216 protein-coding genes, 4 tRNA genes and 1 pseudogene (2 of these 221 running past the window's edge) are annotated in these 228,949 nt (G+C 70.6%); 148 read left to right on the plus strand and 73 right to left on the minus strand.

Annotated features, from left to right (window positions below):
* Positions 1-569: the 5' portion of an LmeA family phospholipid-binding protein gene (locus tag A3Q40_RS01095; protein ID WP_157889457.1), read on the minus strand. Its footprint begins 181 nt before the window's first position; 569 of the gene's 750 nt are visible here — the first part of the coding sequence; it begins with the start codon at positions 567-569; its stop codon lies off the left edge, out of view.
* Between the two features lie 106 nt (positions 570-675).
* On the opposite strand from A3Q40_RS01095, the gene A3Q40_RS01100 reads away from it, so the two are divergent.
* Positions 676-1,251, plus strand: a complete 576-nt coding sequence (locus A3Q40_RS01100; RefSeq protein WP_068104824.1) for a hypothetical protein — start codon at positions 676-678, stop codon at positions 1,249-1,251.
* A gap of 16 nt (positions 1,252-1,267) precedes the next feature.
* On the opposite strand, the gene A3Q40_RS01105 is transcribed toward A3Q40_RS01100, so the two are convergent.
* From A3Q40_RS01105 to A3Q40_RS01120, 4 genes are all read right to left on the minus strand, one after another.
* Entirely contained in the window at positions 1,268-2,050 is a 783-nt protein-coding gene (locus A3Q40_RS01105; RefSeq protein ID WP_068099434.1) for a methylase, read from the minus strand.
* Between the two features lie 3 nt (positions 2,051-2,053).
* Positions 2,054-2,557, minus strand: a complete 504-nt coding sequence (locus tag A3Q40_RS01110) for a DUF2505 domain-containing protein (protein ID WP_068099435.1) — start codon at positions 2,555-2,557, stop codon at positions 2,054-2,056.
* Between the two features lie 111 nt (positions 2,558-2,668).
* Positions 2,669-3,187: a DUF2505 domain-containing protein gene (locus A3Q40_RS01115; RefSeq protein ID WP_068099436.1), complete on the minus strand. Its 519-nt coding sequence runs from the start codon at positions 3,185-3,187 to the stop codon at positions 2,669-2,671.
* 34 nt (positions 3,188-3,221) lie between these two features.
* Positions 3,222-4,772 (minus strand): Rieske 2Fe-2S domain-containing protein, encoded by a 1,551-nt coding sequence (locus A3Q40_RS01120; RefSeq protein WP_068099437.1) that lies wholly within the window; start codon positions 4,770-4,772, stop codon positions 3,222-3,224.
* Positions 4,773-4,860: 88 nt separating this feature from the next.
* Between A3Q40_RS01120 and A3Q40_RS01125 the strand changes: the two genes are divergently transcribed.
* Together A3Q40_RS01125 and A3Q40_RS01130 are read left to right on the plus strand one after the other, a co-directional pair.
* Positions 4,861-5,922, plus strand: coding sequence for a UDP-N-acetylmuramate dehydrogenase (locus tag A3Q40_RS01125; protein WP_235606388.1), 1,062 nt, complete (start codon positions 4,861-4,863; stop codon positions 5,920-5,922).
* Between the two features lie 31 nt (positions 5,923-5,953).
* The gene (locus A3Q40_RS01130; protein WP_442971297.1) at positions 5,954-7,138 is read left to right on the plus strand and encodes a L,D-transpeptidase; all 1,185 of its coding nucleotides are present in this window, start codon (positions 5,954-5,956) and stop codon (positions 7,136-7,138) included.
* 6 nt (positions 7,139-7,144) lie between these two features.
* Here the strand turns inward: A3Q40_RS01130 and A3Q40_RS01135 are convergent, their stop codons facing one another.
* Complete coding sequence (locus tag A3Q40_RS01135) at positions 7,145-7,900, minus strand: SDR family NAD(P)-dependent oxidoreductase (RefSeq protein WP_068099439.1); 756 nt, start codon at positions 7,898-7,900, stop codon at positions 7,145-7,147.
* A gap of 19 nt (positions 7,901-7,919) precedes the next feature.
* Positions 7,920-8,825 (minus strand): TauD/TfdA dioxygenase family protein, encoded by a 906-nt coding sequence (locus A3Q40_RS01140; RefSeq protein ID WP_068104827.1) that lies wholly within the window; start codon positions 8,823-8,825, stop codon positions 7,920-7,922.
* Between the two features lie 305 nt (positions 8,826-9,130).
* Between A3Q40_RS01140 and A3Q40_RS01145 the strand changes: the two genes are divergently transcribed.
* Positions 9,131-10,429, plus strand: coding sequence for an ROK family transcriptional regulator (locus A3Q40_RS01145; protein ID WP_068099440.1), 1,299 nt, complete (start codon positions 9,131-9,133; stop codon positions 10,427-10,429).
* Position 10,430: 1 nt separating this feature from the next.
* On the opposite strand, the gene A3Q40_RS01150 is transcribed toward A3Q40_RS01145, so the two are convergent.
* Positions 10,431-11,654 (minus strand): alkane 1-monooxygenase, encoded by a 1,224-nt coding sequence (locus A3Q40_RS01150; protein ID WP_068099441.1) that lies wholly within the window; start codon positions 11,652-11,654, stop codon positions 10,431-10,433.
* Between the two features lie 123 nt (positions 11,655-11,777).
* Between A3Q40_RS01150 and A3Q40_RS01155 the strand changes: the two genes are divergently transcribed.
* From A3Q40_RS01155 to A3Q40_RS01190, 8 genes are all read left to right on the plus strand, one after another.
* Positions 11,778-12,608: an alpha/beta fold hydrolase gene (locus A3Q40_RS01155; RefSeq protein ID WP_068099442.1), complete on the plus strand. Its 831-nt coding sequence runs from the start codon at positions 11,778-11,780 to the stop codon at positions 12,606-12,608.
* 54 nt (positions 12,609-12,662) lie between these two features.
* On the plus strand, positions 12,663-14,048 hold the full coding sequence (gene mshA, locus A3Q40_RS01160) for a D-inositol-3-phosphate glycosyltransferase (RefSeq protein WP_371831331.1): 1,386 nt from the start codon (positions 12,663-12,665) through the stop codon (positions 14,046-14,048).
* Positions 14,045-14,599: a YbjN domain-containing protein gene (locus A3Q40_RS01165; protein ID WP_068104829.1), complete on the plus strand. Its 555-nt coding sequence runs from the start codon at positions 14,045-14,047 to the stop codon at positions 14,597-14,599. Before mshA ends, A3Q40_RS01165 begins: the two co-directional genes overlap by 4 nt.
* 165 nt (positions 14,600-14,764) lie before the next feature.
* A complete protein-coding gene (locus tag A3Q40_RS01170) occupies positions 14,765-16,360 on the plus strand; it encodes an AMP-binding protein (protein ID WP_068099444.1) in 1,596 nt (531 codons plus the stop codon).
* A 211-nt stretch (positions 16,361-16,571) separates the two neighbouring features.
* The gene (locus A3Q40_RS01175) at positions 16,572-18,032 is read left to right on the plus strand and encodes a carboxylesterase/lipase family protein (protein ID WP_068099445.1); all 1,461 of its coding nucleotides are present in this window, start codon (positions 16,572-16,574) and stop codon (positions 18,030-18,032) included.
* An 86-nt stretch (positions 18,033-18,118) separates the two neighbouring features.
* Complete coding sequence (locus tag A3Q40_RS01180) at positions 18,119-18,874, plus strand: phosphoglyceromutase (protein WP_068099446.1); 756 nt, start codon at positions 18,119-18,121, stop codon at positions 18,872-18,874.
* 105 nt (positions 18,875-18,979) lie between these two features.
* Positions 18,980-20,140, plus strand: coding sequence for a sensor histidine kinase (locus A3Q40_RS01185; RefSeq protein ID WP_068099447.1), 1,161 nt, complete (start codon positions 18,980-18,982; stop codon positions 20,138-20,140).
* A gap of 16 nt (positions 20,141-20,156) precedes the next feature.
* Complete coding sequence (locus tag A3Q40_RS01190) at positions 20,157-20,840, plus strand: response regulator transcription factor (RefSeq protein ID WP_068099448.1); 684 nt, start codon at positions 20,157-20,159, stop codon at positions 20,838-20,840.
* Positions 20,841-20,856: 16 nt separating this feature from the next.
* On the opposite strand, the gene A3Q40_RS01195 is transcribed toward A3Q40_RS01190, so the two are convergent.
* Positions 20,857-21,633, minus strand: a complete 777-nt coding sequence (locus tag A3Q40_RS01195; protein ID WP_068104833.1) for a hypothetical protein — start codon at positions 21,631-21,633, stop codon at positions 20,857-20,859.
* Positions 21,634-21,736: 103 nt separating this feature from the next.
* Between A3Q40_RS01195 and A3Q40_RS01200 the strand changes: the two genes are divergently transcribed.
* The 10 genes from A3Q40_RS01200 to A3Q40_RS01240 all read left to right on the plus strand — a co-directional run bounded on the left by A3Q40_RS01200 (position 21,737) and on the right by A3Q40_RS01240 (position 29,902).
* Entirely contained in the window at positions 21,737-22,693 is a 957-nt protein-coding gene (locus A3Q40_RS01200) for a Ppx/GppA phosphatase family protein (RefSeq protein ID WP_068104831.1), read from the plus strand.
* Between the two features lie 79 nt (positions 22,694-22,772).
* Positions 22,773-23,708 (plus strand): Yip1 family protein, encoded by a 936-nt coding sequence (locus tag A3Q40_RS01205; RefSeq protein ID WP_068099449.1) that lies wholly within the window; start codon positions 22,773-22,775, stop codon positions 23,706-23,708.
* On the plus strand, positions 23,705-24,604 hold the full coding sequence (locus tag A3Q40_RS01210) for a sugar phosphate isomerase/epimerase family protein (protein WP_068099450.1): 900 nt from the start codon (positions 23,705-23,707) through the stop codon (positions 24,602-24,604). The genes A3Q40_RS01205 and A3Q40_RS01210 overlap by 4 nt, the downstream gene beginning before the upstream one ends.
* Positions 24,601-25,455 (plus strand): thioesterase family protein, encoded by an 855-nt coding sequence (locus A3Q40_RS01215; protein ID WP_068099451.1) that lies wholly within the window; start codon positions 24,601-24,603, stop codon positions 25,453-25,455. Before A3Q40_RS01210 ends, A3Q40_RS01215 begins: the two co-directional genes overlap by 4 nt.
* A gap of 25 nt (positions 25,456-25,480) precedes the next feature.
* On the plus strand, positions 25,481-26,314 hold the full coding sequence (gene proC, locus A3Q40_RS01220) for a pyrroline-5-carboxylate reductase (RefSeq protein ID WP_068099452.1): 834 nt from the start codon (positions 25,481-25,483) through the stop codon (positions 26,312-26,314).
* Positions 26,315-26,466: 152 nt separating this feature from the next.
* Positions 26,467-26,715 carry a helix-turn-helix domain-containing protein gene (locus A3Q40_RS01225; protein WP_068099453.1) on the plus strand — a complete coding sequence of 83 codons (249 nt, stop codon included), beginning with the start codon at positions 26,467-26,469 and terminating at the stop codon, positions 26,713-26,715.
* A 189-nt stretch (positions 26,716-26,904) separates the two neighbouring features.
* Positions 26,905-27,006, plus strand: coding sequence for a 30S ribosomal protein bS22 (locus A3Q40_RS19640; RefSeq protein WP_003402602.1), 102 nt, complete (start codon positions 26,905-26,907; stop codon positions 27,004-27,006).
* Positions 27,007-27,189: 183 nt separating this feature from the next.
* Complete coding sequence (locus A3Q40_RS01230) at positions 27,190-28,299, plus strand: NAD-dependent epimerase/dehydratase family protein (RefSeq protein ID WP_068104835.1); 1,110 nt, start codon at positions 27,190-27,192, stop codon at positions 28,297-28,299.
* Positions 28,296-29,381: a lysophospholipid acyltransferase family protein gene (locus A3Q40_RS01235; protein WP_068099454.1), complete on the plus strand. Its 1,086-nt coding sequence runs from the start codon at positions 28,296-28,298 to the stop codon at positions 29,379-29,381. Before A3Q40_RS01230 ends, A3Q40_RS01235 begins: the two co-directional genes overlap by 4 nt.
* Positions 29,378-29,902, plus strand: coding sequence for a phenolic acid decarboxylase (locus A3Q40_RS01240; RefSeq protein WP_068099455.1), 525 nt, complete (start codon positions 29,378-29,380; stop codon positions 29,900-29,902). Before A3Q40_RS01235 ends, A3Q40_RS01240 begins: the two co-directional genes overlap by 4 nt.
* Here A3Q40_RS01240 and A3Q40_RS01245 read toward each other — a convergent pair.
* Together A3Q40_RS01245 and A3Q40_RS01250 are read right to left on the minus strand one after the other, a co-directional pair.
* The gene (locus tag A3Q40_RS01245; protein WP_068104837.1) at positions 29,899-31,389 is read right to left on the minus strand and encodes a phytoene desaturase family protein; all 1,491 of its coding nucleotides are present in this window, start codon (positions 31,387-31,389) and stop codon (positions 29,899-29,901) included. The genes A3Q40_RS01240 and A3Q40_RS01245 overlap by 4 nt on opposite strands.
* 13 nt (positions 31,390-31,402) lie before the next feature.
* Entirely contained in the window at positions 31,403-32,341 is a 939-nt protein-coding gene (locus tag A3Q40_RS01250) for an HAD family hydrolase (RefSeq protein ID WP_235606547.1), read from the minus strand.
* A gap of 265 nt (positions 32,342-32,606) precedes the next feature.
* Between A3Q40_RS01250 and A3Q40_RS01255 the strand changes: the two genes are divergently transcribed.
* From A3Q40_RS01255 to A3Q40_RS01315, 14 genes are all read left to right on the plus strand, one after another.
* Positions 32,607-32,879 carry a glutaredoxin family protein gene (locus tag A3Q40_RS01255; protein ID WP_068099456.1) on the plus strand — a complete coding sequence of 91 codons (273 nt, stop codon included), beginning with the start codon at positions 32,607-32,609 and terminating at the stop codon, positions 32,877-32,879.
* A gap of 207 nt (positions 32,880-33,086) precedes the next feature.
* A complete protein-coding gene (locus A3Q40_RS01260) occupies positions 33,087-34,013 on the plus strand; it encodes a redox-sensing transcriptional repressor Rex (RefSeq protein ID WP_069972884.1) in 927 nt (308 codons plus the stop codon).
* A 7-nt stretch (positions 34,014-34,020) separates the two neighbouring features.
* A complete protein-coding gene (locus tag A3Q40_RS01265) occupies positions 34,021-35,409 on the plus strand; it encodes a glutamyl-tRNA reductase (protein ID WP_068104841.1) in 1,389 nt (462 codons plus the stop codon).
* Positions 35,406-36,407 carry a hydroxymethylbilane synthase gene (hemC, locus tag A3Q40_RS01270; RefSeq protein ID WP_068099457.1) on the plus strand — a complete coding sequence of 334 codons (1,002 nt, stop codon included), beginning with the start codon at positions 35,406-35,408 and terminating at the stop codon, positions 36,405-36,407. The genes A3Q40_RS01265 and hemC overlap by 4 nt, the downstream gene beginning before the upstream one ends.
* Positions 36,400-36,585 carry a hypothetical protein gene (locus A3Q40_RS01275; RefSeq protein WP_139203901.1) on the plus strand — a complete coding sequence of 62 codons (186 nt, stop codon included), beginning with the start codon at positions 36,400-36,402 and terminating at the stop codon, positions 36,583-36,585. The genes hemC and A3Q40_RS01275 overlap by 8 nt, the downstream gene beginning before the upstream one ends.
* Positions 36,582-38,147 (plus strand): uroporphyrinogen-III synthase, encoded by a 1,566-nt coding sequence (locus A3Q40_RS01280; protein ID WP_068099459.1) that lies wholly within the window; start codon positions 36,582-36,584, stop codon positions 38,145-38,147. The genes A3Q40_RS01275 and A3Q40_RS01280 overlap by 4 nt, the downstream gene beginning before the upstream one ends.
* A 4-nt stretch (positions 38,148-38,151) precedes the next feature.
* Positions 38,152-39,132 carry a porphobilinogen synthase gene (gene hemB / locus A3Q40_RS01285; RefSeq protein WP_068099460.1) on the plus strand — a complete coding sequence of 327 codons (981 nt, stop codon included), beginning with the start codon at positions 38,152-38,154 and terminating at the stop codon, positions 39,130-39,132.
* Positions 39,129-39,794, plus strand: a complete 666-nt coding sequence (locus A3Q40_RS01290) for a hypothetical protein (protein ID WP_068099461.1) — start codon at positions 39,129-39,131, stop codon at positions 39,792-39,794. The genes hemB and A3Q40_RS01290 overlap by 4 nt, the downstream gene beginning before the upstream one ends.
* Before the next feature lie 87 nt (positions 39,795-39,881).
* On the plus strand, positions 39,882-40,016 hold the full coding sequence (locus A3Q40_RS20975; RefSeq protein ID WP_256365921.1) for a hypothetical protein: 135 nt from the start codon (positions 39,882-39,884) through the stop codon (positions 40,014-40,016).
* A gap of 108 nt (positions 40,017-40,124) precedes the next feature.
* On the plus strand, positions 40,125-40,307 hold the full coding sequence (locus tag A3Q40_RS01295) for a YfhO family protein (RefSeq protein ID WP_139203902.1): 183 nt from the start codon (positions 40,125-40,127) through the stop codon (positions 40,305-40,307).
* A gap of 25 nt (positions 40,308-40,332) precedes the next feature.
* Positions 40,333-40,815, plus strand: coding sequence for a hypothetical protein (locus tag A3Q40_RS01300; protein ID WP_157889458.1), 483 nt, complete (start codon positions 40,333-40,335; stop codon positions 40,813-40,815).
* Positions 40,812-41,282 carry a hypothetical protein gene (locus A3Q40_RS01305; protein ID WP_068104843.1) on the plus strand — a complete coding sequence of 157 codons (471 nt, stop codon included), beginning with the start codon at positions 40,812-40,814 and terminating at the stop codon, positions 41,280-41,282. The genes A3Q40_RS01300 and A3Q40_RS01305 overlap by 4 nt, the downstream gene beginning before the upstream one ends.
* Complete coding sequence (locus tag A3Q40_RS01310) at positions 41,279-41,551, plus strand: hypothetical protein (protein ID WP_157889459.1); 273 nt, start codon at positions 41,279-41,281, stop codon at positions 41,549-41,551. Before A3Q40_RS01305 ends, A3Q40_RS01310 begins: the two co-directional genes overlap by 4 nt.
* Positions 41,552-41,576: 25 nt before the next feature.
* A complete protein-coding gene (locus A3Q40_RS01315) occupies positions 41,577-41,852 on the plus strand; it encodes a metal-sensitive transcriptional regulator (protein WP_068099465.1) in 276 nt (91 codons plus the stop codon).
* A gap of 31 nt (positions 41,853-41,883) precedes the next feature.
* On the opposite strand, the gene A3Q40_RS01320 is transcribed toward A3Q40_RS01315, so the two are convergent.
* A complete protein-coding gene (locus tag A3Q40_RS01320) occupies positions 41,884-43,857 on the minus strand; it encodes an acyl-CoA dehydrogenase family protein (RefSeq protein ID WP_068099466.1) in 1,974 nt (657 codons plus the stop codon).
* A gap of 61 nt (positions 43,858-43,918) precedes the next feature.
* Here A3Q40_RS01320 and A3Q40_RS01325 point away from each other — a divergent pair, with 61 nt between their 5' ends.
* The 8 genes from A3Q40_RS01325 (at position 43,919) to A3Q40_RS01360 (ending at position 51,620) form a co-directional block, all read left to right on the plus strand.
* Positions 43,919-44,410, plus strand: coding sequence for a GNAT family N-acetyltransferase (locus A3Q40_RS01325; protein WP_068099467.1), 492 nt, complete (start codon positions 43,919-43,921; stop codon positions 44,408-44,410).
* A gap of 56 nt (positions 44,411-44,466) precedes the next feature.
* Complete coding sequence (gene hemL / locus A3Q40_RS01330) at positions 44,467-45,801, plus strand: glutamate-1-semialdehyde 2,1-aminomutase (RefSeq protein ID WP_068099468.1); 1,335 nt, start codon at positions 44,467-44,469, stop codon at positions 45,799-45,801.
* An 80-nt stretch (positions 45,802-45,881) separates the two neighbouring features.
* Positions 45,882-46,499: a histidine phosphatase family protein gene (locus A3Q40_RS01335; protein ID WP_235606548.1), complete on the plus strand. Its 618-nt coding sequence runs from the start codon at positions 45,882-45,884 to the stop codon at positions 46,497-46,499.
* Entirely contained in the window at positions 46,496-47,110 is a 615-nt protein-coding gene (locus A3Q40_RS01340; protein ID WP_068099470.1) for a TlpA family protein disulfide reductase, read from the plus strand. Before A3Q40_RS01335 ends, A3Q40_RS01340 begins: the two co-directional genes overlap by 4 nt.
* Positions 47,111-47,128: 18 nt before the next feature.
* On the plus strand, positions 47,129-47,923 hold the full coding sequence (locus A3Q40_RS01345) for a cytochrome c biogenesis CcdA family protein (protein ID WP_068104844.1): 795 nt from the start codon (positions 47,129-47,131) through the stop codon (positions 47,921-47,923).
* 45 nt (positions 47,924-47,968) lie between these two features.
* On the plus strand, positions 47,969-49,606 hold the full coding sequence (resB, locus tag A3Q40_RS01350; RefSeq protein ID WP_068099471.1) for a cytochrome c biogenesis protein ResB: 1,638 nt from the start codon (positions 47,969-47,971) through the stop codon (positions 49,604-49,606).
* 2 nt (positions 49,607-49,608) lie between these two features.
* Positions 49,609-50,616: a c-type cytochrome biogenesis protein CcsB gene (gene ccsB, locus A3Q40_RS01355; protein WP_068099472.1), complete on the plus strand. Its 1,008-nt coding sequence runs from the start codon at positions 49,609-49,611 to the stop codon at positions 50,614-50,616.
* Complete coding sequence (locus tag A3Q40_RS01360; protein ID WP_082834040.1) at positions 50,613-51,620, plus strand: MinD/ParA family ATP-binding protein; 1,008 nt, start codon at positions 50,613-50,615, stop codon at positions 51,618-51,620. The genes ccsB and A3Q40_RS01360 overlap by 4 nt, the downstream gene beginning before the upstream one ends.
* Before the next feature lie 42 nt (positions 51,621-51,662).
* Here the strand turns inward: A3Q40_RS01360 and A3Q40_RS01365 are convergent, their stop codons facing one another.
* A complete protein-coding gene (locus A3Q40_RS01365) occupies positions 51,663-51,875 on the minus strand; it encodes a hypothetical protein (protein WP_068099474.1) in 213 nt (70 codons plus the stop codon).
* A gap of 114 nt (positions 51,876-51,989) precedes the next feature.
* Positions 51,990-52,199, minus strand: coding sequence for a BldC family transcriptional regulator (locus tag A3Q40_RS01370; RefSeq protein ID WP_068099475.1), 210 nt, complete (start codon positions 52,197-52,199; stop codon positions 51,990-51,992).
* Positions 52,200-52,369: 170 nt separating this feature from the next.
* Here A3Q40_RS01370 and A3Q40_RS01375 point away from each other — a divergent pair, with 170 nt between their 5' ends.
* Positions 52,370-52,699 (plus strand): DUF4229 domain-containing protein, encoded by a 330-nt coding sequence (locus A3Q40_RS01375; RefSeq protein WP_068099476.1) that lies wholly within the window; start codon positions 52,370-52,372, stop codon positions 52,697-52,699.
* A 32-nt stretch (positions 52,700-52,731) separates the two neighbouring features.
* Here the strand turns inward: A3Q40_RS01375 and A3Q40_RS20490 are convergent, their stop codons facing one another.
* The gene (locus A3Q40_RS20490) at positions 52,732-54,162 is read right to left on the minus strand and encodes a DUF222 domain-containing protein (protein ID WP_162269834.1); all 1,431 of its coding nucleotides are present in this window, start codon (positions 54,160-54,162) and stop codon (positions 52,732-52,734) included.
* On the opposite strand from A3Q40_RS20490, the gene A3Q40_RS20495 reads away from it, so the two are divergent.
* Both A3Q40_RS20495 and A3Q40_RS01385 read left to right on the plus strand, forming a co-directional pair.
* On the plus strand, positions 54,127-54,288 hold the full coding sequence (locus A3Q40_RS20495) for a hypothetical protein (RefSeq protein ID WP_162269831.1): 162 nt from the start codon (positions 54,127-54,129) through the stop codon (positions 54,286-54,288). The two genes, A3Q40_RS20490 and A3Q40_RS20495, sit on opposite strands and share 36 nt — an antisense overlap.
* Before the next feature lie 235 nt (positions 54,289-54,523).
* Positions 54,524-56,167: a DUF726 domain-containing protein gene (locus tag A3Q40_RS01385; RefSeq protein WP_068099478.1), complete on the plus strand. Its 1,644-nt coding sequence runs from the start codon at positions 54,524-54,526 to the stop codon at positions 56,165-56,167.
* A 435-nt stretch (positions 56,168-56,602) separates the two neighbouring features.
* On the opposite strand, the gene A3Q40_RS01390 is transcribed toward A3Q40_RS01385, so the two are convergent.
* The 3 genes from A3Q40_RS01390 to A3Q40_RS20690 form a co-directional block, all read right to left on the minus strand.
* Positions 56,603-56,986, minus strand: coding sequence for a hypothetical protein (locus tag A3Q40_RS01390; protein WP_068099479.1), 384 nt, complete (start codon positions 56,984-56,986; stop codon positions 56,603-56,605).
* Positions 56,986-57,513 carry a hypothetical protein gene (locus A3Q40_RS01395; RefSeq protein ID WP_235606389.1) on the minus strand — a complete coding sequence of 176 codons (528 nt, stop codon included), beginning with the start codon at positions 57,511-57,513 and terminating at the stop codon, positions 56,986-56,988. Before A3Q40_RS01395 ends, A3Q40_RS01390 begins: the two co-directional genes overlap by 1 nt.
* A gap of 255 nt (positions 57,514-57,768) precedes the next feature.
* On the minus strand, positions 57,769-58,197 hold the full coding sequence (locus A3Q40_RS20690) for a hypothetical protein (RefSeq protein ID WP_235606627.1): 429 nt from the start codon (positions 58,195-58,197) through the stop codon (positions 57,769-57,771).
* A gap of 30 nt (positions 58,198-58,227) precedes the next feature.
* Between A3Q40_RS20690 and A3Q40_RS20695 the strand changes: the two genes are divergently transcribed.
* On the plus strand, positions 58,228-58,593 hold the full coding sequence (locus A3Q40_RS20695; RefSeq protein WP_235606628.1) for a hypothetical protein: 366 nt from the start codon (positions 58,228-58,230) through the stop codon (positions 58,591-58,593).
* On the opposite strand, the pseudogene A3Q40_RS20700 reads toward A3Q40_RS20695, so the two are convergent.
* The 6 genes and pseudogenes from A3Q40_RS20700 to A3Q40_RS01430 form a co-directional block, all read right to left on the minus strand.
* Positions 58,564-58,722, minus strand: a pseudogene (locus tag A3Q40_RS20700) (hypothetical protein); the annotation flags it as partial. The gene A3Q40_RS20695 and the pseudogene A3Q40_RS20700 sit on opposite strands and share 30 nt — an antisense overlap.
* A gap of 177 nt (positions 58,723-58,899) precedes the next feature.
* A protein-coding gene (locus A3Q40_RS01405) for an IS3 family transposase (RefSeq protein ID WP_442971301.1) occupies positions 58,900-60,044 on the minus strand; the annotation gives its coding sequence in 2 pieces (ribosomal slippage) (positions 58,900-59,774 and positions 59,774-60,044; 1,146 coding nt in all).
* Positions 60,045-60,083: 39 nt separating this feature from the next.
* The gene (locus A3Q40_RS01415; protein ID WP_068099481.1) at positions 60,084-60,425 is read right to left on the minus strand and encodes a DUF222 domain-containing protein; all 342 of its coding nucleotides are present in this window, start codon (positions 60,423-60,425) and stop codon (positions 60,084-60,086) included.
* Between the two features lie 100 nt (positions 60,426-60,525).
* Positions 60,526-62,979, minus strand: coding sequence for an aminopeptidase N (gene pepN / locus A3Q40_RS01420; protein ID WP_068099482.1), 2,454 nt, complete (start codon positions 62,977-62,979; stop codon positions 60,526-60,528).
* A gap of 33 nt (positions 62,980-63,012) precedes the next feature.
* Positions 63,013-63,396, minus strand: a complete 384-nt coding sequence (locus A3Q40_RS01425; protein WP_068104851.1) for a phage holin family protein — start codon at positions 63,394-63,396, stop codon at positions 63,013-63,015.
* A gap of 64 nt (positions 63,397-63,460) precedes the next feature.
* The gene (locus A3Q40_RS01430; RefSeq protein ID WP_068104852.1) at positions 63,461-64,363 is read right to left on the minus strand and encodes a 1,4-dihydroxy-2-naphthoate polyprenyltransferase; all 903 of its coding nucleotides are present in this window, start codon (positions 64,361-64,363) and stop codon (positions 63,461-63,463) included.
* Between the two features lie 258 nt (positions 64,364-64,621).
* Here A3Q40_RS01430 and A3Q40_RS01435 point away from each other — a divergent pair, with 258 nt between their 5' ends.
* Positions 64,622-64,822 (plus strand): hypothetical protein, encoded by a 201-nt coding sequence (locus A3Q40_RS01435; protein ID WP_068099483.1) that lies wholly within the window; start codon positions 64,622-64,624, stop codon positions 64,820-64,822.
* Here the strand turns inward: A3Q40_RS01435 and A3Q40_RS01440 are convergent.
* From A3Q40_RS01440 to A3Q40_RS01455, 4 genes are all read right to left on the minus strand, one after another.
* Positions 64,788-65,897 carry a GAF domain-containing protein gene (locus A3Q40_RS01440; RefSeq protein WP_068099484.1) on the minus strand — a complete coding sequence of 370 codons (1,110 nt, stop codon included), beginning with the start codon at positions 65,895-65,897 and terminating at the stop codon, positions 64,788-64,790. The two genes, A3Q40_RS01435 and A3Q40_RS01440, sit on opposite strands and share 35 nt — an antisense overlap.
* 188 nt (positions 65,898-66,085) lie before the next feature.
* Complete coding sequence (gene menE, locus A3Q40_RS01445; protein ID WP_068099485.1) at positions 66,086-67,249, minus strand: o-succinylbenzoate--CoA ligase; 1,164 nt, start codon at positions 67,247-67,249, stop codon at positions 66,086-66,088.
* Positions 67,239-67,619 carry a VOC family protein gene (locus A3Q40_RS01450; RefSeq protein WP_068099486.1) on the minus strand — a complete coding sequence of 127 codons (381 nt, stop codon included), beginning with the start codon at positions 67,617-67,619 and terminating at the stop codon, positions 67,239-67,241. Before A3Q40_RS01450 ends, menE begins: the two co-directional genes overlap by 11 nt.
* A gap of 4 nt (positions 67,620-67,623) precedes the next feature.
* Positions 67,624-68,532, minus strand: a complete 909-nt coding sequence (locus A3Q40_RS01455) for a 1,4-dihydroxy-2-naphthoyl-CoA synthase (protein ID WP_068099487.1) — start codon at positions 68,530-68,532, stop codon at positions 67,624-67,626.
* Positions 68,533-68,581: 49 nt separating this feature from the next.
* Here A3Q40_RS01455 and A3Q40_RS01460 point away from each other — a divergent pair, with 49 nt between their 5' ends.
* The 3 genes from A3Q40_RS01460 (at position 68,582) to A3Q40_RS01470 (ending at position 70,676) form a co-directional block, all read left to right on the plus strand.
* Positions 68,582-69,190: a PaaI family thioesterase gene (locus A3Q40_RS01460; RefSeq protein WP_068099488.1), complete on the plus strand. Its 609-nt coding sequence runs from the start codon at positions 68,582-68,584 to the stop codon at positions 69,188-69,190.
* A gap of 77 nt (positions 69,191-69,267) precedes the next feature.
* Positions 69,268-70,179, plus strand: coding sequence for an o-succinylbenzoate synthase (locus A3Q40_RS01465; RefSeq protein ID WP_068104854.1), 912 nt, complete (start codon positions 69,268-69,270; stop codon positions 70,177-70,179).
* Positions 70,180-70,232: 53 nt separating this feature from the next.
* The gene (locus A3Q40_RS01470; RefSeq protein ID WP_068099489.1) at positions 70,233-70,676 is read left to right on the plus strand and encodes a DUF6918 family protein; all 444 of its coding nucleotides are present in this window, start codon (positions 70,233-70,235) and stop codon (positions 70,674-70,676) included.
* 25 nt (positions 70,677-70,701) lie between these two features.
* On the opposite strand, the gene A3Q40_RS01475 is transcribed toward A3Q40_RS01470, so the two are convergent.
* Together A3Q40_RS01475 and A3Q40_RS01480 are read right to left on the minus strand one after the other, a co-directional pair.
* On the minus strand, positions 70,702-71,754 hold the full coding sequence (locus tag A3Q40_RS01475; RefSeq protein WP_068104855.1) for an AbrB family transcriptional regulator: 1,053 nt from the start codon (positions 71,752-71,754) through the stop codon (positions 70,702-70,704).
* Positions 71,751-72,347, minus strand: a complete 597-nt coding sequence (locus A3Q40_RS01480; protein WP_068104857.1) for a flavin reductase family protein — start codon at positions 72,345-72,347, stop codon at positions 71,751-71,753. Before A3Q40_RS01480 ends, A3Q40_RS01475 begins: the two co-directional genes overlap by 4 nt.
* A 105-nt stretch (positions 72,348-72,452) precedes the next feature.
* Between A3Q40_RS01480 and menD the strand changes: the two genes are divergently transcribed.
* Entirely contained in the window at positions 72,453-74,063 is a 1,611-nt protein-coding gene (menD, locus tag A3Q40_RS01485; RefSeq protein ID WP_068099490.1) for a 2-succinyl-5-enolpyruvyl-6-hydroxy-3-cyclohexene-1-carboxylic-acid synthase, read from the plus strand.
* Here the strand turns inward: menD and A3Q40_RS01490 are convergent.
* A complete protein-coding gene (locus A3Q40_RS01490; protein WP_068099491.1) occupies positions 74,060-74,560 on the minus strand; it encodes a DUF2505 domain-containing protein in 501 nt (166 codons plus the stop codon). The two genes, menD and A3Q40_RS01490, sit on opposite strands and share 4 nt — an antisense overlap.
* Before the next feature lie 182 nt (positions 74,561-74,742).
* On the opposite strand from A3Q40_RS01490, the gene A3Q40_RS01495 reads away from it, so the two are divergent.
* From A3Q40_RS01495 to A3Q40_RS01505, 3 genes are all read left to right on the plus strand, one after another.
* A complete protein-coding gene (locus tag A3Q40_RS01495) occupies positions 74,743-75,117 on the plus strand; it encodes a DUF3592 domain-containing protein (RefSeq protein ID WP_068104859.1) in 375 nt (124 codons plus the stop codon).
* Between the two features lie 94 nt (positions 75,118-75,211).
* Positions 75,212-76,357 (plus strand): glycosyltransferase family 4 protein, encoded by a 1,146-nt coding sequence (locus A3Q40_RS01500; RefSeq protein WP_068099492.1) that lies wholly within the window; start codon positions 75,212-75,214, stop codon positions 76,355-76,357.
* Between the two features lie 136 nt (positions 76,358-76,493).
* Positions 76,494-77,135, plus strand: coding sequence for a demethylmenaquinone methyltransferase (locus tag A3Q40_RS01505; RefSeq protein WP_068104860.1), 642 nt, complete (start codon positions 76,494-76,496; stop codon positions 77,133-77,135).
* A gap of 34 nt (positions 77,136-77,169) precedes the next feature.
* Here A3Q40_RS01505 and A3Q40_RS01510 read toward each other — a convergent pair whose 3' ends face one another.
* On the minus strand, positions 77,170-78,408 hold the full coding sequence (locus tag A3Q40_RS01510; protein WP_068104862.1) for a geranylgeranyl reductase family protein: 1,239 nt from the start codon (positions 78,406-78,408) through the stop codon (positions 77,170-77,172).
* Between the two features lie 117 nt (positions 78,409-78,525).
* Here A3Q40_RS01510 and A3Q40_RS01515 point away from each other — a divergent pair, with 117 nt between their 5' ends.
* The gene (locus A3Q40_RS01515) at positions 78,526-79,566 is read left to right on the plus strand and encodes a polyprenyl synthetase family protein (protein ID WP_068099493.1); all 1,041 of its coding nucleotides are present in this window, start codon (positions 78,526-78,528) and stop codon (positions 79,564-79,566) included.
* Positions 79,567-79,655: 89 nt separating this feature from the next.
* Positions 79,656-80,522 (plus strand): zinc metalloprotease HtpX, encoded by an 867-nt coding sequence (htpX, locus tag A3Q40_RS01520; protein WP_068099494.1) that lies wholly within the window; start codon positions 79,656-79,658, stop codon positions 80,520-80,522.
* An 8-nt stretch (positions 80,523-80,530) separates the two neighbouring features.
* On the opposite strand, the gene A3Q40_RS01525 is transcribed toward htpX, so the two are convergent.
* Entirely contained in the window at positions 80,531-81,022 is a 492-nt protein-coding gene (locus A3Q40_RS01525; RefSeq protein ID WP_068099495.1) for a YajQ family cyclic di-GMP-binding protein, read from the minus strand.
* A 145-nt stretch (positions 81,023-81,167) separates the two neighbouring features.
* On the opposite strand from A3Q40_RS01525, the gene A3Q40_RS01530 reads away from it, so the two are divergent.
* The 11 genes from A3Q40_RS01530 (at position 81,168) to rplA (ending at position 85,960) form a co-directional block, all read left to right on the plus strand.
* Positions 81,168-81,250, plus strand: a tRNA-Tyr gene (locus A3Q40_RS01530).
* Positions 81,251-81,431: 181 nt separating this feature from the next.
* A tRNA-Thr gene (locus A3Q40_RS01535) sits at positions 81,432-81,504 on the plus strand.
* Between the two features lie 35 nt (positions 81,505-81,539).
* Positions 81,540-81,612, plus strand: a tRNA-Met gene (locus A3Q40_RS01540).
* A gap of 96 nt (positions 81,613-81,708) precedes the next feature.
* Positions 81,709-81,876, plus strand: a complete 168-nt coding sequence (rpmG, locus tag A3Q40_RS01545) for a 50S ribosomal protein L33 (protein ID WP_027504552.1) — start codon at positions 81,709-81,711, stop codon at positions 81,874-81,876.
* A 90-nt stretch (positions 81,877-81,966) separates the two neighbouring features.
* Positions 81,967-82,506, plus strand: a complete 540-nt coding sequence (hadA, locus tag A3Q40_RS01550) for a (3R)-hydroxyacyl-ACP dehydratase subunit HadA (RefSeq protein ID WP_068099496.1) — start codon at positions 81,967-81,969, stop codon at positions 82,504-82,506.
* Positions 82,499-82,972, plus strand: a complete 474-nt coding sequence (gene hadB, locus A3Q40_RS01555; RefSeq protein WP_235606391.1) for a (3R)-hydroxyacyl-ACP dehydratase subunit HadB — start codon at positions 82,499-82,501, stop codon at positions 82,970-82,972. Before hadA ends, hadB begins: the two co-directional genes overlap by 8 nt.
* A gap of 103 nt (positions 82,973-83,075) precedes the next feature.
* A tRNA-Trp gene (locus A3Q40_RS01560) sits at positions 83,076-83,151 on the plus strand.
* A gap of 114 nt (positions 83,152-83,265) precedes the next feature.
* The gene (secE, locus tag A3Q40_RS01565) at positions 83,266-83,745 is read left to right on the plus strand and encodes a preprotein translocase subunit SecE (protein WP_068099497.1); all 480 of its coding nucleotides are present in this window, start codon (positions 83,266-83,268) and stop codon (positions 83,743-83,745) included.
* A 58-nt stretch (positions 83,746-83,803) separates the two neighbouring features.
* A complete protein-coding gene (gene nusG, locus A3Q40_RS01570; protein ID WP_068099498.1) occupies positions 83,804-84,655 on the plus strand; it encodes a transcription termination/antitermination protein NusG in 852 nt (283 codons plus the stop codon).
* 73 nt (positions 84,656-84,728) lie between these two features.
* Complete coding sequence (rplK, locus tag A3Q40_RS01575) at positions 84,729-85,163, plus strand: 50S ribosomal protein L11 (RefSeq protein WP_068099499.1); 435 nt, start codon at positions 84,729-84,731, stop codon at positions 85,161-85,163.
* Between the two features lie 77 nt (positions 85,164-85,240).
* Positions 85,241-85,960: a 50S ribosomal protein L1 gene (rplA, locus tag A3Q40_RS01580; RefSeq protein ID WP_068099500.1), complete on the plus strand. Its 720-nt coding sequence runs from the start codon at positions 85,241-85,243 to the stop codon at positions 85,958-85,960.
* Between the two features lie 169 nt (positions 85,961-86,129).
* Here the strand turns inward: rplA and A3Q40_RS01585 are convergent, their stop codons facing one another.
* The 3 genes from A3Q40_RS01585 to A3Q40_RS01595 all read right to left on the minus strand — a co-directional run bounded on the left by A3Q40_RS01585 (position 86,130) and on the right by A3Q40_RS01595 (position 89,422).
* A complete protein-coding gene (locus tag A3Q40_RS01585; protein ID WP_068099501.1) occupies positions 86,130-87,092 on the minus strand; it encodes an alpha/beta fold hydrolase in 963 nt (320 codons plus the stop codon).
* 8 nt (positions 87,093-87,100) lie between these two features.
* Complete coding sequence (locus A3Q40_RS01590; protein ID WP_068104870.1) at positions 87,101-89,080, minus strand: CocE/NonD family hydrolase; 1,980 nt, start codon at positions 89,078-89,080, stop codon at positions 87,101-87,103.
* 144 nt (positions 89,081-89,224) lie between these two features.
* Positions 89,225-89,422 carry a hypothetical protein gene (locus A3Q40_RS01595; protein ID WP_068099502.1) on the minus strand — a complete coding sequence of 66 codons (198 nt, stop codon included), beginning with the start codon at positions 89,420-89,422 and terminating at the stop codon, positions 89,225-89,227.
* A gap of 346 nt (positions 89,423-89,768) precedes the next feature.
* Here A3Q40_RS01595 and rplJ point away from each other — a divergent pair, with 346 nt between their 5' ends.
* Both rplJ and rplL read left to right on the plus strand, forming a co-directional pair.
* Positions 89,769-90,323, plus strand: a complete 555-nt coding sequence (gene rplJ, locus A3Q40_RS01600; RefSeq protein ID WP_068099503.1) for a 50S ribosomal protein L10 — start codon at positions 89,769-89,771, stop codon at positions 90,321-90,323.
* A gap of 124 nt (positions 90,324-90,447) precedes the next feature.
* Complete coding sequence (gene rplL / locus A3Q40_RS01605) at positions 90,448-90,837, plus strand: 50S ribosomal protein L7/L12 (RefSeq protein ID WP_068099504.1); 390 nt, start codon at positions 90,448-90,450, stop codon at positions 90,835-90,837.
* Between the two features lie 83 nt (positions 90,838-90,920).
* On the opposite strand, the gene A3Q40_RS01610 is transcribed toward rplL, so the two are convergent.
* Positions 90,921-92,108, minus strand: a complete 1,188-nt coding sequence (locus tag A3Q40_RS01610) for an acyl-CoA dehydrogenase family protein (protein ID WP_235606392.1) — start codon at positions 92,106-92,108, stop codon at positions 90,921-90,923.
* Between the two features lie 330 nt (positions 92,109-92,438).
* Here A3Q40_RS01610 and A3Q40_RS01615 point away from each other — a divergent pair, with 330 nt between their 5' ends.
* Positions 92,439-93,731, plus strand: coding sequence for an aminotransferase class I/II-fold pyridoxal phosphate-dependent enzyme (locus A3Q40_RS01615; RefSeq protein ID WP_069972885.1), 1,293 nt, complete (start codon positions 92,439-92,441; stop codon positions 93,729-93,731).
* On the plus strand, positions 93,728-94,267 hold the full coding sequence (locus tag A3Q40_RS01620; protein WP_068099505.1) for a DUF2505 domain-containing protein: 540 nt from the start codon (positions 93,728-93,730) through the stop codon (positions 94,265-94,267). Before A3Q40_RS01615 ends, A3Q40_RS01620 begins: the two co-directional genes overlap by 4 nt.
* On the opposite strand, the gene A3Q40_RS01625 is transcribed toward A3Q40_RS01620, so the two are convergent.
* Genes A3Q40_RS01625 through A3Q40_RS01635 form a run of 3 tightly spaced genes read right to left on the minus strand, consistent with a single transcriptional unit; the run spans position 94,203 to position 99,057 of the window.
* Positions 94,203-95,849 carry an NAD-dependent epimerase/dehydratase family protein gene (locus A3Q40_RS01625; RefSeq protein WP_068099506.1) on the minus strand — a complete coding sequence of 549 codons (1,647 nt, stop codon included), beginning with the start codon at positions 95,847-95,849 and terminating at the stop codon, positions 94,203-94,205. The two genes, A3Q40_RS01620 and A3Q40_RS01625, sit on opposite strands and share 65 nt — an antisense overlap.
* Positions 95,846-97,438 (minus strand): MFS transporter, encoded by a 1,593-nt coding sequence (locus tag A3Q40_RS01630; protein ID WP_068099507.1) that lies wholly within the window; start codon positions 97,436-97,438, stop codon positions 95,846-95,848. Before A3Q40_RS01630 ends, A3Q40_RS01625 begins: the two co-directional genes overlap by 4 nt.
* Positions 97,435-99,057, minus strand: a complete 1,623-nt coding sequence (locus A3Q40_RS01635) for an MFS transporter (protein WP_068099508.1) — start codon at positions 99,055-99,057, stop codon at positions 97,435-97,437. Before A3Q40_RS01635 ends, A3Q40_RS01630 begins: the two co-directional genes overlap by 4 nt.
* Positions 99,058-99,449: 392 nt before the next feature.
* Between A3Q40_RS01635 and A3Q40_RS01640 the strand changes: the two genes are divergently transcribed.
* The 14 genes from A3Q40_RS01640 (at position 99,450) to A3Q40_RS01705 (ending at position 119,710) form a co-directional block, all read left to right on the plus strand.
* Positions 99,450-100,688 carry an ABC transporter ATP-binding protein gene (locus A3Q40_RS01640; protein ID WP_235606393.1) on the plus strand — a complete coding sequence of 413 codons (1,239 nt, stop codon included), beginning with the start codon at positions 99,450-99,452 and terminating at the stop codon, positions 100,686-100,688.
* 8 nt (positions 100,689-100,696) lie between these two features.
* A complete protein-coding gene (locus tag A3Q40_RS01645) occupies positions 100,697-101,491 on the plus strand; it encodes an MlaE family ABC transporter permease (protein ID WP_068099509.1) in 795 nt (264 codons plus the stop codon).
* Between the two features lies 1 nt (position 101,492).
* The gene (locus A3Q40_RS01650; RefSeq protein WP_068099510.1) at positions 101,493-102,353 is read left to right on the plus strand and encodes an MlaE family ABC transporter permease; all 861 of its coding nucleotides are present in this window, start codon (positions 101,493-101,495) and stop codon (positions 102,351-102,353) included.
* Positions 102,350-103,678: an MCE family protein gene (locus A3Q40_RS01655; protein ID WP_068099511.1), complete on the plus strand. Its 1,329-nt coding sequence runs from the start codon at positions 102,350-102,352 to the stop codon at positions 103,676-103,678. Before A3Q40_RS01650 ends, A3Q40_RS01655 begins: the two co-directional genes overlap by 4 nt.
* Positions 103,675-104,739: an MCE family protein gene (locus A3Q40_RS01660; protein ID WP_068099512.1), complete on the plus strand. Its 1,065-nt coding sequence runs from the start codon at positions 103,675-103,677 to the stop codon at positions 104,737-104,739. Before A3Q40_RS01655 ends, A3Q40_RS01660 begins: the two co-directional genes overlap by 4 nt.
* Positions 104,739-105,761: an MCE family protein gene (locus tag A3Q40_RS01665; RefSeq protein WP_068099513.1), complete on the plus strand. Its 1,023-nt coding sequence runs from the start codon at positions 104,739-104,741 to the stop codon at positions 105,759-105,761. Before A3Q40_RS01660 ends, A3Q40_RS01665 begins: the two co-directional genes overlap by 1 nt.
* Before the next feature lie 26 nt (positions 105,762-105,787).
* Positions 105,788-107,032, plus strand: coding sequence for an MCE family protein (locus A3Q40_RS01670; protein ID WP_068104874.1), 1,245 nt, complete (start codon positions 105,788-105,790; stop codon positions 107,030-107,032).
* 2 nt (positions 107,033-107,034) lie between these two features.
* On the plus strand, positions 107,035-108,321 hold the full coding sequence (locus A3Q40_RS01675) for an MCE family protein (protein WP_157889461.1): 1,287 nt from the start codon (positions 107,035-107,037) through the stop codon (positions 108,319-108,321).
* Positions 108,318-109,568 carry an MCE family protein gene (locus tag A3Q40_RS01680; protein ID WP_068099515.1) on the plus strand — a complete coding sequence of 417 codons (1,251 nt, stop codon included), beginning with the start codon at positions 108,318-108,320 and terminating at the stop codon, positions 109,566-109,568. Before A3Q40_RS01675 ends, A3Q40_RS01680 begins: the two co-directional genes overlap by 4 nt.
* Positions 109,569-109,644: 76 nt before the next feature.
* Positions 109,645-110,325: a hypothetical protein gene (locus A3Q40_RS20020; protein ID WP_069973000.1), complete on the plus strand. Its 681-nt coding sequence runs from the start codon at positions 109,645-109,647 to the stop codon at positions 110,323-110,325.
* Positions 110,326-110,344: 19 nt separating this feature from the next.
* Positions 110,345-111,151, plus strand: a complete 807-nt coding sequence (locus A3Q40_RS01690; RefSeq protein ID WP_157889462.1) for a hypothetical protein — start codon at positions 110,345-110,347, stop codon at positions 111,149-111,151.
* A 473-nt stretch (positions 111,152-111,624) separates the two neighbouring features.
* Positions 111,625-115,131: a DNA-directed RNA polymerase subunit beta gene (rpoB, locus tag A3Q40_RS01695; RefSeq protein WP_068099518.1), complete on the plus strand. Its 3,507-nt coding sequence runs from the start codon at positions 111,625-111,627 to the stop codon at positions 115,129-115,131.
* A gap of 94 nt (positions 115,132-115,225) precedes the next feature.
* Positions 115,226-119,182, plus strand: coding sequence for a DNA-directed RNA polymerase subunit beta' (locus tag A3Q40_RS01700; protein ID WP_068099519.1), 3,957 nt, complete (start codon positions 115,226-115,228; stop codon positions 119,180-119,182).
* A gap of 138 nt (positions 119,183-119,320) precedes the next feature.
* Entirely contained in the window at positions 119,321-119,710 is a 390-nt protein-coding gene (locus A3Q40_RS01705; protein WP_068099520.1) for a VOC family protein, read from the plus strand.
* A gap of 22 nt (positions 119,711-119,732) precedes the next feature.
* On the opposite strand, the gene A3Q40_RS01710 is transcribed toward A3Q40_RS01705, so the two are convergent.
* Entirely contained in the window at positions 119,733-120,083 is a 351-nt protein-coding gene (locus A3Q40_RS01710; RefSeq protein WP_235606394.1) for a hypothetical protein, read from the minus strand.
* Positions 120,084-120,449: 366 nt separating this feature from the next.
* On the opposite strand from A3Q40_RS01710, the gene A3Q40_RS01715 reads away from it, so the two are divergent.
* From A3Q40_RS01715 to A3Q40_RS01725, 3 genes are all read left to right on the plus strand, one after another.
* A complete protein-coding gene (locus A3Q40_RS01715) occupies positions 120,450-120,797 on the plus strand; it encodes a hypothetical protein (protein ID WP_068099521.1) in 348 nt (115 codons plus the stop codon).
* The gene (locus A3Q40_RS01720; protein ID WP_068099522.1) at positions 120,794-121,408 is read left to right on the plus strand and encodes a GPP34 family phosphoprotein; all 615 of its coding nucleotides are present in this window, start codon (positions 120,794-120,796) and stop codon (positions 121,406-121,408) included. The genes A3Q40_RS01715 and A3Q40_RS01720 overlap by 4 nt, the downstream gene beginning before the upstream one ends.
* Positions 121,409-121,489: 81 nt before the next feature.
* Positions 121,490-123,100 (plus strand): alkaline phosphatase D family protein, encoded by a 1,611-nt coding sequence (locus A3Q40_RS01725; RefSeq protein WP_068099523.1) that lies wholly within the window; start codon positions 121,490-121,492, stop codon positions 123,098-123,100.
* A gap of 40 nt (positions 123,101-123,140) precedes the next feature.
* Here the strand turns inward: A3Q40_RS01725 and A3Q40_RS01730 are convergent, their stop codons facing one another.
* A complete protein-coding gene (locus A3Q40_RS01730) occupies positions 123,141-124,790 on the minus strand; it encodes a GMC oxidoreductase (protein ID WP_068099524.1) in 1,650 nt (549 codons plus the stop codon).
* 146 nt (positions 124,791-124,936) lie between these two features.
* Between A3Q40_RS01730 and A3Q40_RS01735 the strand changes: the two genes are divergently transcribed.
* Positions 124,937-125,887 carry an MsnO8 family LLM class oxidoreductase gene (locus A3Q40_RS01735; protein ID WP_082833700.1) on the plus strand — a complete coding sequence of 317 codons (951 nt, stop codon included), beginning with the start codon at positions 124,937-124,939 and terminating at the stop codon, positions 125,885-125,887.
* Positions 125,888-125,916: 29 nt separating this feature from the next.
* Here A3Q40_RS01735 and A3Q40_RS01740 read toward each other — a convergent pair whose 3' ends face one another.
* The 7 genes from A3Q40_RS01740 to A3Q40_RS01770 form a co-directional block, all read right to left on the minus strand.
* Positions 125,917-127,251: an MFS transporter gene (locus A3Q40_RS01740; RefSeq protein ID WP_068099526.1), complete on the minus strand. Its 1,335-nt coding sequence runs from the start codon at positions 127,249-127,251 to the stop codon at positions 125,917-125,919.
* 95 nt (positions 127,252-127,346) lie between these two features.
* Complete coding sequence (locus A3Q40_RS01745; protein ID WP_068099527.1) at positions 127,347-127,730, minus strand: VOC family protein; 384 nt, start codon at positions 127,728-127,730, stop codon at positions 127,347-127,349.
* A 12-nt stretch (positions 127,731-127,742) separates the two neighbouring features.
* On the minus strand, positions 127,743-128,234 hold the full coding sequence (locus A3Q40_RS01750; RefSeq protein WP_068099528.1) for a SixA phosphatase family protein: 492 nt from the start codon (positions 128,232-128,234) through the stop codon (positions 127,743-127,745).
* A gap of 25 nt (positions 128,235-128,259) precedes the next feature.
* Entirely contained in the window at positions 128,260-129,045 is a 786-nt protein-coding gene (locus tag A3Q40_RS01755; protein ID WP_068099529.1) for a glycosyltransferase family 2 protein, read from the minus strand.
* Between the two features lie 25 nt (positions 129,046-129,070).
* On the minus strand, positions 129,071-130,069 hold the full coding sequence (locus tag A3Q40_RS01760) for a glycosyltransferase (protein ID WP_068099530.1): 999 nt from the start codon (positions 130,067-130,069) through the stop codon (positions 129,071-129,073).
* Positions 130,066-131,154 (minus strand): glycosyltransferase, encoded by a 1,089-nt coding sequence (locus A3Q40_RS01765; RefSeq protein WP_068099531.1) that lies wholly within the window; start codon positions 131,152-131,154, stop codon positions 130,066-130,068. The genes A3Q40_RS01760 and A3Q40_RS01765 overlap by 4 nt, the downstream gene beginning before the upstream one ends.
* Positions 131,151-132,233: a glycosyltransferase gene (locus A3Q40_RS01770; RefSeq protein WP_068099532.1), complete on the minus strand. Its 1,083-nt coding sequence runs from the start codon at positions 132,231-132,233 to the stop codon at positions 131,151-131,153. The genes A3Q40_RS01765 and A3Q40_RS01770 overlap by 4 nt, the downstream gene beginning before the upstream one ends.
* A 212-nt stretch (positions 132,234-132,445) precedes the next feature.
* Here A3Q40_RS01770 and A3Q40_RS01775 point away from each other — a divergent pair, with 212 nt between their 5' ends.
* From A3Q40_RS01775 to A3Q40_RS01790, 4 genes are read left to right on the plus strand one after another with little or no spacing between them, the layout of a single operon-like run.
* Positions 132,446-133,411 carry a WcbI family polysaccharide biosynthesis putative acetyltransferase gene (locus A3Q40_RS01775; protein ID WP_068104887.1) on the plus strand — a complete coding sequence of 322 codons (966 nt, stop codon included), beginning with the start codon at positions 132,446-132,448 and terminating at the stop codon, positions 133,409-133,411.
* Positions 133,408-134,421: a glycosyltransferase gene (locus A3Q40_RS01780; RefSeq protein ID WP_068099533.1), complete on the plus strand. Its 1,014-nt coding sequence runs from the start codon at positions 133,408-133,410 to the stop codon at positions 134,419-134,421. Before A3Q40_RS01775 ends, A3Q40_RS01780 begins: the two co-directional genes overlap by 4 nt.
* Positions 134,418-135,761 carry a glycosyltransferase gene (locus A3Q40_RS01785; RefSeq protein WP_235606395.1) on the plus strand — a complete coding sequence of 448 codons (1,344 nt, stop codon included), beginning with the start codon at positions 134,418-134,420 and terminating at the stop codon, positions 135,759-135,761. Before A3Q40_RS01780 ends, A3Q40_RS01785 begins: the two co-directional genes overlap by 4 nt.
* Before the next feature lie 12 nt (positions 135,762-135,773).
* Positions 135,774-136,958 (plus strand): NAD(P)/FAD-dependent oxidoreductase, encoded by a 1,185-nt coding sequence (locus A3Q40_RS01790; RefSeq protein ID WP_068099534.1) that lies wholly within the window; start codon positions 135,774-135,776, stop codon positions 136,956-136,958.
* Positions 136,959-136,964: 6 nt separating this feature from the next.
* Here A3Q40_RS01790 and A3Q40_RS01795 read toward each other — a convergent pair whose 3' ends face one another.
* Positions 136,965-138,827 (minus strand): HNH endonuclease signature motif containing protein, encoded by a 1,863-nt coding sequence (locus tag A3Q40_RS01795; protein ID WP_068099535.1) that lies wholly within the window; start codon positions 138,825-138,827, stop codon positions 136,965-136,967.
* A gap of 78 nt (positions 138,828-138,905) precedes the next feature.
* A complete protein-coding gene (locus A3Q40_RS01800; protein ID WP_068099536.1) occupies positions 138,906-139,517 on the minus strand; it encodes a TetR/AcrR family transcriptional regulator in 612 nt (203 codons plus the stop codon).
* Positions 139,518-139,606: 89 nt separating this feature from the next.
* On the opposite strand from A3Q40_RS01800, the gene A3Q40_RS01805 reads away from it, so the two are divergent.
* Positions 139,607-140,281 carry a hypothetical protein gene (locus A3Q40_RS01805; protein ID WP_068099537.1) on the plus strand — a complete coding sequence of 225 codons (675 nt, stop codon included), beginning with the start codon at positions 139,607-139,609 and terminating at the stop codon, positions 140,279-140,281.
* Here A3Q40_RS01805 and A3Q40_RS01810 read toward each other — a convergent pair.
* Entirely contained in the window at positions 140,244-143,465 is a 3,222-nt protein-coding gene (locus A3Q40_RS01810; protein ID WP_069972886.1) for a BTAD domain-containing putative transcriptional regulator, read from the minus strand. The two genes, A3Q40_RS01805 and A3Q40_RS01810, sit on opposite strands and share 38 nt — an antisense overlap.
* A gap of 117 nt (positions 143,466-143,582) precedes the next feature.
* Between A3Q40_RS01810 and A3Q40_RS01815 the strand changes: the two genes are divergently transcribed.
* The gene (locus A3Q40_RS01815; RefSeq protein ID WP_068099539.1) at positions 143,583-144,965 is read left to right on the plus strand and encodes a cytochrome P450; all 1,383 of its coding nucleotides are present in this window, start codon (positions 143,583-143,585) and stop codon (positions 144,963-144,965) included.
* Between the two features lie 37 nt (positions 144,966-145,002).
* Positions 145,003-145,836 (plus strand): alpha/beta fold hydrolase, encoded by an 834-nt coding sequence (locus A3Q40_RS01820; protein ID WP_068099540.1) that lies wholly within the window; start codon positions 145,003-145,005, stop codon positions 145,834-145,836.
* Here the strand turns inward: A3Q40_RS01820 and A3Q40_RS01825 are convergent.
* Positions 145,785-146,273: a DUF1707 SHOCT-like domain-containing protein gene (locus tag A3Q40_RS01825; RefSeq protein WP_068099541.1), complete on the minus strand. Its 489-nt coding sequence runs from the start codon at positions 146,271-146,273 to the stop codon at positions 145,785-145,787. The genes A3Q40_RS01820 and A3Q40_RS01825 overlap by 52 nt on opposite strands.
* Before the next feature lie 97 nt (positions 146,274-146,370).
* Between A3Q40_RS01825 and A3Q40_RS01830 the strand changes: the two genes are divergently transcribed.
* Positions 146,371-146,919: a PadR family transcriptional regulator gene (locus A3Q40_RS01830; protein WP_068104894.1), complete on the plus strand. Its 549-nt coding sequence runs from the start codon at positions 146,371-146,373 to the stop codon at positions 146,917-146,919.
* Here the strand turns inward: A3Q40_RS01830 and A3Q40_RS01835 are convergent.
* Positions 146,874-147,734, minus strand: coding sequence for an acyl-[acyl-carrier-protein] thioesterase (locus A3Q40_RS01835; protein WP_082833702.1), 861 nt, complete (start codon positions 147,732-147,734; stop codon positions 146,874-146,876). The two genes, A3Q40_RS01830 and A3Q40_RS01835, sit on opposite strands and share 46 nt — an antisense overlap.
* Entirely contained in the window at positions 147,731-148,216 is a 486-nt protein-coding gene (aroQ, locus tag A3Q40_RS01840) for a type II 3-dehydroquinate dehydratase (protein ID WP_068099542.1), read from the minus strand. Before aroQ ends, A3Q40_RS01835 begins: the two co-directional genes overlap by 4 nt.
* Positions 148,217-148,248: 32 nt before the next feature.
* Between aroQ and A3Q40_RS01845 the strand changes: the two genes are divergently transcribed.
* Positions 148,249-149,514, plus strand: coding sequence for an MFS transporter (locus A3Q40_RS01845; protein ID WP_068099543.1), 1,266 nt, complete (start codon positions 148,249-148,251; stop codon positions 149,512-149,514).
* Here A3Q40_RS01845 and A3Q40_RS01850 read toward each other — a convergent pair.
* Positions 149,489-150,736: an MFS transporter gene (locus A3Q40_RS01850; protein WP_068099544.1), complete on the minus strand. Its 1,248-nt coding sequence runs from the start codon at positions 150,734-150,736 to the stop codon at positions 149,489-149,491. The genes A3Q40_RS01845 and A3Q40_RS01850 overlap by 26 nt on opposite strands.
* Positions 150,737-150,806: 70 nt before the next feature.
* On the opposite strand from A3Q40_RS01850, the gene A3Q40_RS01855 reads away from it, so the two are divergent.
* The 3 genes from A3Q40_RS01855 to A3Q40_RS01865 all read left to right on the plus strand — a co-directional run bounded on the left by A3Q40_RS01855 (position 150,807) and on the right by A3Q40_RS01865 (position 153,893).
* On the plus strand, positions 150,807-151,853 hold the full coding sequence (locus A3Q40_RS01855; RefSeq protein WP_068099545.1) for a LacI family DNA-binding transcriptional regulator: 1,047 nt from the start codon (positions 150,807-150,809) through the stop codon (positions 151,851-151,853).
* Positions 151,854-151,915: 62 nt separating this feature from the next.
* Positions 151,916-152,851 (plus strand): lysophospholipid acyltransferase family protein, encoded by a 936-nt coding sequence (locus tag A3Q40_RS01860; protein ID WP_068099546.1) that lies wholly within the window; start codon positions 151,916-151,918, stop codon positions 152,849-152,851.
* A 46-nt stretch (positions 152,852-152,897) separates the two neighbouring features.
* Entirely contained in the window at positions 152,898-153,893 is a 996-nt protein-coding gene (locus A3Q40_RS01865) for an aldo/keto reductase (protein ID WP_068099547.1), read from the plus strand.
* A gap of 18 nt (positions 153,894-153,911) precedes the next feature.
* Here the strand turns inward: A3Q40_RS01865 and A3Q40_RS01870 are convergent, their stop codons facing one another.
* Positions 153,912-154,721 carry a hypothetical protein gene (locus A3Q40_RS01870; RefSeq protein WP_068099548.1) on the minus strand — a complete coding sequence of 270 codons (810 nt, stop codon included), beginning with the start codon at positions 154,719-154,721 and terminating at the stop codon, positions 153,912-153,914.
* Positions 154,722-154,963: 242 nt separating this feature from the next.
* Here A3Q40_RS01870 and A3Q40_RS01875 point away from each other — a divergent pair, with 242 nt between their 5' ends.
* The 15 genes from A3Q40_RS01875 to A3Q40_RS01945 all read left to right on the plus strand — a co-directional run bounded on the left by A3Q40_RS01875 (position 154,964) and on the right by A3Q40_RS01945 (position 171,797).
* A complete protein-coding gene (locus tag A3Q40_RS01875) occupies positions 154,964-155,818 on the plus strand; it encodes a TIGR03084 family metal-binding protein (protein WP_068099549.1) in 855 nt (284 codons plus the stop codon).
* Between the two features lie 53 nt (positions 155,819-155,871).
* Entirely contained in the window at positions 155,872-157,647 is a 1,776-nt protein-coding gene (locus A3Q40_RS01880) for an acyclic terpene utilization AtuA family protein (RefSeq protein WP_082834046.1), read from the plus strand.
* Positions 157,644-158,792 carry an acyl-CoA dehydrogenase family protein gene (locus tag A3Q40_RS01885; RefSeq protein ID WP_068099551.1) on the plus strand — a complete coding sequence of 383 codons (1,149 nt, stop codon included), beginning with the start codon at positions 157,644-157,646 and terminating at the stop codon, positions 158,790-158,792. Before A3Q40_RS01880 ends, A3Q40_RS01885 begins: the two co-directional genes overlap by 4 nt.
* A complete protein-coding gene (locus A3Q40_RS01890) occupies positions 158,789-160,387 on the plus strand; it encodes an acyl-CoA carboxylase subunit beta (RefSeq protein WP_068099552.1) in 1,599 nt (532 codons plus the stop codon). The genes A3Q40_RS01885 and A3Q40_RS01890 overlap by 4 nt, the downstream gene beginning before the upstream one ends.
* A gap of 4 nt (positions 160,388-160,391) precedes the next feature.
* Entirely contained in the window at positions 160,392-162,518 is a 2,127-nt protein-coding gene (locus A3Q40_RS01895) for an acetyl/propionyl/methylcrotonyl-CoA carboxylase subunit alpha (protein WP_082833704.1), read from the plus strand.
* Positions 162,515-163,675, plus strand: a complete 1,161-nt coding sequence (locus A3Q40_RS01900; RefSeq protein ID WP_068099553.1) for an acyl-CoA dehydrogenase family protein — start codon at positions 162,515-162,517, stop codon at positions 163,673-163,675. The genes A3Q40_RS01895 and A3Q40_RS01900 overlap by 4 nt, the downstream gene beginning before the upstream one ends.
* On the plus strand, positions 163,675-164,466 hold the full coding sequence (locus A3Q40_RS01905; protein WP_068099554.1) for an enoyl-CoA hydratase family protein: 792 nt from the start codon (positions 163,675-163,677) through the stop codon (positions 164,464-164,466). The genes A3Q40_RS01900 and A3Q40_RS01905 overlap by 1 nt, the downstream gene beginning before the upstream one ends.
* Positions 164,467-164,469: 3 nt before the next feature.
* Positions 164,470-165,084: a TetR/AcrR family transcriptional regulator gene (locus A3Q40_RS01910; protein WP_068099555.1), complete on the plus strand. Its 615-nt coding sequence runs from the start codon at positions 164,470-164,472 to the stop codon at positions 165,082-165,084.
* Positions 165,085-165,139: 55 nt separating this feature from the next.
* Positions 165,140-165,667: a DUF3558 domain-containing protein gene (locus A3Q40_RS01915; RefSeq protein WP_068099556.1), complete on the plus strand. Its 528-nt coding sequence runs from the start codon at positions 165,140-165,142 to the stop codon at positions 165,665-165,667.
* On the plus strand, positions 165,664-166,236 hold the full coding sequence (locus A3Q40_RS01920) for a DUF3558 domain-containing protein (RefSeq protein ID WP_442971298.1): 573 nt from the start codon (positions 165,664-165,666) through the stop codon (positions 166,234-166,236). Before A3Q40_RS01915 ends, A3Q40_RS01920 begins: the two co-directional genes overlap by 4 nt.
* A 308-nt stretch (positions 166,237-166,544) precedes the next feature.
* Complete coding sequence (rpsL, locus tag A3Q40_RS01925) at positions 166,545-166,919, plus strand: 30S ribosomal protein S12 (protein WP_068099557.1); 375 nt, start codon at positions 166,545-166,547, stop codon at positions 166,917-166,919.
* A gap of 1 nt (position 166,920) precedes the next feature.
* Positions 166,921-167,391 carry a 30S ribosomal protein S7 gene (rpsG, locus tag A3Q40_RS01930; protein WP_027504615.1) on the plus strand — a complete coding sequence of 157 codons (471 nt, stop codon included), beginning with the start codon at positions 166,921-166,923 and terminating at the stop codon, positions 167,389-167,391.
* Positions 167,392-167,487: 96 nt separating this feature from the next.
* Entirely contained in the window at positions 167,488-169,590 is a 2,103-nt protein-coding gene (gene fusA, locus A3Q40_RS01935; protein WP_068099558.1) for an elongation factor G, read from the plus strand.
* A gap of 105 nt (positions 169,591-169,695) precedes the next feature.
* Complete coding sequence (tuf, locus tag A3Q40_RS01940) at positions 169,696-170,886, plus strand: elongation factor Tu (protein ID WP_068099559.1); 1,191 nt, start codon at positions 169,696-169,698, stop codon at positions 170,884-170,886.
* A 116-nt stretch (positions 170,887-171,002) separates the two neighbouring features.
* On the plus strand, positions 171,003-171,797 hold the full coding sequence (locus tag A3Q40_RS01945) for a glutamate racemase (protein ID WP_068099560.1): 795 nt from the start codon (positions 171,003-171,005) through the stop codon (positions 171,795-171,797).
* Here the strand turns inward: A3Q40_RS01945 and A3Q40_RS01950 are convergent.
* Positions 171,769-173,277: a Mur ligase family protein gene (locus tag A3Q40_RS01950; protein WP_068099561.1), complete on the minus strand. Its 1,509-nt coding sequence runs from the start codon at positions 173,275-173,277 to the stop codon at positions 171,769-171,771. The two genes, A3Q40_RS01945 and A3Q40_RS01950, sit on opposite strands and share 29 nt — an antisense overlap.
* A 45-nt stretch (positions 173,278-173,322) precedes the next feature.
* On the opposite strand from A3Q40_RS01950, the gene A3Q40_RS01955 reads away from it, so the two are divergent.
* The 9 genes from A3Q40_RS01955 to A3Q40_RS01995 all read left to right on the plus strand — a co-directional run bounded on the left by A3Q40_RS01955 (position 173,323) and on the right by A3Q40_RS01995 (position 183,756).
* Positions 173,323-174,648 carry an MFS transporter gene (locus A3Q40_RS01955; RefSeq protein ID WP_235606396.1) on the plus strand — a complete coding sequence of 442 codons (1,326 nt, stop codon included), beginning with the start codon at positions 173,323-173,325 and terminating at the stop codon, positions 174,646-174,648.
* Between the two features lie 121 nt (positions 174,649-174,769).
* Complete coding sequence (gene mdo, locus A3Q40_RS01960) at positions 174,770-176,047, plus strand: NDMA-dependent methanol dehydrogenase (RefSeq protein ID WP_068099562.1); 1,278 nt, start codon at positions 174,770-174,772, stop codon at positions 176,045-176,047.
* A gap of 14 nt (positions 176,048-176,061) precedes the next feature.
* Positions 176,062-177,099: a MadB family AAA-type ATPase gene (locus A3Q40_RS01965; protein ID WP_068099563.1), complete on the plus strand. Its 1,038-nt coding sequence runs from the start codon at positions 176,062-176,064 to the stop codon at positions 177,097-177,099.
* On the plus strand, positions 177,096-178,607 hold the full coding sequence (gene madC / locus A3Q40_RS01970) for a MadC family VWA domain-containing protein (RefSeq protein WP_068099564.1): 1,512 nt from the start codon (positions 177,096-177,098) through the stop codon (positions 178,605-178,607). The genes A3Q40_RS01965 and madC overlap by 4 nt, the downstream gene beginning before the upstream one ends.
* A 56-nt stretch (positions 178,608-178,663) precedes the next feature.
* Positions 178,664-179,887 (plus strand): iron-containing alcohol dehydrogenase, encoded by a 1,224-nt coding sequence (locus A3Q40_RS01975; protein ID WP_068104901.1) that lies wholly within the window; start codon positions 178,664-178,666, stop codon positions 179,885-179,887.
* Positions 179,888-179,921: 34 nt separating this feature from the next.
* A complete protein-coding gene (locus A3Q40_RS01980; RefSeq protein WP_068099565.1) occupies positions 179,922-181,220 on the plus strand; it encodes a MadS family sensor histidine kinase in 1,299 nt (432 codons plus the stop codon).
* Between the two features lie 13 nt (positions 181,221-181,233).
* Entirely contained in the window at positions 181,234-181,866 is a 633-nt protein-coding gene (locus tag A3Q40_RS01985; RefSeq protein ID WP_068099566.1) for a MadR family response regulator transcription factor, read from the plus strand.
* Positions 181,867-181,927: 61 nt separating this feature from the next.
* Positions 181,928-182,353: a hypothetical protein gene (locus tag A3Q40_RS20705; RefSeq protein WP_068099567.1), complete on the plus strand. Its 426-nt coding sequence runs from the start codon at positions 181,928-181,930 to the stop codon at positions 182,351-182,353.
* Positions 182,281-183,756 (plus strand): HNH endonuclease signature motif containing protein, encoded by a 1,476-nt coding sequence (locus A3Q40_RS01995; RefSeq protein WP_235606397.1) that lies wholly within the window; start codon positions 182,281-182,283, stop codon positions 183,754-183,756. Before A3Q40_RS20705 ends, A3Q40_RS01995 begins: the two co-directional genes overlap by 73 nt.
* A 19-nt stretch (positions 183,757-183,775) precedes the next feature.
* Here A3Q40_RS01995 and mftM read toward each other — a convergent pair whose 3' ends face one another.
* The gene (gene mftM / locus A3Q40_RS02000; protein WP_068099569.1) at positions 183,776-184,615 is read right to left on the minus strand and encodes a mycofactocin oligosaccharide methyltransferase MftM; all 840 of its coding nucleotides are present in this window, start codon (positions 184,613-184,615) and stop codon (positions 183,776-183,778) included.
* A 214-nt stretch (positions 184,616-184,829) separates the two neighbouring features.
* Here mftM and mftA point away from each other — a divergent pair, with 214 nt between their 5' ends.
* From mftA to A3Q40_RS02050, 10 genes are all read left to right on the plus strand, one after another.
* Complete coding sequence (gene mftA / locus A3Q40_RS02005; RefSeq protein ID WP_068099570.1) at positions 184,830-184,940, plus strand: mycofactocin precursor MftA; 111 nt, start codon at positions 184,830-184,832, stop codon at positions 184,938-184,940.
* Positions 184,940-185,281, plus strand: coding sequence for a mycofactocin biosynthesis chaperone MftB (mftB, locus tag A3Q40_RS02010; protein ID WP_068099571.1), 342 nt, complete (start codon positions 184,940-184,942; stop codon positions 185,279-185,281). Before mftA ends, mftB begins: the two co-directional genes overlap by 1 nt.
* Positions 185,278-186,597: a mycofactocin radical SAM maturase gene (gene mftC / locus A3Q40_RS02015; RefSeq protein ID WP_068099572.1), complete on the plus strand. Its 1,320-nt coding sequence runs from the start codon at positions 185,278-185,280 to the stop codon at positions 186,595-186,597. Before mftB ends, mftC begins: the two co-directional genes overlap by 4 nt.
* Positions 186,594-187,829, plus strand: coding sequence for a pre-mycofactocin synthase MftD (mftD, locus tag A3Q40_RS02020; RefSeq protein ID WP_068099573.1), 1,236 nt, complete (start codon positions 186,594-186,596; stop codon positions 187,827-187,829). Before mftC ends, mftD begins: the two co-directional genes overlap by 4 nt.
* Before the next feature lie 25 nt (positions 187,830-187,854).
* A complete protein-coding gene (locus tag A3Q40_RS02025; protein ID WP_068099574.1) occupies positions 187,855-188,373 on the plus strand; it encodes a GNAT family N-acetyltransferase in 519 nt (172 codons plus the stop codon).
* On the plus strand, positions 188,370-189,122 hold the full coding sequence (locus tag A3Q40_RS02030) for a GTP pyrophosphokinase (RefSeq protein ID WP_082833706.1): 753 nt from the start codon (positions 188,370-188,372) through the stop codon (positions 189,120-189,122). The genes A3Q40_RS02025 and A3Q40_RS02030 overlap by 4 nt, the downstream gene beginning before the upstream one ends.
* A complete protein-coding gene (gene mftE / locus A3Q40_RS02035; protein ID WP_068099575.1) occupies positions 189,119-189,808 on the plus strand; it encodes a mycofactocin biosynthesis peptidyl-dipeptidase MftE in 690 nt (229 codons plus the stop codon). Before A3Q40_RS02030 ends, mftE begins: the two co-directional genes overlap by 4 nt.
* A 68-nt stretch (positions 189,809-189,876) precedes the next feature.
* Entirely contained in the window at positions 189,877-191,283 is a 1,407-nt protein-coding gene (gene mftF, locus A3Q40_RS02040; RefSeq protein WP_068099576.1) for a mycofactocin biosynthesis glycosyltransferase MftF, read from the plus strand.
* Positions 191,284-191,288: 5 nt separating this feature from the next.
* Positions 191,289-192,737 (plus strand): mycofactocin dehydrogenase MftG, encoded by a 1,449-nt coding sequence (mftG, locus tag A3Q40_RS02045; protein ID WP_068099577.1) that lies wholly within the window; start codon positions 191,289-191,291, stop codon positions 192,735-192,737.
* A gap of 61 nt (positions 192,738-192,798) precedes the next feature.
* A complete protein-coding gene (locus A3Q40_RS02050; protein WP_157889464.1) occupies positions 192,799-194,055 on the plus strand; it encodes a transcriptional regulator in 1,257 nt (418 codons plus the stop codon).
* Between the two features lie 108 nt (positions 194,056-194,163).
* Here the strand turns inward: A3Q40_RS02050 and A3Q40_RS02055 are convergent, their stop codons facing one another.
* The 11 genes from A3Q40_RS02055 to A3Q40_RS02095 all read right to left on the minus strand — a co-directional run bounded on the left by A3Q40_RS02055 (position 194,164) and on the right by A3Q40_RS02095 (position 204,162).
* Positions 194,164-194,979: an ABC transporter permease gene (locus tag A3Q40_RS02055; protein WP_068099579.1), complete on the minus strand. Its 816-nt coding sequence runs from the start codon at positions 194,977-194,979 to the stop codon at positions 194,164-194,166.
* Entirely contained in the window at positions 194,976-195,974 is a 999-nt protein-coding gene (locus A3Q40_RS02060; RefSeq protein WP_069972887.1) for an ABC transporter ATP-binding protein, read from the minus strand. The genes A3Q40_RS02055 and A3Q40_RS02060 overlap by 4 nt, the downstream gene beginning before the upstream one ends.
* 64 nt (positions 195,975-196,038) lie before the next feature.
* Positions 196,039-198,078 carry a M16 family metallopeptidase gene (locus A3Q40_RS02065; RefSeq protein WP_068099580.1) on the minus strand — a complete coding sequence of 680 codons (2,040 nt, stop codon included), beginning with the start codon at positions 198,076-198,078 and terminating at the stop codon, positions 196,039-196,041.
* Positions 198,075-198,965, minus strand: a complete 891-nt coding sequence (locus A3Q40_RS20025; RefSeq protein ID WP_068099581.1) for a hypothetical protein — start codon at positions 198,963-198,965, stop codon at positions 198,075-198,077. The genes A3Q40_RS02065 and A3Q40_RS20025 overlap by 4 nt, the downstream gene beginning before the upstream one ends.
* A complete protein-coding gene (locus A3Q40_RS02075; protein WP_069973002.1) occupies positions 198,962-199,489 on the minus strand; it encodes a flavoprotein in 528 nt (175 codons plus the stop codon). Before A3Q40_RS02075 ends, A3Q40_RS20025 begins: the two co-directional genes overlap by 4 nt.
* Entirely contained in the window at positions 199,486-200,505 is a 1,020-nt protein-coding gene (locus A3Q40_RS02080) for an LLM class flavin-dependent oxidoreductase (RefSeq protein WP_068099583.1), read from the minus strand. The genes A3Q40_RS02075 and A3Q40_RS02080 overlap by 4 nt, the downstream gene beginning before the upstream one ends.
* Positions 200,506-200,602: 97 nt before the next feature.
* Entirely contained in the window at positions 200,603-200,755 is a 153-nt protein-coding gene (locus A3Q40_RS20030; RefSeq protein ID WP_157889466.1) for an LxmA leader domain family RiPP, read from the minus strand.
* Between the two features lie 76 nt (positions 200,756-200,831).
* Positions 200,832-200,978 carry a hypothetical protein gene (locus A3Q40_RS20035; protein ID WP_156509759.1) on the minus strand — a complete coding sequence of 49 codons (147 nt, stop codon included), beginning with the start codon at positions 200,976-200,978 and terminating at the stop codon, positions 200,832-200,834.
* Between the two features lie 87 nt (positions 200,979-201,065).
* Positions 201,066-202,025 carry a T3SS effector HopA1 family protein gene (locus A3Q40_RS02085; protein ID WP_068099584.1) on the minus strand — a complete coding sequence of 320 codons (960 nt, stop codon included), beginning with the start codon at positions 202,023-202,025 and terminating at the stop codon, positions 201,066-201,068.
* Positions 202,022-203,095, minus strand: coding sequence for a class V lanthionine synthetase subunit LxmK (gene lxmK, locus A3Q40_RS02090; protein WP_068099585.1), 1,074 nt, complete (start codon positions 203,093-203,095; stop codon positions 202,022-202,024). Before lxmK ends, A3Q40_RS02085 begins: the two co-directional genes overlap by 4 nt.
* Positions 203,092-204,162: a methyltransferase gene (locus tag A3Q40_RS02095; protein WP_068099586.1), complete on the minus strand. Its 1,071-nt coding sequence runs from the start codon at positions 204,160-204,162 to the stop codon at positions 203,092-203,094. Before A3Q40_RS02095 ends, lxmK begins: the two co-directional genes overlap by 4 nt.
* A 173-nt stretch (positions 204,163-204,335) precedes the next feature.
* Here A3Q40_RS02095 and A3Q40_RS02100 point away from each other — a divergent pair, with 173 nt between their 5' ends.
* A complete protein-coding gene (locus A3Q40_RS02100; RefSeq protein WP_068099587.1) occupies positions 204,336-204,941 on the plus strand; it encodes a response regulator transcription factor in 606 nt (201 codons plus the stop codon).
* 8 nt (positions 204,942-204,949) lie between these two features.
* Here A3Q40_RS02100 and A3Q40_RS02105 read toward each other — a convergent pair whose 3' ends face one another.
* On the minus strand, positions 204,950-205,183 hold the full coding sequence (locus A3Q40_RS02105) for a hypothetical protein (RefSeq protein WP_068099588.1): 234 nt from the start codon (positions 205,181-205,183) through the stop codon (positions 204,950-204,952).
* Between the two features lie 98 nt (positions 205,184-205,281).
* On the opposite strand from A3Q40_RS02105, the gene A3Q40_RS02110 reads away from it, so the two are divergent.
* Positions 205,282-206,502 carry a sensor histidine kinase gene (locus A3Q40_RS02110; protein ID WP_082833710.1) on the plus strand — a complete coding sequence of 407 codons (1,221 nt, stop codon included), beginning with the start codon at positions 205,282-205,284 and terminating at the stop codon, positions 206,500-206,502.
* On the opposite strand, the gene A3Q40_RS02115 is transcribed toward A3Q40_RS02110, so the two are convergent.
* On the minus strand, positions 206,431-209,211 hold the full coding sequence (locus tag A3Q40_RS02115; protein WP_068099590.1) for a DUF4135 domain-containing protein: 2,781 nt from the start codon (positions 209,209-209,211) through the stop codon (positions 206,431-206,433). The two genes, A3Q40_RS02110 and A3Q40_RS02115, sit on opposite strands and share 72 nt — an antisense overlap.
* Positions 209,196-209,378 carry a hypothetical protein gene (locus A3Q40_RS20500; protein WP_068099591.1) on the minus strand — a complete coding sequence of 61 codons (183 nt, stop codon included), beginning with the start codon at positions 209,376-209,378 and terminating at the stop codon, positions 209,196-209,198. The genes A3Q40_RS02115 and A3Q40_RS20500 overlap by 16 nt, the downstream gene beginning before the upstream one ends.
* Positions 209,379-209,650: 272 nt before the next feature.
* Here A3Q40_RS20500 and A3Q40_RS02125 point away from each other — a divergent pair, with 272 nt between their 5' ends.
* From A3Q40_RS02125 to A3Q40_RS02165, 9 genes are all read left to right on the plus strand, one after another.
* On the plus strand, positions 209,651-211,363 hold the full coding sequence (locus A3Q40_RS02125; protein WP_068099592.1) for a helix-turn-helix domain-containing protein: 1,713 nt from the start codon (positions 209,651-209,653) through the stop codon (positions 211,361-211,363).
* A gap of 110 nt (positions 211,364-211,473) precedes the next feature.
* Positions 211,474-212,997, plus strand: coding sequence for an acetaldehyde dehydrogenase ExaC (gene exaC / locus A3Q40_RS02130; RefSeq protein ID WP_068099593.1), 1,524 nt, complete (start codon positions 211,474-211,476; stop codon positions 212,995-212,997).
* Positions 212,997-213,524, plus strand: coding sequence for a DUF779 domain-containing protein (locus A3Q40_RS02135; RefSeq protein ID WP_235606398.1), 528 nt, complete (start codon positions 212,997-212,999; stop codon positions 213,522-213,524). Before exaC ends, A3Q40_RS02135 begins: the two co-directional genes overlap by 1 nt.
* Before the next feature lie 90 nt (positions 213,525-213,614).
* A complete protein-coding gene (locus tag A3Q40_RS02140; protein WP_068099594.1) occupies positions 213,615-214,466 on the plus strand; it encodes a type IV toxin-antitoxin system AbiEi family antitoxin domain-containing protein in 852 nt (283 codons plus the stop codon).
* Positions 214,467-214,574: 108 nt separating this feature from the next.
* Positions 214,575-215,993: an ethanolamine permease gene (eat, locus tag A3Q40_RS02145; RefSeq protein WP_068099595.1), complete on the plus strand. Its 1,419-nt coding sequence runs from the start codon at positions 214,575-214,577 to the stop codon at positions 215,991-215,993.
* Entirely contained in the window at positions 215,990-217,402 is a 1,413-nt protein-coding gene (locus A3Q40_RS02150; RefSeq protein WP_068099596.1) for an ethanolamine ammonia-lyase subunit EutB, read from the plus strand. The genes eat and A3Q40_RS02150 overlap by 4 nt, the downstream gene beginning before the upstream one ends.
* Positions 217,403-217,436: 34 nt before the next feature.
* On the plus strand, positions 217,437-218,162 hold the full coding sequence (gene eutC / locus A3Q40_RS02155; protein WP_068104909.1) for an ethanolamine ammonia-lyase subunit EutC: 726 nt from the start codon (positions 217,437-217,439) through the stop codon (positions 218,160-218,162).
* Positions 218,163-218,200: 38 nt separating this feature from the next.
* A complete protein-coding gene (locus A3Q40_RS02160; protein ID WP_068099597.1) occupies positions 218,201-219,691 on the plus strand; it encodes an amidohydrolase in 1,491 nt (496 codons plus the stop codon).
* A gap of 605 nt (positions 219,692-220,296) precedes the next feature.
* On the plus strand, positions 220,297-228,949 hold the 5' portion of the coding sequence (locus A3Q40_RS02165) for a non-ribosomal peptide synthase/polyketide synthase (RefSeq protein WP_442971303.1). Its footprint extends 25,433 nt past the window's final position; the window shows 8,653 of its 34,086 coding nt (coding positions 1-8,653); it begins with the start codon at positions 220,297-220,299; the stop codon falls past the right edge of the window.

Genomic DNA, 228,949 nt, shown 5'->3' on the forward strand with positions numbered 1-228,949 from the left:
GGGATGCCGATGCCGAGGATCGACGCGTCCGTGGTGCGGACGTCGATGGTGTCGCCGGACACGGTGGGTGCGACGGTCAACGCCGCCAGGCCGCCGACGATGTCGAAGCGGAGCGTCCCGGCGCCGGGGTCCGCGGTGACGCCCGAGACCACGGAGCCGATGCCCTGCTGCTGCAGCGTCGCGAGGATGCCGTCCGTCGACCAGACGACGTCCGCGGTCGAGGACCCGATGGTGCCGCCGGACGTCTCCGACGTCTCGAGGTCGACGTCGTTCACGGTCGCGCGCACCTGCATGTCCTGTGCCGGTCCGAAGCGGGAGTCGTCGCTCGAGATGTCGACGGAGGAGAAGGACTTCGTGACCAGGGACAGCAACACGGGTTGCCAGCCGAGGTCGACGTCGACCTTGGACCCCAGGTCGTTCTGGAACTGTGTGGCCAGGCACTGGCTCACGCGGTTACGGGCGTACACCTCACCGCCGATCAGCGCGGCGACCAAGGCGATCACCACCACGGCGGCGACGAGAGGGAGCCGGGAGCGTCGCCGGGGAGCGGAAGTCGTCATGCGGACCATTGTGCGGGACGTTGGTGTGGCAACTCTGAGGACGGGATGGGTGACACGACCACACGTGAGGCGCCCCGCGCTGTGACAGGCGACACATCGCGGGTAGTCTGTGACCATGTCCGGAGACGACGTGGTGGAGCGGCTCGACTGCCTCGTGACGGAGCAGGACGGGTTCTTCACCCGCGCCCAGGCGCTCGACGCCGGGTACCGCTCGGTCGACATCGCCACCCGCGTGAGCGAGGGGTCCTGGACGGTGGTCGAGGCGGACCTGCTGCGCGTGGCGGACTGGCCGCGGCACGCGTTCGAGGAGTTCTCCAAGTGGTGCGCGTGGCTCGGCGCGTCGGCCGTCATCTCGCACCAGAGCGCCTCCGAACTGCACGGGATGGGCAGCCTGCATCCGCAGTTCGTCCACGTCCGGGTTGCGGGCACGGCCGGTCCGCACGATCAACGGCTCGCACTGCACCGCGGTCGGCTCGTCGGTGACGACATCGAGTTCACCGGCACCTTCAGGATGACCACCCCCACCCGCACGGTGCTCGACCTCGCCGCCGGCGGCATCTCCCAGTTCACCCTCGACGAGGTGGTGGCCGACGGGTTGATGCTCGGCCGGCTCGACCCCACCGTCCTGCGCACCCGCGCGGACGAGGCCGGGGACCGCGTGCGGGATCGGGTGGAGGCGTCCCTGCGCTGAGGCGTCGACGGGGGACCTACGCCGGTGCCACCGCCGACCAGGGCAGTTCGAGCACGTTGTCCCGCAGCCGCCGGCGGAACGGCCGCAGCGGCACGCCCTGCTGAGCCAGCAGATCGGCCGCGTGGCGCCAGCGCACCCGCGGACCGTAGACGGCGAGAGGGGCCGCGACGTCCCACGCGCGATCGGCCCGCAGGAGGACGTCGTGGATGCGCTCGCCGGGCACGTTGCGGTGGATCAACGCCTTGGGCAGCCGCTCCGCGATGTCGGAGGGGCGGGGCAGATCGAACGGGTCCCACGCCAGTGTGAGTGACCGCGGACCGTCCGCGCCGACGGTGACCCACGCGGCGCGTCGGCCGAGTTCGTCGCAGGTGCCGTCGATCAGGAGCCCGCCCTCCGCGAGCGACGACGTCACCCGCGCCCACGCACCCGACACCGCGTCCTCCGGGTACTGCCGCAGCACGTTGAAGGCGCGGACCAGGTGTGGACGCAATCCCGCGAGCTCGAACCCTCCGTGCTGAAAGCGCACACCGTCACGGTCCGGCACCACCCGGCCGGGATCGATTTCCAGGCCGACGACGGCGACGTCCGGACGGACGGTGCGGAGCCGCTGCGCGAGTTCCACCGTGGTGACCGGGCTGGCGCCGTAGCCGAGGTCGACCACCAAGGGGTGCGCAGGCGCGCGGAGCACAGCTCGCACGGTCGGGTGGTGGACCAGGCGACGGTCGCTCCGTCTCAGCCGGTTGATGTTGGTGGTGCCACGGGTGACGACACCCTGCGGACCGGACCCGGCGCCGGGCACGGGTCAGGCGTTCTTCTTCAGCCAGTCGTGCGTGACCTCGGCTTCACCGCTCCACAGGTCGCGCAGGTTGACCAGCATGAGCTGCTCGAGCTTGCCGCCGACGAACGGGATGTAGACCTTCGCCTCGCTGGTGGTGCGCAGAGTCGATCCGGTCTCCGTGGCGAACAGCTCGGTGACGCCGGTGAGCGACCCCGGCCCGGCGGGAATCGACGCGTCGTACTTGCCCGACGTGGTCTCGCCGTACGCATCGTGATGGATGTTGCGCGTGATGACCATGTCCTTCTTCATCACCGTCTGCGCGATGTCCGGCAGCGTGTGGCGCGGAATGATGTGGCGCATCGTCACGTCGATGCCGGCATCCGACACCGTGAACGACGTCATCTCGTTCTCGGAGTACTTGCGCAACTCCTCGACGATCGCGTCCCAGTAGCTCTGCGACGTCAGCGCCCCGTACACCTGCTCGGTGGTGAACGGGAGACGTGCGGAGTAGTTCATGCGTCGTGCCATGAGCGGCAAGGCTACCGGTGGCCTCGAGGCGCGGTAAATCTGCGCTGGTCATCCGGCTTTCCGGTGGTGCATGGGGTCCGTCACGAAGCCGGGCCGAGGCAGCCCGACCGATCAGGTGTGCTCGGGAGCCCAGGTGTCGGTGAATTCCTGCTCGGCGTCGATGAGGGCGAGGATGTGCTCGATCACCGCGGACTCGATCTTCCCGCCGATGAGGGGGACCTTGACCTCCGCCGCGCCCGTCGCGGTCATCGTGCATCCGGATCCCGTCGACCGCAGAGTCAGCGTGCCCGTGATGGTGGCCGGGGCGCCCTCGACCTTCGCCTCGAAGCGCCCGGCCGAGCCCTGCGCGTCCAGCGACCCCCAGGACTCGACGCGGCGAATCACCAAGTCGCCGGACCGAATGCTGGTGAGCGCGCTGGGGAGGAACTCCTCGGCGATGGCCTGCGTCATCGCCGCCCGCACCGTGCGCGTGTCCGGGGTGTCGCCTTGCACGACCACCTCGTCGAGCGTCGCCTTGGGCCCACCGATCGCATCCAGCCGGGCCTGCCAGTACCCCTCGGTGGTCAGCGCGGCGTGCACCTGCGCTGCGGAGAGCGTGGACGGGACGGTGTGGTCGAACTTGCGTGGCATTCGGTGAGATTAGCGCGTCGAACGGCCGTGCGGATCAGACCTTCTGCGACCGCAGCTCGTGGCCCTTGGAGGTCAGGCATTTGCCGGTCTCGAGGTTCCAGTCCCACCCGTGCAGATTGCACGTGAGCGTCTTCCCCTCGATCACGCCGAACTTGCCCAGATCCGCCTTGAGGTGCGGGCAGCGACGCTGGATCTCCCAGCCGTCCTTCACGATGGTGGCCGAGTCGTCGTGGGCCTCGGCGAACCACCCGTCGGCGTAGGCGATGCGCTCGTCGGTGAGGCACTTGAAGAACGTGTAGAGGAACTCGTTGTAGCCGCCGACGCGCTTGGCCTTGAAGCGGGTGGACAGGAAGATCGAGTTGACCCAGTCCGGCTCGTCGTCGCGCACGACCGTGCGCACCAGTTCGGCGGGAATCTCGAAGGAGTAGCGGAACTTCTCGTTCTGGATCGGCTCGCGCACGATCCGCTTGGGGAAGTCGAGCACGACGGTCTCGCCGCCCAGAGCCAGCTCCACCGGGTAGCCGATGCCGTCGCAGATCTGGTCGGTCTGGGCCATGATCGGCTCGAACAGCTCGCGCAACGGGCCGAGCAGCGGCTCGCCCTCGGCGGGCGCCCACGCGGCCTTCTCGGCGGCGATCACGTCGGCCTGACGCTGCGCGTACGCCTCGATGTAGTCGGCCTTGCCGGTGGTGAAGATGGCCTCCACCTCATCGGTGGGCAGCGGGTGGACCAGCTCGTTCAGCTCGGACCCCGTGAAGTCCGCGGTGGTGCCGGGCATCATCAGCAGACCCTTGTCGTGGCCGTGCTTGCGCATCTGATCGAGGAAGACCATCTGGTCCGGGAAGATGTTGGCCGGGTCGTCGTAGACGTCGTTGAGGCCGCGCAGCTCGTCGTCGAGGAAGCAGGGCGGGCCGGCGGACGGGATGACCCAGGTGGCGCCGACCTGCTCGATGTACTGCCGACACCGGTCCATCTGCCGCTGCCGCTTCTGTGTGCCGAAGGCGTCCTTGGCGCGCTGCGGCATGTCGTAGACCATCGGGTACCAGATGGCCCCGGAGTACTGCAGCATGTGCACGTCGACGTGTCCGAAGGCCTCGGTGATCATGTCCAGGTCCACCGGACGGGCGTCGTTCATGTTGAACGCGACGGTCTCGCCGTCGCTCACGATCAGGCCGGAGTCGCCGATGGGCCCGTCGGCGGGCGCCCGCAGCGCCACGATCATGACGTCCAGCTCGCCCTTCGGCCCCGACACCGTCTGCTTCACCGAATCGGTCGTCTCGACGAAGGTGTGGAAACCGAGCTTCTCGAGCTCGGTCTTCAGATCCGGCACCGGGTAGTCCGGCAGCAGCACCACGGCGTCCTTGTTCACGTGCGCGGCCAGGTGCTTCGGGTCGAAGTGGTCCTTGTGCAGGTGCGAGACGTAGAGGTAGTCGCAGTTGCCGAGGGTGTCCCAGTCGAGCTGCGAGTTGTCCGGGAACGGGAACCACGAGGTGAAGTAGGCGGGGTTCACCCACGGATCGCACAGAATGGTTCCGGCCGTTGTCGTGATGTGGAACCCGGCGTGTCCGACGCTGGTGACCTGCACGTGATCCTCCCGAAAAGCTGACGCTGAATCTCCACCATGGTAGGTGCGACGATGCGATGCTCCGGACCGGCCGGGTACCGTCACACCGGTGACCAGCAGTACCGCCCCCCTCGCGACGGGCCCGAGCACCGGCGATCCCGTGTGCTTCCGCGACCTCACCACCATCCGGGTGGGTGGCCCGATCCGCACTCTCGTCACGGCGACGACGTCCGCCGAGCTCGTGCGTGCGGTCCGCGAGGCCGACGCCGCGGGCACCCCGATGCTGCTGCTCGGCGGCGGATCGAACCTGTTGGTCGGCGACGAGGGTTTCGACGGCACGGTGGTCCGGATCGCGACCACGGGCCTCGAGGTCCACGACACCCGCATCCGGGTCGACGCCGGCGTGGAGTGGGACCTGGTGGTTCGAACGGCACTCGACCACGGCCTCGCCGGTCCCGAAGCGCTGTCCGGCATCCCCGGCACGGCCGGCGGTACCCCGGTGCAGGACGTCGGCGCGTACGGAACGTCGACGTCGGAATGGCTCGAGACGGTGACGATCCTCGACCGGCAGACCGGCGAGGTCGAGGTCTGGGACAACGCCCGCTGCGGTTTCGGATCGCACCGATCGTCGGCCTTCAAGTACACCGATCGCTACGTCGTGGTGGATGTCACGTTCCGGTTCCAGCGCAGCGAGATGTCGGCACCGGTGCGGTACGCGGCCCTGGCGGAGCGCCTCGGCGTGCGCATCGGCGACAGTGTGTCCGCCCGCGAGGTCCGCGACGCCGTCGTCGCCCTGCGGACCGACCGCGGCATGGTGTGGGACGTCGCCGTCCAGGACTCCTGGAGCGTCGGATCGTTCTTCCTCAACCCCATCGTCGAGTCCGTTCCCACCGACGCGCTCGGATCGCCCCAGTTCACGGACCCCAAGGGCATCAAGCTCAGTGCCGCGTGGCTGATCGAGCACGCCGGCTTCCACCGGGGCTACGGCGCGCACTTCGGGCGCGGGACGGCGACGCTGTCCACCCGCCACGTCCTCGCGATCACCAATCGGGGCGACGCCACGGCGGCCGACGTCGTGGCTCTCGCCTCGCACGTACGTGCCGGAGTGCGGGAGAAGTACGGGATCACGCTCACGCCGGAATGCCGGTTGGTGAACTGCTCGCTGGACTGACCGTGTCGTACCCGGCGGTATTCTGGTCCGAGTGAACAGGATTCGTTTCGCGGTCGCTCTCGTGATCACGGCGCTGCTCGCCGTCGTCGCGCTGGTGGCCGGCTGCACCGTGGGGGGCTCGTCGGGCGGCGGCCAGGCGGCCGCCCCGACCACCGAGGCCGCGCCCGTCGCGCAGGTGACGTACACCCCCGGACCCGATGCGACGGACGTCGCGCCGACGGCGCCGATCTCGGTGTCGGTGACCGGCGGGACCCTGCAGGGCGTCGCCCTCACCACCGCCGACGGGCGCGCGGTGACCGGCTCGCTCGATCCGTCGTCCACCACGTTCACCGTCGGCGAGCCCCTCGGGTACGGCGCGACGTACACCTGGTCCGGCTCCGCCGTCGGCACCGACGGCAAGACGGTGCCCGTCGAGGGCACGGTGACCACGGTGCAACCGTCGTCGGTCACGTCCGTGTCGACCAACATCGGCGACGGCCAGACCGTCGGCGTCGCGGCGCCGATCATTCTCACGTTCGACGACGTCGTCGCCGACAAGGCGGCCGTCGAGAAGGCGATCACGGTGACCACGACGCCGCCGACCGTCGGATCGTGGGCCTGGCTGCCGGACGAGCAGGGCTCCCGGCTGCACTGGCGCCCGCAGAACTACTGGACCCCCGGCACCGCCGTCCACGTCGACGCCAAGCTGTACGGCGTGAACTACGGCGACGGCGCCTACGGCGAGTCCGACGTCACGCTCGACTTCTCCATCGGCCGCAACCAGGTGGTGATCGCCGACGCGACCAGCCACCGCATGCAGGTGGTTCGCGACGGCGAGACCGTCATGGACATCCCGGTGAGCTACGGCCAGGGCAACGAGGACCGCAACGTCACTCGCAGCGGCATCCACGTGGTCACCGAGAAGTACGAGGACTTCCTGATGTCCAACCCGCCCTACTACGAGAACGTGCGGGAACGCTGGGCCACGCGCATCTCCAACAACGGCGAGTTCATCCACGCGAACCCGCTGACCACCGGCGTGCAGGGTTCGTCGAACGTCACCAACGGCTGCATCAACCTCTCGACGGAGGACGCGCAGACGTACTTCCAGATGGCGATGTACGGCGACCCCGTGGAGGTCAGCGGGACGCGGATCGATCTGTCGGCCGCCGACGGCGACATCTACGACTGGGCGGTGGACTGGGCCACCTGGCAGTCGTGGAGCGCGTTGGCCTGATCGGTCTCAGGACTCCCGACGGGCGAAGCGGCCGCCCGACGCCTGATCGCGCGGCCGCACGACGATCGTGTCGAGATCGACGTGCGACGGCCGGGACGCGACGAAGCCGATGATCTCGGCGATGTCGGCGGCCACGAGCGGGTCGATGCCCTGGTAGACCTCGGCGGCGCGATCGGCGTCGCCGTCGAAACGCACCAGCGAGAACTCCGTCTCGACGGCGCCAGGGGCGATCTCGGTCAGCCGCACCGGCTGCCCCAGCAATTCACCGCGCAGGGTCCGGTGCAACACGCCCTGGGCGTGCTTGGCGGAGGTGTAGCCGGCGCCGTTGTCGTAGGTCTCGAACGCGGCGATCGACGTGATCGAGACGATCAGGCCGTTGCCGGAGTCGATCAGCTTGGGCAGCAGGGCTCGCGTCATGCGCAGCGTGCCCAACACGTTGGTCTCCCACATCCAGCGCCAGTCGTCGAGGTCCGCGTCGGCCACCGGGGCGAGGCCCTTGGCGCCGCCCGCGTTGTTGATCAGGACGTCGACGCGGGGGAGGACGGAGACGAACGCGGCCACGGAGTCGTCGTCGGTGACGTCCAGCGCGAGGGCCGTGCCACCGATCTCCTCCGCCAAGGTCTCGAGCCGATCGACGCGCCGGGCGCCGACGACGACGTGGTACCCGTCGGCCGCGAGCTTTCGTGCCGTGGCCTCGCCGATGCCGGAGCTGGCTCCGGTGACGACGGCGGTGGGGATGGTGGACGGGTCGGGTGCAGTCATGAATCCAGCGTAGGACCGCTCAGCCGGCCAGCCGGTCGGGGCCCGGGAGCGCGCTGTATCCCGACGCGTCACCCGCCGCGACGCGTGAGTACTCGCCGTGGACCGACACCGGAACGTCGCCGGCGAGGGTGATGCGCTCGAGGCGGCGGTACTGGTCGTCGTAGTCCGCCACGGCGTAGTGCTGGGTGGAGCGGTTGTCCCAGATGGCGAGGTCGCCGGGCTGCCATGACCAGCGCACGGTGTTCTCGAGCCGAGTGACGCGGTCCTGGATCAGGTCGAACACGGCCCGGAATTCCTTCGAGGAGAGACCGTCGAAGGACTTGGCGAAGTGGCCGAGCACGAGGGACCGTTTGCCGGTCTCGGGGTGCACGCGCACCACCGGATGGCAGACCTCGAAGTACTCGCTGCGGAACTCCTGCCGGTACCGCGCGGCCTCGGGGGAAATCGCTTTCTCCGCGGCGGTGGCGGCGTAGTCGAAGACGTTGGTGTGGACGGCCCACAGGGAGTCGGCCAGGGCCTGCAGCGCGGGCGGCATCTGCTCGTAGGCCGCGGTGGTCGACGCCCACGTGGTGGTGCCGCCGTAGGGCGGAAGGGCGACCGGCCGCAGGATCGACGCCTTGGGAATGCGATCGACGAAGGTGACGTCGGTGTGCCAGCTGTTCGCCTTGTCGTACGTGGAGTCGATGGCGAGCGTGCGGACGCCTCGCGAGCGCACCGTCGGGTGCGGGGTGGTGGGGACGCCGAGACGCTCGGCGAACGCGTACTGCACCTGCTCGTCGACGTGATGTTGATCACGGAAGAAGACGACCTCGTGCTCGAGCAGGGCGTCGTACACGGCGGCGACGACGTCGTCGGGCAGGTCTCCGGCCACGGTCACACCGTCGATACGTGCACCGATGTTCGCGCCGAGCTTCACGATCTCCATGGCGTGATGATCGGTGCCGACCAGGGGGGTGTCGACGGTTGGAATCACCTCGAGCGGAACCGGTGGTGCTGCAGGTCGCCGGTTTCGGTGCTAGTTTCGGCCCCATGGCAGCCCCTCGGACCTCCGCTCCCCGGGTCACGTATGTGACCGCGGCGCTGGGCTCCCGTCTGCCCCTTGCTCGTGAACTGTGTTGTCGCGGCGGCTTCTCGGCCTGACCGCGCGCTCCTCGCGTACGGATCGGCCATCGGTGGCCGGTCGTGGACCGGCCTGTCAGCCCGTCCACCTCCAGTACCGACGAGGGACCCATGTCTGTTCCGACCGTGCACGCCCGTTCCGCGGCGTCGCTTCGCTCCCGTTCCCGCACTGCCGCAGCGCACCCTTTGCGGCGCAGTCCCGCCCGTGTCATCGCGCCCGAGATGCGGGTGTCCGACGCACCGGCGTCCGTCGTCCTCCGATCCGTCGTCCGCCGCGGACCCGTCTCTCGTGACGTCGTCGTCGGCGACACGGGAATCTCCACCGCGACCGTCAACCGCCACGTCACCGCGCTGATCGGCGCCGGTTTGCTGCGCGAGCGGGCCGATCTGTCCACGGCCGGCGCCGTGGGTCGCCCGCGCATTCCGGTCGAGATCGATCACGAGGGCCAGTGCACGCTCGGCGTCCACATCGGCGCCACCACCACTCGCATCGTCGCCGTCGACCTGCGCGGTGTGGTGCTGGGCGGCGTCGAGGTGGCGACGCCCGCCGGCGCGGCCCCGGGCGCGTTGCGATCGCTCGCGGAGAGTGCGGCGGCGTTCGTCGGACGCTGGCATCGGCGGCGCATCCTGCTGGTGGGCGTGGCCATCGGCGGCCGGGTGAACACCCGGACCGGAACGGTGGACCACCCGCGGCTCGGCTGGACGCAGGCCCCCGTGGGCGCCGCCTTCGGCGAGCGGCTCGGCAGCGTCGTCTCCGTCGCACCCCACGTCGAGGCCATGGCGGCGTCGGAGTTGCTGCTCGGTGGGCCGGCCGGACCGGCCCGCGAGAGCGGCACGTCTCTGTACTTCTACGCACGCGAGACCAGCGGCCTCGCCATCAGCATCGACGGGCGGGTTCACACACCGTCGGGCGGTCCCGGCTCGATCGCGCACCTGCCGACAGGCTCGTCGGCGGTGTGCGACTGCGGCCGGACGGGGTGCCTCGACGCCACGGTCAGCGACCGGGCGATCGTCGCCGCGGCCCACCGCGCGGGTGTCCTCCCTCCGTCCGAGCGGTCCATCGCTGCGGTGTACCTGGCCGCGCGCACCGGCGTGGCGGCGGCGCAGCGGCTGCTCGACGAGCGCGCGGACGCGCTTGGCCGGGCTCTCGCCCTGGTGCACGACGTCCTCAATCCCGACAGCGTGCAGGTGGGCGGGCAGGCGTTCACGGCCTACCCGCCCGCGATGGAGCGCGTGGAGGCGTCGTTCGCCCGGCACAGCGCCCTGGCCACGACGGGATCGACTACGGGATCGATCCGGGTGACCGGCTTCGGCAAGCGCGTGCAGGACTACGCCGCCGCGGCGGTGTCCCTGGGTCCGATCTACGCCGATCCGGTGGGGACGATGCGCAAGATCGGCGCGGGCGCCTGATTCAGGTCCCGGCGGGCGGGAAGGCGCGCAGGTACTTCTCCCGCTTGCCGGGCTGGATGCTGGCGCGCGTGACGTCGCCGTCGTAGTGCGCCACCACCCGGCGGTCCATCAGCGCCCGCCACAGCGGCGGGAAGTACGCCACCAGGATCAGCGGCGCGTAACCGGCCGGTAGCTGTGGCGATTCCGGCATGCTGCGCAGCACCTGGTAGCGACGGGTGGGATTGGCGTGGTGATCGCTGTGCCGCTGCAGGTGGTACAGGAAGATGTCCGAGACGGCGTAGTCGCTGTTCCAGCTGTGCTCCGGGGTGCACCGCTCGTAGCGGCCGTTCTCCTTGGTCCGGCGCAGCAGACCGTAGTGCTCGAGGTAGTTGACCGATTCGAGCAGCGAGATGCCGTACACCGCCTGCAGCACCAGGAACGGCAGCAAGTCCAGGCCGAAGATCGCGCACAGGGCGGCCCACAGCACCGCGCTCATGAGCCACGCGGTGAGGTTCTGGTTCGACCACGAGAACGTGCGCTTGCCCTCCCGAGCCAGGCGTTCCTTCTCCAGGGTCCAGCCGGAGCGGAAGCCGCCGACGATCGAGCGCGGGTAGAACCGCCACAGCGTCTCGCCGAGGCGGGACGACGCCGGGTCCTCGGGCGTGGCCACCCGAACGTGGTGGCCGCGGTTGTGCTCGACGTAGAAGTGCCCGTAGAAGGTCTGCGACAGCACGATGCGCGAGAGCCAACGCTCGTAGTCGACGCGCTTGTGCCCCAGCTCGTGGGCGGTGTTGATGCCGATGCCGCCGACCAGGCCGACCGTCAGGGCCAGGCCGATCTTCGACACCAGCGGCAGCCCGTCCTCGAGGCCGAGCCAGGTCAGGCTGTCCGCGGTGAGCAGGTAGCTGGAGAGGATCACCCCGAAGAACTGCATGGGGATGTAGGCGTAGACGCAGCCGCGGTACCAGAAGTCGGCCTCGAGGGCCTCCACCAGATCCTCGGGCGGGTTCTCGTCGAACGGCACGACGAGGCGATCCGCGATGGGCACGATCACGTACAGGAAGATCGGCCCGGACCACCACGCGATCTGCGAGACGTCGGGCGCCCACCACTGCAGGCCGTAGACCAGGCCGACGGCGATGGCCGGCAGCATCGGCGCGATGAGCGCCCACGGCCAGTAGTACCGGTTCAGATCGCGCCACTCACCGGTCTTCGGTGAGATGGAACGCTGGTGCACCTCGGTCACGACGACAGACCCCCTGCGAGAATTCGTGTGCAGCCAGCGACGTTACGACGCTGCACCGACCGGTCGACCCGCCCGGCCGGGCTTCCTGAGATCCCACAACGTCGGTCCCCTTAGGTTGGTGGCATGGCCATACGAGAAGCGTTCGGGCGCGACGGCACGTCGCTGGTGTATCGGGTGACCGGCGATGCGGCGGCTCGGCCGCTCGTGCTGGTCCACGGCTGGGCGCAGAACTCCGCGTGCTGGGGCGACGAGCTGCTCGCGGACCTCGCCGAGCGCCACCGGGTGATCGCCGTGGACCTGCGCGGACACGGCTACTCGGGCGCCCCCGAGTCGGGCTACGACGACAGCGCGCTCTGGGCCGGCGACCTGCACGCGATCCTCGAACAGGAAGGCGTTCGCTCCGGCGCGGTCCTGCTGGGGTGGTCCTACGGCGGGCTCGTGCTGTGCGACTACCTCTCGGTCCACGGCACCGCCGCCGTCGCGGGCGTGATTCTCGTCGGTGCCATCACCTCGATCGGCCGCGACAAGCCGGGCGGCACCGTCGGCCGCGCCATGCGGGCCGCCATCCCCGGCGCGACCAGCGAGGACGCGCGCGTGGCGATTCGCGCGCTCGGCAGCTTCGGTACCGCACTGACCGGTCCCGACGCGAGCGGCGTCGCCACTCAGGCGCTGTTCGGCACGTCCCTGACGACGCGGCCGCGGGTCCGGTCCGCCGTCTTCGCCCGCGACGTCGATCACGACGCCACCCTGCGCGCCCTCGACGTGCCGACGCTGGTCCTGCACGGCACGGCGGACACCGTCGTCGACGTCGCCTCGGGTCGCCACGCCGCCGAGCTCGTTCCCGGTGCGACGACGTCGTGGTGGGACGGCGTCGACCACGGCCCGTTCGTGGCGGATCCGGCGCGGTTCCTGGCCGAGACGACGGCGTTCACCGAGGCGCTCGGCCGCCTCTGACCGCGCCGGTGCGGTCCGCCCGGAACCGGGCCGGGCGTCCCACCGGAACGGCCCGTGGCGCCCCGCCGGAACCGGACAGGGCACACTGGAACGGTGGTCCGCCGACGCAGTCCCGACCGGGTAGCCGTGCTGTCGCTGCACACGTCTCCCCTGGCGCAGCCGGGTACCGGAGACGCGGGCGGCATGAACGTCTACGTCCTGGCCACGGCGAAGGCCATGGCCGCGCGGGGCGTGGAGGTGGAGATCTTCACCCGGGCCACGTCGTCCCGCGACGAGCCGGTGGTCGAGGCGGCCGACGGTGTCCTGGTCCGCAACATCGCGGCGGGGCCCTTCGAGGGACTCGACAAGAACGACCTGCCGACGCAACTGTGCGCGTTCGCGGCCGGTGTCCTGCGCGAGGAGGCGCGGCACGAGCCCGGGTACTACGACATCGTCCACTCCCACTACTGGCTGTCCGGTCAGGTGGGCTGGCTCGCCCGCGATCGGTGGCGAATTCCGTTGGTGCACACCGCTCATACGCTCGCCGCGGTGAAGAACCGGTCGGTGGCGGCGGGCGATCGTCCCGAACCCGCGGCGCGGGAGATCGGCGAACGGCAGGTGGTCGCCGAGGCGGACCGCCTGACCGCCAACACCGCCGACGAGAAGGAGGCGCTCGTCGCCGCCTACGGAGCGGACGAGGACACCGTGGACATCGTCGCTCCCGGAGCCGATCTCACGCTGTTCTCGCCCGGGGACCGGGGCGCCGCCCGCGCGAGTCTCGGTCTGGCGCAGGACGAGATCGTCGTGACGTTCGTGGGACGCATCCAACCGCTCAAGGCACCCGACGTCCTCGTCGCGGCCGCCGCCGTGCTCGTCGATCGCGACCCTGGACGGCCGCTGCGCGTGCTCGTCGTCGGGGGCCCGTCGGGAACCGGTCTCGAGCGGCCGGATTCGCTCATCGACCTCACTCGCTCCCTCGGTATCGCGCATCGGGTGACGTTCCTGCCGCCGCAGCCGCCGGAGCGACTCGCCGACGTCTACCGCGCGTCCGATCTGGTTGCGGTGCCCAGTTATTCGGAATCCTTCGGGCTCGTGGCGATCGAGGCGCAGGCCTGTGGCGTTCCCGTCGTCGCCGCCGACGTCGGTGGCCTCGGCGTGGCCGTGCGGTCCGGTGAGACCGGGGTACTGGTCGACGGGCACGACGTCACGCAGTGGGCCGACGCCCTCGACTCGGTGTTGCGCGACGACGATCTGCGCGGGCACCTGGCGTCGAATGCTTCACGGCACGCACGGAACTTCTCGTGGGACCACACCGCGGACGGGCTGCTCGAGACGTACGAGCGCGCGGCGTGGCGGTTCGGCCGCACCGGCGGCGTGGACCGGCCGACCGGAGAGTTCTCCCCCCGCCGCCCGCGCGGGCTGTGGAGGATGCGGCGAACGGGATCGGTGGGAGCGCGATGACGACACAGGACGGAACGAACGACCGGGCAGGGACGATCGAGCGGACGGCGGCGCTGATCGCCGACGTGCTCGCGGACCGCGAGTTGGATCACCACCGGGCGTCGGCCACCGAGTTCGTCGTGGAACTGCCCGGCGAGCGCAAGCTCAAGACCACCACGCTGCTCACCGTCGGGAACCACGGAGTGCGCGTCGAGGCGTTCGTCTGCCGCAAGCCCGACGAGAACTTCGAGGGTGTCTACCGATACCTGTTGCGGCGCAACCGACGTCTGTACGGCGTGCACTACACGATCGACAAGATCGGCGACATCTACCTGGTCGGTCGGATGTCCACTCACGCGGTGACGGGCGAGGAGATCGATCGCGTCCTGGGTCAGGTTCTCGAGGCCGCCGACGGCGACTTCAACGTCCTGCTCGAGCTCGGATTCGCCGCGTCGATCCGCCGCGAGTGGGAGTGGCGCGTCTCCCGCGGCGAGTCGCTGCACAACCTGGAGGCGTTCCGTCACCTGGTGGAGCCGCAGGAGTCGACCGGGGGCTGGCCGAGTCCGCGGTGACCGGGCCGGTCGTATCCCGACGGACCGGTCCTCGAATCGGACATCCCTCGACTACGCTGCGGTTGTGACACCTGTCACCCGACGAGGGCAATCCACGTTGGTGTGACCGGGCGTGCACACTAAGATTCACCCCGTAGTCGCCCCCGCGCCGTATCGAGGAGATCCATGAGTTTCCGCAGCCCGTATCCCGACGTCGAGATCCCCGAGAAGAGCGTCCACGAGTTCCTCTTCGGCGACCTGACCGAGGACGACCTGTCGCGTCCCGCCCTGATCGACGGACCGTCGGGTGCCGTCACCGACTACCGCACCCTCGTCGCCCACATCGACCTCGTCGCCGGCGCACTCGCCGCCCGCGGCGTGCAGGTCGGGGACGTCGTCGCGCTGCATTCGCCCAACGTGCCGGCCTTCGCCTCGGTCTTCCACGGCATCCTGCGCGCCGGTGCCGTCGCCACCACGGTCAACGCGCTGTACACGGCCGACGACATCGCCAAGCAGCTCACCGACTCCGAGGCCACGATGCTGTTCACGGTCTCTCCGCTGCTGCCGCAGGCGAAGGCCGCCGCCGAGCAGGTCGGCCTCGCCGCGGACCGGATCGTCGTGCTCGACGGCGCAGAAGGGCACGAGTCGCTGAAAGACCTGCTGACGGAGGGCAACTCGGCTCCCGAGGTGAGCTTCGACCCCGCCACCCACCTGGCCGTGCTGCCGTACTCCTCGGGCACCACCGGGCGGCCGAAGGGTGTGATGCTGACCCATCGCAACCTCGTCGCCAACGTCTCGCAGGTCCAGCCGCGCATGGGCGCCGGCCGGGACGACGTCCTGCTCGCCGTGCTGCCGTTCTTCCACATCTACGGCATGACGGTGCTGCTGAACCTCGGCCTGAAGGTCCGCGCGACGCTGGTCACCATGCCGAAGTTCGACCTCGAGATGTTCCTGCGCCTGACCACAGAGAAGAAAATCACCTTCCTCTTCATCGCACCGCCGGTGGCCGTCGCGCTGGCCAAGCACCCGCTGGTGGAGCAGTACGACATCTCCAGCGTCCGTTGCGTCTTCTCCGGCGCCGCAGCGCTCGACGAGAACCTGGGCAACGCCGTCGCGCAGCGGCTGCACACCAAGGTCCGCCAGGGCTACGGCATGAGCGAGCTGAGCCCGGTCTCGCACGCCATCCCGTTCGACGGCGACGACGTTCCGCTCAGCAGTTGCGGTGCGGCCGTGGCCAACTCGGAGAACAAGATCGTCGATCCCGCCACCGGCGAGGAGGTCGCTTACCCGGCGGCCGGGTCCTCCGAGGTCAGCGCGCCCGGCGAGCTGTGGATCAAGGGACCCAACGTCATGGTCGGCTACCTGCGCAACGAGCAGGCCACCGCGGACACCCTCGACTCCGACGGCTACCTGCACACCGGCGACATCGCCGTCGTGGACGGCAACGGCAACGTCAGCATCGTCGACCGCCTCAAGGAGCTCATCAAGTACAAGGGCTACCAGGTCCCGCCGGCCGAGCTCGAGTCGCTGCTCCTCACCCACCCCGACATCGCCGACGCCGCCGTCATCGGAGTGCTCGACGACGAGGGCGAGGAGGTGCCGAAGGCGTTCGTCGTGCTGCAGCAGGGCGCGTCGCTCACCGAGGACGACGTCATCTCCTTCGTCGCGGAGAAGGTCGCGCCGCACAAGAAGGTTCGCCGCGTGCAGTTCATCGACACGGTGCCCAAGTCGGCCTCCGGCAAGATCCTGCGCAAGGACCTGCGGGCCGCCGAGACCGTCTAGGAACCGCTTCTCCTCCCGCCACCCCCGTCCGCCGCGTGCGGGCGGGGGTGGTGCGCGTTTCGCCACAGTATTGCGGCCGCTTCTGCGAGATCGTCGATCTCGGCTCGATTCCGTGGGAAAACGCGCGTCGCGGTGGGTTGTCGGGTGCTGCGGCATGACGGTCCCACCCGACTCACCCCCGAGATCGCCGGTGGCACGGTAGTAATGAGCCATGGACACGACCACGATCGACACACCCCAGGGCCAGGTGCGCGGACGCACCGAGAACGGTGTCACCGCATTCCTCGGGGTGCCCTACGCGGCGGCGCCGTTCGGACCGAACAGGTTTCGAGCACCCACGGCGCCGCCGTCGTGGGACGGGGTTCGGGACGCCGTCGATCACGGCGCCACGGTTCCCAAGGTCGGGTACCGGCCGCCGACCAGCGAGATCCTCAGCGAGCCGGAGGTCGCCGGCGACGACTGTCTGAACGTCGCCGTGTACACCCCGGACCCGGGTGGGTCCGCGCCCGTGTACGTCTGGATCCACGGCGGGGCGTTCGTCAACGGCAGCAACGCCGTTCCGGCCTACGACGGATCGGCGTTCGCCCGCGACGGCGTGGTCGCGGTGGTGATCAACTACCGCCTCGGTGTCGACGGGTTCGCGCGGATCGACGGCGCTCCGGCCAACCGCGGTCTGCTAGATCAGGTGGCGGCCCTCGAGTGGGTGCGCGATCACATCGCGGCCTACGGCGGCGACCCGGCACAGGTGACCGTGGCGGGGGAGTCGGCGGGGGCGATGAGCGTCGCGACGCTGCTCGCGATGCCCCGCGCCGAGCGACTCTTCCGCCGCGCGATCCTGCAGAGCGGCGGCGGACACAACGTGATCGCGGAGGAGACCGCGAGCAGGGTGGCCGCGGCGCTCGCGTCGTCGCTGTCGGTGGAGCCCTCGGTCGACGGCTTCGGATCCGTCTCGGTGGATGCACTGCTGGACGCGCAGCGGTCGCTGTCGGACCGGGTGGCGGCGGAGGCGGCGTCGGGGGCGTGGGGCGAGCTGGCGCTGAAGATGATGGCCTTCCAGCCCTACGTCGACGGCGACGTGGTCCCGGCGGAGCCGTACTCGCGCATCGCGGACGGCGCGGGTGCGGAGGTGGAGATCCTGATCGGTACCACCAGCGAGGAGCACGCCTTCTTCCTGGTGCCCGCGGGCATCGTCCCGCACATCACCGAGGACTATCTCGCGGCGATCCTCGCGGGGTACCGACTGGACCCCGCGGCTCTGGACGTCTACCGCGCGCAGCTGCCCGACGCGTCGCCGGGCGAGCTGATGATCGCGATCATGACGGACTGGTTCTTCCGGATGCCGGCCGTGCGGATCGCGGAGGCCCACCCCGCGCACGTCTACGAGTTCACCTGGCGTTCGCCGCTCTTCGACGGGAACCTCGGGGCCTGCCACGCGCTGGAGTTGCCGTTCGTGTTCGACGTGCTGGACAAGCCGGAGACCGCCCGCATCACCGGCCCCACTCCGCCGCAGGCGCTGGCGGACGAGATGCACCGCGCCTGGGTCGACTTCGTCCGAACCGGCAACCCCGGCTGGGGGCGGTACGGCACGGCGCGGACGGTGAAGATGTTCCCCGGCACCACGGTCGACGATCCGCGCGCGGCGACGCGGGAGGTGTGGGACGGCGTCCGGTGACAGTGTTCGTGCGAAGTCCATGCGTTCGTCGAACGAGCGCCCGTGCGTACGACGTGGCCGGTCGGCGCTCGTGAGAAACTGACGCCATGAGCATCGGAACTCTGATCCTTCTGCGCCACGGCGAGAGCGAATGGAACGCGTCCAACCAGTTCACCGGGTGGCAGGACGTGCGCCTGACCGAAAAGGGCGAGGCCGAGGGGCGGCGCGCCGGCGAACTGCTCAAGGACGCCGGGGTGCTGCCGGACGTGCTGTACACCTCGCTGCTGCGCCGCGCGATCAGCACCGCGAACCTCGCGTTGGACGCGGCCGATCGGCACTGGATCCCCGTGGTGCGCGACTGGCGTCTCAACGAGCGTCACTACGGCGCGCTGCAGGGTCTGAACAAGGCGGAGACGAAGGAGAAGTTCGGCGACGAGCAGTTCATGCTGTGGCGCCGCAGCTACGACACCCCGCCCCCGCCGATCGAGGCCGGCAGCGAGTACAGCCAGGACGCCGATCCCCGCTACGCGGACCTCGAGACGGTCCCGCTCACGGAGTGCCTGAAGGACGTCGTCGAGCGGTTCGTTCCGTACTACGAGGAGACGATCGTCCCCGAGCTGCGTGCGGGTCGCACGGTCATGGTGGCCGCGCACGGCAACTCGTTGCGCGCATTGGTGAAGTACCTCGACGGCATCTCCGACGCCGACATCGCCGCGCTCAACATCCCCACCGGCATCCCGCTGCAGTACGACCTCACCGAGTCCGGCGACAAGCTCGTCCCGACGACGCCCGGTGGCGTCTACCTCGATCCGGAGGCCGCTGCGGCGGGCGCGGCCGCCGTGGCGAACCAGGGCGGAAAGTAGCCCCCACGTGAACGCTGCGCGAACGGGCGTCGGACGCCGTGTGACGTCGGGAAAACCCGGCCCACCGTGCGACGACGCCCGTTCCGACCGCCGTACGATTCGCCCGTGAACACCCCGACCGTCGTCATCCTCGTCGCCGTCGCGGCGTTCGGTGGCTACCTGGTCGGTGGCGTGCTGGTGCCCTATCTGACGTCCGTGCGGGCGCAGCGGCTCAAGCGCGAGAACGGGCTGACGATGTCCCAGGTCCTCGACCTCATCGTGCTCGCCGCGCAGAGCGGGATCGCCGTGGTCGACCAGTTCCACGACGTCGTGCTCTTCAACCCGCGCGCGGAGGAACTGGGCCTGGTGCGGGCTCGCTCGCTCGACGAGCGGGCGTGGAAGGCCGCGACCCGCGTCCTCGAGACGGGGGAGGACGTCGAGGTCGACCTCACGGTCCTCGATCAGCGAGGCCGGCCCGGCATCGCGGTCCGCGGCACCGCGCAGCTGCTCAGTCGGGAAGACAGACGCTTCGTGGTCCTGTTCGCCGACGACGATTCCGAGCAGGTGCGGATGGAGGCGACCCGTCGGGACTTCGTCGCCAACGTCAGTCACGAGCTCAAGACCCCGGTGGGGGCCATCGGCCTGCTGGCGGAGGCCCTGCTGGAATCGGCCGACGATCCGGCGTCGGTGCATCACTTCGGCGAGCGCATGCTCGACGAGTCCACCCGGCTCGGCAACATGGTCAGCGAGCTGATCTCCCTCTCCCGGCTGCAGGGCGCCGAGAAGTTGCCCGATCTCGACGTGGTCGACGTCGACACCGTCGTGCGCAACGCCCTCGCCCGCTCGGAGCTGAAGGCCCAGGCCGCGGGCATCACGGTCACCACCGATCACCCCAGCGGACTCGAGGTGCTGGGCGATCAGACACTCCTGGTGACGGCCCTGTCGAACCTGGTGGAGAACGCCATCGCCTACTCCCCGCAGGGAGCGCCCGTCACGGTCACCCGCTCCCAGCGCGACGTCGACGGCCAGCGCATGGTGGCGCTGTCGGTGACGGACCGCGGCATCGGCATCGCCAAGGAACATCAGGAGCGGGTGTTCGAACGCTTCTTCCGCGTGGACAAGGCCCGGTCACGTGCGACGGGCGGGACCGGCCTCGGACTCGCGATCGCCAAACACGTCATGGCCAATCACAACGGCCGCATCGAGCTGTGGAGCAAGCCCGGCACCGGGTCCACCTTCACCCTGCTGATCCCCGCTCACATCGAAGACGACGGAGAACCGTCATGACCGCAAAGGACATCCCGTGACGAGTGTGCTGATCGTCGAGGACGAGGAATCGTTGGCCGACCCGTTGGCCTTCCTGCTGCGCAAGGAAGGGTTCGAGGCGACGGTGGTGGGCGACGGCCCGTCCGCACTGGCCGAGTTCGACCGGTCCGGGGCGGACATCGTCCTGCTCGACCTCATGCTGCCCGGCATGAGCGGCACGGACGTCTGCAAGCACCTGCGGAGCCGCTCGGGCGTGCCGGTCATCATGGTCACCGCCCGCGACAGCGAGATCGACAAGGTCGTCGGCCTCGAGCTGGGAGCGGACGACTACGTCACCAAGCCGTACTCCTCGCGCGAGCTGATCGCGCGGATCCGGGCCGTGCTGCGCCGCGGCGCCGACACCGAGGAGATCGACGACACCTCCGTCCTGTCCGCCGGCCCGGTGCGGATGGACGTCGAGCGGCACGTGGTGCAGGTGAACGGTGCGACGATCACCCTTCCGCTCAAGGAGTTCGACCTGCTCGAGTACCTGCTGCGCAACTCCGGTCGTGTGCTGACGCGCGGTCAGTTGATCGACCGGGTGTGGGGCGCGGACTACGTCGGCGACACCAAGACGCTCGACGTGCACGTCAAGCGGCTGCGCTCGAAGATCGAGGCGGACCCGGCCAAGCCGGTGCACCTGGTCACCGTGCGCGGACTGGGCTACAAGCTCGAGGAGTAGCCCGGCAGGTGCGGCCTCAGGTCCGGGAGGCCTCGCGCGTGGCGGGATGGACGGCGATCAGGCCCAGCCCCTCCCGCCGACGGCACAGCGCCGCGAGCTCGGTGTAGACGTCGATGCCGAGGAGCTCGGTGAGTTCCGGAGCGTAGGACTGCCACACGGGCTTGCTGCCCACATGCGCGTCGGGGGACCCGGTGCAGTACCAGGACAGGTCGGCGCCGCCCTCGCCCCAGCCGCGCCGGTCGTACTCGCCCACCACGGTCTGCAGGATCTCGACGCCGTCGGGGCGGGTGACCCAGTCCTGGGTGCGTCGGACGGGCAACTGCCAGCAGACGTCGGGCTTGACGGTCAGCGGTTCGACGCCGGTGCGCAGCGCCATGCGGTGCAGGGCGCAGCCGATCCCGCCGGCGAAGCCCGGCCGGTTGAGGAAGATGCACGCGTCCTTGTACTTCCGGGTGCGCACCGCCTGCTCGCCCTCGAGGTCGTCGATCTCGGTGTAGCCCTTCTTGCCGTGGCCCTTGTCGAAGAACTGCCAGTCCTCCTCCGTCAGCATCGCCACGGACCGATCGAGCTTGGCCCGATCGTCGTCGTCGGAGAGGAACGCGCCGTGCGAGCAGCAGCCGTCGTCCGGCCGGCCCGGCACCGTGCCCTGGCAGGCGGGGGTGCCGAAGACGCAGGTCCACCGCGACAGCAACCACGTCATGTCGACGCGAACGAGGTGGGCGGGGTCGGTGGGATCGGTGAACTCCACCCACTCGCGCGGGAAGTCGGGCGGCACCTCGGGCGCCGGATCCAGCTTGGCCGTCGCCACCGGTTCCAGCACGTCGGCCGGACGCTCGGTGACATCCTTCGGAGCACGTGTCACAGGCCACGACGCTAGACCCAGTACGGTGTTCGATGTGCGGCTAGGGGTGCTCGACGTCGGAAGCAACACCGTTCATCTCCTCGTGGTCGACGCCCATCGTGGTGGTCACCCGACACCGATGAGCTCCACCAAGGCTGCGCTGCGCCTCGCGGAGAACACGGACGACGCGGGCGACATCACCGCCCAGGGCGCCGACCGACTCATGCGGACCGTGGCCGATTTCGCCGGAATCGCCCGATCGTCCGGCTGCGGTGAACTCATGGCCTTCGCGACGTCCGCGGTGCGCGACGCGCGCAACTCCGACGCCGTCCTCGGCCGCGTGCGCGACGAGACCGGTGTCGACCTGCAGGTTCTCTCCGGCGAGGACGAGTCGCGTCTGACGTTCCTCGCCGTGCGCCGCTGGTTCGGCTGGAGCGCCGGCCGGATCCTCGACCTCGACATCGGCGGCGGATCGCTCGAACTCAGCACGGGTATCGACGAGAACCCCGACGTCGCGATGTCCCTCCAACTCGGCGCCGGGCGCCTCACCCGCGACTGGCTGGACGAGGACCCGCCGGGCAAACGTCGCGTCGCCGTCCTGCGGGACTGGCTCGACGCCGAACTGGTGGAACCGGCGAAGGCCGTCCTCGCCCCCGGGCTGCCGGACCGTGCCGTGGGAACGTCGAAGACCTTCCGTTCGTTGGCCAGACTGACCGGTGCGGCACCGTCGGCGGCCGGCCCGCGGGTCAAGCGCACGCTGACCGCGGACGGCCTCCGTCAGGTGATCTCCTTCATCTCGAGAATGACGGCGGCGGATCGCGCCGAGCTCGAGGGAGTCAGCGCCGACCGGTCACGGCAGATGGTGGCGGGCGCGTTGGTGGCCGAGGCGGCCATGCGCGCGCTGTCACTCGACACCCTCGAGATCTGCCCGTGGGCGCTGCGTGAGGGGCTGATCCTGCGCAAGCTGGACACCGAGTCGTTCGGTGACGTCGTGCCGACGACGGCGACGTGACCGGGCGAGTGGCCCCACCGGAACCGAACGACCGAGACCGACCGACGAGAACGACCAGGTGAGTGAGACAGGGCGCGAGATGACCGACGACAACACAGGCGGCACCACCGGCCCGGTGTCGGTGGCGGAACTGCTCGCCCGCAACGGCGCGACCGTGGGCACGGGCGGCCGCCGCCGCCGCGGCATGGCCGGTGGCATCTCGGTCGCCGAGCTGACCGGTGAGATTCCCGTCATCCGGGACGAGGCGCCGGCCGACGAGGACCGGGCCGACGAGGACCGGGCCGACGAGAACAGGGTCGACGAGGACCGCACCGAGGAGACCCCGGCCGTCGCCGAGGAGCACCCGGTCGAGACGGAGACCGAGCCGGTGGCGGAGTCCCAGCCGGAGCCCGAGCCGGTGGTGGAGCCCGAACCGGAGCCGGTGGCCGAGACGGAGACCCGTCGTCGTCCCACCCCGGCCTTCGTCCCGCAGGAGGAGCCCGCCCTCTTCTCGGGCGCCCCCAGCGTGGCGGGGGACCGGCTGCGCGACTCCGTCGCGCGCCCGGACCGGAGTGCGGAGCCTGAACCGGAGCTCGAGCCGGAGCCCGAACCCCAGCCCGAGCTGGATCTCGGCCTCGAGCAGGACGCCGAGCCGGAGACCACCGCGCTCACCCGCGTCGACGGCGACGTCGAGGCAGCTGCCGACGCCGGCCCCGCAGATGCCGAGACCCCGCCCGACGAGGCGGCGGACACCCCCGCTCCCGCCCGGTCGCGCGGACCGGTCCGGCAGTGGTTGTCGCTGGTGGGGCAGGGCGCCGTCGCGATCGTGCTCGGCGCGCTGCTGTTCAAGGGCTTCGAGCGGCTGTGGGAGATGCTCCCGTGGGTCGCGCTGGTGCTGGCGTTCTTCGTGATCGTCGGTCTGGTGGCCGTGGTGCGTGTGCTGCGCCGCACCGACGACATCGTCTCGATCCTGCTCGCGGTGGTGGTGGGTGTGTTCGTCACGCTGGGCCCGCTGGCCTTCATGCTGTCCACATGACGGTGCCACCGAGTCGGCCGACGACTCCGGTCGGGCTGTCGACGGCGTCGGTCTATCCGCAGAACACCGAGTCCGCGTTCCGGTTCGCCGCCGAGCTCGGGTACGACGGCGTCGAGCTGATGGTGTGGGCCGAGCCGATCAGTCAGGACCCCGCGGCGATTCGTCGTCTCTCCCGCACCTACGGCGTTCCGGTGCTGGCCGTGCACGCGCCGTGCCTGCTCATCACCCAGCGAGTGTGGGGGTCGGACCCGGTGGCGAAGCTGGCCAAGACGGTTCACGCCGCCGAGGCGCTGGGTGCGCGCACCGTGGTGGTGCACCCGCCGTTCCGGTGGCAGCGCGCGTACGTCGAGGGCTTCGCCGAGCAGACGGCGGAGCTCGAGGAGGCGTCCGACGGTGTCGTGGTGGCCGTGGAGAACATGTTCCCGATGCGGCTCGATCGACTGTTCGGCGCGGTGACCGGCTCGGCGCGGCGCCTGGAGCGGCGTGGCGGTCGGCCGGGACTGGGCGTATCCGCCTTCGCCCCGTCGTACGACCCGACGGACGTCGGCTTCGCGCACTACACACTGGACTTCTCGCACACCGCGACGTCGGGACTCGACGCCGTCGACCTCGCCGACCGCATGGGTCGCGGGCTCGCACACTTCCATCTCGCGGACGGCCGCGGCGCGTCCGTCGACGAACACCTGGTGCCCGGTGACGGCACCCAGCCCGTCGCGCAGGTCCTGCGCCGTGTCGCCGAGCAAGGCTTCGACGGGCAGGCGGTGGTGGAGATCAACACCCAGAACGCCCGCACGGCGGCCGAGCGCTCCACCGCCCTCGAACGGTCGCTCGCCTTCGCCCGCACCCACCTCGGCCGGCCCTCACGGTCCGCCCCGGCAGAACCGAGTACGTCGTGACCGATGCCCCGTTCCGAGACCTGACGACGCTGGAGCGGGTCGAGACCGACGTCTTCGCGGGCACGATCGACCCGACGTGGACCATCGGGCCCAAGGTGCACGGCGGCGCGATGATGGCGGTGTGTGCCGCGGCCGCGTCGCAGCGGCTCGCGGGTGACGACGACCCGGCCGTGCTCTCTCCGCTCGCGGTGAGCGCGAGCTACCTCGCGGCGCCCGATCCCGGTCCGGTGACCGTCACCACGACGATCCACAAGCGCGGTCGCCGCGTCGCCCACGTCGACGCCGTCCTGAGCCAGGGCGACCGACCCGCCGTGCGGTGCGTCGTCACCCTGGGCACGCCGGACACCGCCGCGCCGGTTCACCAGGAGCACGACGGGCCGCTCGCGTCCGCCCTGGCCATGGACCCGACCCCGCCGGACGCCGCCGCCCGCGTCGCGCCCGGACACCCGATGGCCGACGTCGTCCACGTCGCGCGGGGCTGCGACATGCGGCTCGATCCGACCGCGGCCCATTTCCTCACGGGCGCACAGGGATCCGCCGAGATCCGCATGTGGGTGCGCCCGCGACCGGACGACGAGGACGACCCCGCCACCGCCGCGCTCTTCGCCGTCATGACGGGCGACATCTGCCCGCCGGTCACGATGAACCGCGGGCTGTTCGGGTGGGCGCCGACGGTGCAGTTGACGACGTACCTGCGCCGCACCCCGACGCCGGGATGGCTGCGCGTGACGTCCTCGTCGGCCGTCGTCGGGGGACAGTGGTTCGAGGAGGACCACACCGTCGTCGACGAGACCGGCGCGCTGGTGGTGCAGAGCCGTCAGCTGGCGATGGTGCCGCTTCCGCAGGCCTGACCGCCCCCGTGAGAACCTGTCATCCATGACGAGAATCGCGGTGATCGGTGGCGGCCGAATCGGAGAGGCGTTGATCGCCGGGCTGATCGAGGGCGGACTGCCGACGGGCTCGGTGGTGTTGGCGGAGAAGCATCCGGCGCGCGCCGAGGCCGTGGCGACGCAGTTCGGCATCCGTGCGACCAGCGTGGTCGACGCCGTGGAGGGCGCCGACGTCATCGTCGTCGCGGTCAAGCCGGACGACGTGGACTCCGTCGTCACCCAGATGTCGAAGGCCGAGCTCAACGGCGAGCGCGAGCAGATCGTGGTCTCGATGGCCGCGGGAGTGCCGGCGTCGCGGTACGAGCCCAAGCTGCCCGCGGGCATCCCGATCGTGCGGGTCATGCCCAACACCCCCATGCTCGTCGGCGAGGCGATGAGCGTGCTGGCCCCGGGTCGGCACGCGCGGTCCGAGCACATCGAGGCCGTCCGCAAGCTGCTGGGCACCGTCGGCCGCACCGCCGTGGTCGCCGAGGACAAGATCGACGCGGTGACGGCGGTGTCCGGTTCCGGGCCCGCCTACTTCTTCCTCATGGCCGAGGCCATGGTGGACGCGGCCGTCGGGCTGGGTCTGACACGCGAGACGGCGACGACGCTGGTGACGCAGACCATGGTGGGCTCGGCCGCGATGCTCGACCGGTCCGACGAGTCGGCCACCGAGCTCCGCGCCGGGGTCACTTCGCCGGGGGGAACGACGGCCGCCGCCCTCGCCGAACTGGAACGACGCGGGTTCCGCGCCGCCGTGTTGGACGCCGTGGAGGCGGCCAAGGCACGCAGCGTGGCGCTGGGGATCCCGCCCGACGGGACTCCGCTCCTCGGCTGATCGGGTCGGCCCCGTCGGTAATTCGGACGAAATCCACCCCCACCCGTCGCAGAAGTCACAGGTGTCCCGCTAAGCTCGGTCGCAGCACGTGCGTGTCTGTTCCGCCGGAGGGGAAGCCGGCGGCGCGGACGTGCCGGAGGTATGTGAATTTCATGGAATCAGTGGACAAGCCGTCCGGGTCGGGTTCGAAGAACTCGTCGCACGACGGAGGACCGGCCGTGGCCGGCACGCAATTCCTCACGGTGGCCGAAGTGGCGTCGTTGATGAGGGTGTCCAAGATGACCGTGTACCGCTTGGTGCACGGTGGCGAGCTGCCGGCCGTTCGGGTGGGCCGCTCGTTCCGAGTGCACGCGAAGGCGGTGCACGACTACTTGGAGACCTCCTACTTCGACGCCGGCTAGGCGCGCGGCCCGCCGGGTCCGCTCACCCGATTCGGGTGAGCACTGCCTGCCGGTTTATGATGGGGCTGCACACGCGCGTGCGGACAGCCCCTGCGCCGTTGTGCGCACCCTCGTCGGGTGCGCCGCCCCGCCGTGCGCAGCAGCACACGCTGCCGACCGATACGACCAGAAGAACGCGAGGACACCCGCATGGGTTCAGTGATCAAGAAGCGCCGCAAGCGCATGTCGAAGAAGAAGCACCGCAAGCTGCTGCGCCGCACTCGCGTTCAGCGCAGGAAACTCGGCAAGTGATCTTCCCGCGGCGGTAGCCGCCGCGCCGACTCTGCCCGTGCACCTCGAGGTGCACGGGCAGAGTCGTTCGTCGGGTCCTCCGGGGCGCGGTCTGTGGCCGAGTCCACAGCGCGGATCGGCGACCCGTGACACGATGGTCCCGACGGGTAGGACGAGAGTCACGAGCGAGTCGGGGTGAGATCGGTGAGCGATGACAGCCGCGCCTCGGCCGCGCCGCGCGTCGTTCTGGTGACCGGCGCCAGCCGCTTCCTCGGCGGCTACCTCACGGCGCGGCTGGCGCAAAATCCGTCGGTCGAGCGCGTGATCGCCGTCGACGCCGTCGCTCCGACCAAGGACATGATCCGCCGGATGGGCCGCGCCGAGTTCGTGCGCGCCGACATCAGGAACCCCCTCATCGGCAAGGTCATCCGCAGCAGCGAGGTCGACACCGTGGTGCATGCCTCGCTCATCTCCCGGCCGCCCGGCGGCGGTGGGCGCACCGTCATGAAGGACCTCAACGTCCTCGGCGCGATGCAGCTGTTCGCCGTCTGCCAGAAGTCGCCGTCGGTGCGGCGGGTGGTGCTCCGCTCGTCGACCGCCGTGTACGGGTGCAGCGCCAAGGACCCCGCCCAGTTCACCGAGGAGATGGGGTCGAAATCGCGGCTGCGCGGCGGATTTGCGCGCGACGCGGTGGAGACCGAGGGGTACGCCCGTGGGCTCGGCCGTCGTCGTCCCGACGTGGACGTGACCATTCTGCGCAACGCGCCCATGATCGGTCCGCGGCTCAACGGCGCGGTCTCGCGGTACCTGACCTCGCCGCTCACGCCCTCGGTACTGGGGCGCGATGCACGGATGCAGCTGCTCCACGAGGAGGACGCACTCGCGGCGCTGGAGCGGGCCACCGTCGCCGGACCGGCGGGCACGTTCAACGTGGCGGCCGACGGCATCGTCATGCTCTCGCAGGCCATCCGGCGTGCCGGGCGCATCGAGGTGCCGGTCCCTCCGGCGCTGTTCCGCACGACGGGCAAGGCGGTGATGGGGTCGCTCATGCGCGGCTTCTCCGAGGAACAACTCGACTACTTCAACTTCGGCTGCGGGGTGGACACGACGCGCATGAAGACCGTGCTGGGATTCACCCCGAGGTGGACGACGATGCAGGCGTTCGACGACTTCGTCCGCGGGGTGGCCCTCACGCCCGTCGTGCGACGGGAATGGATCGACGCCGCCGAGGCACGACTGCTCGCGCTGCTCGGTGCCGATGCCGCCCGGGCCGCTCGGCCCGCTCCGATGCGATCCGTGGCGGCGGGGCGGTGAGCGGGGTGGCGAAGGTGATCCCGCTCCGTGGGTCGGCAGCACGGTCGGGGCGTCCGGCACGGTCGGGGCGAACGGCGTCCGGCAGCACGCCCGAGGACGTCCGCGGCCGCCATCCGTCGGCCTACACCGACGCGCCCGTCGTCGGTCCGCGCCTCGACACACCCCCGGTGCCGGTGCTCGCCGAGCGGGTCCCGGACGACGCGGCCGAGCGCACGTCGTCGGCTCTCGACGCGCTGCGCCGCGCGGTCGCCGAGCGGGTGTCGGGCGGCGCCGATTTCCTGCGTACCCGGCTGTCCGGGGACTACGAGGTGGACGAGTTCGGCTACGACCCGCACTTCGCCGACAACGTGTGGCTGCCCGCGCTGCGACCGTTGTTCGACAAGTGGTTCCGCGTCGAGGTCCGCGGGATCGAGAACGTCCCCGCGACGGGCGGCGCCCTGGTGGTCTCCAACCACGCGGGCGTCATCCCCATCGACGGTCTGATGGCGTCCGTCGCCATGCGCGACCACCACCCGCAGAAGCGTGCGCTTCGCATGCTCGCCGCCGATCTGGCCTTCGAGACGCCGCTGGTGGGCACGGTCGCGCGCCGTGCCGGACACACCCTGGCCTGCCAGCCCGACGCCGAGCGGTTGCTGCGCGGCGGCGAGGTGGTCGCGGTGTTCCCGGAGGGCTTCAAGGGGATCGGCAAGCCGTTCAGCGAGCGGTACAAGCTGCAGCGGTTCGGACGCGGCGGGTTCGTCTCGGCCGCGCTGCGGACCCAGACCCCGATCATCCCGTGCTCGATCGTCGGCTCGGAGGAGATCTATCCGAAGATCGGCGATCTGACCACGCTGGCGCGCGTGCTGGGTCTGCCGTACTTCCCGGTGACCCCGCTGTTCCCGCACTTCGGTCCGCTGGGCCTGATCCCGCTGCCGTCGAAGTGGTACATCGAGTTCGGCGAACCCATTCGCACGGACCAGTTCTCGCCCGCCGCGGCGGACGATCCGATGGAGCTCTTCGAGGTCACCGACCACGTCCGCGAGACCATCCAGCAGACGCTCTACCGCCTGCTGACCCGTCGGCGCGGGGTGTTCCTGGGATGAGGCCGACGTCGGTCTCCGATCCCGTTCCGCCGCAGGACCTCTCCGGTCTGGTCGGCCACCGGATGATCTACACGTACGCCAACGGCTGGCAGTACGAGATGTACGTCAAGAACGCGACCACCATCGATTACCGGATCCACTCCGGTCACGTCGGAGGTCGCTGGGTGAAGGACCAGGACGTCGACCTGGTCGCCCTGGCACCCGGCGTCTTCAAGATCTCCTGGACCGAGCCCACCGGCACGAACGTCGTCGTCACCGTGGTGCCCGAGCAGCGAGTGCTGCACGGCACGATCTTCTTCCCGCACTGGATCGAGCTCGACGGGGACAAGACCGTCCTGTACCAGAACGACCACCTCGACGAGATGCGTCGTTACCGCGACGCCGGCCCCACCTACCCGATCTACGTGGTGCCGGAGTTCGCGCACGTCACGGTGTTCGAGCACGTCGGCGAGAACGACGAGACCGTGATCGACACCGCCCCGGGCGACCTGCCCGCCGGCTTCGCCGACCGGACGAACTAGCGCGCCCGCACCATCCGGTCCACGATCTCGGCCGAGAGGGTCACCAACGGCAGACCGCCGCCCGGATGGGACGAGCCGCCCACGAGGAACAGCCCGTCCACGGGAGATCGGTTGGCGGGGCGTAGGAATGCCGCCAGCGCACCGTTCGACGACGTGCCGTAGATCGACCCGCCGGGCGTCATGGTGCGGCGCTCCAGATCGGCGGGTGAGAGGATCTGCCGCCACAGTACGCGGTCGCGGACGTCGACGCCGCGGGCGGCCATGATCGACAGGATGCGGTCGGCGTAGGTCTCCGCGAGACCGGGTGCGTCCCAATCCACCAGCGCGCGCGAGCCGCGGCCGTGACGAGCCGCGTTCACCAGGACGAACCACGCCTCGGAGTCCTCGTTCGGACGCAGCGCCGGATCGTTCGGCGCGCTGACGTAGACGGTGGGGTCCGCGGCGGGATGCGCTGCGCGCGAACGGGTTCCGAAGACAGCGTCGAACTCGTCGTCGTAGTGCTCGGGAAACAGGATGCGGTGGTGCGGGGTGTCCGGATCGCGGCCACGCAGGGCGAGCAGCACCACGAAGCCGGACAGGCTGGGCGTGGTGGCCCCGATCCGCCGTCGGGTGAGAGCGGTGCGTCGGGACGGAGGCAGCAGGTCGCGGTACACCTGCTCGGCGTCCGCGTTCGCGATCACCACGTCGGCGTCGACGGTGCCGGCGGTGGTGTGGACCCCGCGGACCCGCCCTCCCTCGGTGGCGATGCCGGTGACCGTTACCGACGTCCGAATGTCCGTGCCGCACAGTCGGGCTCGGTCCGCCAACGCCTCCGCGATCCGGTGCAGCCCACCCGGCACGTGCCAGGACCCCCACCGCTGTTCGACGTGGGGCACGGTGGCCAGCGCGGCGGGCGCACGCCGCGGATCCGAGCCGGTGTACGTGGCGTAGCGGTCCAGCATCATGCGCAGTCGCGGGTCCGTCAGGTACCGCGCGCCGAGGCCACGCAGACTCGACCACGGCGCGATGGTGCGCACGTCCCCGACCCGGCGTCCGAGGGTGATCAGCTCGCGCGGGCCGATGGACGACTCGAGGAATGCGGCGTGGGTGGCGTCCCAAATCCGTTCGGCCCGTGCGGAGAACGCACTCCACTGCTCTCCCGCGCCCGCCCCCAGGGCGGCGTCGAGAGCGTCGGGGATCCGCTCCGCGTGGCCGGGCATGGTCAGCACCGTGCCGTCGGGGAACCGGTAGCGGCACGCGACGGGCAGTCGCTCGAGCGGCAGGTCGGCGGGGCCGCCGGTGTCGTCGAACACGGCCCGCAGGACGTGCGGCATGGTGACCAGCGACGGCCCGGTGTCGAAGACGAAGCCGTCCCGGCGGACGATTCCGAGCTTGCCGCCGAGGTCGGCCGACTGCTCGAGCACGGTGACGTCGTACCCGCCGTGGGACAGGCGGGCGGCGGCGGCGAGCCCGCCCACCCCGGCGCCGACGACGACGGCGCGCGTCACGGCAGCACGCGCGTCACGATTGCTTGCGACCCAGCACCGCCGCGACGCCGCCGCCGACGGCACCCAGCGCGAGCGCGGTCGGCACGCCGATCTTGGCGGCCTTGCGTCCGGTGCGGAAGTCCCGAACCTCCCAGCCGCGGTTCTTCGCCAGCTCGCGCAGGTCGGCGTCGGGATTGACGGCGACGGCCGTGCCGACCAGCGAGAGCATCGGGACGTCGTTGTACGAATCGGAGTACGCGGTGCACCGCCGCAGATCGAGGCCCTCCCGGACGGCGAGCGTGCGGACGGCGTGCGCCTTGCCGCGGCCGTGCAGGATGTCTCCGACCAGACGGCCGGTGAACACGCCGTTCTCGCTCTCGGCGACGGTGCCGAGGGCACCGGTGAACCCGAGCCTGGACGCGATGATCGACGCGAGTTCCACCGGAGTCGCCGTCACGAGCCACACCTGCTGACCCGCGTCGAGATGCATCTGGGCGAGCGCCCGCGTACCGGCCCAGATGCGGTCGGCGATGATCTCGTCGTAGATCTCCTCGCCGAGCCGCACGATCTCCGCGGTCGAGCGGCCCTCGACGAAGGACAGCGCCTTGGCACGGCCGGTGTCGACGTCGCCGAGGTTCTCCTTGCCGCTGACGCGGAACTTCACCTGCTGCCAGGCGAACTGGGTGATGTCCTTGGTGGTGATGTACTTGCGCGCCGCGAGGCCGCGGGCGAAGTGGATGATCGACGCGCCCTGCACCATCGTGTTGTCGACGTCGAAGAACGCCGCCGCGGTCAGGTCGCGGGGGACGGGGCTCGGACGGTCGTCGTCGCCGTCGGCGGCATCCCGGGCCGCGGCGGCGTCCTTCGCCTCGGCCTGCAGTGCGATGGCGGCGTCCGCGCTCGCCTCTCCGGCGAGGGTGGCGCGGATCTGCGCGGCCGTCGGACCGAAGGGATTGCGGATGCGGCGGGCCATCCGATCGCGCGCGCCGGCCGGGTCGACCCGGCGACGATCGCGGGAGTCGTCGAGAATCTCGGGCTCGTCCTGATCGGCCATGCGCACCTCCCCCTGGTCTCGTCCGTCGCGGCAGCGACTCGTCGACGCCGTCGCGGTAGCGACTCGTCGACGCCGTCGCGGCCGCGCGACTCGTCGACACCGTCGCGGCAGCGACTCACGCCGTCGCCGCCGCACGACGCGACCAGCCTAGTCGCGGCGTACCCCGTCACGAGAGAATGGGCCCATGACGGTCGGTCGACACACGGTGACATTGCTGACACGCGCGGGCTGCGGCGCGTGCGACGGGGCGATGGCGGTTCTGCGTCCGCTCTGTGCGGAACTGGACGTCGCGTTGGACTCCGTCGACGTCGACGAGGCAGCGGATCGGGACCCTGACCTGCGGGCGGAGTACGGAGACCGGCTTCCGGTGGTGCTGCTCGACGGCCGCGAGCACAGCTACTGGGACGTCGACGTGGCCCGGTTGCGCCGCGATCTGGGGGCCGACGCCGCGGGCTGACCCGTCCCGAACGGCGCCATCCGGTCGCGGAAGCGTGTCGGAGGGGGCGGCACCCTAGCACACGCGTCGGCGACTTTGTTCATACGTTCACAAGCGGTTACCGTGGACATCGAGTCAAGGGGTCGGTGACCTCCCGGCGCGAGCGGTGACCACGGGGATCGCTCGTGCCCACCGGCCTGCGCGAACACCGTGCGAGGAGTCATCGACGTGACCGCTGACCGCCGGAACCCCGGCGACGAGACCGCGCGGACCACCGCGAGCGGTGTCCGCCGTCAGCAGCACGACACGTCCGCTGCTCCCGCGGCTCCGTCGATCCCCAAGGCTGAATCGCCCCCAGCGACTCCGTCGATCCCCAAGGCTGAATCGCCCCCAGCGACTCCGTCGATCCCCAAGGCTACGGTCACCCGTCTGGCCGACTATCTCCGGGTCCTCGCTGCGGTCGCCGAGCGCCGGGTCCTGGTGGTGTCGAGCGAGGATCTCGCCGTCGCGTCGGGCGTCGGATCCGCGACGCTGCGCAAGGACCTCTCCTTCCTCGGACCCATGGGTGTCCGGGGTGTCGGCTACGACGTCGCGCGCCTGCGAGCCCGCATCGAACTGGCGCTGGGTCTCGACCGCGGGCACCGGGTGGTGCTGGTCGGGCTCGGAAATCTCGGGTCCGCCCTGATCGGATACGAGGGCTTCGCTCGCCGCGGCTTCACCCTGGTCGGGCTCTTCGACGTCGCCCCCGACGTGGTGGGCACCACCGTGTCGGTCGGAACCGCGACGGACGGGTACCGCGATCTGACGGTGCGGCACGCCCGCGACCTCGTGTCCGCGGCCGCCGAGCTCGGTGCGACCGTCGGCGTCGTCGCCACCCCCGATGCGGCCGCCCAGTCCGCCGTCGACGCGCTCGTCGACGCCGGCATCGACTGCATTCTCTCGTTCGCGTCGATCGATCCGGTCACGCCGCCGCATGTCGATCTGCGGCGGGTCGACCTCGCCGTCGAGTTGCAGATCCTCTCGTTCGCCAACGCCCACAAGGCCCAGCGCCCTCGACCGGTCCGATCGACCTGCCGGGACGCCGCGACCGTCACAGCCACTCCAGTCGATCCCGGCCGTGTTCCGGTCGGGGCGCACAGCAGAACGGATCGGTGATTCCTCCGTGAGTGTTCTTCTCCTCGGGATCTCGCATCGCAGCGCTCCCGTGTCGGTGCTCGAACGTGTCGCCGTCGGCGACACCGACCGCCCGAAGCTCACCGATCGGATCATGGCGTCTTCGCACGTCTCCGAGGTCATGATCGTCTCGACCTGCAACCGCGTGGAGGTCTACGCGGTGGTCGACGCCTTCCACGGCGCCCTGACCGATCTCGGCGCCCTCCTGTCGGAGCACTCCGGCATGGACCTCGCGGAGCTCACCAAGCACGCCTACGTGCGGTACAGCGAGGCCGCGGCCGAGCACCTCTTCGCCGTCGCCGGTGGTCTGGACTCGATGGTGGTCGGCGAGCAGCAGATTCTCGGTCAGATCCGGGCCGCCTACGCGGCGTCGGACGCACAGCAGGCGTCGGGCCGCACCCTGCACGAACTGGCCCAGCAGGCACTGCGCGTGGGCAAGAAGGTCCACTCGGAGACCGGCATCGACAAGGCCGGCGCCTCGGTGGTCTCCGTCGCGCTCGAGCGGGCCGCCGACGTCCTCGGATCGCTCGCCGGTCGCCGCGCCGTGGTGCTCGGCGCGGGCGCGATGGGCGGTCTGTCCGTCGCGCACCTGGTCCGCGGCGGCATCGGGGCCGTGACCGTGGTCAACCGCACCGCCTCGCGCGGAGCACGGCTCGCGGAGACGGCCGCCGAGGCGGGTGTCGAGGCCGCCGCCGTCACGCTGGACGACCTGGCCGACGCCGTCGCCGACGCCGACGTCCTCGTCACCTGTACCGGCGCGGTGGGTGCCGTGGTCACCATCGCCGACGTACACCGCGCTCTCGCGCGCCGCGACACCGCCGACCGGCCCCTGGTCGTCTGCGATCTCGGTCTGCCGCGGGACGTCGAGCCCGCCGTCGCCGGCCTGCCCGGGGTGACGGTGCTCGACATGGCCACGCTCCAGCACGATCCGGCCGCGGGCGCCGCGGCGTCCGACGAGCGGGCCGCCCGCGACATCGTCGCCCGCGAGCTCGCCGCCTACCTGTCGGGTCAGCGTCTCGCCGAGGTCACCCCCACCGTGACCGCCCTGCGCCAGCGCGCGGCCGAGGTGGTCGAGGCGGAGCTGATGCGTCTCGATTCCCGCCTCCCCGGCCTGGCCGACCCCCAGCGCGACGAGGTGGCGCGCACCGTGCGACGCGTCGTCGACAAACTGCTCCACGCACCCACGGTGCGGGTCAAGCAGCTCGCCACCACGCCCGGCGGGGACTCCTACGCCGAGGCGCTGCGCGAGCTGTTCGAACTCTCGCCGTCCACCGTCCAGGCCGTGGCGTCGCCGATGGAGGTCGCTGCCGTCGACACCGAGAACCCCGGTGCCGCACTGGCCGACGACTTCACCGTCTCTCGCGAGGTGACGGAATGACCGCCGCCCTGGACAAGCGCGTGATCCGCGTCGGCACGCGCGGCAGTCTGCTGGCGACCACCCAGGCCGAGACCGTGCGCGCGGCCATCACCGCGGCCGGAGTCGAGACCGAGCTGGTGATCGTGGCCACCGCGGGCGACAAGTCGGCCGCGCCGGTCCAGCAGATCGGTGTCGGCGTCTTCACCGCCGCGCTGCGAGAAGCGCTGGCGGACAACACGATCGACGTCGCCGTCCACTCGTACAAGGATCTGCCGACGGCGCAGGACCCGCGCTTCACCGTGGCCGCGATCCCGCAGCGCGAGGACCCGCGCGACGCCCTCGTCGCTCGGGACGGCCTCGTGCTGGGCGCACTGCCGCCGGGCGCCACCGTCGGTACGTCCGCGCCGCGTCGGATCGCGCAATTGCGTGCTCTCGGACTGGGTCTCGACGTCCGACCGCTGCGGGGCAATCTCGACACCCGCATCGGCAAGGTCACCTCCGGCGATCTCGACGCCGTCGTCGTCGCCCGCGCCGGACTCGCGCGCATCGATCGGCTGGACGTGGTCACCGAAGCACTCGAGCCCGCGCAGTTCCTGCCCGCCCCCGCCCAGGGGGCCCTGGCGGTCGAATGTCGCAGCGACGACACCGATCTCGCCGCCGTGCTGGCCGAGCTCGACGACGTCGCCGCGCGCGCCACCGTGACCGCGGAGCGGGCGCTGCTCGCCGAACTGGAGGCCGGCTGCACCGCGCCGGTGGGTGCGATCGCCGAGGTGGTCGACTCGCTCGACGACGACGGCCGGGTGATCGAGGAACTGTCCGTCCGCGGTTGCGCGGCAGCCGTCGACGGGTCGGACGTGGTGCGCGCGTCGGCCGTCGGGTCCGTGGCGGACGCCGAGAGCCTGGGCCGGTCCGTGGCCCGAGAGTTGTTGGATCTCGGGGCCCGTGACCTCGTCGAGGTCACCGAGCCCGCGTCGTCGCCGACGGCGTCGAGCACCACCACCGGGAGTGGCGATGCCTGAGCCTCGCGCCCTGCGTCTCGCGGCCGGTCACGGACCGCGCCGCCGCGCCGGACGTGGGTCCTCCGGGACCCGCGACTCCCACGACACGATCGCCACCGCGCGGTTGATCCCGAAACGGGGTCCCGCCACCGAAATCCGGATCAGCTACCGCAACAACGCACTGGAGAACCAACGATGAGCCGAGTCCGCAAGAACACCCCGGGTCGGATCCTGTTCGTGGGATCCGGCCCCGGCGACCCGGCGCTGCTGACCGTGCGGGCCCGCGAGGCGCTCGCCGTCGCCGAGCTGGCGTTCACCGATCCCGACGTCGATCAGGGCGTCGTCGCCTCGGTGGGGTCGGCCGTGCGCCGTCCGGCCGACGAGAACGGGGACACCGGGGTGGACGTCCGCCCGGCTCTCGGCGAGCCGGCCGAGGTCGCGAAAACCCTGGTGGCCGAAGCGAAGAACGGCCACGACGTGGTGCGCCTGGTCTCCGGTGATCCGCTGACCACCGACTCGGTGATCGCGGAGGTCACCGCCGTGGCCCGGACGTCGGTGCAGTTCGAGGTCGTGCCCGGCCTGCCCGCCGGCTCCGCCGTCCCGAGCTACGCCGGGATGGCCCTGGGCTCCGAGCACACCGAGGCCGACGTGCGCGGCGACGTCAACTGGGCTTCGCTGGCCGCCGCGCCGGGCCCGCTGGTGCTGCACGCCACCGCCGGTCACCTGGCCGAGACCGCCAGCGCGCTGGTCGAACACGGCCTCGCGCCGCAGACCCCGGTGGCGATCACCGTGCGCGGCACCACGCGTCAGCAGCGCACCGTCGAGGCGACGCTGGCCACCCTGAACGACGCCGGGTCGGACCTGGTCGGATCGCTGGTGGTGACCGTCGGGAAGGTGGTCTCGCAGCGGAACAAGATGTCCTGGTGGGAGTCTCGCGCACTGTACGGCTGGACGGTGCTGGTCCCGCGGACCAAGGATCAGGCCGCGGAGATGAGCGACCGTCTGGTCACCCACGGCGCCATCCCGATCGAGGTGCCCACCATCGCCGTCGAGCCGCCGCGCAGTCCGGCGCAGATGGAGCGGTCGGTCAAGGGCCTGGTCGACGGTCGTTACCAGTGGGTGGTGTTCACCTCCACCAACGCGGTGCGTGCGGTGTGGGAGAAGTTCGCCGAGTTCGGTCTCGACGCCCGTGCGTTCTCGGGTGTGAAGATCGCCTGCGTCGGCGAGGCCACGGCGGACAAGGTGCGCTCGTTCGGCATCAACCCCGAGCTGGTGCCCTCCGGTGAGCAGAGCTCGCTGGGGCTGCTCGAGGACTTCCCGCCGTACGACGAGGTGTTCGATCCGGTCAACCGAGTGCTGTTGCCGCGTGCGGACATCGCCACGGAGACGCTGGCGGAGGGTCTGCGCGAGCGCGGATGGGAGATCGACGACGTCACCGCCTACCGCACCGTTCGTGCGGCACCGCCCGCCGCGGAGACGCGCGAGATGATCAAGACCGGCGGGTTCGACGCGGTGTGCTTCACCTCGAGCTCCACCGTGCGGAATCTCGTCGGCATCGCCGGCAAGCCGCACGCCCGCACGCTGGTCGCCTGCATCGGACCGAAGACCGCCGAGACGGCCGTCGAGTTCGGTCTGCGCGTCGACGTCCAGCCGGAGACGGCGCAGATCGGTCCGCTGGTCGAGGCGCTGGCCGAGCACGCGGCGCGGCTGCGTGCCGAGGGTGCGCTGCCTCCCCCGCGCAAGAAGTCGCGGCGGCGCTGACCCGATGTTTCCGGTGGATCGTCCCCGTCGCCTCCGCCGCACCCCCGCGGTGCGGCGGCTCGTGGCCGAGACCTCGCTCGAGCCACGGCATCTGGTGCTGCCGATGTTCGTCGCCGACGGCATCGACGCGCCGCGCGAGATCTCGTCGATGCCCGGTGTCCACCAGCACACGCTGGACTCGCTGGCCGCGGCCGGCGAGCGGGCGGTGCGAGCGGGCGTCGGCGGCCTGATGCTCTTCGGCGTGCCGAAGCCCGAGGACAAGGACGGCGAGGGCACGCAGGCCTCCGACCCCGACGGCATCCTCAACCGCGGACTGCGGCGTCTGCGAGACGAATTCGGGGACGACACGGTCGTCATGGCGGACACCTGCCTCGACGAGTTCACCGACCACGGCCACTGCGGCGTTCTCGCCGCCGACGGCAGCGTCGACAACGACGCGACGTTGGTGCGGTACGTCGACATGGCGGTGGCGCAGGCCGAATCGGGCGCTCACATGCTGGGGCCGAGCGGAATGATGGACGGGCAGATCGGCGCGATCCGGCAGGGTCTGGACACCGCCGGGTTCGCCGACGTGAGCCAGCTGGCCTACACCGCGAAGTACGCGTCCGCGTTCTACGGACCGTTCCGCGAGGCCGTCGGGTCCACGCTCCGCGGGGATCGACGCACCTACCAGCAGGACGCCGCCAACCGCCGGGAGTCGCTCCGCGAGTTGGACCTCGACATCGCCGAGGGCGCCGACATGGTCATGGTCAAGCCCGCCATGAGCTACCTCGACGTGCTGCGCGAGGTCGCGGACGCGTCGCCGGTTCCCGTGGCGGCGTACCAGATCTCCGGTGAGTACGCGATGATCACCGCCGCCGCCGAGCGGGGCTGGATCGACCGCGAGGCCGCCATCGACGAGTCGATCCTGGGCATCCGCCGCGCGGGGGCCGACGTCGTCCTCACCTACTGGGCCACCGAGGTGGCGGAACGGCTGGCGCGATGACCGACGACCCCCGCTTCGGTCCGCCGAGCTGGCACCCGGAGAGCATGCCGCATCGGCATCCGGAGGGCGTGCCGCACCCGCATCAGGAGGGCGGCCCGCCCCGGCATCCGGAGGGCGACCCGCCCGGTGCGATGCCGCCCGTTCCCGGCGGGCCCGGTCGTCCGGCCGCCGAGGAGGCCGCGCCCGTCGACATCGAGACCGCGCGGCACCTGTGGATCGCGGTGATCGGGCTCGGTGTCGCGTCGATGCTCGTCGGGTTGTGGTCCCTCTGGTCCGACCGCGCCGCGTTCCTCGACGCGCTCATGACCGACCTCACCGCACAGGACCCGTCCCTCGCCCTGCCGCCGGAGACCGCGGACACCGTCCTCACCGTGGCCATGGGCTTCGCGCTGCTGTTCGCCGCCGCGATCACCGCGCTGGTCTGGCTGACGGTGCGGAAGATGCGGGCCGGCAAGCTGTGGGCGCGGGCGGTGCTGACCGGTATCGGCGTGGTGGTCGTGGTGACGACGCTGCCGTCCCTGTTCGGTCTCGGCGGGGTGTCCGGAACGGTCGCCGTCGTGACCACGATTCTCGGCATCCTGCAGGCCGTGGCGGCCGCGGGAGCGGTCTATCTCATGCACCGTCGCGAGTCGACGGAATTCTTCGTCCGCCGCCGCGGGTAGGCGACACGCCTGCGACGGGTGTGACACGAGTTACACCAGTGGCGTTACGCTGATTTCGGGTCGGGCCCGGTATCGGCGGAGGTAGCAATGGCGCAACTCGAGTACGGACGGGAACCCGGAGAACGGCGTCGGTGGGCCGCGGAGATCTTCGCGTTGCTCCTGCTGTCGTCCGCCGTGGTGGTGGTGATCCTCGTGGTGGCAAGCGGATTCTCGGCCGCCTGATTCCGGCCGGATCGTCCCCTGACCTGGGTCGACGCCGGTTTTGCCCCGGGCTCTGCCCGGTGTACCGTGACAGGTGTCACACGAGCGCGAGCCGGGGGAGGAACCACGTTGACCGCGAACACCGGGAGCACCGAGCGGACGAATCCCGACCGCGCGAACCTGCTGCACACCGACCGCATGCACACCGTGCCCTGTCGGAGCGGGCGCCGGGAACTGTGGCTGCTGCTGGTCATCGTGGTGACGGGCGTGCTCATGGCCGCCGTCGTGTTCCTGCCTGCCGTTCTGGGGTGAGCCGCCGTTCGGCAGGATGGTGGGCGTGACCGATCCCGCCGACGCCACCGCCGCCCCGACCGGCCGCCCCACTCTCGTGACCGTCGCGCTCGTCGCGTGGATCGTGGGAGCCGTCGCGGTGCTGCTGCTCGGCCTCCTGTCCCTCACCTTCCCGGTCACGACGCTGCGTGAGCAGATCGTCGACGGCGGCGGCGCCGCGTCCGACGCCGACGGCCTGGTGACGGTCCTGCGTACCGTCGGGGTGTTGTTCGTGGTGATCGGAGCCGCGGTCGGTTTCCTCGCCGGGCCCACATGCCGTCGCGGCGACGTGCGATTCCGCCGCGCTCTGATGGTCCTGTCCGCGCTCGCGGCGCTGTTCCTGCTCGGGTCGGTGCTCATCGGCTTCGCCGTCGTCCCGCTGCTGGCCACCGTCGGCGCGCTGACGTTCCTCGTCGCGTCCCTGCTCGTCTACCGGCCGGGCGCTGCCGCGTGGTTCGCGCCCTCCGCGGACGAGGGGACCGCGCCGTGACCGCGCCCGAGAACGCCCTGTTCGTGGAGTGGGGAGCCCGGTGGCGTGCGCTGGCCTGGGGACCGGTCTTCTGCCTCGTCGCCCTGATCGTCGAGCTGACCACGGGCCCCGTGGTGCACTGGGTCGCTCTCGCGGTCATCGCCGTCGTGCTCATGGGGTTCACGGCGATCCAGATCGTCGCCGCCCGTCGGCACGTGACCGTCGTCCTCACCCCCGACGAGCTGACGCAGGGCACCGAGAACGTCGCCGTCGCGGACATCGCGGAGGTGTTCCCCGAGCCCGACTACATCGCGAACGGCAACACCCTCGAGAAGTGGCAGAGCGCGCGGGTGCTGGGCGAGCTCAGCGGGGTGCCGCGGGGGCGGACGGCCGTGGGGTTGCGGCTGCGGGGGCAGGGCCTGGTCCAGGCGTGGGCGAAGGACGACGAGGCGCTGCGGGAGCACCTGGCCAGCGTGGTGCGGCCGTGACGCGCCGTGGAGGCAGTGCGGCCGTGCGTGCCGTGGGCGTCGTGGTCGCGTTCATCGCCGCCGTCCTGCTGTGGCAGCGCGGGGTGACCTCCACTCCCACCACGGAGACGGTCCGCCTGCCCGCCGACGCGGGTGGATCGACGACGTTCGAGTGGACCCTCACGCAGCTGTCCGGCCCGTGGGTGGCCGGCGCGGTCGTCGCCGCGGCGGTGGGCGTGCATCTGCTGCTGCGGCTGCGACGCCGCGCGTCCTCGTCACCCCGCCCCTGATACCCCCAGGGGGTACTGTGGGGGTATGAGCAGCTTCGATCAGGACGATCTCCTCAAGCGACTGCGCCGCATCGAGGGCCAGGTGGCCGGCATCTCGCGGATGGTGGCGGACGACCGCTACTGCATCGACGTCCTCACCCAGGTCTCGGCGGTGACCAAGGCTCTGCAGTCGGTGTCGCTCAAGCTTCTCGACGCCCACCTCGCGGGCTGCGTCGTGGACGCGGCCCGCGAGGGTGGGCCCGAGGCGGAGGCGAAGGTCAAGGAAGCGAGCGACGCGATCGCGCGTCTGGTCAGAAGCTGACGCCATTGCGCGTCTGGTGCGCTCCTGACGATCAGGTCCTGACGGACTCCTTCACCTCACCCGGCTCGTCGTCGGCGAGCATGGCGGCGCCGAGCAGGTTCTCCGGGATGCCGAAGCCGTCGATCAGCGTCTGCGCGTGCGGGCGCAGGGTGCGGCACCGCTCGTTGATGCCGCGGGTGATGGCCTTCGAGCGTTCGGTGGAGATGTACCGGTGCTCGATGAACCAGGCCTTGTCCGCGTCGAGCACGGACAGGGCGTAGAGGTCGCACACCTGGCCCAGGAGTTCCTTGGTGTCGTCGTCCTCGCAGTTGTCGATGCCGGCGACGAAGGCCTCGAGGATCACGCGGTCGATGTGCGCGGTGGCCGCGTGCAGGATGTGGTCCTGCACCATGTTGAACGCGTCGAACTGGCTCATCTTCTTGGACAGTCCGTTGAGCCGTCGGGCCGCGGTGGAGATGAGGTACTCCTCGCGGTCCTCGAACATCGAGATCTGGGTGCCGCGGTTGAACAGCGAGCCCTCCTCCTCGTTGTCCTGTCGGCTGTCGACGAGGGTCTGGATGATCGGCGCGGCCGCGGTGCGCTTCTTGACCACGTCGCCGACCGTCTCGGCGGCGAAGCGCATCCAGTCGGCGGCACCGAAGGACCGCACCTCGTGGGCGTACGCGGTGAGCAGTTCCTTGGCGACGAGCTGGGTCAACACCACGTTGTCGCCCTCGAACGTGGTGAATACGTCGGAATCGGCCTTGAGCGCGATGAGGCGGTTCTCGGCGAGGTAGCCGGCGCCGCCGCAGGCCTCGCGCGATTCCTGGATCGCGCGGGTGGCGTGCCAGGTGTTGGCGGCCTTGAGGCCGGCGGCGCGGCCTTCCAGTTCGCGCTGCTCGTCGGCATCGGGATCCTCGGCGCTCTGGATGTCGTGCATCTTCGACACCAGCTCGTTCTGGGCGAACTGCAGGGCGTAGGACTTCGCGATCAGCGGCAGCAGGCGCCGCTGGTGCACGAGATAGTCCATGATCGTGACTTCCTCGTCGGTGCCCGGCGCGCTGAACTGCTTGCGCTGCAACGCGTACTGCGTGGCGATGGTGAGGGCGACCCGAGCGGCGGCACCCGCCGAACCGCCGACCGTGATGCGTCCTCGGATGAGGGTGCCGAGCATCGTGAAGAACCGCCGGTTGGGGTTCTCGATCTCGGAGGAGTAGGTGCCGTCCTCGGCCACATCGGCGATCCTGTTCAGCATCGCCGTCCGCGGGATGCGGACCTGGTCGAACATGATGCGCCCGTTGTCGACTCCGGGCAGACCGCCCTTGTAGCCGATGTCGAAGGTGGTGACGCCGGGCAGGTCCTCGCCGAAGTTCTCGTCGCGGATCTGCACCACGAAGCAGTGCACGCCCTTGCTCTCCGGCTCCTCCCCGGGGCCGGCGGTGATCAGCTGCGCGAACACGGCGGCGTACTTCGCGGCCTCGGCCGCGCCGCCGATGTAGTCCTTGCGACAGGACTTGTCGGGGGTGTGGATCACGAATTCCTGCGTGTCCCGGTCGTACGTCGCGGTGGTGCCGATGGACTGGACGTCGCTGCCGTGGCCCGTCTCGGTCATCGCGAAGCAGCCGAACGTCTCGAGGTCGATCAACGGCTTGATGAACTCGTCGTGGTGACGCTGCGTCCCGAGGTTCTCGATGGCACCGCCGAACAGGCCCCACTGCACGCCCGCCTTGACCATCAGCGACAGGTCGGACATCGCGAGCATCTCGATCATGGTCACCGCGGCGCCGATGTCACCGGTGCCGCCGACCGACTTCGCGAATCCGGACTCCGCCGCACCCGCCGCGGCGAGGATGCGCAGCTGCTCGGTCGCCTTGGTGCGGGCGATCGCGGTGTTGGGCGTGTAGTGCGGCGCGAACTCGTGTCGGGAGAGCTGCTCACGCGTCTGCTCGCGCACGTCGCGCCAGCGGCCGTCGAGGGTCCTACGCAGGTGCGTTGCCAGTGTGTCGGCGGATTCGGTGGTGGTCATACTCGACGGTAACCAAAACCGGGGCGCCCGGCGAGTGACTCGGCCCACTAGCCTTCGACCGGTGCTGATTCGTGACACCGTGCGGGCCGATCTGCCCGAGATCCTGCTGGTCCACAACGCCGCCATCGCCGAGACGACGGCCATCTGGGACGAGGACGCCGTCGACCTCACCGAGCGCGAGGCGTGGCTCGCCGGACGTCGCGACGCGGGCATGGCGGTGCTCACCGCGGAGATCGACGGCCGCGTCGCCGGGTACGCCTCCTACGGGCAGTACCGCCCGAAATCGGGCTATCGGCTCACCGTGGAGAACTCGGTCTACGTCGCCGACGGCTTCCTGCGCCGGGGGGTGGCGACCGCGCTGATGGGCGAGTTGATCGCCCGCGCCCGCGCCGGCGGACTGCATGCGATGGTCGCGGGGATCGAGTCGACCAACACCACCTCGATCGCCCTGCACGAGAAGTTCGACTTCGAGGTCGTAGGGGTGATGCCGCAGGTGGGGGTCAAGTTCGGCCGGTGGCTCGATCTGACCTGGATGCAACTACTACTCGAGTGAGTAGACCGCTCGTTCGGCCGGGGGAGCACTCCGTTCCTTGTGAAACACTGGAGGACGTGAGCATTTCGAGCGGACCCGACAGCGACCAGTCCACCGCCCGATCCGCCGCACTCTTCACGCGCGCGTCCGCCGTGATCCCGGGTGGCGTCAACTCGCCCGTCCGAGCCTTCCACTCGGTCGGCGGGACCCCCCGGTTCATGGCCGAGGCCAGCGGATACACCCTCCGCGACGCCGACGGCACCGAGTACGTCGACCTCATCTCCTCCTGGGGTCCGATGATCCTCGGACACGCGCACCCCGCCGTCGTCGAGGCGGTGCAGAAGGCGGCGTCGACGGGCCTGTCGTTCGGCGCGCCGACCCTCGGCGAGATCGAGCTGGCCGAGGAGATCGTGCGGCGCGTCGACCCCGTGGACGAGGTTCGTCTGGTGAATTCGGGCACAGAGGCGACCATGAGCGCGGTCCGGTTGGCGCGGGGATTCACCGGCCGCACCAGGATCGTGAAGTTCGCCGGGTGCTACCACGGCCACGTCGACGCGTTGCTCGCCGACGCCGGATCGGGCGTCGCGACGCTCGGCCTGCCGACCACGCCGGGCGTGACCGGGGCGCAGGCCGCCGACACGATCGTCGTCCCCTACAACGACCTCGACGCCGTCGAGCGCGTCTTCGCCGAGTACCCCGGCGAGATCGCCTGCGTCATCACCGAGGCCGCCGCGGGCAACATGGGCGCCATCGCCCCGCAGCCGGGTTTCAACGAGGGGTTGAAGCGTGTGACGTCCGCCGACGGCGCGCTGTTGATCGTCGACGAGGTGATGACCGGCTTCCGCGTCAGCGCGTCGGGATGGTTCGGCGTCGACGGCGTCGCCGGTGACCTGTACACGTTCGGCAAGGTGATGAGCGGCGGGCTGCCCGCCGCCGCGTTCGGCGGGCGAGCCGACGTCATGAGTCACCTCGCGCCGGCCGGCCCGGTCTACCAGGCGGGCACGCTGTCGGGGAACCCCGTGGCCGTCGCCGCGGGCCTGACGACGCTGCGGCACGCCGACGCCGGTGTCTACGCCGCCCTCGACGCCAACGCCACGCGCCTCGGCACGATTCTCGGGGACGCGCTCACCGCGGAGGGTGTGCCGCACCGCGTGCAGTACGCCGCCAACATGGTCAGCGTCTTCTTCACCGAGGACGAGGTGACCGACTACGCGGGTGCCAAGGCCGCGCAGACCTGGCGGTTCCCGGCCTTCTTCCATGCGCTGCTCGCGCGCGGGGTGTACCCGCCGCCGAGCGCGTTCGAGGCGTGGTTCGTCTCGGCCGCCCTCGACGACCGCGCGTTCGACATCATCGCCGACGCCGCCCCGCACGCCGCGCGAGCGGCGGCCCACGCTACGGAGCCGACATCGTGACCGATTCGACCACCCCTGCCTCGTCGAGCAACGCGGTCTCGGACACCGCCGGAAGGCACCCGCACGCCGACACGCGGACCATCGTCCACGTGCTGCGACACGGCGAGGTCCACAACCCCGGCGGGATCCTCTACGGCCGTCTGCCGAACTTCCGGCTGTCGGAGAACGGGCAGGCCCAGGCCCGCAAGGTCGCGGACGCCCTCGCCGGTCACGACGTCACCCACGTCGTCGCATCGCCCCTGCAACGCGCGCAGGAGACCGCCGCGCCCCTCGCGTCGGCGTTCGGACTGGCCATCGAGACCGACGAGAACCTGATCGAGGCCGGCAACGAGTTCGAAGGACTCAAAGTGGCGGTGGGCGACGGCGCCCTGCGCCGCCCGCGGCACTGGTGGAAGCTGCGGGACCCGTTCACCCCGTCGTGGGGCGAGCCGTACCTGCAGATCGCGCACCGGATGCTGGCCGCGGTGAACGCGGCCCGCGTCGCCGCCGTCGGGCACGAGGCTGTGTGCGTGAGCCACCAGCTGCCGGTGTGGGCGCTGCGTCGCTTCCTCCAGGGCGACCGCCTGTGGCACGACCCGCGCCACCGTCAGTGCGGACTGGCCTCGCTGACGTCGCTGATCTACGAGGGCGACACCCTGGTCGACATCGTCTACTCGGAGCCGGCGGGCGGGTCCGATCCTCGGCAGACCGGCGCATGAGACCGCTCCGCGCACTCGCGCCGGTGCTCGCGGCCGCGGTGATCGCGGTGGGTGCCACCGGCTGCGCCACCGGCTCCGACGCCGTGGCGCAGGGCGGCACCTTCGAGTTCGTCTCGCCGGGCGGGCAGACCTCGATCTTCTACGACCCGCCGGCCGACCGGGGCACCGTCGGGGACCTGAAGGGTCCGGACCTCATGGAGGAGGGGAAGACCACCGCCCTCTCCGACTTCCCCGACCAGGTCGTCGTGATCAACATCTGGGGTCAGTGGTGCGGGCCGTGCCGCGGGGAGGCAGGCGACCTCGAGCAGGTCTACGAGGCCACTCGCGAGCAGGGCGTGCAGTTCCTCGGCATCAACGTCCGTGACCTGCAGAAGGACAAGGCGCAGGACTTCGTCGTCGACAACGGCGTCGGGTACCCGTCGATCTACGACCCCAGCTTTCGCAGCCTCCTCGCGCTCGGCGCGAACTACCCCACCACCGTCGTTCCCACCACGATCGTTCTCGACCGGGAGCACCGCGTTGCCGCGATCTTCCTGACGGAACTGCTCGCGAGCGACCTGCAGCCCGTCGTGGAGCGCATCGCCGCGGAACCGGCCGACGGTAGCGAGTGACACGCATGGGTGACCGACATGGGTGAGGCGTTCCAGTCCGCCGCGGCCTCGGGGCCGCTGCTGCTCGCGCTGGGGGCGTGCGTGCTCGCCGGGCTGGTCTCGTTCGCCTCGCCCTGCGTCGTCCCGCTGGTGCCGGGCTACCTGTCCTATCTCGCCGGCATCGTCGGTGCGGACGCCCCCGCGGTGACCGCCTCGGAAGCGCGGTCGACGACGACGGCGGTCCGCAGCCGCGCACGGGTGGCCGGGGCGGCGGGTCTGTTCGTCCTGGGATTCACCGTGGTGTTCGTCCTGGCCACGGCGTCGGTGTTCGGGCTGATCTCGGCGCTCGCGGTCAATCGCGAACTGCTGCAACGCATCGGCGGTGTCGTCACCATCGCCATGGGCCTGGTGTTCCTCGGCCTGATCCCCGCTCTGCAGCGGGACACGCGACTCGAGCCGCGCCGCATCGGCAGCATCGCCGGCGCACCGCTGCTCGGCGGGGTGTTCGCCTTGGGATGGACGCCCTGCCTGGGGCCGACGCTCGCCGGTGTCATCTCCCTGACCGCCGGGACCGAGGGATCCACGGCCGCGCGCGGCGTCGTGCTCATCGTGGCGTACTGCCTGGGTCTGGGATTGCCGTTCGTGATCCTCGCCTTCGGCTCCGTCAGCGCCCTGCGCGGGGTGGGGTGGCTGCGCCGCCATGCCCGCACGGTCCAGATCGTCGGCGGTGTGACGCTGGTGGCGGTCGGCGTGGCCCTGGTGACGGGCGCGTGGGACGTGTTCGTCAGCTGGATTCGCGACGGCGTCGTGACCGGCACGACCCTGCCCATCTGATCGCACCCTGCACGTTGCACACGATGAAGACAGTCGAGAAGTGAGATGAGTACAGACATCGAGTCCCGGCCGGCGGCCGAGCCGCGCCCGCCGCGGCAGTCCGTCGGCGGCCGGGCTCTGGCCGCGGTCCGCAACGCCTGGCGCGGGTTGACGTCCATGCGCACCGCGCTGGTGCTCCTGTTCCTCCTCGCGCTGGCCGCGATCCCCGGCGCACTGTTGCCGCAGCGCAGTCTCAACGCCGGCAAGGTCGACGAGTACATCGCCGACCGACCGACCCTCGGCCCGCTGATGGACCGGGTCGAACTGTTCGACGTGTTCGGCAGCTTCTGGTTCACGGCCGTCTACGTTCTGCTGTTCGTCTCCCTCGTCGGCTGCATCCTGCCGCGCTGCGTCGAGCACGCACGGGCGCTGCGCACCCCACCCGTCGCCACGCCGCGCAACCTCGCGCGTCTCCCGCACCATCGCAGGGCGGAGGTCGACGGCGCGCCCGCGGAGGTGCTCGATTCCGTCGCCGAGCGGATGCGCGGGTGGCGTACGGCGCGGCGCGAAGAATCGACGGGGGCGCTCACCCTGTCGACGGAGAAGGGGTACCTGCGCGAGGCGGGCAACCTGGTCTTCCACCTGTCGTTGGTGGGCCTGCTGGTGGCGATCGCCGCGGGCAAGCTGTTCAGCTACGAGGGCAACGTCGTCGTCATCGCCAACGACGGGCCGGGCATCTGCACCACCTCGCCCGCACAGTTCGACTCGTTCCGCGCCGGTAACCTGATCGACGGCACCGGACTCACCCCACTGTGCGTGCGGGTGAAGGACTTCCGTGCCGACTATCTCCCCAACGGGCAGGCCGAGCAGTTCACCTCGAACATCGAGTACCAGTCCGGCGCGGACCTGGTCACCGACACCTGGCGGGACGACGTCCTGCAGGTCAACCACCCGCTGCGCGTCGCCGGTGACCGCGTCTACCTGCAGGGCCACGGCTACGCCCCGACATTCACCGTGACGTTCCCGAACGGCGAGACGCGCACCGAGACCGTCCAGTGGGAGCCGACCGACGGCACCACGTTCCTGTCCTCCGGCGTCCACCGATTCGATCCACCCGGCGGGCTCTACCCCGACAGCACCGAACGACGGAAGAACCAGATCGCCATCGAGGGCCTGTTCGCCCCGACGGCGTCGTTCCACGGCACGCTGCTCTCGTCCAGCTTCCCCGCGCCGAACGACCCGGCCGTGGCCGTCGACATCTACAAGGGCGACACCGGACTCGACACCGGCAACCCGCAGTCGTTGTTCTCGCTCAGCCAGGTGCTGGTCGAGCAGGGGCGGCTGGTCAAGCAGGACCGGGTGAACCTCACGCCGGGCGAGTCGACCACCCTGGCCGACGGCACGCAGGTGCGCTTCGACGGTGCCGAGGAGTTCGTCAATCTTCAGGTCAGCCACGACCCGGCGCAGACCTGGGTGCTGGTGACGGCGCTGACCATGATGGCCGGTCTGGTGGTGTCCCTGGTGATCAAGCGTCGTCGGATCTGGGTGCGCGTCTACCCGGCGGACGATCCACGACGTACCGTAGTAGAGCTGGGCGGATTGGCACGCACCGATCAGGCCGGGTGGGGCGACGAGTTCGACCGCCTCGCCGACCGTCTGCTGAGCGCCGACTCGGCGCCCCCGCACACCGCGACGAAGGAGTAGTCATGCCGATCGACGACACGCTGGCTCAGTTCAGCGACTGGTCGTTCCGGTCCGCGTTCGGAGTGTTCGTCCTGGCCTCGGTGTTCCTGGTGGCGCAGTTCGCCACCCGCACCGTCGCCGCCGACGACCGCAAGCGCGAGCTGGTCGCGGCGGGTGATTCCGGAAGGCCGGCCGCGAACGTACCCGGCCGCATCGCGGCGAACGTACCCGGCCGCATCGAGCCGACCCCGTCGCGCCCGAAGTCCGAAAAGTACGGCGGCATGGGCCACGCCCTCGTCGTGCTGGGGTTGCTCCTGACGGTCGCGTCCATCGTCCTGCGCGGACTGGCGACCGACCGGTTCCCGCTGGGCAACATGTACGAGTTCGTCACCATGGCGTGCGCCGCCGCCGTCGTCACCGGGTTGGTCGCGCTGCGCGGACAACGTCACACTCAGGTGTTCGTCGTCGTCCCCGTGATGATCCTGATGTTCCTCGCCGCGACGGTGCTCTACGCGGACGCGGCGCCCGTGGTGCCGGCGCTGCGCTCGTACTGGCTGCCGATCCACGTCACCATCGTCTCCGTGGGCAGCGGCATCTTCCTCGTCGCCGGTGTGGCGTCCCTGCTGTTTCTGCTGAAGATGCGTGTCGCCGGGACCGGATCCGACGACACCGCCGCGTCCGGCGGCGCACTGGCGCGGTTCGCCCGTCGTCTCCCCGCGGCGCAGACGCTCGACCGTCTCGCCTACAAGACCACCATCATCGGGTTCCCGTTGTTCGGCGCCGGCGTGATCCTCGGCGCGATCTGGGCCGAGGCGGCCTGGGGACGCTTCTGGGGCTGGGACCCCAAGGAGACGGTGTCCTTCATCGCGTGGGTGGTCTACGCCGCGTACCTGCATGCTCGGGCGACGTCCGGGTGGCGCAACACCCGTGCCGCGTGGATCAACGTGGCCGGTTTCGTGGCGATGCTGTTCAATCTGTTCATCATCAACATGGTGGTGTCGGGCCTGCACTCCTACGCCGGCCTGAACTGACGAACCGACCCGGACTCCCGCGGGGGTGGAGCGGACCGGGGCGGGCGGGGAGGAACCGAGTGACCGACGGACCCACGGGACTGTCCCACGAACTGACGACGTCGCGGTTGCTGCGACCCGTCGCACCGCCACCGACCGCCGGCTGGCGCCGGACGGTGTACGACGCCACGGGCGGACGCGTCAACGTCGGCAACAGCGCGCGCGAGCAACGCCGGCTGGCTCTGGAGCGGCAGGTGAACAGCACGCTGCGCGGGTGTCACCGGGTGGCGGTGCTGTCCCTCAAGGGGGGCGTCGGCAAGACGACGGTGGCGGCGGCGCTGGGATCCACTTTCGCGTCGGTACGGGGTGATCGGGTGATCGCGGTCGACGCGAATCCCGACAGCGGAACGTTGTCCACGCGGGTTCCCGTCGAGACCGACCGGACCGTGCGGGACCTGCTGCAGTACACCCACTCCATCGAGACCTACAGCGGGGTCCGCGCGTTCACGTCGCAGAATTCCCACCGCCTCGAGGTGCTGGCGTCGTCGACCGACCCGACACTGTCGGAAGCCTTCGACGCGCGGGACTACGAGAGCGTGCTGAGCGTCCTGGAGCGCTTCTACAACATCGTGGTGACGGACTGCGGGACCGGACTCCTGCACAGCGCGATGCGCGGCGTTCTGCACCACGCGGACTCGATCGTGCTGGTGGCGTCGGGGTCGGTGGACGGTGCGCGGTCCGCGTCGGCGACGCTCGACTGGTTGGACGCGCACGGCTACGGGCCACTGGTGGAACAGGCCGTCACGGTGGTGGACATGGCACGGCCGGGGAGCAAGACGGTGGACGTGTCGAGCATCGTCGACCACTTCGGCCAGCGGTGCCGCGCCGTGCGAGTGCTGCCCTTCGACACACACCTCGCGGAGGGATCGGTCGTCGATCTCGACGTTCTGGCTCCGGCGACGCGCGTCGCGCTACTCGAGACGGCCGCCGCGGTGGCCGCGGGCTTTCCCGCGATCACGCACTGAGCGACGGCGTCGGACGGCGCTCGACGGCGCCGACCGGTGGGGTCAGTCGGTGTCGGGGCGGTCGGTGCCGGCCTCCGGGCGATCGATGGAACGCCGACGCTCTCGGGCGGCGTCACGCCCCATGCGCCAGAGGAATTCCGGATCGTCGTCCGGTCCGGTCACGCGTCCTCTGGGTGCGGCCGTCTCGGGGCCGAACGATTTCCACAGGAGCACGGCCACGACCACGAGCCCGATCAAAGCCACCACGTAGATCATCACGCACCTCCACGACCGAGGGTAGTCGCGTGACGGCCGGGTGGCATCCGCGTGAACCTCTCGAGATCCTGAGAATTCCCAGCCCGAGCATTCACCCAGCGGAGGAGGTGAGAGTCAGGCGTGCGCCTCGGTGGTGAGCGAGGTCAGCAGGTTCATGACCTCGGACTCGCGGAAGCGGCGGTGCCCACCCGGGGTGCGCAGCGAGCCGAGGCGGCCGGCGTGCGCCCACCGGGTGACCGTCTTGGGGTCGACATGGAAGAGCGCCGCCACCTGGCCGGGGGTCAGCAGGTTCTCCTGGGTGGGGAAGTAGGCCGGTGCGCTCATCGTGGTCGCTCCTTCGTGCGTCGCGGGCCGCGGGCGTGAAGTGCCCGTGGTGTCGACGCCATGGTGGCACCGGAACCCCCGGGTACTCGACTGTTCTCGTGTTGGTAAAGGGGAGGTAATGGACAAATCGGATCACTCGGGCACGGTGCGCGACCGGTAATCTGGGGTCCATGACCGCGCCCGAACAGCCCGAATCGTCACCCCCCGCCGCGGGATCGCCGAAGGGCCGCCTGGCCCGTGACCTGGCCCTGTACACCGTCGCCCGGCTCGGACTCGTCGCGGTGGTGACGGCCGTGATCCTCGGCGTGGCCGCCCTGGTCGGTGTCGACTTCCCGCTCATCGTGGCGCTCGTGTTCGCGCTCGTCGTCGCGTTCCCGCTCTCGTTGGTCCTTTTCAAGAACCTCCGCCGCAAGGTGAACCTCGACATCGCCGCCGTCGACGACGACCGCCGCCGCGCCCGCGCCGATCTCCACGCCCGGCTCCGGGGCGAGCAGGGCTGATCGCCACCGCTCGCCTCGGCGTCCTGCGCCTGTCAGAACGGCGGTGGTGTGGCCTCGGCTTCGGGTGGGGCGATGCCGTTCAGGGCGTTGCGGAGTCGGTTGCGGTTGCGTTCCTGGCGTCGGCGGGCGTGTTTCTGTTCGGTGCGTGGGGCGGGTCGGGTGGGTTCGGGTTCACCCGGTGTCGAGGTGCGCGGTGTCGGTGGCGTCTTCTTCCCGGCACCGGGTGGGTCGCCGAAGACGATCATGTCCAGGCCGGGGTGGGTGTCGTGGCCGGTGTAGGCGGGGCCGAGGACGGTGCGTCCTTCGGGGATGGTGACCGTGCGGATGATGCGGCCGGGGTTGTCGGGGTCGGGGTACTGGTCGTCGACGAAGTCCCCGAACGTTTTCAGCAGGTGGTGGAACCGGCATTTCGCGCCGAGGCCGGTCGCGCTGGTTTGTCCGCCCCGCTCGGGATGGGCGTGGTCGTATTCGGTGATGTGGTCGAGGTCGCCGTCCCACGCTGGTCGGGTGCAGCCGGGCCAGGTGCAGTACTGGTCTCGGGCGCGGATGATAGGTGTCCAGCGCCGCTGAGGGTCGGTAGGGGTCGGCCGGTTGGGTGGCCGGGAGGGGGTGTCGGTGCCGTCGCCGAGCGGGCGGATGATCGCGGCGGGATCGGCGGCGAGGTCGCGGATGTGGGCTCCGGAGACGATGCCGAGCCCGGCGATGTAGCCGACACCGTCCACCAGCTCGGGCTCCGCCGCAGCCGCTTCGGCAGCCTCGACCGCAACGGCGTCGACAGAAGCGTCCTCGGCCGGGACCTCGTCGGTCGAGACCGACTCCGCCGCAACGGCTTCGGCCGCACTCTCCTCGGCTGCAGCGACGTCGACCGCGACCTCATCGAGTGCGACCTCGGCGACGGCCTGGTCTGCCGCAGCCACGGTCGTGTCGGCGCCCTGAGTCCGTGCGTGCGCGGCCGGGTCTGCTGCAGCCTCGGCGGTGTCGTTCGCATCGGCGGGGACGGAGCCGGTGAGGGTGGTGGTGTCGGTGACCACGTGGATGACGATGCGTGCTGCGTTCGCCGCGACCTCGTCCGCATCGACCACGGTGAACGTGCACTCGGGGCGGGCGCAGTCGCAGCCGAACGGGGCGTGCTCGACGAGTGCGAACAGCGCGTCCGATGCCCGCGCTGTTTTGGTGCGGCTGTCGTGTCGGCACACCTGCGCGGCGAGGCATTCGACGACGCGGGCGACGATGGCGGCGCGTTCGGCGGACATCGTCGCCCCCACGGTCGCCATGCCGTCGAGTCCGGCTTCGGTGAAGAAGCACCGCCCCTTCATGGCTTCGTCCCGCCGTTCGCGGACGGCGTCGGGGTCGCGGCGGTACACCATCTGATCGCACAGATCCCGCACCCGCGCTGTCGACCACGACCCCAGCTTCCGGAAGGACGGATGCTGGGCCGCACCCCGAAACTGTCGGCGCTGCAACGTCGGCGGCTGCTGGCTGACTACGAGACGGGGGAGTACAGCACCGCGCAACTGATGGAGATCTCCGGACTGAGCCGATCCGCGATGTACGCCACCCTCACCCGTGCCAGAGAGGAACGAGCGTGAGCGGCGTCGTTCGCGGTGGCAAATCTCAGCGAACCCCAGGGAGCTAACACCGGCGGTCGGCGTTGCAGGCAACCCAGGCAGACTCGGAGAGTCCCCGACAACGATCGGGTGTGTCAGATCCCGTCGTGTCAGTTGCGAGTTGTGTCTGTAACGGTCGGTGGATCAACGCTGCCGCCAGCGATCTGGCGCACCTGTAGATTGACTCGGACGTTGACCACGATCAGGAAGGCGCGCAGTGGCACGCTCTGCCGAAGTCGTGTTTCGTTCGCTCAGCGACCGTGAGTTCGAGTGCGAGGTTCGCAGCCCGGAGGGGCTGACAATGCGTTGTAACGGTGCGCTCGGCGACCTGGAACCTCGCGTCCTTGGTGACGACGCGCTGGGCACGAACCCTGCGTTGGTCCACAACGCATGGGCGTTTGCCAAACACGATCATCTCGATCGCACGCTTTCGGACGGCGCCGAACGGCACAGTCACCGGGAGCAGGCAAAGGCGCACCGCCAGGTCGCGGCCGGCATCGCCGAGCTCATCGACAAACTCAGCACCACGACCGTGCATTCGTGGTGTTCGGCGTGTTTCACTCGCAGCGACCACCGACGTCTGACGCAAGGATTCGGCGCGATCCCTGCGTATGTATGCGACGCGTGCGGTTCGCCGACCTTGGGCTGTGCAGGTCCGGGATGCACAAACATGGCGACACGAGGTTTCGGAGCGGTGCTGGTGCCGCGGTACTGCGCTGAACACCGTCACGAGATCCCTGGGTTCGAGAAGGCGTCAACGAACTTCGGTGCTCTGGAGAACTATCACGAATTCTTGGAGTTCGAGCGACGCAACCTCGCCTTGGGTTCACGGGTGGCAACAGTGTCGGTGCTGACGGCGGGAGCGCTCGCGACAGGGGCATTTTTCGCTGCGCCGGCCATCGGTGGAGCGATCGGCAGTCTGGGTATTGCAGGCAGTGGCGGCTACGCCGGTGCCGCTGCGAGCAGTTACGGCTTAGCGCTGCTCGGTGGCGGCTCGGTCGCTGCTGGTGGGCTAGGGATGGCGGGCGGGACCGCCGTCGTCACCGCTGTCGGCGGAGCCCTCGGTGGCGCGCTGGGCGGGTCCGTCACTACGGCGTACATCGGCGCGGACAAGTCGTTCAGAATCGAGCTCGTCAAGTCGGGGGCCGGCGTGCCGGTTATCGTCGCGAATGGCCTGCTCACCGAAGGAACGGATACGCGCACCGCTTGGAAAAAGTTGGTTGAACTCCGCTACCCTGATTCGCCGATCTACCGAGTTCATTGGGGTAGCAACGATCTTGGCGATTTAGCAGCGATGGTGAAGGCGGCGGGGGGACAGCCGGTAGCCGCGCTCGGCATCAAAGGACTTGCAGCCAAGGCCACCAAAGCCGGTGCGAACAAGCTCGGACCGCTCGCACCTGCCCTCGTCGTCGCGGCCCTTGCCAAGAATCCCTGGCACACCGCGCGTGTCAGAGCAGATCGAACGGGTGTGGCTCTGGCAGGTCTGCTGGCGAGAACAGATGCGAGGCGCTACGTGCTCGTCGGGCACAGCCTCGGTGCCCGCGTTGCCGCCACTGCAGCGGAAACCCTTGCCACAGCGAAAGGAAACCCAAAAATCGACACGGTGCATCTGCTTGGCGCCGCAATCGGGTCGAAGGGCGACTGGCGTCTTCTCAGCAACGCCGTCACCGGAGCCGTGCACAATTACCACTCCTCGAACGACAGCGTCCTCAAATTCGCCTACAAGACCGCCCAAGCCGGACAGACAGCGGTCGGGTACGCGGGCTTCCGCACCGACTTCGCACGCATCCACGATCACGACGTCTCGACGAGCGTCACGGGGCACTCCAAGTACCTCGACAACGTGCAACTGGTCGAGTAGTTGTGTCGTTCTTCGTTAGCTCACCGGGCTCGTATAGCTACCGATCCCACTTGGGTGCCGAGCCGGTACCACGGCGACGTGCTGCTGGCTCAGATCGAACTCCATGTCGAGTTGTTCGGTCGCGACGACTGGGCCCGCCCTCCCGGATGTCAGTCCTAATATCTTCGACCCCTGGAGAGACTTCTGGGCCGCACCCGTCGGTGCGGCCCAGAAGTCTCATCCCAAGGCTGTGCAGCCAGGGGGCAAGTTCGAACGAGCAACCGTTCGAACGTCATCCGAGAACGAGGATGCTCCGTCGCCGAACCTCCGCCAGTGTCGTAACCATCGCAGCAGGACGCAACGACTGCCGCCGTTTGTGACTACTGGCCGCGGAAGAGGACGGCCGCCGCCGCTTCCGGGTGCAGGCCATTGCGGCACTCGCTACCGGGACCGGTCTCACTTACGACGAACCAGCGCACCGAAAGCCAGGGAGCCGAGGACCATGCCGGTGACGGCGCTGAGTCCCGACCATCGAAAGTTCTCCGACATGGTGAAGATGCCCGTGAAGCCGACGACGAACACGATCAGTACTGCGACAGTGCCTGCTGCGGCCACCCTGACCGCACGCGAGACGGTGTCGCGCAGTGCGACGGCGATCGTGGCGGCGACAATCGCTGCCGAGTACAACACCGCCGCAGTTGAGAACGTCGACCACCCGGCCGCCGAGGCCGACACCGGAATGACTACTGCCGCAACCACGATGAGCGCGAGCGCACCGAGGCCAGGGCCGCCGAAATAATCTTTTGCGCGCCTGTCGGCCCTCGTGAGGGACTCGTTCATCAGATGTACTCCCAGATGATTCCGCCTGCGCAGCTGACCGCACCCAGGACTCCGAGCCTACGAACCAAGAACTTCGCGGCGCGGTCCCAACTGGTCAACTCGGCCTCGATACTTGCCCAGAACCCCGTTGCCGTCAACGACACCCCCAGACACGCAGCGACGACACGCTTGATTTCGTCCACGATGCCGGCACGGAGCATCGGATTGTTCTCCAGCGCCGCAGCAGATCGCTCGTAGGTAGTTCCATCGGCGAAGTAACCGACCACGCTACCGTCTGTCCGGTACTCCAAAGCCACTGTCCCCGCCGGGATCTGTTCGTTGCCGACCGCCGCGAGACGGTCGTTGAACAACACGAGCTTCTCGGCATCGATTTGTTCGACCCGATCCTGGTCCACGGGCTGATCCTCCACTGCACCCGGCGTGGCGGCCGAGCCCTCACTCGGTTGCGCCGTGGCAGGCACTGCGAACATCGTCAGCGTGATCGCGGCAGCCAGACCAGACGACACAACAACACTCTTCACGCGCATGGCTCACTCCAGTACTCATGTCCCTCGGCTCGCCGAGGCGACGTTTCGGTTGGGTCTGGACAGGTCCGAAGACCAAGTCGTCAAGTAAGCAGCACGCCCGACTCGGGGCCGTGCTCATCGACCCACACGGCGGGGGTCGGAGGAAGACCGTCCCGACTTGTACCAGGAATCGAGGCCTTCAGATACACCGAAGCGTATGGCCGGAGAATCTACCAAACAGTCTGGGATGCGGCATGATGTTGCTTGGCGATCCGTTTACTTCACAGTCAGCACGACTAGTAGGGCTGAGTGACCGGAATCGAGGTCGATGAGGGACGCCGTCAGGTCGAAGGGCTCGTATCCGCCATCGAGGGTGAGAAAGCGGAGTGTGAGGTCAACGGTGCGTCCGGGGCCGGTGACTCGAAGCGCGCTCGCGGTGTCCAATGCGGTCGGCATGTCGTCCGGATGCAGGATCGGAACCTCAGCAGTGTTGTCCGCCATCCATGCAATGCGAGGAGCGGGCGGGCCATGCCAGTACAACAGATTGAGCGTCTCAGGATCCGAGATCGCGCGGTATTGACGCGGTGGCGTTAGTGCTTCCGCAATGCGATCGCCGAGCGCCGGGACTTGACCACGAGGTGGCTCCGACGCAACCCCGATGTCGATTGATAAGCCACGAACAAGATGCACCCCAGCATCGCCCACGGCGTGAGACCTTGCTGTCTCGTGTACCGAGTGAGCGACGACATGCACCCGTCGGTCACCTCCGGGGCGGTGCTCGTCAACGGTGTATCGGTCGACGCTGTTGCCGCCGGTTTTCCGAGCCAGACCCGCAAGAACTGTGGTGTTGTGCTCGCCCATTGCGAGCATACGAAGGCTGTCGGCTATCGGTCGACGCGCTGGCACCCCCAACTCAGCCCAGCTCGACTCCATTCCGACTGGGTCGCCGCGGTACGCAAAGCCTTCCGCGAGATTCCACAGAAAAGCCCACGACGGCGAGGGTACCGATTCGGGCTCCCCACCCTGATGAGTGCAGACCCAAACCCCATGAACCCGACCGTCAGTGGGTTCGATCACGGGCACAGCCGTGACCGCCCGTGACGCCGTGGTCTCCTCTCGAACCGTTGTTTTGGAACGGCAGCAACCCAGGACGGCCCCGAGAATCTGATCGTGGTTCCTAGTCACCACCGAGCGCCACGCCACACCGGATCGCACACGGCCGCCGACCATCACCACCGACAAGGCCCGAGGTTCGATCGCATCGACAAGCAACCAGCCGTTCTTTGCTTCCACCACGCCACCGTCTCACGCCCGCTTCGTCGGTGCCGAACAGAGCCACCGACGGCGGAGGAGAGCTTCGTGAGAAGGGACTGCCCCCGATTTGGTTGACGCGGGGGTCGAACTTCTTCAGGCTGCGAAAGCGGCCTGATTGATTGTCTCAAATTCGATCGGAGTGAGCCGCCCGAGTGCTCTCTGGCGGCGTGTGCGGTGGTAGCTCTTCTCGATCCAGACGACGATGGCCAGACGGAGCTCCTCTCGGGTGTTCCAGCGTCTGCGGTCGAGGACGTTCTTCTGCAGCAACGCGAAGAACGACTCCATCGCCGCGTTGTCCCCGCACGCCCCTACCCTGCCCATGGAACCCTGTAACCCATTGTGCGACAACGCATGGACGAACTTTCGGGACCGGAACTGACTCCCCCTGTCCGAGTGCACCACGGTGGCCGTGGGTTGCCGCCGGTTCACCGCATCCTCGAGCGCGGCGACCGCCAAGGAAGCTTTCATGCGGGAATCGATCGAGTAGCCGACGATCCGATTGGAGAACAGATCCTTGACCGCGCAGAGGTAGATCTTGCCTTCGGCAGTGCGGTGCTCGGTGATGTCGGTGAGCCAGACTGTGTTCGGTGCACCGGCGGCGAACACCCGGTTCACCAGGTCGTCGTGGACAGGTGGGCCGGCCTTTCTGGTCAGTCCTCTCTTTCTGGAGAACACCGAGAAGATGCGCTCCTGGGTGCACAACCGGGCCACACGGTTCTCCCCAGCGGTGATCCCGCGGTCGGGAAGTTCGTCGGCGATGAAGCGGTACCCGAACGCCGGGTCGTCGGCATGGATGTCACGGGCAGCGTCGATCAGGTGCGCATCGTCCCAATCGCGTTGCGAGACGGGGTCTTTGCGCCATTTGTAGAACGCTTGGGTGGAGAATCCGAGCACCCGGCAGGTCACCGTGACAGGAATTTTGTCGGCGGCAAGGTCGAGGACCAGCGGGTACATCATTTTGGGTTGATGTCCTTCGAGAGGTAGGCCACCGCTCTGCGCATCACCTCCGCTTCCTGCTCGAGCAAGCGGATCCGTTTGCGGGCCTCTTTCAGCTCGTCGGTGGCCGACGCGCTGTCGTCCGGGCGGACGCCGTCCGCGATGTCGGCGAGCTTGAGCCAGCGATGCAGGCAGGTCTCGGAGATTCCGAAGTCCTGCGCGACCTGACGGATCGACGCCTCGCCCTTACGGGCGACCGCGACGACATCGGCCCGGAACTCCGGAGTGAATGCTTTCGGCACGAGGATCATCCTTCCACCGTGCGGAACGATCCGCACAGATCAGATGTCAACCGAACCGGGGGCAGTCCCGAACACCCGCGGCAGCCGGTCGCGCAGGGCCACAGCGTTGTCGAGGAGTCGTTCGGCGACGTACTGCGACACCGACAGAGCGGTGGCGATGCGGGCGGCGCACTGGGCGTACGCATCGACCGCCCGCTCGTCCCGGTCTTCTTCGGCGAGCACCAGGTCGGTGTGCAGGGCAGCGGCATGGCGGTAGCGTCGCCATTCCAGGTACGCCGCTCCGGCGCTGAGGTCGGCCAGAGCGTCGAGGTGCCCAACGACGGGGAGCTCGAACGAGGCGGGCAGACCCACCGCGGCGTGATCGCGTACGGGCCACGGCACACCCCCCCTTGCGCCGCGCCGGCTACGCCGACCCCCCGATCGCTCATGTGTTCGATTGTAGCGAGACTCACCGACACGATCCATGACACGCACGCACGAACTACTCCGCGTCCGCCGCCCGCGCCCGCAGCGCCCGGGCGAGATGGTCGCGCTGCTCGATCACCTGCCGTCGCAACGCGGCGGGGGACCCGGGGTTCTCGGCCAGCCAGCGGTCGGCGTCGTCGGTGGTGTCGGCCTGCGGGAACAGTCCCACCACCAGTCGTCGCGCGATCTCGATGGTGCGGTCGCGCCAGACGTCGCCCAGCATCGCGTAGTACCGCGCGTCGTAGTCCTCGATGCGCGCGCGCTCACCGGCGGTGAAGCCGCGGACCAGGGCGCCGACCTTCTCGTTGCTCGGCGACTGAACCGTCAGCGCCGTCCACACTCGCGCGGCGCTGCCCGGGAGCGCGGCCACGGCGGCGGTGTGCGCCACCTCGCCCGCTCCGGTGCGGTCGGTGCTCAGCACCTCGTCGAGCTCCGCCTCCGTGGCGTCTCCTCGCGCGGCGAGGGCGAACCACAGAGCCCACCGCTGCTCGGCGTCGAGTGCGAGGCCGTCGATCCGCGTCCGACCGGTCAGCAGCTCCCGCACCCGGGCGGCCCGGTCGACGTGGACCACCGCCGCCGACCACGCCCGCAACCACTCGAGCTGGTGATCCGATCCCACTTCCGCGGCGAGCATCTGCTCGTACGCCGTGTCCGCCCACTCCGTCCGCGCCCGGTCGCGATCCGCGACGTACCGTTCCACGGCCACGGCGGTGTCCGCCAGCACGGACCCCAGGATGCCCTCGTGCGGCTCGCTCGGCGCGAATCGGCGCGCCAGCCGGACGAAGCGCGACGCCGGGTACTCCGCGTCGCGGGTGGCGTTCCAGACCGCGGACCAGATGAGGCTTCGGCGCAGGTCGTCGGGAACCCGATCGAGCGAAGTCTCGACGACGGCCAGCGACGCGTCGTCGAGCCGCACCTTGGCGTAGGTGTGGTCGCCGTCGTTGAGCAGGACGACGGTGCCGTCGACGGCACGGGTGAGGTCGACGGGCGTCTCGGCGCCGGCCAGGTGCACCTCCTGCGGTGCGCGATCGACCAACTCGCCGTCTGCGTCCGGGGCCAGCACGGCCACGTCGAGGCGCTGCGGACGCGGGTCCGTCTGCACGATCACGCCGCGGGCGCGGTCCACCGTCAGCGTGCTCGGGCCGGTGGTCTGCAGCCAGGCGTCCGCCCACGGCCCGAGATCGCGCAGCGAGCTGTCCTGCAGCGCGGCCAGCAGGTCGGCCAGCGTGGTGTTGCCGTAGGCGTGGCGACGGAAGTACAGCCGGGCCCCGCCCAGGAAATCGTCCTCCCCGACGAACGCGGCGAGCTGCTTGAGGACGCTCGCGCCCTTGGCGTAGGTGATGCCGTCGAAGTTCAGCTTCGCCGCGTCGAGGTCGACGATGTCGGCGACGATCGGGTGCGTCGTCGGCAATTGGTCCTGCGAGTACGCCCAGGCCTTGCGACGCTGCGCGAACGCGACCCACGCATCGGTGAACTCGGTGGCGGCGACGGAGGCGTACGAGCCCATGTAGTCGGCGAACGATTCCTTGAGCCACAGATCGTCCCACCACTGCATGGTCACCAGATCGCCGAACCACATGTGCGCCATCTCGTGCAGGATCGTGTTGGCGCGGCGGGCGTACTGCGATCGGGTGGCGGGGCTGCGGAAGACGTAGGACTCGGTGAAGGTGACGCACCCCGGGTTCTCCATCGCGCCGAGGTTGTACTCGGGGACGAACACCTGGTCGTACTTGCCGAAGGGGTACTCGTAGTCGAAGACGTCGTGGAAGAAGTCCAGGCCCGCTCGCGTCACGTCCAGGATCGCGTCGGCGTCGAGGAAGGGCGCCAACGACTTCCGGCAGTGCACTCCGAGGTCGATGATCAGATCGTGCTGGACGGACCGGCCCTCCACGCGGTGGTACGGCCCGGCGACGACGGCGGTGATGTACGTCGAGATCGGCTGCGTCGGTGCGAAGATCCGGGTGTCGCCGTCCGTCCGGTCGAGGCGCTCGTTCGAGAGGACCAGCCACTCGGCCGGTGCGGTGACGCGGAACGTGAACGGCGCCTTGAGGTTCGGCTGCTCGAAGCAGGGGAACACCCGACGCGCGTCGGCCGGCTCGTACTGGGTGTACAGGTAGGTCTCGCCGTCCGCGGGATCGACGAACCGGTGCAGACCCTCGCCCGTGCGGCTGTAGTACCCGCGTGCGTGGACGCGCACGGTGCTCGCGGCGGTGAGCCCGCGCAGGGCGATGCGGGCACCGTCGTACTCGACCGCGACCTCGCGGCCGTCGATCTCCACGCGGTCGACGGCCGCGCCGAGGAAGTCGAGCCACGTCTCGGGTGACGACGCCGCGAGTTCGATCGTGGCGACGACGCCGAACTCCGGCTCGGTGCGCGCGCCGGCGAGATCCAGTGCGACGTCGTAGGACCGGACGGTGACGGCCCGGGCGCGGTGGGCGGTCTCGGAGCGGGTGAGGTTCGCGGTGCTCATCCTTTCATGAAACACCCCGCCGGCACCGCAGGATCACCGGCGCCGGTCCGGCACCACCCCGCCGAGCACCCAGTTGACGATCGAGATCAGCAACGCTCCCCAGAACGCGGAGCCGAACCCGGCGACGGTGAGTCCGTACCCCGTGAGCTCGGTGACGGCCGCGGTCAGCATGAGCATCAGCGCGTTGATCACCAGCAGGAACAACCCCAGGCTCAGCACGATCAGGGGCAGCGAGAGCAACTGGACCACCGGCTTGACGACGGCGTTGACGAGGGTGAACACCGCGGCGATGCCGAGCAGGACCACCAGGTCCCAACCCGCGCCGTGCCCGGAACTGGTCACCTCGATCCCGTCGATCCAGGCGGCGGCGAGCCACACGGCGAACGCGGTGACGACGAGGCGGAGCAACAACACCATGTCCACCATGGTGGCATCACGGCCGCGGGTCGGGCGGCGGCGTCGGCGTGTCGGGTGCGGCGGGTCAGCCGAGAATCAGGCCGACCGCCGTCGCGACGGACCACACCAGCATGGCCAGGCCGGTGTCCCGCAGAGCGGGGATCAACGCCAACCCGTGGGCGCGCGCCCGCACCGGGGCGTTGGCCTTCCACGCGAGCGGGAACGCCACGAGTCCGAGCAGCGACCACGGGGTCTGCAGGACGAGCGCGACGCTCACCACGAACGGCACCGCGAGCAGCGCGGCGTGCAGTCCCCGGCTGCGCGGATCGCCGAGACGGACGGCGAGGGTGATCTTCCCGGATTCGGTGTCCGAAGGGATGTCGCGAATGTTGTTGGCCACCAGCACGGCACTGGAGAAGGAGCCGACGGCGATCGCGCACGCGAGGCCGGTGAGATCGACGCGGTCGGTCAGGACGAACTGTGTGCCGCACACCGCGACGAGCCCGAAGAACACGAACACCGCGATCTCGCCGAATCCGCTGTAGCCGTAGGGCTTCGTGCCCCCGGTGTAGAACCAGGCGCCCGCGATGCAGACGGCGCCGACGACCACGAGCCACCACGCCGTCGTCACCGCCAGCACCAGACCCGCGACGGCGGCGATCGCGAAGCACACCACCGCGGCCGTGCGCACCGAGCCGGGCGACGCCGCGCCCGATCCCACCAGCCGCAGGGGACCGACCCGCTCGTCGTCCGTGCCGCGGATGCCGTCCGAGTAGTCGTTGGAGTAGTTCACTCCGACGATGAGGGCGAGGGAGACCAGCAGGGCGACGGGGGCCTTCCACCACGTGACTGTCGTGTCGGCCATGGCGGCCGCAGCGCCCGTGTCGGCCATGGCGGCCGCAGCGCCTATTGCCACCACCACGGGCGCGATCGCGTTCGGCAGCGTGCGCGGCCTCGCCCCCTCGATCCACTGCGTTGCTGTCGCCATGGCGGAGATCATCCCTCACCGTCCGTGGCCGAGATCGCCCGAGGTCGCCCGGTGCCGACCGGGTACGGCCGCGTACCGAATGCGACTGTGCGGTCGGTGTTGTCGGCCGGGGACGTGACCCCTTACGATGTACGGGCGCTCTCCGGAGGAGGGTTTCTCACGGCCTGTGTCCGTCGGCCGTGAACGTGGCGTCACCCCCTGCGGGACCGGTGTCGGGTCCACCGACACGCGTTCTCGCCGTCACGATCAGGATTCACCATGGGCAATCTGCCGTCCGTCGCCGACGTCGTCGCCACCATGCCGCCGGCCGAGATCGACCGTGCCATTCGCGCCCTCACCGTCCGCCAGCGCGCGCTGCTGCTCGACGGTGATCTGCCGTCCGTCTGGGCCGTCACCGAGGATCTCGAGCGCTGCTTCGCCGCGCTCAGTACAAGGGCCGGGGATAGCCGCGGTCGGTGACCGGGACCGGATCCGGTTCGGCGGAGAAGCCGGTCGGCTGGAACTCCACCAGAATGAAGCGCTGACCGGGGACGCGCGTCGCCCGGAGGTCGACCACCACCCAGCCCCCGCCGCGGCGTCGTAGGCGGACGTCCGGAATCAAAGTGCTGTTGTCGACCCAGCTGTCCATCACGCGGTACTGGTCGACCAGCCGCTGCACGTCGTCGGGGTGCGGGGTGTCCCGGCGATCCGCCTCGCCCTTCCACTGCACGCCCTCGACGGGCTCGGTCAGCCACCGCACCACCCGAACCGCCGTCACGTCCACCAGCGCGATGGACGTCGGGTTCGACCGGGTCAGCGAGCGCAGAGCCAACGCCTCGACGGACGGCCCCTGGCTCGAGAGCTGGTCCGGCCGTAGTTCCACGGCCAGGCCGCGGGAGACGACGTCGATCTCCCCGTCGACCTCGACCCGCGCGGTGCGCACGATGTTGCGCAGCGGCAGCGGCCCGGCGTCCGTCCGTGCAGCGACCGTCCCGTCCCAGCGATCGCCGTCCCGCGCGTCGATCAGCGCGGTCAACAGGTACATCCCGGACTCGGCGTCGTCGATTGCCTCGAACAGGCCCGGGGCCGTGCCGATGAGGCGCCCGCGGTCGGCCTCTCGGAGGAACATGCTCATCACGGGCGTGAACCGGAAGACCCGGTCGACCGCCGACCATTCGTAGGCGGCGGCCCGCGGCGGCGGTGTCGACGGCGCACTGCCCGCGGGACCGACGTGCACCAGCACCCCGTGGACCCCTCCGCTGGGCCCGCATACCGGGACCAGGCGCAGGTCCACACCTCCGTCGCGTACGGGGACGGTCTCGGTGCGTCCACGGCCGTCGGCGACGACCCGTCCCACGAGGATCCGGGCCGCGTCGGCGACGCGCTTCGGCCGCAGAGCCCGCTGCAGGGAGGTCCAGTCCTTCGGCAGCCCGTCCCGGACCACGACGGCGACATCGCGGGTGTCCCCGGTCCGAGACAGGGTTTCCACCACCATCCACCCGGCGGCCGGCGCCGAATGCCCGGCGGAATCGCCCGACTCGCGCGCTGCTGTCATGTCGACCGCCTCCGAAAACGTGCCCCGTGGCCCGGGTCGATCGCGCCCCGTGGCACGGGTGAAATGGCGCCCCGTAACACGGGTGAAATGGCACTGTACCCATTGGTGCCGACACCCCGGTCGACCGTGGCGGATCGTTTCCGCCCGTTGTCATCCGTTCGGACGACACCGCCGATCGACCGCCGCCGTCACCGCGCCGCGTCCGTCACCCGCCGCAACGCCGCAGCACGATCGACCTTTCCGGGGCCCCGCACCGGTAGTGCGGCCGTCCGCACGACGACGCGCGGCACCGCCTCCCGGCCGAGCTCGCTCGCCACGTGTTCGCGAATGGCGTCATCGGTCACCGTCGCCCCGGCGTCGAGGACCACCAACGCCGCCACCCGGGCGCCGAGACGTTCGTCGGGCACCCCGACCACGACGCACTCCGCGACGCCGGGCACGGCCGTCACGACGTCCTCGACCACCCGCGGCACGACGGTCAGCCCGGCCGTGGAGATGGCGTCGTCGATCCGCCCGAGGATGCGCAGGCGCCCGTCCTCGCCGATGCTCCCGACGTCGTCGGTCCGGAACCAGCCCGGCTCGGCGAAGGCGGGGTGGTCGGGCATGCCGCGGTAGCCCGCGGCCAGCGTGGGTCCGCCGAGCGAGACGCGGCCGTCGTCACCCAGGCGCAGTCGCACTCCGTCGAGGGGGAGCCCGTCGTAGACGCATCCGCCGCAGGTCTCGGACATCCCGTACGTGCGCACGACCGGGACGGACGCCGCCGTCGCCCGCGCCAGCAGCGGGGCCGGCGTCGCGGCGCCGCCGAGGAGAACGGCGTCGAGTGAGGCGAGTGCCGCGGTGGCCTCGGGGTCCGCCAACGCCTTGACCAGCTGGGTGGGCACCAGCGAGGTGTAGCGACGCGGGCCGCTCATCGCCGCGACCGCGGCCGGCAGGGCGGCGGGGTCGAACCCGGCGCGGACGTCGAGCACCACCGGCTCGGTCCCGGCGGCCACCGAGCGCAGCAGCACCTGCATGCCCGCGACGTGGTGAGCGGGGAGAGCAAGCAGCCACGTCCCGACGCCGCCGAGCCGGTCGTGCGTCGCGGCGGCGCTCGCGCGCAGGGCGGCGGCGGTGAGGAGGGCGCCCTTGGGTACGCCGGTCGATCCGGAGGTGGCGAGGACCAGCACGGCGTCGTGTTCGATCGGGCTGCCGGGCGCCAGTGTGGCGGTGAGACGGTCGATCTCGCGCGGATCGTCGGCGGGCACGGGCAGCGCCGGAGGTGCCTCACCGTCCAGGACGCGGGCGAGATGGGGGAGCAGAGCGGCGGCGCCGGGTCCGCCCGGGACGGGCAGGACCTCGAGGTCACTCGCCACGAGAGTCCCTGCGCTGCGGGTGGTTCGGCGGAACCTCGACCAGCACGATGCGGGTGCCGTCCGGATCGGCGATCCACATCTCGATCAGGCCCCACGCTTCGGTCCGGGGTTCACGCACGATCGCGACCCCGGCGTCCGCCAGCTCCGTCCGCGCGGCGTGGACGTCACGGACCTGGAGCAGGATCGTGGTGGTGGATCCACCGTCCGGCTCACCGTGCCCCGCGACCTCGATCAGCCCCTGCCCCGCGAAGAACACCACTCCGCCGGGATACTCGCGAAAGATGCCCAGGCGCAGTCGGTCTCGATAGAACGCCGTCGTGACGGCGGGGTCGCGGGGGCGCAGGATCGTGCGGCTCGCCAGGACGTCCATCGCGTCAGAAGTACCAGGGGTAGGGCGACCAGTCGGGATCGCGCTTCTCGAGGAACGAGTCCCGGCCCTCCACCGCTTCGTCGGTCATGTACGCCAGCCGGGTCGCCTCGCCGGCGAACAGCTGCTGACCGACCAGTCCGTCGTCCTGCAGATTGAACGCGTACTTCAGCATGCGTTGCGCCTGCGGCGATTTGCCGTTGATGGTGCGCGCCCACTCGATCGCCACCGTCTCGAGATCGGCGTGGTCCACCACCTTGTTCACCGCGCCCATCCGGTGCATGTCCTCGGCGCTGTAGGTGTCGCCGAGGAAGAAGATCTCGCGAGCGAACTTCTGGCCCACCATCTTCGCCAGGTAGGCGCTGCCGTACCCGCCGTCGAAACTGCCCACGTCCGCGTCGGTCTGCTTGAACCGAGCGTGCTCGCGGCTGGCCAACGTCAGGTCGCACACCACGTGCAGGCTGTGACCACCGCCGGCTGCCCAGCCGTTCACGAGGCACAGCACCACCTTCGGCATGGTGCGGATCAGCCGCTGTACCTCGAGGATGTGGAGGCGACCGGCGCGAGCGCGGTCGACCGTCTCCGCGGTCTCACCGCTCGCGTACTGGTACCCCGACCGGCCGCGGATGCGCTGATCCCCGCCGGAGCAGAAGGCCCATCCGCCGTCCTTGGGGCTGGGTCCGTTGCCGGTGAGCAGGACCGCGCCCACGTCGGAGGTCATGCGTGCGTGATCGAGCGTGCGGTAGAGCTCGTCCACCGTGCCGGGCCGGAACGCGTTGCGCACCTCGGGGCGATCGAACGCGATGCGCACGGTGCCGTCGGTGACGTGGCGGTGGTAGGTGATGTCGGTCAGGTCCTCGAACCCGGGCACGACGGTCCACTGATCGGGCTGAAACGGGGAGCTCGTCTCGGTCACGCCCCAACCCTACGACGCCCGTGGTGGACCGCAGCGTTACCGTCGGACGATGAGCGACACGCCGCACGGCGGCTTCCCGAGGTTCACGCCCGCGCACCCGCCCGCCGACTTCGGGCGCCTGGTCGAGGCCCTCCGGACCATCCAGGACCTCGCCGTCTCCACCGACCTCCCCGAGGAGCAGTTGGCGGCCGCCGCGGACCAGGCGGAGAAGCTCGCCGCCGCGATGGCGCCCTACGTGGTGCCGGAGGGCGCCTCTCCGGCCGGCCGGTCGCTCGAGCTGCCGGGCCGGGGGAGTCTGCTGCTCATGCCCTGGACCATCGAAAAGTACGGGCCCGACGGCGTGCAGTCCACCGGCGTGTTCCGTCGCTATCACCTCGGCGGGAACGCGGCCGCGCACGGCGGCACCCTGCCGCTGCTCTTCGACGACTTGTTCGGTCTGATCCAGCACGGTTACGGGCGCCCGCGCAGCCGCACGGCCTTCCTGCACATCGACTACCGCGCGGTCACGCCGCTGGATCAGCAGCTACGGGTGAGCGGGCACGTCACGAAGGTCGAGGGACGCAAGACGTTCATCGAGGCGGTACTGACCGACCTCGACGGGAAGGTTCTCGCCGAGTGCAATTCCCTCATGGTGTCGTTGCTACCCGGCCAGCCGTGACACGGCCGAGCCGCGCGTCGCTCGGCGTGAGCACTCCGGCCGACCTGCTCGCGTCTGCGCACGTCGTCGCCCTGCCGATGCGCACGCGCTTCCGCGGCATCACCGCGCGGGAGGCGATGGTGTTCGAGGGGCCGGCCGGGTGGGGCGAGTTCGCCGCCTTCCCCGAGTACGACGACGCCGAGGCCGCCCTGTGGCTCGCCGCCGGTCTGGAGGCGGCCACCCTCGGTCCGCCGGACCGCGTCCGCGAGTGGGTCGACGTCAACGCCACCGTGCCCGCCGTTGCGGCGGCGGACGTCCCGGACGTCCTCGCCCGCTTCCCCGGCGCCCGCACCGCCAAGGTCAAGGTCGCCGAGACGGGACAGAGCCTGGCCGACGACGTCGCGCGCGTCGAGGCGGTCCGCGCCCTCGTTCCCACAGTGCGGGTGGACGCCAACGGCGGCTGGACCGTCGACGAGGCCGAGCGGGCGCTGCGTGCGCTCACCGAAACGGGCGACCTCGAGTACGCCGAACAGCCCTGCGCGAGCGTCGAGGACCTGGCCGAGGTGCGGCGTCGGCTGCCGGGTGTCGCCGTCGCCGCCGACGAGTCGATCCGCCGGGCCGACGACCCCCTGCGCGTCGTCCGGGCCGGCGCGGCCGACGTCGCCGTGGTCAAGGTGCCGCCGCTGGGGGGGATGCGTGCGGTGGTGGCCCTCGCGGACCAGCTGGCGGAGTTCGGCGTTCCGGTGGTCGTCTCGAGCGCTCTCGACACCGCCGTCGGCATGAGCGCGGGGCTCGCCGCGGCGGCCGCGCTGCAGTCCACCGCCGCGTGCGGGCTGGGCACCGGAGCCCTGTTCACCGCCGATCTGGCGCCCCCGCGCGAGCTGGTCGACGGCAGATTGTGCGCCGACACGGTGATTCCGGACCCGGGTGCACTCGCGTCACTGGCCGCGCCCGAGGACCGCCGACGGTGGTGGATCGCCCGGGCGGAACGGTGCCTGCGGCTGTTGTAGGGTCGCCGCCGACCGGCAGAACCGCCGCTCCCGCTCGACCCGAAAGGTTCCTCGTGGCTTCCCTGCAGACCACCCTGCTCGACGAGTCCGTCGCTCCCGCCGTCCGTGCCGACGTCGCCGCGCTGATCGACGCCGAGGTGTCCGGCAAGAAGGGTGCGTCCGGCCTCGCCGTCAAGGGCGGGTACGGCGCGGTGAAGAAGGTCAGCCCCGGCGTGATCGACGACGCCGTCGCCAAGCTGTGGCCGAGCTTCGTCGAGAAGCTGGACCCGTTCTGGCAGGAGTACACCGCCGCCGGATCGGCCGGACGGTTCGGCGACCACCTCGTCGGCCGCGGCGACGCCGTGTCCGACGCGCTGCTGTCGGTCACCGACGAGCGCATCGAGGGCACCAGCAAGAAGACGATCGAGAAGGCGTACTCGTCCCTGCGTCCGTCGGCGAAGAAGCACGTCACCGAGGCGCTTCCGCGCGTGGGAGAGCTGGTGCAGAAGTACGCCTGACGCGCCCCGGCCGGGCCTGATCCCGTCAGTCGCCGCGCTGCCGCCGCCGCGTGAACAGCGGCACGATGAGCAGCATCAGGAATACCCGCAGTACCTGGGCGGCGACGACGAACGTCACGTTCACGTCGCTGGCGGCGGCGAGGGCGAGCACGGCGTAGATGCCGCCGGGGGTGGTGGCGAGGTACGCCTCGTACGGGGTGACGGACGTTGTCGCCACCAGGATCAGGCCGAGCAGCGCGCACCCGACGGCGATGGCGACGATCAACAGCGTGGCCCACGGCAGGATGCGACCGATCGAGCGGAACGACTCGACGGTGAAGCGCAGGCCCGCCTGCCAGCCGATCACGACGTAGACGGCGGCGAGCAGCAGGGTCGGCACCTCCGCGCCGCCGGTCCAGCCCGCCAGATCGGCCACGGTGGCCACGATCAGCGGGCCGAGCAGCGCCGGTGCGGGCAGGCGGATCAGCCGGGCCAGCGGCACGCCGACGGCCAGGCACCCGAGGATGAAGACGGCGTCCACCCACAGCGGCGCCCCCGAGTCCGCGGGACCGACGCCGCGGCCGGTGTCGGCGTGGAACACCACCGTGGCGACGAACGGCAGCGACGCCGTCACCAGCAGCACTCGCAGGTACTGCACGACGGCGACCACCCGTTCGTCGCCGCCCAGGTCACGCGCGATGGCCACCATGCCGGACGCCCCACCCGCGACGAGAGCCAACGCGCCCGTCGTCGCCGACAGGTCGCGGTGCAGGCCGAGCGCCGCGCCGGCGCCGATGGACAGCAGCAGGGTGCCGAGCGAGACGAGCACCACGGGAATCCAGTCCGTTCCCAGCGAAGCGAGGGTGTCCCGATCGAGCAGCGTGCCGATCTCGACCCCCAGCACTGCCTGCGCGGCCTGGCTCGCCCGGCTCGGGACCTTCGCGGGGCCGACCTTTGCCAGGGCGAACACCGTCGCCACGGCGAGACCGACGAACAGCGCGGCCGACGGCACACCCACGCGCTCGGCGAGGATGGTCAGCAGAATCGTGACGAGGGTGAGTGCGACCCACCTCCCGGCGGCGGCCGGGGAGAACCTCATCGCGGCGACGTCGGCCGATCGATGGTCCGCACCGCCGGCGGCAGTCCCCACTCGTTGCGGCCCAGTCGACTCAGCGGAGCGAGCGCATCGAACGCGGGCAGCCCGTCGTCGGCGAGGTGGCCTTCCCGCACCGTGATCATGGTGACGTCGCCCATCACGACGAAGGCGTTGCCCACCTCGACCACCCGGTTCAGCGTCGCCTCGATGGAGACCGGCGACTGCGCGACCCGCGGCGGGCGCACCGTCTCGCTTGGTTCCTCCGCGAGCCCCACGGCGGAGAACTCGCTGATCGAGGACTCGTAGTTCGCCGACGTCGCGTTGACCTCCTCGAACAACGCCTCCGTCGCGAGGTTGATCACGAACTCGCCCGTTGCCTCGATGTTGCGGAGGCTGTCCTTGCGGCCGATGGAGGTGAACTGCACCACCGGCGGAACGGAACTGGCCACGGTGAAGAAGCTGTACGGAGCGAGGTTCGGCACACCGTCCGCCGAGATCGTCGACACCCAGGCGATCGGGCGAGGAACGACGGTCGAGGTCAGCAGCTTGTAGTAGGTGGTCTCGTCCACGGACTGCGGGGTGAAGGTTCGGCGCACGGTCTCGATCGTGCCACTCGCGCGGCGGTGCACCGCTGCGCTCCCGGTGGTGTGCACCGCTGCTCTCCCGGCGGTGGGCCTGCCGTCATGTGTCACCCTGGATCGGTGAACCCGTCCACTGCCCAGGCCACCGTCGTCGTCGACGAGTTGATCCGCGGCGGCGTCCGTGACGTCGTCCTGTGCCCCGGGTCCCGCAACGCGCCGCTGGCGTTCGCACTGGAAGCCGCCGACCGCGCCGGGCGGGTGCGACTGCACCTGCGGATCGACGAGCGCACCGCCGGGTTCCTGGCCATCGGACTCGCGATCTCCGCGGGACGCCCGGTACCGGTGGTGATGACGTCGGGCACCGCCGTCGCCAACCTCGGGCCCGCGGTGCTCGAGGCGAACTACGCCCGCGTCCCGCTGGTCGTGCTCAGCGCCAACCGGCCCTACGAGATGCTCGGCACCGGCGCCAACCAGACCATCGAGCAACTCGGCCTGTTCGACGTGCAGGTGCGGGCGACCATCAGCCTCGGCCTGGCCGAGGAGGGGGACCGCAACAGCCAGTGGCGCTCGGCCGTGTGTCGGGTGCTCGCGGCGGCGCGGGGCACCCGCTCCGGCAACGCCGGCCCCGTGCACTTCGACATCCCGCTGCGCGAACCCCTGGTGCCCGATCTCTCCGACACCACTCCGGCGCCGGCGGGTCGCCCCGACGGGGCCGCGTGGACCACCACGCAGTACGCCACCCTGGACGTTCCCGTCGACCTCGACCTCACGCCGGACACCGTGGTGATCTCCGGCCACGGCGCCGCGTACCGGCCCGAGCTGGCGCACCTGCCGACCGTCGCCGAACCCACCGCGCCGCTGCACGGCCCGGCCGTCAACCCGCTCGCCTTGCCGGCGCTCGCGCCGCGCCAGGCGGTCATCACCGGCCGGCCCACGCTGCACCGGCCGGTGTCCGCGCTTCTCGCGAACCCGGACGTCGACGTCGTCGCGCTCACCACCGGTCCGCGCTGGCCCGACGTCTCCGGCAACGTCGTCGCGACGGGTACTCGCGCCGTCGTCACCGGCGGGCCGTCGGAGGCCTGGCTGCGCCGTTGCGCCGACGCCTCCGCGGCGGCCGACGAGGCCGTGCGGACCACGCTGGACCACGCCGTCGCCGTCACCGGCCTCCACGTGGCGGGAACCGTCTCCTCGGCCCGACGACCGGGCGACCTGCTGCTGCTCGGGGCGTCGAATCCGGTCCGTGACATGGCCCTGGTGGGCTACCCCGCCGACGACGTGCGGGTGATCTCCAACCGCGGCGTCGCCGGCATCGACGGCACCGTCTCCACGGCGGTCGGCGCCGCGCTGGCCCACGAGGGCCGCACCATCGCTCTGATGGGCGATCTCACGTTCCTGCACGACGCGTCGGGCATGCTCATCGGCCCGGGCGAACCGCGCCCGCGCGACCTGACGATCGTGGTGGCCAACGACGACGGCGGCGGCATCTTCGAACTGCTCGAGCAGGGTGATCCGCAGTACGCGGGGGTGTTCGAGCGCGTGTTCGGCACGCCGCACGGCATGGACCTCGCGGCCCTCTGCGCGGCCTACCGCGTTCCGCACCGCCGGGTGGACACCGACGAGCTGGCCAAGGCCCTCACCGGGCACGCGGACGGCATGCGGGTGTTCGAGGTGACCACCGATCGCTCCGGATTGCGCGACCTGCACGCCCACATCCGGAGCGCGATCGGCTAGCTCTGCTGGGCCAGGTACTCGCGGGCCTGCTTGGACTCGGTGTGCACGAGCTTGCCGATCATGTCCACGATCAGGCCCTCGATCTTGCCGCCCACCAGCGGCACCTTCACCTCGGCGGTGCCGTTCAGGGTGAGGCGGGTGCCCGCGCCGTGCGGGGCCAGGACGAAGACGCCGGCGACCTTCGACGGCAGACCGGTCGAGCCGCCCTCGAGGGTGCCGCCCGCGCGGTCGTTCTCCAGCGGGCCCCAGGTGTCCTTGCGCGTGATGGTCAGACCGCCGCGCACCACCTTCTGCACCACGCCCGGGAGGACCTGAGCGCCCACGTTCTCGCTCATGGTCACCTCGATGCCGCCGTCGCCGCGTCGGGTGACGGACACCTCGGCCCGATCGCCCGCATCCTGCTTCCGCTTCTCCCACAGACCGTCGTCGGTGAGCGCGGCGTGCGCCTGCTCCAGTGTCACGTCGAAGTCTTCGGTGAACTCGAATTTCCGCCCCATGCGTCGGAGGGTACTCGGCGGGTACCGGCCCGTTCGACCCGATCGGGGCGGACCGACCTGTCCGTCCGAGCCCGTCGTGAGGTGCCACTACGCTGGCGCCCGTGACGAGCGAGACGACGGAGACGGGGGGAACGCCGGGCACGGCGGCACCCCGCAGGCGACGCCCCCTCGCGGTCACCGTTCTGACGGTCCTCGCCGCCGCGATCTCGGTGCTGGCCGTGCTGCTGGTGCTCGCGGCCTGGCGCAACGACCACACCATCTCCTCCGACGAGGGCGTCGCGACGGCGGAAGTGCTCTCGGCGGGTCGGTTGCGGTCTGCCGTCAGCTTCGTCACCCCGGACGGCGAGATGCACAATCCCCGGCTCGGCGTCCTCTACCCGACCAACCTGGTGGCGGGGCAGCGCATCGACGTGGAGTACGCGCGGTCCGAACCGGACCTGGTGCGGGTGGCGGGCCGGGACGCGTCCGTGGCGGTGATCCCGGCGTTGTCGGTCGTTGTGGTCACCTGGGCCATCGCAGGTCCGCTGATCCTGGTCCTGCGGCGACGCGCGCAGTAGCGGCGACGAGGTCCGGGCAGGATTCGTCTGCCGTTCGCCGTCACGTCACGGTCGCTCTGCCGACCCGTCGTCCCGGCGCGGGACCGTCGGGATCGTGCGCATTGCCGTGATCGCCGAATCGTTCCTGCCCCACGTCAACGGTGTCACCAACTCGATCCTGCGCGTCCTCGAACACGCCGACGCCGCCGGCCACGACGCGCTCGTCGTCGCCCCGGACACCCCCGCCGGGGTCGCCCCCGCGGCCACCGAGCACGACGGTGTGCCCGTCGTCCGCGTGCCGTCGGTCATGGTCCCCAAGGTCAGTTCGCTGCCCGTGGGCGTGCCGACGCCGACGTTGCTCACCACCCTGCGCACCTTCGCTCCCGACGTCGTCCACCTGGCGTCGCCGTTCTCCCTCGGGGCGGGCGGCGTCGCCGCGGCGCGACGGTTGGAGATCCCCACGGTGGCCGTCTATCAGACCGACGTGGCCGGCTTCGCCGAGAGCTACGGACTGGGTCTGACCTCGCGGGCCTGCTGGGCGTGGACGCGACGCATCCACAAGGCGAGCGACCGCACGCTCGCCCCGTCGACGTCGGCGATGGACGCCCTCGAGGCGCACGGGATTCCGCGCGTGCACCGGTGGGGTCGCGGCGTCGACACCCTGCGGTTCGCGCCCTCGGCCCGTCGCGTCGACCTCCGCCGCGCCTGGACCGGCGGTGACGGGTCGCAGATCGTCGGCTTCGTCGGTCGCCTCGCCCCGGAGAAGCACGTCGAGCGGCTCGCCGGACTGGCCGCGCAGGACGACGTCACGGTCGTCGTCGTCGGCGACGGTCCCGAGCGGGCGCGGCTCGAGGCGCTCATGCCGACGGCCGTCTTCCTCGGCCAACTCGGCGGACAGGACCTCGCCGCCGCCTACGCGTCGTTCGACGTCTTCGCCCACCCCGGTGAGCACGAGACGTTCTGTCAGACCGTGCAGGAGGCGCTCGCCAGCGGGGTCCCCGTGATCGGTCCCGACGCCGGCGGGCCGCGCGACCTGGTCAGTCATTGCCGCAACGGCTACCTGCTTCCCGTCGACCGCTACGCGGAACTGCTGCCCAGCGCCGCTCGCGCGCTCGCCGATCCGACCACTCGCGCCCGGTTCGCCGCCTCCGCGCGGACCTCGGTGCTGCACCGCACCTGGCCGGCGCTGTGCGCGCGATTGTTCGAGCACTACGAGGACGTCGTCGGCGGCATCGGCACGCGCCGCGCGCGGGCGGCCTAGGCACGCGTCGCGCGCGGGCGGCCTAGGCACGCGTCGCGCGCGGGCGGCGTAGGCCTGCGCGGTCGGTAGTGTCGACGCCGTGGCTGCACACGGCTCCAGAGCGCAACTGGACAAGAAACCGCAGGACGTCGCGTCCATGTTCGACGGGGTCGCGAAGAGGTACGACGTCACCAACACCGTCCTGTCCTTCGGGCAGGACCGCGGGTGGCGCCGCGCCACCCGCGCGGCTCTGGACCTGCGGCCGGGGGAGACCGTGCTGGATCTCGCGGCCGGCACGGGCGTCTCGACGGTCGAGCTCGGCCGCTCCGGCGCGTGGTGCGTGGCCGCGGACTTCTCGAAGGGCATGCTTGCCGCCGGGTCGTCGCGCAAGCTGCCCATGGTGGCCGGTGACGCGATGGCACTGCCGTTCGCCGACGACGCCTTCGACGCCGCCACCATCTCGTTCGGACTGCGCAACGTCGCCGACCACGAGGCCGGGCTGCGCGAGCTCCGCCGCGTCGTCCGCCCGGGCGGACGGCTGGTGGTGTGCGAGTTCTCGACGCCCGTGTTCCCGGCGTTCCGGACGCTGTACATGGAGTACCTCATGAAGGCGCTCCCGGCGGTCGCCCGCGCGGTGAGCAGCAACCCCGACGCCTACGTCTACCTCGCGGAGTCCATCCGCGCTTGGCCGGACCAGGCCGAACTGGCCCGTCGGCTCGAACGAGCGGGGTGGACCGACGTCACGTGGCGCAATCTGACCGGCGGGATCGTGACGCTGCACCGAGCAACAGCCCCCTGAGCCCTGGTCACCGGCTCCCCGACGGGGGAGCCGATCAGCTGAACGGCGCCCGGGCGTCGAGACGCCGCGACGCCGACCCCGCGGCGCGCCAGGCGCGGGCCACCACGTCGTGGTCCTCCTCGGTGACGAGGTTGCCCATCACCCGGACGGCGACGGTCATGATCGCCGACGACCGCATTCCGATCGGTCCCGTCGCGGGCAGGAACCGGGGCAGCGTCAGCAGGCCGGCCAGTCGACGGGCGACGGAGAAGCTGCGCCCGTAGTGCTCCCGCAGCACGCTGGGCCAGACGTCGGTGAGGTCCGCTTCGCCGAGCAGCTCGGCGACGAGGCGCCCACCCTCGAGTCCGTAGTCGATGCCCTCGCCGTTGAGCGGGTTCACGCACGCGGCGGCGTCGCCGATCAGCGCCCAGTTCGGTCCCGCGACGGTCGAGACCGCACCGCCCATCGGCAGCAGGGCCGACTGCACCCGCTGCGGACCGCCGGACAGCCCCCACTCCGATTCGCGTTGCGCGGCATACAAATTCAGCAGCGGACGCAACGCGCCGCCGGCCGGTCGACGGTCCGTCGCCAGCGTGCCCACGCCCAGGTTGATCTCGCCGGTCCCCAGCGGGAACACCCAGCCGTACCCGGCCTGCAGCACGCCGTCGGCGTCGCGCAGTTCCAGGTGCGAGGTGATCCACTCGTCGTCGCTCCGGTCGCTGGCCACGTAGGCCCGCGCGGCCACCCCGAACGCCGTGTCCCGGTGCCACTCCCGGCCGAGCAGCTTGCCCAGGGGCGAGCGCACGCCGTCGGCGACGACGAGGGTGCGACACGCGATCCGCAGGTCGCCGTCGTGGGTGCGGAACGTCACCGCCGCCACCCGGTCACCCGCACGCTCGACACCGACCGCCTTGGCGCCCTCGATCATCCGGGCGCCGTCGTCCGTCGCCACGCGGCGAATGCGGTCGTCGAGTTCGGTGCGGGGGACGGCGCTGCCGACGTCCGGCAGGGACCCGCCCGGCCACCGCAGTTCGTGCTCCTGCCCGAAGCCCGTGAGTCGCAGGCCGACGTTGCGTGCCCGGCCCCGCACCCACTCCCCGAGGCCGAGTCGGTCGAGCTCGGCCACGGCGCGGGGTGTCAGGCCGTCGCCGCAGGTCTTGTCCCGCGGGAAGCGCGCGGCGTCGGCCAGCACGACGTCGCGTCCTGCCCGCGCGGCCCACGCCGCGGCGGCGCTGCCGGCCGGTCCCGCACCCACCACCAGAACGTCCGCGGACAGCTCGTCGGGGGTCGTCATCGCGGACGTCACAGGCTCGGCGGGTTGCTCGGTCATGGTTCCATCTTCCAGACCCGCTAGGTTGGGGGTGGACGGCGCCGCGTCGGCGGCGGTCGGGACTGGACTTCGGCGACGGGAATGGGTGCGGGCACGGTGACCGACACGGGTGCGAGTACGGCGGAGACCACCGTGGTCGCGGGCGTCGATCTGGGGGACGCCGACTTCGCGACGACGGTGCGCGAGGCGATGGCTGCGGTGGAGAACCTGCTGGTCGAGGAGCTGTCCGACGGCGAGGACTTTCTCACCGAGGCCGCGCTGCATCTGGCGAAGGCCGGCGGCAAGCGGTTCCGCCCGCTGTTCACGGTGCTGACCGGGCAGCTCGGTCCCGATCCGTCGAGTCCGGACATCGTGACGGCGGCCACGGTGCTCGAGATGGTCCATCTCGCGACGCTCTACCACGACGACGTCATGGACGAGGCCGGCATGCGCCGCGGGGTCGACAGTGCCAACGCGCGCTGGGGCAACAGCGTCGCGATCCTCGCGGGCGACTACCTCTTCGCGCACGCTTCACGCCTGGTCTCGACCCTCGGCCCGCAGGCCGTGCGCGTGATCGCGGAGACGTTCGCCGCGCTGGTCACCGGGCAGATGCGCGAGACGATCGGGCGCCGCGCCGACCAGGATCCCGTCGAGCACTACCTCCGCACGGTGTGGGAGAAGACCGGCTCGCTCATCGCCACCAGCGGGCGTTTCGGCGGCACGTTCTCCGGCGGGGACGGCGAGCACGTCCAGCGGCTCGAACGCCTCGGCGACGCCGTGGGTACCGCGTTCCAGATCGCCGACGACATCATCGACATCTCCTCCGCGTCGGCGGAGTCGGGCAAGACGCCCGGCACCGACCTGCGCGAGGGCGTCCACACCCTGCCGGTGCTCTACGCGCTGCGTGAGGAGGGCCCGACCGGCGACCGGCTGCGCCACCTGCTGCGGGGCCCGGTCACCGACGACGCCGAGGTCACCGAGGCGCTCGAACTGCTGGCGTCGTCGACCGGCATGACTCGCGCTCGCGAGACCCTCGCCGAGTACACCGGTCGTGCCTACGCCGAGCTCGACGCCCTGCCCGCCGGGCCGGCCAACGACGCGCTGCGCCACCTCGTCGAATACACCGTCGCTCGGACCGGATAGCCCCCGCCGCGCGCGGGGCGGCCCGGGAACCCGGCGAGTCCCTCCGCTCGTTGTCGTCGTGACAACCGGCGAAAGGTGGGCGACTCGAGATGAAGTTCGCGAACGGTATGAAGACGTTCGGCCTGATGGTCGGCATGTCGGCGCTCATCGTGTTCGTCGGGTCGCTGTTTCAGAACTCGACCGTGCTGATCGTCGCGGTACTCCTCGCCGTCGGCATGAACGGCTACGCCTACTTCAACAGCGACAAGCTGGCGCTGCGCTCGATGCACGCCCAGCCGATCACCGAGGTCGAGTACCCGCAGATCTACGCGATGGTCCGGGAACTCGCCACGGCCGCGCACCAGCCGATGCCGCGGCTCTACATCAGCCCCACCAACGCCCCCAACGCGTTCGCGACGGGTCGGAACCCCCGCAACGCGGCGGTCTGCGTCACCAGCGGCATCCTCGGCCTGCTCGACCAGCGCGAACTCCGGGCCGTGCTCGGGCACGAGCTGAGCCACGTCTACAACCGCGACATCCTCATCTCTTCCGTCGCGGGGGCCATGGCGGCCGTCGTGTCCGGCCTGGCCAACTTCGCGTTCTTCGCCAACGCCTTCGGCGGACGCGGCAACGGCCAGGGTGCGAACCCCCTGGCGTTGCTGCTGGTGTCGATGCTCGGCCCGATCGCCGCGTCGCTGGTCAAGCTGGCCGTCTCCCGGTCACGGGAGTACCAGGCCGATCAATCCGGCGCGGAACTGACCGGTGACCCGCTGGCGCTGGCGTCGGCTCTGCGCAAGCTGCAGTACGGCACGCAGCAGGCGCCGCTCCCGCCGGAGCCGAAGCTCACCGCCCAGTCGCACCTGATGATCGCCAACCCGTTCCGCATGGGGGACCGGGCGGGGAAGCTCTTCTCGACGCACCCGCCGATGGAGGAGCGGATCGCGCGGCTCGAGAGAATGGCCGGGCCCTACCGGTGATCTGGTGACTACCGGTAGTTGACGAACTGCAGGGCGATGCCGAAGTCCTCGCCCTTGAGCAGGGAGATGACGGCCTGCAGGTCGTCGCGCTTCTTGCTCGACACCCGCAGTTCCTCGCCCTGCACCTGCGCCTTGACGCCCTTGGGGCCCTCGTCGCGAATTTTCTTGGAGATCTTCTTGGCGTTCTCCGTGGAGATGCCCTGCACGAGGGTGCCGGTGATCTTGTAGGTCTTGCCGGACTGCACGGGCTCGCCGGCGTCGAACGCCTTGAGGGAGATGTCGCGGCGGATCAGCTTCTCCTTGAACACCTCGAGCGCGGCCTTCACGCGCTCCTCGGCCTCGGCGGTGAGCACGATCGCCTCTTCGCCGGACCACTCGATGGAGGCGCCGGTCCCGCGGAAGTCGTAGCGCGTCGACAGTTCCTTGCCCGCCTGGTTCAGCGCGTTGTCGACCTCCTGGCGGTCGACCTTGCTGACGACGTCGAACGACGAATCGGCCATGAGTGCTCTCCCTCTTCCACGCGCTGATCGGTGTGATCGACCGTATCCGACCGCCGGGTGGGCAGGCGGTTTGGCATTCGGGGGTGCCGTCGTTGTAGTCTCGTCGTCGCACCGAGAGCGGGTCACCGTCCCTCGGATCGCACCCGGCAGATTGCCCGAGCGGCCAATGGGAGCGGACTGTAAATCCGTCGGCTTATGCCTACGTAGGTTCGAATCCTACATCTGCCACACCGGCCCGACCCCGGCGAGCATCGCTCGTCGGGGTCGAGTCGTCTGTGCCGGTCATGTGCCGGGTCCAGTGCCCGGTCAGGTGCCCGGACCGGCCCCGACCTGCCGATTTGGCGAGTCGATCGGGCCTTGTGTACTGTCTGTCGAGGCTTCGACGCATGCGTGAGCGTGCGCCGGACCTGCCCCCTTAGCTCAGTCGGCAGAGCGTTTCCATGGTAAGGAAAAGGTCAACGGTTCGATTCCGTTAGGGGGCTCGCGGGACCGTGCGCCGGCCGGCGTCCGGCACCGAGGCGGTGTAGCTCAGTCGGTAGAGCAAACGACTCATAATCGTTGTGTCGCCGGTTCAAGTCCGGCCATCGCTACTCGACTCGAAGGACTTCGCGGCCGCTGCGCAGCGAGGTCCGATCCGTGACCGACGCAGCGCCCGTATCGCGCTCTACCCGAAAGCAGGCATCGACGTGGCCTCCTCCACCGACGTTCGGCCCAAGATCACCTTGGCGTGCGAGGTGTGCAAGCACCGGAACTACATCACCAAGAAGAACCGGCGCAACGATCCCGATCGCCTCGAGATCAAGAAGTTCTGCCCCAACTGCGGAACCCACCGGGCGCACCGCGAATCTCGCTGATCTTCGTCTGCCGGCGCTGTCCTTGCCTTCCGGGGTAGGGGCAGCGCTGTCGTGCGTGGAGCCACTCGTCCATCTGGGGGGAACTTCGACATGACCGAGACCACTGCGGCATCGCCTGCCGTCGTCGATCCGGCGGCCCACACCGCGTCGATGGTGGGGCACCACTACCGCATGCCCGATCACTACGAGATCGGCCGCGAGAAGGTGCGCGAGTACTCCCGCGCCGTGCAGAACCTGCATCCCGCGCACCTCTCCGAGGACGCCGCGGCAACGCTGGGGTACGACCACCTCGTCGCGCCCGCCACCTTCATCTCGGTGATCGGCATCATCGCGCAGAAGGCCATGTTCGACGAGGTCATCACCGGGTACGACCTCTCCCAGATCATGCAGGCCGACCAGCGTCTCGAGTTCCACCGTCCGATCGTGGCCGGTGACCGGCTGACGGTCGACGTGTACCTGGAGTCGTTCCGCCAGATGGGCGGAAGCGACATCATCGTGACCAAGAACATCGTGACCGACGCCGACGATCGGGACGTCATGACGACGGTCACGACGCTGGTCGCGAAGACCGGCGGCGGTGCCGACACCGAGGCGCTGGCCATGGCGAAGGGTGTGATGCGCAGTGAGTAGCGATGCGACCGGACCGATCGACGCCGCGACGCCGCGGGTCGGACTGCGCACGTTCGAGGACGTCGCGGTCGGCGACGATCTTCCGGAGCGGACCTACGAGCTCACGCGCGGCGACCTGGTCAACTACTCCGGCGTGTCCGGCGACCCGAACCCCATCCACTGGTCCGACCCGGTGGCGCGATCGCTCGCCGGCCTGCCCGAGGTGGTCGCGCACGGCATGCTGACCATGGGCCTCGGAGCGGGATTCGTCACCGATTGGTCCGGTGACCCGGGTGCCATCACCGAGTACAACGTGCGCTTCACCTCGCCGGTCCTCGTGAAGGAGACCGAGCCGGCCAAGGTCGACTTCACCGGACGGATCAAGTCCGTGGACGCGGAGACCCGCACGGCCGTCGTCGCCATCACGGCGAAGTTCGAGGGCAAGAAGATCTTCGGGCGGGCCACGGCCACCGTCCGTCTCGGCTAGGGACGATTTCGTTCCCCGTCTCACGGTGCAGTACACTCGTGCTTCGGGGTCGTGCGGCGCTGTGCGCTGTCCGTCTCCGGCTGCGATCGCCTCGGGCGATCGAAGGGGCGTAGCTCAATTGGTAGAGCAACGGTCTCCAAAACCGTAGGTTGCAGGTTCAAGTCCTGTCGCCCCTGCCACGACCGGCCGGTCTTCCCCGAGTCCTCCCCTGCGGAGGTTCTCGATGCGGCGGGTCGGCCGCCGTCGTCGCCCGAGCGGGCGCGGCGGAACCAGACGCGACCGAGAGGAACCACGTGAGCGATCAGCGCGAGCCGCGCGACGACGCCGCCACCGACGGGTCGACCGACCTGCCCGGCGGCGACGCGGACGCTGCCGCCGCGGGATCCTCGGCTCCGTCGGCATCCTCGGCTGCGTCGGCCTCGTCGTCTTCGGCGCGGCCCACCGGCAAGCGCGCCGCGCGTCGCTCGCGGGACACCGACTCGGCCGACGGAACGGCCGGCTCGGGCAAGACGACGGCGGGCAAGTCCGTCGCCACCGCGTCGCAGGTTCCCGGCCGTCAGCGGGCGGAGGCGGCGCCGAAGCAGAACATCTTCGCGCGACTGCGGAGGTTCCTCCGCGAGGTCGTCGCCGAGCTGCGCAAGGTCATCTGGCCGAACCGCAAGCAGATGGTCACCTACACCGCCGTGGTGTTGGTGTTCGTGACGTTCATGGTGGCCTACATCAGTGGGCTGGACCTGGCGTTCATCCGAGGGGTCCAGTGGCTGTTCGGCTGACGCCGATCCCCGCCGCACCCCGACACGACAGAACGAATACAGGAAGCGAGTGCCTTTCGTGAGCACGCCCCACAACGACGCCACCGACGTGGCCGCCTACGACGCTCAGGTCGAGGCCACCGAGCAGGGCCTCGAAGCGGAGCAGGCCGCGCAGGACCGCGCGACCGACGAGGCCATCGCGGCCGACGTGGCCGCCGCCACCGGCGAGGACGACAGCGACGCCGACGAGACCGCTGTCGACGAGACCGCGGGTGACGAGGCTCCCGCCGCCGACATCGACGCCGAGCCGGTCGACCCGGTCGCCGAGTTCAAGGCCGCGCTGCGCCGCGCCCCCGGTGACTGGTACGTGATCCACTCCTACGCGGGCTACGAGAACAAGGTGAAGGCCAACCTCGAGACCCGCGTCCAGAACCTCGACGTCGGCGACTACATCTTCCAGGTGGAAGTGCCCACCGAGGAGGTCACCGAGATCAAGAACGGCCAGCGCAAGCAGGTCAATCGCAAGGTGCTTCCCGGCTACATCCTGGTGCGCATGGAGCTCAACGACGAGTCGTGGGGCGCCGTCCGCAACACGCCCGGCGTCACCGGCTTCGTGGGTGCGACGTCGCGTCCGTCGCCGCTCACGATCAACGAGGTCGTGAAGTTCCTCATGCCGCAGGAGGACAAGAAGAAGGCGTCCGCGACTCCGGCTGCGGGTGGCGACACCACCGGCGAGACCGCGACCAAGCCGGTCATCGAGGTCGACTTCGAGGTCGGCGAGTCGGTCACCGTCATGGACGGCCCGTTCGCGACGCTGCCCGCCTCCATCAGCGAGGTCAACGCCGAGCAGCAGAAGCTCAAGGTGCTGGTGTCGATCTTCGGTCGCGAGACGCCCGTGGAGCTCGGCTTCACGCAGGTCGCGAAGATCTAGTTCGCCCCCTCCCCACTACTTGCAGGCAGTACCGCAAGACATCCGAGAACCACGCAACAACTAGGAATTACAGATGCCCCCCAAGAAGAAGAAGCTGGCCGGGATCATCAAGCTTCAGATCCAGGCCGGCCAGGCCAACCCGGCGCCGCCCGTGGGCCCTGCCCTCGGTCAGCACGGCGTCAACATCATGGAGTTCTGCAAGGCGTACAACGCGGCGACCGAGTCGCAGCGTGGCAACGTCGTGCCGGTGGAGATCTCGGTCTACGAGGACCGGACCTTCGACTTCAAGCTGAAGACCCCGCCCGCCGCCAAGCTGCTGCTCAAGGCAGCCGGCGTCGCCAAGGGTTCGGGCGAGCCGCACAAGACCAAGGTCGCCAAGGTGACCATGGATCAGGTGCGCGAGATCGCCAAGACGAAGCAGGAAGACCTGAACGCCAACGACATCGATCAGGCCGCGAAGATCATCGCCGGCACTGCTCGCTCGATGGGTATCACGGTCGAGGGATAACCCCCCCGGATCGACAGCACGTCGTGGGAGAGCCGGCCAGGCTCGCACCACACTCCGAACGAACGAACGGATTCACCATGGCAAAGCGCAGCAAGGCCTACGAGGCCGCAGCAGCGAAGATCGACTCCGACCAGCTCTACTCGCCGCTCGCCGCGGCGAAGCTGGCCAAGGAGACCGCGTCGAGCACGTTCGACGCCACCGTCGAGGTCGCCGTGCGGCTCGGCGTCGACCCCCGCAAGGCGGACCAGATGGTCCGCGGCACGGTCAACCTGCCGCACGGCACCGGTAAGACCGCCCGCGTCATCGTGTTCGCCGCCGGCGCGAAGGCCGACGAGGCAGCCGCAGCCGGTGCCGACGAGGTCGGTGCCGAGGACCTGATCGAGCGCATCCAGGGCGGATGGCTCGAGTTCGACGCCGCGATCGCCACCCCCGATCAGATGGCCAAGGTCGGCCGCATCGCCCGTGTCCTCGGACCGCGTGGCCTGATGCCGAACCCGAAGACGGGCACCGTCACCACCGACGTGACCAAGGCCGTGAACGACATCAAGGGCGGCAAGATCAACTTCCGCGTCGACAAGCAGGCCAACCTGCACTTCGTCATCGGCAAGGCGTCGTTCGACGACGCCAAGCTGGTGGAGAACTACGGCGCGGCGCTCGACGAGATCCTGCGTGCGAAGCCGTCGTCGGCCAAGGGCCGCTACGTCAAGAAGGTCACGGTCTCGACCACCACCGGACCGGGCATCCCGGTGGACCCGAACCGGACCCGCAACCTCCTCGAGGACGACGCGACGGTCTGATCCGCGTAGACACCACGAAGGCCGGCACCCCCTGCGGGTGCCGGCCTTCGTCGTGTTCGGGGAGCGTGTGTGTCGGCTCGGACCTGCGCCACCGCACACAGGTCGCCCCGATCCGCGGGATCCCGGCGTTCATCGCGACCTGTGTGCAGCGAGGCAGGTGCCGGAGCCGTCAGGCCCGCGCGATCACGTCGGTGATGGCGCCGATGACCTCGTCGAGCAGCTCGTTGGGGATGTCGTGCCCCATGCCGTCGAGCAGCGTCAGCCGGGCCCCGGGGATCGCCTTGGCCACGGCCTTGCCGCACATCGGGGGGACCAGCGGGTCGGCGGTGCCGTGAATGACGGCGGTGGGCGCGGTGATGCGGCGGGTGTACTTCAGCAGGCTGCCGGTGCCGGTGATGGCGGCGAACTGGCGCACGATGCCGGCGGGGTGGTAGCTGCGGTCGTAGGCGGCGGTGGCGTCGGCGATCCGCTCCTCCCACGTGGTGGCGTACTGCTTGCCGCCGATGGTCTGGAACGTCGTCGCCTGGTGCTCGATGATCTGCTTGCGGGTGGCGTTCTTCGGCGGAGGCTTCAGCAGGGGTGCGAGGGCGCGCAGGTCCGGCGGACGCAGGAACGGTTGGTTGGTGCTGGAGAAGATGATGGTGACGCTGTCGAAGCGCTCGGGATGCGAGCCGGCGGCAACCTGGGTGATCATGCCGCCCATCGAGGCGCCCACGATGTGCGCGCGCTCCAGGCCGAGGTGGTCCATGAGGCCGATCGTGTCGTCGGCCATGTCGACGATCGTGTACGGCACCGAGCTCGGCTGCCCGAGCTCGTGGCGGACGAGGCGCAGCAGCACGTTGCTCGTCACCCGCTCGCCGGTCATCTTGGTGGACAGGCCGATGTCGCGGTTGTCGAAGCGGATGACGCGGTGGCCGGCGTCGAGCAGACGGCGACAGAACGGCATCGACCACGTCAGCAGCTGACATCCGAGGCCCATGACGAGCAGCACCGGCGGCGCGTCGAGATCGCCCATGTCCTCGTAGGCCAGCTCGACGCCCCGACCGACGGGGGCGGTGCCCCGGCGGATCTCGACGTCGGAGTCGGCTTCCCGTGCGTCTCGGTCGTGCTGTCCCGCGCGTGCCTCGTGCATGTGTCCTCCTACCAGCCGGGCTCCCCGAGCACCGGCAGCGTGACGAAACTGGGGTTCGCCGGATCGACGACGACGTCCTGGGCGCGCCAGCGGGTACGCAGGCGGTCCGGCAGGATCGGGACGTAGCGCGGCGCGTCGGCGGCGAACAGGTCGATCCGGAGGCGGTGTCCGGGGTGCAGCACCGCCTCGGTCGAGAGTAGTTCGATGTCGAGCACGGTGACCTCGCCGGGAACCACGGGTAGCAGCGATTCGCGGGTGAGCGGGTGGTGCGCGACGAGGTAGTCGCCGGACTCGGTCCGCACGCTCTTGCCGTCGTCGATCGCCCGCCGGGTCGCGAGGAGTGCACCGTTGGTGAGGACCGTCGACCGCCCGTCGGGATCGACGTCGCACACCATCACCGCCCAGAACGCCTCGCGGGCGAACGCGACCGTGGTGACGTGCAGGTTGGCCGGCCCGGAGAGCACCACGGCGGCCCGGCAGGGCGGGGTGGTGAACGTGAGGGCGTCACGCTCGGCGAACCGGTTGTCGTAGGTGAAGCCGCCGCCGAGCACCGCGGGCACCCCGGCGAGCACCTGCGTCGTGTCGCGGGAGATCGTGGCGCGCCAGCCGGGCGCCACTCGCAGCGACGCGGAACGGAACGGGGGCTCGGCGGTCAGGGAGCCGTCGGCGCGGGCGTGCCCGGCGGTGCCCGAGGTGTCGGCGGTGAGGTAGAGCCGGCGGGGGACGGCGTGCGGCGCCGGGAAGCGGCCGTGGGCCTCCCACCCGCCGCCCTGCTGCCGGAGGGTGACCGGTCCGTAGCGGTCGATGCCGTTGTCGATGCCGCGCAGCCACCGGTCGAACCAGGCGCGTTCGAGCACGTCGAGGCGCGGCGGGAAGCCGGGTTCGCCGAAGCCGATGCCGGGATTGCCGTGGTAGCCGTCGCCGACGAGCAACTGCTTGCGGCCCCGCTCGAGGGTGAGCCGGTTGTACATGTCCGGCGCCGCGCCACCGAAGATGTCGTGCCAGCAGCCGTAGAGGAACGTCGGGACGTCGATGGTCTCGATGGTGGGGTCGATGGTGTCGAAGCTGGGATCGTCGTAGATCCGCGGGTCCGAGCCGGTGAGGAAGCCGCGCACGAGGTTCCCGATGTTCGTGGCGGGGCTGCGAAGGCGGTCGACCAGCCAGCGGGGGATGCCGGTGCCGAGGTGCGGGGTGGGGGCCCACTTGAGCGCGTTCACCGTGGCCAACCACAGCGGGATGAACACCGACGGCGCCCCGCCGGTCGCGAAGATCTCCCGGACGATGTCCTCGGATCCCTCGACCGCGAACACCGCGTCGGGCCCGTCCGGTGATCCTGCCGCCTGCAGCGAGTTGATGGCGGAGTAGGAGATGCCGGCCATGCCCACGTGCCCGTCGCACCACGGCTGCGCGCGCACCCACCGGAGCACGTCGAGGGTGTCGAGCTGTTCGCGCGGTCCGAGGGTGTCCCACACGCCGGCGGACTGCCCGGTGCCGCGGGCGTCGACGATGACCTGGACGTACCCGCTGCGGACCAGGTGCCGGTTGATCGTCAGCAGGTCGGCCGCGCCGCCCGCGATCACGCGCGTGATCTCGGTGACGCCCTCGAGCGGGGTACCGGAGAAGTCGACGGACGCGGAGACCGTGCGGAGGGTCCGGCCCAGCACGGGGGCCTCCAACAGCCGGTCGATCAGGTCGAGCAGAAGCGAGTTGTACGGCGTGACGTTGAGAACGACGGGGAATCGGTACGACGCGGGGCGTCCGTCGCCGTCGGCGGGGGAGATCACCACGGCTCGCAGCACCGTTCCGTCGCTCACCGGAATCGGCACGGCGCGGCGGATGTGCACGTCGGGGAACTCGGGGGTGGACTCGACCAGCTCGGCCCAGGCGCGACCGTCCTCGCCGCCGGTCGGATCCCGCCGTGGCCGACCGAGAGCGCCAGGACGCACCAGGGGGTGCGCAGCAGCGGTCGTGCGATCGGCGGCGGTCATGATCGTCGAGTCAACCTCGAGGGCGGAGCGCACGTCGTCGCAACGCGCGAACGTCGTCGCTGCCGACAGGACGACGACGCCGTTCGCTGGTGGGTGCCACGAACGGCGTCGTCGTCAATGATGTCGCCTATGACGCGGGCCGGTCTACTTGCCGCCCTCGGGTGTGCCCTCGCTGTCGCTGAAGAAGGCCCACTCGCCGTCGTGCTCGACTTCGAGGCGCCAGCCGAGCTCGGCGTCGTCGGCCTTGCTCTCCTTGAACCAGCTGTGGGCGTCGGTCGAGTTGTCGATCTCCTTGGTGGCGACGACGGAACCGGTCGGGTCGAGTACGCGATAGTTGGCCATGGTGAACTCTGTTCCCGAACCGCGCCCTCGGTAACCGTTTTGCATTCTCGGCTCGCCGGCGCCTACACTCGACCGGTCTGCGCAAGCAGCCACATGCTTCACCCGTTCCACCCAAGACCGTTGGTCGTCACGCCCCTGCGGGCGTGATCGAAGGTCCGACCCCTCGCGAGTCGGCGGCCCACGCAGGAGGATCGTGGCCCGAGCAGCGTGTCGACGTCCTCCGTGAGGTCGCCCGCTCACCATCGTGCGCCCCGAACGCTTCTGCGTCCGGGGCGTTTCTCGTCTCCGGGCCGGCTTCGCCTTGTCCCGAGGGATCGACACGAGAGCGAAAGAGAGGAGGCGAAGTATGGCGAAAGCAGAGAAGGTCACCGCGGTGTCGGAGATCTCCGAGCAGTTCAAGGGCGCGACGGCGGCCGTGGTCACGGAATACCGTGGTCTGTCGGTCACTCGTCTGACCGAACTGCGTCGGGCGCTCGGTGCCGGGGCCACGTACTCCGTCGCCAAGAACACCCTGGTCAAGCGGGCCGCTGCGGATGCGGGCATCGAAGGTCTCGACGATCTGTTCGTCGGACCGACGGCGATCGCGTTCATCGAGGGCGAGCCCGTCGACGCCGCCAAGGCGATCAAGCAGTTCGCCAAGGACAACAAGGCGCTCGTGATCAAGGGCGGCTACATGGACGGCCGTGCGCTGTCCGTGGACGAGGTCAACCGCATCGCGGACCTCGAGTCGCGTGAGGTTCTGCTGGCCAAGCTGGCCGGCGCGATGAAGGGCAACCTGTCGAAGGCTGCCGGACTGTTCAACGCTCCCGCCTCGCAGGTCGCGCGTCTCGCGGCTGCGCTGCAGGAGAAGAAGGCCGCAGAAGAGGGCGCCCCGGCGCCGGAAGCTGCAGCCGCCGACTAGCTGATCCGCAAGGACTGCCGCACCACCTCGTGCGGGTTCGCCCGCACACCACCACCCTGTCCCCGGATCGGCGACAGCAACTTCCCGCCGCCTCCGGCGACGGGCATCACGGAAGGACGCCCCCATGGCGAAGCTCAGCACCGAAGAATTGCTCGACCAGTTCAAGGAGCTCACCCTCCTCGAGCTCAGCGAGTTCGTGAAGGCATTCGAGGAGACCTTCGAGGTCACCGCTGCTGCCCCGGTCGCCGTTGCCGCTGCCGGTGCCCCGGCTGCCGGTGGCGCCGAGGCCGCCGAGGAGCAGGACGAGTTCGACGTCGTCCTCGACTCGGCCGGCGACAAGAAGATCCAGGTCATCAAGGTCGTCCGCGAGGTCGTCTCGGGCCTGGGCCTGAAGGAAGCCAAGGACCTCGTCGAGAGCGCCCCGAAGGCGATCCTGGAGAAGGTCGACAAGGCTGCCGCCGACGCCGCCAAGGAGAAGCTCGAGGCTGCCGGCGCGAAGATCTCCCTCAAGTGATCCGAGTTCCCTGAGCGAACCGACAGCGGCCGCACCCGTTTCCGGGTGCGGCCGCTGTTCTCGTTGTCCGTGGTCGTGCTGGGTCAGGCCAGAGAGAACGCCTCGCCGCGGTGGTACGCGGCCAGCGAGGCCTCGGTCTCCCGGATCGACGGCGGGTGGAAGGCGAACGCCGAGACCACCGACTGCAGGTACGCCACGTCCGGGTCGGTGATGAACGCGATGCCACCGAGCGCCGTGACCGCGGCATCCGCCGCCCGCCGCAGGGCGCCGCGCAGAGCGATGCGGCAGAACAGCAGTCGGGCCGAGACGTCCGCGCCCTTCTCGCCGCGGTCGAGGGCCGCGGCGACCGCTTCGAGCGCCGCCATGGCGGACTCCAGTTCGGCGGCCGCCGTGGTGTAGACGCCGTCGCTCACCTTCGGATGGCCCACGAGCCGCTCCACCAGGGCCGTCGCGGCTCCGATGTAACCCGCGGACGCCAGGATGCCGAACCACAGGAACCCGGTCAGCTCGTGCTGTCCGTCCGGATCGTCGAGTGCCCCGATCATCGTGAGCGCCACCGGAACGCGGACGTCCTCGAGCACCACCTCCTCGCTCTCCGCGCCCGCGAGGATCGGCGTGGTCCAGAAGGGCCGCACCGACACCCCCGGCATGGTCGCGGGGACGAGGGCGACCGCTTTGCGAGTCTTACCGCCCTTCTTCTCGCGGGTGGCGACGCTGGCGGCGAGGAAATCCATGGACGACGACAGGCTGCACGGCTTCTTGCTGCCGTTGATGACGTAGTCGCCGTCGTCGTAGTAGGCGTCCACCGACGGCACGAGCGTCGAACCGACGCCCTCGGCGAAGCCGGAGGCGATGACGGCCTTCTGCTCGATCAGCCCGGCCACGAGGGGGAGTTCCTCCTCCGGGCCGGCCTTCGCGATCTCGACGATCGTGGCCAGGGACAGATGGTGCATCGTCACCGCGGCCGCGAGGGACGGGGACTGCGCACCGATGGCGCGGTGGATGTCCATGGCGTCGACGGCGCTCGCGCCCAGTCCGCCGAGCGACTCGGGTGCGATGAGACCGCACCCGCCGGCGTCCTTGAAGACGGCGACGGCGTCGTGCCCCGGCGACTCGAGGACGGCGAGCGGGGTCGCCTCGAGGTAGTCCGCCAGGGCCGGCAGGTAGCGCCGCAGGGTGGCACGCTCACGTGCCGCCAGACGGGACTCGGGCCCGGATCCGGCGGTGGAATCCGTGGTGGGAGTGGACCGTTCCTCGGCTGTGATGGACACGGTGGGACCTTTCGTCGGATTTGCCCGGAATGTGGCCTCCCGCTACGTCGTCCGGCGGGTTCTGTGCGTGGGCGAGTATCGACCCGTTGTCGGCCGCTGCCCGGGTCTCTCGCCCGACGCTGGTGCTTCTCCAATCGAGGGACCGACTGTTGACCACATGTCACACCGGTCTTGTCGTGTTCCGGCACAACGACATCCGTAGCCTGGAGCGGTAAGCGCAACAGCGGTTGAGGCCGGTGAGCGCGGCGCGATGCAGCGCCGGGCCCCCTCGGCCGCCGGTGCGCCGGCGGACTCCGCCGGACCTTCCGTCCGACCTGTTCGGGGTGACACATGAGTTCACAGGCTCTGCTCGATCGTATCCGGCACGACAAGCGCATCTGGGCGCATCGCGTGCTCACCAAGCACGATCAGAACCCGTTCTTCCGGGTGATGAAATCGGTCAACGCACCGGTCGTCGACGTCGAGAACCGGTCGGTGATCATGATGGGCTCCAACAACTATCTGGGCCTCGCCGATCACCCCGTGGTGCGCGCGGGCGCGGCGGCGGCGCTCGAGCGCTACGGCGCCACCGTCACCGGCAGCCGGTTGCTCAACGGCACGATCACGCTGCACACCGAGCTGGAGGAGGAACTGGCCGACTGGCACGGCACCGACCAGGCTCTGGTGTTCACCACCGGCTATCAGGCCAACCTCGGCGGCATCAGCGCGCTGGTCGGGGTCGGGGACACCGTCGTGGTGGACTCGGCGGCCCACGCGTCGATCTACGACGCCTGCCGGCTCTCCCGCGCGACGGTCCGTGCGTTTCGGCACAACCGCGTGGACCTGTTGGAGGACAAGCTCTCTCGCTCCACCGGCGTCGTGCTGGTGGTCGTGGACGGGCTGTACTCCATGCACGGTGACCTCGCGCCGCTGGACGAGATCGCGGCCGTGTGCGAGAAATACGACGCCGCGCTGTTCGTCGACGAGGCCCACAGTGTCGCGGTCATGGGACCGGACCTCACCGGTGCGGCCGGGCTGTTCGGCGCGGCGGACGACATCGACGCGCGCATGGGCTGCCTGTCCAAGGGACTGGGATCGTCGGGCGGCTTCGTCGCCGGCTCGAAGGACATCGTCGACGCCATGCGCGTCCACGCGCGGACGTTCCTGTTCACCACCGCCGGGGTGCCCGCGGCACTGGGTGCGGCCCTCGCGGCGATTCGTCTGATGCGCACGGACGAGGGCGCCGAGCGGTCTCGCCGCACCCTGGCCAACGCGCGCTACCTGCACGACGGGCTGCGGGCCGCCGGGGTCGACGTCGGTGCGCCCAGCCCGCTGCCCGACGGCTCGGATCTGGTGTCGCCCATCGTCGCCGTCAACGTGCGGGACGATCTCAAGACGGTCAACACGTGGCGAACCCTGTGGGACGCCGGGGTGTTCGCGTCGGCCGCGATGTTCCCGGCGGTCCCGCACGACGGCGCCATTCTGCGTCTGTGCGTGCAGGCGGACCACACCACGGACCATCTCGATCGGGTGATCGAGGAGGTGGGCAAGGTCCTCGGCGACGGGTCGGATCATGCGAACGGGCAGTCGGCTCCCGACGAGGTCGGTGCCGCCCTCGCGAGCCCGGTTCCGGTGGGCGCGTGACTCTCTCGATCGAGCAGCACACCGAGTACCCCTGCTCCGCCGAGCTTCTGCACGCCACGCTCACGAACGAGACGTACTGGTCGGACCGTGTGCGCGACATCGGCAGCGGAAGCAAGGTCGTGCGGCACGAGGTGACGCCGGAGCTGACCACATCGGAGGTGGATCAGACGCTCGACCCCGACGTGATGCCCAAGGGCGTCCGCCGACTGGTGGGCAGCACGATGTCCGCCCGCTGCACCGAGCGGTGGCGCCCGCTGCGGGCGGACGGGTCGGCCGTCGGGGACTACCGGCTGGTCACCGCCGGGGTGCCGGTCGTCATGGCCGGGAATCTCGCGCTGGAGCCGCGGGGAGAGAGTGCCTGCGCGTTGATCTTTCGTGGCACGGTCGAGGCCACCATGCCCGTGGTGGGTGCCGTCCTGGAAAAGATGATGGCCGGGGACGTCGACCGCGGATTCGCGGTCGAGCGCGAGTTCACGATGCGGTGGCTCGTCGCGCGGGGGACGCTGCCTGCGTCTGCGCAGTCACGGCACGGCTGATCGCCTCGAGCATGCGGCGCTGGCCGTCGCCCGTGCGGGCGGTGGCCCGCCGCGGCAGTCGCAGGGTGCGGACGCGCTGCAGCCCGCGGTCCGCGTGGACCTTCTCCGATCGCCGTGTCGGCAGACGGACGCCGCTGCGGGCGAGCAGAAGTCCGTCGTCGCCGGGTACCGCGGAAAGGCTGTCCCGTCGGGTGCCGCGCCGGTGACGCACCAGCACGACCTCGTCGGCGGCGTACTCGGCGCAGACCGCGGCGAGGGCTTCGCGGACGGCCCGGCGGCCGGCCCGCCCCCGACGGCCCGTGCTGAGGCCGTGTCCGGGCAGGTCCACCAGCACGGCGGTGGCACCCGACTCGGCGACGGCCCGGCCGAGGGCGGTGAGGTAGCGCGCGTGCAGTCCTCGCGGCACGGGGAGAACCACCACCGTGTCCACCCCCGTGCCGTGTTCGCCGTGGTGGATCTCGACGTGCACGGAGCCGGTCGGGGTATCGATCTGTCGGTGTTCGCACCGCTCGAGTCCGGCGTCGAGGTGGCTCCGAAGCACGGCCGCAGCCGGGTCGGTCTCGGCCCACGCCCGCAGCCGCGTCGTCGCGGCCTGCAACGCCGACTCGCACACCACGGCGCGCCGCGGCGCGTGACGACGGGTGACGACGGGTCGACCGGCCAGCAGGATCATGACCGCGGCCGCCTCGGCCGAACTCATGGTCGGAACCCAGCCCGTGCGCTGTTCGAGGGCGGTGGAGTCCACCGCGGCCTCACCGGAGGAGATCCAGTGCCCCGAGAACGGCAGCAGGCGCAGGGCGTAGGCGACGTCGACGGCGGTGCGCAGCAGTCGCAGCGGGACGTTCAGCACCACCTGCCCCTGCATCGCGCCGAGGTCCGCGACGCTGAGCCAGTCCCGCGGCCCCAGGTTCCAGGGCCCGTCGAGACGCGCGTGGACGGCCCGGTGGAACGCGTCCGCCATGTCGTCCTGGTGGAGGAACTGATAGTGCGATCGGCGCGGATCGGGGAACGCGATCACCGACTGGGTCAGGGTGTCGATGCCGTCGTTGGAGAAGTGGGAGCCCACGATGTAGGTGGGCCGCAGCAGAGCGATGCTCATCTCGCCGGGGTGGCGTCGCAGCCACCATTCGACGAAGTGCTCGACTTCGGCCTTGTCGAAGAAGTAGTACCGGCTCGGGTCCGCGGTGGGGAACTCGTCCTCCGTCACCGGCACGGGCAGGTCCTCGCGGCCGTACGCGCTGACGCTCGACGCCACCACCATCGATCCGACGCCCGCGCGGTGCGCACACTCGACCGTGTTGCGGGTGCCCTCGATGTTGACGTCGTGGATGACCGCCTTGTCGCGCTGCTCCTCCACGACGAACGCCAGGTGGATGACCACGTCGCAGCCGGCGAAGATCGCCGCCAGATCGGGTGAGCGAATGTCGGCCGTGACGGAACGCAGCTTGGGGTGATGCACCCGCGGCGCCCGACGCCCGAGGCCGACGACGGTCGTGATCGCCGGATCGTCGAGCAGGACCGGGAGCAACGCCGCGGCGAAGTCGCTGGTGGCGCCGGTGACCGCGACGGTGAGCCCGCTCATGCTTCCTCCGCCTCGTCGGTGCGCAGCACTCCGGTGGTCCGGTGCGAGCGCGGAAGCCCGACGGCGACCACCACCGCGCACACCGCGACGGCGGCGGCGGCGACGTGGGACGCCACGCGGGCGCCGTCCATCGCGGCCTCCTTCATGGTCAGCACCAACGCATCTCGCGCGGGGACGAGGATGCTCGGCAGGTCGTACTCCTGCAGCGCGGTGACGGAGAGGAAGCTCGAGTCCACGTACTCGCGGTCGCGGTCGGAGATGACGGTGACGGGGATCTCTGCGACGACGGGCCGGACCGCGGCGTTGTAGTACGACGCGGTGATGGACCCGAGGACGGCGACACCCAGCGTGCCGCCGAGTTCGCGAGTGGTGTCGTTGACCGCCGAGCCGGCTCCCGCTTCGGACACCGGCACCGCCGACATGATGGATTCCGTTGCGGGGCCCTGAATTACGGCGATACCGACGGCGAGCACCACCATGGTCGGCAGGAGCAGGCCGACGTACGACGAGTCGACGTCGACCTGTCCGGCGAGAACCATCCCGATGGAGACGAGGATCAGGCCGGTCACCACGACGGGCATGGTGCCGATCCGTTGCGCGAGGGCGGTCGCGAGCGGCGCGCTGACGGCCAGGGCGAGAGCGAACGGGATGGTGGCCACGCCGAACTCGAGCGCGGTGTAGCCGCGGACACCCTGGAAGTACTGGGTGGTGAGGAAGACGTAGCCGAACATGGAGAAGTAGGCCACCGAGATGGCCAGGGCCGGCATGGCGAACGGGGGAAGACGGAACAGTCGCACGTCGAGAATCGGTGTCGCGGTGCGTAGTTGGCGCAGGACGAACAGCACGAGCAGGACCGCCGCGACGGCCGCGCCGCCGAGGGTGTGCGCGGAGAGCCACCCGTGGGTGGGCGCCTCGATCAGCGAGTACACCATCAGCGTGATGCCGGCGAACGAGAGCGCGACGCCCTGCACGTCCAGCGGACCGGTCTCGGGTGCACGGGATTCCGGGACGGCCGTCACGATCCCGACGACGGCGATCAGGGCGACGGGAACGTTCAGCCAGAAGACGGCGTGCCAGGAGAAGTGCTCGACGATGTAACCGCCGGACACCGGACCGATCGCGATGGCGATGCCCGCCACGGACGCCCAGGTCCCGATCGCCACCGCGCGTCGAGCGGGCTCGCGGAAGATGTCGATGATGACCGCGAGGGTGGCGGGCAGCGCGGCGGCGGCGAAGACCCCCATGAGGGCACGCGAGGTGATCAGCTGCGGCAGGCTGTCGGCGACCGCGCCGATCACCGACGTGGCGGCCAGGCCGACGACACCGATCAGCAGCATGCGTTTGCGGCCGATGCGGTCCGTGATGTTGCCGAAGGCGAGCAGCAGCCCGCAGAAGGTGAGGATGTAGGCGTCGACCACCCATTGCAGGCCGGTGAAACCGGCGCGCAACTCCTCGCTGATGTCCGGAAGTGCGACGTTGACGACGGTGTTGTCGAGCACGACCAGCAACTCGACGAAGCAGATGACGACGAAGGCCGCGGTGCGACGGCCCGACGACAGGCCCGCGGCCGAGGACACGACGGACGTCATCCGTCGACCTCGGTTCTCGACGCCACGCTCGGCTCGGTCCGGTCCGGCGCCTCCGGCGCCAGCATCCCGCTGGTCCGGTGGTGGGCGGGGAAGTTCAGGGCGACCACGACGGCGCAGACGAAGACGGCGCCCGCCGCGACGTAGGCCGCGATGGACGAGCCACGGAGCGCGGCTTCCTTCATCTCCGTGATCAGTTGTGCACGTTGCGGTTCGAAGAGACTCGGGAGCTCGCGGGCCCGGATCTCGGACACGCTGAGCACGCTGGCCTGCGCGTAGGCCTTCTCCGTCTCGGTCATGATCGCGCTCGGGATCGCCTCGACGAGGGGCCGGACGGTGGAGACGTAGTAGCTGGCGACGAGCGAGCCGAGCACCGCGACGCCGAGGGTGCCGCCGATCTCGCGAGTGGTGTCGTTGACCGCCGCACCCGCGCCCGCTTCGTCCAGTGGAAGCGAGGACATGATGGATTCGGTGGCGGGGCCCTGGATCACGGCGATGCCGACGGCCAGGAGCAGCATCGCCGGGAGGACCAGGCCGAGGTAGGAGCTGTCGATCTTCACCTGCGCCGCCACCACCAGGCCCGCGCCGATCAGGACCAGTCCGGTGACCAGGACAGGCATGGTGCCGATCTTCTGGGCGATGACGGTGGCGGACGGCGACGAGATGGCCAGCGCCGCGGCGAAGGGCAGAGTGGCGATGCCGAAGTCGAGCGGGCTGTACTCGCGGATGCCCTGGAAGTACTGGGTGATGAGGAACAGGAATCCGAACAGGCTGAAGAAGCCGATCGCGATGGACACCGCCGGCCACGCGAAGGGCTTGATCCGGAACAACGAGACGTCGAGCACCGGGGCGGCCACACGGCGCTGCCGGTGGACGAAGGCCCAGAGCAGTGCGACCGCGGCGAGTGCGCCGCCGAGGGTGGCGGGAGAGGTCCATCCGAAGTTCGGCGCCTCGATGACCACGAAGACCAACAGGGTCACGCCGGCGATGGACAGGAGCACACCCGGCACGTCCAGCTTGCCGGGGTTCGCGGCCTTGGACTCGGGCACGATCAGGGCGACCAGCACCACGCCCACCAGCGCGACGGGGACGTTGAGCCAGAACACCGAGTGCCACGAGAAGTGCTCGAGGAGGAAGCCGCCCGAGACCGGACCGATCGCGACGGCGACACCGGCGATCGACGACCAGGCGCCGATGGCGAGGGCGCGTTCCTTCGGCAGCGGGAACAGATTGGTGATGACCGCGAGGGTGGCCGGCAGCACCATCGCCGCGAAGACCCCCATCACGGCCCGCGAGGTGAGGACGTCGCCGAGACCGTCCCCGGTCGCGCCGACGATCGACGACGCCCCCAGGCCGGCCAGTCCGACCAGCAGGAACAGTCGTCGGCCGTAGCGGTCGCCGAGGTTGCCGAACGCGAGCAGCAGTCCCGAGAACGTCAGTGTGTAGGCGTCGACCACCCACTGCAGCCCGGAGATGCCCGCCGAGAGCTCCACGCCGATGGACGGCAGCGCGACGTTGATGATCGTCATGTCCAGCACGATCAGGAGCTCCGCGAGGCAGATGACCCCGAAGGCCGAGAGCTGGCGGCGGCGACTCGGGGCCGTACTCGTCACGTCGCGCATCGATCCTCCGGGTCGGGGGCAGGAACCTGGCGGTGGCCCACGGTAGGGCGGGGTGCGCGGCAGGGGGAGGCTTCGCGGGGCGCGCTGCCCATGTCGGTGGGAGGTCACTGCGCCGACGGCCCCGGCCCGTGACCGTCTACGACCGGTCGATTGCGAACGCTCACCAATTTCGTGCGCGTCGTGTCTGTTCGCCCGTGCAACGGCGCTTCATCGGGCAGACTTCGACGACGGAACCACGGCCGCGTCGGGGGGCGGGTTACCGATCGGTAAGGTGCGTGGTCGTTGCGGCCACTTCGGTGGGTTAGAGTGACGCGACGCACACACACAGATGTCGGTGAAGCATGGGTCGACGCGCCTGCGTCGTGTGCGACGAGCAGTGGGAGGGTCCAACGGTGGGTGTCGAGGTTTCGGTCGAGGGATTGACCAAGTCGTTCGGTGTTCAGAAGATCTGGCAGGACGTCACGCTGACGCTCCCGACCGGCGAGGTGAGCGCCCTGCTCGGACCGTCGGGTACGGGCAAGTCGGTCTTCCTGAAGTCGCTCATCGGCCTGCTGCGCCCGGAAGAGGGCAGCATCGTCGTCGACGGCACCGACATCATGGAGTGCTCCTCGAAGGAGCTCTACGAGATCCGCAAGCTGTTCGGCGTGCTCTTCCAGGACGGCGCTCTGTTCGGATCCATGAACCTGTACGACAACACCGCTTTCCCGCTTCGTGAACACACGAAGAAGAAGGAAGACGAGATCCGCAAGATCGTCATGGAGAAGCTGGAGTTGGTCGGTCTGACCGGTGCGGAGAACAAGCTCCCCGGCGAGATCTCCGGCGGTATGCGCAAGCGCGCCGGCCTGGCCCGCGCCCTCGTCCTGGATCCCGAGATCATCCTGGTCGACGAGCCGGACTCGGGCCTGGACCCGGTGCGCACCACGTACATCAGCCAGTTGCTGCTCAACATCAACGCGCAGATCGACGCGACGATGCTGATCGTCACGCACAACATCAACCTGGCGCGCACGGTGCCGGACAACATCGGCATGCTCTTCCGCAAGAACCTCGTCATGTTCGGCCCCCGTGAGGTGCTCCTCACCTCCGAGGAGCCGGCCGTCAAGCAGTTCCTCAACGGCACCATGATCGGCCCGATCGGCATGAGCGAGGAGAAGGACGAGGCGCAGATGCGCCAGGAGCAGGCGCTCTCGGACGCCGGCCACAATCTCGGCGGCGTCGAGGACGTCGAGGGGATCATGCCGCAGATGGACCCGACGCCCGGCATGCCGCGTCGTCAGGCCGTCGACCGTCGTCGCGAGCGCGTGCGCAGCATCATGCACACGCTTCCGGAGAAGGCGCAGCACGCCATCCAGCAGAGCCTCGACGAGGCCGACAGCGAGCGTCAGCCCGCCTATGTCGGAGCCGACGGTCAGCAGGGCGGCTACGAGCAGAGCGGTTACCAGCAGGGTGGCTACGAGGGGGGTGGCTATCAGCAGGGTGGCTACGAGGGGGGCGGCTACCAGCAGGGTGGCTACGACCAGGGCGAATGGTCCCACGACGACGCCCCGACCGAGCAGCGCGGATACCAGGGCTGGAACGAGCCCGAGCCGCGTGATCGGTACGATTCCCCGACCGACCGTCCCCGAGGCTGAGACGACATATGGCGAAGACCTCCAACCCGATCGCACGATCGGGCACTGCCGCGCTGACTCAGGCAGGCAACATCGTCGAACTTCTCGTCGACGTCGCCAGGAACACCTTCCGGCGGCCGTTCCAGTTCCGGGAGTTCATCGAGCAGGCGTGGTTCATCGCGAGCGTCACCATCCTGCCGACGGCACTGGTCGCGATTCCGTTCGGCGCCGTGGTCTCGCTGCAGACGGGGTCGCTGATCAAGCAGCTCGGTGCCGAGTCCTTCACCGGCGCCGCGAGCGTGCTGGCGGTGGTCCAGCAGGGCAGTCCGATCGTGGTCGCGCTGCTCATCGCCGGCGCCGCGGGGTCGGCGGTGACCGCCGACCTCGGCTCGCGGACCATCCGTGAGGAGATCGACGCCATGCGCGTGCTGGGCATCGACCCGGTGCAGCGTCTGGTGGTGCCCCGAGTGCTCGCCATGATCCTGGTGGCCCTGCTGCTCAACGGCCTGGTCTCCGTCATCGGCATCGCCGGCGGCTACTTCTTCAACGTGATCCTGCAGGACGGCACCCCGGGTGCCTACCTGGCGTCGTTCGGCACCCTCGCGCAACTGCCGGATCTCTGGGTCGGTGAGCTGAAGGCCGTCGTCTTCGGTCTGATCGCGGGCGTGATCGCGTCCTACAAGGGACTGCATCCCAACCCCGGACCGAAGGGTGTGGGCGAGGCGGTCAATCAGACCGTCGTCATCACCTTCCTGATCCTGTTCTTCGCGAACCTCATCATGACCCTGGTCTACCTCCAGGTCGTTCCGGCCAAGGGAGCCTGAGATGACCATCGCGCGCGGTCGCGGCGACCGCACTCTTCTCAAGCTGCGCAGTGCGGCGGGCGCCCCGCTGGGCATGCTCGATCGTGCCGGCGAGCAGATGTCCTTCTACGGCCGCGCCATCGGCTGGATCCCGCGCACCGTCGTGCACTACAAGAAGGAGACGCTGCGGCTGTTGGCCGAGGTGACCTTCGGTACGGGCGCGTTGGCGGTGATCGGCGGCACCATCGGCGTGATCCTCATGATGAGCGGCTTCACCGGTGTGGTCGTCGGGCTGCAGGGCTTCGCCGCCCTCGAGCAGCTCGGGTCCCAGGTGCTCACCGGATTCCTCTCGGCGTACGTCAACACCCGTGAGATCGCGCCGATCGTGGCGTCCCTGGCGCTGTCCGCGACGGTCGGTTGCGGCTTCACCGCGCAGCTGGGCGCGATGCGCATCTCCGAGGAGATCGACGCGCTCGAGGTCATGGCGGTGCCGTCGGTGCCGTTCCTCGTCTCCACCCGCATGATCGCCGGCTTCATCGCCGTCATCCCGCTGTACATCGTCGGCCTGTTGTCGGCCTACCTCGCGTCGCGCCTGGTCTCGACGGTGTTCAACGGGCAGTCACCGGGCTCGTACGACCACTACTTCTCACTGTTCCTGCCCCCGGAGGACGTGCTCTACTCCTTCGCCAAGGTGCTGGTCTTCGCGTTCGTGCTCATCATGATCCACTGCTACTACGGCTACACCGCGTCCGGCGGACCGGCCGGTGTGGGTGTCGCCGTGGGTCGCGCGGTGCGCGCCGCGATCGTCACCGTCGCCGTGCTGAACTTCTTCCTGAGCCTCGCCATCTGGGGCACCACGACCACGGTGAGGGTGGCCGGATGAATCACGCCCCGTCCGCGACCAAGCGCAGACTGCTCGGCGTCGGGTTCCTGCTCGTCGTCGTGCTGTTCGTCGGGTGGTCGATCGCGAGCTACTCCAAGACCTTCAAGTCGGTGGTCATGGTCGACCTGGTCACCGACACCGTCGGCAACTCGCTGCCCGCCAACGCCGACGTGAAGGCCCGCGGCATGATCGTCGGCGAGGTGCGCTCGGCCACCACCGAGGACGGCCGGGTGGTCTCGAAGCTCGCCCTCGAGCCGGACATGGTCTCGATGATCCCGTCCAACACCACGGCGCGCCTGCTGCCGAAGACACTGTTCGGCGAGCGATACGTGGCGTTGCAGATCCCGCAGGACGGCGCGAGCGCCAGTCCGATCGCCGAGGGCTCGGTCATCGAGCAGGACACCAGCGGAAACGCGATCGAGGTCGGCCAGCTGCTCGACTCGCTGCTGCCGCTGCTCGAGGCGATCCCGCCGCAACAGCTCGCCAACACCCTCGGCGCGCTGTCCCAGGCGCTCGACGGCAAGGGCGAGAAGCTCGGCCTCACCATCGACCGGCTGGAGGAGATCTTCTCCGGTCTGAACACCGAGCTGCCGAACATTCAGGAGGATCTGCGCGGTATCGCCGACCTCTCGCAGACCTACTCCACCGCGGCACCGGATCTGGTGGACGCGCTGGACGATCTGCGCGTCACGGGCAACACCGTGGTCGAGAAGCAGAACGACGTCGAGACCCTGCTGGTGTCCGCCACCGCGTCGTCGGGTTCGCTCGCGGACCTCGTGCAGACCAACGCGGAGTCGATCGTGACGGTGGCGGCGGATTCGCGGGAGGCGCTCGAGCTGCTGGCCGAGTTCTCGCCGTCGTTCGGCTGCACGTTCACCGAGTTCGTCCGGGTGGCCGAGGAGGCCAAGAAAATCCTGTCGGTCGACGCGCCGTACCCGGGTGTCCGCGCCACCATCAACTTCGTCAACCCCAAGGGTCGGTACATCCCGAACCAGGACGAGCCGCGTCTGTTCGACACCCGCGGACCGTCGTGCTTCGACGACGTCACCACCCCGGGCAAGTTCTTCCCGCAGTACCCCGGCAGCGGCGTGAACGACGGCTCCTACCAGGTGCCGTCACGCAACCCCGGCCCGGCCATCGACCCGCCGCTGCCGAATCCGCTCGATTCCCCGGTGCCGGCGTCGTACGCCGGGTCGGACGTCGAACGTGACACGCTGGCCGTCGTGTACGGCTCCGGGTCCGGGCTGGCACCGGAGCAGGTGCCGGCCTGGACCACCCTGGTGGGCGCTCCTGCGCTCCGCGGCACGGAAGTGAGTGTGCGATGAGGGGATTGGCCGCACCGCTGGTCAAACTGATCGTCTTCGCGGTGGTCACCATCCTGGCCACGGCCGCCCTGGCGTTGACCATCGCCAACGGCGCCGGGTCGGGCAACACGAAGTTCTCGGCGATCTTCTCCGACGTGGCGTCGCTCAACGAGGGCGACGAGGTGCGCATCGCCGGCGTGCGCGTCGGCACGGTCGACAAGATCGAGATCTACGAGCGCGACCGCGCGCGCGTCGATTTCGCGCTGACGCAACGCGATTGGCTGCCCGCGAGCAGTACCGCGTCCATCCGGTACCGCAACCTCATCGGTCAGCGCTACATCGCGCTGGAGGAAGGCGCCGGAAACCAGGGCGAGAAGATCACCAGCGGCGCCACCATTCCGCTCGAGCGGACCCGGCCCGCGGTGAACCTCACCACGCTGTTCAACGGATTCCGTCCGCTCTTCCAGACCCTGACCGCGGACGACGTGAACAAGCTCAGCTACCAGATCATCCAGGTCTTCCAGGGCGAGTCCGGCACCATTGGTGATCTGGTGCGCGACACCGCATCCCTGACCAACACGGTCGCGGACAAGGACCGCGTGATCGGCGCCGTGATCGACAACCTCAACGGAGTGTTGGACACGGTCAACCGCCACGACAAGGACCTCGACCAGCTGATCGTCAACACTCAGCAACTGGTGTCCGGACTGGCCGCGGATCGCGACACGGTGGGTTCGGCGGTCACCTCGCTCGCCGGGTTGACCGATGCCACGGCGGATCTGCTCGAGCCGACCCGGCCGTCGATCCAGTCGTCCATCGCCTCGATCGACCAGCTGTCGACCAAGATCAACAACCGTCAGGCCGACTTCGACGCGATCCTGAAGAACTTCCCGGTCAAGTTGGAGAAGCTGATTCGCGTCGCGAGCTTCGGATCGTGGTTCCAGTTCTATCTGTGCGGCATCGACATCGTCGCCGGACCCGGGTACGCGCCGCAGTTGAACCTGCCCACCGGCCTGCCGACCATCAACCAGCCGCTCTACACGAACTCCGCGAAACGCTGTGCGGCAGGAGGTATTTCCTGATGGAGTCCCGTCGCAAGCCGGCCGTCGCGGGTGCCCTCGGCATCTTCCTCATCCTGATGGCCACGATGAGCGCGTTCTTCCTGGACTCGCTGCCGATCATCGGTGCCGGCACCAAGTACCGGGCGGACTTCTCCGAAGCCGCCGGACTCACCTCGCGCAACGAGGTGCGTATCGCGGGCGTCAAGGTGGGCACGGTCACCGACGTCTCGCTCGACGGCGACAAGGTCGCGGTCGAGTTCACCGTCGACGACGCGTGGGTGGGCGACAAGACGTCGGCCTCCATCCAGATCAAGACGATCCTGGGGCAGAAGTACCTGTCGCTCGAGCCCAAGGGCGACGAGCGCCTGAACCCTCGGGACGTCATCCCGATCGAGCGCACCACGGCGCCGTACGACGTCATCGACGCGTTCTCCGACGCCGCCCGGACCACCGGCGACATCGACACCACGCAGTTGGCGACCAGCATGGAGACGCTCTCGCAGGCGTTCTCCGAGACCCCGGACAACATTCGGGCATCGCTGGACGGGGTGACTCGGCTGTCGCAGACAATCGCCTCCCGCGACGAGCAGCTGTCCAAGCTGTTCGCGGCGACCAACACCACCACCAAGGTCCTGGCGGATCGCAATCAGGAGTTCACCCGGTTGATCGGTGACGCGTCGGTCCTGGTGCAGGAGTTGAACAATCGCCAGCGGTCCATCTCGCAGTTGCTCATCGGCACGCAGCGGGTTTCGCGTGAGCTGACCGGTCTGGTGCGGGACAACGAAGCCCAGATCGGGCCGGCGCTGGCCTCCCTCGGCCAGGTCATCGAGACCCTGCGGACCAACAACGAGAACATCTCTCGGGCCATCGAGATGTACGAGCCGTTCGTGCGGCTCTACACGAACATCGTCGGCAACGGCCGGTGGTTCGACCAGGTCATCGTCAACACGTTCCCGCCGGGTCTGCCCGACATTCCGGGGTACCGGGAGCCGATCCGCACGCTCGGTGTGGATCCCGTTCGCAGTCCGGGAGCAGGCCAGTGACCGCCGATCAGGATTCGTCGCGTTCGATGTTCACCAAGCGCAGTCTGGGACTGATCGCGGCCGTCGTCGCCGTCGTCGTTCTCGTGGTGTTCGCCCTGTGGTGGGCGTTCACGCGCCTCGGCACGACCACGATCACCACGTACTTCGACAAGTCCGTCGGCGTGTACGAGGGCACCGAGGTCCGGGTGCTCGGCGTCAAGGTCGGTGAGGTGACCAAGGTCGAGGGGCTCGGCGATCAGGTGCAGGTCGACCTGCGGGTGGACGGCGGCGTCGACATCCCGGCCGACGCGCGAGCGGTGCAGATCGCCCCGTCGGTAGTCGCGGACCGGTACGTCCAGCTCGCCCCCGCCTACACCGGCGGCGAGAAGATGGAATCGGGTGCGGTGATCCCGCGCGAGCGCACCGCGACCCCGGTCGAGGTGGACGAGCTGTACCAGAGCATCGACCAGCTGTCGGAGGCGCTCGGACCGAACGGTGCCAACCGCGACGGCGCCCTGTCCGATCTCGTGAGCACGGGTGCGCGCAACCTCGAGGGCAACGGCGAAGCGCTGAACGACACGCTGACACAGCTGTCCGGCGCGGTCGACACCCTGGACTCCTACCGCGGCGACCTGTTCGGCACGGTGCAGAACCTGCAGACCTTCGTCAGCGCTCTCGCAGCCAACGATCAGCAGGTGCGTGCGTTCAACGAGCAGTTGTCCTCCCTCACCGGCTTCCTGGCGGGGGAGCGGGAGAACCTCTCGCAGGCCTTGCAGCAGTTGTCGGTGACGCTGGGCGACGTGGCGGGCTTCGTCCGCGACAACCGTGATCAACTGAGCACGGATCTGGATGCGCTCGCACCCACCACTCAGCTGCTGGCGGACAACCGCGGCAAGCTCGCGGACACGCTGACCTTGCTGCCGCTGGCCGTCGCCAACGTCGCGAACTCCTACAACGCGGAGAACGGGTCGCTCGACGCGCGGTTGCTCTTCCAGGAGTTCCAGGATCCGAAGACGTTCTTCTGCAGTCTGATCGATCTCCAGAAGCTGCGCCCGGGCGATCCGCAGTTCGAGGCTCTCGGCCGACAGATGCAGCCCATCGTCGACAACTGCGGGACCATCATCGATCAGGCCGTCGCCGGGGTGAAGACCCCCACGCTGGTGCTGCCGTTCGGACTGATCACCGGCGACAACATCCAGCGGAACGTCGAGCCCGGCACGGTGCCGGGCAACCCGTCCCCGCGCCTCGATCTGAACCTGCCCGGAATGTCGATTCCGCAGGGAGGGGAGTGACCGTGCGAGTCTCACGTGCATCGACCCGTCGCGTTGCCGTCGCCTCCGGCGCCTGCGTGGTGGCCCTGACCGTCGGAGCGTGCGGCTCCGAGGGGGTCTACGGCATCCCGTTGCCCGGCGGCGCCGACGTCGGGTCCGACCCCATTCGCCTGACGCTGCAGTTCGACGACGTGCTGGACCTGGTGCCGCAGTCGACCGTCAAGGTCGACGGTGTCGAGGTCGGCCGGGTCACGGACATCTCGGTGCCCGGCGATTCGTGGATCGCCGACGTCACGGTCGAGGTGAACAACTCGGTGGATCTGCCGGCGAACGCCACGGCGTCCATTCAGCAGACCAACCTCCTGGGCGAGAAGTTCGTGCAGTTGTCGGTCCCCGAGGGTGACGCCGACGCGGCGCGACTGATCGGCGGCGACACGATTCCGGTCGAGCGCACCCGCCACGCCACCGACATCGAGCAGGTGTTCGGCGCGCTGTCGATGCTGCTCAACGGTGGCGGCGTCGCGCAGCTCGCCCCGATCGTCAAGGAACTGAACACGGCGACCGAGGGCCGCGAGGACCGGCTGCGCTCGTTGATCGAGCAGGCGAACACCCTCATCGGCGGGCTCGAGGAGCAGAAGGGCGACATCACGCGGGCTCTCGACGGTCTCGACGTGCTCACCGGAACCCTGAACCAGCAGACCGAGAAGATCGACCGCATCCTCGCGGACCTGCCGGTGGCCACGGAGGTGCTCGAGCAGCAGCGTCCGCAGCTGACGCAGTTGCTCACCCAGCTGGACCGGCTCGGCGAGGTGGGGACCGACGTCATCGAGCGCAGCAAGGACGATCTCATCGCCGACCTGCGCGCCCTGCGTCCGACGCTGCAGGAACTGGCGACGTACGGCGACGAGCTCATCACCGACCTCGCGTTCGTACCGACGTTCCCGTTCCCGGACGGCGTCGAGAAGATCGCCCAGGGCAACTCGGTCAACCTGTTCATCAGCGCGGACCTGCAGATCGGCAACCAGCTGAGCACCTTCGGTGTGGGTGAGGGCAATCCGATCTACAGCCCACCCCTCAACGGTGAACCGAAGCCGCGGGTGGATCCGTCCAACCCGTACTACAACGGCAACGGGCCGCGACCGGGCTGGCCGACGGTGTCCCTGCTCCCGCTTCCGCCCGTGATCCCGTCGCCGACGCCGCCGCCGGGTGTTCCCGCCGCGGCGCCGCCGTCGGCGAATCCGCTCGACGGCATTCTCGAACAGTTCGGTATCGGCGCTGCCCCCGGCGCGCAGCCGGGAGGTGGACAGTGAGATCGAAGTTGGTCAGCACCCAGCTGGTCGCGTTCGTGGTGATCGCGCTGCTCGGCATCGTCTACGTCGGTGCGAAGTACGTGCGGATCGATCAGTTGCTGGGCTTCGGTCAGTACACGGTGACCGGGCAGTTCGCGGACTCCGGCGGCATCTTCCAGAACGCCGAGGTCACCTACCGCGGCATTCCCGTCGGCCGCGTCGGCGCTCTCACCCTCACCGAGCAGGGCGTGGACGTGGCCCTGAACCTCGAGAAGGGCGGCCCGGACATCCCGTCCGACACCGTCGCCGTGGTGGCCAACCGTTCCGCGATCGGTGAGCAGTACGTCGATCTGCAGCCGCGGACCGATCAGGGGCCGTTCCTCGAGGACGGCAGCACGATCGCCGAGGCCGACACCTCGATCCCCACCCCGGTCGAGGATCTGCTGCGCAACGTCGACACGCTCGCCTCGACGGTGCCGAAGGACGATCTCCGCACCCTGGTCACCGAACTGGGCACCGGCTTCGAGGGCACCGGCACGGCGCTGGCGGGCCTCGTGGACTCCCTCGACACCTTCTCGCAGGACGGTCTGACGAACCTGCCGCAGACGCTCACCCTCATCCGGGACAGCCGCGTGGTCCTGGACACCCAGAGCGAGCAGTCGTCCGCGATTCAGCAGTTCAGCTCCGACCTCGCGCTGGTCACGGCTCAGCTGCGGTCGAACGATCCGGACATCCGCCGTCTCATCGACAACGGGATTCCGTTCTCCGACGAGACCGGCGCGTTGGTGTCGCAGGCCGGCCCCGGGCTGACCACCAACCTCACCAACTTGGCGGGAATCTCCGAGGCGCTCAGTCCGCGCACGTTCGCCCTGCGGCCGCTGCTGCAGTTCCTGCCCGCTCTGGCGCAGGGTGCGAACGCGGTGAGCCCGGGCGACGGCACCATCCACTTCGGCATCGCGCTGGAGGTCAACAACCCGCCGGCGTGCACGCAGGGGTACGAGGGAACGCAGGCCATCGTCGACGCCGAAAAGGCGCGCAATCCCGATTTCGACCCGACGCAGCAGGACTTCCCGATCAACCTCGACGCCAACTGCACGGTGCCGCAGGGGTCGCTCACCGGCGTGCGCAGTGCCAACCGCGCGCAGTTCGCCGATCCGAACGTCCCGCAGCCGTGGGACAGCAAGCCGAAGGTGGCACCGGACCCCATCGATCTGAACCCCATCGCCACGCAGCTCGCCGCGCTGCTGGGCATCACGGTTCGTCCCTGACGCGCCGGCTCGTCCACCGGGTGGCCACCGGTCCCTGTCGGGGCCGGTGGTTACCGCCTAGTAGGGTGGCGATGTGATGCCAACCACCTCTTCGGCCCCGTCTTCCGGGGGCACCCGGTCCTGGCCGGTCGTCGCGGCGGCCGCGGTCTGTGCGGTCGCGGCTGTGCTCGCCGTGGTCTCGGCCGTGTTCTGGTTCCTCGCGTTCCGCGAGTCCTCCGCCGCGGCCACACGTGACGACGCGCTCGCGGGCGCTCGACAGGCCGCGATCAACCTGAACTCCGTCGACGCGAACGATCTCGACAAGACCTTCGCCGACATCGAGTCCTCCATCACCGGAGACGAACTCACCTCGGGCCTGAACGACACGCGGGATCAGTTCCGCGAGCAGTTCGCCGACACCGGCGTCGTCACGACGGCGTCGGTGCAGCACGCCGCGCTGGTGGGCTTCTCGGCCGACGAGGGCACCGCGCAGTCGCTGATCGTCCTCACCACCGACACCACCAAGCCCAGCGGCAACGAGCGCTTCCAGAGCACGCTGCGACTCGAGCTCCAGGACGTCGACGGCACGTGGAAGGCGACGCGGATCCAGCCGATCGGGGAACGCATCCCCCTGCAGCTGCCGCAGTCGGCGACCACCGACCCCGCTGCGCCCGCCGACCCCGCCGCGCCCGCCGATCCGGCTGCGCCGGCCGACCCCGCCGCACCGACCGACCCCGCCGCGCCGGCGGATCCCGCCGCGCCGTCCGGCGGCCAGTGATCTCGCGCTAGGAGAGTCCATGCCCCCCGCACGTCGTCGTCCCCCCGTGGGCGCCACGCGTCCCCCGGCCGGAGCCGTCCGTCGCAAGAAGGTTGCCGGTCGACCCGCCGGCCCGGTGAACCCGGACACCACCGAGAGCACCGACGACACCGGCACCGCTACCGACACCGACGCCTCCGGGGCGGTCGATCTCTCGAAGCCCACGGCCGAGCCCACTCAGCCCACCGAGTCCGGCACCTCCACCGAGTCCGGCACCTCCACCGAGTCCGGCACCTCCACCGAGGCCGGCACGTCCACCGAGGTCGGCGCCGACCCCGCCGAGCCCCGCGTGCGTCGTCCGCTCTCGCCGCTCGTTCCGATCCTCGGGGCGCTGGCCGTGGTGTTCGCGGTGATCGCCGTTCTCGGGCTCGTGCGTCCGGGTGCACCGGAGGTGACCAACAGCGCCTGGGTCGACACCGGCGCCACCCGCGAGGTGACGTCGGCCGGGCGGGACGCGCTGCAGACGGTGTTCAGCTACGGCTTCGACACCATCGACCAGGACCAGGAGGCGGCGCGCGCCGTCCTGAACGACGAGCGTCGAGGGGAGTACGACTCGACGGCGGAGCAGACCAAGCAGGGTGTGCTGCAGACCCAGACGGTCACGACGGCGACGGTGACGGACATCGGGGTCTCGTTGCTCGACGGCGACCGCGCCGAGTTGGTGGCCAGCATGGACATCGCGGCTCGCCAGGACGGCGTGGACCAGGGGACGGTCCAGACTCCGGTGGCGTTCACGATGGAGCGGGTCGACGGCAAGTGGCTGATCGCCACCATCGACAACCGCTAGCGGACACGAACCCCGGTACGAAACGCCGCGCGCGCTCTTGACGCGGGGCGTCCGGGAGTCCACTCTGATTACCGGATTCGTCCGTCGGCCCGGTTTCGACCGGGTCGCCGCCGGGGTACACATCGGCGGATGCGGCGGACGCAGTCCGATCGCCGAGGTTTCTGGGCGGCGCCGGAGCAAATGGAGGCACCGGGCGCCGACAGCGGGTCTCGGCGGACCTGCATCTCGATGTCGGCATCTCCCGCCGGTGCTCGTCGACGTCCGTGACCCACGCGTGTTGCCATGTCCGCGTTTCTGGGGTACTTTTGGACGTTGCGCTGGGTGCCTCCTGTCATTCTCCAGACTCCGCCTCGATGGACACGTGTGTCCGTCGCTGCCGAGCGAGGGCTTCGTACGGGTCGTGACCAGCGGAGTTCCCACTCGAAAAGCAGATACAGCGACGGTCGCGCAGTGCAGCAAGCGGCCCGCGTGAGGTGCTGGAAGGACGCATCTTGGCAGTTTCCACCCAGTCCAAGGAAAACGCCGGAACCCCCGGAGCCCCGAAGAGGGTGTCGTTCGCGAAGATTCGTGAACCCCTCGAAGTTCCGGGGTTGCTCGATCTTCAGACCGATTCGTTCGAATGGCTCGTCGGAACCCCCGAGTGGCGTGCCCGTGCCGAGGCACGCGGTGACAGTTCGGTCAGCGGCGGCCTCGAGGACATCCTGACGGAGCTCTCGCCCATCGAGGACTTCTCCGGCTCGATGTCCCTCTCCTTCTCCGATCCGCGCTTCGACGAGGTCAAGGCCTCCATCGAGGAGTGCAAGGACAAGGACATGACCTACGCGGCGCCGCTGTTCGTCACCGCGGAGTTCATCAACAACAACACCGGTGAGATCAAGAGCCAGACGGTCTTCATGGGTGACTTCCCGATGATGACCGACAAGGGCACGTTCATCATCAACGGCACCGAGCGCGTCGTCGTCTCGCAGCTCGTCCGGTCCCCCGGCGTGTACTTCGACCACACGGTCGACAAGACCACCGAGAAGGACCTGCACAGCGTCAAGGTCATTCCGGGCCGCGGTGCGTGGCTGGAGTTCGACGTCGACAAGCGTGACACCGTCGGCGTGCGCATCGACCGCAAGCGTCGCCAGCCGGTCACCGTGCTGCTGAAGGCTCTGGGCTGGACCACCGAGCAGATCACCGAGCGCTTCGGTTTCTCGGAGATCCTCATGGCCACGCTGGAGAAGGACAACACGGCCGGCACCGACGAGGCGCTGCTCGACATCTACCGCAAGCTGCGTCCGGGCGAGCCCCCCACCAAGGAGAGCGCGCAGACCCTGCTGGAGAACCTGTTCTTCAAGGAGAAGCGCTACGACCTCGCTCGCGTGGGCCGCTACAAGATCAACAAGAAGCTGGGCCTGAACTCGGGCCTGCCCATCGAGGCGTCGACGCTGACCGAAGAGGACATCGTCGCCACCATCGAGTACCTCGTGCGTCTGCACGCAGGAGAGAAGTCGATGACGGCTCCGGGCGGCGTCGAGGTGCCGGTCGAGGTCGACGACATCGACCACTTCGGCAACCGCCGTCTGCGCACGGTCGGTGAGCTGATCCAGAATCAGATCCGCGTGGGCCTCTCCCGCATGGAGCGCGTGGTCCGTGAGCGGATGACCACCCAGGACGTCGAGGCGATCACGCCGCAGACCCTGATCAACATCCGCCCGGTCGTCGCCGCGATCAAGGAGTTCTTCGGAACGTCCCAGCTGTCGCAGTTCATGGACCAGAACAACCCGCTGTCGGGTCTGACCCACAAGCGTCGCCTGTCGGCGCTGGGCCCCGGCGGACTGTCCCGTGAGCGCGCCGGCCTCGAGGTGCGCGACGTGCACCCGTCGCACTACGGCCGCATGTGCCCGATCGAGACCCCCGAGGGTCCGAACATCGGTCTGATCGGTTCGCTCTCGGTGTACGCGCGGGTCAACCCGTTCGGCTTCATCGAGACGCCGTACCGCAAGGTCGTCGACGGTCGGGTCACCGACGAGGTCGACTACCTGACCGCGGACGAGGAGGACCGCCACGTCGTGGCGCAGGCCAACTCGTCGATCGACACGTCGGGTCGCTTCGTCGACGACCGCATTCTCGTCCGTCGTAAGGGCGGCGAGGTCGAGTTCGTCTCGTCCGACGACGTCGACTACATGGACGTCTCGCCGCGGCAGATGGTCTCGGTCGCGACGGCGATGATTCCGTTCCTCGAGCACGACGACGCCAACCGTGCCCTCATGGGTGCGAACATGCAGCGTCAGGCCGTGCCGCTGGTGCGCAGCGAGTCCCCGATCGTCGGTACCGGCATGGAGCTCCGTGCCGCCGTCGACGCCGGCGACGTCATCGTCACCGACAAGACCGGTGTGGTGGAGGAGGTCTCGGCCGACTACGTCACCGTGATGGCGGACGACGGCTCGCGCTCGACCTACCGGATGCGCAAGTTCGCCCGCTCGAACCAGGGCACGTGCGCCAACCAGCGTCCGATCGTGGACGAGGGTCAGCGTGTCGAGGCCGGCCAGGTGCTGGCCGACGGTCCGTGCACCGAGAACGGCGAGATGGCGCTGGGCAAGAACCTGCTCGTCGCCGTCATGCCGTGGGAGGGCCACAACTACGAGGACGCGATCATCCTGTCGCAGCGCCTCGTGGAGGAGGACGTCCTCACCTCGATCCACATCGAGGAGCACGAGATCGACGCCCGCGACACCAAGCTCGGTGCCGAGGAGATCACGCGCGACATCCCCAACGTCTCGGACGAGGTTCTCGCGGACCTCGACGAGCGCGGCATCATCCGCATCGGTGCGGAGGTCCGTGACGGTGACGTGCTGGTCGGCAAGGTCACGCCGAAGGGCGAGACCGAGCTCACCCCCGAGGAGCGCCTGCTGCGCGCGATCTTCGGCGAGAAGGCGCGCGAGGTGCGCGACACGTCGCTGAAGGTGCCGCACGGCGAGAACGGCAAGGTCATCGGCATCCGCGTGTTCTCGCGCGAGGACGACGACGATCTGCCTCCGGGCGTGAACGAGCTGGTGCGCGTCTACGTCGCGCAGAAGCGCAAGATCCAGGACGGCGACAAGCTCGCCGGCCGCCACGGCAACAAGGGCGTCATCGGCAAGATCCTCCCGCAGGAGGACATGCCGTTCCTGTCCGACGGCACGCCGATCGACATCATCCTGAACACGCACGGCGTCCCGCGTCGTATGAACATCGGTCAGATCCTCGAGACCCACCTGGGCTGGATCGGCAAGACCGGATGGAACGTTCAGGTGGCGACGGACGGCACTCGACCCGACTGGGCCGAGACGCTGCCGGAGGAGATGTTGGCGGCGGACGCCGACACCAACATCGCCACCCCGGTGTTCGACGGCGCCAAGGAGGACGAGCTGACGGGTCTGCTGTCGAGCACGATCCCCAACCGCGACGGCGATCAGATGGTCGGCGCCGACGGCAAGGCCACCCTGTTCGACGGTCGCTCCGGCGAGCCGTTCCCGTACCCGGTGTCCGTGGGCTACATGTACATCATCAAGTTGCACCACCTGGTCGACGACAAGATCCACGCTCGCTCGACCGGGCCGTACTCGATGATCACGCAGCAGCCCCTCGGCGGTAAGGCTCAGTTCGGTGGACAGCGCTTCGGTGAGATGGAGTGCTGGGCCATGCAGGCCTACGGTGCGGCGTACACGCTGCAGGAGCTCCTGACCATCAAGTCGGACGACGTGGTCGGTCGCGTCAAGGTCTACGAGGCGATCGTCAAGGGCGAGAACATCCCCGAGCCCGGTATCCCCGAGTCCTTCAAGGTGCTCCTCAAGGAGCTCCAGTCGCTCTGCCTCAACGTGGAGGTGCTGTCCTCGGACGGCGCGGCCATCACGATGGCGGACGGCGACGACGAGGATCTCGAGCGTGCCGCGGCCAACCTGGGAATCAACCTCTCCCGCAACGAGTCCGCCACCGTCGACGATCTCGCTCAGTGAGGTGCCGGCCGGCGCGGGGTTTCCCGCGCCGGCCCGCCCTCACCGATGTAGCAGCAGATAACTAACCCCGTCACCGGGGGAAAGGAAGTACGACGTGCTGGACGTCAACTTCTTCGATGAACTCCGCATCGGTCTCGCGACCGCGGACGACATCCGCAACTGGTCCTACGGCGAGGTCAAGAAGCCGGAGACCATCAACTACCGCACGCTCAAGCCGGAGAAGGACGGCCTGTTCTGCGAGAAGATCTTCGGACCGACTCGCGACTGGGAGTGCTACTGCGGCAAGTACAAGCGCGTGCGCTTCAAGGGCATCATCTGCGAGCGCTGTGGCGTCGAGGTCACGCGCGCCAAGGTGCGTCGTGAGCGCATGGGCCACATCGAGCTGGCCGCCCCGGTCACGCACATCTGGTACTTCAAGGGTGTGCCGTCGCGGCTGGGCTACCTGCTCGACCTGGCGCCGAAGGATCTCGAGAAGATCATCTACTTCGCCGCCTACGTCATCACCTCGGTGGACGACGAGCTCCGCCACAACGAGCTCTCGACCCTCGAGGCCGAGATGGAGGTCGAGAAGAAGGCCGTCGCCGATCAGCGCGACGCCGATCTCGAGGCCCGCGCGCAGAAGCTCGAGGCGGACATCGCCGAGCTCGAGGCCGAGGGTGCCAAGTCCGACGTGCGCCGCAAGGTCAAGGACGGCGGCGAGCGCGAGATGCGTCAGCTCCGTGACCGCGCGCAGCGTGAGCTGGATCGTCTCGAGGAGATCTGGTCCACCTTCACCAAGCTGGCGCCGAAGCAGCTCATCGTCGACGAGCTGATCTACCGCGAGCTGGTCGACCGCTACGGCGAGTACTTCACGGGCGCGATGGGCGCGGAGTCCATTCAGAAGCTCATGGAGACCTTCGACATCGAGGCCGAGGCCGAGTCGCTGCGCGAGACCATCCGCAGCGGCAAGGGGCAGAAGAAGCTCCGCGCCCTCAAGCGTCTCAAGGTCGTGGCCGCGTTCCAGTCCACCGGCAACTCGCCGATGGGGATGGTCCTCGACGCCGTGCCGGTGATCCCGCCGGAGCTGCGTCCGATGGTCCAGCTCGACGGTGGCCGCTTCGCCACCTCGGACCTCAACGACCTGTACCGCCGCGTCATCAACCGCAACAATCGCCTCAAGCGACTGATAGACCTCGGTGCGCCCGAGATCATCGTCAACAACGAGAAGCGGATGCTGCAGGAGTCCGTCGACGCCCTGTTCGACAACGGTCGTCGCGGCCGCCCGGTCACCGGACCGGGCAACCGCCCGCTGAAGTCGCTGTCCGATCTGCTCAAGGGTAAGCAGGGCCGCTTCCGTCAGAACCTGCTGGGCAAGCGCGTCGACTACTCGGGCCGTTCGGTCATCGTCGTCGGCCCGCAGCTCAAGCTGCACCAGTGCGGTCTGCCGAAGCTCATGGCACTCGAGCTGTTCAAGCCGTTCGTGATGAAGCGTCTGGTCGATCTGAACCACGCGCAGAACATCAAGTCGGCCAAGCGCATGGTCGAGCGTCAGCGTGCCCAGGTGTGGGACGTCCTCGAAGAGGTCATCGGCGAGCACCCCGTGCTGCTGAACCGCGCCCCCACGTTGCACCGCCTCGGTATCCAGGCGTTCGAGCCGCAGCTCGTCGAGGGCAAGGCCATCCAGCTGCACCCGCTCGTCTGCGAGGCGTTCAACGCCGACTTCGACGGTGACCAGATGGCCGTGCACCTGCCGCTGTCGGCGGAGGCGCAGGCCGAGGCCCGCGTGCTGATGCTGTCGTCGAACAACATCCTCTCGCCGGCGTCGGGTCGTCCGCTCGCCATGCCGCGTCTGGACATGGTGACGGGTCTGTTCCACCTGACCCGTCTCGACGAGACCGCCAAGGGTCAGCTGTCGCCGGCCACCGGTGAGGGCCCCGAGCAGGGCATCTACGCGAGCCCGGCCGAGGCACAGATGGCCGTCGACCGCGGTGTGCTCACGGTGCAGTCGCCCATCAAGGTGCGGCTGACCAATCAGCGCCCCTCGCGGGAGCTCGAGGCCGAGCTGTTCCCCGAGGGCTGGGCGCCGGGCGACGCCTGGACCGCCGAGACCACGCTGGGCCGCGTGCTCTTCAACGAGCTGCTGCCGGCGAACTACCCGTTCGTCAACGAGCAGATGCCGAAGAAGCGTCAGGCGACGATCATCAACGATCTCGCCGAGCGGTACCCGATGATCGTGGTCGCGCAGACCGTGGACAAGCTCAAGGACGCGGGCTTCTACTGGGCCACGCGGTCGGGCGTCACCATCTCCATCTCCGACGTGCTCATGCCGCCGGAGAAGGCGGAGATCATGGAGTCGTTCGAGGCGCAGGCCGATCAGATCGAGCGCAAGTACCAGCGCGGCGCGCTCGACCACACCGAGCGCAACTCGGCTCTGGTCAAGATCTGGCAGGAAGCGACCGAGCAGGTCGGTAAGGCCATGGAGGCCCACTTCCCCGACGACAACCCCATCCCGATGATCGTGAAGTCCGGCGCCGCCGGAAACATGACTCAGGTGCGGTCGCTCGCCGGCATGAAGGGTCTGGTGACCAACCCGAAGGGCGAGTTCATCCCGCGTCCGATCAAGTCCTCCTTCAAGGAGGGCCTGACGGTCCTCGAGTACTTCATCAACACGCACGGTGCCCGTAAGGGTCTGGCCGACACCGCGCTGCGTACCGCCGACTCGGGCTACCTGACCCGCCGTCTGGTGGACGTGTCGCAGGACGTCATCGTGCGCGAGGTGGACTGCGGGACCGAGCGCGGCATCACCACGACCATCGCGGAGAAGCTGGCCGACGGCACGATGATCCGGGACGCGCACGTCGAGACCTCGACGTACGCCCGCACCCTGGCCGCGGACGCGGTCGACGCCGACGGCAACGTCGTCGTCGAGCGTGGACACGACCTGGGCGACCCGGCCATCGACGCACTGCTCGCGGCCGGCATCACCACGGTCAAGGTGCGCTCCGTGCTCACCTGCACCACCGGCACGGGCGTCTGCGCCACCTGCTACGGCCGCTCGATGGCCACCGGCAAGCTGGTCGACATCGGCGAGGCCGTCGGCATCGTCGCCGCCCAGTCCATCGGTGAGCCCGGCACGCAGCTGACCATGCGTACGTTCCACCAGGGTGGTGTGGCCGGCGACGACATCACCGGTGGTCTGCCCCGCGTGCAGGAGCTCTTCGAGGCTCGTGTGCCCAAGGGCAAGGCGCCCATCGCGGACGTCTCGGGTCGCATCCAGCTGGAGGAGGGTGATCGCTTCTACAAGATCACCATCGTTCCGGACGACGGCGGTGAAGAGGTCGTCTACGACAAGCTCTCGAAGCGTCAGCGTCTGCGTGTGTTCAAGCACGACGACGGCACCGAGCGCCTGTTGTCGGACGGCGACCACGTGGAGGTCGGCCAGCAGCTCATGGAAGGTGCTGCCGATCCGCACGAGGTCCTGCGTGTCATGGGCCCGCGTCAGGTGCAGATCCACCTCGTCAACGAGGTCCAGGAGGTGTACCGCAGCCAGGGTGTGTCCATCCACGACAAGCACATCGAGACGATCGTGCGCCAGATGCTCCGCCGCGTGACCATCATCGATTCGGGCTCCACGGAGTTCCTGCCCGGATCGCTGACCGAGCGCAGCGAGTTCGAGGCGAGCAACCGTCGCGTCGTGTCCGAGGGTGGCGAGCCCGCGGCCGGACGTCCGGTGCTGATGGGTATCACCAAGGCATCGCTGGCGACCGACTCGTGGCTGTCCGCGGCGTCGTTCCAGGAGACCACTCGCGTGCTGACCGACGCGGCGATCAACTGCCGCTCGGACAAGCTGATCGGTCTCAAGGAGAACGTGATCATCGGCAAGCTGATCCCGGCCGGCACCGGCATCAACCGGTACCGGAACATCACGGTGCAGCCCACTGAGGAGGCACGGGCCGCGGCCTACGCGGTGCCGTCGTACGACGATCAGTACTACAGCCCGGACGGCTTCGGCCAGAACACCGGTGCTGCCGTACCGCTCGACGACTACGGCTTCTCGGGCGACTTCCGGTAGTCCGGTAGCGCAGGTTCGACGCGAACCGACACAGGACTCGGCCCCGCACTCGTCTCGAGTGCGGGGCCGATCCGCGTTCGGGGCGTCGGACGAAGTCGGCCGCGATGAGTTTTCGCGCAGGATCGGGTCGGTACCACCATGACCGAGCAGAAGAGCAACATCACGAACATCGGCGTGGCCATGTTCACCGTCGCCGACCAGGACAAGGCCCTCGACTTCTACACCCGCGTTCTCGGGTTCGAGGTGCGCGGTGACACCCGCTTCGGGCCCGACGGCGAGTACCGCTGGCTCGAGGTCGCCCCGGTGGGGTCGACGGCGCGGCTGGCGCTGAACCCGCCGATGTACGACAGCCCGGGCGGGTCCGCGATCGGCGTCGAGACCGCGGACGTGCGCGCCGAGCACGCGCGACTGTCGGCGATCGACGGCGTCGAGGTCGACCCGATCGACGGCGACACCGACCCGAACGTGCCGCTCATGTTCATGCTGCGAGACCCGGACGGCAACGTCGTCACCGTCGTCCAGGCCTGAGCCGGCCGACCCTTCCGACCCGCTACCGCACCGTCAGGGTCGGGAGGGACAGACTCACCAACATCAGGGCGAAGAGGAACCACGCCGCGCCCTGCCAGATCGGCCAGGTCCCGCCGTGCCGGTAGGAGCGGTAACCGATGACCAGCGCACCGATCGCGCCCACGAGGCAGACACCGGGGACGATCGCGGCGACGACGACGTTCGAGGCGCCCGTCGCAAGGAAGACCGCGAGGGCGATCGCGGCGACGCCGACGGAGGAGACCACGTAGAGCGCCGCGCGGCGCAGCGCCGCCGGGTCGCGCCACCGCTTCTCGACGTCCCGGGTGCTCATGCTCGCTGGGTCGGTGCCGTGGGTCCGCTCGGAATCGGTCATCTCGGTCGCGTACCCGCGGAGCCCCGGTGTCAGACGCGGACGCGCAACCCGCAGCATCGGTACCGTTCGCTGGTGCGGTTCGTCGTGTCCGGGGGGGGGTACGTGGAGTAGCCGGGGTGCGCATCGCCGTAGTGGAGGACAACGCATCCGTGGCGGCAGCCGTGGTCGCGGCATTGTCGACGTGCGGACACGAGGCCGACCGCCGATCCGGCCGCCTACGCTGCCCTGACCGCGATCGGAGGATTCCACGGTGCGCGGCTGCATGCCGCGACGACGGTCGACGCCTACGCCGGCCGCGACACCCTGCTCGGCGCTCCTCGGACGTTCGTCGTCGCGTCCGGCGCGCCGGCGTCGTCCCTGGACGCGATGCAGTCCGACATTGCACGCTGGCACCGTGACGTGTCGGAGAGACCGCTGGACGACGACGAGATCCACCGAGCGCGGTGCTTCGCCGCGGGCCAACTGTCGTCGATGATCGAGTCTCCCGCGCATCTCGCGGACACGACGTCGAGGTCCCTGGCCACGGGAACGCCACCGGAGACCGTGCTCGCGCTGCCGTCGGCAGTGGCCGCCGTCGACCCGAGCCGGGTTCGCGCGGCGGTCCCGGACCTCGTCGCCGGTCGGTGCGCATTCACGGTCCGAAGCCGCTCCCGCCACGACTACACCGGTACCCGAGGCCACCCCGATCACCACGACACAGGAGGAACCCCATGACCGAGTTGACTCTGCCGCACGCCGTCGGGCTGCTGATGCTGGATCCCGAGTCGGGGAAGCCGCGGACCGCCGAGGGAACGGCGAAGATCGTGCTCGCGGCCGCGGTCGCCGAAGCGGCCGTTCGCGGGGCCGTCACGTTCGACGGCACCAAGGTCGTGCTCGTCGACCCGACGCCCGTGGGAGACACGACGACCGACAGCGTTCTCGAGCGCCTCGCCGGGTCCGGCCCGCACTATCTCCGCAACCTGCTGACGTCGGCCGATCTGACGTTCGACGAGTCGCGCCGCCCGGACGCCGTGGTCGTCCGGGAACTCGACGCGGCGGGCCACGTCACCGTCTCGCGGTCCTCGGTGCGGCGCCGGGTCCTGGCGGTTCCGGCCGGGAACCGGGCCGCCGAGCTGAGCGGACAGGTCTCCGCGGCCGTCGATGCCGGCGAGATCACGGCGCGGATGGCGGCGTTGATCTCCATCCTCGCCACGTTCGACCTTCTCAGGGCCGTGGTCGGACAGCCGCTCGATCAGCGTCGGCGAGACAACGTCGCCGCCATCCGGCAGTCGAGTCCGGTCGGCACCGCGCTGGCCGGGGCCATGCGCGAGATCAGCGTTCCGTGAACGCGAGCCGACCTCCGTCGTCGACGGATCGTCGTCGGCCCGCCAACTTCCGTTCGCCTCGGCGAGGCAGGGTCGAGTCCCATGACTCGTCGCGAGCTCGTCATCGGTGCGGATCGATCGCTGGCCGCCGGCACCACCCGTCGTCGATTCCTCACCTGGAGCGCTCTCGTCGGCGCCCTCGCGTTGACGCCGGAGTTGACCGGGACCGCCGCACAGGCCCAGCCGCCGGCGGCGCCGTCGGCGGACTACCCGTTCCGGTTGGGCGTCGCCTCGGGTGACCCGCTACCCGACTCGGTGGTGCTGTGGACGCGCCTGGCCGTGGACCCGGTCGCGCCGCTCGGCGGCATGCGGCCGGGAGTCGTCCCGGTGCGCTGGGAGATCGCCGACGACGATCGCTTCGGCCGCGTCGTCGCGCAGGGACTCGAGCTCGCGACGGAAGCCGACGGCTGGTCCGTCCACGTGGACGTTCGCGGGTTGGCGCCGGCGCGGGACTACTTCTACCGCTTTCTCGTCGGTCCGCATGCCAGCACGGTGGGGCGGACCCGGACGGCGCCCGCCGCGGGCGCGCCGCTGGCGTCGTTGTCGTTCGCCTGGGCGTCGTGCCAGAAGTGGGAGGACGGGTTCTACGGAGCCTACGCCGACCTCGCGCGGTCGGCGCCGGACGTCGTGTTCTTCCTGGGCGACTACATCTACGAGTACGCGATCGAGCGGAAGGGCGCGCGGGCGTCGCTGCCGCGGCCGGAGTCCGCGTCGCGAGAGACGCTGCAGCTGAACGACTATCGTGATCGGTACGCGCTCTACAAGGCGGACGAGAACCTCGCGGCCGCGCACGCCGCCGCCCCGTGGATCACCACCTTCGACGACCACGAGGTGGACAACAACTGGGCGTCGCAGATCTCCCAGGACGAGGGAGCCGATCCGCGGCTGTTCCTCATGCGCCGCGCCGACGCGTTCAAGGCGTGGTGGGAGAACACCCCGGTCCGGATGACGCAGCGTCCCGTCGGGCCGGATCTGCAGGCGTATCGCCGCTTCTCGTTCGGGTCGCTGGTCGACTTCTCGGTGCTCGACACGCGCCAGTACCGCAGCGACCAGGCGAACGGGGACGGCGAGCACCCGCAGGACGCCGCCACGGCCGATCCGGGCCGCACCATCACCGGTGCGGCGCAGGAGAAGTGGATCGTGGACGGTTTCGGCAGTGCGGCCACGTGGAAATTCCTCGCCCATCAGACGGTGATCTCGGACCTCGCGCAGATCGAGAACGGGGAGCGCGTAGTGGGCATGGATCCGTGGAGCGGCTACGAGGCCTCACGCCACCGCATCCTCGACGCCGCGCGGGACCGCGGCGTCCAGGTGCAGTCGATCGTCGGCGACATCCACCGCACCATCGTCTCCGAACTTCGCCGCGACTACCGGGACCCGGCCCCCGCGGTGGGCGTCGAAATCGCGACGACGTCGATCGCGTCGGGCAAGGACGGTGCCGACGTCGACGACACCGGCGCGGCCATCGCCGCGGCATCCCCGCACGTCGCGTTCGGCAACGCACGGCGCGGGTACCTGCGCGCGACCCTCACGCCGACCGAGTGGCGGTCGGAGGTCCGGGTTCTCGACGCGGTGTCGGTCCCGGGCGCCGGCGCCCGCACCGCCACGACGGTGACCGTGCCGGTGGGGACGACGGAGATCGGCCTGAGCTAGTCAGAGCTAGTCAGAGCTGGTTAAAGCTGGTCAGAGCTGGTCAGCGCCCGTCGGCGAGGATGCGCGCGACGTTGCGCTCGGCGAGCGCGGTGATGGTGAGCGACGGGTTCGCCGCGCCGGTGCTGCCGGGGACCAGGGCGCCGTCGACGACGTAGAGACCGTCGTATCCCTTCACCCGGCCGTAGCCGTCGGTGACGTCGCCGAGCACCGCGCCGCCGAGGGGGTGCGCGGTGAGGGTGTCGTCGACGTCGCGCGTGAGCGGCTCCGCGGACACCAGCGTGCGGCCGGCCTGCGCCATCCGGTTCTGGACGGCGCGGAGCGAGGCCACCGTGTCCGGACTGCCGCCCTTCGGCCAGGACAGGGCGATGCGGTCGGCGGCGCGGTCGTAGCGGAACTCGCCGCGCATCGGATCGATCGTCATGCCGAGGGAGCCGAGGAACCCCAACTCCATCGGCGCACCCGGCACGTACCAGTTCTCCACCGTGAGCGGCAGCCCCGCCTCGTCGACGATGCGCGACGCGCACGGGGCGCCCTGAGGGCCGCCACCGATCGGTCCCAGGGAGCGCGTCATGAACGCGTCCCCGTTGGTGCCCCACCCGCGACCGACGAACTCGTTGAGATCCGGCAGCGCACCGGTGTCGCGGGCCCGCAGCAGCAGTTCGGTGGTCCCGAGGGAGCCGGCACCGAGCACCAGCCGGTCCGCGGTGAGCGTCCGGGACTCCAGGACGTTCCCCTCCGGATCGAGCCGACGCACCTTCACGCGGTAGCGACCGCCGGTGTCGGTGCCGATCGCGGCCACCTCGTGGCTGTGCGCGATCAGCGCCCGTCCCGTCGCCTCGGCCTGCGGAATGTAGTTCTGTGTGAGGTCCTGCTTGGCGCCGTTCGAGTTGCCGAACGTGCTCTGCCCGACCGTCGCCGACGGACGCGACCGGCCCGTCAACTCGTCGCGGACGATCGACCAGTTCCAGGTGCCGTCGACGCGCTGGGGATCGAATCCGGCGCGGCGGGCGTGGTCGTCCCACGTGCGGGAGTGGGCGAACGCGGGAGCGGCGTAGACGTCGTCGGGCATGGGGGAGGGACGCAACATGCGTCGCGCCGCCGGGTACCAGGTGGACGCCATCTCCTCGTAGGGGACGCGGCCGCCGAACGAGAGGTCGAAGAACCGCTTGTCCGGGGCGATGGTGACTCCGGTGTAGACGATCGACCCACCGCCCACGGCGGCGCCGCGCCAGACGGTGAGGTTGTCGAAACGCGTGGTGTCCAGCACGCCGCCGAAGCGGTCGACCGGGCCGACGGGCATCCCGGTGACGTTGGTGAACGACGGCTGTCGCCAGAGCCCGCGGCCGTCCGCGGTCATGTCCGCGGTGAAGATCTCCCGCCACGGATCCCGCGGCCAGCGCAGGCCGCGCTCGAGGACGGTGACCTGCTGCCCGGCCTGCGCGAAACGGAGCGCGGCCACCGACGCGCCGAACCCCGAGCCGATCACGATCACCGCGGAGTGATCGGGCGGCCGGGGCGGGTCGGCCCAGAGTTCCGGGACACGGGAGGCGATGGTGGGGACCCCGAGGGGAATCGCCGACGCCGACGGCATCAGTCTCGACGCCGTCCGGCTGGACGGAATCACAGCCGGGCCCAGGGCAGCCCCCACTGCTCCGGCGGCCGCCCATTGCAGCAGTTGCCGTCGTTTCACCGTGCGAAAACCTCCTCGGAGTCGGTTTCGAGTGTGCCAGCAGAATCGATGTCCGCTGCCGCGACGGTTATTTTCGTGACGGTTCCCAACCGGGTCCGGGGCGGCCGGGTCGGAACAGTCGTCGGCGTGAGCTGGTTGCATCCGACGTGCTCCTTTCCCTCCTCGACCGATCCCGTGCGCGGGTGGACCGTTCGCCCGCCGCCGCGGTCGCGGACACCGTCGAGCGCGCCCGCTGGGCCGAGGCCGCCGGCTATCACCGGTTCCGGGTCGCGGAGCATCACGCGGTCCCGGGCATCGCGTCGGGAAGCCCCGCGGTTCTGCTCGCGGCCGTCGGCGCGGCGACGCACGACATCGGCCTCGGCACCGCCGGGATCATGCTGCCCAACCACACCCCGCTGCTGGTCGCGGAGAACGCGCTGATGCTCGACGCGCTGTTCCCGGGACGAGTGGATCTGGGGATCGGGCGTTCGCTCGGTTTCACGCCGCCGATCCGCCGAGCGCTACGGACCGACACGGCCGACGGCTTTGCGGACGATCTGGCCGAACTGCTGGCCTTTCTCGACGGCACCGGCCCCGTCACCGCCCAACCCGCGGCCGATCGACCGATTCCCGTGTCGGTACTCGCGACGGGATCGGGGCTCGAGGTCGCCGCGCGACTCGGACTCCCGGTCGTGGTCGGCGGTCCCGCCCTGGCCGACCCCGATCGGCTCCGGACCTACCGACGCACCTTCGTCCCGACCGCGACGACGCCCCGGCCTCGGGTCACCGTGTCCGCGGACATCCTGGTGGCGGACACCGACGCCGACGCTCGCGTCCTGGCGCTGTCGGAGGCGGTGGCGATGGCCGAGTCGCGGCGCACGGGCGATTTTCCCCCGTTGCGGCCGGTCACCGAGATGCCGGAGCTCGGACCGCGAGCACTCGAGGTGGCCGAGCGCACGCTGGCGAGTGCGGTGTTCGGCAGCCGCGAGACGGTTCGGCGCGAGCTCGAGAGCCTGGTCGAGCGCACCGACGCGGACGAGATCCTGTCCTCGGCCTCCACCTTCGATCGCGCAGCACTCCGGGCTTCCGACGACGCCGTGATGGGTCTGCTCGCCTGACGTCGGCGCGCCGGAGGTGTGGGTCGGTGTCAGGGCGCGCCGGCGGCATCGAGCACCCGCTGCGCGTCCGGGGCCACGAACGGATACGCGCACAGCGCCAGCACGCCGCCCATCACGAGCAGCGGCAGCAACGGCACCATGCCCACGGTCAGCGAATCCGCCGCCTCGGAGACGGCCCCCACCAGCAGGGGACCGATCGCGCCGCCCACCGTCGCGCCGATCTGCAGGGCGCCGTACCCGAGGCCGCGGTCCTGCGCGGGTAGGACATCGGCCACGCACGACGTCAGAGTGGGCAGGGCCCACGCCGCGAGAAACGCGAACAGCGTGAGCAGCACGCAGAACGCGAGGACACCCTCGACGGCCAGCGCGGCCGTCATGGCGGCCGTTCCGCCCAGGATGCCGACTCCGCCCACCACCACCCGCCACTGCGCCGGTGTGGGCGCCAAGTGTCGCCGTGCGGGGGTGGGCGCCAGGGACCGCCGCGTCAGTGCCGCGCCCACCAGCGTGCCGGCGACGACGCCGATCAAGGTCAGGCCGCCACCCGCGGCTGCGGCCGCGCCGTCCCCCAGACCGTAGCGTCGCTGCAGCAGGCTCGGCGCCCAGAACGTCAGTCCACCGACCGCCAGGCTCATCACGGTCAGGGCCGCGCCCGTGCCCCACAGCGTGCGGATGGACACCAGCCGCCGCCACTGAGTGCGCAGGGTCCCCGGATCGCGTGCCGGTTCGGTGGCGCCCCCGCCGACGACACCCGCGGTGAGACGGTCCGTCCACCCCCGCTCCGGCTCGTGCAGCCGCGAGACCAGGACGGCCGTGGCGAGGCCGGGCAGGGCCATCACCAGGAAGGCGCCCCGCCAGCCCAGCCACTCCGCGAGCACCCCACCGAGGACGATGCCGGCACCACCGAGATAGGCGGCGGTGCGCCACCAACCGAACGCCGTCGGGCGACTCGCCGACGGGTGGAAGTCGGCGAGCAGGCTCGCGCTGGCGGGATTGTCGATCGCCTCCGCGGCGGCCAGGCCCATCCGCACCAGATAGAACACGGCGAACGTCGGCGCGAGCGCCGACCCGACGGTGGCCAGCGCCCACACGAGCACCACGACGGTGATGATGCGGCCTCGGTCGTACCGATCGGCGAGGTAGGCGGCCGGCACCGCCAGCAGTCCGGTCGTGATCGCGGCGGCCGTCGGAATCGAGCCGGCCACGGCGTCGCCGAAGCCCCATTCGGCCTGCAGTTGCGGCAGGACGGCCGAGACCAGGCTGTACTCCATCCGGTCGACCAGCGAGACCAGCAGCAGCACCACGGCGGGCGCCCACCCGTACGGCACCGGCGACGCCGTGCGGGTGCGACCGATACTTCGCCACACCCGCCGGTCGGTCCGCGATCCGGTTCTTCTCGCTGTCTCGATCATCCGTCCCCCCACGGCACGGGAGCGTAGGGGATCGTGACGAATCGGGCGGCTCAGCCCGGGTCGGCGGGCGTGTAGTTCTGCAGCTGCTGGTACGCCCACTTGTTGCCGTCCGGGTCGGCGAAGTGGGTGAACAGGCCCCATCCCTCGTCGGCGACCTCGGTGGCGTCGACCCCGGCGGCGACCAGGGCCCGACGGGCCTCGGCCACGTCCTCGACCACGGCGAGGATGTAGTTCAGGGAGCCGGGCTCGGCTTCGGTGATGTTGTGGCCGATGGCGATCGAGCATGCCGACCCCGGCGGCGTGAGCTGGACGTAGCGCATGTTCTCGAACGGGCTGGCGTCGTGGTCGGCGTGGAAGCCGATCCCGGTGTAGAAGTCCTTCGCGCGGTCCACGTCGGACACCGGCACGATCACCAGCTGAATCTGCACGCTCATGATGGTTTCCTTCTAGTCGACTCGCAGTGCATGCCGGAGTGTGGCACGGGTCACCGACACGTCGGCCCAGTCGCCGCCGACCTCGAGAACGGCGAGCGCGGACGTCGGGAACCCCGCGCGCAGCCAGGCGACCGCGGCGGGGTCGGACTCGTCGTCGGCGAGGGTCAGTGCGGTGAACGGCACCCCGGGCGCGTGCCCCACGACCAGGAGCGTCCGCACCTCGGAATCGGTCTCCGCGATTTCGCCGAGGATGTCGTCGGGTGACCCGCCGTAGATCGCGGACTCGAACCGCGTGCCCGCCTCGATGCCCGTCCGATCCAGCGTCTCGCGGGTGCGGGTGGCGGTCGAGCAGATCACCGCGCCGACGTCGCCGACGTGCTCGCGGATCCAGTCGCCCGCGGCGGCCGCCTGGCGTCGACCGCGCTCGTCGAGCGGGCGCTCGTGATCGTCGACGCCGTCCGGGTAGGAGGACTTGCCGTGCCGCATGAGGATGAGGGTGCGCATGCAGCGAGTAGACCAAAGATCGGCGCTATCGGTTGCCCCGGCGGCGCTCGAGCGTGTCTCCGTTCGGATCCCACGCGATCAGACCCCGCTCCGCGAACGCGGCGAGCCATCCGCTCATCGGCCACCGACCCCATCGCCGGTGGAAGACCCGGGCGTTGACGACGATGTCGTCGAGGTGCTCGACCGGCGGGGCCGACACCGGATGCCACTGGTGGAACGCGTGGGCACCGCCGAGCCACTGCAGACGGGCGCCGCGCTCGCGGGCGGTCCAGCCGAAGTCGGTGTCCTCGCCGCCGTACCCCACGTAGTCCTCGCAGAAGCCCCCGAGACAGGTCCACGTGGTCGCGGTGACGGCGAACGACAGTGACCAGAACAGGTCCCAGTTCGCACCTGGCTCGACGACGTCGGCCGGGGGATTCGGCCGGGCCGCATGAGGATTCACCAGGTCCGGTAGCCGGTCGAGATCGGCGCCCTGCGGAAGGTAGGTGACCGGACCGCACAGGACCACCCCGTCACGGACGTGCTCGGTGTACGACGCCACGAGGTTCGATGCAGGAACGCAGTCCACGTCGAGGAAGATCAGCACGTCCGCGCCGGCATCCAGGGCACGCTCGGCGCCGGCGTTGCGAGCCCGCGCCAGGGGAAGTGCACCGTCGACCGGGAGGACCACGGTGGCACCGGGAACGTCGGGATCGCCCATGGCGACGATCACTCGGATGTCCGGTTGGTATGTGCCCGAACGTAATCCGTGCTCCTGCGCGGCCATGTGCTCGTGCCGCCCGGCGGCTATGGTGACGACGGCGGTACTCACGGTCGGCCCTCCGGCCCGACAGGGCTCACGGCCGGGCCACCGACTCGATCGCCGCCGCGGCGCGCGCCGCCGCGCCGTCGATCCGGGTCGCCGAGCGCAGGTCCGCGGACAGGGCGCGGGCACGCCGCAGCAGATCCGGCCATGCCGACGGGTCCGGCCAGGCGTCGAGCGCCACCGCAAGCCCTACGCGGTCCAGAGCCCGTGCGGTGGCGCGCTGTTCGTCGAACGGGCGATCCTCGGCCACCACGACGGCGGGTGCGTTCGCGGCCGCGACGTCGGCGACGGCGTTCTGGCCGCCGTGGGTGACGACGACACCCGCGGTGTCGAGGACGGGCCACACGTCGGCGACCCACGGCTCACCGGGCGTACCGACGCCGCGCCACGTCGTGCCGGGGGTCGCCGCGCGCACCGCGTCGAGATAGCCTGCGCCGAGCGACGATCCACCCGCCCCGCTCATGAGGACGGCGGAGTCGGGCACGCGGGATCCGGTGGAGACGCGGTCGGCGACCCGGCTGATCGACCCGGCGTACACGGTCTTGTCGGCGTACTGGTGGAGCCAGTCGGGGTCGTACACCGTCCGTGACCACGGCGCGACGATGCGGTCCGCCAGGGTGTACGCGAGTCGGTGCGGGGCGTCGGTGCGCTCACCCGGCATCGCGAGAACCACGAGCGGAATTCCCATGAGTCGCACGAACGTCGCCACCTCCACCGAGACGTCGACCACGAACGCGCGCGGTCGGTGACGCTCGATCCAGGCTGCGATCGTCGCCATCCGTTCGGTCAGTCCCGGCACGCCCGTCGGCGCCCAGTGCAACGCCCCACCGGCCGTGGCCCGCCGCGCCTCCTCGTCGGTGGGCCCGTGCGTGTCCCGCGGGATATCCATCGGCAGCGTCACCCACGCCGGCGCCGGATCGGGCGCGGGCCGCGACGAGAAGATCGTCACGTCGTCGTGCAGCATCGGCACGATCGACGACGCCCGGGTCAGATGCCCGACGCCGTGATGGTGGACGTAGTACCCGATCACGCCGGAACGGCGTCGCGCCGGTCCAACATGTCCCGGTAGAGCGCGAGATAGGAGTCGACCATGGTGGTGTCGGAGCACACGCGTTCGGCACGGGCGCGGGCGTCGCGTCGCGACAGGGTCGCCGCGGTCCGCATGGCGTCCGCCAGGCCGACCACGTCGTCGGCCGGAACCAGCACTCCGCAGGTGTGGTCGACGATCTCGGGGATCCCACCCCGTCCGAACGCGGCGACCGGTGTGCCGCAGGCGAGGGCTTCGGCGACGACCAGCCCGTAGGGCTCGTCCCACTGCGGGGTGACGACGGCGACGGCGGCGCCGCCGACCAGGTCGGCGAGTTCCTTCTGCATGAGATGACCCTCGTAGACCACGTCGGGTCCGAGACGCGGTTCGACGACGGTTCGGAAGTAGTCGTCGTCGCAGGCCGGCCCGGCGATGCGGAGGGGGTAGCCGGCGCGCACGGCGGCGTCGATGGCGGCGTCGACCCCCTTCTCGGGAACGAGCCGCCCGGTCCACACCGCGTAGTCACCGCCCGCACCCACGGGCCAACGGTCGAGCGCGATACCGTTGGGCACCACCGGGATGCGGCCGGCGACGGGTGTCCATTGACGACCGGTGTACCGACTCACGGCGGCGTAACGCGTGTCCGGGTTGAGCGGAACCGCCGCCGCGGATTCGAGCCACGCCAGGGGCGGGGTGTGCAGGGTCGTGATCATCGGCGTCGGCACCGTCGACGACATCGCGATCGGCAGGTAGTGGAGGCTGTGGTTGTGGATGACGTCGAACGAATCCCGCAGTCGCCCGGCGAGTTCCAGCATCACGGACAGGTAGGCGTGGTGCTCGTGAACCACCCACGCAGGCCCCATGTGCTCGGTCCGCGCGTCCGGGCTCAGGGTGAAGGTGTGCACGTCGATGACGTCGTGCGGCGAGTCGATCGACGAGCCGTCGGCCCCGAACAGGCTCACGCGGTGACCACGCGCGGTGAGCGCGCGAGCGAGGTGCCAGACGTGCGCTTCGAGACCACCGGCGAACGGTTGGCAGATGGGAAAGCGCGAGGACCCCAGCAGGGCGATGCGCAGCGACTCCGTCATGCGGGTACCGCCGCGGTGTCCCGGCCGGTCACCCCGGTCAGAGACGAGTAGAGATCGGCGTGCTCTGCGCGGATGGCGGCGAGCTGGTGACGTCGGAAGTCGGCGAACGATGCGTCGAGAACGGGTCGACGCAGGGCGTCGCCCACCGCCGCGTCGAGCGAGTCGGGGTCGAACAGGTCCGGCCCGAACGTGAAGGTGGGGCAGGGGAACTGGTCTGCGAAGCATCCCGTGTCGGGCACGATCGGCACGACGGCGAGGTCACGGCAGGCCTCCATCCATCCGGAGTGCGTACCGAATCGGTAGGGCAGGACGGCGACGTCGATCTCGGAGAGGTACTGCCAGAGTTCGTCGTCGGTGAAACGTCCGTGCACCCGTACGTCCACGTCGGGGTGCGAAGCAAAGGCCAGCAGGCGTTCCCCGCGCTCGGGCGCGTACCAGTGGCTCGTGTGGTCGAAGAGGGCGTCGTCGAGGTCGACTCGGACGACGGCGCCGCGTGCCGATGCGGCCGCGACGAGCGTGGGGACCACGGCCTCGGGATCGAGGTTGGCGCGCAACGTCTTCGCGTGCACGCCGATCACCGGCGTCGCCGACCGCTGCCGGTCGACCGCGGCGACCAGATCGAGCGGTGCGACGTGCGGATGCGGCGTGACCGTGGCCGCACGACCCCATCGCCGTTCGATCTCGCGGGCGGCGGCCGTCGTCAGGGTCAGGACGGCGTCGGCGGCCGGCACCAGCACGTCGAGCTGACGACGGTGCAGATCGGCGTCCGCGAAGTGCGGGTTGTGCAGATCGTGCACGGTGAACACCAGCGGGGTCGACGACTCGCGCAGGATGTGGACGATCTCGGCCAGCCGCTCCGGAGTGGCGGCATCGAAACCGAAGTGCAGGTGGACCAGATCGATGTCGTCGACGTGCGCGCGCAGGTAGTCCGGTTCGAGCAGCCGCGGCGGCCACCACTGGTCGGGGGTCGTCGCGTCGATCGGTCGGGGATCCGGGAGCAGCCGGACCGACGGGTCGTCGGTCGGGGCCACGCCGGCCGCATAGGGGTGGGCGGCAGGAATCGAGGCGACGGCGATCACAGGCGGGGGTCATCCTCTCGAGGCAAGGGACCGCGCGGGAGAACCCGAGTCCGGTGTCCTTCGCGCGCGGACGTGTCAGCGGCGCGTCGGGCCGGCTGGTTGGACCTCGACTGGTCCAGGATGCCCCGGGGGGGCTCGGTTCAACCCGGGTGGTCGGGTTCGTCACCGTCGGCAGGGTTCGGACGGCCCCCGGGCGGGGTATGCGGCGTGCCATGGCCACCCCCGCCCAGCCCGGGTTCACCACCGGCGATCCACCGGACGGCAGGACCCGTCACTACGGGCACTTCTACGGAATCGACGACGTCCCCACCGACCGTCCGCTGTGGATCGTGCTGGGAAACTGCCAGGCCGAGGCCCTGCGGGTGGTCCTCGATACCGTTGCCGACGCCCCGTTCACCAGCGTGCGGATGCCCCCCGTGCACGAGTTGACCCCGTCCGACGTCGCGCACCTCGAGACGCTCGCGACGCGCGCACAGGTGCTCCTGGCCCAGCCGGTGCGCAGTGGGTACCGGGACCTGCCGATCGGGACCGACGACGTCGCCGCACACCTGCCGGCCGGGGCGCGGGTGCTGCGGTGGCCGGTGTTCCGATACGCCGGGCTGTTCCCGTTCCAGGCGATCGTGCGGGACCCGGCGGACCCGTCGCGGGATCCCCCCGTCGTGCCGTACCACGATCTGCGCACGGTGCGAGCTGCTGCGCTCGGCCTGGCGGAGACGGACGACTGGGACGTGCCGATCGACGACGAGACGGTGCGCTGGATCGCCGACCGCAGTCTCGCCGAACTCCGCCGACGTGAGGGCAAGGACTGCGACGTGACCCTCTCCGACGCCGTAACCCGACACGGGGCGGCCGCGGCGCACACGATCAACCATCCCGGCAACCCGGTGTTGATCGAGCTCGCCACGCGCATCCTCGGAGTTCTCGACGTGCCCGCGACACCGACGGATCCCGGTCGCACCCTGCTCGATTCGGTCCACACGCCGCTGGATCACCGGGTGTTGGCGGAGCTCGATCCGGACGCGTCGCCGACGCGGGACTGGACCGTACACGGGGGGACCGTGACCGCCGACGAGGTGCATCGCACTCAGTTGCGCTGGTACGCCGAGCATCCCGCCGTGATCGACGCGGCCTTCGATCGGCACGGCGACGTGTTGGCCCGGCTCGGTGCCACGCGATGATCGTCACGCAGGTGATCGTCGGGCCCGATCAGCACGGGGTGGTCCAGTTCGCGCGCCGGATCCACGACGCGGTGGTGGGCGTCGGTGGTGACTCCGTCATCGACCGCCACGTGAACAGCCCAGCCCCGCAGGGGATCTCGACGTCCGACGTGGTGCATCTGCACGTCACCGATCGTCTCTTCGGATCGCCCGCCAATCGGGCCGCGGAGGCGGTGTCGGAGGTCGTGGCGGCGGTGCGGGCTACCGGGGCGCGCGTGGTGATCACCCTGCACGACGTGCCGCAGCCCTCGGACGGCCGGTCGTTCGAGGTCCGGACGGCGGCGTACCGGCGGATCGCGGAGCTCGCCGACGTCGTCGTGGTGAGCAGCGACCACGAGCGCCTGTTGCTGGCGGAGGTGGGCATCGAGCACGCGTCGCTGCAGGTGATTCCGCTTCCCGTCGCCACCGGCCGGGCGGATCCGGTGACGGCGCCCGGGCCGGCCACGGTCGGCGTGCTCGGATTCCTGTACCCCGGCAAGGGCCACGTCGAGGTGGCCGCCGCGCTGCCGCCCGGTGCCGAGTTCGTCGCTCTCGGGCGCCCGTCGCCGGGGCACGAGGACCTGGTGGACGACCTGCGCGCCGTGTCGCCGTCGGCCCGCGTCACCGGGTACGTGGCGGACGACGATCTGCCCGCGGCGCTGCACGCGGTGACGGTGCCGGTGGCGCACCACCGCCATCTGTCGGCGTCGGGGTCCATCGTCACGTGGATCGAGCACGGTCGCCGCCCGCTCGTCGTGGCGGGGCGATACACCCGTGAGTTCGAGGCGCGGTCGCCCGGAGCGGTGACGATCTACGAGGAGGGCGATCTGGCGGAGGCCGTCGCCCGCGCGGCGGCGGATCCCGCGTCGACGTGGATCGACGCCGGCGTGCTCGCCCATCCGACGGCCGACGAGGTGGGCGCGGCCCATGTCGATGCCTATCGCGCTGCACTGTCGGCCCCCGCCGGCGCTGCGCTCCGGGTGACGACGTGACCGACCGGAGAAGCGTTGCCGCGCTGAGGACTGCGCTCGGTACGACGGTGCCCGGCAACCGCTGGGATCTGCTCGACGGAATGGACGCCCCCGCGGTATCGGTGAGCGTGGTCGTGCCCTATTACCGTCAGCAGAGCCAACTCACGATGGTGCTGGCGGCGTTGGAACGGCAGGACTTCCCCCGCGATCGTCTCGAGGTGATCGTGGCGGACGACGGGTCTCCCGAGCCGCCGCGGGTGGAGTGCGCGCTCCCGGTCACCGTGGTGCGGCAGGAGGACCGAGGTTTTCGTGCCGCGGCCGTCCGGAACCTCGGCGCCGCCGCCGCGACCGGTGACGTGCTGTGCTTCCTCGACGCCGACACCGTGCCCGAACCGGGCTACGTCCGGGCCCTGGCCCGCCTCCCGTCGTTGGTTCCGGACGCGCTGACGGTCGGACGTCGTCGGCACGCGGATCTCACCGCCCTCGGACGCCTCCCCGCGCCCGGCGACCCGCTGCTCGACGAACCGGGCTGGCTGGTCGACGCCTACCGCGGATCACGCGATCTGCTGGACGCCGACGACCGTTCGTACCGACACGTCATCAGCGCCGTGATGTGTTGCCGCCGAACGTTCTTCGACGAGATCGGCGGATTCGACGAGTCGTTCACCGCCTACGGCGGCGAGGACTGGGAACTCGCCCACCGTGCGTGGCTGGCGGGTGCGGTTCTCGCGCACGTTCCTGCCGCCGTCGCGTGGCACGACGGTCCGGACTGGGCGGGCCGGCCGGACGACCGCCGTCGGGACGCCAAGAACGGGGAGGCGATGTCGCTCGCGCCGCTGATCACGGATCCGGCGGCGCGTCGTCACGGGGTTCGCTACGCGGTGCCCGACGTCACGGCGGTGGTCCACAGCGAGGGCCACACGGCGGCGTCGTTGCTGGTGACGGTGGGCTCGGTCCTTCGACACGGCGACGTGACGGTGTGGGTGGACGGAGCCGAGGCGTCGTCGTTCGTCGACACGTGGGGAATCGACGACCCACGGGTGCGGATCGGGCTTCCCGACGCAGCGGAGACGACGCGCAGCCGGTTCGCCGTCGAGGTCAGCGGCCGTGCGGTGTTCGGCGAGAAGGCCTTCGCGCTCCTGGCAGAGGTGGGAGCGGGCGAGTCGGTGCTGTGCACCCTGCCGGACGGCGCGGCTGTCACGCACGAGACCTGGCGTGCGCGGCGACGCGCCCGGCGCTGGGCGTCCGCGCTCGGCGTCGACGAGGACGCGGCGCTCGCGATGCTGTTCGGCACGCACAGCGTCGACGGAGATGCCGTCGACGTGACCACCGGGCCGTTGCGCCCGGATCTCTCCTGGTGAGGACGTCATGACATGACCCCCTATTCGTTCGACGTCGTCGTGATCGGTGGCGGTAACGCCGGGTTGTCGGCCGCGGCCCGCTGCCGGAAGAAGGGACTGGACTCCGTCGCGGTGATCGAGCCGCAGTCCGTACACACCTACCGGCCGTTGCTGTCCTACGTGGGCGGCGGGCAGGCGCGACTGCCCAGCGCGCAGCGGTCGCAGGCACAGGTGACACCGCGCGGGGTGACGTGGCTCCAGGACACGGTGGTCCGCGTGGATCCGGAGTCCCGCACCGTCGTGTGTGCGTCGGGCATGACGGTGACGTATCGCGACCTGATCGTCGGACCCGGATTGGTGCCGGACCACGAGGCGCTGCCGGGTATCGACGACGCCATGGCGACGGCGTCCGTCGCGAGCAACTATCTCGACGAGGCCACGCGCACCTGGTACCTCACGCGCACGGTGCGCGACGGCGGTCACGCGGTGTTCACCGTGCCGCGCCCACCCGTCAGCTGCACCGGAACCACGGTCAAGCCGCTCTTCCTCGCCGCGGCGCACTGGGCGAGCACGGGACGGTCCGTGCGCACGACCCTGGTGGTGGACCGCGAGGGCATCGTCGGGGTGCCCGATCTGGACGCACGACTGGAGTCGGCACTCCGCGACCTGGGCACGACGGTGGTGCGGCGCACGGCGGTCACCGCCCTGCACCCTGATCGCAACGCGATCGAGGTGACCGGCCCTGCCGGCGTCGACACGCTGGAGTACGACATGCTCCACCTGGTGCCGCCGTACCGGGGCCGCGCGTGGGTCACCGAATCCGGCCTTGCGGGCGATGTGCCGCACGGGCTGGTGGACGTCGATCCGCGCACGCTGCAGCACCACCGGCACCCGAACGTGTGGGCCGCCGGTGACGGGGCGGCCATCGACACCGACCCGTCCGGCGGGGGACTGCGCAAGCAGGTGTCGACGCTGGTCGACAACCTGCTCGCCGCGCGCCGGGGCGGGCAGCTCGGCGAGTACGACGGCTACACCGTCGCCCCGATTCCGCTCGACTCGCACCGGCTGATCGCGGCCGAGTTCGATCGGACGGGCGCCGTCACCTCCTCGCTCCCGTCGTTCCTCGACCCGTTGAAGCCCCGCCGGCTCGCGTGGGCGGGTGACCGGTACGGACTGCCGTTCTCGTACTGGCACCTGCTGCTGAAGGGTCACCTGTAGACCCCGTCAGAACGGGGGTGGTGCGTCGTCGGGTTCGGGTGGTCGGACCCCGTTCAGGTTGTTGCGGAGTCGGTTCCGGTTGCGTTCCTGGCGGCGTCGGGCGTGTTTCTGCTCGGTGCGTGGGGCGGGTCGGGTGGGTTCGGGCTCGTCCGGTGCCGGGGTGCGCGGTCGTGCGGTCCTGCCGGTGGCGGGTGGGTCGCCGAAGACGATCATGTCGAGGCCGGGGTGGGTGTCGAACCCGGTGTGCGCGGGGCCGAGGACGGTGCGGCCTTCGGGGATGGTGAATGTCCGGATGATGCGGCCCGGGTGGTCGCGGTCGTCGTATTGGTCGTCGACGACGTCGCCGAACGTTTTCAGTAGGTGGTGGAACCGGCACTTGGCGCCGAGTCCGGTCGCGCTGGTCTGCCCGCCGCGCTCGGGGTGGGTGTGGTCGTATTCGGTGATGTGGTCGAGGTCGCCGTCCCGGGCGGGTGTGTTGCAGCCGGGCCAGGTGCAGTACCGGTCGCGGGCGCGAACGTACGCATCGAGCGCGGCTGAGGGCCGGTACGGGTCGGCCGGTTGGGTGGCGGGGAGTGGGGTGTCGGTGCCGTCGCCGAGCGGGCGAATGACCGCGTCGGGGTCCTTGGCGAGGTCGCGGACGTGGGCGCCGGAGATGATGCCGAGCCCGGCAACGAACCCGATCCCGTCGATCAGCTCGGGCTCCGCCGGGGCCGCCTCGACCGCAGCCCCGTCGACCGAGACACCATCCGCCGCAAGCTCGTCGACGACGACCTCATCGACTACGACCTCGTCGGCGACGACCTGCTCTGCCGCAGCTGCGGCCGTGTCGACGTGGCGAGCCTGCGGGTGCGCTGCCGCCGTCGTATCCGTATCCGTATCCGCTGCCGCCGTCGTATCCGTATCCGTATCCGTGGTCGTGTCCGTGTCCGTGTCCGTGTCCGTGTCCGTGTCCGCGGCGGGCGCGGGGGTGGGTCCGGTGAGGGTGGTGGTGTCGGTGACCACGTGGATGACGATGCGTGCTGCGTTCGCCGCCACTTCGTCCGCATCGACGACCTGGAAGGCGCACTCCGGGCGACCGCAGTCGCAGCCGAACGGGGCGTGCTTGACCAACGCGAACAACGCGTCCGACGCCCGCGCACCCGTGCTGCGACTGTCGTGCTTGCAGACCTGCGCGGCCAGTCGTTCGACGACGCGGGCGACGATGGCGGCGCGTTCGGCGGACATCGTCGCCCCCACCGTCCCCATGCCGTCGAGACCGGCCTCGGTGAAGAAGCACCGCCCTTTCAGTGCTTCCTCGCGCCGTTCGCGGACGGCGTCGGGATCACGGCGGTAGACCATCTGGTCGCACAGGTCCCGCACGCGCGCCGTCGACCACGACCCCGGCTTCCGCAGTGCGGCGGCGATGTCGGCGTCCACCAAACCCTGGTACGGGCGGCCGTGGACGAGTTCGGTGCGGGAGACGATGGTGCGAATGAAAGTCGGGGAGACCACTCCGTCGCGCAGGCACTCGAACACCCGCGGCAGCCGGTCCCGCAGGGCGACGGCGTTGTCGAGGAGTCGTTCGGCGACGTACTGCGACACCGACAGAGCGGTGGCGAGGCGGGCGGCGCACTGGGCGAACGCATCGACCGCCCGCTCGTCGTAGTCTTCCTCGGGGACGACCAGTTCGGTGTGGAGGGCGGCGGCGTGCCGGTAGCGGCGCCACTCCAGATAGCCCGCCCCCGCAGCGAGATCCGCCAGGGCGTCGAGGTGCCCGACCACCGGCAAGTCGAACGACGCCGGCAGGCCCAGCGCGGCGTGATCGCGCTCAGGCCACGGCACACCGCCCACCTGCGCCGCACTCACCGCGCCGACCCCCCGATCGCTCATGTGTTCGATTGTAAAGACCCCCACCGACACCCGCCACGACAACGACCGGAAACCGGGACACCGAATGGCCGAGGAGTGTCAGTCCCGCCGGGTCGTGGAGACGAACAACGCGGTGGCCGCGTCGACGATGTCAACGATCGCCAGGTCGCGGGTGCCGTCGAGCCGAGCGAGCAGCAATTCCGAGCACGCCCCCACCAGCATCAACCCGGCCAGCTGTCGTTGCGGCTCGGGAGCGGCGCGGGGTCCCCACATGGTGGCGGCGGCCGCGGACACGAAGTCGACCACCCCGGCCAACGTGTGGTGGCGCTGGGTGCGCAGCTCCACGGAGGCCGTGGACTCGACCACGGCGATGCGACCCTTGTGAGGATCGTCGAGCAGCAGCGTGACCACGGCGGTCAGCGCCGCGCGGACCCGGTCGATCTCGGACCCCTCGGTGGTCTCCAGGGCGCGTCGGGCGGTGTCCCGCACCTCGTCGGCGAGGGCGTCCACGACGGCGACGACGAGATCCCGCTTGCTCGAGAAGCTCTCGTAGAAGTAGCGCTCCGTCAGGCCGGCCGCGGCGCAGACGCCGGTCATCGTGGTGCGGTCGGTCCCCACCGTCCCCATGAGCTCGCGCCCGGCCGCGAGAAGCGCGCTGCGTCGTGCGGCGATGCGGGACTCGGCGCCCTGGCCGCCGTACGAGCGTGGCACGCGCCCAGTATGCCGCTCTCGAGGTCGAGTCGGGTCCGGCCCAGCCGTCGCCAAGTGATCACCAAGCGCGGTCCCGCACTGTTCCCTCCATGACCATCACCTCGTCTCTCCTCACTCGTCTCAGCGCGATCGGCGTCGTCGTCGCGTTCGGCTTCAATCTCACCGGGGGCCTGCTGCACCCGGTCGTGGACGGCAACGCACACTCCGTCGAGTCCCTCACGTCCGCGGCGGGGCCGTGGTCGGCAGCGTTGCTGCTGACCGGCACGGTGCTGCAACTGATCTCGCTGCCGGGCGTCTACGCCTGGTTCGCCGCGCGCGCCGGCGTTCTCGGCCTCGTCTCCTTCGTCACGCTCTACCTGTCCTCGATGCTGGTGTCGATTACGCATCTGTCGGTGGAGGCGTTCGCGACGTACGCCCTGGCGAGCAATCCCGACACCGCCTACCTGGTGCCGGCGAACGGGTCGCTCTTCCCCGGGGCGTTCCCCACGATGCAGATGATCAGTGGCCTGGTGTTCATGCTCTCGATGGTGGTGTTCGGCGCGGTCCTCGTGCGGACGCGTGCCGTGCCGGTCTGGATCGGCGCGGTCACCACGGTCGGCGGGTTGATCCTGCTGGTCCCGTGGCCCGAACTTCCCGGTATCAGCGGGCTGATCGTGGAACTCCCGCGTGGCCTCGCCTTCGCCGCCGTCGGCGTGTTGATCCTGCGCGCCGGCCGGACGTCCGACGTCACTCCGACGCGTCGAGTTGCTCCCGTACCCGCCTGAGCGTGTCGGAGGCGACGGCACGCCACCGTGCCGCCGCCTCCGCATCGCTCTGCCGGTCCGCGATCTCCGCCAGCGCCGCGGCCACCGGTCCCGCGTACAGCGACCCCGAGTCCAGCCCCGCCACCGCATCGGCGAACGGCTGCAGCTGACCCGCGGTCTCGGCCATGACGACCGAGTCTCCCAGTCGGGCAGCGGCTCTCGCGCGGAAGGTCGTCATCGCCAGCCAGTAGTAGTTGCGCGGGTACGGCGCCGCGGTACGCCACTGCGCCCGCGCCCGGTCCTCCTCGCCCGCATCGAGCAGCGCGACGACGTACACGAACCGAACCGATTGCGGTCGAACCGATTCGATCGCTGCTAGTTCGTCCACCATCTCGCCCAGGTCGCCGACCGCCACGCCGTGGCCGATGCGGCCCAGCGTGGCGATCCACTCGGCGGACGCCGCCCCTTGCGTGCGCAGCGTCTCCGTGACGACGTCGTACCGGGCGCGCGCCTCGTCGTAGCGGCCGGCGAGGACGTCCACCAGCGCGTCGTAGACGGCTAGCACCCCCAGCATCTGGGCCAACTGGTGGCCGGCGGCCCGTGCGGTCGCCGCTTCCGCGGCCGACCTCGCCCCGCGCAGATCGACGGCCGCGGCCGCGGCGAGGAAGCGCTGGTAGTGCGCCACGGCGGCGAAACCGTCGTCGCCGATCGCGGCGGCGGCACCGGCGAGTTCGTCGGCATTGGCCACCCGTTCGTCGACGTGGTCCGGGCCGAAGGCGATGTAGCCGAACGCCGTACACGCCCGCGCCAGCACCGCCGGATCGTCGGACTCGCGAGCCCACCGCCGGGCCGACACCGCCGCGTCGTCGGCCTCGCGGTCGGCCGACGCATCACCGAAGGTGCCCTCCAGTTCGAAGGCCAGGGCGGACGCGACGAGGGCCCGGTGCGCGGGCGTCGGCAGCTCCGACGCGGCCAACCGCCGCAGCGGGTCGACGATCGCCGTGTCGATCTCGACGGAGGTGCGGATCGTCCAGATGACCGGCGCCGTCCACGACGTCGCGGCGCGGAAGAGGGCGTCGTCGTCCCCGGTGGCCTCGGCGAGCGAGACGGCTTGCCGACGCGCCTCCCGTGCGGCGACGACATCGCCGAGCCGGGCCAGCGTGCCCACGCGACCGACGAGCACGTCGAGCAGGTCGGTGGCGTCGCTCTCGCGCAGCCACCGTTCCGCGGCCGCCCACAGGCCGTCCGCGTCGCGAAAACCGAACTGCCGCTCGGCCTCACGTGCGCCGCGGATCAGGAACGGGACGGACTCGGCAGTGTCGGCGTGCACAGCGTGGTGCGCCAGCGCGGCGGTGTCGTCCGGCGTGACGTCGGCGAGGACGGTCAGTGCGGCGCGGTGCGCCCGTGCCCGGCGAATCCGGGGGACGCTCTCGTACACCACCTCGCGAACCAGATCGTGCGTGAAACCGACCCGGTCCGAGGAGGTCTCGGTGAGCACGCCGGTGAGGACGGCGGGTTCGAGCGCGTCGAGCACGTCGTCCTCCTGGTCACCCGCTGTGGCGGCGAGCACCGTCAGATCCGCCTCCCTGCCCAGAATCGCGGCCCGGCGCAGCATCACGGCAGTGCGGTCCGGCAGGCGGTCCAGTCGACGACGGATCACGTCGCGCACGCTTGGCGGAACCGAAACCGACAGCGCTGCAGTGCCTTCGGAGCGAATCAGACCGGCGAACTCACGGACGTACAGGGGATTGCCGCCGGTCCGAGCATGCAGTCGGGACAGAACGTCCTCGTCTAGGTCGGGGCTCCCGGCGAGAGCCGCGATGGCCGCCACCCCGGCACGGCCCACGCCGCTCAGGTGAACGGTCGTCCCGGGCACCGAGGCGAGCGCGGCTCGGGCGGCGAGGAGGTCGCCGGTCACCTCGTCGGGCCGGTAGGTCGCGGCCACCACCAGCGCGCCGACCGCCGTCCCGCAGACCTGACGCAGGACCTGGAGCGTGGGCTCGTCGGCTCGGTGGACGTCGTCGAGAATCACGAGAACCGGTGCGGTGGAGCAGGTGCGGCACACCGACTCCGCGACGGTGAAGGGGGCGACGGACGTCGGCGGGGTGACCCCGAGCGCACGCAAGATCTCGATCCGGGGCCACGCCGGCGGTGCGCCGTCCACCTCGGGGCACCGCCCCCGGGCGGTCCGCCAGCCGCGAGCGGTCAGGCGATCCGCGACGTCGCGCGTCGTCGTGGTCTTGCCGGCTCCGGCGTCTCCGACGATCCACACCAAGTGCGGGGAGGCGGCCGCGACGGCCGCGTCCGCGGTCGCGAGGACGTCGTCGGTCTCGGGGCGGGCGACGACGGCGGGCGCGACCGGCTCGGCGGGCTCGGCTGGTTCGGGGGGCGCAGTGGGCACAGTGTGCGCCGGGCGCGTCACCGGCGATACGACGACGGGAGCGCCGTGGGTACGGACTTCGTGTTCGACGGCGCGCAACTCCGGCGAGGGGTCGACGCCGAGTTCGTCGGCCAGATACCGCCGGATGCGCCGGAGCTCGTCGAGCGCCTCGGCCTGGCGGCCGGCGCGATACAGCGCGAGTGCCAGGAGTCCCGACGCCCGTTCGCGCGCCGGCCGTGTGCGGACGAGCGCGGTGAGATCGCCGATCGCACGGTCCGCTCGCCCGTCCGCGAGGAGCATATGTGCCCGCAGTTCCACGGCGTGGTCGTGCAGGTCGCGCAGGCGATCCGACTCGGCGCGGCCCCAATCCGTGTCGACGAACTCGGGATAGGCCTCGCCCGACCAGTCGTCGAGAAGCATGTCGAGGGCGTCGATCGCGCCGGCGTCCCCGCGGGCGGCGCGGCGAACGACGTCCTCCGCGGCCCGTGCGTCGAGGGCGTCGGCGGGCAGCGCGAGGGCGTACCCCGGTGCCCGGGAGACGAGGACGGTGGCCGGGGTCCGCGGTGCCCGGTTCGGCTCGAGCAGCCTGCGCAGGTTGGACACGTGCACCTGCAGGGCGGCCAACGCCTTGGGTGGGGGGTTGCCGGCCCACAGGTCGTCGACGAGCAGGTCGGTCGACACCACGCGGCCGCCGGCGGACGCGAGCCTGGCCAGGACCGCGCGCTGGCCGCGCCCGCCGAGGTTCACGGCGCGGCCGTCGACCGTCGCGGTGAGCGGTCCGAGCACGCTCACCGTCACCCGAGGTGGTGTGGGTCGGTCGTTCATGGCACCGGTCAGAGTAGGGGCTGTGCTGGTCCGGAGTCGTCCGATTCGGCCTTGACGACCCGTCGCGATGTGACGCACACTACATCTGACAGATTATCCTGTCAGATTGGAGCCGACATGGCCCACGCCCTCGCCGCCCCACCCGTCGACAGCGGTCTGCGCCCCGTTCCCGGCGGTCGCTCCATTCCCTGGATCGGTGAGACGCTGCGCTACATCCGCGACCCGCTCGCCCTCTGGAATGCGCAGTGCGAGGCGTACGGCCCGGTGTCGTGGTCCGTCATGGCCGGGCGACGGGTGGTCACCGTGCTCGGGGCCGACGGCTGCGAGCAAGTCCTCACCAACCGCGACAAGGCCTTCGGCAACAAGGACGCGTGGCGGCCTCTGATCGGCCCCTTCTTCGACGGCGGCCTCATGCTGATGGACGCCGGCGAGCACCGGACCAACCGTCGACTGTTGCAACAGGCGTTCACCAAGGAGCGCCTGGCGGACTACACCGCGACGATGCATCCCCTGATCGCGTGCGGGGTGCGAGAGTGGCAGCCCAGCACCGACTTTCGGGTCTATCCCGCCACCAAGAACCTGACGCTGGGCCTGGCGACCGAGGTGTTCATGGGCGGCGTCGATCCCGACGACGATCGCCTACCCCGGGTGAACGCCGCCTTCGTCGACTGTGTGCAGGCGGCGACAGCGCTCGTGCGAGCGAACGTTCCCGGTGGGCGGTGGCGGCGCGGGCTCCGGGGTCGGCGCTACCTCGAATCGTTTCTGCGCGACTACCTTCCTCGACGACGGGCGGGATCGGGCACGGACCTGTTCTCCGTGCTGGCGCGGCTCGAGGACGAGCACGGCACCCGATTCTCCGACGACGCGATCGTCGACCACATGGTCTTCCTGCTCATGGCCGCGCACGACACGTCCACCATCACCGTCTCGACGATGGTCGATCAACTGGGGCGCCATCCGGAGTGGCAGGAGCGGTGCCGACAGCAGTCGCTCGCCGTGGGAGACGACGTCACCGACCCCGAGGTGCGTGCGCAGCTCACCGATCTCGCGGCGGTCATGAAGGAGTCGCTGCGCATCCTGGCGCCGCTGCCCACGATGGTGCGATGGACGCTGCGGGACACCGACATCCAGGGGCACTTCGTCCCGGCGGACACCATGGTGGCCGCTACTCCCCACTGGACCCATCACGACGCGACGTGGTGGCCGGACCCCGAACGGTGGGACCCGTCGCGGTTCGACGGCCGCCCGTTGCCGCACAAGTACGCCTGGCAGCCGTTCGGCGGCGGCGTGCACACGTGCCTCGGTCAGTTCTTCTCCCAGATCGAGATCGTGATGGTCCTGCACCACCTGCTGCGCACCTTCACCTGGACGGTGCCGAACCCATCGGCCACGCCCATCGACTTCACCTCGCTGCCGTACCCACGGGACGGACAGCCGATCGATCTGCGTCGGCTGGGGCGATTCTCCGACCGCGCTGACCCTGGCGGTCCCTCGGCGTAGATTCCCCGGCATCGGATCGCACGACCGAGGGGGATGCATGCCGCGGATCGACTTGCCGGCCGGGCCCGTCGACTACACCGACACCGGCGGCGACGGCCCGGTGCTGGTCTTCGCGCACGGGCTGCTCATGAACGAGACCCTCTGGCGCTCGGTGATTCCGCTGCTGCAGCGCGACTACCGCTGCATCGCGCCGACGTTGCCGCTGGGGGCGCACCGCACCCCGATGAGACCCGACGCCGATCTGTCGCAGCTCGGCGTCGCCCGGATCCTGGCCGACGTCCTCGACGCGTTGGATCTCACCGACGCGACGGTGATCCTCAACGATTGGGGTGGCGGGCAGTTCCTGGTGTCCGACGGCCGAGCCGACCGGGTGGGACGCCTGGTGCTCGCGTCGTGCGAGGCGTTCGACAACTTCCCCCCGCGGCCCGCTCGCCCGGCCGTGGCCTTGTGTCGCGTTCCGGGCGGCACGCGTCTGTTCCTCGGATTGTTGGGCACGCGGGTCGTCCGCCACGACAAGCGGGCCTGGGGTGGGCTGAGCAAAGCCGGGATCCCCGACGGGGTGCTCGACGACTGGTTCGCCCCGGCCACTCGCAGCGCGGACATCAGGCGTGACCTCAGGAAGTTCTGCGTCGGCACCCCGACCCGCTCGACCCTGCTCGAGTGGGCGTCCCGGCTGTCGACGTTCGATCGCCCCGTCCTCGTCGTCTGGGCAACCGAGGACCGCATGATGCCGCCGGCGCACGCACAACGGTTGGAGCAGCTGTTCCCGAACGCCCGGCGGGTGCAGATCGACGACGCGTGGACGTTGCTTCCGGTGGATCAGCCGCACCGCTTCGCCGACGCGCTGCGGGACTTCGTCCCCCTCGCGTAGGGCTCGGGAACAGATCGGCAGGACCACGTCGGCAGCGTCGTGACGCCCCGACGCGCGGCGACCGTCGCGCCCACGGTGTGGACGACGAGCACCGCGCCCCACGGCCCGAGCACCCACACCGGCCAGGGGTAGTGGAACTCGCCCGCCGACAGGCAGATCGCGACGTAGACGACCAGGCAGATCGAGTTCACCAGCGCCCAGTGCGCCCACGCGGCGGCCAGGAGCGTGCGCACCCGGACCGGTCGCGGCGGCGCCGGTGGCAGGTCACGCAGAAGGGCGTCGAGTTCGATGCGGTCGGTGGCCGCCACCGCGGCGGCCGACCGGCGGTCGAACTCGTCCAGGGTGATCCGACCGTCGCCGACGGCGGCGGTGAGGGCGTCGACGGTCCTGCTGATCCGGTCGTCCAGATGCGTGGGTGAGGAAAGCGGTCCGGTCATCGGTCACCTCGTTCCGGGATTTACCGTCCACAGTGGACGGTGAACCTCAGCCTGCATCGTCCACAGTGGACTGTCAAGATGTGCGACGATGGCCGGCATGGCCGACCCTGCCCCACGCGATACCGCTGTACCGCTCAACCCCACCGCGGCGTCGCCGCTCAATCCGACCGCGGCGTCCTTGCTCGGCTTCCTCCACCGTGGCCCCCAGTCGGGGTGGGACCTGACGGTGACCGCGCAGGAGTGCATCGGCGGCTTCTGGACCGTCACCCGATCGCAGGTGTACCGCGAACTCGCCGGTCTCGCGCGGTCCGGCGCGGTGCGCGAACTCCCTACCGAGGCCCGGGACCGCAAGCCGTACGAGCTCACCGACGCGGGCCGGGACGCGTTCGCCCGGTGGATCGCCGACCTGCCGGGGCCGGAGGTGATTCGCCACCCGTTGCTGCTGTTCCTGTCCTTCGGCGAGCACGTGCCCGAGCCCCGGCTGACCGAGGCGATCGAGCAACATCGCGCCGCCCACCGGGACGATCTCGCGCGCTACCGCGCGTCGGCCGAGCACGTCACCGACCCCTACGCCGCCGCGACGCTCGACTTCGGTATCGCCTACGAGGAGATGGTGCTCGCCTGGCTGGACAGACTGCCCTGGTAGGCGAGGACCCGCGCGATGGTGCGCACCGTGCCGTCGACGAGGAACCACACGGTGAGCGCGTCGGCGGCCCCGTCGCGATGTCGCCGGTGCCGGAGCGTGATCGTGTCCCCCGCGACGATGGGGCCGAGGTACTCGATGACGGCGCGGTGCGGCCCGCCGGTGATCGTGGCGACGTCCGGTGACGCCGCGAGCACGTCCTCGACGGCCTGCCAGTACACGGCGTTGTTGACGTGATCGAACGCGTCGAGATCCGTCGCGCGCAGCACGAACGTCCGGTCCTCCGCGGACGGTTCCGGCGCCACGTCGCGCATCCACTGTGTCCAGCGCAGCCGGTGCTCGTCCGTCGTGCGCGACAGCAGAGCGAGGCCCTCGTCGGAGATGCGGGTGGGCATGCCCGACGTGATGGACACGGAGATCCAGAACCCCTCCGTGCGGATGAGCGCCCCCTTGTCCCCGGTGATGTCGACGCGCATGTTCGACCACCGCGTCGAGAGCCCGGAACACCAGCGGCGCAACGTCACTCGTTCCGGCCACACCGACGGGCGCACCACGTCGATCACCGTGCGACGGACGATCCAGAACGGGTCGGTGTCGCCCAGACCGGACGCGTCGAGATTGTCGGAGCCGATGTCCTGGAGGTACCGCGCCACCGAGTCGTACCGCAGTCGGTTGGCCGTGTCGACGTCCCCGGCGCGCACGGGCCACCCTGTCTCGAACCCCTCGCCCGACGGTGGCTGCGGGGCCAGCTCGTAGGTGGCGGCGAGCGATGCGGCGGCGTCGGGTGATGCGGCGGACCCCGGAGACGCGGCGCTCACGCGGCGTCTCCGTGCGGACGCTCACCGGTGTGGAGGTGCCGGCACAGCTCCTCGACGGCGTAGGCGTACCCGCGGATGCCGCAGCCGGCGATCACCGACGTCGCGATCGGCGAGACGTAGCTGTGGTGCCGGAACTCCTCGCGCGCGTGGACGTTCGAGATGTGCACCTCGATCACGGGAACCTCCGGAATCACCAGCGCGTCCCGCAACGCCACCGACGTGTGGGTGAGCCCGCCCGGGTTGATCACGATGCCCCCGGCGGTCCCGCGCGCACCGTGGATCCAATCGATGAGCTCGCCCTCGTGGTTGGACTGCGCCGATTCGACGACCACCCCGTGCGGTTCGGCGGTGCGTCGACACAGCGTCACGACGTCCGCGAGCGTGTCCGATCCGTAGACCTCGGGCTGGCGCGTACCCAGCATGTTCAGGTTGGGGCCGTTGAGCACCAGGATCGTGCGGGGGAGCCGCGCACCGTCGGTCATGGGGCCGAACTCTACCCGGGACACTGAGCGGCATGCGTGCATGGATCGTCTGGGGAACCGGTGTCCTCGCCTATGCCGTGGGGGTGTTGCACCGGACGTCGTTCGGGGTGTCCGGACTCGATGCCGCGGACCGCTTCTCCGCCGGCCCGTCCCTGCTCTCGTCGTTCGTCGTCCTGCAGGTGGTGGTGTACGCCTCGATGCAGATTCCGGCGGGCGTGCTGCTCGATCGCGTCGGGTCGCGCGCGATGATCGTCGCCGGCGCCCTGATCATGGCGACCGGTCAACTGGCCCTCGCCCTCACCGAGTCCCTGCCCGTCGCCGTCGCGGCGCGGGCGGTGGTCGGGGTGGGCGATGCCGTCACCTTCATCTCGGTGCTGCGCCTGGTGCCGCAGTGGTTCGGCCCGCGGCAGGTGCCCGTCGTCTCGCAGCTGACGGGCATCCTCGGTCAGTTCGGCCAGGTGCTCTCGGCGGTGCCGTTCGTCCTGGTGCTGCACGACGTCGGGTGGACCGCCGCGTACGGTGCGGCGTCGGCGAGCGGGGTGCTCGTCGCGGTCGCGGTGTTCGCCGTGGTCTCGAACGCTCCCGAGGGCGCGCAGGTCACCGGACCGCGGGTGACGTTCGGGGACACGATGGCCTCGATCCGCACGGTCTGGTCCCGGCCGGGCACCCGCCTGGGCTTCTTCTCCCACATGGGCACCCAGTTCTCCATCACGATCTTCGCCCTCATGTGGGGCGTGCCGTTCCTGACCTCGGCGCAGGGACTGTCCTCGGCGACGGCCGGTGCGCTGCTCACCGTGTCGGTGGTCTCGGCCATCGTCGCGGGCATCGTGGTGGGGATGCTCAGTGGCCGCTATCCGATGCGGCGGTCCTGGATGGTGTTGGCGATCATGGCCTCGAACGCCGTGATGTGGGGCATCGTGCTCGCGCTGCCCGGACCGGCGCCGCTGTGGCTGCTGGTCCTGCTGATCGTGGTGATCTCCGTCGGCGGTCCCGGGTCGGCCATCGGGTTCGACTACGCCCGCACCTTCAACCCGTCCGTCGCCCTGGGCACCGCCCAGGGCATGGTCAACATCGGCGGCTTCCTCGCGTCGTTGCTCGTCATGCAGGCCATGGGCGCGATCCTGAATGCGTTCGGCGGCTACAGCGTCGACGCGTTCCGGGTGGCGTGGTCGACCCAGTACGTCGTGTGGATCGTCGCCGCGACGGGCGTGGTGATCTGTCGACGCAAGGCGCGTCGGGAATCGGGTGTCCGGCCCCGGACCCTGCGGGAGGTCAGGGCACGGATGCGGGGGCAGTAGCCGGCGCGGAGGTCCGTGCGGGGGCCGGGAACGCCGACCGTCCGGCGACGACGGCCACCGTCGCCGGGATCAGGACGACAACGGCGAACACCAGGACCGCGGTGATCGAGAGGGCGTCGATCAGGCCGCCGCCGATGAGCGCGCCCGTGGCGATGCCCACCTGGAACGTCACGACGTACACGGCCGAGTAGGCGTCGGCCGATCCGGCGGGTGCGGAGTGCAACACGGCGGACTGGATGCACACGGGAATCGTCGTGAAGGCCAGACCCCACAGCGCGATCGCGGCCACGGCCAGGACCGGAGTGGCTCCCGTCGGGACAGCCAGCAGGAGCAGCAGGACGCCGACCGCGGCCGTCACCGTCGACAGGACCACCACGGACGAGAGCCACGGGCGACGGTCGTACGTGCGGCCGATCAGCCAGATGCCGACCACGCCGGCCAGGCCGTAGACGAAGAGCATCACCGACACCGCCCCGCCCGTCGATCCCAGCGCGCGCTCGACGATCAGGGCGAAGTAGGTGTAGCCCGCGAAGTGGCCGAGGACGGCCAGCAGCGTCACGCCGCACAGCAGGACGAGGGCCGGCGCCACCCGGGTCCGTCCGCCGCTCGTCCGACGGTCGGCCCGCGGCGCCGAGGGGAGAGTGGGGAGCAACCGGGCGAGCGCCAGGGTGATGATCAGCCCGATCACGCCGAGGGTGGCGGCGGCGACGCGCCACCCCGCCCACTGACCCAGCGCGGAGGTGAGCGGATTGCCCGCCACCAGCGCGAGCGACGTGCCCGCGTAGACCAGGGCGATGGCCTTGCCGCGACGGCCGGGCACCACCAGCGACGCCGCGACCGGAGCGACCACCGCCCAGAACACTCCGTGCGTGGCCGCGCAGATCAAGCGGGCCGCCACGAGCATCGGGTAGCCGACGGCGACGGCCGACACCAACTGCGAGACCGCCAGCGCGGCGGCGGTCCCGACGACGACCGTGCGGCGATTCCACGACCGGACGGCGGCCATGAGCGGAAGCGTGACCACGGCGACGGCGTAGGCGTAGAAGGTCAGCAGCAGGCCGACGGCGGCCTCGCTCACGCCGAGGTCGCCCGACATCTCCGGCAGCAGACCCACCGGCAACGTCTCCGCGGTGACGTAGACGAACGCCGTCGCCGCCAGGACCAGCAGAGCGGGGGTGGAGGATCGCTGCGCGCCGGCGGGCGCGGGGGAACCGGTGAGCATGTGTGTAACGATACACAGGCTGCGGAGCAGGGCAGACGACGGCCACCGCGGGCCCGGTACAGTCGGCGCGATGTCCGGTTCTTTACCCGATCCACGCCGCCGCGCCACGACGATGGCCGACGTCGCGGCCGCCGCGGGCGTGTCGGTCATGACCGTCTCCTACGCCTTCGGCCGGCCGGACCGGGTGTCCGACGAGACCCGACGGCGCGTGTTGGCCACCGCGGACACGCTCGGGTACACCGGACCCCACCGCGGCGCGCAGTCGCTCCGCCGCGGCCGCACCAACGATCTCGCGGTGGTGCTCACCGAGACCTTGACGTTCGCGTTCGACGATCCGCACGCGCGCAGGTTCTTCTCCGGCATCGCCGACGCGTGCCTGGACACCGACACCGGCCTCGTGTTGCTGCCGAACGCGCGCGACGGCGTCGCGGTGCACCGGGTCCGCGACGCCGCCGTCGACGGGTACGTTTTCTGGACGACGGTGGACGACGACCCGGCGTTGGCTGCCGCCGTCGCGACCGGCCGGCCCGTCTGTGTCCAGGGTGGGCCCGCCGACGCGGGCGCCGCCGTGGTCACCATCGACGACACCGCGGCGGCCGAGACGGTGGCGCGGGAGGGATTACGCGGCGCCCGACGGCCGATGGTCCTGTCGTTCCCCGCCGATCGTGGCCGGCGTCGGGAGGTCGTCCACGGTCCCGATCCCGATCGCGTCGCCTTTCCTGTCACCCGCCACCGACTCCGCGGCTACCGCACCGCGGCCGAGGCCGCCGGTCTGTCGTGGGCGGAGGTCCCGGTGGTGTTCGGTGCGGGCAGCTTCCGCGCCGAGGGACGCCGCGCCGTGACCGAGTACCGGGACGTCCACCGTCCCGACGCCGTGCTCGCCATGAGCGACGAGCTGGCGCTGGGGGCGATGGCCGAGCTGGGCGGCGACGTCGCCTCGGGGGCCGTCTCGGTGGTGGGCTGGGACGACTCGACCGAGGCGGCCGATGCCGGTCTGACCACCGTGGCGCAATCGCTCCACGAGCAGGGCCGCATCGCCGCACGCATCGCGCTGGGTGCCGAGGTCGACACGACGGCGCACTGGAGCCTCGTCACCCGCTCGTCCACCCGTTCCTGACCCGTCACCACGCATCGCCGAACCCCCACGGCCCCGGCTCGCCGGGAGTAGGTTCGCCCGTCATGAGCGAGAGCACCGAGCGGGACACCGAGGTGGCGGATCAGGCCGAGCGGGTGGCCGCCGCCGCGCGCCTGCACATGAAGGACAAGCGTGCCGCGCAGTCGGGTGGTCTGTCCGGCGTGGTCGCCTCCCGCGCGGGCGACTGGGCTCTGGACGACCAGGACGTCGACCGCATGCGCAAGCAGGAGCGGCTGTGGAACCCGCTCGTGGACAAGTACTTCCGCATGGAGATCGACGGGTGGGAGAACGTCCCCGACGCGCCCGTCCTCCTCGTCGGAGTGCACACCGGCGCACCGTTCGTCTGGGACGCGTGGACGGTCGGGGCGCAGTGGTGGCGGCGGTTCGGCCCGGATCGGCCCCTGCACGGCACCGCGCACGACGCGCTGATGGCCTTCCCGCTCATCGGCGGGCTCTTCCGCTCGATGGGAGTTCTCCCGGCCGCTCCCGATTCCATGGCGACCGCGCTGGCCGCGGGCCGCGACGTCATCGTCTGGCCGGGCGGGGAGGTCGACTCGCTTCGTCCGTGGCGCGACCGCGACGTGGCGACGCTCGCCGGGCGCACCGGATTCGTGAAACTCGCCATCCGGTGCGGGGTCCCCATCGTGCCGATCGCGACCGTGGGCGGCGGCGACGCGATGCCGGTTCTCATCAAGGGAGACCGCCTGTCACGGACGCTCCGACTCGATCGCATCGCGCGTCTGAAGGTCTTCCCGATCGCCGTGTCGCTGCCGTGGATCGTCGCGCCCGCCGCCCTCCCGCAGATTCCGCTGCCCGCGAAGATCCGTACCCGGTTCATGCCCGCGGTCACGGTCGAGCCGGACCTCGCGCTCGTCGACGACGAGGACTACGTGCAGGCCAAGTACGAGGAGGTCCGGCGCACCATCCAGGAGGGGATGGACCAGCTGGCGCGCAAGCGGAAGTGGCCGCTGTTCCGCTAGACGAGGCACGAGCCGGGGCCGACGGACCCGGCCTACTGTGGACGGTATGACCCTCCCTCAGCGCACACTCGGCACGCAGTCGGCCCTCACCGTGTCGGCCCTCGGACTCGGCTGCATGGGCATGTCCGAGTTCTACGGCGAGACCGACCGGGCGTCCGGCATCGAGACCATCCGCCGCGCCCTCGATCTCGGCGTGACCTTCCTCGACACCGCCGACATGTACGGCCCGTTCGTCAACGAGGAACTGGTCGGCGAGGCGATCGCCGGGCGACGCGACGAGGTGCAGCTGGCCACGAAGTTCGGCAACGAGCGTCTGCCCGACGGCACCAGGCTCGGCATCAACGGCAGCCCCGAGTACGTGCGGTCGGCGTGCGACGCGTCGCTGTCGCGCCTCGGCGTCGACCACATCGACCTGTACTACCAGCACCGCGTGGACAAGTCGGTTCCGATCGAGGACACCGTCGGGGCCATGGCGGAGTTGGTCCAGGCCGGCAAGGTGCGCCATCTGGGTCTGTCCGAGGCGTCGGCGGCCACCATTCGCCGCGCGCACGCCGTCCACCCCATCACCGCCGTGCAGACGGAGTACTCCCTCTTCACCCGCGACATCGAAGCCGAGGTGCTGCCGACGTTGCGGGAGCTGGGCATCGGTCTGGTGCCGTACTCGCCCCTCGGGCGCGGACTGCTGACCGGAGCCATCGAGAAGGAGTCGCAGCTGGCCGAGCAGGATTCGCGCCGGACGTCGTACTTCCCGCGGTTCCAGGGCGAGGCGCTCGAGGCCAACCTGGCATTGGTCGCGCAGGTGCGGACCATTGCGGAGCGGCTCGGCTGCACGGCCGGTCAGCTGGCGCTGGCGTGGGTGCTGGCGCAGGGTGCGGACGTCGCGCCGATCCCCGGAACCAAGCGGGTGCGCTATCTCGAGGAGAACGTCGGCGCCCTGGACGTGGCCGCCACCCAGGAGATCCTGGACGAGCTGGAGGCCGCGGTGCCGGCGTCGGCCGTCGTGGGGGCGCGCTACGGAGACATGTCGAGTATCGACGACTAGGTGCGGTCGACCGCGTCTCTAGTTCTGGTCGAGCCGCACGGCGCGGACGAAGGTGTAGAGCAGGACCGGAATGGCGATGGTCAGCGCCACTACCGGGACCCACACCACCATGGCCCCCAGCACGGGCACGTCCGTGGTGAACAACTTCCACCCGATGATGGCCGTCACGCCGCCGGCGCTGAGCACCATGTGCGTCGCGAGCATCCAGCGGTCGAGGAAAATTCCTGCGACCAGACCGAGTACCGCGAGGAACGCGGTCTTGCCGATCGCGAACTCGGGGGGCATGTCCGCCGTCAGGTTGGCGGCGACGATACCGATGTCGGCCAGGACCACGAAGACGAACAGGGTCCAGAGGCGTGGCCAGGAGATCACCAGCCACCACAGCGCGGCGGTGAACGCGAAGACACCACAGCCGATCTGGATGCCGAGGGCCGGCTGGGTGCGCGCGCCGAAGCCGAAGAGGATTTCGAGGGTCGCGCACACGCCCATACCCGCGGTGAACAGCGCGATGAGGACGCGCACCACCCGCTCGTCGGTGAACGAGTACATCATTCCGACGATCCACTCGTACCGGCTCTCCAGCAGGCCGCGAGGGGCGTCGTCGTCCCGCTCGTCGCGCGGGTCACTCCCGATGTCCGCGACGGAGTCCGCCGAGGGGTAGGACTCCGGGCGGGGGGACGCGTACGCCCGTGAGGGAGCGGACGGGGTGAACGCGGTGCCGAACGCGCCCGCGCCGCCGAACGCGCCGCCCTGCCCGTAGCTCTGGGGGTAGGTCTGCGGGAGGGGCTGGGGAAAGGGCTGCGGAATGCCCTCCGGTCCTGGTGCCATGTCGGTCCCGTTCCCTTCAGGTCATGCTCGGTCGGTGCGCTCGGCGCGTCGGTGGGCGTGCCGAGGAGTCATGCGGTATAGGGCGGACTGCCCGGTCCGGTCACCGTAAACCAGGACTTCGTCCCGGCGGGAGGGGAAGAGTGGGCCCCGTCAAGGTTCTGTGATGGATCACAAGAACAGCGTGTCGGCCTAACAAAGCAAGCGTGCTTGCTTTTTTCGATGGTCGCTGGCACGGTGCTCCCATGGCCGACACGGCCGCCGTGCTGGCGGACCTCCGCGCCGAGGGCGACGCCCTCGACGACCTGCTCACCGACGTCGACGAGGCGGGGTGGCGCACGCTCACTCCCGCCGACGGCTGGACCGTCGCCCACCAGATCGCGCACCTGCACTGGACCGATCACGTCGCGGCGTTGACCGCGGCCGGGTCCGCGGGCGACGAGGACGCCGCCGCGGCGTTCGACGCCGTGATCGCCGAGGCGCTCGCCGATCCGGCGGGCTTCGTCGACGCCGCTGCCGCGGATCTCGCGGGTGAGCAGCCCAGCACGCTGCTGGCCCGGTGGCGTCTCGGGCGCTCGCAACTGCTCACCGTTCTGCCGGACGTCCCGGCCGGCACGCGTATCCGCTGGTTCGGCCCGCCGATGAGCGCCACGTCCATGGCCACCGCCCGACTCATGGAGACCTGGGCGCACGGACAGGACGTCGCCGACGCCCTCGGGGTGCCTCGCGAACCGACCGCCCGCCTGCGTCACGTCGCCCACCTCGGTGTGCGGACGCGCGAGTTCGCCTACTCGCTCCGCGGTCGCCCGGCGCCGGCCGCGCCCGTCCGCGTCGCCCTCACCGCGCCCGACGGCTCGGAATGGACCTGGGGACCGGACGACGCGGACCAGCAGGTGAGTGGACCCGCGCTGGACTTCTGCCTGCTCGTGACCCAGCGCGTCCACCGCGACGACACCGCGCTCGTCGCCCGCGGCGGCGACGCCGAGGAGTGGCTGACGATCGCGCAGGCCTTCGCCGGGGCGCCGGGTAGCGGGCGTGCCCCGCGAACGGAGACGGCGGGCACGGCGGGGCCGGCGGAGACGGCGGGGACGGCACCGTGACCGCCCTGCGCGTCGGCAACTGCTCCGGGTTCTACGGCGACCGGTTCTCGGCCATGCGCGAGATGCTGGACGGGGGCGAGCTCGACGTCCTCACCGGCGACTACCTGGCCGAGCTGACCATGCTGATCCTCGGCCGCGACCGCCTGAAGGATCCCACCCGCGGCTACGCCAAGACCTATCTGCGGCAACTCGAGGACTGTCTCGGCACCGCCGTCGAGCGCGGGGTGACGCTCGTCAGCAACGCCGGTGGTCTCGCACCGGCGCGGTTGGCGGACGAGATCCGCGCCCTGGCGGACCGCCTCGGCATCACGGTCGCCGTCGCTCACGTCGAGGGGGACGATCTGCTCGACCGCGCCGACGCGCTGGGGCTCGGCTCGCCGTTGACCGCCAACGCCTACCTCGGTGCCTTCGGCGTCGCGCGCTGCCTGGACGCGGGAGCGCAGGTGGTGGTGACCGGACGCGTGACCGACGCGTCCGTCGTCGTCGGACCCGCGGTCGCGCGGTTCGGATGGACCCGTGACGACGTCGACGCTCTGGCCGGCGCCGTGGTCGCCGGGCACGTGATCGAGTGCGGCACCCAGGCCACCGGCGGCAACTACTCCTTCTTCACCGAGGTCCCCGACCTCCGTCGGCCCGGCTTTCCGATCGCCGAGATCGACGCCGACGGATCGTCGGTGATCACCAAGCACCCCGGAACCGGAGGCGCGGTGACGATCGGGACCGTCACCGCCCAGCTGATGTACGAGGTGACCGGGCCGCGCTACCTTGGACCGGACGCCACCGCCCGACTCGACACCGTCGCCCTGAGCGACGACGGCCCCGACCGCGTGCGGATCGCGGGTGTGCGGGGCGAGGCGCCGCCGCCGACGTTGAAGGTCTCCCGCAACACGGTGGGCGGATTTCGGAACGAGACGACGTTCGTGCTCACCGGGCTCGACGTCGACGCCAAGGCGGCGTTGGTCCGGGCGCAGCTCACCGACGCGCTGGTGCCGCCGCCCGCGCAGGTCGAGTGGACCCTCGCCCGCACCGACCACCCCGACGCCGACACCGAGGAAGCGGCCAGCGCCCTGCTGCGCGTGGTCGTCCGCGACCCCGACCCGGCCGTCGTCGGGCGGCGCTTCTCGGGTGCGGCCATCGAACTGGCTCTCGCCAGCTACCCCGGCTTCGCGGTCACCGCGCCGCCGGGGAACGGGTCGCCCTACGGCGTCTTCGAGGCCGGGTACGTCGAGCAGTCGGTCCCCGAGCACACCGCCGTACTGCCCGACGGCACGCGGGTGGCGATTCCGGCGCCGACCGTCACCACCCCCGTGTCCGACGATCCCGACGTGCCCGGTGACGCCGTCGCCCGATCGGACACCGCCGGCCCATCCGATACCGACACGGTGATGCTGCCGCTCGGCACGCTCGCCGCGGCCCGCAGCGGCGACAAGGGCGGCGACGCCAACGTCGGCGTCTGGGTGCGGACCGACGCCGAGTGGGAGTGGCTCCGCGGCTGGCTCACCGTCGACGCGATCCGGCAGCTGTTGCCCGAGACGGCAACACTGACCCTGCACCGGTACGAGTTCCCGAACCTGCGGGCCATCAACGTCGTCGTGCACGGCCTGCTGGGCGCCGGCGTCGCGTCCGGCGCGCGCTTCGATCCTCAGGCCAAGGGACTCGGGGAGTGGCTGCGATCCCGGCACGTCCCGATCCCCCGACATCTGGTGCGCGAGAGCGCCGCACAGGACCCCACCGCACAGGACACCACTGCGCAGGACACCACTGCGCAGGACACCACTGCGCAGGACACCACTGCACAGGACACCACCACATCAGGAGCACCCGCATGACCCCCTGGGGAGGACCGGAGCGCGAGCAGCTCCGCAAGACCGTCCGCGCGTTCGTCGACCGCGACGTCGCGCCGTACCAGGCCGAGTGGGAGCGCGACGGGGAGATCCCGCGCAGCCTCCACCGCGCGGCCGCCGAGTTGGGCCTGCTCGGGGCGCCGTTCCCCGAGGCGGTCGGGGGTGAGGGCGGCACCGTCGTCGACGCCACCGTCATCTGCGAGGAGATGCACGAGGCGGGCGCCTCGGGCGGCGTGTTCGCGTCCCTCTTCACGTGCGGGATCGCGCTGCCCCACCTCGTCGGCGCGCGGGACCCCGACCAGGTCGACCGCTGGGTCCGACCGACGCTGGCCGGCGAGGCGATCGGGTCGCTCGCGATCACCGAGCCGGGCGGCGGCTCCGACGTGGGTCACCTGACCACGAGAGCGGTTCGCGACGGTGACGAGTTCGTGGTGAACGGGTCCAAGACCTACATCACCTCGGGCTGCCGGGCCGACTTCGTGGTCACCGCGGTCCGGACGGGTGGCGACGGCGCCGCCGGAGTCTCGCTGCTCGTGATCGAGCGTGGGACACCGGGTTTCGAGGTGTCCCGCAAGCTCGACAAGATGGGCTGGCGCGCCTCCGACACCGCGGAGCTGTCCTTCACCGACGTCCGGGTGCCGGTGCGCAACCTCGTCGGGGCGGAGAACTCCGGGTTCGGGCAGATCGCGCAGGCGTTCGTCTCCGAGCGGGTGGCGCTCGCGGCGCAGGCGTACTCGTCCGCGCAGCGGTGCCTCGACCTCACCGCGGCCTGGACCCGCGACCGACGCACCTTCGGGAAGCCGCTGATCGCCCGCCAGTCGGTGCAGAACGCGCTCAGCGAGATGCATCGTCGGATCGACGTCGCCCGCACCTACACCCGCGCGTTGGTGGACCGCTACGTCGCAGGCGAGACGGACGGGATCGCCGAGGTGTGCCACGCGAAGAACACCGCTGTCGAAGCCGGCGAGTGGGTGGCCTCGCAGGCGGTCCAACTCTTCGGCGGGCTCGGCTACATGGCGGAGAGCGAGGTGGAGCGGCAGTACCGCGACATGCGCATCATCGGCATCGGCGGCGGCACCACCGAGATCCTGACCTCGCTGGCCGCGAAGCGTCTGGGCTACACCGCATGACGGCGTTGGTCTCGCGGCTGGACGTCGCGGGCGACGGGTTCGCCGCCGCCGCGGACACCATGCGCGCCAAGCTGGGTGAGGTCGAGTCCGAGCACGCCAAGGCCCTCGCCGGCGGCGGAGAGAAGTACGTCGCCCGGCACCGTGCGCGCGGCAAGCTCACCGCGCGGGAGCGGATCGAACTGCTCGTCGACGAGGATGCACCGTTCCTCGAGCTGTGCCCGTTGGCGGCCTGGGGGTCGGACTTCCCGGTCGGCGCGTCCGTCGTCGTCGGCATCGGCGTCGTCAGCGGAACCGAGTGCCTGATCGTTGCCAACGATCCCACTGTCCGCGGCGGCAGCAGCAACCCCTGGACGCTGCGCAAGACGCTGCGCGCCAACGACATCGCGCTGCAGAACCGCCTGCCGGTGATCTCGCTGGTCGAGTCCGGCGGCGCGGACCTTCCGACCCAGAAGGAAGTGTTCGTCCCCGGCGGCCGCATCTTCCGCGACCTCACTCGGCTCTCCGCCGCGGGCATTCCGACGATCGCGCTGGTGTTCGGCAACTCCACCGCCGGCGGTGCGTACATCCCCGGTATGTCCGATCACGTCGTGATGATCGAGGAGCGGTCGAAGGTGTTCCTGGCCGGTCCGCCGCTGGTGAAGATGGCCACCGGCGAGGAGACCGACGACGAATCCTTGGGCGGCGCACGGATGCACGCGCGGACGTCGGGCCTCGCGGATCACCTCGCCGTCGACGAGCAGGACGCCCTGCGCATCGGGCGTTCCATCGTCGCCCGGTTGAACTGGCGCAAGGCCGGCCCCGCACCTCGCGCGGAGGTGCTGCCGCCGCGGTACGACGCGGAGGACCTGCTCGGGATCGTCCCCGCGGACCTGAAGATCCCCTTCGATCCCCGCGAGGTGATCGCGCGCATCGTCGACGACAGCGAGTTCGACGAGTTCAAGCCGCTCTACGGATCGTCGCTCGTCACCGGATGGGCTGAGCTGCACGGCTTCCCGGTCGGCATCCTCGCCAACGCGCGTGGCGTGCTGTTCAGCGAGGAGTCGCAGAAGGCCACCCAGTTCATCCAGCTGGCCAACAGGTCGAACACCCCGTTGCTGTTCCTGCACAACACCACCGGCTACATGGTGGGCCGCGAGTACGAGGAAGGCGGCATGATCAAGCACGGCGCGATGATGATCAACGCCGTCTCCAACTCCACCGTCCCGCACATCTCCGTGCTCCTCGGCGCGTCCTACGGGGCCGGCCACTACGGCATGTGCGGGCGCGCGTTCGACCCGCGCTTCCTGTTCGCCTGGCCCAGCGCGAAGTCCGCCGTCATGGGCGGCGCGCAGCTCGCGGGCGTCATCTCCATCGTCTCCCGCGCCGCCGCGGAAGCGCGGGGGCAGGCGTTCGACGAGGAGGCCGACGCCGGCCTGCGCGCGATGATCGAGAACCAGATCGAGGCCGAGTCGGTACCGATGTTCCTCTCGGGCCGCCTGTACGACGACGGCGTCATCGATCCCCGAGACACCCGCACGGTGGTGGGGATGTGCCTGTCGGCCATCGCCTCCGCCCCGATCGAGGGCACCGCCGAGTTCGGTGTCTTCCGGATGTGACGCCATGACTGCACCGACGGGCGCGACGCCCACGACACCCGCGACACCCACGACTCCCCCCGATCCCGACACCCCGGTCACCCGGGTGCTCGTGGCCAACCGCGGCGAGATCGCCCGCCGCGTGTTCGCGACGTGCCGACGCGAGGGCATCGGCACCGTCGCCGTGTTCTCCGACGCCGACGCCGAGTCCCCGCACGTCGCCGAGGCGGACGCCGCGGTGCGACTGCCGGGGCTGTCCTCCGCCGAGACGTACCTGCGCGGAGACCTCGTCATCGACGCCGCGCGCCGCGCCGGCGCCGATGCGATCCACCCGGGGTACGGATTCCTCTCCGAGAACGCCGAGTTCGCCCGCGCGGTGCAGGATGCCGGCCTGGTGTGGATCGGACCGCCGGTGAAGGCCATCGAGATCATGGGCTCGAAGGTCGAATCGAAGGCGATGATGCGCGACGCGGGCGTGCCCGTGCTCGACCGGCTCGATCCCGCGACGGTCACCGACGCCGATCTGCCCGTCCTCGTGAAGGCGTCGGCGGGCGGCGGCGGCCGCGGAATGCGCGTGGTGCGCGACCTCGCCTCGCTTCCCGGCGAGATCGAGGGCGCGGCGCGGGAAGCGTTGTCCGCGTTCGGCGATGCCACCGTGTTCTGCGAGCGCTACCTCGAGACGGGTCGGCACATCGAGGTCCAGGTCATGGCCGACCGTCACGGCACCGTCTGGGCCGTGGGGGAGCGGGAATGCTCCATCCAGCGTCGCCATCAGAAGGTGATCGAGGAGGCGCCCTCACCGCTGGTCGAACGCACGGCGGGCATGCGGGAACGGCTCTTCGAGGCCGCCCGCGCCGCCACCACCGCCATCGACTACGAGGGCGCCGGAACCGTCGAGTTCCTCGCCGACGAGCGCGGCGAGTTCTACTTCCTCGAGACCAACACCCGTCTGCAGGTGGAACATCCGGTCACCGAATGCACCACCGGACTCGACCTGGTGTCGCTGCAGCTGCACGTCGCCGCCGGGGGCGCGCTGCCCGCCGAGCCGCCGCCCACCACCGGGCACGCGATCGAGGTGCGTCTCTATGCGGAGGACCCGGCGCGGGACTGGCAGCCGCAGAGCGGCACCCTGCACGAGGTGGACCTCGGCCCCGCGGTGCGGTTCGACGTTCCCGCGTTCGGGCCCGGCGGTGCTGGTGGTGCTCAGGGTCTGCGCGTCGATTCCGGGGTCGAGAGCGGCAGCGTCGTCGGCGTGCACTACGACCCGATGCTGGCCAAGGTCATCGCGGTCGCTCCCACCCGTCGTCGCGCGGCCGCCCTCCTCGCGTCCGCGATGGAGCGGGCGGTCCTCGTCGGCCTGCGCACCAATCGCGATCTGCTGGTGCGGGTTCTGCGTCACCCGGCGTTCCTCGCCGGTGACACCGACACCGCGTTCTTCACCACGCACGGGCTCGCCGCGCTGGCGCGGCCCTTGGTCGCGGGTGACGAGCTCCGCCTGTCCGCACTCGCGGCCGCACTGGCCGAGGCTGCGGGCCGTCGTGCCGCCGCCCCGGTGGGCCGGTCGTTGCCGAGCGGATGGCGGAACCTGCCGTCGGTTCCCCAACGCACGGCCTACACGGTGGACGGGGAGGACGTCGTCGTCGAGTATCGCCTCGGCCGCGACGGGTTGGTGACCGATCTCGACGACTGCGCGCTGGTGCGCGGCGACGCGCGGTCCGTGGTCCTCGACCACGGCGGCGTGCGACGGACGTTCACCGTGATCGTGCACGGATCGCAGGTGGCCGTGCACTCGTCGCTCGGTCCGGTGGCGCTGGAGCGTCGCCCCCGATTCGTCGATCCGAGTGCCACCGTCGCCGCCGGCTCGCTCGTCGCGCCGATGCCCGGGTCGGTGGTCCGGCTCGGCGTCGCGGTCGGCGACCGTGTCACGGCGGGGCAGCCGATCGTGTGGCTCGAGGCCATGAAGATGGAACACACCGTCACGGCGCCCGCGGACGGCGTCGTGACCGAGCTGGCGGTGTCGGTGGGACAGCAGGTCGAGGTGGACGCCGTCCTCGCGGTGGTGGCCGAACCCGATTCAGCGGCAACCGATTCAGCGGCAACCGATACACCGATAACCGATACAGCCGAATCCCGAGAAGGAGAACAGTCGTGAGCTTCGTCGAGACCGAGGAGCAGAAGAGTCTGCGCGCCGCCGTCGCGGGACTGGGCAAGCGGCACAACTACATGGACTACGTGCTGCCGAAGGCGCGCCGCGGCGAGCCGCTCACCGAGCTGTGGCAGGAGGCCGGTGCCCTCGGGTTCCTCGGGGTCAACCTGCCGGAGGAGTACGGCGGCGGCGGGGCGGGCATCTACGAGCTCGCCCTCGTGCAGGAGGAGATGTCCTCCTTCGGCGCCGGCTTGCTGCTCGTGGTGGTCTCCCCGGCGATCTGCGGCACGATCATCGCCAAGTACGGCACCCCGGATCAGAAGCAGCACTGGCTGACTCGGCTCGCCGACGGATCCGCGATCATGGCCTTCGGTATCACCGAGCCGGACGCGGGGTCGAACTCGCACAAGATCACCACCACCGCGCGTCGGGACGGCGACGAGTGGGTGCTGCGCGGCAGCAAGATCTACATCTCCGGGGTGGACCAGGCCGACGCCGTGTTGGTGGTCTCGCGGACCGAGGACGCCGCGACGGGTGGGCTGAAGCCGGCGCTGTTCATCGTGCCCACCGACACCCCGGGATTCACCGCGACGCCGATGGCCATGGACATCGTCGAGCCGGACCACCAGTTCACCCTGTTCCTCGACGACGTCCGACTGCCGGCCGACGCGCTGGTCGGCGAGCCCGACGCGGCGATTGCGCAGCTGTTCGCCGGGCTCAACCCCGAGCGGATCCTCGGTGCGGCAATGGCGATCGGCATGGGCCGCTACGCCCTCGACGCCGCGGTGACGTTCGCCAAGGAACGGCAGGTGTGGAAGACCCCCATCGGCGCCCACCAGGGCATCGCGCACCCGTTGGCGCAGTGCAAGATCGAGCTCGAACTGGCCAAGCTCATGATGCAGAAGGCCGCCGTGCTCTACGACAGCGGTGACGACTTCGGGGCAGCCGAGGCCGCCAACATGGCCAAGTACGCGGCCGCGGAGGCCAGCATCAAGGCGCTCGATCAGGCCATCCAGACCCACGGCGGCGCCGGCCTGACCTCGGACTACGGACTGGCGTCGATGCTGGGCACCGCTCGGATCGCCCGGGTCGCTCCGGTGAGCCGGGAGATGATCCTCAACTTCGTCTCCCAGCACTCGCTGGGCCTGCCGAAGAGCTACTGATGGCACCGGAGTCACTCGAGTCGCCGCCCGTCCCGCCGCCGGTCGGTGAGGAGCGGGACGCGGGTGTCGTCACCCTCACGCTCGACAGCCCGCACAACCGCAACGCCCTGTCCTCCGCCCTGGTCGCCGGCGTCCTGGACGGGGTGCGCCGGGCCGGGGCCGACCCCGACGTCCGCGCCGTGGTGCTCACGCACACCGGTGGGACCTTCTGCGCCGGAGCCGATCTCACCGAGGCGGGCGCGGACCCCGCCACGCGGACGGCGCAGATGGTGGAGTTGCTCCGCGCCGTCGTCGAGGCGCCCGTCCCGGTGGTCGGGCTGATCGACGGGCACGTCCGGGCCGGTGGCATGGGCCTGATCGCGGCGTGCGACGTCGTGATCGCCGGGCCGCGCAGCACGTTCGCGCTGACCGAGGCGCGGCTCGGGTTGGCGCCGTCGATCATCTCGCTGACGGTGCTGCCGCGCTTGACCTCGCGGGCGGCGAGTCGGTTGTTCCTCTCCGGAGAGAAGGTGGGCCCGGCCGAGGCCGCCGCGTACGGCCTGATCACCGAAACGGCCGACGATCCCGCGGCGGCGGCCCGGCCCCTGCTCGCGTCGTTCCGCCTGTCCTCCCCGCAGGGCCTGGCCGAGACGAAGAAGCTCACCACGGCCGCCGTCCTCGACGAGTTCGATCGCCGCGCCGACGCCCTCGCCGCGGACTCCGCCCGCCTGTTCGCGTCGGCCGAGGCGCGGGAGGGGATGATGGCGTTCCTGGAGAAGCGCCCACCGTCCTGGGCCGTCGTGAGGGGGTAGCACGTGGTCGCGCCGCGGGAGCCGAAGCAGGATCGCAGCCGGGCCACTCGGCAGCGGCTGCTCGAGGCCACCATCGAATCCCTCGCCGAGCAGGGATGGGGACCCACCACGGTCGGTCACGTCGCCGAACGGGCCGGTGTCTCGCGCGGCGCCACCCAGCATCACTTCCCCACCCGCGAGGACCTGATCACGGCGGCGCTGGACTACATGTTCGACACCCGGATGGGCGATGCGGTGGCCGAGGAGGGCGACCTGCCGACCGGTGCGGAGCGCACCGAAGCCGTCGTCGCGCGGCTGGTGGAGTACTACACGGGACCGATGTTCAAGGCGGCGTTGCAGGTGTGGACGGCGGCGTCGTCCGATCCCGACCTCCGCGCGCGCGTGCTGCCCCTCGAGGACAAATTCGGCCGGGCGGCCCACCGCACCGCGGTGCGCCACCTCGGTGTCGACGACGCCGATCCCCGCACCCACCGGTTGGTCCAGGCCACGCTCGACCTCGCCCGTGGGCTGGGACTGGCCGACGTGCTCAGCGACGATTCCCGACGGCGCGGCGAGATCGTCAAGGCCTGGGCGGCGGTACTGGACGCGTCCCTGCCGCTGCCGACGGCCGCGTCCTGACGGGCGCGACGTGACGGGGGCGAGCGGGTCGGCCGTTCCTTGTAGGGTGCCGGGCATGAGACCGGGGCGGTGGGCTGCAGGCCTGGCAGCGGCGGCGGCGTTGACGGCGTGCGGCGGCACGTCCGACACCGCGGCCGGGCCGACCACGACCACCGCGGCCGCACAGCCGGGGCCCTTCTTCGGGGTCTGCGGACAGTTGACCGACGACGAGGTCCGGCAGGCGTTCGCGGTACCCGCCTTCGCGACGGTCACCCGCAACTCGGTCGGATGCGAGTGGGAGGTCTCCGGTCCGACGGGACCGTCGGTCAGCTTCTCCTGGTACCGCGGCAGTCCGATCGGCCGCGAGCGCGCGGGGTCCGAACTGATCGGCCGGCCGGCCGCGGACCTGGAAATCGCGGGGCGGTCCGGCTTCGAGGCCCTCTACCAGGACGCCCTCGGGCAGCCGGTGCTCTGCGAGAGCGCGCTGCAGTACGGGTCGGACTTCGTCCATCTGTCGGTCACCTACGCGGACGTCACCCCCACCGCCGACCCGTGCGTGGTGGGACGCCAGCTGCTCGAGACCGTCGCGGAGCGTGCGCAGTGACTCCGCGCGTAGTGACCCCGCGCGCAGTGACACGGCGGGCGACGTTGACACGGCGGGCGACGTTCGCCGCGCTCGCCGCCGGGGCGCTGCTCCTCACCGGGTGCAGTTCCACCATCGAGGGCCGACCGGTCCCGGTGGGCGCGACCGCCGGCGATCAGGAGTTCCAGTCGCTGCTCGAGGAGTGCAACACCGTCACCCCGGAGCAGATCGCGGACGTGGTCGGCGGCACGGCCATCGATCAGGGCTTCCTCGGCGCGATCTGTCGGTGGGACGTCACGGGGCCGGCCGGCGCGGTCAAGGTGACGTTCGACTGGTTCGAGTCGGGCTCGCTCGCCGCCGAGCGGGAGGCGAACGAACGGATGGGGTGGACCGTCACGGACGTGACGGTGTCCTCCCGCGGGGCCATCGAGATCCGGCAGCCCGACGATCCGGCGTCGTGCGGGGTGAGCGCGCCGTCGCCGATCTCCGGGGTGATCGGGTGGTGGGTGCAGTTCCGGCCGGGCAATCCGGCGGATCCGTGCGAGGCGGCGACGCGGCTGATGCAGCTCTCGCTCAACCTGAGCGCTTGACCTCCCTGCAACCGACCCCGCCCTGTACCCGATCGGGATGCGTTTTGACCCGCAGGCGCGCCGACGGGTATCGTCGTGGGTTGTGTCCGGCGCGTCCGGACCGTCTGTGTGCCTATACGAGGTACAGCCGTGCTCATGTTCTTTGCCGAGCAAGCGCCATGGCTACCGTGTGGGGGTATGCGACACACCCGACCGCGGGGTGAGAAGACCCGCGGTGGCAGTGCCGGAAACGGTACCGGGTGAGGGGCAGCGCTTCCTTGTCCCAACTGCTTTCCATCCCTGATTCTCGACACGAAGAAAGCCGGTTCATGCCAACGATCAACCAGCTGGTCCGCAAGGGTCGCACCGACAAGGTCGCGAAACTGAAGACCGCCGCCCTCAAGGGCGGACCGCAGCGTCGCGGCGTGTGCACCCGCGTGTACACCACGACGCCCAAGAAGCCGAACTCCGCACTCCGCAAGGTCGCGCGCGTGCGCTTGACCAGCGCGGTCGAGGTCACGGCCTACATCCCCGGTGAGGGTCACAACCTGCAGGAGCACTCGATGGTGCTCGTCCGCGGCGGTCGTGTGAAGGACCTCCCCGGTGTTCGCTACAAGATCATCCGCGGCTCGCTCGACACCCAGGGTGTGAAGAACCGCAAGCAGGCTCGCAGCCGCTACGGCGCGAAGAAGGAGAAGAGCTGACATGCCTCGCAAGGGACCTGCACCCAAGCGGCCGCTGATCAACGACCCGGTCTACGGATCGCCGCTGGTCACGCAGCTCGTCAACAAGATCCTCCTCGACGGCAAGAAGTCGACCGCCGAGCGCATCGTGTACCAGGCTCTCGAGCAGGCACGCGAGAAGACGGGCACCGATCCCGTCGTGACGCTCAAGCGCGCTCTCGACAACGTCAAGCCGGCCCTCGAGGTCCGCAGCCGTCGCGTCGGTGGTGCCACCTACCAGGTGCCGGTCGAGGTTCGTCCCGGCCGTTCCACCACGCTGGCACTGCGCTGGCTCGTCTCGTTCTCACGCGCTCGTCGTGAGAAGACGATGGTCGAGCGTCTGGCCAACGAGCTCCTCGACGCCAGCAACGGCCTCGGTGCCGCGGTGAAGCGCCGCGAGGACACGCACAAGATGGCGGAAGCCAACAAGGCGTTCGCGCACTACCGCTGGTGATCGCGTAACGCCCGGCGGCGCCGGAACTATCCGGCGCCGCCCGGGCGTTGATCCGACCGAGAACTACCTCTTCCAACACCAAGGCGGGATGAATTCGTGGCACAGGACGTGCTGACCGACCTGAACAAGGTCCGCAACATCGGCATCATGGCCCACATCGATGCCGGTAAGACCACCACTACCGAGCGCATCCTCTTCTACACCGGTATCTCGTACAAGATCGGTGAGGTCCACGACGGCGCAGCCACGATGGACTGGATGGAGCAGGAACAGGAACGTGGCATCACCATCACGTCTGCTGCCACGACGTGCTTCTGGAACGACAACCAGATCAACATCATCGACACCCCGGGACACGTGGACTTCACGGTCGAGGTGGAGCGGTCGCTCCGTGTCCTCGACGGTGCCGTCGCCGTGTTCGACGGCAAGGAGGGCGTCGAGCCCCAGTCCGAGCAGGTGTGGCGTCAGGCCGACAAGTACGACGTGCCGCGCATCTGCTTCGTGAACAAGATGGACAAGCTCGGCGCCGACTTCTACTTCACGGTGCAGACCATCAAGGATCGCCTCGGCGCCAAGCCGCTGGTCATCCAGCTCCCCATCGGTGCCGAGGACGGCTTCGAGGGCATCGTCGACCTGGTCGAGATGAACGCGAAGGTCTGGTCCGGCGAGACCAAGCTGGGCGAGAAGTACGACGTCCGCGAGATCCCGGCCGACCTGCAGGAGAAGGCCGAGCAGTACCGCCAGGAGCTGCTCGAGACCGTCGCCGAGTCGGACGAGGCGCTGCTCGAGAAGTTCTTCGGTGGCGAGGAGCTCTCGATCGAGGAGATCAAGGGCGCCATCCGCAAGCTCACCGTGAACTCGGAGCTCTACCCGATCCTGTGCGGCTCGGCGTTCAAGAACAAGGGCGTCCAGCCCATGCTCGACGCCGTCATCGACTACCTGCCGTCCCCGCTGGACGTGGAGTCGGTGCAGGGTCACGCCCCGAACAACGAGGAGGAGATCCTCACGCGTCGCCCGTCCTCGGACGAGCCGTTCGCCGCGCTGGCGTTCAAGATCGCGACGCACCCGTTCTTCGGCAAGCTGACCTACGTCCGCGTGTACTCGGGCAAGGTCGACTCCGGCTCGCAGGTCATCAACTCGACCAAGGGCAAGAAGGAGCGTCTGGGCAAGCTGTTCCAGATGCACTCCAACAAGGAGAACCCGGTCGCCACGGCCAGCGCCGGCCACATCTACGCCGTGATCGGCCTGAAGGACACCACCACCGGTGACACGCTCTGCGATCCGCAGCAGCAGGTCATCCTGGAGTCGATGACCTTCCCGGACCCGGTCATCCAGGTCTCGATCGAGCCCAAGACCAAGTCCGACCAGGAGAAGCTGGGCACCGCGATCCAGAAGCTCGCCGAAGAGGATCCCACCTTCTCGGTGCAGCTGGACGAGGAGACCGGCCAGACCGTCATCGGCGGCATGGGCGAGCTCCACCTCGACATCCTCGTCGACCGCATGCGTCGCGAGTTCAAGGTCGAGGCGAACGTCGGCAAGCCGCAGGTGGCCTACCGCGAGACGATCACCAAGACCGTCGAGAAGCACGAGTTCACCCACAAGAAGCAGACGGGTGGCTCCGGCCAGTTCGCGAAGGTCATCATCGGTCTCGAGCCGTTCGTCGGCGAGGACGGTGCGACGTACGAGTTCGAGAACAAGGTCACCGGTGGCCGCGTTCCGCGCGAGTACATCCCGTCGGTCGACGCGGGTGCGCAGGACGCCATGCAGTACGGCGTGCTCGCCGGCTACCCGCTGGTGAACCTGAAGATGACGCTCATCGACGGCGCTTACCACGACGTCGACTCCTCGGAGATGGCGTTCAAGATCGCCGGTTCGCAGGCCCTGAAGGAAGCCGCCCGCAAGGCCGGCCCCGTCATCCTCGAGCCGCTGATGGCCGTCGAGGTCACCACGCCCGAGGAGTACATGGGCGACGTGATCGGCGACGTGAACTCCCGCCGTGGCCAGATCCAGGCCATGGAGGAACGCAGTGGTGCCCGTGTCGTCAAGGCGCTGGTTCCGCTGTCGGAGATGTTCGGTTACATCGGTGACCTGCGGTCTCGCACCCAGGGCCGCGCGAACTACTCCATGGTCTTCGACTCCTACGCAGAGGTTCCGGCGAACGTCTCGAAGGAGATCATCGCGAAGGCCACCGGAGAATAGTCTCCGAACGCAGGACCGAAGGGACCGGCCGACTCGGCCGGTCCCGGCACCACCTACCGTAAAAGACTGCACACCGCAGACATCGACAGTCCAGGAGGACACACAGTGGCGAAGGCGAAGTTCGAGCGGACGAAGCCGCACGTCAACATCGGGACCATCGGTCACGTTGACCACGGCAAGACGACGCTGACCGCAGCGATCACCAAGGTTCTGCACGACAAGTACCCCGACCTCAACGAGAGCTTTGCCTTCGATCAGATCGACAAGGCTCCCGAAGAGAAGGCTCGTGGTATCACGATCAACATCTCCCACGTCGAGTACCAGACGGAGAAGCGCCACTACGCGCACGTCGATGCTCCGGGCCACGCCGACTACATCAAGAACATGATCACCGGTGCGGCTCAGATGGACGGTGCGATCCTGGTCGTGGCCGCCACCGACGGCCCGATGCCCCAGACGCGTGAGCACGTGCTGCTCGCCCGCCAGGTCGGCGTGCCCTACATCCTCGTCGCCCTGAACAAGGCCGACATGGTGGACGACGACGAGATCATCGAGCTCGTCGAGATGGAGGTCCGCGAGCTCCTCGCTGCGCAGGAGTTCGACGAGGAGGCTCCCGTCGTCAAGGTGTCCGCTCTCAAGGCCCTCGAGGGTGACGAGAAGTGGGCCGAGTCGGTCGCCGAGCTCATGCAGGCCGTCGACGACTCCATCCCGGACCCGGTCCGCGAGACCGACAAGCCGTTCCTCATGCCCGTCGAGGACGTCTTCACCATCACCGGCCGCGGCACCGTCGTCACCGGTCGTGTCGAGCGTGGACAGATCAACGTGAACGAGGACGTCGAGATCGTCGGCATCCGCGAGAAGTCCACCAAGACCACCGTCACCGGCATCGAGATGTTCCGCAAGCTGCTCGACTCGGGCCAGGCGGGCGACAACGTCGGCCTCCTCGTCCGCGGCATCAAGCGCGAGGACGTCGAGCGTGGACAGGTCGTCGTCAAGCCCGGCACCACCACTCCCCACACGGAGTTCGAGGGCCAGGCGTACATCCTGTCTAAGGACGAGGGCGGTCGCCACACCCCGTTCTTCAACAACTACCGCCCGCAGTTCTACTTCCGTACCACGGACGTGACGGGCGTCGTGACCCTCCCCGAGGGCACCGAGATGGTCATGCCCGGTGACAACACCGAGATGTCCGTCGTGCTGATCCAGCCGGTCGCCATGGACGAGGGCCTGCGGTTCGCCATCCGTGAGGGTGGTCGTACCGTCGGCGCCGGTCGCGTCACGAAGATCATCAAGTAAGACACCCGTCTCACTTCGCCTGCGGCGCTCACCCTTCGGGGTGGGCGCCGTTCGGCGTTTTCGCTGCTTGTCGGGGTGCGAGGCGGCCGACCTGCGCGCCGGTAGACTGACCCACCGTGACCGTCGCGCTGATCGACTCCGGCCTCGGCTCCCTGCCGACCGCCGCTCGGCTGCGTCGTGCGCGACCCGATCTCGACCTGCAGCTCCACCTGGATCCCGACGGCGCTCCGTGGGGCCCGAAGCCCGTGGAGTGGACCGTCCGACGCGTCGTCGACACCGCTCGGCGGGCCGTGGACGGGGGCGCCGCCGTCGTGGTGCTGCCGTGCAACACGGCCAGTGTCGTCGCGCTCGCCGAGACGCGCTCGGCCCTCGGTCCGTCGGTGCCGGTGGTGGGCACGGTGCCCGCGATCAAGCCGGCCGCGCGGGACTGTCGCACCATCGCGGTGTGGGCCACGGCCGCCACCACCGCGTCGTCGTACCAGGCCGCGCTCGTCCAGCAGTTCGCTGCGGACGCCGACGTCACGGCGGTCGCCTGCCACGGCCTCGCCGACGCCATCGATCGCGGTGACACCGACGCCGTCTCGGCCGCCATACTGTCGGCCGCGGAGCGCACCCCCGCCCACACCGAGGCGATCGTTCTCGGTTGTACGCACTACCCCCTGGTCGCCGGCGAGATCATGGCGTCCCTGCCGCCCGCGGTCCGCATGTACGACAGTGCCGATGCCGTGGCGGCGCAGACACTCCGGCAGGTCGACGCCGTGGATGTGCCGCCGGGTGCCGGTGCGCTGTCCGTCTTCCTCTCCGGGCGTCCCGGTTCCCTACCGCCGCAGGCACTCTCGTTCGAGGCGGGCCGGGTGCTCGCCGGCGCCGGAGCGGACCCGCTCAGCGCGCGGCGGACCGCCCTGCGCTGATCGCGCGGACGACCGACTCGTACAGTTCCGTCGCGTCGTCGAAGAACGTTCGGCGGGAACCGAACTGCTGCCATCGGTCGCTTCCCCGTCCGGCCACGACCACGGTGTCGCCCTCGGTGAGGCCGGCGACGGCGCGGTCGATCGCCGCGCGGCGATCCGGAACCTCGAGGACGCGGGCGCTCGTCGTTCGGGCCCCGGCGAGGACGTCGTCACGCAGGACGTCCGCTCGGTCGTCGCCGGGACTCTCGTCGGTCACGATCACGGTGTCGGCCCAGTGCCCGGCGACGGCGCCGAGGTCGCCGCGTTTGCCGGGATCGCGCCCGCCCGTCGCTCCGATGACCAGGACCAGTCTGCCCGGGGTGATGGATCGCAGGTACGGGAGGGTGCTGCGTTGGCCCGACGGGTTGTGCATGTAGTCGACCAGTGCGGTGAACGACTGCCCGGCCGTGACGGGTTCGAGCCGGCCGGGGATGCCGTGCACGGTGGAGATGCCGTGGGCGGCGGCGTCCGGGTCGTGTCCGCCGGACACCAGCACCGCCAGCGCGACCAGGGCGTTGGAGACTTGGTGAGGTCCGAGGACCGGGAGGGTGAGATCGACCGCGCCGACCGGGGTGTGGGCGCGAAACGCCGTGCGGTGGTCACCGCAGTCGATGTCGGTGGCGAGGACGTCGGCTGCGGGGTCCGAGGTCGACACGGTGGTCACGGGCAGCGCACACTCGGCGGCCAGGCGTCGTCCCCAGGCGTCGTCGACACCGACCACGGCGGACCTCGTCCGTTCGGGATCGAAAAGGGAGGCCTTGACCGCGAAGTAGTTCTCCATCGTGCCGTGGTAGTCCAGGTGGTCGCGGCCGAGATTGGTGAAGGCGAGCACCGCGAAGTCCAGTGCGTCCACTCGGTGCTCGGCGACGGCGTGGGAGGACACCTCGACCGCGGCGCTGTCGCACCCGTTGTGGACGAAGGTGGCGAGCGTGCGGTGCAGGACGGTGGCCTCGGGGGTGGTCCGGATCGGCCGCTCGGCGGTGCCGTCGGACGACGAGATCGCGATGCCGGACACCAGGCCCGGGGTGCGGCCGGCGCCCTGCAGACCGGCGTGGAGGAAGTGCGTCGTGCTGGTCTTGCCGTTGGTACCGGTGACGCCGAAGACCTCGAGCGCGGACGACGGCCGGCCGTGGAACCACGACGCCAGCGGTCCGGCGACGGCTCGGGGATGCGGGACGACGACGGTCGGAAGACGGTCGGCGACGCGGTCGCTGACGACGGCGACGGCCCCACGCTCGATCGCGTCGCGTTCGAAATCGAGTCCGTGATGCACCCGGCCGGGCAGGGCGAGGTAGAGATCGCCGGGACGCACGGCTCGTGAGTCGTCGCAGACGTCGCGGACCGGCCGAGCCGCGTCGGGCGGGCTGTCGCGGCCGAGAAACGACGCGACGTCGCCCAGGGTGACGACGCCCGTCGCCCGGGTGAGATGTCCGGAACGCATCGTTCGTCCTACCCGCGCCCGGCCCGGTCCAACCGAGAATCGGACATGTCCTTCGGACAGGGAATGATGTCGGGCCGCTCGGCGCTGACACCGCACGTGACGACCCTCGAACTCGACTCCCGGACCGGCCGCCTGTCGCGGCGTGCGGCCTTTCGTGTCGTCGCCGTCGTGTACTTCACCATCATGGCGTCGAGCAGTGCGCCGTCGCCGCTCTACCCGCTGTACCGGGAGGAATGGGGGTTCGGCGCGTCGGTCCTGACGGTCGTGTTCGCCGTGTACGCGCTGGCGCTGCTCGTGTCGCTGCTGGTGGTCGGTGGGCTGTCCGACCACATCGGGCGCAAGCCGGTGGTGTTCGCCTCGATCGGTCTGCTGGTGGTGTCCCTGATCGTGTTCGCGGTCGCCGACGGGGTGGGGTGGTTGATCGCGGCTCGGGTCCTGCAGGGCGTCGCGGCCGGTGCTGCCACCGGCGCGTTGACGGCGGCGATCACCGACCTCTCGCCGACGCCACGCAGCGGTCCATTGGTGAACAGCCTGGCTCCCGCGATCGGACTCGCCGGCGGCGGCATGGGGGCGGGTCTGCTGGTGCAGTTCGCGCCCTGGCCGACCACGACGGTGTACGTCCTGCTGATCGCGGCGCTGCTCGCACTGGCAGGCGCGATGGTCGCCGTGCCCGAGTCCGCCGTCGCCGCGGGCTTCACCGACCGGCGACACCTCCGCCGGAGTCTGACCCCGACGGTGTCGTTGCCCGCGTCCATCCGGTCGGCCTTCTGGGCGGTCATGCCGTCGTTGGTGGCCACGTGGTCGCTCGGCGGATTCCACCTCTCGCTGGGGCCGTCGATCATGCGGTCGGAGTTCGGGCTGACCGGCGCCGTCGCGGCGGGACTCGACATCTTCACCCTGTTCACGGCCGGGGCAGCGGGTGCCGCGGTGGCGTCGCGCCTGGTGACCGACGCGGCGCGGGGTCGTCGGGTGATGGCCGTCGGCGCGCTCGTGCTCGTGGTCGGGGTCGGCCTCGACCTGATGGGCCTCGCCACGGGGACCGCGGCCGTCTACTTCGCCGGGACCGCCGTGTCCGGACTCGGCTGGGGTGCCGCGTTTCTCGGCGCGATGCGGGTGATCGGCGCGATCGCGCCTCCCGACGATCGCGCGGGCGTCTTCTCGACGACGTACGTGCTGAGCTACCTCGCGTTCGGCCTCCCGGCCGTGATCGCCGGGTTCGTCGTCGGGGTGGTCGGGTTGTCGGTGACCGCGACGGTGTACGGCGGGTACGTCATCGCGTGCGCTCTCGGGTCGGTGGTGGCGACGCGGGTGTCCGCCCGGCGGGCCGGTCGGGACGTTCGCCCGCTCGGTCCGGACAGGCAGCCCGCCTGACCGATCGGGCAGGAGCGGGTCGGCCACCGGACGGTTCTGCGGCGTAACGCTTCTCGCGGTCTCGCGCAGCACGCAGGGTGATGGCAGTCACACCGACTGCCGACCCCCGAGGAGACCTCCGATGGCCATCGAGTTGAACCAGATCTGGGACTTTCCCATCAAGGAGTTCCACCCGTTCCCCCGTGCCCTGATGGGTGTGGGCGCCCACGACATCATCGGGGTGGAGGCGAAGAACCTGGGGTTCAAGCGCGCCCTGCTGGTGACCACCGGACTCCGCGGGTCCGGCATCATCGAGGAGCTCATCGGCAAGATCGAGTACCAGGGTGTCGAGGTGGTCCTCTTCGACAAGGTGGAGTCGAACCCCAAGGACTACAACGTCATGGACGCCGCGGCCCTGTATCAGAAGGAGAAGTGCGACAGCATTATCTCCGTCGGCGGCGGCTCGAGCCACGACGCCGCGAAGGGCGCCCGCGTGGTCATCGCTCACGACGGCCGCAACATCAACGAGTTCGAGGGCTTCGCCAAGTCCACCAACAAGCAGAACCCGCCCCACATCGCCGTGTCCACCACGGCGGGAACGGGTTCCGAGACGTCGTGGGCCTACGTCATCACCGACACCTCCGACATGGACAAGCCGCACAAGTGGGTGGCGTTCGACGAGGCGTCGATCGTCACCGTCGCGATCGACGATCCGCTGCTGTACTACACCTGCCCCCAGCACTTCACGGCGTACTGCGGATTCGACGTTCTCGCCCACGGCAGCGAGCCGTTCGTCTCGCGTCTCGACTTCGCACCGTCGCTGGGCAATGCGCTGTACTCGGTGGAGCTGGTGGCCAAGAACCTCCGCGAGGCCGTGTACGAGCCGCGCAATCTGAAGGCCCGCGAGGGAATGATGAATGCGCAGTACATCGCCGGCCAGGCCTTCAACTCCGGCGGTCTCGGCATCGTGCACTCGATCTCGCACGCTGTCAGTGCGTTCTTCGACAGCCACCACGGACTCAACAACGCCATCGCCCTGCCGCGGGTGTGGGAGTACAACCTGCCGTCCCGCTACGAGCGGTACGCCCAGCTGGCCGGCGCGATGGGTGTCGACACGCGGAACATGACCACGGTGCAGGCGGCGGACGCCGCCGTGGAGGCCGCGATCCGGCTGTCGCAGGACGTCGGCATCCCCGACAACTTCTCGCAGGTCACCACCCGGCTCTACGACAAGAACCGGATGAACACCGGCAAGTACACCGGCCGGGGCGAGGTGATCACCGGGGACGAGAAGACGGTGCTGGCGATCTCCGAGCACATCCAGGACGACTGGTGCACCCCGGGCAATCCCCGTGAGGTGACGGTGGATTCGATGATCCCGGTCGTCGACCACGCCATCAACTCCGCCTACCGGCGCTGATCGGAGGCCACGAGATGACGACGGTCGGATCCTTCGCGCGGCAGCGGGAGAGCGCGGATCTCACGACGACGGCGGGCGTGCGGGAGGCGCTGGCGACGACGGGCTACGTCGCGAGCGACGAACTCGCCACGGTGGTGCGCCTCGCGATCGCGCTCGACCGCCCGCTGCTGCTCGAGGGTCCGGCCGGCGTCGGCAAGACGGAACTGGCGAAGGCGCTCGCGGAGGCGGGTGGACGACGACTGGTGCGGTTGCAGTGCTACGAGGGCCTCGACGACAACCGCGCGCTGTACGAGTGGGACTACGCGCGGCAGTTGCTGCACGTGCAGATGCTGCGGGACCGGACGAGCGCCGAGCTCGCGTCGGCGCCGGACCTGGCCGCCGCGTCGGCGATGCTGGCGAACGTGGACTTCGGGTTGTACTCGGAGGCGTTCCTCGCCCCGCGACCTCTGCTCGACGCGATCCTGTCCGAGGACCCGGTGGTGCTGCTGGTCGACGAGGTGGACCGCACCGAGGAGTCGATGGAGGCGCTGCTGCTCGAGGTGCTGGCCGAGAAGCAGGTGACGGTACCGGAGGTGGGGACCTTCACCGCGCGCACGGCTCCGTGGGTCGTGTTGACGTCCAACGACACTCGGGAACTGTCGGGCGCTCTCAAGCGGCGGTGTCTGCATCTGACCGTCGACTTCCCGACGGCGGAGATCGAGCGCGAGATCGTGTCGTCCCGCGCGCCCGACGTGGAGGAGGGTGTCATCGCCGACGTGGTGGATCTGGCGCGGTCGCTGCGTGATCTGCCGCTGCGGAAGGCGCCCTCGGTGTCCGAGGTGATCGATGCGGCCCGCGCGGCGATGCTCCTCGGCGACACCGCATCCGCGGCGACTCGGGAGACGCTGTACTCGGTCCTGCTGAAGTACGCCTCGGACACCGAGCTGGTGCGGGCGCGAGCGACTGCGCCCGCAGCGCCCCCGGCGCCGGAGCGGACGGTGGTGCCGAGCATCGCGAGTGCGCCGCCGAATTCGACGACGGCCGCGTTCCGGGGTCGGGGCGGACGGTCGTGACCCACCCCGCCGCCCCGGCGCCCGCCGTCGTGCTCGACGTGGTCGCCGCCGGCTTCGGACGGGTGCTGCGGCGCCACGGGGTCGCGGCGTCACCGGCCGAGGTGATCGAGGTCCGGCGAGTGCTGGGGTTGCTCGGCGCGCGTGATCTCGGCGCGCTCCGGTGGGCCCTGCGGGCGACGTGCGCGAAGTACTCCCACGAGCGTGCGGCGTTCGATCGAGCCTTCGACGAGATGTTCGCCCCCGCGGTCACGCTCGTCGACGCCGATGCCCGGCCGCCGTCCGGTGCGGTCACCGCGGACGGGTTGCCGACGTCGCTGGAGGTGGCGGGGGACCACGCCGACGTCGGCCGCTACGCCGACTACAACGAGCGGGCCGCCGACGTCGGGGACTTCTTCGACACCCCCGAGAAGGAGAAGGGATTCAACCCGCACAAGGACGACGACGATCTCTCGCTCACGGGCGCCGACTCCGAGGTCTCCGTGGACACCGACGCAGAATCCGGCCGGCGGGGCGTGACGTACACGGTGGAGGTCGATCGGGGCGACAGCGCGACCGTCGGTGAGCTCGCGTCGTCGGACGCCGTGGTCGCGCACGGCGTGCTGCGGTGGGACGACCCGGCGGGAATCCTGGGATGGCTGAACGCCTACGACCCGTCGACCGTGTACGGCGACGCCGGACCCGGCGAGGAACTCACGCGTGCGCAACTCGATCGGCTGGCGGCGGCGGTGGAGGCGTTCGTCGACGCCGTCGCTCAGCAGGACGTCGACGCTCCCTCGTCGACGGGAGAGCCGGGGGTGCCCACCGACCGCGCGGACGTCGCCGCGGCGTCCCGCGAGGTGGTGCGGCGCATGCGGGGCGCGCCTCGGCCGCGTCCCCGCGAGCACGGCGCGGGTCGACTCGATCTGCGGCGAACGGTGCGGGCGGGCATGCGGACCGACGGGGTGCCGTTCCGTCTGATCTCGCGGACCCCGGTCCCGGAGCAGGTCAGGCTGCTCGTGCTGGCGGACGTGTCGCTGTCGGTCCGGCCGATCACGGCGTTCGCGCTGCGCCTCGCGCAGTCTCTGCGCCACCGCGTGTCCCGGTGCACGGTGCTCGCCTTCGTCGATCGGCCCGTGGACGTCACCGACGTGCTCGCGAGCAGCACCGGCGACGACGCCCTGGCCGCGGTGCTCGCTGCGCCGGAGCTCGACCTCGAGGCGTCGAGCGACTACGGACGCGTCTTCGCCGACGTGCTCGCGCACCACGGGTCCGCGGTGACGTCCCGGACCTCGGTGGTGATCGTCGGGGACGGTCGGTGCAACGGTCTGCCGTCCGGTGTCCGCGACCTCGAGACCATCGCCCGGCGCACGCACCGGCTGGCGTGGATCACGCCGGAGGCCGAGCGGTACTGGTCGCAGGCGACGTGTTCGATGGAGGAGTACGCCGAGGTCTGCGACGGTGTGGTGGTGGCCTGCGACGCCCGCCGGCTGGTGGAGCGGGCGGCCGATCTGGGATCCGCGCTGCGGTGATCGACCTGCCCGATCGGGCAGGGGAAACCGGACTCTCCGGACGTAAGCTGGATCACATGCTCGGCACGACGGACGTCTCCACCGGCCCGACCCCGGCGACCTCGCTCTCCCGCGTCACGGGCGACGGCGCGGGTCGGGTGGTCAAGTTCCACGCACCGGAGATCGTGTTCGGGGTCGGGTCGACGGGGGAGGTCGCGCACGCCGTGACGCGGCTGGGCGGCCGGCGGCCGTTCCTGGTCACCGACGTCGGACTGGTCGCGACGGGATGGGTGGACGAGATCGCGCGGGATCTGCGGTCGGCGGGGCTCGATCCCGTCGTGTGGTCCGAGCCGACGCCGAATCCCAAGGACCACGAGATCGAGGCGGGCGTCGACGTCTACCGCGACCGCGGCTGCGACGTCCTCGTCGCGGTCGGGGGCGGCAGCGTGATGGACGCGGCCAAGGGCGTGGCGATCCTCGCGGCGAACGACGGGCGCATTCTCGACTACGAGGGTGTGGACCGGGTGGCCGCGCCCATTCCCCCGCTCGTCATGGTGCCCACCACCGCAGGAACCGGTGCGGACGTCTCCCAGTTCTGCATCGTCACCGACACCGGCCGCGGCACCAAGATCACGATTCTCGGTCGCTCGCTGGTGCCCGACATTACGGTGATCGACCCGCGGTTGCTCACCACGATGCCGGAATGGCTCAGTGCTGCAACCGGTCTCGACGCGCTCACGCACGGGATCGAAGCGTTCGTCTCATTGGCGCACAACCCTCTCACCGACGACCACGCTCTTCGGGCGGTCACGTTGGTGATCGGCACGCTCGCGCGCACCATCGACGATCCCACCTCGCTGCCCATGCGCACCGTCATGGCCCAGGCCAGCCTGGAGGGCGGATTGGCCTTCACCAACGCGATTCTCGGTGCGGCTCATGCCATGTCCCACCAGGTCGGCGGTCTGTTGGACCTGCCGCACGGTGTCATCAACGGGATCCTGTTGCCGCACGTGATCCGGTTCAACGCCGACGCCGACGGCTCGCCCTACGTTCCGGTGGCGCGGCAGCTCGGTCTCGACGAGGCGCGGGGGAGTGCGCGCGAGGCGGCGCTGGCGGTCGCCGATCGGGTGGAGACGTTGGCCCGTCAGGTCGGTGTGCCGCGGTCGCTCGGAACCATCGGCGTCCGCGAGGAGGACGTCGACCGTCTCGCCGGCTTCGCGCTGCGGGACGCGTGCATGGCGACCAATCCGCGTCCGGTCACCCACGCCGACGTCGCGGCGTTGTTCCGGCAGGCGTTGTGAGACCGGCGCTGCGTTCGGTGAGGCCTGCGGCGCTGTGACCGGTGCCGAGCCCGTCACCGATCTGTCCCTGCTCACCGGGCTCAGATCGTCGAAAAGCACGTACTACCCGCAGTATCGGGGCGCCGCGGAACGGCTCGAGCGCGTCGTGCACGCTCTCGATCTCGTCTCGCGGGCGCTGACCCGCACCGTGGAGGGGCCGGAGACGTTGATCTGCGCGGTCGCCGAAGCGGCACGGGCGCATCTGAACGCCCGCTGGGTGGTGGTCGCGCTGACCGACGCGTCGTTGCCGGGCACCGGGCCTCGTCGACTCGTCCTCGGGCCGGACGCGAGCCCGTTCCTGGTGGGCGAGGTGGAGGGCCCGCCGTTGCCCGACGACGTGCTTGCATGCCTCGAGGACGTCCGCAGCGCCCGCTTCGCCGCGGAGCAGGTGATCGAACCGCATTACGCGTTCGTGCCGATCGAGTCCGTCGACGGCGCCGTCGGTGCGCTCGCCGCGTGGACCGATCCGCGGCGCACGTTGGACGCGACCGACGGCGCCGTGCTCGGCATCCTGGCGTCGCAAACGGCAGTGGCACTGCAGAACTCGGCCACCTTCCAGGACGCGCGACGGACCGCGGCCGATCTCGCCGTGCGCAACGCCGAACTCGAGGCCACGCAGCGTCGCCTCGGGGCGGCCCATCGGCATCAGGTGCTCGACGAGGAGCGGCATCGCATCGCGCGCGAGCTGCACGACAGCGTGACCCAGGCGGTGCTCTCGGCGGGGATGCAGATCGAGGTGTGCCGCAACGACATTCCCGAGTCCGAACGACGCGAGCGACTCGATCTGGCGAAGGACCTGACCCGCCGTGCGGTCGAGCAGTTGCGCTCCGCCATCTACTCGCTGGGCCATGCGGGCGATGCGGAACGATCGTCGTTGCCCGACATGCTCGATCAACTCAGCGTCGTGCACATGCCCGACGAGTTGCAGGTCGTCGTCGACATCGACGGAACACCGGAGGAACTGCCGGGCGACGTCGAGCACGCGATCCTGCGGATCGCCGGCGAGGCCCTGTTCAACGCGGCGGTGCATTCCGACGCGTCGCACGCCGCCCTGGACCTGCGGTACCGGCGGGGCACGGTGACGCTCGTCGTGTCCGACGACGGTGACGGTGACCCTGCCACCGTGCGCACCGCCATGCGTCTCGCCGAGTCGGGCGATCTCGGCGGCGCCCACCGCGGACTGGTCAACATGGCTACGCGCGCACGGGAACTCGGCGGTCACCTCGACGTCGGGCGCTCACGGCTTGGCGGAATCGAGGTCGCCGCCACCATCCCGACGGGAGGACAGCGATGACGGGAGCACGGCGATGACGGGCATCATGCTGGTCGACGACCACGCCATTCTGCGGCAGGGACTGCGGTCGGTGCTCGAGCGGGAACCCGACCTGCAGGTCGTGGGCGAGGCCGCCTCGGCTCGGGAGGCGTTGGCCCTGGCGGACCGATTGGTGCCCGAGGTGGCGTTGCTCGACCTCAAGCTGTCCGCCGGCTCGGACCACGAGGGTCTCGCCGTCTGCCGCGCACTGTCGGCGCGCCACCCGACGATGGGCCTGCTGGTGCTGACGACGTTCCTGGACGAACGCCTGGTGGTCGACGCCGTGCACGCCGGCGCGCGCGGATACGTGGTCAAGGACGTCGACACCACCGAGCTCGTGCGGGCCATCCGCGCGGTGGCGCGCGGCGAATCCGCGTTCGACGCGCGGAGCGCCTCGGCCGTGGTGCGATCGCTCAACGGCACGGGGGTGCGCGAGGATTCGCTGTCCGAGCGGGAACTCGAGGTGCTGCGGTTGCTCGCGACCGGACTGTCCAACAGCGCCATCGGGTCGGAGCTGTTCATCTCCGCCACCACCGTGAAGTTCCACGTCAGCAACATCATGCGCAAGCTGGGTGCGACCCGGCGCGCGGAAGCCGTACACCTCGCCGGGAAGGGTGGGTTGATCTAGCCGTCCCGGTTTCCGGTCGTTGTCGTGGCGGGTGTCGGTGGGGGCCACTACAATCGAACACATGAGCGATCGGGGGGTCGGCGCGGTGGGCGCGGCGCAGGTGGGCAGTGTGCCGTGGCCTGAGCGTGATCACGCCGCGGTGGGTCTGCCGGTGTCGTTCGACTTGCCGGTGGTCGGGCACCTCGACGCCCTGGCGGATCTCGCTGCGGGAGCGGGCTATCTGGAGTGGCGCCGCTACCGGCACGCCGCCGCCCTCCACACCGAACTGGTGGTGCCGGAGGAAGACCACGACGAGCGGGCGGTCGATGCGTACGCCCAGTGCGCCGCCCGCATCGCCACCGCCCTGTCGGTCTCGCAGTACGTCGCCGACGACTCCTCGACAACGCCGTCGCCCTCCTCGACCGGCTGCCGCGGGTGTTCGAGTGCCTGCGCGACGGAGTGGTCTCCCCGACTTTCATTCGCACCATCGTCTCCCGCACCGAACTGATCCACGGCCGCCCGTATCAGGAGCTGGTGGACGCCGACATCGCCGCGGCGTTGCGGAAGCCGGGGTCGTGGTCGACGGCGCGGGTGCGGGATCTGTGCGATCAGATGGTCTACCGCCGTGATCCCGACGCCGTCCGCGAACGACGGGAGGAAGCACTGAAAGGGCGGTGCTTCTTCACCGAGGCCGGTCTCGATGGGATGGGGACGGTGGGGGCGACGATGTCCGCCGAACGCGCCGCCATCGTCGCTCGTGTCGTCGAGAGACTGGCGTCGCAGGTCTGCAAGCACGACAGTCGCAGCATGGGTGCGCGGGCGTCGGATGCGTTGTTCGCGTTGGTCAAGCACGCCCCGTTCGGCTGCGACTGCGGTCGCCCGGAGTGTGCGTTCACGGTGGTCGATGCGGACGAGGTGGCGGCGACCGCGGCACGAATCGTGATCCACGTGGTCACCGACACCACCACCCTCACCGGACCCGTCCCCGCGAACACGGCGGCGCACCCGCAGGCGCAGAACGTGGAGACGACGGCAGTCGCGGCAGATCAGGGCGGCGCCGACGAGGTCACCGTGGAAGAGGTCGTGGTCGACGAGGCTGCAGCCGTTGCCGTAGAGCCCGAGGCGGTCCCGGTCGACGAGGCAGCAGCCGTTGCCGTAGAGCCTGAGGCGGTCCCGGTCGACGAGGCAGCGGTCGGGGAGGCTGCGGCGGAGCCCAAGCCCGACCTGATCGACGGCGTCGGGTACGTCGCCGGGCTCGGCATCATCTCCGGAGCCCACGTCCGCGACCTCGCCACCGACCCCGACGCGATCATCCGCCCGTTGGGCGACGGCACCGACACCCCACTGCCCGCGACCCAACCCGCCGACCCGTACCGACCCTCAGCCGCGCTCGATGCGTACGTTCGCGCCCGAGACCGGTACTGCACCTGGCCCGGCTGCAACACCCCCGCCTGGGACGGCGACCTCGACCACATCACCGAATACGACCACCGCAAACCCGAGCGGGGCGGGCAGACCAGCGCGACCGGACTCGGCGCGAAATGCCGGTTCCACCACCTACTGAAAACGTTCGGCGACGTCGTCGACGACCAGTACGACGACCCCGACCACCCGGGCCGCATCATCCGCACGTTCACCATCCCGGAAGGCCGCACCGTCCTCGGCCCGGCGCACACCGGGTTCGACACCCACCCCGGACTCGACATGATCGTCTTCGGCGACCCACCCGCCACCGGCAGAACCGCACCACCGCGCACCCCGGCACCGGACGAGCCCGAACCCACCCGACCCGCCCCACGCACCGAGCAGAAACACGCCCGACGACGGCAGGAACGCAACCGAAACCGCCTCCGCAACAACCTCAACGGAGTCCGACCACCCGAACCCGACGACGCACCACCCCCGTTCTGACCGGGGTGGCGCCGCGTGGTCATCCAGGCGACGCAGCGTCCAGTACCGCCCACCCGCCATGGTGGGAGAACACCTCGTACGGCCGTCCGGAGCGGGCGGCGAGCGCGGTGACGGCGTCCGCGTCGAAGACTCGAACGTGACCGTGGCATGCCTGTGCCTCGTCCTCGTACGGCACCGCGATCACCACACGGCGTCGGGCGACGCGCAGTGCTTCGGCGACGATGCGGTCGCCGAGGTCGGCGTCGACGTGCTCGAGCAGGTGCAGCGCGGTCACGGTGTCGGCGGCGTCGTCGGGCACGGGGACGTCCGCTGCATCGCAGACGAGCGTCTCGACGTCGATGCCGAGGGGTGCTCGCATCGCGTCGAGCAGCCGCATCGTGCCGGCGTGGAGGTCGGTGGCGATCACCGGGACACCGCGGGCGGCGAGTCGCAGCGGAAAGAAGCCGAAGCAGGACCCCAGGTCCAGAACCGTTCCCTCGACCAGTGATTCGGCCACCTCGTGCACGGGCGCGAAGTCGGCCGTCCCGTCGAGGAGGTCGCGCAGGGACTGTCGGTAGTAGGTTGCCCAGGCGTCGATCGGATCGTCCACGGTCGAGCGCACCAGGCCGACCATGACGGCCTCGAACTCGTCTTGCCCGGCGCCGACCTCCGCGACCCCCGCGGTCACCTCCGCCACGAGCGACTCACGCAACCGGTCGGCAGGCAAGGTATGGGTGACCACCAGCCGGCCACCCACCCGTCGTACCGTCACCGACACCGCACCAGGCACCCCCGACTCCCGCATCACCGTGACCGTGCCGTGGGACCACACTCCCGGCGTGCCGGGGGCGAGGGAGTCGAACGGGGCGAGGGTCGGCATGCGCCGAGCGTAGGTCGCTGACGAGGCCGGCCGGGCCGGATGCGCGCGAACCCTCGGGTGCGCCGGTGAGCTACCTACCCGATCGGGCGGTTCTGCACTGCCGCACCGGGTTCGCTTCACCGCGGACCGCCGCGAGGCGGGCCGCGACGGGCCTAGCGTCGTCGACCACGGGACGCACTCGACCGTCCCCTCCGTCCGTCCGAGAGGAAGTCCCATGACCGAGAAGAACACCGTCGCCACCACCGAGGACGACACCGCCCGTCCGTTGGTCCAGGAGTCGCTGGTCGAGGACGTGTCCATCGACGGCATGTGCGGCGTGTACTGATGACCGCCGCAGCGTCCCCGACGGCTCCCGCAGGGAGTCTGCTGACAGGTCGGTGGCAACTTGCCCCTCAGGTGGCCGTGCGCCCGGAGCCGTTCGGGGCGCTGCTGTACCACTTCGGCACCCGGCGGCTGTCCTTCCTCAAGACCCGCGGCGTGCTGGCGGTCGTGCGGTCACTGCCCGAGCACCCCGACGTGAGGTCGGCACTGTCCGCGGCGGCGGTGCCGGACGACGCCGTTCCGCAGTATCTACACGCTCTGACCGCGCTCGCCGAGTCGTCGATGATCGTTCCGGCGCAGCAGGACTCGGTGCTTCAGGTCTCACCGAAGGAGGACCTCGCATGACCGCCACCCTGCCGGACCGTGTCGCCCTGGCGACGCCGACAGCCCCGTCAGCCCCGAAACCCGTGGGCCGACTGATCGACCGGTTCGAACTGGGACTCGATGCCCCCATCTGCCTGACGTGGGAGCTGACCTACGCCTGCAACCTCTCGTGCGTGCACTGCCTGTCGTCCTCCGGCCGGCGCGATCCGCGCGAACTGTCGACGGAGCAGTGCAAGGCCGTCATCGACGAGTTGCAGCGCATGCAGGTCTTCTACGTCAACATCGGCGGCGGCGAACCCACCGTCCGCTCCGACTTCTGGGAACTCGTCGACTACGCCACCGACCACCAGGTGGGCGTGAAGTTCTCCACCAACGGCGTGCGGATCGACGAGACCGTCGCCGCGCGCCTTGCCGCGTCCGACTACGTCGACGTCCAGATCTCGCTCGACGGCGCCACCGCCGAGGTCAACGACGCGGTCCGCGGGCCGGGCTCGTTCGACATGGCGGTCCGGGCACTGCGCAATCTCAAGGACGCGGGCTTCCGGGACGCGAAGATCTCCGTCGTCGTCACCCGCCACAACGTCGCCCAGCTCGACGACTTCAAGGCCCTCGCCGACACGTACGACGCCACCCTGCGGATCACTCGCCTGCGCCCGTCGGGCCGCGGCGCCGACGTCTGGGACGACCTGCATCCCACCGCGGCGCAGCAACGCGAACTCTACGACTGGCTGGTCGCCAACGGGGAGGGCGTGCTCACCGGGGACTCGTTCTTCCACCTGTCCGCGTTCGGCGGCGCCCTGCCGGGCCTGAACCTGTGCGGCGCAGGCAGAGTGGTGTGCCTGATCGACCCGATCGGCGACGTCTACGCCTGCCCGTTCGCCATCCACGAGCAGTTCCTCGCCGGCAACGTCCTGCGCGACGCCACCGACACCCTCGGCGGCTTCCAGGCCGTCTGGCAGAACTCCGCGCTGTTCCGGGACCTGCGATCCCCGCAGACCGGTGGCGCGTGCAGCTCCTGCGCCCACTTCGACGCGTGCCGCGGCGGGTGCATGGCGGCGAAGTTCTTCACCGGGCTCCCGCTCGACGGCCCGGATCCAGAATGCGTGCAGGGCTACGGCGAATCCGCGCTCGCCGCCGATCGCGGCGAGATACCGAAGTCGTCCGTCGACCATTCCCGCAGCGGGAAGCGATCGACCCCCCGAGCCTCCGTCCCGCTGACGCTGTTGACGCGTCGGGACGGCGCCCCCGCCCTCGGGACGGCCGGAGGCCGGCCGCCGACAACACTGTGCGACGAGAACCCCCTCGCGGGGCTGTCGCGAGAGGAGCGTTCCCGATGAAGCGAATCCGATCTCCCTGGGCTCGGCCCGAGTGGATGGAGACCGTGGCCGAGGCCCAGCGGCGGGCGAAGAAGCGGTTGCCCCCGTCGGTCTACTCGGCGCTGATCGCCGGGTCCGAACGTGGCACGTCGTACGACGACAACCAGAGCGCGTTCGGCGAGTTGGGCTTCGCCCCCCGCGTCGCGGACCACGCCGCGACCCGTGATCTCGCGACCACGGTTCTGGGACAACAGCTCTCGATGCCGGTGATCATCTCGCCGACGGGGGTGCAGGCGGTGCACCCGGACGGCGAGGTGGCCGTCGCCCGCGCCGCCGCGGCTCGCGGCGTTCCCATGGGACTGTCGTCGTTCGCCTCGAAGCCGATCGAGGACGTTACCGCCGTCCACGGTCAGACGTTGTTCCAGGTCTACTGGTTGGGCAGTCGCGCCGACATGGTCGCGCGCCTCGATCGTGCCCGCGCCGCCGGCGCCGTCGGGGTGATCCTGACGCTGGACTGGTCCTTCTCCTACGGTCGGGACTGGGGCAGCCCCGCGATTCCGGAGCGGATGAACCTCGCCGCGATGGTGAAGTTCGCGCCCGAGGGTTTGCGTCGCCCGGCGTGGTTGCTCGATTTCGCACGCAGCGGCCGCATCCCCGATCTGACGACGCCCAACATCGTTCCGCCGGGTGCGCCGCAGACGCCGACGTTCTTCGGCGCCTACGGTATGTGGCAGCAGACGCCGCCGCCGACGTGGGAGGACATCGCCTGGTTGCGACGTCAGTGGGACGGGCCGTTCGTGCTCAAGGGCATCTCCCGCGTCGACGACGCGCAACGTGCCGTGGACGCCGGGTTCTCCGCGATCTCGGTGTCCAACCACGGTGGCAACAATCTCGACGGCACGCCGGCCGCGATCAGGATGCTGCCCGCGATCGCCGAGGCCGTCGGCGACGAGATCGAGGTGCTGCTCGACGGCGGGATCCGGCGAGGCAGCGACGTCGTCAAGGCCGTCGCGCTCGGTGCGCGCGCGGTGATGATCGGGCGCGCCTACCTGTGGGGTCTCGCCGCGGGCGGGCAGGCCGGCGTCGAGAACGTCCTCGACGTGCTGCGCATGGGTATGGACTCGACCCTGCTCGGACTCGGCAAGGCGTCGGTCCACGATCTGTCGCCGGCCGACGTCGTCGTCCCGGACGGGTTCACGCGCACCCTCGGTGTCGATCCGGCGCGAACCCTGACCGCCGTCGCGATGCCTTAGCGGGGCGGGGTGAGACGATGGGCCGGTGACCGATCGCACCGGGCCCGTCGTCCGCCTCGCCCCCATGGACGCGGATCGCCTGCCTGCCTGGATCGAGGCGGGCAAGGCGGACTACCGCGCCGACCGCATCAGAGCGGGCGAACCGGTGGACCGCGCCACGGACGAGGCCGAGCAGACCTATGCCGCGTGGTTCGCACACGGCGAACCCGCCCCCGACCACCTGGTGCGCGACGTCGTGTGGGACCAGGCCGTCGTCGGGTCGCTGTGGGTCGGGCCGCAGAGCATCGGACGCACCGACGAGTGGTGGGTGTGGAACGTCGAGATCGCCGAGGAGTACCGCGGCCGCGGGTTCGGTCGACGTGCCATGGAGCTCGCCGAGGACCTGGTGCGCGAGCACGGAGCAACGTCGTTGGGCCTGAACGTCTTCGGCTTCAACACGGCGGCGCGGCGACTGTACGAGTCGCTGGGGTACGACGTCGCGGCCGTCCGGATGAGCAAGCCGCTGGACGCGGAGCGGCCCGGCATGACAGAGCCGCAGGCATGACGGAGCAGGGGCAGGAGGACCCACGACCCGACGCGGCCCTGCCCGCCGACCCGCGTGAACTCCGGGATGCCTTCACCCGCTTCATGATGTCGTACCGCTTCGGGCTCGACGAGTTGCTGACCAAGATCAACATCCTCCGCGACGAGTTCGCCCACCTGCACAGTTACAACCCCATCGAGCACGTCTCGTCCCGGCTGAAGACGCCGGAATCGTTGGTGCAGAAGGCCGTGCGCAAGAACGTCCCGCTGACCTTCGACGGAGTCCGCGAGAACATCGTCGACATCGCCGGCGTGCGCATCAACTGCAGCTTCGTCGCCGACACCTACACCGTGAAGGACATGCTCGTCGGGCGGGACGACGTGCGGGTGGTCGACTACGAGGACTACATCGCGAACCCGAAACCCAACGGCTACCGCAGTCTTCACCTCACGGTGGAGATTCCGGTCTCGCTGTCCGACCGCGTGCAGCGGGTCCCGGTCGAGGTGCAGATCCGCACCATGGCGATGGACTTCTGGGCCAGCCTGGAGCACAAGATCTTCTACAAGTACGACGGCGAGGTCCCGACTCGACTGCGGACCGAGCTGCGCGACGCCGCCATCGCCGCGTACCGCCTGGACGTCACCATGGAGCGTCTGCACACGGAGGTGACGGCGCTCGACGCCGAGCGGACGCCGCGGACGGACATCGTGGACGTCGGAGCCCTCGAGGGCGTCTTTCTCCGATCGCTGCTCGGGGACGGCGGGCGGTGACCTCGCTCGGCGAGCGGGTCTGGACGGACGTGCCCGGCGGAACCGTCGCGGTGCCCGTCGGATCGGTGGAACAGCACGGGCCGCACCTGCCGCTCGACACCGACACCCGCATCGCGGCGGCGGTCGCCGAGGCCGTCACCGAGACGGTGGGAGGCGGTCTCGTGGCCCCCGCGATCACCTACGGCGCCAGCGGAGAGCACGAAGGGTTTCGGGGCACGGTGTCGATCGGACTCGACGTGCTCACCTCCCTCGTGGTCGAGTACGGACGGTCGGCGTTCCGGTGGGCCGAGCGGGTGGTGTTCGTGAACGGCCACGGCGGCAACGGCAGCGCGCTGCGCGACGCCGTGACACTGCTGCGCCACGAGGGGCGCGACGCCGCGTGGTTTCAGTGCGCGGTCCCGGGCGCCGACGCGCACGCCGGTCGGACCGAGACCTCGCTGCTCCTGCATCTCGATCCCCGGTCGGTCCGGGTCGACGCGGCCGAAGCGGGGGTGACGGATCCGGTGTCGAACCTCATGGACCGCTTGAGAGTCGAGGGGGTGGCGGGTGTCTCGCCCACCGGTGTCCTGGGCGATCCGACGGGCGCGAACGCCGCGGAGGGTGAGCGCCTTCTCACCGATCTGCGGCACCGCTTCCGAGTGTCCGTCGATCGGTGGACACCCGACGACCGCGCCGTGCTGCGCTGATTCCGATCACGGCTCCCGATGTCGAGGGAGCTATGACAAATCCCGATCCGGTTGCTTACGATGACCCGATGCGTGACGGTCGACTACCCGACGGATTCGGCGTCCGGATCGACCCGAGGGTGCGCTCGCTGTCCGGTGGTCGCGTTCTGATCGGCGGATCGCCGCCGCGCATGGTCACGTTGGCACCCGAGGCCGCGGCGATGATCGGCGACGGATTCCTGCGGGTGAGCGATCCCGATTCCGCCGTCGTCGCCCGTCGCCTGCTCGACTCCGGTGTCGCCAATCCTCGCCCGATGTCCGTCCCCTCCGCCGCCGACGTCACGGTGGTGGTGCCGGTCAAGGACAACCGTGACGGGCTCCACCGGCTGCTGAAGTCGCTGCGGGGACTGCGCGTCGTCGTGGTCGACGACGGGTCGTCGGTGCCGATCGAGGTGCCCGCCGGGTTCGGCGACGATCCGGCCGCCCCGTCGGTCACCGTGGTGCGGCACGAGTCGGCCCGCGGCCCGGCCGCGGCCCGCAACACGGGACTGGGCGCGGCCGGCACCGATTTCGTGGCATTCCTCGACTCCGACGTGGTGCCCCGGAAGGGGTGGCTCGAGGTGGTGCTGAGCCATTTCTCCGACCCGTCGGTGGGGCTGGTGGCGCCGCGCATCGTCGCGCTCGAACCGGAGGGCAGCGCGCTCGCTCGCTACGAGCATGCCCGGTCCTCGCTCGACCTCGGCCGGCGGGAGGGACCGGTTCGTGCCGGTGGTCCCGTGTCCTACGTGCCGAGCGCCGCCGTCGTGGTGCGCCGACGGGCCGTGCACGAGTGCGGCGGATTCGATCCCGACATGCACGTCGCCGAAGACGTCGATCTGTGCTGGCGCCTGCAGGACGCGGGGTGGCGGTTGCGGTACGAGCCGGTGGCGCGGGTGGCCCACGATCACCGCGTGACATTGCGAGAGTGGTTCGCGCGCAAGCTCTTCTACGGTACGGGTGCGGTGTCCCTGGCTGCTCGACACGAGGGCAAGGTGCCCCCGGTCGTGATGTCCGTCCCCACCCTCGCAGCATTGCTGATGACGGCCACGGGCACCCGAACCGGCCTGCTCGGCGCCGTGATCACCATGGCCGTGACCATCGGCCGGCTGCGACGGGTGTTCGCCGATCTCGATCACCCCACCCGCCTGGCCGCGGTCTTCGCGGCGCGTGGATTCGTCGGCGGCGCCTGGCAGCTGGCGTCCGCAGTGGTGCGCCACTACTGGCCGATCACCCTGCTCGCCATCCTTCTCTCCCGACGCATCCGGCGTCTCGCCGTGGCGATCGCGCTCGCGGAGGGTCTGCGCGACTGGGCGTCCCATCGTGAGCCCGGGGGACTGGGCCCGGTGTCCTACGTGACCTACAAGCGTCTCGACGACGTCGCCTACGGCACCGGACTCTGGCTCGGCGCGGTGACCGAGCGAGACCACCGCCCTCTGATGCCCAAGCTCGTCGGGTAGTTCGCGTGCCGGACGTCGTCGTGGTCGGCGGCGGAAGCGCGGGATGCGTTGCCGCAGCGGGGTTCGCCCGCGCCGGCGCGTCGGTGATGCTGCTCGAAGCGGGGCCCGGTTCCACCGCGATGCTCTCCGACGCGCGGCGTCTTCCGATCGGGCCGTCGTCGCTGTACGTCGACCCGATCACGACGCGGGTGGACGGCGTTCGCGACGTCGTCGGGACTCGCGGCCGGGTGCTCGGCGGGTCCGGTGCGGTGAACGGCGCGTACTTCGTTCGTGCCCCCCTCGCGGACTTCGCGCGGTGGCCGCAGGATCGGTGGTCGGCCGACGTCGTCGCCGAGGGGTTCCGCCGCATCGAGACCGACCTCGACCTGGGCGACCGCCCCGGGCACGGAACGGACGGGCCGATGCCGGTCTCGCGTGCCGTCGTCGCCCCGGTGGCGGAGGCGTTCCGTCGGGCCGCGACGGCCGCCGGTCACCGGGACCTCGACGACCTGAACGCGACCGACGCCGGCGACGGGGTGGGCGCGGTCCCGTCGAACGTCGCCGGTGGTCGGCGGGTGTCCGCGGCGGAGGCGTTCCTGGCACCTGTCGCCGGCATCGTCGAGGTGCGCGGCGAGGCGATGGTGGCGCGGGTGGACGTGGTCGCGGGTCGCGTCGTCGGGGTGTCGGGTCGGGATGCGCACGGCGAGTTCGCGGTTGGCGCGGACCGCGTGATCCTCGCCGCCGGTACGGTGCGGACCGCCGCCCTGTTGATGCACTCCGGCATCGGCCCGCGAGAGACACTGCGCGCTATCGGAGTCGACGTCGTCGTCGACCGGCCCGGAGTGGGCGTGGGGGTCGGCGATCACCCGGAGGTGGCGGTCGCCTATCGCCCGCGTCGGGTCGCCGAGACCTGGCGCACCCCGCTCGAGGTGGTACTGGAAGCGGGCCTGGTCGAATTACGCTGCTACTCGGCGTCGTTCGACCGACTGATTGAGGGAGTTCCGCCCGGTGATCCCGTGATCGGGGTGGCGGCGATGGTCGCCGAGCCCCTCGGGTCCGTCGTCCCGCTCTCCGCCGACCCGTTCGCCGCGCCGCGCGTCGACCATCCCGTTGCCGACGCCGACCGGCGTGCACTTGTCGACGGGGTGGCGCTGGCGCGCGATCTGCTCGGTCGGCCGGAGATGGCCGAGGTCGTCGATCACGTGACCACCGCCCCCGATGCGCCCCTGTCTCCGGGCGCCGCGCTGCACACCGTCGGCAGTGCGCGGATGGGAGCGGACGACGACCCGTTGGCGGTCGTCGACTCGTCCTGCCGGGTGTTGGGGGTGTCGGGACTGGCCGTGGTGGACGCGTCGATGTTCCCTGCGGTCCCGACGCGCGGGCCTCACGCCACGGTGATCATGGCCGCTCATCGGGCGACGGAGATGCTGGTCGCCGAGGCCGTCCGGTCGGCTGCCGTTCGACGAGAGCGATGAATCGGCATTGTGAGCTGAGTTACAGTAGGGGGGACACATCCCGGTCCGGAGAGGAGCGCACGTGACCAACCCGTGGGTCGCTGTTCGCCCCGGCGAGGACCCGACCGCCCTGGCCCGGACGGTGTCCCGCGCGCACGAGACCTTCCTCGAGCGTCCTACCGGGACGGACAGCTCGGTGCGGTCGGTCGTGCTGGAGTCGTGGCGTCGCAGCCGCACCATGGGCGTCGACCCGGATCGCGCCGCCGACGACGCCATGGACGCCGTGTCGCTCGAGCGGTACCGCGCCGAGCATCCGATGTCGCTCATCCGTCCTGTCGTCCGCAAGCTCCTCGTCGAGGACGCGGCCGACACCGGTCTACTCGTCGCCATCACCGACGCGTCGGGCCGGCTGCTGTGGGTGGAGGGCGACACCGTTGCCAAGGACCGGGCCCACGCGATGAACTTCGCCGAGGGCACCGACTGGAGCGAGAGCCGGATGGGGACCAACGCCCCCGGCACGGCCCTGGCCGTCGACCACTGCGTCCAGATCTTCGCGGCGGAACACTTCGCCCGGCCCGTCCAGGACTGGAGTTGCAGCGCCGCCCCCGTGCACGACCCGCTGACCGGCCGCATCCTCGGCGCCATCGACATCACCGGTGGTCCGCGGGTCGCGGTGCCGGAGGTACTGCAGTTGGTGCGCGCCACCGTCGCCGCCGCCGAGTCCGAACTGCGTCTGCGTCTGCTCGAGACACCCCGCCTCGACACCGCCGGGCCGCGGCTCGAGGTGCTCGGCACGCCCCGCCCCACCCTGGTGCGCGGCGCGGAACGGATCCCGCTGTCCGGCCGCCACGCCGAGATGCTGTTGCTTCTGCAGACCCACCCGCAGGGCCTCGGCGCCGACCACCTTGCGGTGCTGCTCGACGAGAACGATCTCGACTCGGTGACCGTCCGAGCCGAGATGTCCCGTCTGCGCAAGGTTTTCGGGGCCGACGGCCTCGCCTCGCGACCCTACCGACTGGTGGGGACGCTGACCTCCGACGTCGAGGACGTCCGCGCCGCCCTCGATCGCGGCGACGTCGAGACCGCGCTGCGGCTCTACACCGGTGCCGTGCTCCCGTCGTCGTACGCCCCCGGTATCGAGGAGATCCGCGACGAGCTGCGGGTGCGGATGCAGGCGGCGCTCCTGCGGTGCGGAGACCCGGTGCTCCTCGCGCGCTGGACGGCTTCCGTGCACGGACGCGACGACGCCCGGGCGATGGAGGCGTACCTGCACACCCTCGACCCGGCGTCGGCGCTCCACGCTCAGGTCGAGGCGCGCTTGCGGTTGCTCGGAGTCTGAGCCGTCACCCCCGCGGTTCCCAGCGCTGTGTCATCCGCGCGGTTCCCACCGCTGTGTCATCCGCGCGGTTCCCACCGCTGTGTCATCCGCGCGGTTCCCACCGCTGTGTCATCCGCGCGGTTCCCAGCGCCAGGTCACGAAGGCGAGAAAACCGAGCGCCACGATCCAGAAACCGGTGATACCGAGGTCGAACACGATGGGCGGCACGGGAAGTGGGGTCTCGGCGAGGACCGGCACGGATTCGCCGGCGCGAGCCACCAGGTCCACCGCTCCGGTGAAGGGCGCGAAGAGCAGGTAGCTGCGCAGGCCCGGGTCCACGTTCGGGGCGACGACGAGGTTCGACCCGATCGCCGCGAGCAGCAGCAGCGGCATCACCGAGTACTGCACGCGCTCGCTGTTCGGGGACACCGACCCGACGGCGACGCCGGCGGTCACCGACAGCAGCGCCGTCGCCAGGGCCGCCGCCGCGACCAGAGCAGGATCGGCCGGCAACGGGCCGCCGAGCACGGTGACTCCCGCGACGACGATGCCCACCTGCACCAGTCCGAGCAGCACCAGCGGCACCATCATCGAGACGATCAACTGCGTCGGAGTGAGCTCCGAGGTGCGTAACCGCTTGAACAGCTGCGACTCTCGCCGGGCCGCGACGATGGTGGCGCCGTTGATGTAGACCGAGAACACCAGCACCAGCACCGTCATGGGCGCCATGAGCATGGTCCATCCGGTCGCGTCCTCGGGCCGGGACACGATGGGGAAGAAGAGCACGAACACCGGCGCGAGCAGCGTCGCGAGCAACGTGTTCCGTTGCCGGAAGACCATCGACGTCTCGAACGCGATCTGCCGACGCGTGCGGGTCCAGCCGGACAGGCGACGCGAGCGCCCCGAGGACGCTGTGGTGGGGAGGGTGGAGACGGTGGCGGTCATCGGGACACCTCGCTCGTCTTGTGGTCGGGGGTTGCCGGGTCGGTGGTCGAGTTGCGGACGTGGTGGAAGACCTCGTCGAGCGACGCTGGGCTCGCCCGCAGGGGGCCGAGGACCATGCGCTCGTGGTCGGCCGTGCGGATCAGCCACGTCAATGCGGCCTGCTGATCGTCCGAGACCACCTCCAGCGCACGCAGACCGGCGTCGGCGGGCCGACGCGCGTCGTTCCACGCGGCGGTGACTCCGGCGGGGGCGGCGGCGATCAGGCGCTCGCCGTCGACGGGCCGGACGTCGACCTGGATGCGCGACGGACGGGTCGCGAGCACCTCGTCCAGCGTGCCGTGCACGGCCAGCGCGCCCTGGTGCATGATCGCCACCACGTCGGCCAGCTCCTCGGCTTCCTCGAGGTAGTGCGTCGTGAGGACGATGGTGGTGCCGGCGTCGCGCAGGTCGCGGACGAGGCTCCACAACGTGCGCCGGGATTCCGGGTCGAGGCCGGTGGTCGGCTCGTCGAGCACGATGAGTTCCGGTGCGCCCCAGATGGCCATGGCCAGATCGAGCCGTCGACGCTCGCCGCCGGAGAGCGAGTCCACTCGGTTCTCGCTGCGGTGCGTGAGGTCGACCAGGCCGAGCACGCGGTCGACGGAATCGGTGCGGCTCGACAGTCGGGACCACATGGTGAGCTCGGCGCGCACGCTGATCTCGCCGAAGTGTCCCGCCTCCTGGAGCACCACGCCGGTGCGGGCGCGGATCTCCGCGGGGTCGCGGAAGGGGTCGACGCCGAACACCGTCAGGTCGCCTCCGGAGCGCTCCCGGAAGCCCTGCAGGATCTCGAGCGTCGTCGTCTTGCCCGCGCCGTTGGTGCCCAGCAGCGCGAAGATCTCGCCGCGGCGCACGGTCAACGACACGTCGCGCACGGCGTGGTACTCGTCGTAGTGGAAGTCGAGGCCGGCGGCGTGGACCACGGCGTCGGGGGGAGAGATCGGCGTGGGAGTCATGACTTCATGCTTCGCCCGCCGCGTCGGCCCCGGTAGTGCCCTTGCCCACGGGTCCGCATGACGTTCACCCGGTCTCGGACATGACATTTGTCAGACGCACGGTGCCGACCAGCGCCGCGAGCGCCCCGCGGACGGCGTCGTCGGGCACGGCGTCGACCGCGTCGGCGAACGCGAGCACCGGATCGGTCGGCCCCGACACCGCCGGGACCCCGAGCGCGGTCAGCGTGGTCAGCAGATCCACATGTGTGTCCGGATCGCCCGTCGCACACCGCGCCTGACCGAAGCAGAACGCGCGGGTGGCGGCCAGATCCTCGGCGGTGACCGCCGCCGCGGCGGCGGCGATCTCGTTCGGGGACACCAGCGCCGCGACGGACCCGCGCCGACCCGGCACGCGGAGCACCCGCACCACTGGTGGCAGGCCCGCGCCGAGCCGGGCGACGGCGTTCAGCGCACCCAGCGCGACCCAGTCGGCCGCGGCGTCGGCGAGCGACGGTGCGGGCGGGCCGGGCGGGAACGGTGCTGTCGGGGCGGGTGGGAACGGTGCTGTCGGGGCGGGTGGGAACGGTGCTGTCGGTGCTGTCGGTGCTGTCGGTGTGGACGGGGATGAGACCACCGTGACCACCTCGGCGTCGCGGCCCACGGCGCACAGCGTCTCGACGCCCGCGCGGGGGAGTGATCGCAGCGCGGCGACCGCCTCGTCGCGTGTCAGGGGCGCGGCGCGGAACCGGCCCCCGCCCGTGTCGGCGACGGGGTGCCATCCGGGCGGTGTGACGACGACGCCGGACGTGTCGGCGAGCCGCACGCTCAGCCGTGTCGGGGCCGGGGTCCGCACGGCGACGGCCGGTGTGGAACCGACGGCGCCGGGAACGACGGGAACGGGGCCGACCGTCGTGCTCACCGGCCTCGGGCGCCAGTCGGGGACGGCGTGCAGCCGACGGTCGGCCGCACGGGGCGTCGGCGGTAGTGGCGCCTGACGACTGCTGGGCCGTGCGGTGCCCGACGGCGCGGCGGCGGGGTCCGGCACCACCGCCGCGTCGAGGGTGTCGTACAGCTCGGTGAGGCGGTTCCGCAGATCGCGCGGGGTGAGAGTGCGGGCCAGCGTCCGGGCGGTGGTCGACAGAGCGGAACCGTCGGCGAGCGCGTGCGCGCGGGCGACGAGGACGGGATCGTGGCGGAGCCGGTCGGCGAGACCGAGCAGCGCACGACGCGCGCGGCCCGGGTCGGTCTCCGTGACCGCGGCGGGACGCCCTTCACCCCGCACGGCCAGGATCTCGGTGTCGGCAACGGCCACCGGACCGGCTCGACCGACGCGGACGTCGCGCGGGGCGAACACCGATGCCGCCGCGACCCACTCGAGGTGGCTGTGGGGGTCGGCGCGGATCCCCGGAATCGTGCGGGCGCGCCACACGTCGGTGACGCCCGGCCCGGCGACGGTGCGGGGGCGGTAGGGCAGGGGGTCGATGGGGACGATGGGCCCGGTGGTGTCGCGAGCCTCCGGGTCGCCGCGCTCGATCACCGCGGCGACGGCGCGCTCTCCACCGACTGCCTCGACGTCCACCGCCAGGGCCAGGGTCGACTCGTGCGGCCGGAACGTTCGCGCGAGGAACGCGCGGGCGTCGTCGGGGGTGAGCCGTTCGAGATCGGCGACCGCGCCGAATCCGTCCCGGGCGTGGATCGGGTGGTCGGTGACCGCAGCGGACAGGGCCGGCCACGGCGAGGGCGACGCGGCGAGGGCACGGACCTCGTCGATCACGGCGTCGCGCTGGCGGTCGAATTCACTGCCGTCGAACATGATTCGGCCGCGTAGACGGTCGAGGTCGTCGGCCAGGACGGTACGCCAGCACGAGGCCGGCGCGGTGGTCACGAACTCCTGACGGTCCACGTGGGTGGTGGCCGACGTGGTGCCGCCTATCGCCTCGACCCGCCGATCGGCGGCGCGGGACCCGACCGTCGCCAGGTGCTCGCACAGGTGGGCCGTGCCCTGGCCGCCCCACGGATCGTGCTGCCAGCCCGCCGGTGCGACGGCCACCGTGGTCACCGCGCCCGAGCCCGGCCGGTCCAGGAGAACGACCCGGACGCCGTCGGGCGAGCGCAGGACGATCACGGCGCGCGGTTGCTCTCGAGCCAGTCGACCAGCGACGACCACCGTGGCAGTTCGGTGTCGGCGTAGTCGGCGAACCATGTGAAGTCGGCGACGTGCCGAACGACGTGTTCGATGGTGTGATCGGCCAGCCGATCGTCGTCGATCGGGCGTCCGCCGTGCTCGGCGTATCCGCGCAGCAGCTCGTCGCGCACCTCGGTGGGTGACGGCGCGCGGCCGGCGGGGGAGAACACCGCCAGCTCCACGGCCTGGGCGGTCAGTGCACCGAGGTCGTACTCCGGCGGCGCGTGACCGACGTCCTCCCCGACCATCACCACCAGTCGGCCGTCCGGGTCGGCGACACTGTGGCCGACTCCGGCCCACCCGTGGACGAGGACGCCGTCGGGACTCGGATCGACCCCGAGAACGTCGTCGAGGTGGTCGCGGGCACGGGCGGACAGCCCGTCGAGAAAGGCGGCCCGTCCGGCGCTGCGACGCGCATCGCCCAGGTCGGGTCGAGACCACCAGTCCCGCAACCGGGTTCGAGCCGGGGGCTCGGTTCGCTGCGTGTCGTCGACGTCGGTCGCGTGCAGGGCGGCGAGCAACGTACCCCAGTCCCGGTACGTCGCGAGCCAGTCGACGGACCCGCTGTCACCGTGCAGGGCCGTCGCGGCCAGGGTTTCCTCCGCCGGTAGCCGGTACGTGCGCACGACGTCGTCGCCGTCGCCGGTGACGAACCGGCCCGACGGTCCGGTGGGCGCCGACCGGACGGGCACGGAACTGAACGGATGGTCGCGGTGCGGGGCGGTGCGCGTCCACAGCGCCAGGGACGCCCGCGGGTCGGTCGGCGGCCTGATCCTCGTGGCCCGGATGGCCGTTCCGTAGTCGACGGTGGTGCTCGTGGTGGTCATGCGGCGTCCAACCTCTCGATGGCGTCGGTGAGCGGCGCCGCCCCGTAGGCGGACCGAGTGGACGCGGCGCTGCGCGCCGGGGTCGGTTCGACCACCACGATGTCGGACCGACGCCGCAGCGTTTCCCGATGGGTGAGGTACGGCTGGTTCTCGAACGCGCCGGGAGGGAGGCCGGGCGCCACCACCAGCGGCACGTCGGTGCTCGCGTGGGCGAGCAGCGACGGCGAGTCGACGATGCCGAGTGCCAGCCGCGAGAAGTAGTGCAGCGTGCAGGGATAGACGATCATGCCGTCCATCCAGTCGCCCAACCGCACGTGCAGCGGATCGGCTGTGCCGGTCCACGCGTCGACGTCGACGGCGCCCCCGCTCACCGTGCGGATCGAGTCGGCGCTGACGAACTTCGCCGCCGACGGCGTGATCAGGTAGTGGGTGTCGATGTCCGGCCGTTGCATCCGCAGCCAGTTGGCCCAGTAGGGCATGAAGGCGGAGCTGACCGCGCCGGTGACCACGAGGACCAGGTTCATGCTGCACTCCTGCGTTCGGTCGTGCGTGTCCGTGCGGCGGTGGCGATCCGCCTCCACGCGTCGGCGATGTCGGCGCGCGTCGCACCGTCGGGAAGGTGCAGGACGACGGACACCTCGTCGGCGCCCGCCTCCGCGAGTTCGCCTGCGCGCGCGGCGACACGGTCGGCGTCGCCGACGGTGACCAGGCCGTGGTCGAGGACGCGGGCGATGTCCCGGTCGTCGAGCGTTCCGGTCAGCTCCAGCCCGTCGCGGCGCAGCATGTCGCGGTAGTGCGGGGCGCTCAGATGGGGTCCGATCGCGCGTCGGACCACGTCGGGTGCCTCGGCGGCGGTGACGTCGAGACCCGCGTGCAGGGTGGTGACGACGCGGGGGCGACGGCGACCGGCCGATGCCGCGCCGTCGTCGAGGGCGGGCACCAACACCTCCGCGAGGTAGTCGGGGGTCGCCAGCCAGGTGACGACGCCGTCGGCGATCTCCCCGGCCAGACGCGCCATCGCCGGGCGCAGGACGCCGAGTCCGATGTCGACGCGGTCGCTCACATCCGGTGCGGGGGAGTCGAACACGGTGGTGATCCGCTCGCCGCGCACGTCCACCCGGCCGCCGGCGAGCAGGCCGCGCAGCGCGGCGACGAACTCACGAGTGGTCGTCAGCGGAGACGCCCACGGTGTGCCGGTGAGGGCGCGGTGGATCTCGGGATAGCCGGGGGAGAAATAGGCGCTCACCGGCGGGGTTCCGGGTCGCTCCCCGACCAGATCGGCGAGCGCGCGCAGCTCCAGCGCGGCCGCGTAGGGCGTCGTGGTGGGGACGAGGGTGACCGCCGAGCCGACCGGGACGCGGTGGCCGCGGCCGGCGGCGTAGCCGACGCCGCCGAGGACGGACACCGACGACTGCTGCCCGAACCACAGGCGATCCAGTCCGGTCGACGCGGCCAGCGCGACCCACCATGCGGCATCGGCGATGCCGGGAGCGGACCACGGTGCGTAGGCGGAGAGCGACGGGGCGCCGGGAGCGGTCATGTCGTGTCCTCGTTCGACGGTCGGGGATGGATGAAAGGGGGGAGTGGGCCGTGCCCGGCCCGCCGCGAGTGGTGTCCGCGGCGGGCCCGGCGGCGACTCAGCAGGACAGCTTGGCGGTGGTGTAGGACGCGAGCGCGGAGCAGGGCACCGTGGTGGCCGGGGTGTCCGCGGCGGTGGTCTCGGTGATCTCCTCCGGAGCGGCGTACGCGTCGAAGCCGGTCAGGATGTCGTGGGTGGTGTTCTCGCTCATGGTGTTTCCTCTCGGTTGGAGTCGTGTTGGATGGGTACCGCTCGATGGGGTGGTGCAGGGTCGTGCGGGTGGTGCGTCAGCAGCCGAGTTCGGCGGTGGTGATGCTGGCCAGCGCCGAGCACGGGACGGTGGTGGCGGGCACGTCGCCCGCGTTGGTCTCGGCGATCTCGTCCGGGGCGGCGTAGGAGGACAGGCCGTCCAGGATGTCGTGGGTGTCGCTCATGGTGCTTCCTCTCGGTCGTGTTTCTCGGGTCTCGCTCGTGCTTCGCTCGGTGCTGTCCGAGCCACTCGCCGGGGGTCCGGCGAGAAGTCAGGGGCGGTGGGTCCGCCGGGTAGTGTTGCGCCAGAACTCGATCGGGTCGACCCCGGCCGCCGCGAGGGCGGCGGGGACGGCGTCGGCATCGAGTCCGTCCAGGGCCAGTCGCGCGAGAACGGTGGCGCGGTGTTGGCCGTAGCTCAGGGATCCGCGGGTGCGATCCGGATCGTCGGGTTCCTGCGCGAGGCCGACACCCGGCCGCAGGGTGGCGACGAAGGCGGAGGTTCGATCCCAGCGGGCGCCGGCGGACACCGCGTCGGCCAGGGCCTCGGCGTGGTGTCGTTCGTCGTGTCCCAGGTAGACCGTGACGGCGTCGGTGCGGGGGTACCAGGCGGGCGACGAGGCAATTTTCGCCTGCCACGCAGCGACGTGTCCACGGAGATAGGAGACCGCGTCGCCGAACACCGTGAGCCCGTCGTCGAAGGTCTCGGCGGCCAGGTACACGCGCCAGAGCGCCGCGTCCTCCGGGCCCGCGGCGACGGGCCGCTCCGGTCCGAACACCAGGTGGAATCCGGGGGAGAGGGCCGGCCAGCCGGAGGGCAGCAGCACCGTGTCGCCGGTCGGGGCGTCGTCGAGGGTGACGCGGGCGCCGAACATCGTGGCGGTGACGGTGTCGCCGTCGCGGCGGACGTCGCGGATCCGGACCGGCACCGGCACGTCGGGAACCGTTGCGGTGATGCGAGATTCGGCGTCCGGGTCGCGATCCACCCGGGCGAGGGAGTCGCGGCCGACGGGCCAGCGGACGTGCAGCCGCTCGTACAGGCGGCGGCCCAGCTCGGTCTCGAGCTGGCGAACGTCGTCGGCTGTCAGGGACTCTCCGGCCACGGAGGCCGTCAGGCGGCGGGTGTCCACCTCGATCGAGCCGAGCACGTCCGCGAACGCGGTGGAGGTCGCACCGGGCGTGAGGGCGGTGTGGCCCGTGAGGGCCGTGCGGGCCGTGAGGGAGGCGGTCATGACGGCTGCTCCGTTCCGAGAAGGGCATGCACGCCCGCGGGATTCAGGACACCCGACCGTCCGACGCCGGCCGCGGCGCGGTGGATGGCGGGCAGGACGGCGTTGGTGGCCGCGCCGGCGAGGAGGCGGTCCAGCAGATGCCACCCGGCGAAGGCGCCGGTGCGGCGGACGAAGTCGTCGTCGACGGCGCGTTCGGCGCGGTAGGCCAGCCAGAAGGCACGGGAGATCGGGGCGAGGGCGCGAGCCTTCTCGCGGCCGCGCCGCAGCACGGCGTCGGCAGAGCCGCCGCGGGCGAGGGCGTCGCCACCCCCGCGGGCGGTGGGGATGTCGAGCACCGCGCGGTAGAGCCACTCGCCGAGGAAGGAGCCGGTGTCGCGGGCGGGGTCGCCCGCGCCGAACTCCTCCCAGTCGACGACCCAGACGTCGTCGCCGCGGACCAGCACCTGATCGGCGCGCAGGTCCCCGTGGATCGGAGTCGTCGCGGCGGCTGCGGCGGCTGCACTGTCCGAGGCGAGGGCGCGCAGCGCATCGCACAGCACCGCGTCCGCCTGGATCAACCCGTAGGCGGCCAGCTCGCCGCCGGTGAGGTGGCGAACGTGCCGCAGCGGGATGCCGGACAGCAGTCCGACCGCGGGTGCGGGGGTGGGTCGATCGTCCCGCACGGGCAGATCCGGCAGCTCCAGGGAGTGGAGCCGGGCGACGGTGCGCCCGAGGGTGGCCGCGACGGCGGGGGTGAAGCGTTGGTCGACCATCAGCATGGTGCCGGACTCGGCGCCGTCGACGTACTCCTGCACGAGGACGGCGAGGTCGGGATCGGCCACGACGCAGCGCGGCGACCGCGGCAGGCCGGCGTCGGGATGCGCCGCGAGCACCTCGTCGTACGCGAGGCACCGCGCGAGGGAGTCCGGAGCGTCGGAGAAGCGGAACTTCTTGACGAACCAGCTCCCGGAGTCGGTGTCGATGCGGTAGTTCGCATTCCGGCCCACGAGGCGTTCCTCGGGGCCGTTCGGCGGCGTGCCGAGGGGGTGGCGGGACGCGAGCGTGCGGAAGTCGTCGGCGATGGCGATCACGCGGCACCTCCGAGCGGACGGGCGACGAACAGGGAACGATCGGGCGCGTCGGTGACGGCGGTCTCGACCGCCAACCCGGCTCGGCCGAGGAGGGCCTCGACGTCGGCCGACGTCCGATCGGGCCTGGTCATGGACGCTTCGAGACGGACGGCGACGGACGTCTCGGAGGCCAGGTTGCCGCGCGCGGTGAGGTGGACCTCGGCCACGACGACTCGGCCGTTCCCGTCGGCCGCCTCGGCGGCGCGGCGCAGGATGGCGACGGCGTCGTCGTCGTCCCAGTCCGCGAGGATCGCCGACAGGAGGACGACGTCGTGCCCGGTCGGGAGAGGGTCGAAGAAGCTGCCCGGGGTGGCGGCGAGGCGTTCGGCGAGGCCGGCGTCGGCGGCGCGGACGCGGGCCCGGTCGGTGAAGACGGGGAAGTCCAGCACGGTCGCGTGCAGGTGCGGCCACCGCCGCAGGAGCGCCAGGGCGAGCGACCCGGTGTTGCCGCCGAGATCGACGACGGTCGACGCGGTGGCGAAGACGGGTGAGTCGAGCACCAGCTCGGCGGCGAATCCCGGGTCCTCCCAGTCGAAGGAGGACACGTCGGGGGCGTCGGCGTCGTCGAGTTCCTGCCACAGGGTGGCGCCGGACGACGCCTCCGAGGCCGGGCGACCGGTGCGCAGCGTGTGGTCGAGGTCGACGAGGGCGATCTCGTTGCGCCCGACGACGGTGTCGACGTCGAGCAGATCGCGCAGTCCCAGGGTGGACCGGTCGCGGGTCAGCAGCGAGCCGAGCGCGGTGAGCGAGTAGCCCTCCTCGTCGCCGGCGAGCAGGCCTTCGTGGACCAGGTGGTCCGCGGCGACGCGGACGGCGCGGCGGTGTCCGCCGACCGTCGTCGTCAAGCGGTCGAGGTCCAGGGCGGCGCCGGTGCCGGCTGGGTCGGCGGTGCCGGCGGTGCCGGCGGCGTCGGCGAGCGCATCGAAGAGTCCGACGCGAACGGCCGCGCGGATGGTCATCGGCGTCACGATGTCGGCCTTGCCGATCACCTCGGCGACCTGCGCTGGATCGAACTCGGCTGTGGTCACGCCGTGCTCCTCTCGGTCGGGTCCTGCTCGGGTCGTGCTGTCCTTCGCTGATACCTACTCTGCTGCGCCGCAACGTCTTTCGTCAGTGTCGAACGGTCGTTTCCCGCGGTCCGCTTCTCACGTGTCCCGAATGAGAAATGTCATGGGCGCTCGGACGGGATAATCTCTGCGCTGTGGAGGATCTCCGGATAGTGGTGGCGGACGACGAGGTGACCATCCGCTCCGCGCTGGTCGAACTGATCGGCCTGCGTCCGGGCCTGTCCGTCGTCGGCGGGGCGGCCGACGGAGCGGAGGCCGTCGATCTGGCCAAGGCGCACCGGCCGGACATCGCGCTGCTCGACGCGGACATGCCCGTGATGAGCGGCATCGAGGCGTGCGCGATTCTGGCGCCGCTCGGAGTGAAGGTGGTGATCCTCACCGCCAGCGTCGCCCCGTCGACGATGCGCGACGCCATGAACGCCGGCGCGAGCGGTTACGTCACCAAGGCCACCGCGGTGGACGAGCTGTCGGAGATCATCGTCAAGGTCGCCCGCGGGCAGTCGTACGTCGATCCGCAGCTCGCGGCGAGCGTCATGAGCGCGCCGCAGAATCCGCTGAGTGCACGCGAGATCGAGGTGCTGCGCCTGGTGCTCCCCGGAACGCCGGTAGCGGACATCGCGAAGGAGCTCCATCTGGCGGTGGGAACCGTCCGGAACTACCTGTCGTCCGCGATGTCCGCTCTGGGCGCACGTAATCGGCACGAGGCTGCTCAGCTGGCCGTGAAGAAGGGGTGGATGTGACCGTCGCGTCAGCCGTGCGCCGGCCGGTTGCCGCGCAGGGCGACGTACAGCGGGCGGCCCAGGCTGTAGGCCACGAGGACGACGGCGATCACGACGAACATCGTGTCCGCGCCGCCGCTGACGGCGTAGATGATCGCCAGCGCCAGGGCACTGAACAGCAGGTTCGCGACCGCGACGGGAATCTCGCGGGAGAGCGTCGGGGCGGGGCCGAACTTCATGACGTCCTTGGTGAAATGCGACATGGTGAGCGTCCTTTCCTTCTCGGAGGGGGTCGATCCGTCCCCTTCGACACTGCTCGGAGCGGACCCCGCCGGGTAGTGAGGCCGGTCAGGATTCCGGTATGACAAATCACCCGTCCGACTCCCGCGAACCGGTGGTGCGCCCACCGGCGAAGAACTACACCCGCGTCGGCAGCCTGTACGTCGCGGCGACGCTCTACGTCATGTCGTGGGGAACGGTGGTTCCGCTGATCGCACGGACCCCGCTGCGGCTGGACCGTCCGGCCGTCTGGGTCTGCTGCGGCGTGGTGCTCGCGGCGCTGCTCGGGCTGACGTGGCTGATCACGCGCGCGGCCGTGCCCGGACACGTCGAGACGCGGCCGTTCCGCCGCGCGGTGGCCTGGTATCTCGGCGTCGTCGCGGTGGGTGCGGTGGTCACCGCCGTCGTGGGGCAGGCGGCGTACGCGCAGCTCGCCTGGCTCGGCACCCTGCCGTTGATCTGCGGGGCCTTCGCGGCGTCCATGGTCTCGACGCGGTGGGGCGCGGCGGCCACGATCGTGCTCGTCCCCGCGTGTCTGCCCATCACCGGGACACCCGAGGCGCTGTGGATCTTCCTGGTGCTGGGCGCGGCCAACTTCTTCTACGTGCGACTGGCCATGTGGATCTTCCGCCACGTCCGCGAACTCGACGCGGCCCGGCGGCAGATCGCCCGGATGAGCATCGACCAGGAGCGGTCCCGGTTCTCCCGCGACCTGCACGACGTCATGGGCCGCTCGCTGTCCTCCATCGCTCTGACCTGCGAGTTGGCCCTGTCCGTGCGGGACGACGTCGGCGCGAAGGACGTCCACGTCCGCGACGCGCAGCGGACGGCGCAGCGCGCCCTGGCCGACATGCGCGCGCTGGTGCGGGGCTATCACGACATCGAGTTCGGTACCGAGCTCGCCGACGCCCTGGTGCTGCTCCGCTCCGCCGGCGTGCTCGCGGAAGCCGACGGCGACGGCGGGGCCGACCTCGATCCGGCGGCGTCCGAGGCCGCGGCGTGGGTGGTCCGCGAGGCGGTGACCAACGTGCTGAAGCACGCCCCGGCCGCGACGGAATGCGAGCTGACGATGCGCGCGGGCGTCCTCGAGATCGTCAACGACGGTGTCGACGAGCGGTCCGCCGGCGACGGACTCGGCCGGGGACTCGCCGGACTCCGCGAGCGCGTGGAGGCGGTCGGCGGGACGTTCAGGGCGGAGCGGGACGGTGCGCGCTTCCGTGTCCGTTGCGCGCTACCCCTCGCGCGCGACGCGCGAGGGTCGCAGCGCGATCGGATCCGGGAGGTCGACGGCGTCCGTCACTGACGAGCGGGACTCGGTCAGGACCCGGCCGAACGCGATACCGGCAACGCCCGTCATGAACGTCGTGACGCCGACGTGACCGGGGTGGCCGGTCGCGTATCCCGCCCGCCGAATGCGGTCCTGGAGTTCCCGAGCTCGCCGGTCCGCCTGCTCGTCCAGGTCCGCTGCCGCGTCGGGGGCGACGGGGGCCAGCAGGAGCGCGAGGCGTCGCAGGATCGCGACGACTCCCGTCTCTCCGTGACACAGCGAATCGTCGGTCTCGAGGGGTTCGGGCACCGTCGCCGCGGCGGCGACCGCAGCGGGCGTGTCCCCCGCCGCGAGGGCGATCTCCGTGTGACACAGGGCGAGTCCGGCCGCGCCGCGGCACCACGACGATCCGGCCGCGCCGCGGCGCCACGAGTCTCCGGCCGTCGCATCGTCGGGAAGGTCGACGAGTCGCGCCCGGTGGGCGTGGCCGTCCACCCGCGCCAGCGCCCACGCGAGCCCGTCGACGCCGTGGGCGAGGCCGCGCTCACGGATCTCGCCGCCGTGCAGCGCCGCCGCCAGCCGGTCCGCCGCGCTGCGCACCGCGGGGTGATCGGCGAGGCCGAACTCGGTGAGGACGACGACGCCACCGGCCAGGCCGCCGACGACGTCGAGGCGGTCGGGCCCGACCGCGGTGTCGAGCACCGTCGTCAGGAGGCGGTCGGCGGCGTCGCGGGTGCGAGCGCCCACGGCACGGTCGCCGGATCCGGCCAGTTCGCGGAGCAACCACACGGTGCCGAGCGCACCCGTGAACGGGCACCACGCTCGGCCCGTTTCCGCCGGGACGCCCTCTCGGAGGTCGAGCACCTGGTCCTCGGCGTGCCGGGTCACGGCAGCGGCGGCGTCGGCGAGGCGACGGCGTCGGGCCGGGGTCGGACGGATGCGCGCAAGCGCCGCGCCGAGCAGGGCGGTCCCGCCGCCGTGATAAAGCGTGCGGTCGCCGGCCGTGAGCACGGGATCGGCGTCCGGGCTCGCGCCGGGCAGGGCGTCGAGGGTCCCGAGTGCGGGTCCGGCACCGCCCTGGCGGACCGTGCGTGCGGCCAGGCGGCGCTCGATGCGGGCCAGTCCGCTCCGGGGGTCCGGATCCTGCAACGCCGCCTGAAGATCGGTGGCCGCGGTCCGCGCGGGCGCCGACCGGGACGGGGTGTCGACTCCGGCGAGCGCGGAGCGCACGAGGTGCTCGAGCGCGGCGGGCGGCGTCCGGATCAGCGTGTCGAGACATCGGTGAGCGCGCGCCAGCGGCGTCGGCCCCACCGGCGGCGGCGCGTCCACTCGGTCGGCGAACCGCGGGACGTCGCCCCGCAGCAGCGCCGCGATCTCGGCCTCGGTCACCGCCGCCGTCCCGGTGGCCGACTCGGGAAGGAGGCGGAACAGACGTTCGGCCTCGGCGGCGTCGGTGAGGTACCGCGGGTGCCGGGCGGCGTCGAGGAAGGCGGTGTAGACGGCGGTCGGACGCACCACGCGCCGACACGTCGTGGCCCGGGCGTCGTCGAGGAGGCGGTGTATCTCGTCGCGGCGCCGCGCGAGATCCCGGACCGCCGTGTGGAATCCGGTGACGACGTCGTCGACGTGGTCGGTGAGCGGCACCGGAACGGAGGTACCGGGTGCCGTCGGGCGGTGGGCGGTGGCGGTGACGGTCGCCGGAACGGCCGCGACCGTCCACGCGTCGGTTCCTCGGTGCACGTGTCGGTGGGCGTCCGCACCGCCGGGCGTCCGGGTGCCGGCGCGGGACAGGGCCGCCATCGAGCTGCTCGGCGACCCGGTCGGCAGCATCGTGGTGCCCAGCGGACCGTCCGCCAGAGCGCACGTCAGCGGGTCGGCCGTGGCCGGGTTCTCGGTGGCCGGGTGCAGCAGCGTCTCGACGTCGACGGGGACGGGGTGATCACCCGCGGCGACGACGTTCTCGGCGTGACCGTCGGTGGAACCGAGCGCGGTGAACACCGCGAGCATCCGACCGGCGCGGCGGTGGAATCTCGCCGCGGCGTCGGCGTCGTCGGGAAGCGTTGTAGCCGAGACGAACTCGTGCCAGGAGAGGTCACCGGTGGACGCGGCCATGCACCGCGGGAGGCGCAGGTGATCGCCCGCGGTGTCGGCGTCGAGCAGGGCGACGATGCGCCCCAGCAGGTCGTCGGGATCGGCCGACCGCGGTTTGACCACGAGGCTGGGCGACGCCGCGTCGTCGACCGTCAGGGTGGCGACGCGTCGTCCGCCGTCGTGCGGGTCGCCGTGGGCGATGTCGATCGCCGTGAGCGGTCCCGGGGGAAGCAGTCCGAGGGCGTGCAGTCGGGGAGCGTCCACGGCCAGGACGGTAAGGATCGTCGTCAGCTGGTCGAGTCGGTCCGCCGCCAGGCGGTCGAGCCGCCGCGCCGCCACCGGGTAGGTGCGCCACAGCTGGTCGACGCCGCCCGCACGCAGGTGGGCGTCGAACGCGGCCAACGCGGTGGTGGACGCCGGATCGGCGGGCGCGTCCCGCTCGGTGCGGAACAGGTGGAACTCCTGCGCCACGGTGCGGCCGAGGAGATCCTCCGCGTCCTGAGCGAACCGGTCGACCGCCGCGGTGATCGCCGCCGGGTGCACGAGCTCTCCCCGGGGGAGGCGGTGCGCAGCGCACCGGACCCGGCGCACGGCGTCGTCGACGACCGTGGCGACCGGGTCCGGTGGCGGGGTGGTGATCAGACGCAGGACCACGTGGGGCAGGTGGTGGTGGGCAGGCCGATGGGGACCGATCCGCGCACACGGCCCGCCCGCGCGGCACCCGCGCCGGCGAGTCGCACGAGCTCGGCCTCGTCCGGCGCGGCGAGGGTGGTGTCGGTGTCCTGAACCTGCGGACGAGTGGTGGATGTCAGTGCGGCCATGGGGTTCTCCGATCGCGTGAGTCGGGGTGGTCGGTGGTCGAGGTGACGAGAGGAACGCTAGGCGGATCTCACGGGCCGCGAAACGCAGCGCTGTGCGGGTGTCAAACCTCATGACCCGCACAGCCGTGCGGGGCCCGACATCGCACGATCGTGTGATGTCCGACGCATCGTCGTCCGGTTCCGCACCGAATCCCCAGCAGTGACACCCACACCCGTGGGAGGCCGCCCGGATAGGCTGAGCGCGTGCCGAGACGCGCAGAGGGAGAACGACCGTGACCGTCGCTCGGCGACCGGATCCCGCGACCGCGCTGCGTGCCGCCCTGATCGACCGGGGCGTGGACGGCGACGCCGTCGACGGGATCACCCTCGAGGCGCTCGCGGGCTGCGAGATCGACGTCGACGATCCCCCCCTCTGTGCCGCGGCGCTGCTCGATCTCGGTCCCGCCGCCGTGGTCGACGCGCTGCAGAACGGCACGGGGTGGGCCGGCTTCGCCGAGCGGCTCTCCGGGGCGCTCGCGGAGGTCGGCGATGTCCGCGGCGACGCGGCGCGCGACGTGCTCTGGTCCCTGCACCTGGCCGCCGGTGCGACGGCCGTCGCCACCCTCCGCGCCGTCCTCCCCGACACCGACGTCGACGCCGGGATCGCCGAGTTGGCGTCGTCGGGCGTGGTGCGGGTGGTGCATCCGTCGGCGGGGGGTGCGACATCCGGGTCGCGAGTGGCGTTGCGGCTGAGTGGGATCGGGGACGCGGTGCGCGAATCGCGGGGCCGACTCCTCGCCGGGCACGCGGACTCGATGCCGGCCGCGACCCTGGCCCTCGACCTGCGGACCGTCGACGACATCCGCGCCGCGGCCGCCGACACCGCGCGCTCCGTGCCCCGCGTGGTCGTACTACGGCGGGCGATGCTCGTCGCGGTCGACCGGCTCGCCGCCGTCGGCCGTTGGTCCGACGTCGTGGCGCTCGTCGACGCGGCGGCTCCGGCGTTGGCCGCCGTGGGGTTGCACCGCGAACTGCACCGCCGGGTCCAGGGCATGCTCGGCAGCGCGCAGGACGCACCCGACGACGTCCGCACCCGCCTGCGCGCGGTCTCGGCGGACCTGCACCTCGCGTCGGGGGACACCACTGTCTGCCGTCACCTGCTCGCCGCCATCGTCGCGCCCGACGAGCGCGCCGTGTCCTGGCGGGCCGACCTCCTCGCCGCCGTGTGGGCGGTCCACGTCGACGATCGCGCCGTCCTGACCGCGGTCGACCGCTTCGTGGCCGGGGGCGGATCGCCCGCCGCCGCAGCGCAGGTCACCCTCGACCTGGCCGCCCGGCTGTTCGGCGACGGGCGCACGGCCGATGCCCAGGACGTGCTGACCGTCGCCGGGGTACACGCCGCCGTCGCCGGCGACCCGCTCACGCTCGCCCGCCTCCACGTCACGGAAGCCGCGCTCCACGCCCGCATCGGGGAGTCGGCGGTAGGACGTCGTCGGGTGGCCGCGGCGTACCCCCTCGCGGCGTCGCACGGCGATCACGCCTTCGTCCACGTCCTGGCGTCGTGCGTCCGCCCGCTGCACGGCGAACCGGGAGCCGAGGGCGTCGCCCGCGTCGCGGACGTCCTCGATCTCGCCGCGGTGATGGACGGGGTCGACGTCGACCGTCGTCGGGTGCTCGCGGACGTCGTCGCCGACGTCGGGGTCGGGATGCGCGGAGCCACCGCCGCGCCGGCGCCGGTCTCCGCGGCGGCGATGCTGCGCTCGCTCTACGGACAGGTCGCGGGCGGGGTCTCCGGTGTGACCGGGCCGGGGCCGGAGCGTCTGACCGACCGGGAACAGCAGGTCGCCGAGCTGGTGGCGACGGGCCTCGGCAACACCGAGATCGGGGCGCGCCTCGGCATCTCCCGCTGGACGGTGGTCAGCCACCTACGCAACATCATGCGCAAGTGGGACTGCGCGTCGCGGGTGGAGGTGGCGCTGCAGTACCGCGACGGCGAGGCGGGGTAGGCACGCAGACGACGCGTGCAACGACGTTGCAACGGTGGGCTTCGTAGTGTTCCCGGTCACAGCCCCCGGCAAACACGGGGGCGGATCACGAGCGACAAAGGAGCTCTTCGATGACCGTCTACACCCGCCCGGGTTCGCCCGACAGCGCGATGTCCTTCCAGAGCCGGTACGACAACTGGATCGGCAACGAGTGGGTCACTCCCGTGAAGGGCCAGTACTTCGAGAACCCCACCCCGGTCACCGGCCAGAACTTCTGCGAGGTGGCCCGCTCGACCTCCGAGGACATCGAGCTCGCCCTCGACGCCGCCCACAAGGCCGCCCCCGCCTGGGGCAAGACCTCCGCCGCCGAGCGCGCCGTCATCCTCAACAAGATCGCCGACCGCATCGCCGAGAACCTCGAGTCGATCGCCCTCGCCGAGTCCTGGGACAACGGCAAGCCGATCCGCGAGACCCTCAACGCCGACATCCCGCTCGCCATCGACCACTTCCGCTACTTCGCCGGGTGCATCCGGGCGCAGGAGGGGTCGCTGTCGGAGATCGACAGCGAGACCGTGGCCTACCACTTCCACGAGCCGCTGGGCGTCGTCGGCCAGATCATTCCGTGGAACTTCCCGATCCTCATGGCCGTGTGGAAGCTCGCGCCCGCTCTCGCCGCCGGCAACGCCGTGGTGCTCAAGCCCGCCGAGCAGACCCCGGCCTCGATCATGCACCTGATCTCGATCATCGGTGACCTGCTGCCGCCCGGCGTCGTCAACATCGTCAACGGGTTCGGCACCGAGGCCGGCAAGCCGCTCGCCTCGAGCCCCCGCATCAAGAAGATCGCGTTCACCGGCGAGACCACCACGGGCCGCCTGATCATGCAGTACGCGTCGCAGAACCTGATTCCCGTGACGCTCGAGCTCGGCGGCAAGAGCCCCAACATCTTCTTCTCCGACGTGCTCAGCCAGAACGACGACTACCAGGACAAGGCCCTCGAGGGCTTCACGATGTTCGCCCTCAACCAGGGTGAGGTCTGCACCTGCCCGTCGCGGTCGCTCATCCAGCAGGACATCTACGACGACTTCCTCGCACTCGCCGCGATCCGCACCAAGGCCGTCCGCCAGGGCGACCCGCTGGACACCGAGACGATGATCGGTGCGCAGGCGTCGAACGACCAGCTCGAGAAGATCCTGTCCTACATCGAGATCGGCAAGGGCGAGGGCGCGCAGATCGTCACCGGCGGTGAGCGGGCCGAGCTCGGCGGCGACCTCAACGGCGGCTACTACGTGCAGCCGACGATCTTCACCGGCAAGAACAACATGCGTATCTTCCAGGAGGAGATCTTCGGACCCGTCGTGTCGGTGACGTCGTTCTCCGACTACGCCAACGCCATCGAGATCGCCAACGACACCCTCTACGGCCTTGGTGCCGGCGTCTGGTCCCGCGACGGCAGCGTCGCCTACCGCGCGGGCCGCGACATCCAGGCCGGTCGCGTCTGGACCAACACCTACCACCAGTACCCGGCCCACGCGGCGTTCGGCGGCTACAAGCAGTCCGGCATCGGCCGCGAGAACCACCGCATGATGCTCGACCACTACCAGCAGACCAAGAACCTGCTGGTGAGCTACGCCCCGAAGGCCCAGGGCTTCTTCTGATGCTGCCCCGCTTGAAGGCCACCGCCGGGGCGATGGAGTTGCTCCGTCGCCTCGGCGGTCTCCACGGCGCGCTGATGATGCATCAGAGCGGCGGGTGCTGCGACGGCTCGTCCCCGATGTGTTACCCCGCAGGCGAATTCATCGTCGGGGATCGGGACGTGCTGCTCGGACTGCTCGATCTGCGTGCGGACGTGGACACCGTGCCCGCCGATCTGCCGGCCGACGCCGACGCCGTGCCGGTGTGGATCTCCGGGTCGCAGTTCGAGGCCTGGAAGCACACGCAGATGGTGCTCGACGTCGTGCCCGGTCGGGGGAGCGGGTTCTCCCTCGAGACGCCCGAGGGGCTCCGGTTCCTCAGTCGTGGCCGGGCCTTCACCGAGGAGGAGCTGTCGACGCTCGCCTCCCAGCCCCCGCTCACCGGGGCGCAGTGGGAGGACGGCGAGCGGCCCGACGTGCCGAGCGAGTCCGTCGTCGTCGCCGAGGCCGTCGACGCCTGCCCGGTGCCGGGTATGACGCTGCAGGGTTGAGATCCGTGTGCAGTAATCCGTGTACAGCACGGATTACTGCACACGATGCGGGGTCGGAACGGCTGCCGACGGCGGCGCGTCCAACCCCGCATGATCGACCGACTGTTGTCGTCGCAGGACGGTGTCGTCACTTCCACGCACGCTCGCGCCGCCGGCCTGAGCGCCGACGCCATCGAGTGGCGGGTGCGATCCGGCCGGTGGCGCCGGGTCAGCCGCGGGGTGTACGTCGCGCGCGACCGTCCCTTCACCGATGCGGCCCGCGCGCGGTGTGCGGTGTGGTCGACCTCCCACGGCGTGCTCACCGGGACCTCCGCCGCGTTCTGGTTGGGCATCACCACTCACCTTCCGCCCCGAGTGGAGGTCACGGTGCCGCTCACCTCGTCCGGACGAGCTGTCCCCGGTGTCGTCCTGCGACGTCGCACGCTGGACGCCGCCGACATCGTCGAGGTTCGCCGCCTGCGGGTGACGGGCCTGGCCCTGACCGTTCTGGAGGCCTCGGCTGTGCTCGGGCAGGAGGTCATGGATCGCCAACTCCAACGCAACGCCACGGTGATCGCTCTGCGTCGGGCGCAGGATCGTAACCGCGGCAGACGGGGCAGCCCGGCGGCCGAGACACTGCTGCGTGCCGCGGAGGGCGGTGCCCGGTCGGAAGCAGAACGACTGGCCGTGCGGGTGCTTCGTGCCGCCCGTCTCACGGGCTGGGTGATCAACCACCCGTTCGGGCCGTACATCATCGACATCGCGTTCCCTGCCCAGCGGGTGGCAATCGAGATCGACGGTTGGGCCTTCCATTCCGACACCAGGGCGTTCCACCACGACCGGATCCGTCAGAACGTCCTGAGCGCGTCGTGGACCGTGCTCCGCTACACGTGGCAGGACCTGACCGAGCGTCCGGACGCCGTTGCCGCCGAGATTCGCGCCTTCGTCCATCGTGTGCAGTAACCCGGACCTGGCACGGATTTCTGCACACGATCACGCGCTACATCGCGGCAACACCCCCGCAACACACCCCACCTACGGTTCCACCACCCCCCGCGAGAAAGGCTCACCATGGCCGTCAAGGAACCACAGTCCGGCACCCAGCCCACCGACGACTACCTCGCCAAACGCACGCTGAGGTCGGGCACGGCGGGGTGGGTGCTGCTCGCCGGTCTCGGCGTGAGCTACGTGGTGTCGGGTGACTACTCGGGCTGGAACTTCGGGCTCGAGCAGGGCGGCTTCGGCGGCCTCGCCATCGCGGCGGTCCTGATCGCCGGCATGTACCTGGCGATGGTGCTGGGCATGGCGGAGATGTCGTCCGCACTTCCCGCGGCGGGCGGCGGCTACACGTTCGCGCGGCGCGCACTCGGGCCGTGGGGCGGATTCGCCACCGGAACGGCCATTCTCATCGAGTACGCGATCGCGCCGGCGGCCATCGCGACGTTCATCGGTGCGTACGTCGAGTCGCTCGGCCTGTTCGGTATCACCGACGGGTGGTGGGTGTACCTGGCGGTGTACGCGATCTTCATCGGCGTGCATCTGGCCGGTGTCGGCGAGGCGCTCAAGGTCATGTTCGTCATCACGGCGATCGCGCTGGTGGGCCTGGTGATCTTCGCGATCGCGGCCGTACCGATGTTCGACGTCGCCAACCTCACCGACATCGAACCGACCGACGCCGCGGGCGCCTCGAGCCTCCTGCCGATGGGCTACCTGGGCATCTGGGCGGCGGTGCCGTTCGCGATCTGGTTCTTTCTCGCCATCGAAGGCGTTCCGCTCGCGGCCGAGGAGGCCAAGGATCCGGCGCGCAACGTGCCCCGCGGCATCATCGCCGCCATGGCGGTGCTGCTGGTGACGGCGGCCGCGATGCTGATCCTGGTCACCGGAGCCGGCGGCGCGGAGGCCATGCAGTCCTCGGGCAACCCGCTGGTGGAGGCCCTCGGCGACAGCGGTGCCGCGACCGTCGTCAATTACATCGGCCTCGCCGGCCTGGTCGCCAGCTTCTTCTCCATCATGTACGCCTACTCGCGGCAGCTGTTCGCCCTGAGCCGCGCGGGCTACCTCCCGAAGTCGATGTCGGTGGTGAACTCGCGCAAGGCGCCGACGCTGGCGCTGATCGTGCCGGGTGTCATCGGCTTCGCCCTGACCTTCACCGGCAAGGGCTCGATGTTGTTGAACATGGCCGTCTTCGGCGCCGCCCTGAGCTACGTTCTGATGATGGTGAGCCACATCGTGCTCCGCCGCCGCGAGCCCGACATGCCGCGCCCCTACCGAACTCCCGGCGGCACGGTGACCACGGGCTTTGCGCTGGTCGTCGCCGCCCTCGCCGTGGTGGCCACCTTCCTGGTGGACAGTCAGGCGGCGCTGTGGTGCCTGGCCGTGTTCGCCGCGTTCCTGGCGTACTTCGGTCTGTACAGCCGCCATCGCCTGGTGGCGTCCTCGCCCGACGAGGAGTTCGCCGCGCTGGCCGACGCGGAGCGTGACCTGGAATGACCGTGTACCGACAGTCCTTGGCCGGCAGCACCTTCACCTTCGACGGACTGGTCGAGGTGATGGCGAAGGCGACGCCGCCGCGATCCGGGGATCGGCTGGCCGGCTGCGCGGCCGAGTCCGACGCCGAACGTGCCGCCGCGGCATGGGTTCTCGCGGATCTCCCGCTGCAGACCTTTCTCGACGAACAGGTGGTGCCGTACGAGGACGACGAGGTCACCCGGCTCATCTGCGACGCGCACGACGCCGACGCGTTCGACGCCGTCTCGCACCTCACCGTCGGCGGTCTGCGCGACCACTTGCTCACCGTCGCAGCGGAATCCGGCAGCGCCGACACCCTGCGCGCCCTCGCCCCCGGGCTGACACCGGAGATGGTCGCGGCGACGAGCAAGATCATGCGGAACCAGGATTTGATCGCGGTGGCCAAGGCCGCGGTGGTGACGTCGGCGTTCCGCACCACCATCGGTCTGCCCGGCACGATGGCGACGCGCCTGCAGCCGAACCACCCGACCGACGACCCGCACGGCATCGCCGCGGCCACGCTCGACGGCCTGCTGATGGGGTCCGGCGATGCGGTCATCGGCGTCAATCCCGCCACCGATTCCCCCTCCGCCACAGCCGATCTGCTGTACCTGCTGGACGAGATCCGGCAGCGATTCGAGATTCCCGTGCAGTCCTGCGTCCTCTCCCACGTGACGACGACGGTCGGCCTGATCGAGAAGGGCGTGCCGGTGGATCTGGTGTTCCAGTCCATCGCGGGGACCGAGGGCGCCAACCGCAGTTTCGGCGTCACCGTCCCCATGCTGCTGGAGGCGAACGAGGCGGGAAAGTCGTTGCACCGCGGCACCGTCGGCGACAACGTGATGTACCTCGAGACGGGTCAGGGGTCGGCGCTGTCGGCCGGTGCGCACCTCGGGACCGGCGGAAAACCGGTGGATCAGCAGACGCTCGAGACCCGCGCCTACGGGCTGGCCCGCGCCCTCGACCCGCTCCTGGTCAACACCGTGGTGGGGTTCATCGGCCCCGAGTACCTCTACGACGGCAAGCAGATCGTCCGGGCCGGCCTCGAGGATCACTTCTGCGGCAAGCTGCTCGGCCTGCCGATGGGCGTCGACGTCTGCTACACCAACCACGCCGAGGCCGATCAGGACGACATGGACACGCTGCTGACGCTTCTCGGCGCGGCCGGGGCGGCGTTCGTCATCGCGGTGCCGGGTGCCGACGACGTCATGCTCGGCTACCAGAGCCTGTCCTTCCACGACGCGCTCTACGTCCGGCAGGTGCTGGGCCTCAAACCGGCGCCGGAGTTCGAGGCGTGGATGCACCGCCTCGGCATGACCGACGACGCCGGCCGGGTGCTCCCCGTCGACGCCTCGACCTCGCCGCTGCGTGCATTGGCGGCTCCGGCGTGACCGCCTCGCCGCTCCGGGCTCTGGCGGCTCCGGCATGACCGCCCCGGACTTCTGGTCCGACCTCCGGCTGACGACGCAGGCGCGCATCGGGCTGGGTCGGGCGGGCGACGCGCTGCCGACGTCACGGGTGCTGGAGTTCCAGGCCGCCCACGCGGCGGCCCGCGACGCCGTCCACATGCCGCTCGACGTCGACACCGTCGTCGCGGACCTTGCCGACCTCGGCCTCGGTGACCCCGTCGTCGTGTCCAGTCGCGCCGAATCGCGGGGGGAGTACCTGCGACGTCCCGACCTCGGCCGCCTGCCGGCCGATCTGTCGGCGGTGCCGCGCACCGAGGCGGACCTCGGCATCGTCCTGTGCGACGGGCTGTCCCCGCGCGCGCTCGCCGAGCACGGCGTCGGGCTCACCCGTGCCCTCGCCGACGCGCTGGGGACGTTCACGATCGCACCGCCCGTCGTCGCCACGCAGGCGCGAGTGGCGCTCGGCGACCACGTGGGCGAGGCGCTCGGCGTCGCCACCGTGCTGGTGATCATCGGGGAGCGACCCGGACTGTCCGTCGCCGACAGCCTCGGGATCTACCTGACCCACGAGCCGCGGCCGGGACGCAGCGACGCCGAACGCAACTGCATCTCCAACATCCACCCACCCGGCGGGATGACCTACGACCACGCGGCGCGCGTGGCGGCGTCGCTGGTCGCGGGCGCGCGGCAACTGGGCCGGTCGGGGGTCGACCTCAAGGACTCGTCCCGCGAACTGACCTGAGCATCAAGGCCGACGCCCGGCGCCTAGAGTCTCCACCCGTGCTGCTGCAACGGGTGCGGGTCGATCCCGCGCAGGAGGGGTTGTCCGACGTCCGTGTCGAAGGCGACCGCGTCACCGAGATCTCCGCTCCCGGTGAGCGGCTGAGCACCGCGGGCGACGACGCCGTCGACGGCGCCGGTGGGGTGCTGCTGCCGGGGTTCGTCGACGCGCACGTGCACATGGCGCAGTGGTCGATGGCGCGTCGCCGGATCGACGTCGGACATGCGACCAGCGCGGCCGACGTCGTCGACATCCTCGTGGCGTCGGGGGAGCGGTCCGTCGTGCGGGCGCAGGGATACCGCGCAGCGCTGTGGTCGACGCCGCCGCACAAGGACATGCTCGAGGCGGCGCTGCCGGGCGCGCACGTCGCCGTGACGAGCATGGATCTGCACTCGGTGTGGCTGTCGCCGGCGCTGATGGACGCGCTGGGCGTCGTGCACCCGACGGGTGTGTTCCGCGATCACGACGCCATCGCCATGATGGGTGCGCTCGACGCACGGGTCGACGACGCCGAGCTGGACCGCCACGTTCTCGACGGCGCGGACGAGTTGGCCCGACGCGGCATCACCGAGATCCTCGACTTCGAGTACGACGACAACTGGTCGGCCTGGTCGCGGCGGGCGGCGCGCCGACTGCCCGGGGTGCGGGTGACCGCGTCGACGTGGCCGACCTGGCTGGAGCAGTGCGTCGCGGCGGAGCGTCGCACCGGTGAGCCGGTGCCGGACACGGCCGGCACGGTCCGCATGGGCCCACTGAAGATCATGGCCGACGGCTCGCTGAACACGCGGACGGCGTGCTGTCACGATCCGTATCCCGACGACGACGGCGGGGGCAGCGAATCGCACGGGCTGCTCCTGGTCGACGAGCCCGAGTTGGTCCGTCTGATGACCACGGCCGCGTCGGGTTCCATCGCGTCCGCGGTCCACGCGATCGGCGACCGGGCCAACACCGTCGTGCTCGACGCCGTCGCGTCGGTGCGGGCGCGAATGCGCACCGGCGAGCTGCCGACCGTCGGCGCCCGGATCGAGCACGCCCAGCAGGTGCGCCCGGCGGACCTCGCCCGGTTCGCCGACCTCGGCGTCGTCGCGTCGGTCCAACCGCAGCACGCGATGAGCGATCGTGACGTCGTCGACATCCTGTGGGCGGATCGCGCCTCGCGGGCCTATCCCTATCGGTCGCTGCACCGTCTGGGGGTCACGCTGCAGTTCGGCTCCGACGCCCCGGTCTCGCCTCCCGACCCGCGCGCCGCGGTGGCCGACGCCGTGCACCGGACCGACGACGACCGCCCGCCGTGGGAGCCGGACGAGGCGCTCCCGCTGTCGGCGGCGCTGCGGTCGGCGTGCGGTGGGCGCGACGCCGTGACGGTGGGATCGGCCGCCGATCTGACGGTGCTCGCGCAGTGGCCGCACCTGCTCTCGAATACGGATCTGCGGTCGGTTCCGGTGCTCGCGACGATCTCCGGGGGGCGTCTCACCCATCTGTCGGCGTAGGGCGAACGAATGACGATCATGAGGTCCACTAATGGAACGTCGTTGTCGCTACCGAGCGGTAGGGTCAGCGGTGGGGTTCGTGGGCTCTCACGGGCACGACGCGCCTCCGGGGGCTTCGCCGTCGTGCGATGTCACGATTCGCTGCTCCCGGGTGCGCTCGAGTAGGCTCGGTCGGCGCCTCGGAAGGTCTCGGAGGACGTCGGTCGGGCGCCGGAGAGGCGTCCGGCCGTGTTCGTGACGGGCTTGCGACCTGCACCACCGGCGCGTCGTCCAGGATCGGGCGACGGGACGGGCGATAGATTTCGTCGACAGCGAAGACGGCGAAGAAGACGAGGAGGACCACCGGCCACGCGGGCGCGAGAAGCCGAAGCTCGCGGTAACGGCACTCGACCACGGAACGATGTGACCATGTTGCAGTTCGCGTCGTGTGCACCCTTCGGTGTGCGCATGACCGGGTCGGAATTCGGGTACCGATTCACACGGTGCGTCGAACCGGCGATCGTCGATGATCTTTGAGGATGGTGCAAGACTTGAGCGCTGGGAACGCAGCCGGCTCCGACCGTGTCCCGGACGGCGCCTTCCCGCTGTCCGCGGCGCAGCGTGGGATGTGGTTCGCGCAACAGGCGCTGGGCGACGTTCCGGTCACCATCGCGCAGTACATCGAGGTCGACGGGCATTTGGACCTGGAGATGCTCACGGCGGCGTCGGTCATGGCCGGCAAGGAGTTCGGTTCCGGGTACCTCCGCATCCTCGATGTCGACGGCATGCCGTACCAGATGGTCGACCGCTCGATCGACGACACCATTCGGCTCCAGGACTTCCGCGACGAGGCCGATCCCGCCGCCGCGGCCATGGAGTGGATGCGGCGCGAGTACAGCGCTCCGATCGACCTCCTGAACTCGCGACTGGTCGCGCTGTGGTTGCTTCGCCTGGACGAGCAGCGGTGGTTCTGGTTCTCGCGCATCCACCACGTGGCGCTCGACGGTTACGGCGCGATGGCGATGATCACGCGCATCGCGGAGATCTACACCGCCATGTCCGCGGGTGAGGAGATTCCGCCCGCCAAGGCGCTGGACGTGAAGACGGTCTTCGAGGACGAGGCCAAGTACCGCGACTCGACGCGATTCGAGAAGGACCGGGAGTACTGGCAGACGCGGACCGCGGACCTGCCCGCGCCCGTCTCGCTCGCGGGCCGGACGGCCCCGGTCGGCAGTCACGCCCGCGTCGCCTCGGCGGCGCTCCCGCCGGCGTTGAGCGACGCCGCGGACGCGGCCGTCGACGCACTGCAGACCGCGCAGGCGCCGCTCGTCGTCGCGGCGTTCGCGGCCTACCTCGCGCGGATGACGGACACCGAGGACGTCGTGCTCAGCCTCCCGGTGTCGGCCCGCACCACCGCGCAGCTGCGCAACTCCGGCGGCATGACGTCGAACATCGTCCCGCTGCGGTTGTCCGTCACCCGCTCGGTGACCGTCGCGGAGCTCGTGCGCGACACCCAGATCGAGCTCACCGGCGCGCTGCGCCGTCAGCGGTACCGGCACGAGGACATGCGCCGCGACATCGGTCGGGGCAACGGTGACCGCGGGCTGTTCGGCCCGTCCGTCAACATCATGCTGTTCCACCCGGTGATCCAGCTCGGCGAGGCCACGGGCCGTCTGCACGTGCTCACCACCGGTCCCGTCGAGGACCTCGCGGTGAACATCTACGCGGGTGTCGCCGGATCGTCGACCAACATCGACTTCGAGGCGAACCCCGACCTGTACTCGGCGGACGATCTCGCCCGCCAGCACGCCCGCTTCTTCCGGTTCTTCGAGGCCTTCGTGTCCTCGGATCCGGATCGGGCGGTCGCCGACCTGCCGCTCGCGGACGACGAAGAACGCCGCCTGACGCTGGGGCGCTTCAACGACACCGCCGACACCGTCGAGCCGGGCACCGTGATCGACCATCTGCGGGCGCGCGTGGCAGAGACCCCCGACGCCGTGGCCCTCGACTTCGAGGGTGCGCAGCTGACCTTCGCCGAGTTCGGCCAGGCCGTGGCTCGGCTCGCTCGCCACCTGATCGATCTCGGGGTCGGTCCCGAGGTGCGGGTGGCCGTCGCGATGCGTCGGTCGCTCGACCTGCTCGTCGCGATCCACGCCGTGCTCGAGGCGGGCGGCGCCTACGTCCCGCTGGACCCGGACCACCCGCCGGCCCGGACCGACTACGTCCTGCGCACGGCCGACCCGCTGTGCGTGCTCACGACCTCCGCCGACGGGTTCACGGTTCCGGACCACGAGGCCCCGGCCGACCGCGTGGACGTCGACGTGCTCGAGGTGGACCGCCTCGACCTGTCCGGCCTGTCGTCGGGCGCGGTCTCCGACGCCGAGCGCCGTGGTGCGATCCATCCGTCCACCACCGCGTACGTCATCTACACCTCGGGGTCGACGGGTCGGCCCAAGGGCGTCGCCGTCGCGCACGAGTCGATCACCAACCAGGTCGAGTGGGTGTTCGACACCTACGGGTCGTCCACCGAGCGTCAGGTGGTGCTGCAGAAGACCCCCGTCACCTTCGACGTGTCGGTGTGGGAGTTGTTCGCGCCCAGCCGCGGCGCGACGCTCGTGATCGCCCGACCGGACGGCCACCGCGATCCCGCGTACCTCGCCGACGTCATCGAACGCACCGGGGTCACCGCCACGTCGTTCGTCCCGTCGATGCTCACTCTGTTCGTCGAGCAGATCGAGCCCGGACGGTGCTCGTCGCTGCGCGCGGTGCTGGTGGCCGGCGAGGCGTTCCCACCGCGGTTGGTGGAGGCCTGGAGCCGATTCGGGTCGGTCGACGCCGTCCACAACCTGTACGGCCCCACCGAGTTCACCGTGCACGCGACGGCGGCATCGATCACGTCGGTGCCCCGCATCTCCGTGCCCATCGGGTCGCCGGTCCGCAACTCGCGGGCCTACGTCCTCGACCACCTGCTGCGCCCGCGGCCGATCGGCGCGGCCGGCGAGCTGTACCTCGCCGGACGTCAGCTCGCGCGCGGTTACGCCGACCGTCCCGATCTGACGGCCGATCGCTTCGTCGCCGACCCGTTCTCGACCACCGGTGAGCGGATGTACCGCACCGGCGACCTGGTGCGTTGGAACCCCGACGGCGAGCTGGATTACCTGGGGCGCACCGACTTCCAGGTCAAGGTGCGTGGTCAGCGCATCGAGCTGGGCGAGATCGAGGCGACGCTGCTGCAGGACGATTCCGTCCGTGAGGCCGTCGTGGTGGTCCACAACGGAGACCTCGGCCAGCGTCTGGTGGCCTACGTCGTGCCCGCCTCCGGACGGGCCGTCGACGTCGCCACCCTGGCCGACGTGGTCGCGGGCATGCTGCCCGCGTACATGGTGCCGGACGCGATCACCGTCATCGACTCGATGCCGCTCAACTCGAGCGGCAAGCTCGACCGGCGGCAGTTGCCGGAGCCGGTCTTCCGGGACACCGGCGCCACCTTCCGCGCTCCCACCACGCCGGTCGAGCAGCAGATCGCGGCCCTCGTCGCCGATGTTCTCGGCGTCGCGCGCGTGGGTGTCGACGACTCGTTCTTCGCCCTCGGCGGCGACAGCATCATGTCGATCCAGTTGGTCGCGCGGGCCAAGGCCGCCGGTCTGCAGATCACGCCGCGCGACGTGTTCGAGGCCAAGACCGTGGCGCGGTTGGCCGAGGTCGTGTCCGACGCGGCCGAGACACCGGTGCTGGCCGAACTGCCCGGCGGGGGAGTGGGATCGGTCCCGCTCACCCCGATCATCGCGTGGATGGCGGCGGACCCGGCGCTCACGGCGTCGTTCGCGCAGTCGATCGTCGTCGATCTGCCGCCGAACCTCGACCGGACCGGGTCCGACGAGGACAGGGTGGTCGCGACGATCGCCGCGGTCGTGGCGCATCACGACGTGCTGCGTGCTCGGCTCGAGCGCACCGGCGACGGCTGGTCGCTGACGGTGCCGCCCGCGGGTGACGCGGTGCCGGTGCGGTCGATGCTCGAGCATCGCACGCTCGCCCCGAGGATCGGCACCGCCGAGTTCGACGCCGCTCTCGCCGAGATCTCCCGCGACGCGCTGACCCGACTCGACCCCGCGGCGGGTCGTACCGCGGCGTTCGTGTGGCTCGAGGCCGGATCCGAGCAGTCGGAGCGCGACCGACTGCTGATCGTGCTGCACCACCTCGTCGTGGACGGGGTGTCCTGGCGCATCCTGCTGCCCGACCTGGCGACGGCATGGGCTCAGTTGTCGGCGGGCGAACCGGTCGCGTTGCAGCCGAGCGGAACCTCGTTCCGCCGCTGGGCGCACGCGTTGCGCGATCGGGCGACGAGCGAGACCGTGCGCGCGCAGCTGCCGCACTGGCGCACCGCGCTCGGTACCGAGCAGGAGCAGTTCGCCTCGCGCCCACTGAATCCCGCCGTGGACACGGTGGCGACCCTCGACCGGATCGACGTGACGTCGCCGTACCCGGTGACCTTCGCGATGCTCACCACGGTCCCGACGACGTTCCGCGGCGGCGTCAACGACGGCCTGCTGACGGCGCTCGCGCTCGCGGTGGGGCAGTGGGAACGGCGGCGCGGCAACGCGGCTCGATCCTTCGCGGTGAACCTCGAGGGCCACGGCCGCGAGGAGGAACTGGTGCCGGGCGCGGATCTCTCGCGGACCGTCGGCTGGTTCACCTCGATGTACCCGGTGCGCCTGGACGTCACGGACGTCGACCTCGCCGACGCGTTGTCGGGTGGCGGTGCGGCGGGCACGGCGATCAAGGCGGTCAAGGAGCAACTGTCCGACGTGCCCGATCGTGGCGTCGGCTACGGACTGCTGCGCCACGGCTCCGAGCCGGTCATCGATACCGATGCCCCGGTTCCGTCGATCGGCTTCAACTACCTGGGTCGCGTCGGCACCGCCGACGTGCCCGAGGAGATTCGCGCCGGCGGCTGGTTCCCGGACGCGCGACACGCGGCGCTGAACGGCCTGCGCGGCGACGACGTGCCCGTGCAGGTCGCGATCGACGTCACCGCGATGGTGGTGGACGGCGAACACGGTCCCACCCTGCGTACCACGTTCGAGTATCCGTCGACGCTGTTCTCGCGCACCGAGATCGACGATCTCGCGCAGGTGTGGTCCGAGGCGTTGGGCGCCCTGGCCGCGCACTCGGCCGAGCCGGACGCCGGCGGTCTGACCCCGTCGGACGTCGACCTGGTGCGCGTCGATCAGCCGGTGATCGAGTCGCTCGAGACCACCTATCCGGGGCTCGAGGACATCTGGCCGCTGGCCCCGCTGCAGGCGGGCCTGCTGTTCCACTCGGCGCTGGCGGGCGACCACCTCGACGTCTACTCCACGCAGATCGTGCTGGAGTTGGGCGGGCGTCTGGACGCCGAGCGTCTGCACGAGGCCGCCGACGGTCTGGTCGCGCGGCATCCGAACCTGCGCGCCGGCTTCGTGGTCGACGACGAGGGCACCGCTCTGCAGGTCGTGGTCGAATCGGCGGTGGCGCCGTGGACCCAGCGCGACCTCACCGCCGATCCGGATCTCACGGCCGCGGACGTGGAGGCCGCCGCCCGCGAGGCGGTGCTCGCCGAGCGCACGGCGCGCTTCGACATGACCGCGCCGCCGCTGCTGCGGTTCCTGCTGATCCGCACCGGGCCGGACCGTCACGTCTTCGCGATGACCAACCACCACATCCTGCTCGACGGGTGGTCGTTGCCGATCGTGGTGCAGGACCTGTTGTCGCTGTACGTCTCTCGTGACCCGGCATCGCTGCCGCGGGTGCGTCCATACCGGGACTACCTGGCGTGGCTGTCGGCGCGGGACGATCGGGCCTCGCTCGCCGCCTGGGCAGGGGCGCTCGAGGGCGTCGAGGAGCCGACGGCACTGGTGCCGGCCGCGGGCCCCGCCGACGAGGCCGCCTCCGACGCGGTTCCGGCCGATCACGTCGTGCCGGTGCCGGCGGAGGTGAGCGAGCGGCTCCACGCCTTCGCCCGCGATCGTGGTGTCACCTTGAACACGGTTCTGCAGGCATCGTGGGGAATCGTGCTGGCGCGCAACACCGGTCGCGACGACGTGGTCTTCGGCACCACCGTCTCCGGCCGCCCCCCGCAGGTGCCGGGCATCGAATCGATGCTGGGCCTGTTCATCAACACCCTGCCCGTGCGGGTTCGCCTGCGGCGCGGCGACGACGTCGGCACGCTGCTCGAGCGGCTGCAGCGCGAGCAGACCGCGTTGCTCGACCATCACTACGTCGGTCTGACGGACATCCAGCAGAGTGTCGGCGTGGGTCCGCTGTTCGACACGCTCATGGTCTACGAGTCCTACCCGCTCGACCGCGAAGCGCTCACGCGTGAAGCGGATTTCGACGGATTGCGCGTTCTCGGAGTCGAGTCGGGCGACGCCACGCACTACCCGTTGACGGTCGTCGCGGTCGCCGACCCGGACCTGCGCCTGATCGCGAAGTACCTGCCCGGGCGCCTCGGCGCCGACGAGGTCCGCGACATCATGGACGGCTTCCTGGGCGTCCTCGCCGCGGTCGGCGAGGACACCGCCCGTCGCGTCGACGACATCGAGGCGCTGCCCGCGGCGCGCCTGGACGAGGTCGCCGCCGTCCAGGGGGCGCCCTCGCTCGAGCCACGCCTGCTCGGTGACCTCTTCGCCGACGCGGTGCGTCGCCGCCCGGACGGCGACGCGGTGGTCACCGACGACGACTCCGTCACCTACGCCGAGCTGGATCGTCGGTCGTCGGCGCTCGCGCGGGAGCTGCTCGCCCGCGGTGCGACCACGGAAACGGTGGTGGCGCTGGCCATTCCGCGGTCCGTGGCGTACTTCGTCGCTCTCTGGGCCGTGGTCAAGAGCGGTGCGGCCTACCTGCCGGTCGATCCTCGCTACCCGGCCGAGCGCGTGCGTCACATGGTCACCGACTCCGCGGCGGTGCTGGGGCTGACCTCGGTGGGTACCGCTGCGGTGCTCGCGGAGCCGTTGCCCGAGGACGTCGACTGGTTCCGCATCGACGACGCACGCGCCCGGGAACTGCTCTCGGCGCACCGGGACGGCCCGGTCGAGGCCGGCGAGCTCGCCGGGGCGCCGGGCCCGGACTCGATGGCCTACATGATCTACACCTCCGGCACCACGGGGACGCCGAAGGGCGTCACCGTGCCCCACCGGGGACTGGTCAACTTCACGGCCGAGGTGACCGCCACGTACGAGGCCGGCCCGCAGTCGCGGGTCATGGCGTTCGCCTCGCCGAGCTTCGACGCGTCGGTGCTCGAGCTGCTGCTCGCGACGGGCGCCGCCGCGACGCTGGTGGTCGTCCCCGCCGACGTGTACGGCGGTGAGGAGCTCGAGGCGTTCCTGCGTCGTCACGAGGTCACGCACGGCTTCGTCACGCCGGCCGCGCTCGCGACCGTGGACCCCGCCGCCGCACCGCACTTCGATCGGGTCGTCGTGGGCGGCGAGGCCGTGCCGGACGATCTTGTCCGGCGCTGGGCCCCGGGGCGACGCATGTTCAACGGCTACGGGCCCACCGAGACCACGATCCTGTCCAACACCACCGAGCTCACCGCCGACCGCCGCGTCGTGATCGGTCCGCCGATTCGCGGTATGCGGGCGTCGATCCTCGATGCTCGACTGCGGCCGGTGGGCCCCGGTGTGCCGGGTGAGCTCTACCTGTCGGGCCCGTCGGTCACCCGCGGGTACCACGAGCGTCGTAGCCTCACCGCCGAGCGGTACGTGGCCGACCCGTCGGGCACCGTCCCCGGCGCCCGCATGTACCGCACCGGCGACGTGGCACGGTGGGTCGAGGACCGCGGCGAGTGGGCCGTGGAGTACCTGGGGCGCAGCGACTTCCAGGTGAAGATACGCGGTTTCCGGGTGGAGCTGGGAGAGATCGACGCGGCCGTGGGTCGTCACACCGACGTCGAGTTCGCCGTCACCCTCGGTGTGCCGCTCCCGTCCGGGGCCACCACCCTGGTCACCTACGTGCTCCCGCGAGCGGGATCGCCGCTGGCGTCCGACGACGACGCAGCCGAGACGATTCGAACGCACGCCGCCGCGACGCTGCCCGCGCACATGGTGCCGGGCGCCGTCGTCGTGCTCGGCTCGGTGCCGTTGACGCCCGCCGGCAAGCTGGATCGCCGCGCCCTGCCTGCTCCCGAGTTCACCTCCACCGGGGAGGACGGGCCTGGTACCGACGTTGAACGCGCTCTGGCGGAGGTCTTCTCGGACGTTCTGGGCCTGCCGTCCGTCGGGGTGCACGACTCCTTCTTCGACGTCGGCGGCAACTCGTTGGTCGCGACCAAGCTGGTCGCTCGGGTCAACGCGCTCGGTGCCGGTCGCCGCGTCGGCGTGCGCGACGTGTTCGAGAACCCCACCGTCGCCGGTCTCGCCGCGGTGGTCGCCGCCGCCACGGCAGACGACGCCGCGGTCACCGAGCTCCCGGCCCTCACCGCCGGCCCGCGACCGGACCACGTGCCGCTCTCGCCGGCGCAGCAGTCGATGTGGCTGCTCAACCGGTTCGACACGTCGTCGCCGGCGTACAACATCGTGCTGCCCGTCCGACTCACCGGATCGCTGGACACCGATGCGCTCCAGGCCGCCGTCGTGGACGTGGTCGAACGGCACGAGGTGCTGCGCACCCGCTACCCCGAGACCGACGACAGCGGACCCAGCCAGGACGTGCGGCCCGCGTCCGAGGTGACGGTCGACCTGACGCCGGTGGCTCTGCTGGGCGGCGACACCGGTGTCGAGGAGCGTCTGCTCGAGGCGGTCGTCGACTTCGTGTCGACCGGGTTCGACGTGGCGGCCGCTCCGCCGGTCCGGGCCCGGCTGTTCCAGGCCGGACCCGCCGACCACGTGCTCGTCGTGGTGGTGCACCACATCGCGGCGGACGGCGCGTCGATGGCGGCGCTCGCTCGCGACGTGATGATCGCCTACGCAGCCCGCGCGGACGGTACGGAGCCCGGGTGGGAGCCGCTGCCGGTGCAGTACGCCGACGTCGCCCTCTGGCAGCGCCGCGTCCTCGGTGAGCCCGACGATCCGACCTCGCCGGCCGGGCGCCAGCTCGAGTTCTGGCGACGCACTCTCGCCGGGGCGCCGGAAGTGCTCGAGCTGCCGACCGACCGGCCGCGTCCGGCTCGACGGACCACGAACGGCGACTTCGTTCCCGTCTCGATCCCGGCCGACGTCGTCGAGGCGCTCGACGCCGTCGCGAAGGACGCGCAGGGGTCGCTCTTCATGGCGGTCCACACCGCCCTCGCCGTGCTGCTCGCCCGCG

The sequence above is a fragment of the Rhodococcus sp. PBTS 1 genome, assembly GCF_001620025.1.
Taxonomy (GTDB): domain Bacteria; phylum Actinomycetota; class Actinomycetes; order Mycobacteriales; family Mycobacteriaceae; genus Rhodococcoides; species Rhodococcoides kroppenstedtii.

Excerpts from the sequence above, each read along its gene's own strand:
- A3Q40_RS01100 (WP_068104824.1), top strand. The coding sequence starts at position 676 with ATGTCCGGAGACGACGTGGTGGAGCGGCTCGACTGCCTCGTGACGGAG.
- A3Q40_RS01110 (WP_068099435.1), bottom strand. The coding sequence starts at position 2,557 with ATGGCACGACGCATGAACTACTCCGCACGTCTCCCGTTCACCACCGAG.
- A3Q40_RS01115 (WP_068099436.1), bottom strand. The coding sequence starts at position 3,187 with ATGCCACGCAAGTTCGACCACACCGTCCCGTCCACGCTCTCCGCAGCG.
- A3Q40_RS01135 (WP_068099439.1), bottom strand. The coding sequence starts at position 7,900 with ATGACTGCACCCGACCCGTCCACCATCCCCACCGCCGTCGTCACCGGA.
- A3Q40_RS01140 (WP_068104827.1), bottom strand. The coding sequence starts at position 8,825 with ATGGAGATCGTGAAGCTCGGCGCGAACATCGGTGCACGTATCGACGGT.
- A3Q40_RS01145 (WP_068099440.1), top strand. The coding sequence starts at position 9,131 with ATGTCTGTTCCGACCGTGCACGCCCGTTCCGCGGCGTCGCTTCGCTCC.
- A3Q40_RS01155 (WP_068099442.1), top strand. The coding sequence starts at position 11,778 with ATGGCCATACGAGAAGCGTTCGGGCGCGACGGCACGTCGCTGGTGTAT.
- A3Q40_RS01165 (WP_068104829.1), top strand. The coding sequence starts at position 14,045 with ATGACGACACAGGACGGAACGAACGACCGGGCAGGGACGATCGAGCGG.
- A3Q40_RS01170 (WP_068099444.1), top strand. The coding sequence starts at position 14,765 with ATGAGTTTCCGCAGCCCGTATCCCGACGTCGAGATCCCCGAGAAGAGC.
- A3Q40_RS01175 (WP_068099445.1), top strand. The coding sequence starts at position 16,572 with ATGGACACGACCACGATCGACACACCCCAGGGCCAGGTGCGCGGACGC.
- A3Q40_RS01180 (WP_068099446.1), top strand. The coding sequence starts at position 18,119 with ATGAGCATCGGAACTCTGATCCTTCTGCGCCACGGCGAGAGCGAATGG.
- A3Q40_RS01205 (WP_068099449.1), top strand. The coding sequence starts at position 22,773 with ATGACCGACGACAACACAGGCGGCACCACCGGCCCGGTGTCGGTGGCG.
- A3Q40_RS01210 (WP_068099450.1), top strand. The coding sequence starts at position 23,705 with ATGACGGTGCCACCGAGTCGGCCGACGACTCCGGTCGGGCTGTCGACG.
- proC (WP_068099452.1), top strand. The coding sequence starts at position 25,481 with ATGACGAGAATCGCGGTGATCGGTGGCGGCCGAATCGGAGAGGCGTTG.
- A3Q40_RS01225 (WP_068099453.1), top strand. The coding sequence starts at position 26,467 with ATGGAATCAGTGGACAAGCCGTCCGGGTCGGGTTCGAAGAACTCGTCG.
- A3Q40_RS19640 (WP_003402602.1), top strand. The coding sequence starts at position 26,905 with ATGGGTTCAGTGATCAAGAAGCGCCGCAAGCGCATGTCGAAGAAGAAG.
- A3Q40_RS01240 (WP_068099455.1), top strand. The coding sequence starts at position 29,378 with ATGAGGCCGACGTCGGTCTCCGATCCCGTTCCGCCGCAGGACCTCTCC.
- A3Q40_RS01250 (WP_235606547.1), bottom strand. The coding sequence starts at position 32,341 with ATGGCCCGCCGCATCCGCAATCCCTTCGGTCCGACGGCCGCGCAGATC.
- A3Q40_RS01255 (WP_068099456.1), top strand. The coding sequence starts at position 32,607 with ATGACGGTCGGTCGACACACGGTGACATTGCTGACACGCGCGGGCTGC.
- hemC (WP_068099457.1), top strand. The coding sequence starts at position 35,406 with ATGACCGCCGCCCTGGACAAGCGCGTGATCCGCGTCGGCACGCGCGGC.
- A3Q40_RS01275 (WP_139203901.1), top strand. The coding sequence starts at position 36,400 with ATGCCTGAGCCTCGCGCCCTGCGTCTCGCGGCCGGTCACGGACCGCGC.
- A3Q40_RS01280 (WP_068099459.1), top strand. The coding sequence starts at position 36,582 with ATGAGCCGAGTCCGCAAGAACACCCCGGGTCGGATCCTGTTCGTGGGA.
- hemB (WP_068099460.1), top strand. The coding sequence starts at position 38,152 with ATGTTTCCGGTGGATCGTCCCCGTCGCCTCCGCCGCACCCCCGCGGTG.
- A3Q40_RS01290 (WP_068099461.1), top strand. The coding sequence starts at position 39,129 with ATGACCGACGACCCCCGCTTCGGTCCGCCGAGCTGGCACCCGGAGAGC.
- A3Q40_RS20975 (WP_256365921.1), top strand. The coding sequence starts at position 39,882 with ATGGCGCAACTCGAGTACGGACGGGAACCCGGAGAACGGCGTCGGTGG.
- A3Q40_RS01315 (WP_068099465.1), top strand. The coding sequence starts at position 41,577 with ATGAGCAGCTTCGATCAGGACGATCTCCTCAAGCGACTGCGCCGCATC.
- A3Q40_RS01320 (WP_068099466.1), bottom strand. The coding sequence starts at position 43,857 with ATGACCACCACCGAATCCGCCGACACACTGGCAACGCACCTGCGTAGG.
- A3Q40_RS01340 (WP_068099470.1), top strand. The coding sequence starts at position 46,496 with ATGAGACCGCTCCGCGCACTCGCGCCGGTGCTCGCGGCCGCGGTGATC.
- A3Q40_RS01345 (WP_068104844.1), top strand. The coding sequence starts at position 47,129 with ATGGGTGAGGCGTTCCAGTCCGCCGCGGCCTCGGGGCCGCTGCTGCTC.
- resB (WP_068099471.1), top strand. The coding sequence starts at position 47,969 with ATGAGTACAGACATCGAGTCCCGGCCGGCGGCCGAGCCGCGCCCGCCG.
- ccsB (WP_068099472.1), top strand. The coding sequence starts at position 49,609 with ATGCCGATCGACGACACGCTGGCTCAGTTCAGCGACTGGTCGTTCCGG.
- A3Q40_RS01365 (WP_068099474.1), bottom strand. The coding sequence starts at position 51,875 with ATGATCTACGTGGTGGCTTTGATCGGGCTCGTGGTCGTGGCCGTGCTC.
- A3Q40_RS01370 (WP_068099475.1), bottom strand. The coding sequence starts at position 52,199 with ATGAGCGCACCGGCCTACTTCCCCACCCAGGAGAACCTGCTGACCCCC.
- A3Q40_RS01375 (WP_068099476.1), top strand. The coding sequence starts at position 52,370 with ATGACCGCGCCCGAACAGCCCGAATCGTCACCCCCCGCCGCGGGATCG.
- A3Q40_RS20495 (WP_162269831.1), top strand. The coding sequence starts at position 54,127 with ATGCTGGGCCGCACCCCGAAACTGTCGGCGCTGCAACGTCGGCGGCTG.
- A3Q40_RS01390 (WP_068099479.1), bottom strand. The coding sequence starts at position 56,986 with ATGAACGAGTCCCTCACGAGGGCCGACAGGCGCGCAAAAGATTATTTC.
- A3Q40_RS01395 (WP_235606389.1), bottom strand. The coding sequence starts at position 57,513 with ATGCGCGTGAAGAGTGTTGTTGTGTCGTCTGGTCTGGCTGCCGCGATC.
- pepN (WP_068099482.1), bottom strand. The coding sequence starts at position 62,979 with ATGAGCACCGCGAACCTCACCCGCTCCGAGACCGCCCACCGCGCCCGG.
- A3Q40_RS01425 (WP_068104851.1), bottom strand. The coding sequence starts at position 63,396 with ATGGTGTTGTTGCTCCGCCTCGTCGTCACCGCGTTCGCCGTGTGGCTC.
- A3Q40_RS01430 (WP_068104852.1), bottom strand. The coding sequence starts at position 64,363 with ATGGCGACAGCAACGCAGTGGATCGAGGGGGCGAGGCCGCGCACGCTG.
- A3Q40_RS01435 (WP_068099483.1), top strand. The coding sequence starts at position 64,622 with ATGGGCAATCTGCCGTCCGTCGCCGACGTCGTCGCCACCATGCCGCCG.
- A3Q40_RS01440 (WP_068099484.1), bottom strand. The coding sequence starts at position 65,897 with ATGACAGCAGCGCGCGAGTCGGGCGATTCCGCCGGGCATTCGGCGCCG.
- A3Q40_RS01450 (WP_068099486.1), bottom strand. The coding sequence starts at position 67,619 with ATGGACGTCCTGGCGAGCCGCACGATCCTGCGCCCCCGCGACCCCGCC.
- A3Q40_RS01460 (WP_068099488.1), top strand. The coding sequence starts at position 68,582 with ATGAGCGACACGCCGCACGGCGGCTTCCCGAGGTTCACGCCCGCGCAC.
- A3Q40_RS01465 (WP_068104854.1), top strand. The coding sequence starts at position 69,268 with ATGCGCACGCGCTTCCGCGGCATCACCGCGCGGGAGGCGATGGTGTTC.
- A3Q40_RS01475 (WP_068104855.1), bottom strand. The coding sequence starts at position 71,754 with ATGAGGTTCTCCCCGGCCGCCGCCGGGAGGTGGGTCGCACTCACCCTC.
- A3Q40_RS01490 (WP_068099491.1), bottom strand. The coding sequence starts at position 74,560 with ATGGGGCGGAAATTCGAGTTCACCGAAGACTTCGACGTGACACTGGAG.
- A3Q40_RS01505 (WP_068104860.1), top strand. The coding sequence starts at position 76,494 with ATGTTCGACGGGGTCGCGAAGAGGTACGACGTCACCAACACCGTCCTG.
- A3Q40_RS01510 (WP_068104862.1), bottom strand. The coding sequence starts at position 78,408 with ATGACGACCCCCGACGAGCTGTCCGCGGACGTTCTGGTGGTGGGTGCG.
- A3Q40_RS01515 (WP_068099493.1), top strand. The coding sequence starts at position 78,526 with ATGGGTGCGGGCACGGTGACCGACACGGGTGCGAGTACGGCGGAGACC.
- htpX (WP_068099494.1), top strand. The coding sequence starts at position 79,656 with ATGAAGTTCGCGAACGGTATGAAGACGTTCGGCCTGATGGTCGGCATG.
- A3Q40_RS01525 (WP_068099495.1), bottom strand. The coding sequence starts at position 81,022 with ATGGCCGATTCGTCGTTCGACGTCGTCAGCAAGGTCGACCGCCAGGAG.
- hadA (WP_068099496.1), top strand. The coding sequence starts at position 81,967 with ATGACCGAGACCACTGCGGCATCGCCTGCCGTCGTCGATCCGGCGGCC.
- rplK (WP_068099499.1), top strand. The coding sequence starts at position 84,729 with ATGCCCCCCAAGAAGAAGAAGCTGGCCGGGATCATCAAGCTTCAGATC.
- rplA (WP_068099500.1), top strand. The coding sequence starts at position 85,241 with ATGGCAAAGCGCAGCAAGGCCTACGAGGCCGCAGCAGCGAAGATCGAC.
- A3Q40_RS01585 (WP_068099501.1), bottom strand. The coding sequence starts at position 87,092 with ATGCACGAGGCACGCGCGGGACAGCACGACCGAGACGCACGGGAAGCC.
- A3Q40_RS01590 (WP_068104870.1), bottom strand. The coding sequence starts at position 89,080 with ATGACCGCCGCCGATCGCACGACCGCTGCTGCGCACCCCCTGGTGCGT.
- A3Q40_RS01595 (WP_068099502.1), bottom strand. The coding sequence starts at position 89,422 with ATGGCCAACTATCGCGTACTCGACCCGACCGGTTCCGTCGTCGCCACC.
- rplJ (WP_068099503.1), top strand. The coding sequence starts at position 89,769 with ATGGCGAAAGCAGAGAAGGTCACCGCGGTGTCGGAGATCTCCGAGCAG.
- rplL (WP_068099504.1), top strand. The coding sequence starts at position 90,448 with ATGGCGAAGCTCAGCACCGAAGAATTGCTCGACCAGTTCAAGGAGCTC.
- A3Q40_RS01615 (WP_069972885.1), top strand. The coding sequence starts at position 92,439 with ATGAGTTCACAGGCTCTGCTCGATCGTATCCGGCACGACAAGCGCATC.
- A3Q40_RS01625 (WP_068099506.1), bottom strand. The coding sequence starts at position 95,849 with ATGAGCGGGCTCACCGTCGCGGTCACCGGCGCCACCAGCGACTTCGCC.
- A3Q40_RS01630 (WP_068099507.1), bottom strand. The coding sequence starts at position 97,438 with ATGACGTCCGTCGTGTCCTCGGCCGCGGGCCTGTCGTCGGGCCGTCGC.
- A3Q40_RS01635 (WP_068099508.1), bottom strand. The coding sequence starts at position 99,057 with ATGCGCGACGTGACGAGTACGGCCCCGAGTCGCCGCCGCCAGCTCTCG.
- A3Q40_RS01645 (WP_068099509.1), top strand. The coding sequence starts at position 100,697 with ATGGCGAAGACCTCCAACCCGATCGCACGATCGGGCACTGCCGCGCTG.
- A3Q40_RS01650 (WP_068099510.1), top strand. The coding sequence starts at position 101,493 with ATGACCATCGCGCGCGGTCGCGGCGACCGCACTCTTCTCAAGCTGCGC.
- A3Q40_RS01655 (WP_068099511.1), top strand. The coding sequence starts at position 102,350 with ATGAATCACGCCCCGTCCGCGACCAAGCGCAGACTGCTCGGCGTCGGG.
- A3Q40_RS01660 (WP_068099512.1), top strand. The coding sequence starts at position 103,675 with ATGAGGGGATTGGCCGCACCGCTGGTCAAACTGATCGTCTTCGCGGTG.
- A3Q40_RS01665 (WP_068099513.1), top strand. The coding sequence starts at position 104,739 with ATGGAGTCCCGTCGCAAGCCGGCCGTCGCGGGTGCCCTCGGCATCTTC.
- A3Q40_RS01670 (WP_068104874.1), top strand. The coding sequence starts at position 105,788 with ATGTTCACCAAGCGCAGTCTGGGACTGATCGCGGCCGTCGTCGCCGTC.
- A3Q40_RS20020 (WP_069973000.1), top strand. The coding sequence starts at position 109,645 with ATGCCAACCACCTCTTCGGCCCCGTCTTCCGGGGGCACCCGGTCCTGG.
- A3Q40_RS01690 (WP_157889462.1), top strand. The coding sequence starts at position 110,345 with ATGCCCCCCGCACGTCGTCGTCCCCCCGTGGGCGCCACGCGTCCCCCG.
- A3Q40_RS01705 (WP_068099520.1), top strand. The coding sequence starts at position 119,321 with ATGACCGAGCAGAAGAGCAACATCACGAACATCGGCGTGGCCATGTTC.
- A3Q40_RS01710 (WP_235606394.1), bottom strand. The coding sequence starts at position 120,083 with ATGACCGATTCCGAGCGGACCCACGGCACCGACCCAGCGAGCATGAGC.
- A3Q40_RS01715 (WP_068099521.1), top strand. The coding sequence starts at position 120,450 with ATGCAGTCCGACATTGCACGCTGGCACCGTGACGTGTCGGAGAGACCG.
- A3Q40_RS01720 (WP_068099522.1), top strand. The coding sequence starts at position 120,794 with ATGACCGAGTTGACTCTGCCGCACGCCGTCGGGCTGCTGATGCTGGAT.
- A3Q40_RS01725 (WP_068099523.1), top strand. The coding sequence starts at position 121,490 with ATGACTCGTCGCGAGCTCGTCATCGGTGCGGATCGATCGCTGGCCGCC.
- A3Q40_RS01745 (WP_068099527.1), bottom strand. The coding sequence starts at position 127,730 with ATGAGCGTGCAGATTCAGCTGGTGATCGTGCCGGTGTCCGACGTGGAC.
- A3Q40_RS01750 (WP_068099528.1), bottom strand. The coding sequence starts at position 128,234 with ATGCGCACCCTCATCCTCATGCGGCACGGCAAGTCCTCCTACCCGGAC.
- A3Q40_RS01765 (WP_068099531.1), bottom strand. The coding sequence starts at position 131,154 with ATGACGGAGTCGCTGCGCATCGCCCTGCTGGGGTCCTCGCGCTTTCCC.
- A3Q40_RS01775 (WP_068104887.1), top strand. The coding sequence starts at position 132,446 with ATGGCCACCCCCGCCCAGCCCGGGTTCACCACCGGCGATCCACCGGAC.
- A3Q40_RS01780 (WP_068099533.1), top strand. The coding sequence starts at position 133,408 with ATGATCGTCACGCAGGTGATCGTCGGGCCCGATCAGCACGGGGTGGTC.
- A3Q40_RS01790 (WP_068099534.1), top strand. The coding sequence starts at position 135,774 with ATGACCCCCTATTCGTTCGACGTCGTCGTGATCGGTGGCGGTAACGCC.
- A3Q40_RS01795 (WP_068099535.1), bottom strand. The coding sequence starts at position 138,827 with ATGAGCGATCGGGGGGTCGGCGCGGTGAGTGCGGCGCAGGTGGGCGGT.
- A3Q40_RS01805 (WP_068099537.1), top strand. The coding sequence starts at position 139,607 with ATGACCATCACCTCGTCTCTCCTCACTCGTCTCAGCGCGATCGGCGTC.
- A3Q40_RS01810 (WP_069972886.1), bottom strand. The coding sequence starts at position 143,465 with ATGAACGACCGACCCACACCACCTCGGGTGACGGTGAGCGTGCTCGGA.
- A3Q40_RS01815 (WP_068099539.1), top strand. The coding sequence starts at position 143,583 with ATGGCCCACGCCCTCGCCGCCCCACCCGTCGACAGCGGTCTGCGCCCC.
- A3Q40_RS01820 (WP_068099540.1), top strand. The coding sequence starts at position 145,003 with ATGCCGCGGATCGACTTGCCGGCCGGGCCCGTCGACTACACCGACACC.
- A3Q40_RS01825 (WP_068099541.1), bottom strand. The coding sequence starts at position 146,273 with ATGACCGGACCGCTTTCCTCACCCACGCATCTGGACGACCGGATCAGC.
- A3Q40_RS01830 (WP_068104894.1), top strand. The coding sequence starts at position 146,371 with ATGGCCGACCCTGCCCCACGCGATACCGCTGTACCGCTCAACCCCACC.
- aroQ (WP_068099542.1), bottom strand. The coding sequence starts at position 148,216 with ATGACCGACGGTGCGCGGCTCCCCCGCACGATCCTGGTGCTCAACGGC.
- A3Q40_RS01845 (WP_068099543.1), top strand. The coding sequence starts at position 148,249 with ATGCGTGCATGGATCGTCTGGGGAACCGGTGTCCTCGCCTATGCCGTG.
- A3Q40_RS01850 (WP_068099544.1), bottom strand. The coding sequence starts at position 150,736 with ATGCTCACCGGTTCCCCCGCGCCCGCCGGCGCGCAGCGATCCTCCACC.
- A3Q40_RS01855 (WP_068099545.1), top strand. The coding sequence starts at position 150,807 with ATGTCCGGTTCTTTACCCGATCCACGCCGCCGCGCCACGACGATGGCC.
- A3Q40_RS01860 (WP_068099546.1), top strand. The coding sequence starts at position 151,916 with ATGAGCGAGAGCACCGAGCGGGACACCGAGGTGGCGGATCAGGCCGAG.
- A3Q40_RS01865 (WP_068099547.1), top strand. The coding sequence starts at position 152,898 with ATGACCCTCCCTCAGCGCACACTCGGCACGCAGTCGGCCCTCACCGTG.
- A3Q40_RS01870 (WP_068099548.1), bottom strand. The coding sequence starts at position 154,721 with ATGGCACCAGGACCGGAGGGCATTCCGCAGCCCTTTCCCCAGCCCCTC.
- A3Q40_RS01875 (WP_068099549.1), top strand. The coding sequence starts at position 154,964 with ATGGCCGACACGGCCGCCGTGCTGGCGGACCTCCGCGCCGAGGGCGAC.
- A3Q40_RS01880 (WP_082834046.1), top strand. The coding sequence starts at position 155,872 with ATGCGCGAGATGCTGGACGGGGGCGAGCTCGACGTCCTCACCGGCGAC.
- A3Q40_RS01885 (WP_068099551.1), top strand. The coding sequence starts at position 157,644 with ATGACCCCCTGGGGAGGACCGGAGCGCGAGCAGCTCCGCAAGACCGTC.
- A3Q40_RS01890 (WP_068099552.1), top strand. The coding sequence starts at position 158,789 with ATGACGGCGTTGGTCTCGCGGCTGGACGTCGCGGGCGACGGGTTCGCC.
- A3Q40_RS01895 (WP_082833704.1), top strand. The coding sequence starts at position 160,392 with ATGACTGCACCGACGGGCGCGACGCCCACGACACCCGCGACACCCACG.
- A3Q40_RS01905 (WP_068099554.1), top strand. The coding sequence starts at position 163,675 with ATGGCACCGGAGTCACTCGAGTCGCCGCCCGTCCCGCCGCCGGTCGGT.
- A3Q40_RS01915 (WP_068099556.1), top strand. The coding sequence starts at position 165,140 with ATGAGACCGGGGCGGTGGGCTGCAGGCCTGGCAGCGGCGGCGGCGTTG.
- rpsL (WP_068099557.1), top strand. The coding sequence starts at position 166,545 with ATGCCAACGATCAACCAGCTGGTCCGCAAGGGTCGCACCGACAAGGTC.
- rpsG (WP_027504615.1), top strand. The coding sequence starts at position 166,921 with ATGCCTCGCAAGGGACCTGCACCCAAGCGGCCGCTGATCAACGACCCG.
- A3Q40_RS01950 (WP_068099561.1), bottom strand. The coding sequence starts at position 173,277 with ATGCGTTCCGGACATCTCACCCGGGCGACGGGCGTCGTCACCCTGGGC.
- A3Q40_RS01955 (WP_235606396.1), top strand. The coding sequence starts at position 173,323 with ATGTCCTTCGGACAGGGAATGATGTCGGGCCGCTCGGCGCTGACACCG.
- mdo (WP_068099562.1), top strand. The coding sequence starts at position 174,770 with ATGGCCATCGAGTTGAACCAGATCTGGGACTTTCCCATCAAGGAGTTC.
- A3Q40_RS01965 (WP_068099563.1), top strand. The coding sequence starts at position 176,062 with ATGACGACGGTCGGATCCTTCGCGCGGCAGCGGGAGAGCGCGGATCTC.
- A3Q40_RS01975 (WP_068104901.1), top strand. The coding sequence starts at position 178,664 with ATGCTCGGCACGACGGACGTCTCCACCGGCCCGACCCCGGCGACCTCG.
- A3Q40_RS01985 (WP_068099566.1), top strand. The coding sequence starts at position 181,234 with ATGACGGGCATCATGCTGGTCGACGACCACGCCATTCTGCGGCAGGGA.
- A3Q40_RS20705 (WP_068099567.1), top strand. The coding sequence starts at position 181,928 with ATGAGCGATCGGGGGGTCGGCGCGGTGGGCGCGGCGCAGGTGGGCAGT.
- mftM (WP_068099569.1), bottom strand. The coding sequence starts at position 184,615 with ATGCCGACCCTCGCCCCGTTCGACTCCCTCGCCCCCGGCACGCCGGGA.
- mftA (WP_068099570.1), top strand. The coding sequence starts at position 184,830 with ATGACCGAGAAGAACACCGTCGCCACCACCGAGGACGACACCGCCCGT.
- mftB (WP_068099571.1), top strand. The coding sequence starts at position 184,940 with ATGACCGCCGCAGCGTCCCCGACGGCTCCCGCAGGGAGTCTGCTGACA.
- mftC (WP_068099572.1), top strand. The coding sequence starts at position 185,278 with ATGACCGCCACCCTGCCGGACCGTGTCGCCCTGGCGACGCCGACAGCC.
- mftD (WP_068099573.1), top strand. The coding sequence starts at position 186,594 with ATGAAGCGAATCCGATCTCCCTGGGCTCGGCCCGAGTGGATGGAGACC.
- A3Q40_RS02030 (WP_082833706.1), top strand. The coding sequence starts at position 188,370 with ATGACGGAGCAGGGGCAGGAGGACCCACGACCCGACGCGGCCCTGCCC.
- mftF (WP_068099576.1), top strand. The coding sequence starts at position 189,877 with ATGCGTGACGGTCGACTACCCGACGGATTCGGCGTCCGGATCGACCCG.
- A3Q40_RS02055 (WP_068099579.1), bottom strand. The coding sequence starts at position 194,979 with ATGACCGCCACCGTCTCCACCCTCCCCACCACAGCGTCCTCGGGGCGC.
- A3Q40_RS02060 (WP_069972887.1), bottom strand. The coding sequence starts at position 195,974 with ATGACTCCCACGCCGATCTCTCCCCCCGACGCCGTGGTCCACGCCGCC.
- A3Q40_RS20025 (WP_068099581.1), bottom strand. The coding sequence starts at position 198,965 with ATGACCACCACGAGCACCACCGTCGACTACGGAACGGCCATCCGGGCC.
- A3Q40_RS02075 (WP_069973002.1), bottom strand. The coding sequence starts at position 199,489 with ATGAACCTGGTCCTCGTGGTCACCGGCGCGGTCAGCTCCGCCTTCATG.
- A3Q40_RS02080 (WP_068099583.1), bottom strand. The coding sequence starts at position 200,505 with ATGACCGCTCCCGGCGCCCCGTCGCTCTCCGCCTACGCACCGTGGTCC.
- A3Q40_RS20030 (WP_157889466.1), bottom strand. The coding sequence starts at position 200,755 with ATGAGCGAGAACACCACCCACGACATCCTGACCGGCTTCGACGCGTAC.
- A3Q40_RS20035 (WP_156509759.1), bottom strand. The coding sequence starts at position 200,978 with ATGAGCGACACCCACGACATCCTGGACGGCCTGTCCTCCTACGCCGCC.
- A3Q40_RS02085 (WP_068099584.1), bottom strand. The coding sequence starts at position 202,025 with ATGACCGCCTCCCTCACGGCCCGCACGGCCCTCACGGGCCACACCGCC.
- A3Q40_RS02105 (WP_068099588.1), bottom strand. The coding sequence starts at position 205,183 with ATGTCGCATTTCACCAAGGACGTCATGAAGTTCGGCCCCGCCCCGACG.
- A3Q40_RS02110 (WP_082833710.1), top strand. The coding sequence starts at position 205,282 with ATGACAAATCACCCGTCCGACTCCCGCGAACCGGTGGTGCGCCCACCG.
- A3Q40_RS20500 (WP_068099591.1), bottom strand. The coding sequence starts at position 209,378 with ATGGCCGCACTGACATCCACCACTCGTCCGCAGGTTCAGGACACCGAC.
- exaC (WP_068099593.1), top strand. The coding sequence starts at position 211,474 with ATGACCGTCTACACCCGCCCGGGTTCGCCCGACAGCGCGATGTCCTTC.
- A3Q40_RS02135 (WP_235606398.1), top strand. The coding sequence starts at position 212,997 with ATGCTGCCCCGCTTGAAGGCCACCGCCGGGGCGATGGAGTTGCTCCGT.
- A3Q40_RS02140 (WP_068099594.1), top strand. The coding sequence starts at position 213,615 with ATGATCGACCGACTGTTGTCGTCGCAGGACGGTGTCGTCACTTCCACG.
- eat (WP_068099595.1), top strand. The coding sequence starts at position 214,575 with ATGGCCGTCAAGGAACCACAGTCCGGCACCCAGCCCACCGACGACTAC.
- A3Q40_RS02150 (WP_068099596.1), top strand. The coding sequence starts at position 215,990 with ATGACCGTGTACCGACAGTCCTTGGCCGGCAGCACCTTCACCTTCGAC.
- eutC (WP_068104909.1), top strand. The coding sequence starts at position 217,437 with ATGACCGCCCCGGACTTCTGGTCCGACCTCCGGCTGACGACGCAGGCG.